Annotated in this window: 241 protein-coding genes, 2 tRNA genes and 1 other RNA gene (2 of these 244 cut by a window edge); 109 read left to right on the forward strand and 135 right to left on the reverse strand. The window is 61.4% G+C overall.

Annotation, left to right across the window (positions count from 1 at the left end; translation table 11 throughout):
- From V8J81_RS10940 to V8J81_RS10960, 5 genes are all read right to left on the reverse strand, one after another.
- Positions 1–383 carry the 5' portion of a TRAP transporter small permease gene (locus tag V8J81_RS10940; protein ID WP_368475782.1) on the reverse strand. Its footprint begins 166 nt before the window's first position, so the window shows 383 of its 549 coding nt (coding positions 1–383); the start codon lies at positions 381–383; its stop codon lies beyond the left edge, outside the window.
- Positions 384–446: 63 nt separating this feature from the next.
- The gene (locus V8J81_RS10945) at positions 447–1,430 is read right to left on the reverse strand and encodes a TRAP transporter substrate-binding protein (RefSeq protein ID WP_368475783.1); all 984 of its coding nucleotides are present in this window, start codon (positions 1,428–1,430) and stop codon (positions 447–449) included.
- Between the two features lie 106 nt (positions 1,431–1,536).
- The gene (locus tag V8J81_RS10950; RefSeq protein ID WP_368475784.1) at positions 1,537–2,079 is read right to left on the reverse strand and encodes a 3-hydroxyanthranilate 3,4-dioxygenase; all 543 of its coding nucleotides are present in this window, start codon (positions 2,077–2,079) and stop codon (positions 1,537–1,539) included.
- Between the two features lie 95 nt (positions 2,080–2,174).
- Positions 2,175–3,467 carry a glutamine synthetase family protein gene (locus V8J81_RS10955; RefSeq protein ID WP_368475785.1) on the reverse strand — a complete coding sequence of 431 codons (1,293 nt, stop codon included), beginning with the start codon at positions 3,465–3,467 and terminating at the stop codon, positions 2,175–2,177.
- On the reverse strand, positions 3,464–4,777 hold the full coding sequence (locus tag V8J81_RS10960; RefSeq protein WP_368475786.1) for an aromatic ring-hydroxylating dioxygenase subunit alpha: 1,314 nt from the start codon (positions 4,775–4,777) through the stop codon (positions 3,464–3,466). The genes V8J81_RS10955 and V8J81_RS10960 overlap by 4 nt, the downstream gene beginning before the upstream one ends.
- A gap of 96 nt (positions 4,778–4,873) precedes the next feature.
- Here V8J81_RS10960 and V8J81_RS10965 point away from each other — a divergent pair, with 96 nt between their 5' ends.
- The 6 genes from V8J81_RS10965 to V8J81_RS10990 all read left to right on the forward strand — a co-directional run bounded on the left by V8J81_RS10965 (position 4,874) and on the right by V8J81_RS10990 (position 11,239).
- A complete protein-coding gene (locus V8J81_RS10965) occupies positions 4,874–5,527 on the forward strand; it encodes a helix-turn-helix domain-containing protein (protein WP_368475787.1) in 654 nt (217 codons plus the stop codon).
- A 151-nt stretch (positions 5,528–5,678) separates the two neighbouring features.
- Positions 5,679–8,468: a molybdopterin oxidoreductase family protein gene (locus tag V8J81_RS10970; RefSeq protein WP_368475788.1), complete on the forward strand. Its 2,790-nt coding sequence runs from the start codon at positions 5,679–5,681 to the stop codon at positions 8,466–8,468.
- On the forward strand, positions 8,465–8,971 hold the full coding sequence (locus V8J81_RS10975; protein ID WP_368475789.1) for a DUF6882 domain-containing protein: 507 nt from the start codon (positions 8,465–8,467) through the stop codon (positions 8,969–8,971). The genes V8J81_RS10970 and V8J81_RS10975 overlap by 4 nt, the downstream gene beginning before the upstream one ends.
- A gap of 158 nt (positions 8,972–9,129) precedes the next feature.
- Positions 9,130–9,909 (forward strand): 4Fe-4S dicluster domain-containing protein, encoded by a 780-nt coding sequence (locus V8J81_RS10980; protein ID WP_368475790.1) that lies wholly within the window; start codon positions 9,130–9,132, stop codon positions 9,907–9,909.
- Between the two features lies 1 nt (position 9,910).
- On the forward strand, positions 9,911–10,786 hold the full coding sequence (locus tag V8J81_RS10985; RefSeq protein WP_368475791.1) for a dimethyl sulfoxide reductase anchor subunit family protein: 876 nt from the start codon (positions 9,911–9,913) through the stop codon (positions 10,784–10,786).
- 12 nt (positions 10,787–10,798) lie between these two features.
- Positions 10,799–11,239 (forward strand): hypothetical protein, encoded by a 441-nt coding sequence (locus V8J81_RS10990; RefSeq protein ID WP_368475792.1) that lies wholly within the window; start codon positions 10,799–10,801, stop codon positions 11,237–11,239.
- On the opposite strand, the gene V8J81_RS10995 is transcribed toward V8J81_RS10990, so the two are convergent.
- On the reverse strand, positions 11,236–11,676 hold the full coding sequence (locus tag V8J81_RS10995) for a DMP19 family protein (protein WP_368475793.1): 441 nt from the start codon (positions 11,674–11,676) through the stop codon (positions 11,236–11,238). The genes V8J81_RS10990 and V8J81_RS10995 overlap by 4 nt on opposite strands.
- Positions 11,677–11,787: 111 nt before the next feature.
- Between V8J81_RS10995 and V8J81_RS11000 the strand changes: the two genes are divergently transcribed.
- Positions 11,788–12,252: a DUF2059 domain-containing protein gene (locus V8J81_RS11000; RefSeq protein WP_368475794.1), complete on the forward strand. Its 465-nt coding sequence runs from the start codon at positions 11,788–11,790 to the stop codon at positions 12,250–12,252.
- Positions 12,253–12,255: 3 nt separating this feature from the next.
- Here V8J81_RS11000 and V8J81_RS11005 read toward each other — a convergent pair whose 3' ends face one another.
- From V8J81_RS11005 to V8J81_RS11035, 7 genes are all read right to left on the reverse strand, one after another.
- Positions 12,256–12,603, reverse strand: coding sequence for a VOC family protein (locus V8J81_RS11005; protein ID WP_368475795.1), 348 nt, complete (start codon positions 12,601–12,603; stop codon positions 12,256–12,258).
- Between the two features lie 44 nt (positions 12,604–12,647).
- Entirely contained in the window at positions 12,648–13,040 is a 393-nt protein-coding gene (locus tag V8J81_RS11010) for a GFA family protein (RefSeq protein WP_368475796.1), read from the reverse strand.
- A gap of 65 nt (positions 13,041–13,105) precedes the next feature.
- Positions 13,106–13,882 (reverse strand): 5-deoxy-glucuronate isomerase, encoded by a 777-nt coding sequence (gene iolB / locus V8J81_RS11015; protein ID WP_368475797.1) that lies wholly within the window; start codon positions 13,880–13,882, stop codon positions 13,106–13,108.
- Complete coding sequence (locus V8J81_RS11020) at positions 13,879–15,021, reverse strand: phytanoyl-CoA dioxygenase family protein (RefSeq protein WP_368475798.1); 1,143 nt, start codon at positions 15,019–15,021, stop codon at positions 13,879–13,881. The genes iolB and V8J81_RS11020 overlap by 4 nt, the downstream gene beginning before the upstream one ends.
- 15 nt (positions 15,022–15,036) lie before the next feature.
- Positions 15,037–15,804: an ATP-binding cassette domain-containing protein gene (locus V8J81_RS11025; RefSeq protein ID WP_368475799.1), complete on the reverse strand. Its 768-nt coding sequence runs from the start codon at positions 15,802–15,804 to the stop codon at positions 15,037–15,039.
- On the reverse strand, positions 15,804–16,931 hold the full coding sequence (locus V8J81_RS11030; RefSeq protein WP_368477630.1) for an ABC transporter permease: 1,128 nt from the start codon (positions 16,929–16,931) through the stop codon (positions 15,804–15,806). Before V8J81_RS11030 ends, V8J81_RS11025 begins: the two co-directional genes overlap by 1 nt.
- A gap of 149 nt (positions 16,932–17,080) precedes the next feature.
- On the reverse strand, positions 17,081–18,028 hold the full coding sequence (locus V8J81_RS11035; RefSeq protein WP_439649922.1) for a sugar ABC transporter substrate-binding protein: 948 nt from the start codon (positions 18,026–18,028) through the stop codon (positions 17,081–17,083).
- 161 nt (positions 18,029–18,189) lie between these two features.
- Between V8J81_RS11035 and V8J81_RS11040 the strand changes: the two genes are divergently transcribed.
- Entirely contained in the window at positions 18,190–19,203 is a 1,014-nt protein-coding gene (locus V8J81_RS11040) for a LacI family DNA-binding transcriptional regulator (RefSeq protein ID WP_368477631.1), read from the forward strand.
- A 69-nt stretch (positions 19,204–19,272) separates the two neighbouring features.
- On the opposite strand, the gene V8J81_RS11045 is transcribed toward V8J81_RS11040, so the two are convergent.
- Genes V8J81_RS11045 through V8J81_RS11055 form a run of 3 tightly spaced genes read right to left on the reverse strand, consistent with a single transcriptional unit; the run spans position 19,273 to position 22,432 of the window.
- Positions 19,273–20,406: a Gfo/Idh/MocA family protein gene (locus V8J81_RS11045; protein ID WP_368475801.1), complete on the reverse strand. Its 1,134-nt coding sequence runs from the start codon at positions 20,404–20,406 to the stop codon at positions 19,273–19,275.
- A gap of 20 nt (positions 20,407–20,426) precedes the next feature.
- Positions 20,427–21,317: a sugar phosphate isomerase/epimerase family protein gene (locus tag V8J81_RS11050; protein ID WP_368475802.1), complete on the reverse strand. Its 891-nt coding sequence runs from the start codon at positions 21,315–21,317 to the stop codon at positions 20,427–20,429.
- Positions 21,318–21,328: 11 nt separating this feature from the next.
- Positions 21,329–22,432 carry a Gfo/Idh/MocA family protein gene (locus tag V8J81_RS11055; RefSeq protein WP_368475803.1) on the reverse strand — a complete coding sequence of 368 codons (1,104 nt, stop codon included), beginning with the start codon at positions 22,430–22,432 and terminating at the stop codon, positions 21,329–21,331.
- A gap of 124 nt (positions 22,433–22,556) precedes the next feature.
- Here V8J81_RS11055 and iolD point away from each other — a divergent pair, with 124 nt between their 5' ends.
- From iolD to iolG, 5 genes are read left to right on the forward strand one after another with little or no spacing between them, the layout of a single operon-like run.
- Positions 22,557–24,431 carry a 3D-(3,5/4)-trihydroxycyclohexane-1,2-dione acylhydrolase (decyclizing) gene (gene iolD / locus V8J81_RS11060; protein ID WP_368475804.1) on the forward strand — a complete coding sequence of 625 codons (1,875 nt, stop codon included), beginning with the start codon at positions 22,557–22,559 and terminating at the stop codon, positions 24,429–24,431.
- The gene (iolC, locus tag V8J81_RS11065; protein ID WP_368475805.1) at positions 24,431–25,414 is read left to right on the forward strand and encodes a 5-dehydro-2-deoxygluconokinase; all 984 of its coding nucleotides are present in this window, start codon (positions 24,431–24,433) and stop codon (positions 25,412–25,414) included. The genes iolD and iolC overlap by 1 nt, the downstream gene beginning before the upstream one ends.
- Before the next feature lie 14 nt (positions 25,415–25,428).
- Positions 25,429–26,268 (forward strand): 5-deoxy-glucuronate isomerase, encoded by an 840-nt coding sequence (locus V8J81_RS11070; protein WP_368475806.1) that lies wholly within the window; start codon positions 25,429–25,431, stop codon positions 26,266–26,268.
- Complete coding sequence (locus V8J81_RS11075; RefSeq protein WP_368475807.1) at positions 26,265–27,104, forward strand: class II fructose-bisphosphate aldolase; 840 nt, start codon at positions 26,265–26,267, stop codon at positions 27,102–27,104. Before V8J81_RS11070 ends, V8J81_RS11075 begins: the two co-directional genes overlap by 4 nt.
- Position 27,105: 1 nt before the next feature.
- The gene (iolG, locus tag V8J81_RS11080; RefSeq protein ID WP_368475808.1) at positions 27,106–28,092 is read left to right on the forward strand and encodes an inositol 2-dehydrogenase; all 987 of its coding nucleotides are present in this window, start codon (positions 27,106–27,108) and stop codon (positions 28,090–28,092) included.
- On the opposite strand, the gene V8J81_RS11085 is transcribed toward iolG, so the two are convergent.
- Together V8J81_RS11085 and V8J81_RS11090 are read right to left on the reverse strand one after the other, a co-directional pair.
- Positions 28,089–28,289 (reverse strand): hypothetical protein, encoded by a 201-nt coding sequence (locus V8J81_RS11085; protein ID WP_368475809.1) that lies wholly within the window; start codon positions 28,287–28,289, stop codon positions 28,089–28,091. The genes iolG and V8J81_RS11085 overlap by 4 nt on opposite strands.
- A gap of 32 nt (positions 28,290–28,321) precedes the next feature.
- Positions 28,322–29,719, reverse strand: coding sequence for a pyridoxal phosphate-dependent decarboxylase family protein (locus V8J81_RS11090; protein WP_368475810.1), 1,398 nt, complete (start codon positions 29,717–29,719; stop codon positions 28,322–28,324).
- Positions 29,720–29,837: 118 nt separating this feature from the next.
- Here V8J81_RS11090 and V8J81_RS11095 point away from each other — a divergent pair, with 118 nt between their 5' ends.
- Entirely contained in the window at positions 29,838–30,611 is a 774-nt protein-coding gene (locus V8J81_RS11095) for a DeoR/GlpR family DNA-binding transcription regulator (protein WP_368475811.1), read from the forward strand.
- Here the strand turns inward: V8J81_RS11095 and V8J81_RS11100 are convergent.
- From V8J81_RS11100 to hmgA, 9 genes are all read right to left on the reverse strand, one after another.
- Positions 30,608–33,043 carry a GcvT family protein gene (locus tag V8J81_RS11100; protein WP_368475812.1) on the reverse strand — a complete coding sequence of 812 codons (2,436 nt, stop codon included), beginning with the start codon at positions 33,041–33,043 and terminating at the stop codon, positions 30,608–30,610. The two genes, V8J81_RS11095 and V8J81_RS11100, sit on opposite strands and share 4 nt — an antisense overlap.
- Before the next feature lie 64 nt (positions 33,044–33,107).
- Positions 33,108–36,254 (reverse strand): reductive dehalogenase, encoded by a 3,147-nt coding sequence (locus V8J81_RS11105; protein WP_368475813.1) that lies wholly within the window; start codon positions 36,252–36,254, stop codon positions 33,108–33,110.
- 78 nt (positions 36,255–36,332) lie between these two features.
- The gene (locus tag V8J81_RS11110; RefSeq protein ID WP_368475814.1) at positions 36,333–36,518 is read right to left on the reverse strand and encodes a DUF2783 domain-containing protein; all 186 of its coding nucleotides are present in this window, start codon (positions 36,516–36,518) and stop codon (positions 36,333–36,335) included.
- Positions 36,515–38,116, reverse strand: coding sequence for an FAD-dependent oxidoreductase (locus V8J81_RS11115; RefSeq protein ID WP_368475815.1), 1,602 nt, complete (start codon positions 38,114–38,116; stop codon positions 36,515–36,517). Before V8J81_RS11115 ends, V8J81_RS11110 begins: the two co-directional genes overlap by 4 nt.
- 74 nt (positions 38,117–38,190) lie before the next feature.
- Entirely contained in the window at positions 38,191–39,141 is a 951-nt protein-coding gene (locus V8J81_RS11120) for an MBL fold metallo-hydrolase (protein ID WP_368475816.1), read from the reverse strand.
- 78 nt (positions 39,142–39,219) lie between these two features.
- Positions 39,220–40,470 (reverse strand): fumarylacetoacetase, encoded by a 1,251-nt coding sequence (gene fahA, locus V8J81_RS11125; RefSeq protein WP_368475817.1) that lies wholly within the window; start codon positions 40,468–40,470, stop codon positions 39,220–39,222.
- Positions 40,470–41,108: a maleylacetoacetate isomerase gene (maiA, locus tag V8J81_RS11130; protein WP_368475818.1), complete on the reverse strand. Its 639-nt coding sequence runs from the start codon at positions 41,106–41,108 to the stop codon at positions 40,470–40,472. Before maiA ends, fahA begins: the two co-directional genes overlap by 1 nt.
- Positions 41,105–41,242: a hypothetical protein gene (locus V8J81_RS11135; RefSeq protein WP_368475819.1), complete on the reverse strand. Its 138-nt coding sequence runs from the start codon at positions 41,240–41,242 to the stop codon at positions 41,105–41,107. The genes maiA and V8J81_RS11135 overlap by 4 nt, the downstream gene beginning before the upstream one ends.
- Positions 41,239–42,594: a homogentisate 1,2-dioxygenase gene (gene hmgA, locus V8J81_RS11140; protein WP_439649887.1), complete on the reverse strand. Its 1,356-nt coding sequence runs from the start codon at positions 42,592–42,594 to the stop codon at positions 41,239–41,241. The genes V8J81_RS11135 and hmgA overlap by 4 nt, the downstream gene beginning before the upstream one ends.
- A 313-nt stretch (positions 42,595–42,907) precedes the next feature.
- Here hmgA and V8J81_RS11145 point away from each other — a divergent pair, with 313 nt between their 5' ends.
- Complete coding sequence (locus V8J81_RS11145; protein WP_368475820.1) at positions 42,908–44,440, forward strand: acyl--CoA ligase; 1,533 nt, start codon at positions 42,908–42,910, stop codon at positions 44,438–44,440.
- A 1-nt stretch (position 44,441) separates the two neighbouring features.
- Positions 44,442–45,419 (forward strand): 2-dehydropantoate 2-reductase, encoded by a 978-nt coding sequence (locus V8J81_RS11150; RefSeq protein ID WP_368475821.1) that lies wholly within the window; start codon positions 44,442–44,444, stop codon positions 45,417–45,419.
- A 30-nt stretch (positions 45,420–45,449) separates the two neighbouring features.
- Here V8J81_RS11150 and V8J81_RS11155 read toward each other — a convergent pair whose 3' ends face one another.
- From V8J81_RS11155 to V8J81_RS11175, 5 genes are all read right to left on the reverse strand, one after another.
- Entirely contained in the window at positions 45,450–46,259 is an 810-nt protein-coding gene (locus V8J81_RS11155) for an inositol monophosphatase family protein (RefSeq protein WP_368475822.1), read from the reverse strand.
- A 12-nt stretch (positions 46,260–46,271) separates the two neighbouring features.
- Positions 46,272–47,285, reverse strand: coding sequence for an ABC transporter ATP-binding protein (locus V8J81_RS11160; RefSeq protein ID WP_368475823.1), 1,014 nt, complete (start codon positions 47,283–47,285; stop codon positions 46,272–46,274).
- Between the two features lie 9 nt (positions 47,286–47,294).
- Positions 47,295–49,481 carry an ABC transporter permease gene (locus V8J81_RS11165; RefSeq protein ID WP_368475824.1) on the reverse strand — a complete coding sequence of 729 codons (2,187 nt, stop codon included), beginning with the start codon at positions 49,479–49,481 and terminating at the stop codon, positions 47,295–47,297.
- 3 nt (positions 49,482–49,484) lie between these two features.
- Positions 49,485–50,507 (reverse strand): ABC transporter substrate-binding protein, encoded by a 1,023-nt coding sequence (locus tag V8J81_RS11170; protein WP_368475825.1) that lies wholly within the window; start codon positions 50,505–50,507, stop codon positions 49,485–49,487.
- A gap of 173 nt (positions 50,508–50,680) precedes the next feature.
- Positions 50,681–51,556: a LysR family transcriptional regulator gene (locus V8J81_RS11175; protein WP_368475826.1), complete on the reverse strand. Its 876-nt coding sequence runs from the start codon at positions 51,554–51,556 to the stop codon at positions 50,681–50,683.
- Positions 51,557–51,685: 129 nt separating this feature from the next.
- Between V8J81_RS11175 and urtA the strand changes: the two genes are divergently transcribed.
- From urtA to urtE, 5 genes are all read left to right on the forward strand, one after another.
- Positions 51,686–52,951 carry an urea ABC transporter substrate-binding protein gene (urtA, locus tag V8J81_RS11180; protein WP_368475827.1) on the forward strand — a complete coding sequence of 422 codons (1,266 nt, stop codon included), beginning with the start codon at positions 51,686–51,688 and terminating at the stop codon, positions 52,949–52,951.
- A 67-nt stretch (positions 52,952–53,018) separates the two neighbouring features.
- Complete coding sequence (gene urtB, locus V8J81_RS11185; RefSeq protein WP_368475828.1) at positions 53,019–54,980, forward strand: urea ABC transporter permease subunit UrtB; 1,962 nt, start codon at positions 53,019–53,021, stop codon at positions 54,978–54,980.
- A 4-nt stretch (positions 54,981–54,984) separates the two neighbouring features.
- Positions 54,985–56,139: an urea ABC transporter permease subunit UrtC gene (gene urtC / locus V8J81_RS11190; protein ID WP_368475829.1), complete on the forward strand. Its 1,155-nt coding sequence runs from the start codon at positions 54,985–54,987 to the stop codon at positions 56,137–56,139.
- Complete coding sequence (urtD, locus tag V8J81_RS11195) at positions 56,136–56,876, forward strand: urea ABC transporter ATP-binding protein UrtD (protein ID WP_368475830.1); 741 nt, start codon at positions 56,136–56,138, stop codon at positions 56,874–56,876. Before urtC ends, urtD begins: the two co-directional genes overlap by 4 nt.
- 3 nt (positions 56,877–56,879) lie before the next feature.
- Positions 56,880–57,575, forward strand: coding sequence for an urea ABC transporter ATP-binding subunit UrtE (gene urtE / locus V8J81_RS11200; protein WP_368475831.1), 696 nt, complete (start codon positions 56,880–56,882; stop codon positions 57,573–57,575).
- Positions 57,576–57,636: 61 nt separating this feature from the next.
- On the opposite strand, the gene V8J81_RS11205 is transcribed toward urtE, so the two are convergent.
- From V8J81_RS11205 to V8J81_RS11230, 6 genes are all read right to left on the reverse strand, one after another.
- Positions 57,637–58,305, reverse strand: coding sequence for a class II aldolase/adducin family protein (locus V8J81_RS11205; protein WP_368475832.1), 669 nt, complete (start codon positions 58,303–58,305; stop codon positions 57,637–57,639).
- Complete coding sequence (locus tag V8J81_RS11210) at positions 58,298–59,437, reverse strand: Tm-1-like ATP-binding domain-containing protein (RefSeq protein WP_368475833.1); 1,140 nt, start codon at positions 59,435–59,437, stop codon at positions 58,298–58,300. The genes V8J81_RS11205 and V8J81_RS11210 overlap by 8 nt, the downstream gene beginning before the upstream one ends.
- A 4-nt stretch (positions 59,438–59,441) precedes the next feature.
- The gene (locus V8J81_RS11215) at positions 59,442–60,377 is read right to left on the reverse strand and encodes a carbohydrate ABC transporter permease (RefSeq protein ID WP_368475834.1); all 936 of its coding nucleotides are present in this window, start codon (positions 60,375–60,377) and stop codon (positions 59,442–59,444) included.
- Positions 60,378–60,380: 3 nt separating this feature from the next.
- Positions 60,381–61,316 carry a carbohydrate ABC transporter permease gene (locus tag V8J81_RS11220; protein WP_368475835.1) on the reverse strand — a complete coding sequence of 312 codons (936 nt, stop codon included), beginning with the start codon at positions 61,314–61,316 and terminating at the stop codon, positions 60,381–60,383.
- Positions 61,317–61,425: 109 nt separating this feature from the next.
- Positions 61,426–62,760, reverse strand: coding sequence for an ABC transporter substrate-binding protein (locus tag V8J81_RS11225; RefSeq protein WP_368475836.1), 1,335 nt, complete (start codon positions 62,758–62,760; stop codon positions 61,426–61,428).
- A gap of 33 nt (positions 62,761–62,793) precedes the next feature.
- Complete coding sequence (locus V8J81_RS11230) at positions 62,794–63,882, reverse strand: ABC transporter ATP-binding protein (RefSeq protein WP_368475837.1); 1,089 nt, start codon at positions 63,880–63,882, stop codon at positions 62,794–62,796.
- A gap of 128 nt (positions 63,883–64,010) precedes the next feature.
- On the opposite strand from V8J81_RS11230, the gene V8J81_RS11235 reads away from it, so the two are divergent.
- The 5 genes from V8J81_RS11235 to V8J81_RS11255 all read left to right on the forward strand — a co-directional run bounded on the left by V8J81_RS11235 (position 64,011) and on the right by V8J81_RS11255 (position 68,753).
- Positions 64,011–64,676, forward strand: a complete 666-nt coding sequence (locus tag V8J81_RS11235) for a GntR family transcriptional regulator (RefSeq protein ID WP_368475838.1) — start codon at positions 64,011–64,013, stop codon at positions 64,674–64,676.
- Positions 64,677–64,762: 86 nt separating this feature from the next.
- Positions 64,763–65,698 carry an N-acyl homoserine lactonase family protein gene (locus tag V8J81_RS11240; RefSeq protein ID WP_368475839.1) on the forward strand — a complete coding sequence of 312 codons (936 nt, stop codon included), beginning with the start codon at positions 64,763–64,765 and terminating at the stop codon, positions 65,696–65,698.
- A gap of 4 nt (positions 65,699–65,702) precedes the next feature.
- Complete coding sequence (locus V8J81_RS11245; RefSeq protein ID WP_368475840.1) at positions 65,703–66,503, forward strand: TIGR01459 family HAD-type hydrolase; 801 nt, start codon at positions 65,703–65,705, stop codon at positions 66,501–66,503.
- A 4-nt stretch (positions 66,504–66,507) separates the two neighbouring features.
- Entirely contained in the window at positions 66,508–67,476 is a 969-nt protein-coding gene (locus tag V8J81_RS11250) for a class II aldolase/adducin family protein (RefSeq protein WP_368475841.1), read from the forward strand.
- The gene (locus V8J81_RS11255) at positions 67,473–68,753 is read left to right on the forward strand and encodes an FGGY-family carbohydrate kinase (protein ID WP_368475842.1); all 1,281 of its coding nucleotides are present in this window, start codon (positions 67,473–67,475) and stop codon (positions 68,751–68,753) included. The genes V8J81_RS11250 and V8J81_RS11255 overlap by 4 nt, the downstream gene beginning before the upstream one ends.
- A 67-nt stretch (positions 68,754–68,820) precedes the next feature.
- Here the strand turns inward: V8J81_RS11255 and V8J81_RS11260 are convergent, their stop codons facing one another.
- From V8J81_RS11260 to V8J81_RS11280, 5 genes are all read right to left on the reverse strand, one after another.
- Positions 68,821–69,606 carry a substrate-binding domain-containing protein gene (locus tag V8J81_RS11260; RefSeq protein ID WP_368475843.1) on the reverse strand — a complete coding sequence of 262 codons (786 nt, stop codon included), beginning with the start codon at positions 69,604–69,606 and terminating at the stop codon, positions 68,821–68,823.
- A gap of 218 nt (positions 69,607–69,824) precedes the next feature.
- On the reverse strand, positions 69,825–70,022 hold the full coding sequence (locus tag V8J81_RS11265) for a CsbD family protein (protein WP_368475844.1): 198 nt from the start codon (positions 70,020–70,022) through the stop codon (positions 69,825–69,827).
- 46 nt (positions 70,023–70,068) lie between these two features.
- Positions 70,069–70,305, reverse strand: coding sequence for a hypothetical protein (locus V8J81_RS11270; RefSeq protein ID WP_368475845.1), 237 nt, complete (start codon positions 70,303–70,305; stop codon positions 70,069–70,071).
- 156 nt (positions 70,306–70,461) lie between these two features.
- The gene (locus V8J81_RS11275; RefSeq protein WP_368475846.1) at positions 70,462–70,629 is read right to left on the reverse strand and encodes a DUF1328 domain-containing protein; all 168 of its coding nucleotides are present in this window, start codon (positions 70,627–70,629) and stop codon (positions 70,462–70,464) included.
- 64 nt (positions 70,630–70,693) lie between these two features.
- Positions 70,694–71,083 carry a hypothetical protein gene (locus V8J81_RS11280; protein WP_368475847.1) on the reverse strand — a complete coding sequence of 130 codons (390 nt, stop codon included), beginning with the start codon at positions 71,081–71,083 and terminating at the stop codon, positions 70,694–70,696.
- A 66-nt stretch (positions 71,084–71,149) separates the two neighbouring features.
- On the opposite strand from V8J81_RS11280, the gene V8J81_RS11285 reads away from it, so the two are divergent.
- Entirely contained in the window at positions 71,150–71,878 is a 729-nt protein-coding gene (locus V8J81_RS11285) for a Crp/Fnr family transcriptional regulator (protein ID WP_368475848.1), read from the forward strand.
- Between the two features lie 68 nt (positions 71,879–71,946).
- On the opposite strand, the gene V8J81_RS11290 is transcribed toward V8J81_RS11285, so the two are convergent.
- The gene (locus tag V8J81_RS11290) at positions 71,947–72,126 is read right to left on the reverse strand and encodes a hypothetical protein (RefSeq protein WP_368475849.1); all 180 of its coding nucleotides are present in this window, start codon (positions 72,124–72,126) and stop codon (positions 71,947–71,949) included.
- Between the two features lie 67 nt (positions 72,127–72,193).
- Positions 72,194–72,994, reverse strand: a complete 801-nt coding sequence (locus V8J81_RS11295) for a formate/nitrite transporter family protein (RefSeq protein WP_368475850.1) — start codon at positions 72,992–72,994, stop codon at positions 72,194–72,196.
- A gap of 114 nt (positions 72,995–73,108) precedes the next feature.
- Here V8J81_RS11295 and V8J81_RS11300 point away from each other — a divergent pair, with 114 nt between their 5' ends.
- The gene (locus V8J81_RS11300; protein ID WP_368475851.1) at positions 73,109–73,606 is read left to right on the forward strand and encodes a Dps family protein; all 498 of its coding nucleotides are present in this window, start codon (positions 73,109–73,111) and stop codon (positions 73,604–73,606) included.
- Between the two features lie 73 nt (positions 73,607–73,679).
- On the opposite strand, the gene V8J81_RS11305 is transcribed toward V8J81_RS11300, so the two are convergent.
- Positions 73,680–74,507 (reverse strand): response regulator, encoded by an 828-nt coding sequence (locus tag V8J81_RS11305; protein WP_368475852.1) that lies wholly within the window; start codon positions 74,505–74,507, stop codon positions 73,680–73,682.
- 91 nt (positions 74,508–74,598) lie between these two features.
- Here V8J81_RS11305 and V8J81_RS11310 point away from each other — a divergent pair, with 91 nt between their 5' ends.
- The 7 genes from V8J81_RS11310 (at position 74,599) to V8J81_RS11340 (ending at position 80,463) form a co-directional block, all read left to right on the forward strand.
- Positions 74,599–74,757 (forward strand): NepR family anti-sigma factor, encoded by a 159-nt coding sequence (locus V8J81_RS11310; protein ID WP_368475853.1) that lies wholly within the window; start codon positions 74,599–74,601, stop codon positions 74,755–74,757.
- A complete protein-coding gene (locus V8J81_RS11315; protein WP_368475854.1) occupies positions 74,747–75,295 on the forward strand; it encodes an RNA polymerase sigma factor in 549 nt (182 codons plus the stop codon). Before V8J81_RS11310 ends, V8J81_RS11315 begins: the two co-directional genes overlap by 11 nt.
- Positions 75,292–77,049: a sensor histidine kinase gene (locus tag V8J81_RS11320; RefSeq protein WP_368475855.1), complete on the forward strand. Its 1,758-nt coding sequence runs from the start codon at positions 75,292–75,294 to the stop codon at positions 77,047–77,049. The genes V8J81_RS11315 and V8J81_RS11320 overlap by 4 nt, the downstream gene beginning before the upstream one ends.
- 6 nt (positions 77,050–77,055) lie before the next feature.
- A complete protein-coding gene (locus V8J81_RS11325) occupies positions 77,056–78,549 on the forward strand; it encodes a phospholipase (protein WP_368475856.1) in 1,494 nt (497 codons plus the stop codon).
- Positions 78,550–78,729: 180 nt separating this feature from the next.
- Complete coding sequence (locus V8J81_RS11330; RefSeq protein ID WP_368475857.1) at positions 78,730–79,206, forward strand: hypothetical protein; 477 nt, start codon at positions 78,730–78,732, stop codon at positions 79,204–79,206.
- Positions 79,206–79,607 carry a phage holin family protein gene (locus V8J81_RS11335; protein ID WP_368475858.1) on the forward strand — a complete coding sequence of 134 codons (402 nt, stop codon included), beginning with the start codon at positions 79,206–79,208 and terminating at the stop codon, positions 79,605–79,607. The genes V8J81_RS11330 and V8J81_RS11335 overlap by 1 nt, the downstream gene beginning before the upstream one ends.
- Complete coding sequence (locus V8J81_RS11340; RefSeq protein ID WP_368475859.1) at positions 79,600–80,463, forward strand: hypothetical protein; 864 nt, start codon at positions 79,600–79,602, stop codon at positions 80,461–80,463. The genes V8J81_RS11335 and V8J81_RS11340 overlap by 8 nt, the downstream gene beginning before the upstream one ends.
- Before the next feature lie 275 nt (positions 80,464–80,738).
- Here V8J81_RS11340 and V8J81_RS11345 read toward each other — a convergent pair whose 3' ends face one another.
- Both V8J81_RS11345 and V8J81_RS11350 read right to left on the reverse strand, forming a co-directional pair.
- The gene (locus tag V8J81_RS11345) at positions 80,739–81,785 is read right to left on the reverse strand and encodes an AI-2E family transporter (protein WP_368475860.1); all 1,047 of its coding nucleotides are present in this window, start codon (positions 81,783–81,785) and stop codon (positions 80,739–80,741) included.
- A 433-nt stretch (positions 81,786–82,218) separates the two neighbouring features.
- Positions 82,219–82,308 (reverse strand) — tRNA-Ser (locus V8J81_RS11350).
- Positions 82,309–82,515: 207 nt separating this feature from the next.
- Between V8J81_RS11350 and V8J81_RS11355 the strand changes: the two genes are divergently transcribed.
- The 7 genes from V8J81_RS11355 (at position 82,516) to V8J81_RS11385 (ending at position 89,202) form a co-directional block, all read left to right on the forward strand.
- Positions 82,516–83,397: an SPOR domain-containing protein gene (locus V8J81_RS11355; RefSeq protein WP_368475861.1), complete on the forward strand. Its 882-nt coding sequence runs from the start codon at positions 82,516–82,518 to the stop codon at positions 83,395–83,397.
- Positions 83,398–83,403: 6 nt separating this feature from the next.
- Positions 83,404–84,615, forward strand: coding sequence for a D-alanyl-D-alanine carboxypeptidase family protein (locus V8J81_RS11360; protein ID WP_368475862.1), 1,212 nt, complete (start codon positions 83,404–83,406; stop codon positions 84,613–84,615).
- A 113-nt stretch (positions 84,616–84,728) separates the two neighbouring features.
- Positions 84,729–85,358: a dTMP kinase gene (tmk, locus tag V8J81_RS11365; protein ID WP_368475863.1), complete on the forward strand. Its 630-nt coding sequence runs from the start codon at positions 84,729–84,731 to the stop codon at positions 85,356–85,358.
- Between the two features lie 51 nt (positions 85,359–85,409).
- Positions 85,410–86,534 (forward strand): DNA polymerase III subunit delta', encoded by a 1,125-nt coding sequence (locus tag V8J81_RS11370; protein WP_368475864.1) that lies wholly within the window; start codon positions 85,410–85,412, stop codon positions 86,532–86,534.
- 6 nt (positions 86,535–86,540) lie between these two features.
- Positions 86,541–87,344: a TatD family hydrolase gene (locus V8J81_RS11375; protein WP_368475865.1), complete on the forward strand. Its 804-nt coding sequence runs from the start codon at positions 86,541–86,543 to the stop codon at positions 87,342–87,344.
- Positions 87,345–88,142, forward strand: coding sequence for an MBL fold metallo-hydrolase (locus tag V8J81_RS11380; protein ID WP_368475866.1), 798 nt, complete (start codon positions 87,345–87,347; stop codon positions 88,140–88,142). It begins immediately after the preceding gene.
- Between the two features lie 133 nt (positions 88,143–88,275).
- Positions 88,276–89,202: an AEC family transporter gene (locus tag V8J81_RS11385; protein WP_368475867.1), complete on the forward strand. Its 927-nt coding sequence runs from the start codon at positions 88,276–88,278 to the stop codon at positions 89,200–89,202.
- On the opposite strand, the gene V8J81_RS11390 is transcribed toward V8J81_RS11385, so the two are convergent.
- The 6 genes from V8J81_RS11390 to V8J81_RS11415 all read right to left on the reverse strand — a co-directional run bounded on the left by V8J81_RS11390 (position 89,199) and on the right by V8J81_RS11415 (position 95,704).
- Positions 89,199–90,242: a Hint domain-containing protein gene (locus V8J81_RS11390; protein ID WP_368475868.1), complete on the reverse strand. Its 1,044-nt coding sequence runs from the start codon at positions 90,240–90,242 to the stop codon at positions 89,199–89,201. The two genes, V8J81_RS11385 and V8J81_RS11390, sit on opposite strands and share 4 nt — an antisense overlap.
- Positions 90,243–90,425: 183 nt before the next feature.
- Complete coding sequence (locus tag V8J81_RS11395; RefSeq protein ID WP_368475869.1) at positions 90,426–91,439, reverse strand: ABC transporter permease; 1,014 nt, start codon at positions 91,437–91,439, stop codon at positions 90,426–90,428.
- Between the two features lie 6 nt (positions 91,440–91,445).
- Positions 91,446–93,080 (reverse strand): ABC transporter permease, encoded by a 1,635-nt coding sequence (locus V8J81_RS11400; protein ID WP_368475870.1) that lies wholly within the window; start codon positions 93,078–93,080, stop codon positions 91,446–91,448.
- Complete coding sequence (locus tag V8J81_RS11405; RefSeq protein WP_368475871.1) at positions 93,077–93,367, reverse strand: DUF1330 domain-containing protein; 291 nt, start codon at positions 93,365–93,367, stop codon at positions 93,077–93,079. Before V8J81_RS11405 ends, V8J81_RS11400 begins: the two co-directional genes overlap by 4 nt.
- A 64-nt stretch (positions 93,368–93,431) precedes the next feature.
- Complete coding sequence (locus V8J81_RS11410) at positions 93,432–94,547, reverse strand: extracellular solute-binding protein (protein WP_368475872.1); 1,116 nt, start codon at positions 94,545–94,547, stop codon at positions 93,432–93,434.
- A gap of 59 nt (positions 94,548–94,606) precedes the next feature.
- Entirely contained in the window at positions 94,607–95,704 is a 1,098-nt protein-coding gene (locus tag V8J81_RS11415) for an ABC transporter ATP-binding protein (RefSeq protein ID WP_368475873.1), read from the reverse strand.
- Positions 95,705–96,010: 306 nt separating this feature from the next.
- Between V8J81_RS11415 and V8J81_RS11420 the strand changes: the two genes are divergently transcribed.
- Positions 96,011–97,768, forward strand: coding sequence for an ABC transporter ATP-binding protein (locus V8J81_RS11420; RefSeq protein WP_368475874.1), 1,758 nt, complete (start codon positions 96,011–96,013; stop codon positions 97,766–97,768).
- Here V8J81_RS11420 and V8J81_RS11425 read toward each other — a convergent pair.
- Together V8J81_RS11425 and V8J81_RS11430 are read right to left on the reverse strand one after the other, a co-directional pair.
- Positions 97,765–98,427, reverse strand: coding sequence for a hypothetical protein (locus V8J81_RS11425; protein WP_368475875.1), 663 nt, complete (start codon positions 98,425–98,427; stop codon positions 97,765–97,767). The two genes, V8J81_RS11420 and V8J81_RS11425, sit on opposite strands and share 4 nt — an antisense overlap.
- A 6-nt stretch (positions 98,428–98,433) precedes the next feature.
- Positions 98,434–99,831 carry a selenium-binding protein SBP56-related protein gene (locus tag V8J81_RS11430; RefSeq protein WP_368475876.1) on the reverse strand — a complete coding sequence of 466 codons (1,398 nt, stop codon included), beginning with the start codon at positions 99,829–99,831 and terminating at the stop codon, positions 98,434–98,436.
- A gap of 308 nt (positions 99,832–100,139) precedes the next feature.
- On the opposite strand from V8J81_RS11430, the gene V8J81_RS11435 reads away from it, so the two are divergent.
- The 4 genes from V8J81_RS11435 to V8J81_RS11450 all read left to right on the forward strand — a co-directional run bounded on the left by V8J81_RS11435 (position 100,140) and on the right by V8J81_RS11450 (position 105,049).
- Positions 100,140–101,651, forward strand: a complete 1,512-nt coding sequence (locus V8J81_RS11435; protein WP_368475877.1) for a DUF4153 domain-containing protein — start codon at positions 100,140–100,142, stop codon at positions 101,649–101,651.
- Positions 101,652–101,662: 11 nt separating this feature from the next.
- Positions 101,663–102,352, forward strand: a complete 690-nt coding sequence (locus V8J81_RS11440; protein ID WP_368475878.1) for a response regulator — start codon at positions 101,663–101,665, stop codon at positions 102,350–102,352.
- Positions 102,337–103,872, forward strand: a complete 1,536-nt coding sequence (locus tag V8J81_RS11445; RefSeq protein ID WP_368475879.1) for a sensor histidine kinase — start codon at positions 102,337–102,339, stop codon at positions 103,870–103,872. The genes V8J81_RS11440 and V8J81_RS11445 overlap by 16 nt, the downstream gene beginning before the upstream one ends.
- A 79-nt stretch (positions 103,873–103,951) precedes the next feature.
- A complete protein-coding gene (locus V8J81_RS11450) occupies positions 103,952–105,049 on the forward strand; it encodes an alcohol dehydrogenase family protein (protein ID WP_368475880.1) in 1,098 nt (365 codons plus the stop codon).
- Positions 105,050–105,137: 88 nt separating this feature from the next.
- Here the strand turns inward: V8J81_RS11450 and V8J81_RS11455 are convergent, their stop codons facing one another.
- A complete protein-coding gene (locus V8J81_RS11455; protein WP_368475881.1) occupies positions 105,138–105,974 on the reverse strand; it encodes a LysR family transcriptional regulator in 837 nt (278 codons plus the stop codon).
- A gap of 105 nt (positions 105,975–106,079) precedes the next feature.
- On the opposite strand from V8J81_RS11455, the gene V8J81_RS11460 reads away from it, so the two are divergent.
- From V8J81_RS11460 to V8J81_RS11475, 4 genes are read left to right on the forward strand one after another with little or no spacing between them, the layout of a single operon-like run.
- Entirely contained in the window at positions 106,080–106,679 is a 600-nt protein-coding gene (locus V8J81_RS11460; RefSeq protein ID WP_368475882.1) for an amino acid synthesis family protein, read from the forward strand.
- The gene (locus V8J81_RS11465) at positions 106,651–107,412 is read left to right on the forward strand and encodes an alpha/beta fold hydrolase (protein WP_368475883.1); all 762 of its coding nucleotides are present in this window, start codon (positions 106,651–106,653) and stop codon (positions 107,410–107,412) included. Before V8J81_RS11460 ends, V8J81_RS11465 begins: the two co-directional genes overlap by 29 nt.
- A gap of 3 nt (positions 107,413–107,415) precedes the next feature.
- Positions 107,416–108,450 (forward strand): LLM class flavin-dependent oxidoreductase, encoded by a 1,035-nt coding sequence (locus V8J81_RS11470; protein WP_368475884.1) that lies wholly within the window; start codon positions 107,416–107,418, stop codon positions 108,448–108,450.
- Positions 108,451–108,459: 9 nt separating this feature from the next.
- Positions 108,460–109,935 (forward strand): aldehyde dehydrogenase, encoded by a 1,476-nt coding sequence (locus V8J81_RS11475; RefSeq protein WP_368475885.1) that lies wholly within the window; start codon positions 108,460–108,462, stop codon positions 109,933–109,935.
- Between the two features lie 23 nt (positions 109,936–109,958).
- On the opposite strand, the gene V8J81_RS11480 is transcribed toward V8J81_RS11475, so the two are convergent.
- From V8J81_RS11480 to V8J81_RS11495, 4 genes are all read right to left on the reverse strand, one after another.
- A tRNA-Leu gene (locus V8J81_RS11480) sits at positions 109,959–110,045 on the reverse strand.
- A 148-nt stretch (positions 110,046–110,193) separates the two neighbouring features.
- On the reverse strand, positions 110,194–111,804 hold the full coding sequence (locus tag V8J81_RS11485; protein ID WP_368475886.1) for a peptidoglycan-binding domain-containing protein: 1,611 nt from the start codon (positions 111,802–111,804) through the stop codon (positions 110,194–110,196).
- Positions 111,805–111,890: 86 nt separating this feature from the next.
- Complete coding sequence (locus tag V8J81_RS11490; RefSeq protein ID WP_368475887.1) at positions 111,891–112,379, reverse strand: DUF2306 domain-containing protein; 489 nt, start codon at positions 112,377–112,379, stop codon at positions 111,891–111,893.
- Positions 112,379–112,870, reverse strand: coding sequence for a DUF2306 domain-containing protein (locus tag V8J81_RS11495; protein WP_368475888.1), 492 nt, complete (start codon positions 112,868–112,870; stop codon positions 112,379–112,381). Before V8J81_RS11495 ends, V8J81_RS11490 begins: the two co-directional genes overlap by 1 nt.
- A gap of 102 nt (positions 112,871–112,972) precedes the next feature.
- On the opposite strand from V8J81_RS11495, the gene V8J81_RS11500 reads away from it, so the two are divergent.
- The 6 genes from V8J81_RS11500 (at position 112,973) to V8J81_RS11525 (ending at position 117,995) form a co-directional block, all read left to right on the forward strand.
- Entirely contained in the window at positions 112,973–113,737 is a 765-nt protein-coding gene (locus V8J81_RS11500; RefSeq protein ID WP_368475889.1) for a LytTR family DNA-binding domain-containing protein, read from the forward strand.
- Positions 113,738–113,740: 3 nt separating this feature from the next.
- Entirely contained in the window at positions 113,741–114,403 is a 663-nt protein-coding gene (gene lipB / locus V8J81_RS11505) for a lipoyl(octanoyl) transferase LipB (protein ID WP_368475890.1), read from the forward strand.
- Positions 114,404–114,638: 235 nt separating this feature from the next.
- The gene (locus V8J81_RS11510; protein ID WP_368475891.1) at positions 114,639–116,540 is read left to right on the forward strand and encodes a cytochrome c oxidase subunit I; all 1,902 of its coding nucleotides are present in this window, start codon (positions 114,639–114,641) and stop codon (positions 116,538–116,540) included.
- Between the two features lie 155 nt (positions 116,541–116,695).
- Positions 116,696–117,022, forward strand: a complete 327-nt coding sequence (locus tag V8J81_RS11515) for a hypothetical protein (RefSeq protein WP_368475892.1) — start codon at positions 116,696–116,698, stop codon at positions 117,020–117,022.
- A 5-nt stretch (positions 117,023–117,027) separates the two neighbouring features.
- A complete protein-coding gene (locus V8J81_RS11520; protein WP_368475893.1) occupies positions 117,028–117,492 on the forward strand; it encodes a heme-copper oxidase family protein in 465 nt (154 codons plus the stop codon).
- 5 nt (positions 117,493–117,497) lie between these two features.
- Complete coding sequence (locus tag V8J81_RS11525) at positions 117,498–117,995, forward strand: DUF2244 domain-containing protein (RefSeq protein ID WP_368475894.1); 498 nt, start codon at positions 117,498–117,500, stop codon at positions 117,993–117,995.
- A gap of 28 nt (positions 117,996–118,023) precedes the next feature.
- On the opposite strand, the gene V8J81_RS11530 is transcribed toward V8J81_RS11525, so the two are convergent.
- Complete coding sequence (locus V8J81_RS11530; RefSeq protein WP_368475895.1) at positions 118,024–118,857, reverse strand: hypothetical protein; 834 nt, start codon at positions 118,855–118,857, stop codon at positions 118,024–118,026.
- 494 nt (positions 118,858–119,351) lie between these two features.
- On the opposite strand from V8J81_RS11530, the gene V8J81_RS11535 reads away from it, so the two are divergent.
- Both V8J81_RS11535 and V8J81_RS11540 read left to right on the forward strand, forming a co-directional pair.
- Positions 119,352–120,437 carry an AraC family transcriptional regulator gene (locus tag V8J81_RS11535; protein WP_368475896.1) on the forward strand — a complete coding sequence of 362 codons (1,086 nt, stop codon included), beginning with the start codon at positions 119,352–119,354 and terminating at the stop codon, positions 120,435–120,437.
- 78 nt (positions 120,438–120,515) lie between these two features.
- Positions 120,516–120,680, forward strand: coding sequence for a hypothetical protein (locus tag V8J81_RS11540; protein ID WP_368475897.1), 165 nt, complete (start codon positions 120,516–120,518; stop codon positions 120,678–120,680).
- 154 nt (positions 120,681–120,834) lie between these two features.
- On the opposite strand, the gene V8J81_RS11545 is transcribed toward V8J81_RS11540, so the two are convergent.
- Positions 120,835–121,293, reverse strand: a complete 459-nt coding sequence (locus tag V8J81_RS11545) for a GatB/YqeY domain-containing protein (protein WP_368475898.1) — start codon at positions 121,291–121,293, stop codon at positions 120,835–120,837.
- A gap of 151 nt (positions 121,294–121,444) precedes the next feature.
- Here V8J81_RS11545 and carA point away from each other — a divergent pair, with 151 nt between their 5' ends.
- Both carA and V8J81_RS11555 read left to right on the forward strand, forming a co-directional pair.
- Positions 121,445–122,602 carry a glutamine-hydrolyzing carbamoyl-phosphate synthase small subunit gene (carA, locus tag V8J81_RS11550; protein ID WP_368475899.1) on the forward strand — a complete coding sequence of 386 codons (1,158 nt, stop codon included), beginning with the start codon at positions 121,445–121,447 and terminating at the stop codon, positions 122,600–122,602.
- Between the two features lie 163 nt (positions 122,603–122,765).
- Entirely contained in the window at positions 122,766–124,700 is a 1,935-nt protein-coding gene (locus V8J81_RS11555; protein WP_368475900.1) for a glycosyltransferase family 2 protein, read from the forward strand.
- A 4-nt stretch (positions 124,701–124,704) separates the two neighbouring features.
- On the opposite strand, the gene V8J81_RS11560 is transcribed toward V8J81_RS11555, so the two are convergent.
- Positions 124,705–125,340: a GntR family transcriptional regulator gene (locus V8J81_RS11560; protein WP_368475901.1), complete on the reverse strand. Its 636-nt coding sequence runs from the start codon at positions 125,338–125,340 to the stop codon at positions 124,705–124,707.
- Positions 125,341–125,453: 113 nt separating this feature from the next.
- On the opposite strand from V8J81_RS11560, the gene V8J81_RS11565 reads away from it, so the two are divergent.
- Together V8J81_RS11565 and V8J81_RS11570 are read left to right on the forward strand one after the other, a co-directional pair.
- Positions 125,454–126,092, forward strand: a complete 639-nt coding sequence (locus V8J81_RS11565; protein WP_368475902.1) for a pyrimidine 5'-nucleotidase — start codon at positions 125,454–125,456, stop codon at positions 126,090–126,092.
- 174 nt (positions 126,093–126,266) lie between these two features.
- Positions 126,267–127,472, forward strand: a complete 1,206-nt coding sequence (locus V8J81_RS11570; protein WP_368475903.1) for a UbiH/UbiF family hydroxylase — start codon at positions 126,267–126,269, stop codon at positions 127,470–127,472.
- A gap of 17 nt (positions 127,473–127,489) precedes the next feature.
- On the opposite strand, the gene V8J81_RS11575 is transcribed toward V8J81_RS11570, so the two are convergent.
- From V8J81_RS11575 to V8J81_RS11585, 3 genes are all read right to left on the reverse strand, one after another.
- The gene (locus V8J81_RS11575) at positions 127,490–128,620 is read right to left on the reverse strand and encodes an aminotransferase class V-fold PLP-dependent enzyme (protein WP_368475904.1); all 1,131 of its coding nucleotides are present in this window, start codon (positions 128,618–128,620) and stop codon (positions 127,490–127,492) included.
- Positions 128,621–128,744: 124 nt separating this feature from the next.
- A complete protein-coding gene (locus V8J81_RS11580) occupies positions 128,745–129,200 on the reverse strand; it encodes an Lrp/AsnC family transcriptional regulator (protein WP_368475905.1) in 456 nt (151 codons plus the stop codon).
- Entirely contained in the window at positions 129,197–129,652 is a 456-nt protein-coding gene (locus V8J81_RS11585; RefSeq protein WP_368475906.1) for an Lrp/AsnC family transcriptional regulator, read from the reverse strand. The genes V8J81_RS11580 and V8J81_RS11585 overlap by 4 nt, the downstream gene beginning before the upstream one ends.
- A gap of 134 nt (positions 129,653–129,786) precedes the next feature.
- Between V8J81_RS11585 and ilvC the strand changes: the two genes are divergently transcribed.
- Positions 129,787–130,809: a ketol-acid reductoisomerase gene (gene ilvC / locus V8J81_RS11590; RefSeq protein ID WP_368475907.1), complete on the forward strand. Its 1,023-nt coding sequence runs from the start codon at positions 129,787–129,789 to the stop codon at positions 130,807–130,809.
- A 63-nt stretch (positions 130,810–130,872) separates the two neighbouring features.
- Here ilvC and V8J81_RS11595 read toward each other — a convergent pair whose 3' ends face one another.
- Complete coding sequence (locus V8J81_RS11595; RefSeq protein ID WP_368475908.1) at positions 130,873–131,049, reverse strand: hypothetical protein; 177 nt, start codon at positions 131,047–131,049, stop codon at positions 130,873–130,875.
- Positions 131,050–131,171: 122 nt separating this feature from the next.
- Between V8J81_RS11595 and V8J81_RS11600 the strand changes: the two genes are divergently transcribed.
- From V8J81_RS11600 to V8J81_RS11610, 3 genes are read left to right on the forward strand one after another with little or no spacing between them, the layout of a single operon-like run.
- The gene (locus tag V8J81_RS11600) at positions 131,172–131,633 is read left to right on the forward strand and encodes a GyrI-like domain-containing protein (RefSeq protein ID WP_368475909.1); all 462 of its coding nucleotides are present in this window, start codon (positions 131,172–131,174) and stop codon (positions 131,631–131,633) included.
- Positions 131,634–131,664: 31 nt separating this feature from the next.
- On the forward strand, positions 131,665–132,276 hold the full coding sequence (locus V8J81_RS11605; RefSeq protein ID WP_368475910.1) for a GNAT family N-acetyltransferase: 612 nt from the start codon (positions 131,665–131,667) through the stop codon (positions 132,274–132,276).
- Positions 132,273–133,190, forward strand: a complete 918-nt coding sequence (locus V8J81_RS11610; protein ID WP_368475911.1) for a DMT family transporter — start codon at positions 132,273–132,275, stop codon at positions 133,188–133,190. Before V8J81_RS11605 ends, V8J81_RS11610 begins: the two co-directional genes overlap by 4 nt.
- Here V8J81_RS11610 and V8J81_RS11615 read toward each other — a convergent pair.
- The 4 genes from V8J81_RS11615 to V8J81_RS11630 all read right to left on the reverse strand — a co-directional run bounded on the left by V8J81_RS11615 (position 133,160) and on the right by V8J81_RS11630 (position 136,440).
- Complete coding sequence (locus V8J81_RS11615) at positions 133,160–133,651, reverse strand: CAP domain-containing protein (RefSeq protein ID WP_368475912.1); 492 nt, start codon at positions 133,649–133,651, stop codon at positions 133,160–133,162. The two genes, V8J81_RS11610 and V8J81_RS11615, sit on opposite strands and share 31 nt — an antisense overlap.
- 188 nt (positions 133,652–133,839) lie before the next feature.
- A complete protein-coding gene (locus tag V8J81_RS11620) occupies positions 133,840–135,180 on the reverse strand; it encodes an 8-oxoguanine deaminase (protein WP_368475913.1) in 1,341 nt (446 codons plus the stop codon).
- Positions 135,173–135,985, reverse strand: coding sequence for a histidinol-phosphatase (gene hisN, locus V8J81_RS11625; RefSeq protein ID WP_368475914.1), 813 nt, complete (start codon positions 135,983–135,985; stop codon positions 135,173–135,175). Before hisN ends, V8J81_RS11620 begins: the two co-directional genes overlap by 8 nt.
- Positions 135,986–136,053: 68 nt before the next feature.
- Positions 136,054–136,440, reverse strand: a complete 387-nt coding sequence (locus V8J81_RS11630) for a helix-turn-helix domain-containing protein (RefSeq protein WP_368475915.1) — start codon at positions 136,438–136,440, stop codon at positions 136,054–136,056.
- A 222-nt stretch (positions 136,441–136,662) separates the two neighbouring features.
- On the opposite strand from V8J81_RS11630, the gene V8J81_RS11635 reads away from it, so the two are divergent.
- Positions 136,663–137,622 carry an NADPH:quinone oxidoreductase family protein gene (locus V8J81_RS11635; RefSeq protein ID WP_368475916.1) on the forward strand — a complete coding sequence of 320 codons (960 nt, stop codon included), beginning with the start codon at positions 136,663–136,665 and terminating at the stop codon, positions 137,620–137,622.
- Between the two features lie 55 nt (positions 137,623–137,677).
- On the opposite strand, the gene V8J81_RS11640 is transcribed toward V8J81_RS11635, so the two are convergent.
- Positions 137,678–138,532, reverse strand: coding sequence for a LysR family transcriptional regulator (locus V8J81_RS11640; RefSeq protein ID WP_368475917.1), 855 nt, complete (start codon positions 138,530–138,532; stop codon positions 137,678–137,680).
- Positions 138,533–138,655: 123 nt separating this feature from the next.
- Between V8J81_RS11640 and V8J81_RS11645 the strand changes: the two genes are divergently transcribed.
- The 6 genes from V8J81_RS11645 (at position 138,656) to V8J81_RS11670 (ending at position 142,700) form a co-directional block, all read left to right on the forward strand.
- Positions 138,656–138,880 carry a DUF1127 domain-containing protein gene (locus V8J81_RS11645; protein WP_368475918.1) on the forward strand — a complete coding sequence of 75 codons (225 nt, stop codon included), beginning with the start codon at positions 138,656–138,658 and terminating at the stop codon, positions 138,878–138,880.
- A gap of 133 nt (positions 138,881–139,013) precedes the next feature.
- Entirely contained in the window at positions 139,014–139,772 is a 759-nt protein-coding gene (locus V8J81_RS11650; protein ID WP_368475919.1) for a Bax inhibitor-1/YccA family protein, read from the forward strand.
- A 188-nt stretch (positions 139,773–139,960) separates the two neighbouring features.
- Positions 139,961–140,602: a rhodanese-like domain-containing protein gene (locus V8J81_RS11655; protein WP_368475920.1), complete on the forward strand. Its 642-nt coding sequence runs from the start codon at positions 139,961–139,963 to the stop codon at positions 140,600–140,602.
- A complete protein-coding gene (chrA, locus tag V8J81_RS11660) occupies positions 140,599–141,819 on the forward strand; it encodes a chromate efflux transporter (protein ID WP_368475921.1) in 1,221 nt (406 codons plus the stop codon). Before V8J81_RS11655 ends, chrA begins: the two co-directional genes overlap by 4 nt.
- Before the next feature lie 101 nt (positions 141,820–141,920).
- Complete coding sequence (gene rpmG, locus V8J81_RS11665) at positions 141,921–142,088, forward strand: 50S ribosomal protein L33 (protein WP_011454349.1); 168 nt, start codon at positions 141,921–141,923, stop codon at positions 142,086–142,088.
- Positions 142,089–142,193: 105 nt separating this feature from the next.
- A complete protein-coding gene (locus tag V8J81_RS11670; protein ID WP_368475922.1) occupies positions 142,194–142,700 on the forward strand; it encodes a GNAT family N-acetyltransferase in 507 nt (168 codons plus the stop codon).
- A gap of 78 nt (positions 142,701–142,778) precedes the next feature.
- Here the strand turns inward: V8J81_RS11670 and V8J81_RS11675 are convergent, their stop codons facing one another.
- Complete coding sequence (locus V8J81_RS11675) at positions 142,779–143,471, reverse strand: metal-dependent hydrolase (protein ID WP_368475923.1); 693 nt, start codon at positions 143,469–143,471, stop codon at positions 142,779–142,781.
- 122 nt (positions 143,472–143,593) lie between these two features.
- Here V8J81_RS11675 and gatC point away from each other — a divergent pair, with 122 nt between their 5' ends.
- The 5 genes from gatC to rnpB all read left to right on the forward strand — a co-directional run bounded on the left by gatC (position 143,594) and on the right by rnpB (position 147,100).
- The gene (gatC, locus tag V8J81_RS11680; protein ID WP_368475924.1) at positions 143,594–143,881 is read left to right on the forward strand and encodes an Asp-tRNA(Asn)/Glu-tRNA(Gln) amidotransferase subunit GatC; all 288 of its coding nucleotides are present in this window, start codon (positions 143,594–143,596) and stop codon (positions 143,879–143,881) included.
- A complete protein-coding gene (gatA, locus tag V8J81_RS11685; RefSeq protein WP_368475925.1) occupies positions 143,881–145,365 on the forward strand; it encodes an Asp-tRNA(Asn)/Glu-tRNA(Gln) amidotransferase subunit GatA in 1,485 nt (494 codons plus the stop codon). Before gatC ends, gatA begins: the two co-directional genes overlap by 1 nt.
- Positions 145,366–145,402: 37 nt before the next feature.
- Positions 145,403–146,038, forward strand: coding sequence for a hypothetical protein (locus V8J81_RS11690; RefSeq protein WP_368475926.1), 636 nt, complete (start codon positions 145,403–145,405; stop codon positions 146,036–146,038).
- Positions 146,034–146,723: an N-acetylmuramoyl-L-alanine amidase gene (locus V8J81_RS11695; protein ID WP_368477633.1), complete on the forward strand. Its 690-nt coding sequence runs from the start codon at positions 146,034–146,036 to the stop codon at positions 146,721–146,723. Before V8J81_RS11690 ends, V8J81_RS11695 begins: the two co-directional genes overlap by 5 nt.
- A 12-nt stretch (positions 146,724–146,735) precedes the next feature.
- Positions 146,736–147,100: RNase P RNA component class A (gene rnpB / locus V8J81_RS11700), an RNA gene on the forward strand.
- 93 nt (positions 147,101–147,193) lie between these two features.
- Here rnpB and V8J81_RS11705 read toward each other — a convergent pair.
- On the reverse strand, positions 147,194–147,646 hold the full coding sequence (locus V8J81_RS11705) for a nucleoside deaminase (protein ID WP_439649889.1): 453 nt from the start codon (positions 147,644–147,646) through the stop codon (positions 147,194–147,196).
- A 52-nt stretch (positions 147,647–147,698) separates the two neighbouring features.
- Between V8J81_RS11705 and V8J81_RS11710 the strand changes: the two genes are divergently transcribed.
- Positions 147,699–148,550, forward strand: coding sequence for a pseudouridine synthase (locus tag V8J81_RS11710; RefSeq protein WP_368475927.1), 852 nt, complete (start codon positions 147,699–147,701; stop codon positions 148,548–148,550).
- Here the strand turns inward: V8J81_RS11710 and V8J81_RS11715 are convergent.
- The 4 genes from V8J81_RS11715 to ftsY are packed head-to-tail and all read right to left on the reverse strand — an operon-like array spanning position 148,510 to position 152,376.
- On the reverse strand, positions 148,510–149,130 hold the full coding sequence (locus tag V8J81_RS11715) for an inner membrane-spanning protein YciB (RefSeq protein ID WP_368475928.1): 621 nt from the start codon (positions 149,128–149,130) through the stop codon (positions 148,510–148,512). The genes V8J81_RS11710 and V8J81_RS11715 overlap by 41 nt on opposite strands.
- A 9-nt stretch (positions 149,131–149,139) precedes the next feature.
- Entirely contained in the window at positions 149,140–150,042 is a 903-nt protein-coding gene (locus V8J81_RS11720) for an EamA family transporter (RefSeq protein ID WP_368475929.1), read from the reverse strand.
- A complete protein-coding gene (locus tag V8J81_RS11725) occupies positions 150,043–150,945 on the reverse strand; it encodes a hypothetical protein (protein ID WP_368475930.1) in 903 nt (300 codons plus the stop codon). It lies immediately after the preceding gene.
- A 42-nt stretch (positions 150,946–150,987) separates the two neighbouring features.
- On the reverse strand, positions 150,988–152,376 hold the full coding sequence (ftsY, locus tag V8J81_RS11730) for a signal recognition particle-docking protein FtsY (RefSeq protein WP_368475931.1): 1,389 nt from the start codon (positions 152,374–152,376) through the stop codon (positions 150,988–150,990).
- A 142-nt stretch (positions 152,377–152,518) separates the two neighbouring features.
- Between ftsY and V8J81_RS11735 the strand changes: the two genes are divergently transcribed.
- On the forward strand, positions 152,519–153,748 hold the full coding sequence (locus V8J81_RS11735; RefSeq protein WP_368475932.1) for an alkane 1-monooxygenase: 1,230 nt from the start codon (positions 152,519–152,521) through the stop codon (positions 153,746–153,748).
- Between the two features lie 3 nt (positions 153,749–153,751).
- Here V8J81_RS11735 and V8J81_RS11740 read toward each other — a convergent pair whose 3' ends face one another.
- From V8J81_RS11740 to V8J81_RS11760, 5 genes are all read right to left on the reverse strand, one after another.
- Positions 153,752–154,594: an ATP-binding protein gene (locus V8J81_RS11740; protein ID WP_368475933.1), complete on the reverse strand. Its 843-nt coding sequence runs from the start codon at positions 154,592–154,594 to the stop codon at positions 153,752–153,754.
- Entirely contained in the window at positions 154,591–155,466 is an 876-nt protein-coding gene (gene tatC, locus V8J81_RS11745; RefSeq protein ID WP_368475934.1) for a twin-arginine translocase subunit TatC, read from the reverse strand. The genes V8J81_RS11740 and tatC overlap by 4 nt, the downstream gene beginning before the upstream one ends.
- Positions 155,463–155,996, reverse strand: coding sequence for a Sec-independent protein translocase protein TatB (gene tatB, locus V8J81_RS11750; RefSeq protein WP_368475935.1), 534 nt, complete (start codon positions 155,994–155,996; stop codon positions 155,463–155,465). Before tatB ends, tatC begins: the two co-directional genes overlap by 4 nt.
- Before the next feature lie 32 nt (positions 155,997–156,028).
- Positions 156,029–156,265 carry a twin-arginine translocase TatA/TatE family subunit gene (locus V8J81_RS11755; RefSeq protein ID WP_368475936.1) on the reverse strand — a complete coding sequence of 79 codons (237 nt, stop codon included), beginning with the start codon at positions 156,263–156,265 and terminating at the stop codon, positions 156,029–156,031.
- A 121-nt stretch (positions 156,266–156,386) separates the two neighbouring features.
- A complete protein-coding gene (locus V8J81_RS11760; RefSeq protein WP_368475937.1) occupies positions 156,387–157,466 on the reverse strand; it encodes an ABC transporter ATP-binding protein in 1,080 nt (359 codons plus the stop codon).
- Positions 157,467–157,618: 152 nt separating this feature from the next.
- On the opposite strand from V8J81_RS11760, the gene V8J81_RS11765 reads away from it, so the two are divergent.
- Both V8J81_RS11765 and V8J81_RS11770 read left to right on the forward strand, forming a co-directional pair.
- Positions 157,619–158,038 carry a hypothetical protein gene (locus V8J81_RS11765; RefSeq protein ID WP_368475938.1) on the forward strand — a complete coding sequence of 140 codons (420 nt, stop codon included), beginning with the start codon at positions 157,619–157,621 and terminating at the stop codon, positions 158,036–158,038.
- Positions 158,039–158,263 carry a helix-turn-helix transcriptional regulator gene (locus V8J81_RS11770; protein WP_439649890.1) on the forward strand — a complete coding sequence of 75 codons (225 nt, stop codon included), beginning with the start codon at positions 158,039–158,041 and terminating at the stop codon, positions 158,261–158,263.
- Between the two features lie 448 nt (positions 158,264–158,711).
- Here V8J81_RS11770 and V8J81_RS11775 read toward each other — a convergent pair whose 3' ends face one another.
- Together V8J81_RS11775 and V8J81_RS11780 are read right to left on the reverse strand one after the other, a co-directional pair.
- Positions 158,712–159,833, reverse strand: a complete 1,122-nt coding sequence (locus tag V8J81_RS11775) for a YhaZ family DNA alkylation repair protein (RefSeq protein WP_368475939.1) — start codon at positions 159,831–159,833, stop codon at positions 158,712–158,714.
- A 101-nt stretch (positions 159,834–159,934) separates the two neighbouring features.
- Entirely contained in the window at positions 159,935–160,714 is a 780-nt protein-coding gene (locus V8J81_RS11780; protein WP_368475940.1) for an SDR family oxidoreductase, read from the reverse strand.
- Positions 160,715–160,835: 121 nt separating this feature from the next.
- Between V8J81_RS11780 and V8J81_RS11785 the strand changes: the two genes are divergently transcribed.
- Positions 160,836–161,825 (forward strand): Hint domain-containing protein, encoded by a 990-nt coding sequence (locus V8J81_RS11785; protein ID WP_368475941.1) that lies wholly within the window; start codon positions 160,836–160,838, stop codon positions 161,823–161,825.
- On the opposite strand, the gene V8J81_RS11790 is transcribed toward V8J81_RS11785, so the two are convergent.
- Positions 161,822–162,190, reverse strand: coding sequence for a SnoaL-like domain-containing protein (locus V8J81_RS11790; protein WP_368475942.1), 369 nt, complete (start codon positions 162,188–162,190; stop codon positions 161,822–161,824). The two genes, V8J81_RS11785 and V8J81_RS11790, sit on opposite strands and share 4 nt — an antisense overlap.
- 189 nt (positions 162,191–162,379) lie before the next feature.
- Here V8J81_RS11790 and V8J81_RS11795 point away from each other — a divergent pair, with 189 nt between their 5' ends.
- The 9 genes from V8J81_RS11795 (at position 162,380) to V8J81_RS11835 (ending at position 169,892) form a co-directional block, all read left to right on the forward strand.
- Positions 162,380–162,715 (forward strand): hypothetical protein, encoded by a 336-nt coding sequence (locus V8J81_RS11795; RefSeq protein ID WP_368475943.1) that lies wholly within the window; start codon positions 162,380–162,382, stop codon positions 162,713–162,715.
- A gap of 187 nt (positions 162,716–162,902) precedes the next feature.
- Positions 162,903–163,238, forward strand: a complete 336-nt coding sequence (locus V8J81_RS11800) for a hypothetical protein (protein WP_368475944.1) — start codon at positions 162,903–162,905, stop codon at positions 163,236–163,238.
- Positions 163,239–163,397: 159 nt separating this feature from the next.
- A complete protein-coding gene (locus V8J81_RS11805) occupies positions 163,398–163,682 on the forward strand; it encodes an invasion associated locus B family protein (protein WP_368475945.1) in 285 nt (94 codons plus the stop codon).
- Positions 163,672–163,980: a hypothetical protein gene (locus V8J81_RS11810; RefSeq protein ID WP_368475946.1), complete on the forward strand. Its 309-nt coding sequence runs from the start codon at positions 163,672–163,674 to the stop codon at positions 163,978–163,980. Before V8J81_RS11805 ends, V8J81_RS11810 begins: the two co-directional genes overlap by 11 nt.
- A 48-nt stretch (positions 163,981–164,028) precedes the next feature.
- Positions 164,029–165,639, forward strand: a complete 1,611-nt coding sequence (locus V8J81_RS11815) for a peptide chain release factor 3 (RefSeq protein WP_368475947.1) — start codon at positions 164,029–164,031, stop codon at positions 165,637–165,639.
- Entirely contained in the window at positions 165,567–166,736 is a 1,170-nt protein-coding gene (locus tag V8J81_RS11820) for a hypothetical protein (protein WP_368475948.1), read from the forward strand. The genes V8J81_RS11815 and V8J81_RS11820 overlap by 73 nt, the downstream gene beginning before the upstream one ends.
- 100 nt (positions 166,737–166,836) lie before the next feature.
- Positions 166,837–167,442, forward strand: a complete 606-nt coding sequence (locus V8J81_RS11825; protein ID WP_368475949.1) for a hypothetical protein — start codon at positions 166,837–166,839, stop codon at positions 167,440–167,442.
- 34 nt (positions 167,443–167,476) lie between these two features.
- Positions 167,477–167,938, forward strand: a complete 462-nt coding sequence (locus tag V8J81_RS11830; RefSeq protein WP_368475950.1) for a hypothetical protein — start codon at positions 167,477–167,479, stop codon at positions 167,936–167,938.
- A gap of 163 nt (positions 167,939–168,101) precedes the next feature.
- Positions 168,102–169,892 (forward strand): DEAD/DEAH box helicase, encoded by a 1,791-nt coding sequence (locus tag V8J81_RS11835; RefSeq protein ID WP_368475951.1) that lies wholly within the window; start codon positions 168,102–168,104, stop codon positions 169,890–169,892.
- Between the two features lie 55 nt (positions 169,893–169,947).
- On the opposite strand, the gene V8J81_RS11840 is transcribed toward V8J81_RS11835, so the two are convergent.
- From V8J81_RS11840 to V8J81_RS11990, 31 genes are all read right to left on the reverse strand, one after another.
- Positions 169,948–171,624 (reverse strand): ribonuclease J, encoded by a 1,677-nt coding sequence (locus V8J81_RS11840; RefSeq protein WP_368475952.1) that lies wholly within the window; start codon positions 171,622–171,624, stop codon positions 169,948–169,950.
- A complete protein-coding gene (locus tag V8J81_RS11845; RefSeq protein ID WP_368475953.1) occupies positions 171,621–172,400 on the reverse strand; it encodes a type III pantothenate kinase in 780 nt (259 codons plus the stop codon). Before V8J81_RS11845 ends, V8J81_RS11840 begins: the two co-directional genes overlap by 4 nt.
- Before the next feature lie 12 nt (positions 172,401–172,412).
- The gene (locus V8J81_RS11850) at positions 172,413–173,162 is read right to left on the reverse strand and encodes a biotin--[acetyl-CoA-carboxylase] ligase (protein ID WP_368475954.1); all 750 of its coding nucleotides are present in this window, start codon (positions 173,160–173,162) and stop codon (positions 172,413–172,415) included.
- A 1-nt stretch (position 173,163) separates the two neighbouring features.
- Complete coding sequence (nuoN, locus tag V8J81_RS11855) at positions 173,164–174,609, reverse strand: NADH-quinone oxidoreductase subunit NuoN (protein ID WP_368475955.1); 1,446 nt, start codon at positions 174,607–174,609, stop codon at positions 173,164–173,166.
- A 12-nt stretch (positions 174,610–174,621) separates the two neighbouring features.
- Entirely contained in the window at positions 174,622–176,166 is a 1,545-nt protein-coding gene (locus tag V8J81_RS11860; protein WP_368475956.1) for an NADH-quinone oxidoreductase subunit M, read from the reverse strand.
- A gap of 6 nt (positions 176,167–176,172) precedes the next feature.
- Positions 176,173–178,338 (reverse strand): NADH-quinone oxidoreductase subunit L, encoded by a 2,166-nt coding sequence (nuoL, locus tag V8J81_RS11865; RefSeq protein WP_368475957.1) that lies wholly within the window; start codon positions 178,336–178,338, stop codon positions 176,173–176,175.
- 4 nt (positions 178,339–178,342) lie between these two features.
- Complete coding sequence (gene nuoK, locus V8J81_RS11870; RefSeq protein ID WP_368475958.1) at positions 178,343–178,651, reverse strand: NADH-quinone oxidoreductase subunit NuoK; 309 nt, start codon at positions 178,649–178,651, stop codon at positions 178,343–178,345.
- 52 nt (positions 178,652–178,703) lie between these two features.
- Entirely contained in the window at positions 178,704–179,318 is a 615-nt protein-coding gene (locus tag V8J81_RS11875) for an NADH-quinone oxidoreductase subunit J (RefSeq protein WP_368475959.1), read from the reverse strand.
- Positions 179,315–179,722 carry a carboxymuconolactone decarboxylase family protein gene (locus tag V8J81_RS11880; protein WP_368475960.1) on the reverse strand — a complete coding sequence of 136 codons (408 nt, stop codon included), beginning with the start codon at positions 179,720–179,722 and terminating at the stop codon, positions 179,315–179,317. The genes V8J81_RS11875 and V8J81_RS11880 overlap by 4 nt, the downstream gene beginning before the upstream one ends.
- A complete protein-coding gene (nuoI, locus tag V8J81_RS11885) occupies positions 179,719–180,213 on the reverse strand; it encodes an NADH-quinone oxidoreductase subunit NuoI (protein ID WP_368475961.1) in 495 nt (164 codons plus the stop codon). The genes V8J81_RS11880 and nuoI overlap by 4 nt, the downstream gene beginning before the upstream one ends.
- A gap of 3 nt (positions 180,214–180,216) precedes the next feature.
- A complete protein-coding gene (gene nuoH / locus V8J81_RS11890; protein ID WP_368475962.1) occupies positions 180,217–181,251 on the reverse strand; it encodes an NADH-quinone oxidoreductase subunit NuoH in 1,035 nt (344 codons plus the stop codon).
- Between the two features lie 42 nt (positions 181,252–181,293).
- Positions 181,294–181,704, reverse strand: coding sequence for a YNQ4 family lipoprotein (locus V8J81_RS11895; RefSeq protein ID WP_368475963.1), 411 nt, complete (start codon positions 181,702–181,704; stop codon positions 181,294–181,296).
- A 5-nt stretch (positions 181,705–181,709) separates the two neighbouring features.
- Positions 181,710–183,728 carry an NADH-quinone oxidoreductase subunit NuoG gene (nuoG, locus tag V8J81_RS11900; RefSeq protein ID WP_368475964.1) on the reverse strand — a complete coding sequence of 673 codons (2,019 nt, stop codon included), beginning with the start codon at positions 183,726–183,728 and terminating at the stop codon, positions 181,710–181,712.
- Between the two features lie 57 nt (positions 183,729–183,785).
- Positions 183,786–184,217: a DUF5333 domain-containing protein gene (locus V8J81_RS11905; RefSeq protein ID WP_368475965.1), complete on the reverse strand. Its 432-nt coding sequence runs from the start codon at positions 184,215–184,217 to the stop codon at positions 183,786–183,788.
- A gap of 104 nt (positions 184,218–184,321) precedes the next feature.
- Positions 184,322–184,678: a hypothetical protein gene (locus tag V8J81_RS11910; RefSeq protein ID WP_368475966.1), complete on the reverse strand. Its 357-nt coding sequence runs from the start codon at positions 184,676–184,678 to the stop codon at positions 184,322–184,324.
- Entirely contained in the window at positions 184,675–184,932 is a 258-nt protein-coding gene (locus V8J81_RS11915) for a hypothetical protein (protein WP_368475967.1), read from the reverse strand. Before V8J81_RS11915 ends, V8J81_RS11910 begins: the two co-directional genes overlap by 4 nt.
- Positions 184,933–185,068: 136 nt before the next feature.
- Positions 185,069–185,278: a hypothetical protein gene (locus V8J81_RS11920; protein WP_368475968.1), complete on the reverse strand. Its 210-nt coding sequence runs from the start codon at positions 185,276–185,278 to the stop codon at positions 185,069–185,071.
- Between the two features lie 217 nt (positions 185,279–185,495).
- Complete coding sequence (locus V8J81_RS11925) at positions 185,496–185,696, reverse strand: hypothetical protein (protein ID WP_368475969.1); 201 nt, start codon at positions 185,694–185,696, stop codon at positions 185,496–185,498.
- An 11-nt stretch (positions 185,697–185,707) separates the two neighbouring features.
- A complete protein-coding gene (locus V8J81_RS11930) occupies positions 185,708–186,085 on the reverse strand; it encodes a DUF5333 family protein (RefSeq protein WP_368475970.1) in 378 nt (125 codons plus the stop codon).
- Positions 186,082–187,377 (reverse strand): NADH-quinone oxidoreductase subunit NuoF, encoded by a 1,296-nt coding sequence (gene nuoF / locus V8J81_RS11935; RefSeq protein ID WP_368475971.1) that lies wholly within the window; start codon positions 187,375–187,377, stop codon positions 186,082–186,084. The genes V8J81_RS11930 and nuoF overlap by 4 nt, the downstream gene beginning before the upstream one ends.
- A 42-nt stretch (positions 187,378–187,419) precedes the next feature.
- On the reverse strand, positions 187,420–187,653 hold the full coding sequence (locus V8J81_RS11940; RefSeq protein ID WP_368475972.1) for a DUF5337 domain-containing protein: 234 nt from the start codon (positions 187,651–187,653) through the stop codon (positions 187,420–187,422).
- A gap of 97 nt (positions 187,654–187,750) precedes the next feature.
- Complete coding sequence (locus V8J81_RS11945) at positions 187,751–188,518, reverse strand: helix-hairpin-helix domain-containing protein (protein ID WP_368475973.1); 768 nt, start codon at positions 188,516–188,518, stop codon at positions 187,751–187,753.
- Between the two features lie 136 nt (positions 188,519–188,654).
- Positions 188,655–189,758, reverse strand: coding sequence for an NADH-quinone oxidoreductase subunit E (locus V8J81_RS11950; protein ID WP_368475974.1), 1,104 nt, complete (start codon positions 189,756–189,758; stop codon positions 188,655–188,657).
- An 85-nt stretch (positions 189,759–189,843) separates the two neighbouring features.
- Positions 189,844–190,350: a hypothetical protein gene (locus V8J81_RS11955; protein ID WP_368475975.1), complete on the reverse strand. Its 507-nt coding sequence runs from the start codon at positions 190,348–190,350 to the stop codon at positions 189,844–189,846.
- Between the two features lie 160 nt (positions 190,351–190,510).
- Positions 190,511–190,666, reverse strand: coding sequence for a hypothetical protein (locus V8J81_RS11960; RefSeq protein WP_368475976.1), 156 nt, complete (start codon positions 190,664–190,666; stop codon positions 190,511–190,513).
- 90 nt (positions 190,667–190,756) lie between these two features.
- The gene (locus V8J81_RS11965) at positions 190,757–191,116 is read right to left on the reverse strand and encodes a hypothetical protein (RefSeq protein ID WP_368475977.1); all 360 of its coding nucleotides are present in this window, start codon (positions 191,114–191,116) and stop codon (positions 190,757–190,759) included.
- Positions 191,117–191,215: 99 nt separating this feature from the next.
- A complete protein-coding gene (locus V8J81_RS11970) occupies positions 191,216–192,460 on the reverse strand; it encodes an NADH-quinone oxidoreductase subunit D (protein ID WP_368475978.1) in 1,245 nt (414 codons plus the stop codon).
- Positions 192,457–193,074 (reverse strand): NADH-quinone oxidoreductase subunit C, encoded by a 618-nt coding sequence (locus V8J81_RS11975; protein ID WP_368475979.1) that lies wholly within the window; start codon positions 193,072–193,074, stop codon positions 192,457–192,459. The genes V8J81_RS11970 and V8J81_RS11975 overlap by 4 nt, the downstream gene beginning before the upstream one ends.
- A 12-nt stretch (positions 193,075–193,086) precedes the next feature.
- Complete coding sequence (locus V8J81_RS11980) at positions 193,087–193,620, reverse strand: NuoB/complex I 20 kDa subunit family protein (protein WP_368475980.1); 534 nt, start codon at positions 193,618–193,620, stop codon at positions 193,087–193,089.
- A 657-nt stretch (positions 193,621–194,277) separates the two neighbouring features.
- Positions 194,278–195,228 (reverse strand): trypsin-like serine peptidase, encoded by a 951-nt coding sequence (locus tag V8J81_RS11985; RefSeq protein WP_368475981.1) that lies wholly within the window; start codon positions 195,226–195,228, stop codon positions 194,278–194,280.
- 92 nt (positions 195,229–195,320) lie between these two features.
- Complete coding sequence (locus tag V8J81_RS11990) at positions 195,321–195,686, reverse strand: NADH-quinone oxidoreductase subunit A (protein ID WP_368475982.1); 366 nt, start codon at positions 195,684–195,686, stop codon at positions 195,321–195,323.
- A 132-nt stretch (positions 195,687–195,818) separates the two neighbouring features.
- On the opposite strand from V8J81_RS11990, the gene V8J81_RS11995 reads away from it, so the two are divergent.
- Complete coding sequence (locus tag V8J81_RS11995; protein WP_368475983.1) at positions 195,819–196,295, forward strand: hypothetical protein; 477 nt, start codon at positions 195,819–195,821, stop codon at positions 196,293–196,295.
- Positions 196,296–196,302: 7 nt separating this feature from the next.
- Here V8J81_RS11995 and V8J81_RS12000 read toward each other — a convergent pair whose 3' ends face one another.
- From V8J81_RS12000 to V8J81_RS12075, 16 genes are all read right to left on the reverse strand, one after another.
- Complete coding sequence (locus V8J81_RS12000) at positions 196,303–197,856, reverse strand: AMP-binding protein (protein ID WP_368475984.1); 1,554 nt, start codon at positions 197,854–197,856, stop codon at positions 196,303–196,305.
- Positions 197,857–197,996: 140 nt separating this feature from the next.
- On the reverse strand, positions 197,997–198,695 hold the full coding sequence (locus V8J81_RS12005) for a hypothetical protein (protein ID WP_368475985.1): 699 nt from the start codon (positions 198,693–198,695) through the stop codon (positions 197,997–197,999).
- 2 nt (positions 198,696–198,697) lie between these two features.
- Positions 198,698–199,477 carry a crotonase/enoyl-CoA hydratase family protein gene (locus tag V8J81_RS12010; RefSeq protein WP_368475986.1) on the reverse strand — a complete coding sequence of 260 codons (780 nt, stop codon included), beginning with the start codon at positions 199,475–199,477 and terminating at the stop codon, positions 198,698–198,700.
- Positions 199,464–200,324 (reverse strand): hydroxymethylglutaryl-CoA lyase, encoded by an 861-nt coding sequence (locus tag V8J81_RS12015; protein ID WP_368475987.1) that lies wholly within the window; start codon positions 200,322–200,324, stop codon positions 199,464–199,466. Before V8J81_RS12015 ends, V8J81_RS12010 begins: the two co-directional genes overlap by 14 nt.
- A complete protein-coding gene (locus V8J81_RS12020; protein WP_368475988.1) occupies positions 200,317–200,973 on the reverse strand; it encodes a glutathione S-transferase family protein in 657 nt (218 codons plus the stop codon). Before V8J81_RS12020 ends, V8J81_RS12015 begins: the two co-directional genes overlap by 8 nt.
- A complete protein-coding gene (locus tag V8J81_RS12025; protein ID WP_368475989.1) occupies positions 200,970–202,889 on the reverse strand; it encodes an ATP-binding protein in 1,920 nt (639 codons plus the stop codon). Before V8J81_RS12025 ends, V8J81_RS12020 begins: the two co-directional genes overlap by 4 nt.
- Positions 202,879–203,598, reverse strand: a complete 720-nt coding sequence (locus V8J81_RS12030; protein ID WP_368475990.1) for a hypothetical protein — start codon at positions 203,596–203,598, stop codon at positions 202,879–202,881. Before V8J81_RS12030 ends, V8J81_RS12025 begins: the two co-directional genes overlap by 11 nt.
- The gene (locus V8J81_RS12035) at positions 203,598–204,293 is read right to left on the reverse strand and encodes a hypothetical protein (RefSeq protein ID WP_368475991.1); all 696 of its coding nucleotides are present in this window, start codon (positions 204,291–204,293) and stop codon (positions 203,598–203,600) included. Before V8J81_RS12035 ends, V8J81_RS12030 begins: the two co-directional genes overlap by 1 nt.
- Positions 204,280–204,708, reverse strand: a complete 429-nt coding sequence (locus tag V8J81_RS12040; protein WP_368475992.1) for an ASCH domain-containing protein — start codon at positions 204,706–204,708, stop codon at positions 204,280–204,282. Before V8J81_RS12040 ends, V8J81_RS12035 begins: the two co-directional genes overlap by 14 nt.
- A 50-nt stretch (positions 204,709–204,758) precedes the next feature.
- Positions 204,759–206,354 (reverse strand): carboxyl transferase domain-containing protein, encoded by a 1,596-nt coding sequence (locus V8J81_RS12045; protein WP_368475993.1) that lies wholly within the window; start codon positions 206,352–206,354, stop codon positions 204,759–204,761.
- Entirely contained in the window at positions 206,351–206,719 is a 369-nt protein-coding gene (locus tag V8J81_RS12050; protein ID WP_368475994.1) for a hypothetical protein, read from the reverse strand. The genes V8J81_RS12045 and V8J81_RS12050 overlap by 4 nt, the downstream gene beginning before the upstream one ends.
- A gap of 31 nt (positions 206,720–206,750) precedes the next feature.
- Positions 206,751–207,308: a hypothetical protein gene (locus V8J81_RS12055; RefSeq protein ID WP_368475995.1), complete on the reverse strand. Its 558-nt coding sequence runs from the start codon at positions 207,306–207,308 to the stop codon at positions 206,751–206,753.
- Positions 207,299–207,751, reverse strand: a complete 453-nt coding sequence (locus V8J81_RS12060; protein WP_368475996.1) for a hypothetical protein — start codon at positions 207,749–207,751, stop codon at positions 207,299–207,301. Before V8J81_RS12060 ends, V8J81_RS12055 begins: the two co-directional genes overlap by 10 nt.
- A complete protein-coding gene (locus V8J81_RS12065) occupies positions 207,748–208,047 on the reverse strand; it encodes a hypothetical protein (protein WP_368475997.1) in 300 nt (99 codons plus the stop codon). Before V8J81_RS12065 ends, V8J81_RS12060 begins: the two co-directional genes overlap by 4 nt.
- A gap of 34 nt (positions 208,048–208,081) precedes the next feature.
- Positions 208,082–208,498 (reverse strand): hypothetical protein, encoded by a 417-nt coding sequence (locus V8J81_RS12070; RefSeq protein ID WP_368475998.1) that lies wholly within the window; start codon positions 208,496–208,498, stop codon positions 208,082–208,084.
- A gap of 56 nt (positions 208,499–208,554) precedes the next feature.
- On the reverse strand, positions 208,555–209,715 hold the full coding sequence (locus V8J81_RS12075) for an isovaleryl-CoA dehydrogenase (protein WP_368475999.1): 1,161 nt from the start codon (positions 209,713–209,715) through the stop codon (positions 208,555–208,557).
- Between the two features lie 166 nt (positions 209,716–209,881).
- On the opposite strand from V8J81_RS12075, the gene V8J81_RS12080 reads away from it, so the two are divergent.
- The 3 genes from V8J81_RS12080 (at position 209,882) to V8J81_RS12090 (ending at position 212,220) form a co-directional block, all read left to right on the forward strand.
- A complete protein-coding gene (locus V8J81_RS12080; protein WP_368476000.1) occupies positions 209,882–210,571 on the forward strand; it encodes an imm11 family protein in 690 nt (229 codons plus the stop codon).
- Positions 210,572–210,847: 276 nt separating this feature from the next.
- Positions 210,848–211,075 (forward strand): 2OG-Fe(II) oxygenase family protein, encoded by a 228-nt coding sequence (locus tag V8J81_RS12085; RefSeq protein ID WP_368476001.1) that lies wholly within the window; start codon positions 210,848–210,850, stop codon positions 211,073–211,075.
- Positions 211,076–211,107: 32 nt separating this feature from the next.
- Positions 211,108–212,220, forward strand: a complete 1,113-nt coding sequence (locus V8J81_RS12090; RefSeq protein WP_368476002.1) for a hypothetical protein — start codon at positions 211,108–211,110, stop codon at positions 212,218–212,220.
- Between the two features lie 6 nt (positions 212,221–212,226).
- Here V8J81_RS12090 and V8J81_RS12095 read toward each other — a convergent pair whose 3' ends face one another.
- Positions 212,227–212,598: a YybH family protein gene (locus V8J81_RS12095; protein WP_368476003.1), complete on the reverse strand. Its 372-nt coding sequence runs from the start codon at positions 212,596–212,598 to the stop codon at positions 212,227–212,229.
- A gap of 425 nt (positions 212,599–213,023) precedes the next feature.
- Here V8J81_RS12095 and V8J81_RS12100 point away from each other — a divergent pair, with 425 nt between their 5' ends.
- The 12 genes from V8J81_RS12100 to V8J81_RS12155 form a co-directional block, all read left to right on the forward strand.
- A complete protein-coding gene (locus V8J81_RS12100) occupies positions 213,024–213,881 on the forward strand; it encodes a PhzF family phenazine biosynthesis protein (RefSeq protein ID WP_368476004.1) in 858 nt (285 codons plus the stop codon).
- 137 nt (positions 213,882–214,018) lie between these two features.
- Positions 214,019–214,468, forward strand: coding sequence for a DMT family transporter (locus V8J81_RS12105; RefSeq protein ID WP_368476005.1), 450 nt, complete (start codon positions 214,019–214,021; stop codon positions 214,466–214,468).
- 90 nt (positions 214,469–214,558) lie between these two features.
- On the forward strand, positions 214,559–214,999 hold the full coding sequence (locus V8J81_RS12110; RefSeq protein ID WP_368476006.1) for a tellurite resistance TerB family protein: 441 nt from the start codon (positions 214,559–214,561) through the stop codon (positions 214,997–214,999).
- Positions 214,996–215,748: a phosphate/phosphite/phosphonate ABC transporter substrate-binding protein gene (locus tag V8J81_RS12115; RefSeq protein ID WP_368476007.1), complete on the forward strand. Its 753-nt coding sequence runs from the start codon at positions 214,996–214,998 to the stop codon at positions 215,746–215,748. Before V8J81_RS12110 ends, V8J81_RS12115 begins: the two co-directional genes overlap by 4 nt.
- A gap of 66 nt (positions 215,749–215,814) precedes the next feature.
- Positions 215,815–216,591, forward strand: a complete 777-nt coding sequence (locus V8J81_RS12120) for an ABC transporter ATP-binding protein (protein ID WP_368476008.1) — start codon at positions 215,815–215,817, stop codon at positions 216,589–216,591.
- Positions 216,581–217,336 (forward strand): ABC transporter substrate-binding protein, encoded by a 756-nt coding sequence (locus tag V8J81_RS12125; protein ID WP_368476009.1) that lies wholly within the window; start codon positions 216,581–216,583, stop codon positions 217,334–217,336. Before V8J81_RS12120 ends, V8J81_RS12125 begins: the two co-directional genes overlap by 11 nt.
- 111 nt (positions 217,337–217,447) lie before the next feature.
- Complete coding sequence (locus V8J81_RS12130) at positions 217,448–218,176, forward strand: transporter substrate-binding domain-containing protein (protein ID WP_368476010.1); 729 nt, start codon at positions 217,448–217,450, stop codon at positions 218,174–218,176.
- Positions 218,177–218,431, forward strand: coding sequence for a hypothetical protein (locus tag V8J81_RS12135; protein WP_368476011.1), 255 nt, complete (start codon positions 218,177–218,179; stop codon positions 218,429–218,431).
- A 1-nt stretch (position 218,432) separates the two neighbouring features.
- The gene (locus tag V8J81_RS12140) at positions 218,433–219,251 is read left to right on the forward strand and encodes an alpha/beta fold hydrolase (RefSeq protein ID WP_368476012.1); all 819 of its coding nucleotides are present in this window, start codon (positions 218,433–218,435) and stop codon (positions 219,249–219,251) included.
- Positions 219,251–220,117, forward strand: coding sequence for an ABC transporter permease (locus tag V8J81_RS12145; protein ID WP_368476013.1), 867 nt, complete (start codon positions 219,251–219,253; stop codon positions 220,115–220,117). The genes V8J81_RS12140 and V8J81_RS12145 overlap by 1 nt, the downstream gene beginning before the upstream one ends.
- The gene (locus V8J81_RS12150; RefSeq protein WP_368476014.1) at positions 220,114–220,953 is read left to right on the forward strand and encodes an ABC transporter permease; all 840 of its coding nucleotides are present in this window, start codon (positions 220,114–220,116) and stop codon (positions 220,951–220,953) included. The genes V8J81_RS12145 and V8J81_RS12150 overlap by 4 nt, the downstream gene beginning before the upstream one ends.
- A protein-coding gene (locus tag V8J81_RS12155; protein WP_368476015.1) for a glutamine synthetase family protein crosses the window boundary here: on the forward strand, positions 220,950–221,517 show its 5' end (the start). Its footprint extends 767 nt past the window's final position; the window shows 568 of its 1,335 coding nt (coding positions 1–568); the start codon lies at positions 220,950–220,952; its stop codon lies off the right edge, out of view. Before V8J81_RS12150 ends, V8J81_RS12155 begins: the two co-directional genes overlap by 4 nt.

Consider the following 221,517-nt stretch of genomic DNA (forward strand, 5'->3'; position numbering starts at 1 on the left):
CTGCCCTGAAACGCCATCACGTCCCACCCGTTTTGTGCCAGCGCGAGCGGGTTGAACCAACGCCAACAGAACCACAGCATCGCTGCGGCGAAGACGAAGACGGCTAGGTCCACCAACTTCGCAGCTACGCGCTTGGCTCCTTCTGGCAACGCGTCAGTCAGGATCGTGATCGCCACCTGCTGCCGCATCTGGATCGCTGCCGAAGCACCCAGAAACGTCATCCAGACCATTGTGTAAATCGCCGCCTCATCCACCCAATAGATCGGCGCGCCCGCCGTGCGGGTGACGACGTTGAGCAGGATCAGAAGCGTCACACCCACCGCTAGAATGGCGGCGGCAGAAAGCTCAATCCTGGCCCAAAAACGTGAGATACGGGTCAACATGACAGGCGTCCAAGCAAAACCCGGACGCCCGCAGACGCCCGGGTTTGTTCGTTTGAAATCAGATCACTCGCGGGTCGCGTCAGCCACGCCGCGCAGGGTTTCCAACGCCTCACCGGCGCGCTCTTCCCAGATGCCTTCCCATTCAGCCACGGCATCCCCGAAGAAGTCGCGATCGGCCTCGATATAAGTCACGTCGAAGTCGCGGATTTCTTCCTGCCAGCCCGCATCACGCTCCACATATGTGGTCAGAACACCGTCCACAGCGGCCCCCATCAGGTCGGAGATCATCGTGCGGTCTTCCTCCGACAGGCCCGCCCAGACCCGGGCCGAGACGAGGCCCACCATCGGGAACATCATGTGGTTGGTGCGCAGCATTGTGTCGGCATGTTCATGGTAGCGCAGCAGCACGATCAGCTCGCTGTCCATGTCGATCCCGTCGACCTGCCCATTGGCCAGCGCATCGAACACGGCGGGCAGCGGCATCGGCGTGGGGGCCGCGCCGATCGCATTGTAGAAATCGAGGTTTGCCTCAAACGGCGTGATGCGGATTTTCTGGCCCGCAAGCCCGGCCGCATCGGTCACACCGCCGTTCGTGAGGATATGACGCATCCCCGCGCTGCCATATCCAACGCCGACAACGCCCAGCGAACCGGGCAATTGGTCGAGCATCGCACGCGCCTCGTCCGAGCGCAGAATGGCCGCGGCGTGGGCCATGTCATCGGCGAGGAACGGCTGGTAGAACGCGCCGAAGTCCGTGGCGCGGTTGGAAATTTCGGCCACCGTCATGAACGCCATGTCGAGCGCGCCTGACTGCAACTGTTGCAGCATGTCGGCCTCATTACCCAACTGCCGCGCCGGGAAGACGGTTACGGTATGTTCGCCACCCGAGGCTTCGGACAAGGCGGTGCCGAACTCTTCGGCGGCCAGCGTCCAGACGTGGGGTGGCGGCGTGATCAGGCCCAAGCGGAATTCCTCAGCCTGCGCCGTCCCGGCAAACCCGGTCACGGCCATGGCCGCAGAGGCCAGCAATGCGTTGAATGTCTTCATGTCTTTTCTCCCTATCCGCCCTCGGCTTCTTGTGTGGCCGGGGCTATTTTTGATTGGTTCCGGCAGAGCCTAGCCGGATTTCGGACGCCCGCGCAACGGATTGCCGCTAAAGCGTCACCCAGCCTTCAGGCGGTTCCTTCCCCGGATGCACCTCTCCGCATGATCCGCAAGTCCGCGCCTCTTCCGAGTCGTAGAACCTGGCATAAACAGGTGGCAGATCTTCCACGATGCTCTTCAGATGCAACTCCGCGCGGTGCACAAGGCTTCCACAATTAAAGCAATACCACTCGATCGCATCCACCGCGCCTTCGGGGCGTTTGGGTTCTATCACCAAGCCTACCGATCCCTCCATCGGGCGTTGGGGTGAGTGGCGCACATGGGGCGGCAGCAGGAACACCTCCCCCTCCCGGATCGGCACATCGTAGAATTCGCCCTGATCGTAGAGCTTCAGGACCATGTCGCCTTCGAGCTGGTAGAAGAACTCCTCCACCGGGTCATCATGGTAATCGGTGCGCTTGTTCGGCCCGCCCACGACCGTCACCATTATATCGCTGTCCTCGAACACCATCTTGTTGCCGACGGGCGGTTTCAAAAGGTGGCGATGTTCGTCAATCCAGGCTTTGAAGTTGAAGGCCGATAGCCGTCCCATGTCCGTCACTCCCCGTATCTGTCGCACATTAGTTTGCCCCGCTCAGGTATAACCGCAAGCGTTCATTTTCGCGCCCACTATCCGGAATCCTGATATCAAAGATTGGCGAAATACTCCGCCTGCTCCCAATCCGAGATATGGGCGAGGTAGCGCATCCACTCGTGCCGTTTCAGAGTGATGAACCAATCGTGGACCTCTGGCGTCAGCGCGGCGCGTAACGTGTTGGAAGCCGCGAAGGCCTCAATCGCCTCTCCAAGCGAGACCGGAAGCGCAGGTGCACCACCGCCATAGGGGTCGATCATTTCCGGCGGTGGGTCTTGTGCCGCCTTGAGGCCCGCGTGGCCGGAGATGAGTTGCGCCGAGAGCGCCAGATAGGGGTTCGCAGCACTGTCAGGCAGCCGGTTTTCGACGCGCCCGTCGAGCGCGCGCACCATAGCTCCACGATTATCGTGCGCCCATGCGATGCACGTCGGAGCGAGCTGATAGGGCGTGAAGCGTTTGTAACTGTTGACCGTTGGATTGGTCAGAAGCGCGCAAGCCGGGGCATGGGCGAGCAGGCCTCCGATCCAATGGGCCATATTGAAATCGGGCGCGAGGCTCTGGTGGATATGCCATCCATTCGCCACCGCATTCGGCAAGGCAGGCTTCGGCATGAAGCTGGCGAGCATCCCGTGGCGGTGGCTCAACTCCTTGGCCAGCATACGGAACTTCACCGCCTGCTCGGCCACCTCGGACGGCGTGCCGGGCGCAAACGTGACCTCGTATTGCGATGGTCCCATCTCCACCTCAACCGAACGCACATCAATGCCCATCTCCTCCGCTGCGCGGCGCAGGCGGTCGAGCATCGGCTCAACCTCCGAGTAACGGGTCTCGGTCAGATACTGATAGCCCTGCGTTGTGTTCTCCACCTGCGGCGGGTGCCCGGGCATGGTCGACTGCGCCGGCGCCAGCGACGGATCGACCACGCGAAACACCTGGAATTCGATCTCCACGCCCATCGTCGCGCGCAGGCCCTCCTCCGCCAAGGCCTCCTCGCAGCTGCGCAGAATTGCGCGGGAGCAGAACGGGCTCTCCACATCGCAATGGATCAATGCGGAATGGGGCGACCAGGGCAGTTTGCGGAAGGTCGCGGGATCGGGCCGCAAGACCACGTCCGACGCCCCTTGCATCGGCGCGCCCTCCCCCGCCCAGACCGGAAAGGCGGTGCGATGCGACAAGTCTTTCAACAGCAGTGTCGAGGGCACCCTTAGGCCATCCGCCAACACGCTTGGCAACGCGCTGGCCGTCACTGTCTTGCCGCGCAGCACCCCGTGCGGGTCAGTGAAGACAACGCGGATCGTCTCGATCCCGTCTCGTTCCACCAGCTTCAGAATTTCGTCTGTCGTCAAACGCTTGCATCCCAGGGGCAATGGCCCCGACGTTCCAAGTCTGCCGCAAGGGACGCCGCCTGCCAATCCTCATCCGGGGCAATCGCATCATTCGACAGCGGCCCCTTGATGGCCTCCGTCCCGCCATTTTGCATCTTGAGGCCCGACGCATCACCCTCTTCCACGGCCTTGATCGCGGCGCGCAGCATGCGGCGATATTTGATGATGCCGACGTCGGTCTTGCCCAGATGCTCGAACCGCCGATCCTGTATCCGGCCCATCGATTCCACCGCCCATTGGTCATGCACGTTGATGTCGAGACCCATGCCCGTATAGGTCTGGTCGGCCTGTTCGTCGGGGTCGTAGCCATAATTGTTACGCGCATTCTTGAGCGGCGCGTAGTCCGGCAACCGATGCTCGGCCAGCCGCTGGTCGCGCATCGTAGCCTTGTCGACGGGCGCGTTGAAAGAAGTGAACATCGAATACCAATAGCAGGTCTCGTCATCGACGGGCACATGCCATTGGGTGATCGTCATCTCGCGGCTCATCGGGATGCAAATGGCCTGCGGGAAGATCTGGTTCGTGACGCGCACATGGGTCCGCCCATCATCGAGATGGCGTAGCGCGGTGAGTTTCATGCCGTAGTCGGTTTCATCCACCATGATCTCGGGGCGCGGATAGTCGCGCAGGAGTTTTGTCATCGGAATTTCGGTGTTTCCAGCCTTATCGCGGAATTGCTTGCCGTAGCTGTCCGCCGGGTCCTCATCCTGCAGGAAGCGGTGCAGGAAGGAAGCGTGCGCAGGGTCGATGCCCACTTCCATCGCTTGCAGCCAGTTGCATTCCCAGAGGCCCTTGAACGCGAAGACATGGGTGTCGGGCGCGCGGAAACAGTCGAAATCGGCAAAAGGCGGCGGGTCGCCTTCGCCCATATAGGCCCAGATGATGCCGTTGAGTTCGCGCACCGGATAGCTGACGGCCTTGATCTGCTTATGCATCCGGCTGCCTTCAGGCTCGCCGGGCTGTTCGACGCATTGGCCGGTGCAATCGAAGTGCCATCCGTGGAACGGGCATCGCAGGCCATTGTCTTCCAGCCGCCCATAGGCAAGGTCCGCGCCGCGATGGGGGCAATGTCGCCCGATCAGGCCAAGCGTTCCGCCCTCGTCACGGAACAGCACCAGCGCCTCGCCCAGTAGCGTCACCGGCACCACGGGTCGCGCGCCCATCAACTCATCGCTCAACGCCGCCGGTTGCCAATACTGGCGCAGCACCTTCCCCGCGCCGGTTCCCGGTCCGATCCGGGTGATCTGATCATTCAACTCCTGACTCATCATGGGCGCGGCACCTCATTCAATTGTGCGATATACGCACATTTGTTGACTTATTGAGCCTGCCGCGCTTTGCTGCACCTGTCAACGAAAGCAGGGCCGATGTCGAAAACCCTCTCTTCCACGCTTCTCAAAGGTCTCGACGTGATCGCAGCGTTTGAGGACGCGCCCGCGCTGACCCTGTCGCAAATCGCCGAGCGCGCTGGCCTTGACCGGTCCACCGCACGCCGCCTGACACTCACATTGGTTGAGGCCGGATGGGCCCGCCAACAAGGCCGCGCCTTCTCACTTGCGCCTCGCGTCCTGCGCCCGGCTGGCGCATTCCTGCAAGCGGGCAGCTTCGGGCGCGCCGTGCAACCCACGTTGAACGCCCATGCGGAGACCTTAGGCGGAGAGATCAGCCTCGCCGTGCGTGACGAAAATGTCGCCGTCTACGTCGCCCATTCGGCGCGCCCCGGCGCGCGGGTCTCGCTTGGCCTGACGGTCGGCTCCACCCTGCCTCTCGACACCACGGCCATCGGACAGGTGTTGAAAGGCAGCGACCAACCCGCGCAAGTTATCCGCGGCGCGTATGAAGCCGGTGTCTGCGGCCTTGCCGTGCCCATCGGCCCTCCCGAAACGCCGCAAGCCGCCCTTGGCACAACCCTTCCCCTCGCCCTGCCCGACCTTGAAACCCGTCTCGAAACGGCGCTCGCAGCATTGCAAATGGCCGCGGCCGACTTGAAGGATGTGCCGGGACTTGCACCCCATACCTGATTGCGGCATTCGATCCATTGCAATTTGAGACCAGAGGTCTCAATACTGAAGCGGCGCGTGGACCTAACGCCTGCGCGTTTTGGCCGTATGGCCTTGCACGTCGCTGCGGGATTAAGGCTGTTGCAGGGACCATTTTGGGGGGACGAAAATCATGGCGCAACCGGTATTGGACCTGTCCCCGAAAGTCTCGGACGAAATCCGCAAAACCACCTGCTACATGTGTGCCTGCCGCTGCGGGATCAACGTGCACATGAAGGAGGGCAAAGTTGCTTATATCGAGGGCAACCGCGACCATCCGGTGAACCAGGGAGTACTGTGTGCCAAAGGCTCAGCAGGCATCATGCAGGTCAACGCGCCCTCGCGTTTGAAAGCGCCCCTGAAACGCGTCGGCCCACGCGGCTCGGGCGAATTCGAGGAAATCAGCTGGGAAGAGGCCTACACGATCGCCGAGGGCTGGCTGCGCCCGATCCGCGAGGAAGACCCCTCCAAGCTGGCGTTCTTCACCGGCCGCGACCAATCGCAATCCTTCACAAGTTTCTGGGCGCAGAATTTCGGCACCCCAAACTACGCGGCCCATGGCGGCTTCTGCTCGGTCAATATGGCCGCCGCCGGCATCTACACGATGGGCGGCGCATTCTGGGAATTCGGGCAGCCCGATTGGGATCACACCAAGCTGTTTATGCTCTTTGGCGTCGCCGAGGATCACGACAGCAACCCGATCAAGATGGGCCTCGGCAAGATCAAAGCGCGCGGGGCCAAGGTCATCGGCGTGAACCCGATCCGCTCAGGTTATAACGCGGTCGCTGACGAATGGGTCGGCATCACGCCCGGCACCGACGGGCTGTTTATTCTCGCCATGGTCCACTGCCTGATGAAGGCGGGTAAGATCGACCTCGACTACCTCGCGCGGTGGACGAACGCGCCGGTGCTGGTCGACAAGGACACCGGCCTCTTGCTGCGCGACAAAGACGGCAAGGAACTGGTCATCGACCGCAAGACGGGCAAGCCCACCGCCTTTGACAAGAAAGGCGTGCAGCCTGACCTGTCGGCCACCCACAAGGACGGCCACAAGCCCGTCCTCCACCACATGGCCGAACGCTACATGTCCGATGAATACGCGCCGGAGAATGTGGCCGACCGCTGTGGCATTCCCGCCGACAAGATCCGCGCCATCGCCGCCGAACTGGCGCGCGTGGCGTTTGAGGAATCCTTTGAGCTGCCCATCGAATGGACCGACTTCCGCGGCGAAACCCACACCTCCATGACCGCGCGCCCAGTCTCCATGCACTCCATGCGCGGGATCAGCGCGCACGCCAACGGCTTCCAGACCTGCCGCGCGCTGCATGTCCTGCAAATCATCCTGGGCAGTGTCGAAGCCCCCGGCGGCTTCCGCTTCAAGCCGCCCTACCCCAAGCCCTCGAAAATCCACCCCAAGCCGCACTGCAAGGTCACACCCGGCCAACCGCTCGACGGCCCGCATCTGGGCTTCACCCATGGCCCCGAAGATCTGGCCCTGAAGGAAGACGGTACCCCCGCCCGCATCGACAAGGCCTATACCTGGGAAAACCCCATGAGCGCCCATGGCCTCATGCACATGGTCATCTCCAACGCCCATGCGGGCGATCCCTACAAGATCGACACGCTCTTCATGTACATGGCCAACATGTCGTGGAACTCTTCGATGAATTCAGGCGGCGTCATGCAGATGCTGACCGACAAGGATGAAAATGGCGAGTATGTTATCCCGCATATCATCTATTCCGATGCCTATTCGTCCGAGATGGTCGCCTATGCCGACCTGATCCTGCCCGACACGACCTACCTCGAACGCCACGATTGCATCAGCCTGCTCGACCGCCCGATCTGCGAGGCCGACGGGGCCGCCGATGCGATCCGCTGGCCCGTGATCGAACCCGACCGCGACGTCAAAGGCTTCCAATCCGCCCTCTGCGACCTCGGCGCGCGCCTCGGCCTGCCCGGCTTCGTGAATGAGGACGGCTCCCAGAAATACGCCGATTACGGCGATTACATCGTCAACCACATCCGCCGCCCCGGCATCGGCCCGCTGGCCGGTTGGCGTGGCGAGAATGGCGACCAGCACGGGCGCGGCGACCCGAACCCCGATCAGCTGAACCAGTATATTGAGAATGGCGGCTTCTTTGTCAGCCACATCCCCGAGGGCGCGAACTACATGAAGCCCTGGAACGCGGCCTACCAGGATTGGGCCGTGGAAATGGGCCTTTACGACACGCCGCAGCCCTACCTCTTCACGCTCTTCGTCGAGCCAATGCAGAAGTTCCGCCGCGCGGCCGAGGGCCATGGCGACATCCAGCCACCCGAGCATCTGCGCGAGCAGGTCCGCGAGAACATGGACCCGCTGCCGTTCTGGTCCGACCCCGCGCCGGCCAACAAGGTCGATGACTACCCCATCACCGCGCTCACCCAGCGCCCGATGGCAATGTATCACTCCTGGGGCACCCAGAACGCTTGGCTGCGGCAATTGCACGGCCACAATCCGCTCTACGTGCCCACCAAGCTGATGCGCGAGAACAACCTGAACGATGGCGACTGGGCCAAAGTCACTTCGCCCCACGGCACAATCACCGTGCCGGTCATGGAGATGGCCGCGCTCAACGAAAACACCGTCTGGACGTGGAACGCCATCGGCAAACGCAAAGGCGCTTGGGCGCTGGATGAGGACGCGCCGGAGGCCACCAAAGGGTTCCTGCTGAACCACCTGATCCACGAGCTTCTGCCCGCCAAAGGCGACGGCCACCGCTGGACGAACTCCGATCCGATCACCGGACAAGCGGCGTGGTTCGATCTGAAAGTCCGCATCGAAAAGGCCGAAGCACCCACCGAAAGCCAGCCCGCCTATCCACCGATCAAATCGCCCGTGGGCAAGGGTCCCAAGGACCTTGCCTGGAAGGTAGGGCAATGAAGCTAGTGACTGCATTTCTGTTGAGCGGCGCGCTTGCTGGATCTGCTGCTGCGGACTCCGAACTCACGGCTGCCTCCGCTGCAGCGTCGCAAAACGGATGGCGCACATGGCATGCCGAACACGGTCTGGGATCATTTGATATGACTGGTCTTTCCGAGACCAACGTCATCGTCCACAATCCTGACAATGGCCCAAGAAGCCAATGGTCTGTCGAATTGGTCGGAGCACGCGACTCTTCCACTAACACCTGTTCGTGGGCGTGGGCGTTGGACGACCTGTCTCACCTCCCCCGCACTTCTGCGCAAGCCGTCTTCACCCACGCAGAAAACACCGGGGCGGCCGCTCTGTCGCAACCGGCGCATATCCTCGACTATCACGATTGTGCCGACTGGCTTGGGCACGCCATTGTTCTTGGCGACCCGCAGGTCATCATCCCCCTGAGTTACGGAAGCGAACGGGTCCATTACTTCGGCTTCATCAGTCAGATCGCGGGCTCCTCATGATATCCAACCGTCCTCTTCCATGTGCCAAAAATATCCCGGGGGTCGTCCTTTGCGGCGCCATTGGTTCAAGCCCAATGGACGACGAGGGGGCTGGCCCCCTCGCACGGTCGCCGCGCGCAAGCGCGGGGAAACCCCTTCCACTCAGCCAGGCCTGACCCATGACCCAGCTTCCCACCTCGACCCAGAAAAAACTCGGCCTCGTGATCGACCTCGACACCTGCGTCGGGTGCCATGCCTGCGTGATCTCCTGCAAAGGCTGGAACACCGAAAACTACGGCGCGCCGCTTTCTGATCAGGACGCCTACGGGTCCGACCCATCGGGCACCTTCCTCAACCGCGTGCATTCCTATTCCGTTCAGCCGCTGGCGACCTCCGCCAAACCGCACCCGGCGGCACAAACCATCCACTTCCCAAAATCCTGCCTGCACTGCGAAGACGCGCCCTGCGTTACCGTCTGCCCCACCGGCGCCAGCTACAAACGCGCGGAAGACGGCATCGTTCTGGTCAACGAAAAGGACTGCATCGGCTGCGGCCTTTGCGCCTGGGCCTGCCCCTACGGCGCGCGCGAGTTGGACCAGGACGAAGGCGTGATGAAGAAATGCACGCTCTGCGTCGACCGCATCTATAACGAAAACCTGCCCGAGGAAGACCGCGAACCGGCCTGCGTGCGCACCTGCCCCGCCGGCGCGCGCCATTTCGGTGATTTCGCCGATCCCGAAAGCAATGTGTCCAAACTCACCGCCGAACGGGGTGGAATGGACCTGATGCCGGAACAGGGCACGAAACCGGTCAACAAATACTTGCCGCCGCGGCCCAAGGACGATCTGCCGGAATTTGACGTCCTCGCCCCCTATCTGGAGCCTGTCGCCGAAAACCCCGGTGGCTTCATCGGCTGGCTCGACAAAGCGCTCGACGCCCTTCCCGGAAAGGCGAACTGATATGCATCCGGCTCCTTCCGTCATCATCTTCACCACGCTGTCCGGCCTAGGCTTTGGCCTGTTGACCTTCCTCGGTCTGGGTTATCCCGAGGTCACCGGCTGGACCGCGTTTTGGTTCTTCGTGATCGGTTACGTGCTGGCTGTGGGCGGGCTGATCTCGTCCACCTTCCACCTCGGCCACCCCGAACGGGCGTGGAAAGCCTTCAGCCAGTGGAAAACATCGTGGCTCTCGCGCGAAGGCATCTGTGCGGTGGCTGCCCTTCTGGTCATGGCGCTCTACGGCGCGGGCCTCGTCTTCTTCAATGCCACATGGCAGCCACTAGGCTATCTTGGGGCGCTGTTGTCGGTCGGTACTGTCTTCACCACCTCAATGATCTACGCGCAGATGAAAACCGTTCCGCGTTGGCACTCACCGCTCACGCCGGTGAAATTCCTGTCGTTGTCGCTGGCTGGCGGCGCACTTCTGGCAGGCCAAGTCACCGCAGCGGCGATCCTTCTGATGGTGGCAGCCATCGCTACGCTTCTGGCATGGTTTCAGGGCGATCATGCCTTCAAAGGCTCCGGCACCGATATGGAAACCGCCACCGGTCTGGGTCGCATTGGCGCCGTCACGGCGTTCGAGCCGCCGCACACCGGCACAAACTACCTGCTGCGCGAATTCGTGCATGTGGTGGGCCGCAAGCACAGCCTTAAGCTTCGCATCATCGCGGGCGTTCTGGCCTTTGCGCTGCCGGTGTTGATCCTGACTGCTCTGCCATTCAGCCACACCCTCGCCGCGCTGGCCATCCTCAGCCATATCGCTGGGGTTGCCACCGCCCGCTGGCTGTTCTTCGCCGAAGCAGAACACGTTGTCGGCCTCTATTACGGTAAGCGCTGAGAGTAGCCGTCTATGTCCAAGACCCGTTTCCTCGGCTATTGGATCGTATCCCATGATGAGGACAGCGCGTTGGAAGCCGTGCGCATGGCGGGCCTGCCGCTTCTGCTGATGGGTTTCAACCTGCTGGGGCTCGCAATTCTCTTTCTATCGCTCGTCCCCACATTTGGACCGGCCATTCTCGGGCTGCTCGGCACAGCCATCGCGTGCATCATCATCGCGTTCCGTCTGCGCGAGGGACATGCCGCATGGGTTCCTATCGTCGCGTTGCTTTTCGGGGCCTACATCATCGTCAACGTGGCCTTCACTTGGCTTGGCGCGACAATTGCCGCAGCCCCGAGCGGCGCGTTGATCGCCACTCAATGGATCATCCCGCTCATTTGCCTGATCCTTGTCAGCGCAGGCATTCGGGGTTGGCTTTGGCTGCGGTCAAACGGCGTCAAACGGTCGTTCTAGCCCGTACTTTGCCTACGCTCAGGCAATAGGATGGTGTCCGCATGGCGCCGCAAATGGGCCAACAGCGCTGCGTCCACGTCGGCCTCCAGATCATCGAATGCGCGGTCGGCCCGCGCCAGTTCGGCCGGCGACCACGCCCCACCTGTCACATCGCGAAGTACCGCAGCATGGCCCCTCAAGCCGACAGCCGTCAAAGCAGAACAGGTTGGGTCAGCAAGTTCAGTGCCTCGGTTCATGTGATATTGCGCATGTCCCCCATTCCAGACTTCGCCCGTGTAGATCAGGATCAGCTGGACCTGCCATTCCGGCTCCGCCAGCCCCATGCGCATCGCACCATCACGGGCCCGATGCGCCCAAAACCCGGACAGCGTCGCCACTGCGTCTGCCGCGTCTGAGGAGGCCAATAGCCTCTCTATGAATGCCTCACCAATGCGCATGGCGTTCCAATGACTCCGACGGTCCGCTTTTGCCCAAGCGATTTGCATTGGCAAACAGCGCCACACGACCCAAGTTACCCATGAATGCAGTTTCGAAAAAGGACCCAAACCATGCGCGCCCTCACCTTCGCCTTCGCCCTTGCCCTAACACCGCTGACCGCCGCGGCCCAGTCGGTCGAGGAACTCGCCCGCGAATATGCCGCCCTGCCCGCCGTGCAGGAGATGATGTCGGCCATGTTCTCCCCTGAGGCCTCCGCCGCGCAGATCGCCGCCACGCTGCCGCCCGGGATGGAGTTGACCGAACAACAGCTCACCGACCTTGGCAACCTGCTTTCCGAAGAGCTGGTCGATTTCCAGCCACGACTTGAGGTTCTGATGATCGAAGGCATGGTCAACACCTTCAACGAGGAAGAGATGCAGGCGATGATCGACTTCTATTCCTCGGATGTCGGCCGCTCGATCCTGGTGCAGACCCAGCCGATGTTCACCAACATCATGACAACGCTTGCCCCCGAAATGCAGGCACGGATGCTGACCCGTCAGGCCGACATCATGGCGATCATCATGGGTCAGTGAGCCCTAAAGGTCGTGGAAGAAATGCAGTTGGTGACCGGCCATGTCGGTCACCGTGAATTGCCGCAAGCCCCACGGCGTATCAGCTAATGGACCGGTGATCGGCGCGCTCCTTTCGGCCAAATCCGCGTGCACCGCATCCACATCCGGGCAGAAAATCCACAACACGTTCGGTTGGATCTCCTCCTCCGTCTCCCGCAGGAAAATCGCCGCTTCGCCATGGGCCACGCCGCCGATGCGCCCGCCCTCATGGTGCCACTTGATCTCGAACCCCAGATGATCGCGATACCAGGCCTGCGCTTCCGGGACGGAGCGGACAGGAAGGGCAGCGACGGGTTGGGCGATCCTTTGCATGAAGGCGTTCTACCACGTCCGCCGAACCCGGCCAATATTGCGGGCTAGTCCGCCTTTATGATCGACCCTGCATCCCAAGGCTGCGCCGCGTCGGAATAGATCGACCGCTCCGGGGCATATTGTGCCGGGTCATCCAGCGATCCCGCATGCACGTAGACCCGGTCCCCCATGCGCGCGCTTCGGCGGATCAACTGCGCCCCGCAATCCGGGCAGAAGCCGCTATAGGTCGATTGACCGGACCCGCCCTGCATTTCGTAAATTCGGCACGTCTCGCTGATCGCAAAACCCTCACGCGCCAACGGCATCATCTCGGTATGGCCCGAGCCGGTCAGTTGCTGGCAATCGCGGCAATGACACCGAAAGGGCGCCGCGTCGAGCGGCGTTCCCGCATACCGGACCTTGCCGCATTTGCACCCGCCGGTGATTTGATCGGCCATGGCGTGCCCCCCCTTCAGGCCCACGATAAGCGCGCCCAATCCCCCTGTCACCGGACGGCTTGCCCCTACATCAAATGCGCGAAATCCGGGTGCGCCGCGAACCGCCATTTGCGAAGCGGCCCTGCCATGACGTTGAGGTAATACATCTCCACCCCGTAAGGCGTGCCGCAGGGGTGATGGCCCTTGGGCACGAGCACGACATCTCCATCGCTCACCGCCATGGTCTCGTCCAGCGATCCGTCCTCGGTGAACACCCGCTGCACGCCAAATCCCTGCGCGGGGTTCAGGCGGTGGTAGTACGTCTCTTCCAGATAGGTGATGTTCGGGAAATCATCCTCGTCATGGCGGTGCGGCGCGTAGCTGCTCCAATGGCCCGCTGGCGTGAACACCTCCGTCACCAGCAGGCTGTCGGCCACGTCGCGGTCTTCCATCGCGATGTTGTGGATGTGGCGCAGGTTCGTGCCCACGCCGCGATCCACCATCTTGATGCCCTCCGGGCCAAGCGCCTGAGCCGGCCGCTCACCGGACCCGGGTGCGGAGCACACGGCCAGCACGCAATCCGTGACCGCCTCCACCCGCCAGTCCCCCGGCTGATAAGCGCAGGCAGGCGGCGTCTTTTCCCACACGCTCATCCGCTCGCCCATCTCACCCAGCCCGTCGACAACCGCCCGGCCTTCAACCAGCACAAGGATCACTTCACGCCCGGCCTCACCACCTGTCGCAACGTCACCCGGCGACAGATGCCAGACGTCAAAGCCCACATAGCCCCACCCGGCACTGTCGGGCGTGATATGTTGCACACGCCCTGTTGTTCCGTTTGGCTTGACCAATAGGTCCATCAAATCCCCCTGCGTGTGATTTGCGCATCCAGTGCCGCGCCAAACGCCTCCGCACTCATGCCCTCCGCCAGCCCGCGCCGCAACAGGGCCGCCATGCTTTCGGGGGCGAGCCCGCCTACCGGTGGGTCGGTGTCGAGGTTCGTCGGGAACGCATAGCCCTCCGCCGTGCAGGCAATCGCCGCTTCACGCCGTTCTTCCGGCAAGTCGCCCATCACATCGAAAATCAGCTTGCTCATCCCAACCCGATCCACCGTCTCCATCGCCCGGCCAAAGGCGGACGAGACCTGCAACAGGTTCGCCATCCGGTGAATATCCTCAGAGACATTGGCCCCCGCGGCATGGAACAGCGCCGGGTTGAAGAACAACCCATCCCCCTTTTCCAACGGCAGCTGAATGCAATGCGCCTCAAAATGCTCCGCGAATTCGGGGCGCCGATAGGCCATGTATCCAGCGGCAAACATCTGACTAAACGGCAGCAACTTCGTCGGGCCGCTTGTCAGCGGCATGTCACAATGGGCCAGCGCGCCCTGCAAGGTCATCACCTGGCTCAGGTCATGCACATGCGCGGGGTATTTCGCTGCCACATCCGCCGTCTGAAACCCCAGATGATAGTCGCGGTGCGCGGTCTGTGCCTGTCCGCCGGGGCGCACGACATTGACCTGCGCGGTCATCTGGAAATCTGGACCCAGCCACGCCTCGGCAACCGCCGCCACCGCAGGCGCACCGTAATAGGCGGCAAAACCCGCAGGATCGCGTTTGCAGTGCTTCTCAAGCGCGTTCCAGATCCGCGAGTTGGCCCCGGCAGCGGCGAAGTGATCCGCCCCGCCGCCCTGCCCGGCCTCATCCGCAACGATCCGGTTGAAGACGTCTGTCGCCGCATCAATCGCTGCGTGATCGGGCTGCGCCTGTTTCAGCACAACCGCGCCGGCGGATTTGCCCAGAACCCAAGCCCATTCCGCCAATAGCTCTGACCGCTTCGGACCCGCCAAAACCTGCCCCAGCGCCGCCATATCATAGATCGGCACGTTCTTTTCCACGCGGTCCGTGAAGGACAGCTCAGACGGGTCCAGCACCCGCGCGGTCAGCTCTGCAAACTCCGCCAGCGTCCCGCTTTCGGAGGTGAAGTACCCTGTGTGCTTCATCGGTCTGATCCCTATTCAGACGGTTCCGCCAAGCGAGCCTTCCAGCTGCGCCATTTCCTGCCCACCGGCCATGAGGTCCTGCAACTCCTCCGGCGTGATATTGCCCCGGTCCGCCGTGCCAAGCGTTTGGCCGCGATTAAGCACCGTAAACCGGTCGCCCACGGCCATCGCGTGGCGCACGTTGTGGGTGATGAACACGACCCCAATGCCCGCCTTGCGGACCCGGTCCACCGTGGCCAGCACGTTCGAGGTCTGGCGCACACCCAACGCCGATGTCGGCTCGTCCAAAATCAGAACCTTCGCCCCAAAATAGACCGCCCGCGCGATGGCAACCGTCTGGCGTTCACCGCCGGACAATGTGCCAACCGCCTGATCCGGCGAGCGCAGGTTGATGCCCATCTTCTTCATCTCGGACATGGTCGTGGAGTTCGCCTTGTCGAAGTCGATGAACAGACCTTTCTTAGGTTCCCGCCCCATCCAGAAGTTCCGCGTGACCGACATCAGCGGGATCATGGCGAGGTCTTGGTAAACCGTCGCAATCCCCGCCTCCATCGCGTCTCGCGGGCTGGCGAAGTTCATCTGCTTGCCTTCGAACATAATCTCGCCCGAGGTCGGCTTGTGCACGCCTGACATGGTCTTGATGAAGGTCGATTTGCCCGCGCCGTTGTCGCCCAGAAGGCAGTGGCATTCGCCCGCCTTCACGTCGAAAGACACGCCATTCAGGGCAATCACCGGGCCGAAGTGCTTCTTGATCTCTTTCATTTCAACAATAGGAGCGGTCATTAGCGTTCTCCTGTGATGATGCGGCGGACGTATGTGTTCAGGATCACCGCAAATAGCAGGATCACACCCAGGAACACCCGGAACAGCGAGTTCTCAACGCCGGCAAAGAATAGGCCCTGCTGCACGACGCCAAAGATGATCGCACCAAGCGCCGCACCCACGACTGAACCATATCCGCCAGTCAAAAGCGCACCTCCGATGACCACCGCGATGATCGCCTCGAACTCCTTCAGGATGCCCCGGTCAGCAGCAGCCGTGCCGAATTCGAACACCTGACAGCAGGCGAAAACGGTCGAGCAGAACGCAGTCACCATGAACATGGAGATCTTCACCCGGTCCACCGGAACGCCCACGTAGCGCGCCGCCTGCGCATCACCGCCCGCCGCAAAGATCCAGTTGCCGTAGCGTGTGCGCGTCAGGATCGTGTGGCCAACAACCACCAACACAAGCGCCCAGACGATCAGCATCGGAATGCCGGTGACCACAGGCTCCCCCTCGCGCGTGCCGCGCGTGAAGGTGTCGATCCAGCCCCAATCGGCCATCAGAACGAACAACCACTGCATAATGTCTGCGCTGAAGATCGAGGCCAGCCAATCGCCCTCTGCCGCGTCTTCGATGCCGCCGATGATCGTGCGGCTTTCCACCGTCTGCGGTATGAAGATCGTGAAGCCGCGCAGGATGAACAGGAACGCCAGCGTCACAATGAACGACGGAAGGCCCGTGCGCACCACGATGAGGCCGTTGATCGCGCCGATGGCGATGCAAATCACAAACGTGATCAGGATCGCAATCCACATCGGCAGGCCCCAGACCACGCCGAACATGGCAATCGAAATCCCCGCGAACCCGATCATCGAGCCAACCGAAAGGTCAAACTCCCCGGCCACCATCAACATGCAGGCACCCACTGCGATGATCATGAACTGCGCCGAAACCTGGCTCCAGTTCAGGATGCCCTGCGGATTGAACATGCCGCTGTCCCCGGCAAGGATTCCGAAGAAGACGAAGACCGTGATGACCCCAACGATCCCGCCCAATTCCGGGCGGATCAGCCAGGTCCGCAATCCTCCGATTTCTTTAATTCGTTCGTCGTCTGGTCCGCCTGCTGCAGGCTGCGTCTCCGACATCTGCCCCTCCCGTGTTGTGTCTTCTCTTTCAAGCATCTTGCGAAAGGCCAGCGTTCCTTGGGCCTTGCGAAATGTGCCGTTGAAAAAGGGCAGGCAACGTCTCCGCCACCTGCCCCGGTATCTGCCGCGATCACATGGACCGCCGCGCCTTAGCGGTACTCACCGGCCAGAGCTTCAACCATCTCAAGCCCGTCTGCGGTGATGAAACCGGGGCCGGAGTTGATGTTGTTGCCCGGCAGCACGCCATAGCGGTGGTAGTTCGTCAGCACGACAACCGGCAGGTAGGCCTGCAGGAAGGGCTGCTGGTCGATGCCCCACTGGATCACGCCGTCGCGGATGCCCGCCACGATGTTCTCGCCGAGATCGAACGTGCCAAAGTAGATGTCGCCGGCAAGGCCCATCTCTTCCAGCGCCAGGATCGTCGGGTCAGCCGAGGTCGGCCCAAGCGTCAGGATGCCGTCCGTGTCGGGGTTGGCGTTCAGGTATGCGATAACCCGGTTCTGGATTTCAGCAGGGTCTTGGCCCGCATCGATCATCGAGTCGCCCAGATCAACACCCAGACCATCAGCAAAGCCCGAGCAGCGCTCAGCCACAACGGGGTTCGAGATCACGTGGTTCACACAAAGGAAGCTGGTCACACCATCGCCCGCAGCACGCAGACCTGCCGCATAACCGGCGTCATATTCGGGCTGACCCACATACATCAGCGCACCCACTTCGCGTGCCTGATCCGGCGTGCCGGAATTCATGATGATCACGTCAATGCCCGCATCAACGGCTGCGGTGATCGAGTCGCCCAGAACGTCCGGGTCGGCCAGCGTCGTGATGATGCCATCGGGGCCGGAAGCTGCTGCCTGCTCGATGATGCGCGCCATGTCAGCGATGTCACCGGTGGGTGGGTTGCGATACTCAACCTCGACGCCCATCTGCTCGCCCGCAAGCGCCAGCGCGTTGCGGATCGTGTTCCACCAGCTGTCGCTGTCCGGAGCGTGGCTGACAAGAATGTAACGCTCGCCTTCGGCCTGAACGGCGGTGCCGCCCATCAGGGCTGCTGCGGCAACGGCCGTGACGGCCACCGTCTTGAAGAATGAATTCATGATGTCCTCCCAATAGGTCATGAGGCAGATCGCATGCGCCCGCCTTGGCAAAACCGTAGCGGCGATTCTGATTCATTGCAACCGGTTGCAAAATGCGATTTACTCTTTGCTAGAAAATGGCCCATAACGGGCTGAATTTACTTGCAAAGGAAACGGTTCCCGTGGGCGTGACACTGAAGGATGTAGCCGAGAAAGCGGGGGTTTCGACCTCGGCTGTGTCGCGCACCTTCACCGAAGGCGCCTCCGTCTCGCCGAAAACCCGCGCCAAGGTCGAACGCGCTGCTGACGCGCTTGGCTATTCGCCCAACGCGCTCGCCTCCAGCCTCACGACCGGACGCACCAAGTTGATTGGGCTGGTCTCCAACAACTTCCATAACCCGCTGTTTTTGGAAGTCTTCGACCGTTTCACGCGCGGCCTGCAAGACCGGGGCCTGCGCCCTCTGCTCGTCAATCTGCGCCCCGATGAAATTGATCCGCAAGCCTCGGTGCGCATGCTCAAGCAATACTCGGTAGATGGCGCAATCGTTGCCTCCTCCACCCTGCCGCCGTCGTTCTCAGAGGCCTACCGCGCCGCGGGTATTCCCGTCGTGAACTCATTCGGGCGCTTCACCACCGCGCCGCAGGTCCATGTCGTCGGCATCGACAACGTCGCCTGCGGGCGGATGGCGGGCGAAACCCTGATCGCGCGCGGCTACAAGCGCGTTGCCTTCCTTGGTGGCCCTGAAAATGCGACATCCACACAGGACCGCGCCCTGGGCTTTCTCGCGGCGCTGCGCGAGCATCCAGAGATTGAGGTCACGACCAGCTACGCCGCCGCGTATTCCTTTGATGCAGGCCGAGTGGAGATGACGAAACTGCTCATGTCCGATCCGGCCGAGGCCTATTTCTGCGGTGACGACGTTCTGTCCATCGGCGCGCTCAGCGCCGTGGAAGAGGCCGGGCTATCCTGCCCTGATGATGTCGGCATCATCGGCCTGAACGATATGCAGATGTCCAGCTGGCAAAACATCAACCTCACGACGATCCGCCAACCTGTGGCCGAAATCATCGGCGCTTCGATCGACCTTGTGATTGGCACAGTGCAAGAGCCAAAGCGCCACCCCGAAACCCGGCTGTTTCCCTGCCGCGTGATCGAACGCGGAACCCTGCGCCCGCTCACAGACGTGAAGCATTAGGGGCGGGATTGTGCGAAAATCTGTAACTACAGAATAACTACACATTCACTACAGGTTCTTGCACCCCGATCAACGGAACATCGGTGGCCGGGCATCGACCCATGCGCCCCGCTCCTTGGCTGATCCCACAGCCGCATAAACCGCCGCCATCGACCGCAGGCCGTCGGCAGCTGTCGGATAGCTCCCATGCGCCTCGCCCCGGATCGCAGCGGCAAGATCGACATAGATATTTGCAACCGCCAACGGAAAGCCTTCCGGGTGCGCAATCGCCACGCGGCTCAGCCGCTGCGCCTCGTCCGATAGCCCGCCTTCACCCTTCTCCATGATCTGCGTCCGACCGCCCACGGGCGTGTAATAAACCTGGTTTGGCTGCTCGCTAGCCCAGCGGAATCCTCCTGTCTCTCCAAAGACTTGGATGTCAAATCCATGCTGTCGGCCAATGGCGACAGAGCTCGTCCAAAGCCGCCCGACGGTGCCCCCATCCATGCGGAAATTGACCATCGCATCGTCTTCCAAGGTGCGGCTTTCGATGGTGCTGGCAAAGTCCGCCGACAGCTCCCTCACTTCGTCGCCTGCGATGAAAGACGCCATATGCAGCGCGTGAATCCCGCAATCGGCAAACTGGCCAGAGACCCCCGCCATCGCCGGATCATACCGCCACCGCACACGCGGGTTGTCCGCATCCCCCGCATCGCCATGATGCCCGTGCGAGAAGGATGTCACCACAAGCCGGATTTTCCCAATAAATCCAGTGCTTACGAGCTGCTTCATCTCCCGCACCATGGGATAAGCCGAGTAGCAATAATTCACTGCGCAGATCTTGCCCGAGGCTTCCGCGATCTTCACGATCTCCTCGCCTTCCTCCACGGTCATCGTCATCGGCTTTTCGCACAAGACGTTGAAACCATTCTCCAAAAACGCCTTGGTGATTTCGAAGTGGGTGGAGTTCGGCGTGGCCACCGTCACCAGATCAACGCGGTCATCGCGGTCCTTTTCGCCCGCCAGCATCTCCCGCCAATCCCCATAGGCGCGATCCTCGGCCACGCCCAACCGCTGCGCATAAGCACGGCCCTTATCGGCATCATGGTCCAAAGCCCCGGCAGACAACACAAAATTCCCATCCGCCTGCGCCCCCATCCGATGCGCAGGCCCGATTTGAGAGCCTTCGCCACCGCCGATCATTCCCCAGTTCAACCGCGCCATGTCACGCCTCCCTCATCAGCTTAAAAGCCGATTGATTCCAGATATTTACGGTTCGCCATGGCGTCATCCATCGGCCTTACATCCAACGTCGGATCGCAATCCTGTTCAACCGTGCAACAACCTTCAAAACCTGCATCGACCAGCACTTGGCGCACCGCAGGAAAGTCCACGTCGCCTTGCCCCAGATTGCAGAAAATTCCCTGCCCGCAGGCATCATAGAATCCGGTGCCTTTGGCAATCACATCGGCCTTAACAACCGGGTCTATATCCTTGAAATGCATGTAGGAAATGCGGTTGATATGACGTTTCATGAACGCGACCGGATCGAACCCGGCATACGAATGATGGCCCGTATCGAAGCAGATCTTAAGAATATCTTCAGACACTTCGTCTAAAAGACGTTCGAGTTCGGGCTCGAAGTCCATGAACCCCGCCGCATGGGCGTGGATGCCAACCGTCAGCCCGTACTCCTCCGCGCCCATCTTCGCGATGTGCGCAATGCGATCCCGATAGGCTGCCCATTCCGCCTGATCCATCTGCTCAGCCGCGTCTGCCCGGCCAGCGGTGGGCGCACGGCGTGGTGAGATTGAGTCAATCAAAACAAGATGCTGCGCCCCATGTGCCACCAAGGCTTTGCAGGTGCGCACCGATCCATCCAACACGTCTTCCCACGCCTCTGGATCATGGAACGGGCGAAAAACGACCCCGCCGATCAACTCCAGATCATGCTCAGCCAGCGCGTCCCCCAATTCCACAGGATCCTCCGGCATGAAACCAACCGGACCCAGCTCGATGCCCTTATACCCGGCCTCTGCATTTTCCTTCAGAACCGTGCGCCACGCTGGGTTACGCGGATCGTCCGCAAATTCCACGCCCCAGGAACAGGGCGCATTTCCAATACGGATTGTCATGATTTTCCCTTTCAGATCTGAGGGATAGAAACCCAGCTACCGGTCTCGGCAGCGGTGAAAGCTGTATCGATGATCTGGCTGACCTCCAAACCATCGCGGAAGGTCGGCCAAACGGCTTCACCCGTCTCGATCGCGCGTAAGAAGTCGCGCGCTTCAATAATGATCTGGTCCTGATATCCCGTCCCGTGACCCGGCCCCTGGCAAAATGGCAGGTAGTCCGGATGCTCGGGGCCGGTCAGAATTTTGGTGAAACCGAGCGTCGCCTCAGGGCCATCAGCCCGGTAGAGGTGGACCGCGTTCTGATCCTCCTGATCGAAGCGGATGGAGCCTTTCGTGCCATGAATTTCATAGGCATAGCCCATCTTTCGACCTGTCGCGACACGGCTGAAATACAGATGCCCCATGGCCCCTGAGGCGAACCGGACCATCATCTGGCCATGGTCATCATTGTCGACAACACCACCCGGGCGCTCGGCATGGACTGTTTCGATGCGTGCTGAAACCTCAGCCATCGGCCCTAACAACGCGAGCGCGCAATTGATCATGTGCGGGGAGAGATCGCCCATGCACCCGTTCGCGCGACCCGTGGTTCGCCAGTTCGCGGGAAGCGTAGGGTCCGCCAGAAAATCCTCAGTGTGTTCACCGCGAAACCAGGTGACGTCCCCGATTTCGCCGGATGCGAGGAGGTTTCGCACAAGCTGAGTGGCGGGTGTGCGAACGTAGTTGAACCCGATCATGTTGGCCAAACCGCTCGTTTCAGCGGCATCCACCATCGCAATCGCGTCGTCCAGCGAAGCGCCAAGTGGCTTTTCGCAGAATACCGGCTTGCCAGCGGCAAAAGCAGCTTCCGCAATGGCGCGGTGGGTGGTCTGGGGCGACGCGATCACAATCGCATCTACCTTTGGATCAGCCACAAGATTGCGCCAATCACCTGTGCCGCGCGCGAATCCGTAAGCCGCCCGGTAGCGCTCGGCCGAAGCGTCGGACGATGCGGCAATTATCTCCAACCGGGGACGGAGGGACGTGTCGAACACCGCACCCACGGCAGCCATAGCCACCGCATGGGCCTTGCCCATATAGCCACCACCGACCAGACCGATGCCGATCTCTGCCATGGCGTGCCCTCCCTTGCTGATGCCTGTTGCAACCGGTTGCAAAACTCGTATCCTGCTAAATGAACCTACGCAATAACCAATCGACCGGGCCAAGCCCGGCTGCGCCAAGATACGGGGAGAGACCATGACCGCTCAGGGCGAGACAATTCGGCTGACCGTGGCCCAGGCCATTGTGCGCTACCTGATGAACCAGTTCATCGAGCTCGACGATGGGGACGAGGTGCGTATGTGCGGCGGTGGCTTTGGTATTTTTGGCCATGGCAATGTGCCGTGTTTGGGCGAAGCGCTTTACCCCGTCCAGGATGAATTGCCGCTTTATCGCGGGCAAAATGAACAAAGCATGGGTTTCGCAGCTGCGGCCTACGCCAAATATCACCTACGCCGCCGCTTCATGTTCTGCACCGCATCTGCAGGGCCCGGCACAGCGAATTTGCTGACGGCCTCTGCCCTTGCCCACGCGAACCGCCTGCCGATGCTTTTGCTGTGCGGCGATACGTTCCTGACGCGCCTTCCGGACCCGGTGCTGCAACAGTTGGAGCATTTCGGAAACCCGACCTTCGGCGTCAATGATGCGTTCAAAGCCGTCACGCGCTTCTGGGATCGGATCACCCATCCCGCGCAACTGATGCAATCCCTGCCGAACGCGATAAACACTATGCTGGACCCAGCCGATTGCGGGCCATGCTTCATTGGATTGCCTCAGGATTTGCAGGGGTATGCATATGATTACCCCGTCGAATTCTTTGAACGTCGTGTGCATCGTATCCGGCGTGCAATCCCTGACCCGGTAGAGGTTGCCGCGGCCGCGGCGCTTCTGAAATCCGCAAAGCGCCCTGTCATTATTGCAGGCGGCGGCGTTCAATATTCCGGCGCGGTCGAGGCCCTTGGTGCTTTGGCCGAGCGCCACGCCATCCCCGTGATCGAAACCATCGCCGGGCGGGCGAACCTGACGGCGGATGATCCGCTCAACATCGGGCCGGTCGGCGTAACCGGATCTGACAGTGCGAATTGGACGGCTGAACGCGCAGATTTGATCCTGGCCGTCGGCACGCGGCTGCAGGACTTCACGACTGGGTCGTGGACGGCGTTTGCCAAGGACGCAAAGATCATCGGGCTGAATGCGGGCCGCTACGATGCAACGAAGCATTTCAGCTTGCCAGTGGTTGGCGACGCAAGGCAAGGCATCGGAGCGTTGATGGAGGCCCTCGATGGGCACAAGGCACCGGAAAGCTGGCTTTCCGATTGCCAGGCAGAGCGGCGCAAATGGGATGCCTACGTTGCCGAGAACACAAAGGCTGGCAATGGTCCCAATTCCTACGCACAAGCCATTGGCACGGTAAACGCACTTTGTGCGCCCGACGATCGTGTTGTGACGGCCGCTGGCGGGCTTCCCGCCGAAGTCACTGCAAACTGGCGCACGCAGTCGCCCGGAACCGTTGATGTTGAGTTCGGGTTCAGCTGCATGGGCTATGAAATCGCAGGCGGCTGGGGCGCACGAATTGCACAAAGTGAACGTGAGCCCACAGCAGACACAGTCGTTTTTGTCGGAGATGGCAGTTATCTTTTGATGAATTCAGACATTTACTCTAGCGTTCTGACGCAGAAGAAATTGATCATCCTCGTACTCGACAATGGTGGGTTTGCGGTGATCAACAAGCTGCAAAACAACACCGGCAACCAGAGCTTCAACAACCTGATCAAGGATTGCCCGACGGTGCCCGAGGCCTTCGCCGTGGATTTTGAGGGCCATGCCCAATCCATGGGCGCGGACGCCGTAACGGTCGCCAACCCGACCGAATTGGGTGAAGCATTCAAACGCGCAAAGGCATCAGACAAAACAAGCGTGATCGTGATGCAGGTGGACCCCTATGACGGCTGGACGAATGAAGGCCATACCTGGTGGGAGGTCGGCACGGCTCAGGTCTCGGACGATGCAAATGTCCGAGAGAAACACGCGGAATGGGAATCCGAGCGCGTCAAACAACGGCAGGGCGTGTGATGGCGGATCACGTCCTCAGCGGCATCCGAGACGGGCGCTTTATTGTCGTCGGGCGGGTGGGTATGGACCTGTCGCCTGTGGATCGCAGCCGCACCGAAGATGCGACCGAGATGATGGTGGCCATGGGCGGCTCAAGCGCGAATATCGCTGCGGGGCTTGTGAAGCTGGGGCTCTCGGCTGACTTGGTGACGTGCGTGTCCGATGACGCGGTCGGGCGCTATTGCCTGAACCAGTTGGATGACTACGGCGTTGGACGAACGCATGTGCGCATCATCCAAGGTGAGGAGCGCACTTCGCTTGCTGTCTACGAGACGCGAGTGGAAGACCATCAATCAGTGATCTACCGAAACAATGCTGCTGATTTTCAGATGTCCCTGCAGGATGTTGAAGCTGTTGATTACAGCGCCTTTTCCGCCCTGATCACAGCGGGCACCGTATTCGCGGCAGAACCATCCCGCAGCGCCGCTTTTCGGGCTTTCGAGCTGGCACGTGAGGCTGGATTGCCCATCATCTTCGACGTGGACTACCGCCCTTATTCCTGGCCGTCGCCTGAGGTTGCAGCCGATGTCCTCTCGCGGGCCGGTGCCTTGTCGGATGTGATCGTGGGCAATGATGAAGAGTTTGGCTTTATGGCAGGCGATTTTTCCCAAGGCCTTGGCAAAGCGCGGGAATTGGCGGCCAGCACCGCATCCATCGTCGTCTACAAGATGGGACCGGAGGGTGCCGTGACCTTTACGGGCGACACCGAAACCCGCACCGGCATCTACAAGGTTGAGGCCGTCAAACCCACCGGTGCTGGCGATAGTTTCATGGCGGGCCTGCTTGCCGGATTGGCCGAGGACCGTCCGCTGAAAGAGGCCGTCCTGCGCGGCTCTGCCTGTGCCTCAATTGTTGTGGCACAACCCGGTTGCGCCCCCGCTATGCCCGATACAGACACGCTCGACCTCTTTTTGACCGAGCATCCCGGCCCAACAGCCGCCTGACCAGGAGCGCGCCCATGCATATCGCCCCCCACGACAATCAGAACAAAGCCATCGTCGATGTGGACGATGCCCATGTGCCGCTGACCTATTTCAACATCGTGAAGCTGAAGGCGGGCGAGCATTTCGACTACAAGCTCGACGGGTATGAGACCTGTGTTGTGCCTGCAACGGGCACAGTGGATGTCGAGGTCGGGGGAGAGACCTTTGCCGAGATCGGCAATCGCGGCGCGGATGTGTGGGACGGCGACCCGGAGGGCGTCTATGTGCCAACGGCCACAGGCGCGCGGATCACGGCGCGCACAGACACCGAGACGTTCATCGCCGGTGCCAAGTTTGCGGAGACGCTGACACCGTTCGCCGTGCGGTCGCATGAACTGGATCTGGTGCAGTACGGGTCGGACGACACCAAAACACATCGCAAAATCAAGCACATCCTTGGCGCAGGGCACCATGACCGCGTGGGCCGCTTGCTGGTATCGGAGCTATTCACCGTGGGCGCTGGTGGCTGGTCAGGCTTTCCATCGCACAAGCATGACACAGACCGATTGCCCGACGAGACGCGCCATGACGAGTGCTATAACTTCCGTTTCAAGCCGAACTATGGTTCGGGTCTGCAAATGCTCCAGCGGGAGGATAACAAGCCCGGTGACGCCTATCACATCATGGATGGCTCAACCGTTCTGATCGACAAGGGCTACCATCCATGCTGCGCCCTGCCGGGCTACGAGATGTATTACTTCACCATTCTCGGTGGCCTGTCGCAGCGAAGTTTGAAGCAATACTTCCAGCCGACACATGCCGAACAACTTCACACCATTCCCGGCATCATGGACATGGTGGCTAAGTTCAAATGACGCTTGCGACTCTGTCAGAGGTTCTTCAGCCCGCGCTGAAGGGTGGATATGCCGTGCCCGGTTTGGTCTGCCTCGGCTGGGAGGACATGCGCGCCTACGTGATGGCCGCGCAGGCCGAACGTGCGCCGGTGATCTTGCAAGCCGGACCATCGTGCCGCGAACACACGCCCCTACCCGTTTTGGGTAAGATGTTTCGGCATCTGGCCGAAGACGTCGACGTGCCGGTCGTGGCCCATCTCGATCATGGATATACAATGGAAGACTGCGAGGCGGCGCTGGAGGCGGGCTTCACGTCGCTCATGTTCGACGGATCGCGCAAGCCTTTGGAAGATAACGTGAAAGAGACGCGCGCGGTGGCGGACCTTGCGCATTCTGCGGGCATCTCTGCCGAGGGTGAGATTGGCTTTGTCGGCTATTCGGGCGGCGAAGACAGCGCGGGCACCGACCCAGCTGAGGCCGCGCTTTTTGCACGGGAGACAGGCGTTGACGCCATGGCGATCAGCGTTGGAAACGTTCACCTTCAGCAAGACCATGAGGGCGGCTTGGACGAGGCGCGCATTCGCGCGATTGAGGCTGCAACGGACGTGCCGCTGGTGATACACGGCGGGTCTGGTGTGCCCCACGACCAACGGCTTGCGCTGGCGCAGGGCTCGACCATCTGCAAATTCAACATCGGTACGGAGCTGCGCATGGCGTTTGGTGATGCGTTGCGGTCTGCAGTGAACAAGGACGCGGAGCGATTTGACCGCGTGCAGATCCTGAAAGAAACACATGACCCGGTGATGGAGGCGGCGCGGCTTGCGATCCGCTCCACCGGCGCCTCAGGGAGAGTTTGAAATGATCCGCATTGGTTTGCTGGGGTGTGGCCGCATTGGCCAAGTCCATGCGCGCACGCTGAAAACGATGGACGACGCACGCATCGTAGCGGTCGCGGATGCCATGCCCGCCGCGGCGCAATCGCTGGCTGAAGCCACGGGAGCGGAGGTGCGGGATACGGACGCGATCCCGAGCGCGAGCGACATCGACGCAGTTGTAATCGGCACTCCTACAGACACGCATTTCGCGCAGATCGAGGCGGCGACGAAGGCCGGTAAGGCGATCTTCTGCGAAAAGCCAGTGGACATGTCCGTTGACAACATCCGCACGCTGATGGCGGGCGTGGAGGCGGCGGACGTGCCCTTCTTCACCGCGTTCAACCGCCGGTTCGATCCGAATTTCGCGGCCCTCCAGACACGGCTGCGCGCGGGCGAGATTGGGGCGGTTGAACTGATCCAGATCACATCACGCGACCCATCGCCGCCGCCGATTGGCTATATCAAAAGCTCGGGCGGGTTGTTTCGGGACATGATGATCCACGATTTCGACATGGCGCGGTTCCTGATGGGTGAGGAATTCACCACCGTTCATGCAGTCGGCTCCAGCCTTGTGGACCCTGAGATCGGCAAAGCGGGCGATGTGGATACAGCGGCGGTGACATTGACGACAGCGTCCGGGCGCATTTGCCAGATCTCAAACTCCCGCCGCGCTGCGTATGGCTATGACCAGCGGGTCGAAGTGCATGGGGCGGACGGAATGCTGCGGGCCGAGAACATCCTTGAGACATCCGTGGAAAGCGCAACGGCGGAGGGGTTCAAACGCTCCCCCACCCTGCACTTCTTCCTTGAACGGTACGAGGCGGCTTATGCGGCTGAGATGAAGGCATTCGTCGCGGCGGTCTCGGCCGGGGAGCAGCCGACACCCTCCATCCGTGATGGTCTACAAGCGCAAATTCTGGCGGATGCGGCGACACAGTCACGCGAAACCGGGCAGCCTGTGGTACTTTAACCGTCTTCGGGCGGATCCTTTGGGAAGGCGAAGATCAGGTTATAGGCCAGATAGCCCCCGATCCCTGCGAAGAGGTAAGCCCAAATGTTGTTGCCTTGGCTCATCTCGAACGTGGCCCAGAGGAAGCAGACCGCCACAATGGCGTAGCGCCGCCAGGCGGGACGGAAGAAGGGGTGTGTCGGGGCGAGCAATTTCATGGCATGTGGCTACCCTGCCGGTGTCGTGCCGTCTAGGCGACGGCCGCGTGAACTTCAGCAATGACGTCAGCGGCCATCATGACATGGTCGCGGGTCGTGTCGAATTGCCCGACCTGAAAGCGGATCACCTTTCGGCCCTCATGCATTCCCTGTGTCAGGTAAATGCGCCCGTCATCGTTGAGTGCATCGACCAGTCGCTGTTGCCGGGCATCATCGCCCGGGCAGCGGAATGAAAAGATGCTGAGAATGGGATTTGTCACGATCTCGAACCCATCCATCGCGCGGATAGCCGCGCACACCTCCTCCGCCCACGTGACGTGATTGCGGATGCGCGCGCGCAGCCCGCCAAGGCCATAGGCCCGGATCAGAAACCAGATCTTCAGCGCCCTGAACCTGCGCCCCAGCGGGATGGTCCATTCCGAATAGTTGGTGACGGGGCTGCCAGAGGTTTTGAGGTATTCCGGTTCGATCTTCAGCGTATCAAGTTGCGGCTGCGCGTCCCGCAGGAATTGGACTGAGCAATCGAATTGCGCGCCCATCCACTTGTGCGGGTTGAATACGATACTGTCGAACCCGTCCACCCCTTGCCAGAAAGCGCTGTGGTATTCCGGGCAGATCATCGCACTGCCCGCCCATGCGGCGTCCAGATGCGTGTAGAGGTCATGGCGCTTGGCCACATCGAGGACATTGACCAGCATATCACTGGCCCCAACGCCCGTGGCCCCTGTAACGGCGATAATCCCGGCGGGTTGATGGCCCGCAGCGGTATCGGCCTCAATCGCATCCTCCAACGCTTTCGTGTCCATGGCGAAGTGCCGCCCGGTTGTGGGCAGTTTTGCCAGATTATCCTGGCCAATTCCGGCCACCCAACAGGCGCGGTCGATGGAGGAATGCACCTGATCCGAGCAATAGATGCGCAAATTGCCTTTGGCATTCAGGCCTTCGCGATTGCCGGTGAACCCGGTGGCGCGTTCGCGCATGGTGAGAACGGCCGACAGGGTGGCCGACGAGGCACTGTCCTCGATCACACCGGTGAAGCCGTCGGGCAGCCCCATAGCCTGCCGCAACCAGTCGATCATGACCCCCTCGATCTCCGTCGCAGCGGGCGATGTCTGCCACAACATGCATTGCGCCGCGATCGTGGTGACGAGGAAATCGGCCAGCATCGACGGCGGGGCGGCGTTGGCGGGGAAATAGGCGAAGAACCGGGGATGCTGCCAATGAGTGATGCCCGGCATCACAATCCGTTCGAAATCATCAAGGATCTGGGCCATGCCCTCGGGCGCCTCAGGTGGCGTGCTAGAAAGCTGTGCCGCGATCTCGCCTAGGTTGGTCTGCGCGCGCACGGGCCGCTCAGTGAGCGTTTTGTGATACTCCGCCGCACACTCGCTGATCTGCGCACCCCATTCGGCGAATTCGTCCCAATCCATTGCTGCATCCCCTGCCCTGATCCTTGAACGTTAGGGCTGCAAACGAAAGGTGTCGATGGGCGAAAAGCCTTGCCTGTTGAACGGCCTATCCGTCAGATGGGGCGGCAGGAGCAGGGACATGAAAAGCAGTTTTCGTCAGACAGAAATCCTCGACATTGCGCGGCGCGAGGGCAAGGTGACGGTCGAAGGGCTGGCCGCCCATTTCGACGTGACGGTGCAAACCATCCGACGTGACCTGAGCGATCTGGATGAGGCGCGGCAGCTGAATCGGGTGCATGGGGGGGCCGTTCTGGCCTCTGGCACATCGAACGTGGCCTATGGTGAGCGGCGCGAATTCCTTGCCGAGGAAAAAGCCGCCATGGCACGCCTATGTGCGGCGCAAATCCCGAATGATTGCGCGGTCTTCCTGAACATTGGCACAAGCACCGAGGCTGTCGCGGCTGAGTTACTGACCCACACGGGCCTGTTGGTTGTGACCAACAATATGAACGTGGCCCACACACTGGACCGCAACCCGGACTGCGAGGTGATCGTCACCGGCGGCACCTTGCGCAGGGGCGATGGTGGGTTGATCGGGGCAATGACGGTCGACGCGATCCGGCGGTTCAAGTTCGACTATGCCGTGATGGGCTGTTCGGCTTTGGACGCAGAAGGCGACGTGCTCGATTTCGACATCCAAGAGATCGGCGTGAGCCAAGCCATCATCGCGCAGGCACGGGTTCCGGTTCTGGTCGCAGACCATTCCAAATTCCAACGCAGCGCACCGGGGCGCATTTGTTCACTGGCGGATATGCACACGCTGATAACCGACCGCCCGTTGGCCCCGGCTTTGGCTGCATCATGCCGGAATTGGCAAACGGCCGTGTTGGTCGCGGATGGGTTCGCGACTTAACCTCTGACCTTCGAAAAATCAGGATCGTAGGGGCTAGGGGCGATGACGCGCGCTTTAACCATTTCGCCGCATAGATCGAGGTCCATTGTTGTGCCCTCCGTCGCCATCTCTGGGTCCACGAACGCATAAGTCAAGTTCAGGCCGACGCGATGTCCCCAGTCGCCAGACGTGATGGTGCCAACAACCTGTGCACCCTGCATCAACGAAGCACCGCCATGGGCAGGCGCGTGGTCTGTGCCGATATGCAAAGTCACAAGTTGCTTCCTCGGTCCAGCCTCTTTCTGCGCCAGCAAGGCGTCCCGCCCCACGAAGTCGCCCTTATCCAATTTCACGAACCGCGAGAGGCCAGTCTCAAACGGGTCAAATTCCGTCAGGATATCTGCCTTCCAATGCAGGAAGCCTTTCTCCATGCGCATCGACTCCACCGAGCGCGCCCCGAACAACGTCATGCCATGGGCTTGACCCGCTTCTCGCAGAGCCAGATAGGCGGCGTAGAGGGAGGCGTTGGGGACGTGGATTTCATAGGCCAATTCACCCGAAAAGCTGACGGCCATAATCGTCGCGGGTGCTAAGCCGATAAAGGCCTCGCGGACGCTGAGCCACGGGAAAGTCTCAGCCGACCAATCCCCGCGCGCGCAGGCAGACAGCACATCGCGCGCCGTTGGGCCTGCCAGCACGAGGATCGTCTGATCGTTGGTGAGCGAGCGGATCTGAACATCCTCATCGTCGCGCAAATGGGCGGTAAGCCAATCCATGTCATGATATTCCGCCGCCGCCGCAGAGCCGTACCAGAGCCTGTCGGGCCCGCGATCACTGGCCGGTAGATTGGCGAACGTCGCCTCTGACCTCAGCATCCCGTGATGGTTGAGAAGGTAGCCAAGACCAACCCGTCCCTGCCGCCGTGTGACGGTGCCGCAGCACATGCGATCCAGGAAAACGTGGCGATCAGCGCCCGTGATTTCGAACCGATTGAACCCGTTAACCTCACACAACCCAACGCCCGATTGCACCGCGGCAACCTCAGCCGCGACGATGTCGAAGGTTTCGTCAAAGTCGAAGGTCAGGGAGGGGTGAAAATCAGGGGAATGCTTGAAGTAGTCGACCCGTTCCCACCCATTCACCACGGTGAATTCGGCCCCTTCGGCCGCCAGAACAGGTGTCAGCGGCGTTGTCTTCGCTGGGCGGCCCGCCGGGCGATGTTCGTGCGGGAAGTGGAAACGGAATTCGTTCTGGTAATCCTCAATCGCCTTGAGTGCCGTCAACTCCACGTTTGCGTGGCCTGTGAAGCGGCGCGGATCGAGGCACCAAGTGTCGTAGCAGGCCTCTCCGTGGACGATCTGCTGCGCCAGAAGCCAGCCATGGCCACCGCCCTCACCCACACCTGCGCGCAGGCCAATGATACAGAACGCGTTGCGTTTGCCGGGGATTGGCCCGACCAAAGGCGCGCCGTCGATGGTGTAAGTGATGGGACCATTCACAATCCGCTTGATGCCAACTTCAGTAAGCGCCGGCATCCGCGCAAACGCGCCCTCCAGCACATCCATCACCCGATCCAGATCATCAGGGCACAGATCGTTTGAGAAGGCCGGGCTGATCCCGTCCATACCCCAGGTTTTGCAATCCTGTTCGTAGAAGCCGACCAGAAGACCGTCCTTTTCCTGACGAGAGTAGTAATCGCTGATCGGGCAACGCAGCAACGGCATACGGTGGCCCGCCTCGGCGATGGCGGGGATGTCGTCGGTTACAAAATACTGATGCTCCATCGACGCGACAGGGTGGTGCACGCCCATCATGGCTCCCACCTCGTTCACGCGGTAGCCGCAGGCGTTCACGACAATGTCCGCATCGATATCGCCGTTGTCCGTATGGACCGTCCAGGTGTCATCGCCATGTTGTGTCAGCCCGGTCACATCCGTCGAACGATAGACCTCTGCCCCCGCCTTTCGGGCGTGAAACGCCAGCGCCTGACAGAGCTGCGCGGGATCGATATCGCCGTCTTCACCGTCCCAAAGTCCACCAAGCAGATTGTCGGTTGAAATCAGCGGATGGCGGCGCGCGCATTCCTCAGCATCAATCACCTCGAACTCGACGCCCATGCCACGCGCCATGGAGGCGAAGTGGCGATAGCCCTGCATCTGCGCCTCGGTATTGGCGAGGCGAATGCCACCGTCCCCGTGATGATAGCCCACGGGGTAATCCGGATCGTCCCGCAGTTTCTTATAAAGCGCGATGGAATGGCTTTTCAGGCCAACCATCGTCTGGTTCATCCCAAAATTCGTGACCTGAGCTGCGGAGTGCCAAGTGGTGCCAGACGTCAGTTCATCGCGCTCGATCAGGACAACATCAGACCAGCCTTCTTGTACAAGATGATACAGGGTCGAGCATCCGGCGATGCCGCCACCGATCACTACGACTTTTGTGCGCGATTTCATGTGCGACCCCTCCCGAACGCTTCAACGGCAGGAGGCTGCAAAAAACGGGTTTCGGCAAGCGAAATCAGAGGTCCAGTTCGATAACTCCGCCCGGGGCTGCCGCGCGCGATTGGCAGGTGATGATCGACGACTCCCGCTGCGCCTTTGACAGGACGAAATCGCGATGCTCGACCTCGCCAGCCACAACGCCGCATTTGCACACACCGCAGATCCCGTCGGAACACTTCAGGTCCACCGGAATGCCGTTTTCGATCAAGACATCCGCCACTGTCTTTTCGACGGGGACGATCAATTCCTTGCCCGATTGGGTCAGTTTGATGGTGAAAGGGTGGTTTTCATAGTCCGGGGCCTCGGGCACAGAGAAGTATTCAAGATGCCGGTTCTCTTCGGGGAATCCAGCAGCTTCGGCCACCTGCATCACGGCCGTCATGTAGGGCTCCGCCCCGCAGGTGTAGACATGCGCGCCGTCGCTATGGCGCAGGATCGCGGCGAGGTCGGCACGGGTCCCCTCGGATGAGATATGCAATGCTACACGATCCGCCCACGGCGCGTGGCGCAGGTGGTCCAGATACCCCATCGTTGCCCGTGTTCGGCATGAATAGTGCATCTCGAACGGTCGCCCCAAGGCGTGCAGCCGGTGGGCCATGGCGACCATCGGCGTAATGCCGATACCGCCGCCCATCAGGTACGTCATCGACGCCTCTTCATGCAGCGGGAAGTGGTTGATGGGTTTGGAGATGAAGACCTTGCGCCCTTCGTTGAAGATCCGATGCAGCAGCGCCGATCCGCCCTGGCCCGCCGCCTCCCGCAACACGCCGATCTGGTATTTCGACCGATCCGCCGGGTCGCCGGACATGGAATACTGACGCAGGAATTCCGGGGCCACGACGATATCGAGATGCGCACCGGCCTCCCATGCCGGCAGCTCGCTGCCATCAAGGCTGGCGAATTCGTAGATCGTTATATCCTCGGCGGTCTGCTCGGCCTTAGTGATCTGCACCCGCAGGACCGGGCTCTCGTCGTAGTCGCGGGTCTTGTGGGCGGGATCGTCGCCGCGGGCGAGGCGCGCCTTGTATTCTTCGGCGGTGATCATGGCCTGATAGGCTTCAATCCCCGCCTCACGGTCCATAAGGTACGGGTAAGGGTATGGGTGCGGCACAAGTGGCGCGGGGTAGACCGCAAGCGTCTGATCCTCGTAGCGCAGGTCCAGGTCTTTCTGGAGACCGCGTGCGTTCACGGGCTTTTTCGTGGGCCGGTAGCCGCCATCTTCTTCGATCTCGAGATCCCACCACCATTTCTTGGTGGGGTTCAGGTCACCCCTGTTCAGCAGATCATCCAGCTTGGCCAGCGCCGGAGCCGAGCCGGGTACCTTCATCGCTGTCCAACGAAACACCGCATCCCCCAGCACACCCTCAAGGTTCCACGGACAGGTCTTCATACAACGGCCGCACATCGCGCCGCCCTCGGTCGTAATCCGGTAGGTGGCGCATTTCTGGCTATCTGATTTCCAGATCTCGTAGCCGTTGAACATCAGCTTCGGACCCGCCGTGATGGCACCAGACGGGCACTCACGCGCGCATTTCTTGCAGGCCTCACAAAAGCTTTGCAGGCCGAAGTCGATGGGCTTGTCATGGGCCAATGGAAGGTCTGTCGTGACCACACCCGATTTCAGGCGCGGGCCTAGATAGGGGTTCAGGATGACCTCGCCGATGCGGCTGACTTCGCCCAACCCGCTCAGCAGCAGAAGCGGTGGTTGAAGAACCTCTCCATCCATCACCGAATGCGCCTTCGCCTTGTAGCCGAGATTGCGCAATTGGCGCGCGATCACTCCGCCAAGCAGGGAAAAGCGCAGATAAGCGCGCATGGATTGCGCAACGCTGATCCAGTCATCGCCCGAGGCCCCCTCCATCGTCTCGAACCCCTGATCGATGATCATCGAGATCGCATTGTCATGGGGTGGGTCGATGGGCTCCCCTGCCGCGTCGTGGGAATACCATGTCCAATCCGGGCACCGGCTCAGGCCAACCGCATCCACGCCCAGAAAGTAACTCGTGGCCTTCACAAGTTCTGCCGCGTGTTGCGGATCGAGCTGAGCCTTTTGTGGCGCGGCAGCACCATCTTGTAGAAGAACGAAGGCCCCGAGTGCCCGTCGCTGCGCCGAAGATGGCGCGGACTTGCGCACGTAATGTCCGCCTTTCGCCCCATCCTGCAGCGGCTTGCCCATATCGCCGAATTGCGCCCGTGCGAACATGTCCGATCGTTTCGGCACGCGCGGCACGCGGGCTTCGTCGATGAACGTGGTGGGGACCTCGACACGCTTAAGCGTTTCAAACGGATGGGCACCGTCGACAAACCTGCGCTTAGCATAAGCTTTGGGCGAGACCGGCAAGACTGCGTCTGGGTTGAGTGGCCTATCGGACGCAATTGCGAAGCTCGTTGTAATCGCCGCAATCCCAAACCCATGCCCGATAAACGGCGCTTGCAACCCGTCCCCATCCGGCACAGCAAGCCCCGCTGCAACGGCAAGGCGGTTTAGGTCGACGTCCGAAGTTGAGGCGGTATGCGCCCGCGCGTCATGCCCCAAAACCCGCAGGTAGTTCGCGATGACCACAGCCGTTTCTGCAGCTAACAGGCTTGAGCGATGGTCGATTGCATCACTGATCCAATCGCTGCCGGGTTCATCTGCCTCTGGCGCGCGGGGATGCTCATAAAGAAACACAATCGCGTGGGTGTGGTCGTCGATCGTCGTTGGCGGGGCCTCCATCGACTCCTTGAGGTCGGCCATGATCAGGTCGATACCGGAAGCCAGTGTCTTGGTCTGCCGGGTACGAAGGTCGTCGGCCAGCCGCGCGATATCGGGGTTCAGGTGCGGTTGAATAAGCAACGCATCGGGCGGCAGAGCGCATGTCCCGACCAGTGACGCATCTGCAAAATACCCAAACGCTTTCAGATGATTGGCGCGTTCTTGTGGATCTGCCGGAGCCTCCGCGACTGCCTTATTGATCAGCCCATCTCGGATTGCATCCAACATGGCGGCATGGTCGCGCATCGCGTTGACGACCGATTGCGGGCGATGATCGTAGGCGTAGGACAATGGTTGGAAGGGCGCCACAAAGGAAAGGCTCACCGCATCGGATCGTTCCAGTTTCTCAACCCGGTAGCGCCCAAGATGCACGGGCCGGCCTTTGTCAGAGAAGATGCGAAATCCCATTTGGTGTCAGTCCATTCCACAGCAGAGGGTGTCTACATGCACCTTCCACCTGAACCGGCAGTAATGGCAATGGGTGCGCTACGGCGCCGCTGCTTTCAACGCGTCGCGCAAGACGTCTCGGTCACCAATATGATTTGCCAGGATCAGGATCAGCCGGGCGTTCAAAGCGTCGGATTGATCTTTGGTCAACCCCTGATGAGCGGCCAAAAGCTCATCATAGAAGCCATCGGGATCGGGGATGTTGGGCTGGGTGTTTAGTGTCATATCTGGCCTGTCGCGATTTTGAGGGCGGCTTGAACCGCAGCTTCATCGGCCACTGCCCATCGGGCAACGACGTGCTGGTCTGGGCGGATCAGGTAAAGCGCCTGCGCGGCCTCCCCCATGTAGCGGGACCGCAGTTCGTCTGTCAGGTCGTCGTCCATCAAGGTGAGTGTGCCGATGGGCAAGTCGGTGGCGACCTCAGGGGCCTTTATGCCCAAGCCAAGCAGTGTAAAGCGGCCCGGAAGGCGATCCAACAGGAACCCGTCGGCCATCGGCGCATCGGGACACGGGCTGCCTGGACGTGTTCTTGCGGGAGCGTCCAATCCGTCTGGACCGTTCAGGTAAAGGCCGTCGTAAGTACACGGCACTGACAGCCGCCCTGAATTGACCATGGGCCGCGCGAAGGCGTGATCCTTGGCCAGCGTCAGAACCGCATTGCGGAAGATCTTAGACATCTCGGATTTTGGCGTCAGGAAATCCGTCGCGCGGGTGGAGTTGAGGATGTTCTCATCCGCAGCGTAGGCGCGCTCTTCATGATAGCTGTCGAGCAGAGCTTCCGGCGCAAGCCCCTTCAGGACAAGGTCCAATTTCCACGCCAGATTATCGGCATCCTGCATCCCGGAATTTGCGCCGCGCGCGCCGAACGGGCTGACCTGATGGGCGCTGTCGCCTGCAAACAGGACGCGTCCATGGCGGAACCGTTCCATCCGGCGACACTGGAAGGTGTAGATTGAGGTCCAGACCAGCTCGTATTCCGTGCCCTTGGGGAGGAATTCGTCGATCCGCTGCCGGATGCGCCCCTCCTCCAATTCCGCCTTGCGGTCAATGTCCCAGCCAAGTTGGAAATCAATCCGCCAAACGTCATCTGGCTGCTTATGCAGGAGGGCAGATTGCGGCGCCTCGGCCAAGGGCGGCTCGAACCAGAACCAGCGTTCAGTCGGGAAATCGGCGGTCATGCGAACGTCGGCGATCAGGAAATTGTCTTCGAACACACGGCCATCGAAGCTGAGGCCCAACATCTCGCGCGTCGGAGACCGCGCGCCATCGCAGGCAATGACGTAGTCGGCGTTCAGTTGGTACGGCCCGTCAGGCGTGTCTATGTCGAGGGTGACCTTGTCACCGTCTTGCGTGAGTCCCGTCACGACATTGCGGCCGCGGATTTCGATGGGCTTACCATCGTTTTCCGCGCGGCGAAGCGCGTCGATTAGGAATTTCTCGAAATAGGGTTGCTGGAGGTTGATGAAAGCTGGGTTCTTATGGCCGTCCTCGGGCAGAAGATTGAAGTTGAATACCTCGCCATCGCCATGGAAGACGCGGCCCAAATTCCACACGACGCCCTTGTCGACCATGCCGGCCCCTGCCCCAAGCCGATCTGCAATCTCCAGCGTGCGCTTGGCAAAACAGATCGCGCGGGAGCCCTGGCCGACGCCTTCGTGGTCATCAAGGATCAACGCGGGCGTGCCCTTCTGTGCCAGATCAAGGCCAGTCGCTACGCCAACCGGGCCGCCGCCGATGATGACGACGGGGTGATGCCCGGCCCGCGCGGTGACCGGGTTGAAAGGATAGAGTTCGTGAGCAAGGGCGTAGGTGGCACCGACCATTTTCTTCTCCATCTTTTGGGCGTCAGCCCCTCCTCGGCTCAGCATCCTGACGGGGCGCAAAAACGCCTCGCAGCTTAGCCCTGCAACGCCTCCCACATCTCAATATCGCGCTTGTCGGTCCAGATACGCGGGTGGTCCAGACCGCGGGCCTCGTCATAAGCGCGAGCGACGTTGAAGGGGAGACAGTGTTCGTAGATCGCGTAATCCGCAAATTTTGGATCGCAGGCCTCGCGCACCGCATCCCACGCATCTTTGAGCGAGCCGTTTTTTGCGGCCACGCGGGCGGCAGGGCGGTAAGTGCTATCGACGAAATCGCGCGTGGATTCGATGGCTTTGTTCACCATGTCCTGTCCTATTAGTGCATCGCCGCGGCCCGGCGCGATGGCATCCACGTCAAAGGCCTTGATGGCGTCGAGGGTGGTACCCCAATCGGCGAAGTGACCGTCTCCGCAATAACAGGCCGAGTGATATTCGACGATGTCACCGGTGAACATCACGTTGGCGTCCGGTACATGGATCACGGCATCGCCCGCCGTGTGGGCGCGGCCCAGATGCTTGATGTCGATGCGCCGGTTGCCGAGATAGACCGTCATAGCGTCGGAGAAGGTCGTGGTCGGGTAGGTCAAGCCGGGAATGCTCTCATGGCCTTCGAACAGGCGCGGGAACCGTTGGAATTCGCTGTCCCAATCCTCCTGCCCACGCTCCACAACCATGGAACGGGCCGTGTCAGACATGATGATCTGATCCGCTCCATAGGCAGATGCGCCGAGGACACGGACGGCATGGTAGTGGGTGAGCACGAGGTGGGAGATCGGCTTGTCGGTTACCGTGCGGACGCAGTCGATGACCTTTTGCGCCAGTCGCGGGGTGGCCTGCGCCTCAACGATCATAACGCTGTCGTCGCCGATGATGACACCGGAATTGGGATCGCCCTCGGCTGTGAAAGCATAAAGCCCATCCCCGATCTCATCGAAGGTAATCTTCTTCTCGGTCATATCCCCTTGGGAGGCGAAGGCTTTTGCCATGGCATGTTGTCCTGTTTCGGTTTTTCTGGGGCCAGTGGCAGACGCCTCTGGCAGGTATAGTGTGGGAAAAAAGCTTGCTCAGTGTGCGAATGGGTCTTCGGCGGCTGCAAGGACTGTACCGACGCAGTGGCCGAAGCCGATGCGGTAGCCGTTGCCGTGGGCACTGCCATGCAGGGCGAGGGTGTCGCCATCCTCAATGAAGGAGCGGGGGCCGGAATCAGTTTCAATCGGTTCTTTTCCGCCCCAGGACAGTTCGAGGAGCGAGCCGCGTTGGTGCTTTTCTGGCCCTGAAATCGTGCCAGACCCCAACAAATCACCCGCACGCATCGGGCAGCCGGAGGTCGTGTGATGGGCCAGTTGTTGTGCGGCTGAATAGTAAAGCTCGTTCGCGTTGGTCTCGGCTATGGTCTCGTCATTCAAGCTGACGGACAGCGCGATGTCGTGGTTCATCGGCGTGGTATCAGCCAGATGCGGCAGCAGCGGCTTTTCGCGCGCGGGCGTGGCGGTGCGGAAGGGGGCCAACGCCTCGGCGGTGACGATCCATGGGCTGATGGTGGTGGCTGTTGCCTTGGCCTGGAACGGTCCAAGGGGCTGGTATTCCCAGGCCTGAATGTCGCGGGCGGACCAATCGTTCAGCAGAACGTAGCCGAAGATATGCTCACAAGCCTCATCGACCGTCAGTGGCCGGTCGGAGGGTTGTCCGACGATGGCACCCATCTCCAACTCAATATCGAAGCGCTTTGATGGGGCGAAGACGGGGGCCTCGGAATCAGGGGCTTTCAGTTGACCCCAGGGGCGGTGCACATCGGTGCCAGACACCACTACCGAAGATGCTCGCCCGTTATAACCGATGGGAATGTGCAGCCAGTTCGGCGGCAAGGCGTTTTCGGCGCCCCGGAACATAGTGCCGACGTTGGTGGCGTGGTGGCGGCCGGCGTAAAAGTCGGTGTATTCGGCCACGCGGAAGGGCATGTGCAGGGTCGCAGCTGCCATCGGAACGGAGTAGGTGGTGATGATGTCCTGTACCCCGTCCGAGGCGTCTTCGGCCAGCATCGCCGTCAGGGCAACGCGGTAGGCCGACCATGCAGCGGGACCCAATTCCATGAAATCGTTCCAATAGGGCGCATCGAGAACATCGGCGTCCGCGTCGGCGCGCAAATGGCCCGCAGCCTCAAGCCCCGTTGCATCAATGATCCGATCGCCCAGTGCCACGCCGCAACGCATATCCCCGTCATCTACGGAAAAGACGCCATAAGGCAGGTTGTTGAGCGGGAAATCGGTGTCCGGCACATTGGCACTTTCCAGCCAGGACCGTTTTAGTTCAGACATCAGCTTTTCTCCGCTTCTGGTTGCGCGTCGGGAGCCGCAGCGGCAATTTCAGGCACGGCAAGGCAGTTGGCCTCAATCCGTGCCACTTTGGGATACGGATCAAGCGACAAACCGAAGCGGTGCGCATTTACGCATTGTACCACGATGCAAATATCCGCCAGGTCCGGCGTGTTGCCAAAGGCGTATTCGACACCGCCCGGCAGTAATGCCTCCAGCGCCGAAAAGCCTTCGGCCATCCAATGCCGCATCCAACTGACCTTGTCGTCCGCGTTGGCTCCAAACTGGCCCTCAAGCCGTGACAGAACGCGCAAGTTGTTGACCGGGTGCACATCTGTGGCCACCGTTAACGCCGCGGCCAATTGCTTCGCGCGCAAGGCAGGATCAGACGAGACCATAGGTGGTTCAGGGAACGTTGCGTCGAGATAGTCGATGATTGCGAGGCTCTGGGTCAAAACAGTGCCGTCATTCAGTTGCAGTGCAGGTACCCCGTACCCGGGATTGACCGCGCGATAGACGTCACCGTGCTGTTCTCCTGCAACTAAATCTACGGAAACGAGCGTGTAATCCACCTTCTTGAGGTTGAGGGCGGCCCGCACCCGAAACGAGGTCGTGGAACGCCAGTAGGAATACAGGATCATTCGTCACCCTTTTCCGGTGCCACACCCGGACCACTGCCCTGCCCCATGCTGCGCGCAATGGCCACCAACACAACCGGGAACGCGATGGACACGGCAACCGCAAGGCCGATCAAGATCCAGAACGTACTGCTCATTTCTTGCCCGGCGTGCCGTCGAACTTCTTCTCAAGCGAGGTCCAGCAATCGATGTAGTCGTCCTGCAGCGGGGCCTCGTTCGCAGCGAAGGCGGTCAGGTGTTGAGGGAAGCGGGTCTCGAACATGAACGACATCGTGTTGTCGAGCTTCTCGGCCTTCAGATCAGCATTCGACGCGCCCTCGAAGGCGATCTTGTCGGGGCCATGGGGCAGCATCATGTTGTGCAGTGAGATGCCGCCGGGGATGAACCCCTTTGGCTTAGCGTCGTACTGGCCGTAGATGTTGCCCATCAGCTCGGACATGATGTTCTTGTGATACCAAGGCGGGCGGAAGGTATCCTCTGCCACCATCCAGCGTTCTCGGAACAGCACAAAGTCGATATTGGCCACCCCCGGCTGACCGCTTGGCGCGGTTAAGACCGTGAAGATCGAAGGATCGGGGTGATCAAACAGGATTGCGCCCACGGGGCAGTAGGTTTTCAAGTCATACTTCAAGGGCGCGTAGTTGCCGTGCCACGCCACGACATCCAGCGGGCTTTGCGCAATCTGGCTCGTGTGGAATTGGCCGCACCATTTGATGGTGATTGTAGAAGGCACTTCTCGGTCTTCATAGGCCGCGACGGGGGCCTTGAAATCACGCGGGTTGGCCATGCAATTGGCCCCGATTGGGCCACGGCCCGGCATCTCAAACTTGGCGCCGTAGTTCTCGCAAACAAAGCCGCGGGCGGGACCGTCGAGGACCTCCACCCGGTAGACGAGACCACGGGGGAGGATGGCGATTTCCTGCGGCTCCACATCGATGATCCCCAACTCTGTGCAGAACCGCAGCCGGCCTTCTTGGGGAACGACTAGCAGTTCACTGTCGGCGGAGTAGAAGTACTCATCCACCATGCTCTGAGTGACCAGATAGACATGGGTCGCCATGCCCACTTGCGTGTTTACGTCGCCCGCGGTGGTCATCGTGCGCATGCCCGTCAGCCAAGTCAGCGGCGTGTCCTGGTGGGGCACAGGATCCCACCTATACTGCCCAAGAGAGATCACATCCGGGTCCACGTGGGGCGCCGATTTCCAATAGGGCAGATCGATCTTCTCATAGCGGTGCGAGTGTTTCACGGATGGCCGAATGCGGTAGCACCACGTGCGTTCCGGACGGACATCGGTGAAGGCGGTGCCGGAAAGCTGCTCACCATAGAGGCCGTAATTCACCTTCTGGGGCGAGTTCATGCCTTGCGGAAGGGCACCGGGCAGCGCCTCGGTCTCAAAATCGTTGCCGAAACCGGGCATGTAGCCCTCATGTGCGCCGGGATGGCTTGGGGCCTGAATCATCGGACGTGGCGTGGATTGTTCGGTCATGGCGCTCCCCTTCAGGTGGCGACAGCTATCAGTTACTTTTGTAACCAACAAGACCAATTGTGGTCACTTCCGGCACTGAAATTTTGCGGAAATTATGCATTCAACCGGCCTGTAGCAGCGGCCAGCTGGCTGGTCAGATGACTAAGGCCACGCTACCAGTGACTTGTGAAAACAGTGCATATCGCCCGGGAAAAGCCACCAAGGTGTTGGACGCCAGCGTAATCGGCCTACGCTTTCACCTGCAATTGGGCGAAATACTAATGGGCAAAGGCCCAAATCCGTGCCCAAAAAACTGGAAGACGGGAGCGAAAACATGACAACCACCCTTGCCGCACTCTGGATGGCTCAAGACCAAACCGCACCCGCCATCGGCGCGCCAGGCCAGGACTGGTTGAGCTATGGCGGGCTGCGCACCCTTGCCGATCAGACTGCATCGGCGCTGCATGATGCAGGCATCGGGCGCGGCGACAGGGTTGCGATTGTTCTACCCAACGGCCCCGAAATGGCAGCGGCATTTGTGTGCGTTGCCAACGTGGCGACGACCTGCCCACTAAACCCCGCCTACAAGGTTGATGAGTTCGCCTTCTATCTGGACGACCTCAAGGCCAAAGCGATTATCCTTGCTGAAGGCGAGGCAGGTCCAGCGTTTGAGGCTGCTAAGTCGCAAGGACTTCTGGTGCTCCGCTTGGGCACCGAAGCGGGCTCTCCGGCTGGCCAGTTCACGCTGCGCGCGGAAGGCATTGGCGGCACGTCAGATCGTAACGCTCCTGAAGCCGGTGATGTCGCGCTGATTTTGCACACTTCGGGCACCACATCCCGCCCCAAGATCGTGCCGCTATTGCAATCCAACATTGCCGCCTCTGCCGGCAACATTGGCACCTCCTTGGATCTGACGGCAAAGGATCGCTGCCTGAACGTCATGCCGCTTTTCCACATCCACGGGCTGATCGCAGCCGTGTCGGCGACGCTGGCATCTGGCGGTTCGGTCTGGTGCGCGCCGGGCTTTGACGCGCTCAAGTTCTTCGGCTGGATGCGTGAGGCGCAGCCAACTTGGTACACCGCGGTTCCTACAATGCACCAAACCATCCTCAGCCGGGCCAGCCGCAACGCCGATACGATTACCGATGTGCCGCTGCGCTTCCTGCGATCCTCCTCCGCCTCCCTGCCCGGCCCGGTGATGGAGGCCTTGGCCGAAACGTTCAACGCCCCAGTAATCGAAGGCTATGGGATGACCGAAGCGACCCACCAAATGGCTTCCAACCCCCTCCCGCCCCGCGCGCAAAAACCCGGCGCGGTCGGCGTTGAAGCCGGGCCCCTGGTCCGAATTGCGCACGAGGCGGAGAACCACCTGATCGACGGCGTCGGTGAAATCGTCATATCGGGTCCGAACGTGACGCCCGGCTATGAGGGCAATCCTGACGCCAACGCCAAAAGCTTCTTTGAGGCGGACGGAAAACGTTGGTTCCGCACTGGCGATCAAGGCCAGTTCGACGATGAAGGCTACCTGACTCTCACGGGTCGACTGAAAGAGATCATCAACCGTGGTGGCGAAAAGGTCTCCCCCTTGGAGGTGGACGGTGTCCTCTCTGCTCATCCTGCAGTCGCGCAGGTTGTGACCTTTGCCCTGCCCCACTCGAAACTGGGCGAGGAGGTTGCCGCGGCAGCCGTGTTGAAAGAGGGCGCAGAGGCTAGCGAAGCCGACATCCGCGCGTTCGCTTCAGAACGGCTTGCGGGGTTTAAGGTACCGCGTAAGGTTGTGATCCTCGACGAAATCCCAAAAGGCGCAACAGGTAAACTGCAGCGGATCGGCTTGGCTGATAAGCTTGGCCTGACCGAGGGGGCGTAGGATGAAGATTTGCATCTTCGGGGCGGGCGCCATTGGCGGCTACATGGGCGCAAAGCTGGCCGAAGCTGGGGCCGATGTCAGCCTTGTCGCACGGGGACCGCATCTTGCTGCGATGCAGGGCGATGGCCTGACCTTGATTGAGGATGGTGTGCGCAAAACGGTCCCGGTCACCGCGTCCGACAATGCTGCTGATCTTGGTGTTCAGGACTATGTGATTGTAACACTCAAAGCCCATTCCGTTCCCCCTGTTGTTCCCAAAATGGCCCCGCTCATTGGGTCTGAGACCACAATCGTGTCGGGCGTGAACGGTGTGCCTTGGTGGTATTTCCACGGCCTCGAGGGCCCTTATGAGGGAACGCGTTTGCAAACAGTTGATCCTGGCAATGCGCAATGGGATGGCTTCGGCCCCGACCGCGTATTGGGGTGCGTGGTTTATCCCGCCGCCGAGGTGGCCGAGCCCGGCGTGATCAATCACATTGAAGGCAATCGCTTCTCTTTGGGCGAACCTGATGGCTCCAAGTCTGAACGTGCCATGCGCCTGTCCAAAGCGTTGATGGCAGCCGGCCTCAAGGCCCCGGTGCGCCCGCGTCTGCGCGATGAAATCTGGGTCAAATTATGGGGCAACCTGTCATTCAACCCGATCTCAGCGCTCACCCACGCGACGCTTGATGTCCTCTGCACCGATCCCGGAACACGGGCCGTGGCACGCAACATGATGCTGGAGGCGCAGACCATTGCGGAGGCCTTGGGCGTGAAATTCCCCATCGACGTGGACCGCCGGATTGACGGCGGCGCGGCCGTTGGCGCCCATCGCACCTCGATGCTTCAGGACCTCGATGCGGGCCGACCGATGGAGATTGATGCACTGCTGGGGTCTGTGCAGGAACTTGGCCGGATCACCGGGCACGCAACGCCGACAATTGATACGGTTCTGGCCCTCACGCAACTGCGCGGGCGGGTGGCGGGTCTGTATTCCTGATGGATTAAAACTGCAAAACGAGCCGCCCGATCAGTATTCGGGCGCAGGCAGTCCGCCATCGAATTCAGACGCAACGATGCGTTCCAGATCATCCCAAACGCCCGGTGAGGCCCCCATGCAAAGCCCAAGGCGCGCGTCAGCGGGGTAAGGGTGGATTACTCCTCCCGCCTCTTCGATCATGAGCAAGCCTGCCAAGCTATCCCACGGGTTCATCGCAAACTCCACGTAACCCGCAAGGCGCCCCGCCGCGACGCACGCCAGCATGTTCGCGCCCGAACCGTTGCGGTAATACATGCTGCCTGCGTCCATAAGCTGGGCGATGATCCCGACAGTCGGACCTGGCCCGGTGCGCGACGACGCCCCAACAGCGACAAGGCCCTGATCAATCCGCTTGGATGGATCAAGCGCTAGGCGATTGCCATCAAGCGTCACCCCCTTTCCCGCGCGCGCCGCAAAATGCTCGCCTGGGATCGGCACGTCGATCACGCCCAAATGGGTCTTCTTGCCCTCCACAAGAGTCAGCACCACGCACCAATGCGGCAGACCCATCAGGAAGGGCACAGTCCCATCAATCGGATCAATCACCCAGGTCAGGCCCGACGCGCCATCGGTTGCCCCCCCCTCTTCGCCCAATATCGCGTCATCGGGGAAGTGTTCGGCAATCGCGGTACGTATCATATCCTCCACCGCGCGGTCGGCGATGGAGACGAGATCCAACTCATCCTCCTTCGTCTCGACCACCAGCGTGTCGCGGTTGCGGTAGTAATCCAGCGCAAGCTGGCCCGCGCGCCGCGCAAGGTCTGAGGCCAGCTCGGCGCGGGCAGTGAGGGCATCGGCCATGGGTCAGCCTTTCTATGGAACAAGGATCAGGTCAGCGGGGTCGATCTTGAGATCAACAGCATCACCGCTTTGATAACGCGGCTCGGAAATCGGGCGGGAGACGAGGAATTCCAGATCCTCATCCTGCACGACGTATTCCATGCGGCTTCCGAGGTAACTGGCCGACATGATTTTCGCGGCACCGCCAGCGGACAGCGCAATCCGTTCGGGCCGGATCGTGGCCGTTACGGTGCCATCGGGTGCATCGACGGGCAAATCCAGATGGGCGGCCAGGAACCGGCCAGAAGCAATCCGCCCCTCAATCAAGTTGGCGTCCCCGATGAAGTCCGCGACGAAGGACGAGGCCGGGCGTTCATACAACTCATCCGGCGTCCCGATCTGAGCGATCTGGCCCATCTTCATGACGACGATCCGGTCCGAGACCGCCAGTGCCTCTTCTTGGTCGTGGGTGACGTAAACAGCCGTCAGGCCAAAGCGCTGTTGCAGGTCGCGGATTTCAGCCCGGACCTTGCGGCGCAGCTTTGCGTCGACATTCGACAGCGGCTCATCGAACAACAAAACGTCCGGCTGCTGGACGATCGCGCGGGCGACAGCCACGCGCTGTTGTTGGCCGCCAGAGAGCTCCGACGGCAGGCGCGCGCCAAGGCCCGCGAGGCCCACTTGATCGAGGATTTCGGTCGCCCGCTCCCGCGCCTCGGCCTTCGAGACACCCCGGATCGTCGGCCCGTAGGCGACGTTTTCGAGTACAGTCATGTGCGGGAACAGCGCGTAGGACTGGAAGACCATGCCTACATTGCGTTCCGACGCAGGATCATTGCTCACGTCCCGCCCGGCGATCATCACTTGTCCTTCGGTCGGCAACTCCAGGCCCGCGATGAGCCGCAACGAGGTGGTTTTGCCGCAACCCGACGGGCCGAGGAACGTCACAAGCTCCCCTTTCTTGATCGAGAAGGAAATGCGGTCGACCGCCAGCGCCGTGCCGTATCGCTTGACCACATCTTTGAATTCGATGGCTGTGTCAGACATGCCCGCCCCTTATTCCGCAGGTGCGGCTGCGCCGCCGCCCTGCAATTCCTTGCGCCGCCCCAATTTGCGGGTTCCGACGAGCAATTGGATGATCACTACGCACAAGATCATCACGATCATGAGCACCGCCGAATAGGCGATGGCGAGCGCATATTCTCCGGCCTCCACCCTGCCCATGATGTAGGCCGTCGCCATGTTGTGCCGGGCCGAGACAAGGAAGATCACCGCCGAGACAGCCGTCATCGCCGTGACGAAGGAATAGACCAAGGCGGTGAAAATCGCCGGTCGGATCAAAGGCATCACGACCCGTCGCAAGGTCGTCGCCCCACCTGCCCCCATGGTCTGGCTCGCCTCCTCCATCGATTTGTCGATCTGCGCCAGCGCCGCAAGGCCGGCGCGCATCCCGACCGGCATGTTGCGAAAGACAAAGCAGATGATCAGGATCGCCGCCGTCCCGGTGATGTCCACGGGCGGGACGTTGAAGGCCGCGACATACGACACCCCTACGACCGTGCCGGGGATTGCAAAGGAGAGCATGGTGCCGAACTCGAAGGCCCGCCTGCCGGTAAAGTCCTGCCGCGCGACAAGCCAGGCCGTTAGAATGCCCACCAGAGTAGTCAGCGGCGCCGCGATACCCGCCACCCAAAGCGTGGTGATCATCGAGTCCCAAGCGGAGCCATAGAGCTCCAACCCGCTCTCCGCGAACTCAAATCGGAACGCGGTCGAGAGGTGATCGAAGGTCGGGGTCAGATCCCATCGCCCGATGTCGGTCACGAACCCACCCGCCGCAATGATGATGTAGACCGCCAGCGTAAATACGATCCACGGCAGAACCACCGCAAAGACCCCGATCTTCAGGACCGGCGGCAGGGGTGCGGCGAGGCCCGCATCGGATTTGCCCGTTACCGTGACGTAGCTTTTCTTGCCCATCCAGCGCATTTGCAGCCAGAAGGCGATCAGTGTCAGCGCCAGCAGGATCATCGCCAGCGTGGCCGCGTTCCCAAGGTCATAGCGCGCGCCCACCACGGCGAAGAAAATCTTGACCGACAGCACCTCAAACCCGCCGCCAAGTACGATGGGATTGCCGAAATCGGCCAGGCTTTCGATGAACGCCAAAAGGAACGCTGCCGCGAGGCCCGGGCGAAGAAGCGGCCAGGTTACCGTCTTGAAGGTCTTCATCGACCGCGCACCGAGGGTGCGGGCAGCTTCCTCCAGAGTCGGATTGATCGCTTCCAACGTCGAAAGCAACACGAGGAACGTGACCGGTGCGAAGGCAAGAACCTGTGCGATCAGAATGCCCGGCAGGCCATAGACCCATCGGCCCGGGCGGACGCCAAGCAGGTCGGCCACGCCTGAGGTGATCAGGCCCGTGCGACCGAACAGTAGGATGATGGCCACACCCACAACGAAGGGTGGCGTGATGATTGGCAGGATAGAAATCGCCCGCAACGCGCGCTTCATGCGGAAATCGGTGCGGTTGACCAATAGCGCAAGCGCCAGCCCCAGCAGCGTGGCCAATGTGGCCGACAGCACGCCAAGGATAACGGTATTCACAACGACGCCGCAACGCCCCTGACCGATCAGGCAGCCGACACCCCACAGTTCAGACGCGGACAGTCGTTCGACGAAGGTGCCAAGGGCGAGGTTGCCATCTGTATCGACGAAAGCCGCCATGCCAAGCGAGATGATTGGAAAGAAGACAAAAGCGGTCAGCAGGCTCACGATGGCCGTGATGCAGAAGGACGAAAACCGCTCCCCCCTACAGAACCCGCGCGCCGCGATCAGGTCCGAGATTAAGCCGATCAGGGCAACGCCCGCCATGAACCCGCCCCAGCCGAGGCCGGTCTGGCCTTCTGCGGCTTGTGGGAAGAGGCCGCCAACCCACTCCGCCGACGGGCCGCGCAGGCCGACCGCGAAGCCTTGCCAGAGGTAGAGGATAAGGGCCGCCAGCGTCAGCCCCAGCGCGATGTTAGACCTCTGCCAGTTTCGGGTGAGCGCCAAGGCCCCAAGGGCCAACGTCACTACAATCAACGGCCAGAACCAGCCACGGCCCGACATAGCCTCGAACAAGGCCGAGGCCGCCGGTCCCGTTAGCAGCGAGGTGCCCTTGTACCAAGGTAATGCCGCCAGCGAGAGGGCAAGCAGGCCGAGCCACAAGGGCCCGGCCCGATCAGATGTCAAAGCGATGCGTGCCAAGATTTACTGCGGCAGCGATCCGATATCGGCATCCCAGCGTTCCAGCAGGCGCGTGCGCTCTTCGCTGGAGCCGTAGAGGGCGAAATCATAGTCGATCAGCTCGATATCTTCGAGCCGCGGCGCCTCTTCCGGCGTGGCCGCATTCACGTTGGACGGAATCTGGAAGCTATTGGCCGTGGCACCGATTTCCTGCGCCTCCGGCGTCAGGGCCCAGTCGTAGAACGCGCGAGCCGCATCGGGATTGGGGCCACCTTCGATGATCGACATGGAGCCGACTTCATAGCCCGTGCCCTCGCACGGCGCGACCGCAACAATCGGGGCACCCTGCACCGTCTGCGCCACAGCGTCGTGCATAAAGACGATGCCAATTGCCGTTTCACCCGTCGCCGCCGCGCGGATCGGGGCTGAGCCCGACTGCGTGTACTGGCTTATATTGTTATGGAGGTTGGCGAGGTATTCAAATGCCTCATCCTCACCCATCAACTGAACCATCGTGGCCAGCATCGTATAGGATGTGCCCGACGAGTTCGGGTTTGCCACCTGCACGTCATCGGCAAAGCGCTCATCCAGCAGATCCGCCCAGCAGGACGGCGGGTTATCTGTCACGAGGTCGGAGTTGTATCCAAAGCCGAGGCCACCTGCGTAGATGCCGACCGTCCGGTTGCCCGAGGTCTCAGCCTGACGCTGCGCCCAATCTTGCAATTCGCCCAACATCGGCGAGCTGTATTCAGCCGTGAGCCCCTCTTGGGCCGCCTGAAGATGCGGGTCACCGGTGCCGCCCCACCACACGTCGCCACGCGGCTGCTCAGACTCTGCCGCGATCTGGGCATAGGTCTCACCTGAGGACCGGCGCGTCATAAGAACATCAATCCCGGTTTCGCGCTGGAAAGCCTCAGACATTGCGCGGCACCACTCCTCTTGCACCGAGCAGTAAAGCACCAATTCGTCAGCCTGCGCCGTTGCCGGAATGGCAACTGCGAAACCAGCAGCGATCAAAGCTGCAGCAGAAACGTTGGATTTAGTCATGCGGTCCTCCCAAACCTTTTTTCTCTTTCACGGCGTCATTAGCTGCGCGTTGCGCCGTTCATTCAACATATTTCTTCGCACCGGCCCGCTTTTGCCGCCGGAAACCGAAACGTGTCGGACAAGGTTTGGAGGGAACAGGGTGTCGGTTTGTTCATTGCCCAATGATGACGGGTCTAGTCTGAAGTCATCTCAACCAGCCTGAGCTGGAGGCTTGTCAGGAAGAGCTGTGCCGCCCGTGTCATCGGCACGCGCGCAGATCTCAAAACGCAAAGTTGCACCTCTCCCAAGTCCCACGGCAGCCGAATAAATTGCCCCCGTCGAACCGAATTCGGCAAAATGATCTCTGGGAAAAACACAATGCGATCGGGATGTCCAAGATAGTCAACTGCTTGCGACGCCGGCTGCGACGAGACGGCATTCAACTCAAGGCGGTTGCGACGCAGCAAATGGATCAGCGCGACCCGGGACCCAGTGCCTTCGGGCGGTAAAAGCACGCGGGTTTGAGCCAGATCCCAAAGGCCAGAAGGCACGGCATTCTGGCCCTCGCTTTTCCACGCCACCAACTTGATGGATTGTGCATGGACCACCTCCGTTGCGTCGTCGGTGACGGGGTTGGTTAACAGGGCAAGATCAACCTGCCGCCGACGCAAACTGTCGATCCCGTCCTCGCAACGCACTTCGATGGAAAACCCTGGATGATCCGTTTCCATATCGGCAATCGCGGCGGACAATTGGCCCGCGAGCAAGTCACTTCCGACGCTGACCCTTAGTTCACCTGTCTCGCCATCGCGCAGCCGACCCAGCTGCCTTTGGAGTTCTCCGAATTCAATCAAATGTCGGTCAATGACGTTCAACAGCAATTCCCCGGCCTCCGACAACTCAACGCCAGAAGCCGTTCTTTGGAACACGGTGAACGACAATTCCTCTTCGAATGCCTGGACTGACCGATTGAGGGCAGAGGGCGAAACCGCAAGATCCTGTGCGGCCCGCCGGATGGAGCCGCTGCGATGGATCATTTGGATCGCCCTGTACATTTTTAGGTGACGCATAAGGCACTTATAGGAATGGTGCAAAAAATGCACAACAGAGCGGCAAAAATAGTGGCAGACAACACCACCTCAATGCGTATCCATACCGCTGCACATGCGAAATACCTGTATACGCCTGAGGGGGCTCAAATGAAAAAACTACTTCTTGCCAGCGCATTGTCATTGGTTTCTGCCCATGCTGCATCCGCAGAAATCCGCGTTGGCATCCTGCATTCTCTGACCGGAACCATGGCAATTTCCGAGACCACGTTGCGCGATGTTATGCTGATGTTGATTGAACAGCAAAACGCGGCCGGCGGTCTTCTGGGTGAAGAAATCGTGCCGGTGGTCGTCGATCCCGCATCAGACTGGCCACTCTTCGCCGAGCGCGCGCGCGAGCTGTTGACCGTGCACGAAGTCGACGTGATTTTCGGCGCTTGGACATCCGTTTCGCGCAAATCGGTACTTCCCGTGATCGAGGAATTGAACGGCCTGATGTTCTACCCGGTCCAGTACGAAGGCGAAGAAAGCTCTCGCAACGTCTTTTACACCGGCGCCGCACCGAACCAGCAGGCGATCCCGGCAGTTGATTACTTCCTCGAAGAACTGGGCGTCGAAACATTCGCGCTTCTGGGCACCGACTACGTCTACCCTCGCACAACCAACCGCATCCTTGAGCAATATCTTCTGGATGCCGGCATTCCGCAGGAAAACATCTTCGTCAACTACACCCCCTTCGGCCATTCCGACTGGTCTTCCATTGTGGCGGATGTGCAGGCGCTGGGTGAAGGTGGGCAGCAGGTTGGCGTGATCTCAACCATTAACGGCGACGCCAACATCGGCTTCTACAACGAGCTGGCTGCGGCGGGCATCGAGGCCGACGACATCCCCGTCGTGGCGTTCTCTGTGGGCGAAGAAGAGCTTGCAGGTCTTGATACCGGCCCTCTCGTCGGTCACCTCGCGGCATGGAACTACTTCCAGTCCGCTGACACGCCCGAAAATGAGGCCTTCATCAGCGCATGGCATGAGTTCATTGGCGACGAAAGCCGCCCCACAAATGACCCTATGGAGGCGCATTACATTGGCTTCAATATGTGGGTTCAGGCTGTCGAGGCCGCTGGCACCACCGACGTCGATGCCGTGCGCGAGGCGATGTACGGCCTTGAGGTTCCAAATCTGACAGGTGGCACTGCCGTGATGCTGCCCAATCACCACCTCGCCAAGCCCGTTCTGATTGGTGAGATCGAGGCCGATGGTCAGTTCTCGATCATCAGCCAGACCGATCCGGTGCCGGGCGATGCCTGGACGGACTTCCTGCCCGAGTCAGCGGTTCTGGTGAGTGATTGGCCTGGTCTGGAATGCGGGATGTACAACACCGAGACAGAGACCTGCGTGCAGATCCAGTCGAACTACTGATCGCTATGCGGCGGGCTGCGCACTCCGCGCGGCCCGCCATCACGACCCTCTGAGCAGGCCAAACCATATGCAACACGTCCTCCGCATCGCCATTACATTGGCGGTTTCCCTGTTCCTGACGCCTGCCGCACAGGCGCAGGGCGTGTCGCTTCAAGACATATTGCAGGACCATGCCGAACAGATCGCGGACCCGTCCCGGCGCACAGTTGGTGAAACGCTTGATGCGCTGGTGTCTACTGGCCACCCAGAGCTACCGGATTTTCTGACACGCTGGCAGAACAGAGAAGCTTATCAGCGCGATAGCGACGGTCTGTTTGTTTACGTGGAAGACGAAGATGCCGACCCGGTCGTTTTGCTCGACATTTCAACTGGCGAGGCAATCGGCACCGCAGTCTCGCGCGAGGTGACCCAATTGCGTCCCAACGGCGGGGTGCGCCGCGTAATCGGCGGGGCATTGGTGCAATTCCAGTTGGCCGCCGAAGAACCTAGCACGCGCCTTGCAGCGCTGGATGCTATCGCCGACGACCCCGACGAAAGCTTCCTGCCATTGGTCGAAGCACGACTGGGTGTCGAAGAGGATCCGACAATTCTTGCTCGGCTGGAGGTTGTCTTGCCCGGTCTCGTTATTGCCTTTGCGCAAGACGAGCAAACACGCATTGACGCCATCCGAACGCTTGACGGCAACGTAAGCCTTGATGCCCGCGCAACATTGAACCGCCTTCTGTCAACGCGCCGATATGTGGCTGAAACACTGCCAGATGACGCAAATATCGCGACAATCCTTGAACCGGGCAGCAGCGCGCTTAGCCGAGAAGACGCCTATGACATGCTGGTGCAAGCCGAACTGGCCCCGCCGCTGATTTCGCGCGCACAGCAACGCGATATCCTTGCCGCAAATGTCATTGACGGGCGCGTCGGTGGCATTCCAGTTGCAACGTTGAACACAGAGGCCGCACGCGACACAGCCTATGCTGCCCTGGTCGAAGCGGACCGTGCTTTGCCTATCCCCGCAGCCGCTGAGATTGATGCAGCGCTTTCGGCCCACACGTTCTTCGACGCCTATGCGGAAGCCTCGCAGCCCGTCACAACAGCGGCTCGCCTTACGCTCGACGGCATCGAAACACGGGTCGGCATCTACCGCTTCTTTGATCTGTCGCTGGACGGTATTTCGCTGGCCTCGATTTACTTCCTTGCGGCCATCGGCCTAGCCATAACGTTCGGTGTGATGGGCGTTATCAACATGGCCCATGGTGAGTTCATCATGATCGGGGCCTACACGGGCTACGTCGTGCAAACCCTCATATCTGACTACACGCTATCCATCGCGATCGCACTGCCGCTGGCGTTTCTTGTAACCTTCGCGCTTGGCGTTTTGATGGAACGCTCCGTCATTCGCTGGCTTTACCACCGCCCGCTAGAGACGCTTCTGGCCACCTTCGGCATTTCAATCGCCCTACAGCAGATAATACGCCAGATCTTCGGCACCCAAGCCCGCCCCTTCACGCCGCCCGACTGGCTGGCCGGTGCGGTGACCATCAATGATGTCGTCTCCATCAGCTCCATCCGCATCGCGATCTTCATTCTCGGGGCCATTTTCTTCGTTATGCTGTGGCTCATCCTCAACCGCACCCGATTGGGGCTGGAGGTTCGTGCCGTTACCCAAAACCCGTCCATGGCAGCGTCCATGGGTATCAACCCGGACCGGATCAACATGCTGACCTTCGGACTTGGGTCCGGGATTGCCGGCGTGGCGGGCGTGGCCATCGGCCTTTTCGCGCAAGTTACGCCCGATATGGGCTCAAACTACATTGTGCAAAGCTTCATGACTGTCGTCGTTGGCGGTGTCGGAAACATATTCGGCACGCTCATTGGCGCCGGCATGATCGGCTCCCTGCAAAAAGCGATCGAGTGGCTCAATCCCACCAATACACTTGCCGCGCAGACCTACATGATCCTGTTCGTGATCCTCTTTATCCAGTTCCGGCCACGCGGGATGATTGCCCTGCGCGGACGGGCAGCGGGGGATTGATGCCATGACACAGAACCGTTCCGTTCCCATTTTCATCGGCACGCTCGCGCTTTTCGCCCTTGCCGTGACCGTCATGTCCGAAGCCTACGGCACAGGTGCCCTATCAGTCAGCTTCACCAAGGTCCTTGGCATGACCCTGTGCCTGTGCCTCGCCGCTATGGCGATGGACCTGGTTTGGGGTTATTGCGGCATCCTTTCGCTTGGCCATTTCGCCTTCTTCGGGCTTGGGGGCTATGGCATCGGGATGTGGCTAATGACCGCGAGGACCGAAGCCGTTGTCCGAGCAAACCTTGCCAATCAAGTGATCCCGCCGACAGAGGCCGAGGTCAGCGACGCAACCGCGCTGCAAATTTTTAGTGTCGTCGGAGGCGAGGATTGGCCATGGATGTGGGCGGCCTCCGACAGCCTGTTCCTTTCGCTCGTCCTGATCGTGCTTGTTCCGGGGCTGCTGGCGTTGGTCTTTGGCTGGCTCGCCTTCCGCAGCCGGGTGACGGGCGTCTACCTGTCCATCCTGACGCAAGCGATGACGCTGGCCCTGTCACTATACCTGTTCCAGAACGACACCGGCTTGCGCGGTAACAACGGCTTGTCGGGCTTGCAGAACATCCCCGGCGCGGAGCAGATCGGACAAGATCGCATCTCCATCTGGTTCTTCTGGGCCTCAGCCATTGCGTTGGGACTAAGTTACATAGGGGCGGCGTGGCTTGTCTCGGGCAAATTCGGCAATATCATCCGCGGCATCCGTGACGACGAACAACGCGTACGGTTCCTGGGTTACAAGGTAGAGGCCTACAAACTCTTCGTTTTCACGCTAACGGGCATGCTGTGCGGTATCGCCGGTGCGCTCTACTATCCACAAGCGGGCATCATCAACCCCGATGAAATCGCGCCTATTGCATCGATCTACCTTGCGGTTTGGGTCGCCATTGGCGGACGCGGCAGGCTGTATGGAGCTGTCATCGGCGCGGCCGTCGTTTCACTTCTTTCCACCTATTTTACGGGCGGTCGGGCGCCCGACATCAACCTTGGCGCCTTCGCAATCGAATGGGTGGATTGGTGGCCCGTCCTGTTGGGCCTTGGCTTCGTTCTGGTCACGCTCTTCGCGCCGAAGGGGCTCGGCGGCTTGGTCGACTACATCGTTCGGAAGGAAAGGACATGAACAGTCTTCTGGAGGTTCAGGGCATCTCGGTTACGTTTGACGGCTTCAAAGCCATCAACGATCTGAGTTTTGAGATCAGCCTTCCCGAACTGCGCGCGATCATTGGTCCGAACGGTGCCGGAAAAACCACGTTCATGGATATTGTCACCGGCAAGACACGACCAGACGAAGGAACGGTCCGTTGGGGCGAGCTCGGGCATTCTCTGCTTTCGAAATCGGAGGCCCAGATCGCACAGGAAGGCATTGGCCGGAAGTTCCAGCGCCCCACTGTATTTGAAGACCAGACCGTCTGGGACAACCTTCGCCTGTCCCTCAAAAAGCCCCGGGGTCCCATCGCTGCGATATTTGACCGTGTATCCGAACGTGATCGGACCCGCATTGCAGAGATTGCTGGGGAAATCGGCCTGACCGAGCGCCTGAAAGATCCGGCCAGCATCCTCAGCCACGGACAAAAGCAATGGTTGGAGATCGGGATGCTGCTTGCGCAGGACCCGAAACTATTGCTTGTGGATGAACCGGCAGCAGGCATGACAACAGAAGAGCGGGAACATACCACCACCCTTTTGAAGCGCTTGGCAGAAAGCCATGCCGTCGTTGTTGTGGAACACGACATGGAATTTGTCCGCCGTCTGGATTGCCGGGTCACCGTTTTGCATGAGGGGTCCGTTCTGGCCGAAGGATCACTCGATCACGTCATGGCCGACGAGCGGGTCATCGAAGTCTATCTGGGGCGCTGAACGATGTTGCAGACAAAAGACCTGACACTGCACTACGGCAGTAGCCAAATCCTCAACGGCCTTTCGGTACGGGCCGAAATTGGGGAAGTCACCTGCATCATGGGCACAAATGGCGTTGGGAAAACGTCCTTGCTCAACGCGATTTCCGGCACTCATCCCATATCCGGGGGCGACGTGATGCTGGAAGGAAAGCCCATTGCAAAACGCGCCGCTCATCAGCTGGCCAGCCTTGGCATCGGCTATGTGCCACAGGGGCGGATGATCTTTCCCCTCCTGACCGTGCGCGAAAACCTCGAAACCGGGCTGGCCTGCTTGCCAAAATCCGAACGCATCGTTCCGGATCGGATTTTCGAGCTGTTCCCCGTGCTAAAGGACATGGAAAAACGGCGCGGCGGGGACCTGTCCGGTGGGCAACAACAACAACTCGCCATCGGTCGCGCCTTGGTAACGCGCCCCAAGGTCTTGCTGATGGACGAGCCAACCGAGGGCATCCAACCCAACATCATCCAGCTCATAGGCCGCGTGATCGCTCAGTTACGCGATGAAGGCGAGATGGCTGTAATTCTTGTCGAACAGTATTTCGACTTCGCCTTCAATCTCGCCGATCGTTTCTACGTCATGCGACGCGGACAAATCAGTTTCGAGGCGGAAAAATCGAAGACCACGCGAGATGCGGTTCAGGCGGCCTTCAGCCTCTGATGCAAACCCGCAAAGCGCACTGCATTTAACGCGCGTCAAAGCTTATCGAGACGCCCCCTCCTCACGCACTGGCCAGTTTTGCCTCCGCTGCGGTTCCGTATTGCGGCAGGTCGGCCTGCGTCTTTCCATGGGCCGCCATCAAAGTGTCGCGGACATAGGCGATATGGGCGGTCTCTTCGATGATCTCGGCCAGGTATTGGGCCGCCATCAGCGTCGGGCCCGCGCCAATTGTGCCGTGATTGGCCAGCACCGCCGCGCGGATATTCGGATCGCGGAAAACCGGGCTGATCTCGACTTCGGTCTGTGGGCCGCCATTCGCTGAAAGCGGGATCAACGGCATCCGCCCGATCTTCTCGATCGTCTGCACTGTCAGACACGGAATCTCGATACCCGCACTGGCGTAGCCCGTCGCCCATGGAGAGTGGCAATGCACGATGGCGTTGATGTCCTCGCGAATCCGGTAAAGGTCGAGGTGAAAGTCGAGATCCTTGGAGGGTTTCAACGCTACATCAGACGGCAGGATTGTGCCGTCGAGCATGACCACCTGCAAATTGTTTCGAGTGCATTCATTGAACCCGACACCAGACGGCTTGATGACAATCGCATCGCGGCTGTCCAACCGCACAGACAGATTGCCGCCCGCATTTGTCTGGAGCCCCCCGTTAAAGCAGCGCTTCGCCGTGGCAATCAGGGCATCCATCTTATCGTGCAGGTCAGGGAAATCAGGCATCTTCGGTCCTTTTGCTCATGGCATGTTGCAGCGCATCGACGGCGGCCTGGGCCGCTTCGGTTGTGTTGATGTGGTCGGGAATGCGGGCGACGGTATAGGCCTGCGCCTCCGCCTCCAGTACCTCTGCCGCGACAACGCGCAGATGCGCGTCCTCGATGGCCCCGCCGATCCTGTCCTCATGGCTGAACCCACCCATGGGCAGGATCACATGGCACGGCGCTTTGGCTTCGTTCAGCAGCCCCGCCAAGGCCTGGGCTTGGCTCGCCATCTCGGCCTCGGTCAGCTTGATATGCGTGAAATAGGCCGAATGCCGGTAATGCGGTCGCTCCAGATGCTCCGGCGGCACGGTCGCGATCTCGCCTAAACCGATGAAGTTCAATCCGCCGGGCAGCACCACGCGCGGCAATGTGTTGGCGCAGGAAAACCGTGTGGGCATCGGCACATGCGCCCCCGCCAAACGTAGCCGCCCCAACTCGTGAACGTTGAGGTCGATGACCCCCGCCACCGGGCTTTCCGCGACGAACCGCGCAAAGGCCGCCCCGCCATAGCCATTGGCGTGAAAGACGGTCGGCTCATAGCCCTGATCGCCCAATAGCCGCGCCACCTCGGCCCCGGCCCGGCCCGTAGCCCCAAGCGTGGTGACGGCCACCGCTGTTGCGCGGTCCGCCGTGGGGATCTGTGCGCGGTAGAGGCCCGCCACCATGGAGGCCGCATTCTCGAACACCTGCCGCAGCATGGGGTTCAGGCCCTCGATATCGCACAAGGTCGGCACAAGGGTGATCGCCGTATCGGCCAAAGCCGCACGCGGATCGAAGGCCATCGTGGTGATCAGCACTTTGGGGTAAACCGCTGGCAAACCCTTCAAAGCTGCCAACACGATCTCACCGCCCGTGCCGCCGCCTACGCCAAGCGCCACGTAGCATTCGTCGCACATCGCCGCGATATGGGCCGCAGCGGCCTTCGCGCGTTCTTCCATGCGCTTGAGCTTTTCGGCCCCCGATAGAACCGTGCCCCCGGCCCCAAGCGAGACGTCCACACGCTCCACATCCAGCCCGTTGCGCGCGAGCGCGTCGGACAGGTAGCCAAGCTCGACACCCTTGGTTTCGAACGTTCCGATCAGCAGGACCTTCATTGGGTCAGCCTTTCACCGCACCAGCTGTCATACCAGTGATGATCTGCCGCGAGGCGAACAGCGTGAACAAGATCGGTGGAATGGCCAGCAACATGCCAGTGGCGAAGATCGTGCCAAGCCCGTCGAATTCGGAGGCGTTATTCACGATCAGGATCGGCACGGTCATCGTATCCCGATCCGCCAGCGCGCTGGCCAGAAGGTATTCGTTCCACGCGATGCGGAAGGTGAAGATGGACGCCGCCGCAAGGCCCGGCTTGATCAGGGGAAGCACGACGAGGAAGAACACCTGGAACGGCCCCGCCCCATCGACGCGCGCGGCTTCTTCCAGTGATTTCGGGACCTGCACGATGAAGCTCTGCAAGATCCAGATCACAAAGGGCAGGTTCATCGCCACGTAGACGATGATGATGCCGGAATGCGTCCCCGCAAGGCACACATCCCCGCGCCCACCGAACGTGTCACGGATCCATTCGCCCACGCCGTAGTCGTTGTCCAAACAGAACGCGTTGTTCCAAAGCCCGAAGACCGGCACCAGCAGAACCGCAGGCGGGATCATCCGCACGGCCAGCGTGGACAGAGATACCGTATCGCGCCCCATGAACTTGAACCGCACTAGCGCATAGGCCGCCATGCAGCCGAAGATCAGCGTCAGCGCGGTAGAAATCAGCGCAATGATGATCGAATTGATGAACGCCCCGCCAAAACGGATCTGGCAGAACCGCAAGTGTTCAGGCTCATACCACAAGATGTCGCACAACGCCGTTTCATAGTTGCGGATCGTCGGCATGAAGATCAGCCCGCCCACGCCCGAGGTGATGTCCACATCCAGCCGCATCGAGTTGGCCAGAAGGATGATCACCGGCCCGACGCTCATCAGGATCAGGATCGCGATCAGGACATAGAAGGCCGGGTTCTGGCGCTCATACGTGGTGTCAGCCATGGCTCAACCCTCCTCCTCTGCGGCGAATTTCAACTTGCGCGAACGCGCCTCGGTCCACCGGTTGAAGGCGAACATGCCAAGCGTCAGCAGCATCAGCAGCATCAGCAGGTAATTCGACATCGCCGCCGCCTCACCTAATTCGCGGAACTCCCGCGCCGTCCGCGCGATCCGCAGGGCTAGGATTTCTGTCGACAGGCCCGGCCCGCCGCCGGTCATCACCAGGATCACTTCAAGCACTTTGAAGGCATCGATCAGGCGCAGCAGCATGGTCACAACCAGAACAGGCGCCATCAGCGGCAGTTTGATGAACCAGACCTGCTGCCAACCGGTCGCGCCGTCGATGCGTGCAGCCTCCAAAGCTGAGCGCGGCAAAGACTGCAACGCGGCGAGGCTGAGGATGAAGATGAATGGCGTCCACTGCCAGATATCGGCGATGATGACGCTCAGAAGCGGGTTCTGACCCAGCCAATCGACCGGCTGGATGGGCGACTCGATGCCGAGCCATTCCCAAATCCGCCAACCCGCAATCCAGTCCAGGAAACGGTTAAACGTGCCGTAGGTCTGATGAAACATGAACCGCCAGACGAGACCCACAACCACCGGCGCGATCATCATTGGCAGGATAAACAGCGTGCGTAGCACCGACATGCCACGAATGTTGCGGTCCAGCAGCAGCGCCAGACCGACCCCGATCACCATCTCGACCACCACAACCGTGAAGGCGAAGATCAGCGTGACCGAGAAACTTTCCCAGAAAAAGGCGTCGCCCCAGAGGCGCACATAGTTGGCCATGCCAACGAATTCGGTTTCCGAGATATTCTGCGTCGGGTCCCAGTCCCGGAAGCTGCCCCACATCATGTAGCCGATGGGGTAGAACAGCGCCAAAGCCATGACCAATGCGGCGGGGGCGATGAACATGTACGGCGTCATGCGGTTCATGGATGGTGTCCTTGGGGCCTTGAGCGGAACCCCCGGGCGCGTACTGGACGGTCCGGGGGCCGGGAGAAGACCCGCCGCAATGCGCGCGGCGGGTCCAAAGGTAAATGGCTTACTGCCAGGTGTAGTAGCCTTCTTCTTCCATCAGCGCGCGGGTGCGCTCGGCGATGCCGTCCAGGGCTTCCTGCGGGTCGAGACCCTCGGTCAGAACCTGACTCATCGTCGTGCCGATATCGGCATTGATGCGACCCCATGGCGGGATGATCGGACGCCAATCCGGATCGGCATCGGCCAGCGCCTCTCCAAACGTCGCGGACCAGGGGTACTGCGCGTTCAGCTCTTCGTTGGCATAGGTCGAGAAGCGTGATGGGTTACCACCGGCCATGGCCACGGCAAGGTCACCTTCACGGCTGGTCAGCCACTGCATCAGCAGGAAGGCTGCTTCAGGGTTGGCACCATTGCGTGGAATGGCAATGCCGAAACCACCGGTCTGCGACGCGGCGCGGACACCCACGGGGTGCGGGGCCCAACCGACATTGCCGGTCACGGTCGACCGGCTTTCATCCTCAAACGTTGCCGCGAAAGCAATCGAGTCGAGGAACATGGCCGCCTGGCCTTGCGCAAACGCATTGGCTGCTTCCGCCGGACCAAACGCTGACGAGCCTTCCGGACCACACTCGACGATGGAGCGCAGAGCTTCTGCTGCGGCTACACCTTCGGGCGAGTTGATGGTCGGCTCCCAACCGTCGCCGAACACACGACCGCCAAGCGGCGCGAGATGGAGAAGGAATGCGTGCGAGGCCTGGTGCCCCGATGCCGCGCGGGAGGCAACGCCACCCATGCCCGGCTCAAGCTCGGGGATCAGGCAAGCCAATTCCAGGAAATCATCATAGGTTTCCGGCACTTCAAGACCGTGCTCCTCGAAGATGTCCGTGCGGTAGTACAGCACCGACGTCTCCGAGCCGAACGGCAGACCGTAAAGCGACCCCGTCGGACCCGGCAGATAGCCACGCTCACCACCGGCCACACCGATGTTCTGAACATAACCGTCGATCAGGTCTTCGGCGTCATAGTTCGGATCCGCCAGACGAGGGTTCATGAAGAACGGCGCAAGGTTGAGAATCTGATCGGCATAGACGTAATCGGCCTTCGAGAAGACCACATAGGCGATCATATCATAAGCGCCCTCGTCCAGGGCCAGCTCAAGCGTCTGACGCTCGCGCATGTCGAGGTAGGGAAGCATATCCACCTCAACCTCGATCCCCGTCTGTGCCGTGAATTCCGGCAGCACTTCCATCACGGCGTTGTAATGGGGGTGCGCGGGGAAGTTCACGACAAGCGTCGTCCCTTCATATTCCGCATACGGGTTGGAATGCCCGTCTGCGAAGGCCGCGCCGGTCATTGCGACCCCGGCGACCATCGTTGTTGTGAGAAGTCTTTTCAGCATACTCATCCTCCCAGTTTGCTGATCGGGCACCGTTTACAGTGCCGTTTCCGTTGTCTTGTCGAACAGGTGCAGCCCCTCCGGGCGCACCGCAAAGCGCAGGGTTTCCCCAAGCGCGATAGGTGTTTCTGATTTCAGCTCAACCGTGACCTTCGCGCCGCCGCAGTCACAGATCAGGACCGATTGCGCGCCGATGTATTCCGAGACCACGACATTCAGATCGAGGCTCTGGTCGATGGGCGCATTGGCGTCGAACTCAAGATCCGAGGGGCGCAGGCCAAGCGTTGCTTGATGCACACCCTTGCCTTTGACCCGCGCGGCCAGTGCATCGGGCAACCGGATATCAAACCCCTGCCCCTTCGCGCGGAGATCACCACCATCCTCGACCAATTCGGCCTCAAGGAAATTCATCGGGGGTGAGCCAAGAAAGCCCGCCACGAACTTGTTGACCGGGTTCTTAAACAACTCGGTCGGCGTGCCCTGTTGCTGGATATGCCCGCCATGCATCACAACGATCCGGTCGGCCAACGTCATAGCCTCGATCTGATCGTGGGTGACGTAGATCATGTTCTTCTTCACGTTCTGACGCATCAGCGCCAGCTCGGCCCGCATTTGCCCGCGCAGTTTCGCGTCGAGGTTCGACAGCGGCTCATCAAACAGGAAGGTGCCCGCGTCTCGGCAGAGCGCACGGCCCATGGCAACGCGCTGTCGCTGACCACCCGACAGCTCGCCGGGTTTGCGTGCGAGGAAATCCGAAAGGCCAAGCATCTCGGCCACTTCCTTCACCTTCTTGTCGATGATGGCTTGCGGTGTCTTCTGAAGGCGCAGGCTGAACGACATATTCCGCGCGACGTTCATGTGCGGGTAGAGCGCGTAATCCTGAAACACCATCGCGATGTCGCGATCCTTTGGGTCTTTCGCGCTGATCGGCTGATCGTTCATGTAGATCTCGCCGTCCGAGACCGTCTCCAAACCCGCAAGCATCCGCAGCGTCGTGGACTTGCCGCAGCCCGAAGGGCCGACCAGCACCGTGAATTCATGCTCGGCCATCTCAAGCTCAATGCCATGCAGGACTTCCACAGCCCCGTAGCGCTTGACCAAATTCTCAAGGCGAATAGTCGGCATCGATTCCCTTCCCGAACTTTCAAACAGCATTCTGTATACAAACTTGATTGTAAATATCCAAAATTGCCTTTTTCGGAAATGCGGGCTAAGGATGAACTCCAGAAACGCCCCAGCGAAAGCGGCCACACATGGCGAAAGCATCGGAAAAACAGGCACCAAACGGGCGCGGCTCGACGGTTCGCAGGATCGAGACCGCCTTGACCGAGGAAATCTCGGCCGGCGCGCTGTCGCCCGGCGAACGGATTGATGAAGTAAAGCTGACCGAACGCTTCGGCGTGTCCCGCACGCCCGTGCGCGAAGCCCTGTCGCGCCTGGTCGCCCAAGGCATCCTTATCCCGGGCGAAAAACGGGGCGTCCGTGTTGCAGAATATACACGAGAGCAATTGGCTCAAATCTTTGAAGCCATGCACGAAATTGAGGCTGCATGCGCCCGCGTCGCCGCCCAGCGCCTGACCCTTTTGGCCCGCGTGGAGATTGAAGCAGCGCAGGCCGACTGCATGGCCGCCGCCGAGGCCGGGGACCGTCCCGGATATCTCAAGGCAAATGAGGCTTTCCACCTCGCGATCTACAAGGCAACGGGCAACCCTTATATGGCGGAAATCGCCTCGGAATTCCGCAACCGAACCGGCGCCGCGCGCGCCAAGAAGTTCGCCAAGCCCGAGGATTTGCTGGCCTCCGCGAAAAGCCACGAGAAGCTGATCGCACTCATTTTCTCTGAGGATTCGGACGCCGCATCGGACGGTATGCGCGAACATATGGCGCAGTCTTTCAAGCAAACTTTGGCGGTCAACTAGACCGGCCCGCACTTTTCGGCTTGCATTCGCACACACAGATGGCACTTTGTATACAAACGTGACTCGATCTGCGAAGGGATGTGCAAATGGGCGTTCAGGAAACCAAGATCTACCCGATCAACACCGGCTGGCTTGAGGCCGACCTTGGCACCTACACCTTCTGGAAGGGCCCCGCCGGCAAGAAGTTCTGGAACCCCGTCTACTGCCACTACGTCGACACCGGTGAGCACAAGATCCTCGTCGACACCGGCCTCTGCGATGAAGAACGCGCCACGAAATACCACCACAAATGTCAGAAGCGCGGCTGCCTCCAGGTCCACGAACATCTCGAACAGAAGCTCGGCGTGCATCCCGATGAGATTGACGCAATCGTCTTCACCCACCTGCACTGGGACCACGTGCAGAACATGAAGCTGTTCAAGAACGCCCGCTACATCGCCCCCAAGGCCGAGATCGAAATGGCCTACAATCCCCTGCCCCTCTACTACCGCACCTACGAATCCGGCTATCTAGGGATCGAGCCTGCCTATGCCGGTTGCGTGTTCGAGGCGGTCGATGACGAATGTGAGGTCCTGCCAGGCATCACGATGTTCCACACGCCCGGCCACTCCGTTGGCCACATGGCCGTCACCGTCGCCACCTCCGCCGGTGACATTGTTCTGGCGGGCGACGCCATCTTCCAGGAACGCAACTTAGAGCCCTGCAAAGCCGAAGGCTGGCGCTACTGGGTCCCCGCCCGCTTCGTGAACTCCTTCGAAGGGTGGAAATCGGTAGAAGAGCTCGACAAACGCGCCGACGTCATCCTGCCTTGTCATGACGAAGCGGCCAACGCACGCTCAGACGTCTTCCCCTACGAAGGCATGCCATTACGCAAGCGCCGCCAATTCATCCCCGGCTTCCAATTCTACTTCGGCGACATGCCCGCAGGCAGCGTCGGCAAAGCCGCTCCGGCGATGAAGCCCGAAGAGGTCGACGCCTATCTCGACAGCCTCACCGACCCCAAGGACATGGCCGAAAGCTAGGCCCATGCAGGCGCTCGACAGCCTGATGGACGTGGCCGATCAATTCGACGCCATCGTCCTCGACCAATGGGGCGTGCTGCATGACGGCACCACGCCCTATCCCGGTGCAGTCGACGCCCTTCATGCTTTAAGGTCGACGGGCAAACCACTGGCAGTCTTATCAAATTCCGGAAAACGCGCCTCACCCAACGCGGACCGCATCACGGCCATGGGCTTCCCGGCCGACGCCTTTCATACCGTGATGACCTCCGGTGAAGCCCTCTGGCAGGACATCGCCGCTGGCCGTGTCCCACACAGCCGGTTCACGGCGATCACGCGCGACGAAGGCGATGCGGAACGATGGGCTGAGGGGCTCTCCATCACGCTCACCGACACCGACCCCGATGCGGTCCTCCTCATGGGTCTGCCCGACGCAGGCGCCGACCACAGCCTCTCCGACCTGCCGGTCTACTGCACCAACCCCGACCGCGCCTCGCCGCGTGCGGGCGGTGCCACGGTCGTCTCCCCCGGCGCGTTGGCCCATGCCCACAAGGACGCGGGCGGCGATGTCACGTTCTACGGCAAACCGCACGCGCCGATCTTCCGCGCGGTTGAGGCCGCCCTTGGCACCACGAACCTGCTGATGGTCGGCGACAGCCTCGAACACGACATCGCGGGCGGTCACGGCGCAGGCTGGTCCACCGCCTTTATCCGGGGCGGCCTGCATGCCAGCGCCTTCACCGGCGACGATGACGCCACTATCCGTGATCTCGCGGCATCTGAAAACGCGCCGCTTCCCACATTTCACCTCGCCCATCTAGGTTAGCTCCATGTCCCAACCCGCTGAATTCGAAGCGTTCCGCGCCCTTTCCGCCCGCCTTGGCCAAGATCCCCTCCGCGTGCAGGGGCCCGGCGGCAACACCTCGATCAAGGACGTTGGGACGATGTGGATCAAGGCCTCCGGCACCGAACTCGCCGATGCGGAAACCAAGGATATCTTCGTCGCAGTCAACCGCGAGGCGGCAAAAGCCGAGGCCCACGGCGCGGGTGATGGCACCTGCAAGGCGACCGTTCTGGACCCCGCGCAAACCCTGCGGCCCTCCATCGAAACTACTTTCCACGCCGCGCTCGACTGGCCCATCGTCGCCCACACCCATTCCATCGCCACGCTCACCCACGGCGTCAGCGCCAAGGGCCGCGCCGCTGCCGCTGAAAAGCTGGCCGGTCTGCCCTTCGTCTCGGTGCCCTATGCCAAGCCGGGCCTGCCGCTCACCGAACAGATCCTCGCGCGCGTCACGCCCGAGACGCAGATCTTCATTCTGGAAAATCACGGGCTTATCATCTGCGGCTCAACCGTTGCGGAGGTGCACGACCTGACGGAAACGGTCGAAGATCGCCTTGCCATGCAACCGCTCGCGCAGATGATTGAGGCCGACATCACCCACCATCCGCCCGAGGGTTTCCATTGGGCCGAGGAAAGCTGGATCGCCCGCGACCCGCGTGCCTGCGCGCTCGCAGAAAACGGCTCCTATTACCCCGACCATGTCGTCTTTCTTGGCCCCGCTCTGCCCACACGGGACAGCGATGCAAACCCGCCTGCCACCCTGCACCCCGGCAACGGCATCGCGCTGCGCGATGACGCCACCCCTAGTCAGCGCGCCATGCTGCGCTGCCTGAGCGATCTGTTGATCCGCCTGCCCAAAGACTGGGTGCCCGAGGCTATTGGCCACGACGCGGAAGCGGATTTGCTGAACTGGGACGCCGAGAAGTATCGCCAGGCGCTGGCGGCGCGCACATGACCGGGCTGTCGCTTGGATTGGACCTTGGAACATCCGGCGTCCGGTCAGCTGTTATCGACGACACAGGGACGGTCTTGTCGCAAGCACGCGGCAGTTATCCAGACGCGTCCGGTGCCAACGCCGAAAGTTGGTGGTCAGGTGCGTGGGCTTGTTTACACACGCAAATGGCGCAGCTGCGAACAGACGGAGGCAATCCTGCCGACATCGCCAGAATGGCCGTAGATGGAACCTCGGGCAGTGTCGTTTTGCTCGATGAAGCGCTGCAACCCGTTACACGGGCATTGATGTACCACGACAGCGGCTTCACCGACGAGGCAGACCAGATCGCACGTTTTGCGCCTGATCCGCACATCACGCGCGGGCCCGGTTCGGCGCTGGCCCGGGTCATGCGGCTGCAAGCAGAGGCGGATCCCGGAGCAGCCAAACATCTTGCGCATCAAGCCGATTTTATCGCCGCTCGGCTCTCTGGAGTGGCGGGAACATCTGACCATAACAATGCCCTCAAAACAGGGTTCGATCCCGAAACAGGAACATGGCCGGACTGGTTCGCAGAGGCCGGAGTGAGCGTTTCACTTTTGCCAAAGGTTTTACCAGTCGGCGCGCCGGTCGCCCAAATTCAATCCGACCTCGGCGCGCAACTTGGCCTCTCGCCCGACGTTGTGATCCATGCTGGCACCACTGATAGCATCGCAGCCTTCCTCGCAGCAGCGCCGCTGCGGTTGGGCGCCGCCGTTACCTCTCTCGGTACGACGCTGGCTATCAAGACCCTCGGCACGAAACGCATCGATGCGCCAGAGATTGGCCTCTACTCTCACCGGTTGGGAGACCTGTGGCTTGTGGGCGGTGCATCGAACACCGGTGGTGGCGTCCTTGCGCACTATTTCACGCCAGAGGAAATCGTCGCGCTGTCGGACAGAATTGATCCAGCCATTGCGAGTGAGTTGGACTATTATCCATTGATCAAATCCGGCGAGCGTTTCCCAATCAATGACCCGGATTTGCAGCCCAAGCTATCGCCGCGCCCCGTTGACGACTCCCTCTTTCTTGGGGGCCTGTTTGAGGGCATCGCCCGGATTGAGGCCCAGTGTTACACCGCTATTCGGGACCGCGGCGGCGAAATGCCGACTGAATTGTTCACAGCCGGGGGCGGCGCACAAAACGCTGTTTTCACCGCCATCCGTGAACGTGTTCTGGGAATGCCCATCTCAGTGGCTGAATCAGCGGAGGCCGCGATTGGAACTGCAAGGCTTGCACGGCTCGGAAGCAAGCGTAGCTGAGCAGGTCGCCCCAAAGCATCAGGTTTGTTCAATTGAAGCTGCTATGTTGTCGGCACATCGACGGCAATTACTGCGGCTCTTCGTCAAACTGACGAAGACCCAATCGCGTCAGGACTTCTTTCTGCGTCGCATCTGTCAGCCAGCTTACAAATTCTCGGGTTGCGGCGTCCGCTTGGGACTCAACGCAGAATGCGAGATCAACCTGAACATCCATCTCAAGCGGGCAAACAACTTTCGGGCAGATTCCGGGCGTCGACACTATGTTAGATAGCGGCAACACGGCCAATCCGACCTTACCGTTCTGCAGTTCCTTTGCAGGCCCACCTCCAGGAAGCCATCGCAGCTTGTGCTCAATTTCGGCAGTGAGCCCAAGGTTTCGCACAAGCTTGGCAAATTGCGCGCTACTCGTGCCACCTTTCGTGAGGGCAATTGTTTCCGCATCGTCCAAAACATCAGCGACCATTTGAAAATCGACGGTCTGCCCGGGGCCTGTGCGCGCACGCTCTGCAAGACAAAGCGGCGAATATGCAAGCATATGGACGCTGCCCTGCGTCGTGGCATCATCAAAGACCCCTTGCAGGTATTCCGGGTTGGAAAAAGCGATCGACCAAGACGCCCCCGATGCGATGTAAGCCGGAACCTCTGGATTGAGCATCAAAGCCACGTCAAATTCGTGCCCGGTTTCATAAGTGAACGCTGGTGCGATCGTATCGAACACTTCTTTCAGCGCGACAGGCAAAACAACGCGGATAACGTCGCAAGACATCGTAGGCTCTTTCACTGGTGTATTTTCATTGAGGTCGATGATGTTCCATTTCCTCGTTGGGATGCCATGGCATTGCTGCCAGCACAATTCGAGCCAGTCTCACTTCGAGCCTATTCCTTCCAGAGACCGCCGAGCGTACGAAACAAAGAGAAATGGATATCTTAAAAACGACCGCTTGCGGGCAACTGATTTGCGGAAAAAAGCGTGGCGATGGCCTTCCCCTTTGAAGGCGAACCATATGTGGAAGCGGACGCAAAAAAGGCCCTCACGAGGAGGGCCTTTCAACTCTTGTCAGCTTGACGATGTTAGATGCTCTTGAGCACCTTATCGACCGTTTCACGAACCTCGGCTTTCGATTTTCCGAGCTTTTGCTGCAAAACGCCTTCCATCTGCTCACGGTCGCCTTTTGCGGCTTCGAGATCATCGTCGGTCAGATCTCCGTAGCTTTCGCGGAGCTTGCCTTTGATTTCGGTCCATTTGCCTTCGATTTGGTCGCGATTCATAGCGTCTCTCCTTCAAGCATAGTTGCGGTTTGGCGGAACGGTTGCATCAGTTGGATGCGATGTCGTCGTTCTCTGGCGGGGTGATCTCGATGCCCGGCACGGTCACGGTTTCTTCAGTGACCTCGACCGAGCCGACTTCTGCGTCGAACTCCGGCAGATTGCCGCCCTCGATGGTCACGTCGGGCAATGCAGCCTCTTCCGTCTGGTCGATGTCGATCATGTAGACGCCAACAACGGCGACGATTGCGGCGATGGCAATGGCGAGAATGGTTCCGGTTTTCATGTCTCAATCTCCTTCGTTTCTGAGCGATCAACGGCCCAGCCACTAGAAGGTTCCCAAAATTTTTGGCTTTAAAACAATCGGATAAAAGAAAAAGGGCGAACGATCACGAGGTCAGATCGTTCGCCCCTTTTCGGGCAACGCTTGTTGCGAATGGTGTCAGCTTCGTCCACTCACAGCCCGCGCCAGTAAAGAGATGACGAACAGGACAATGAACACGAAGAACAGGATCTGTGCGATCCCTGCGGATGCGCCAGCGATCCCTCCGAAGCCGAAGAGTGCGGCGATCAACGCGATGATCAGAAATGTGACGGCCCAGCGTAGCATGGTGTGTCTCCTTATCGATTACACACCTCCAACCCTTGTCCCTACAAACAGTTCCGAAAAACCCTCAAAAAATCCGCAAATCGGTTAACAGCTCGATAACGTCCTCTGTACGGAACGGCTCTTCCAGGACGTGAAGACCGAACTTGGCCGCGTCCTCGGATCTTTGTCCGACGTCGAGCAGCACGACCGGCGTACCGTTGCGACCCCACGCATCGAATCGCTCTGCCCGCAATGTGCGTTCAAGACCGCCAGACGCAATGACCAGCGCGGCCACGTCTTCCTTGATTGCGGCAAAGTCGCTGTACACCACCACATCCTGCGCCCCTGCGTTCATCAGGATGTCCCGCAAATCCTCGGCCACCAAAACGTTGGAATGAACGATGATGCACGGTGCATCTAAACGCCCTGTCGGCGGGTCTACCGTATCCTTGGGTCTGCTGGGGCGCGATTTCATCGTGCCATTTGGAACGATTTCAACCGCCGTGCATTAAACTAGGACATAGCAACGACGAAAAGAGACATGGTTACTGATTGTGCAAATTGCCCGCTTCGCAAACGCGAGGCCTACGACACTCTAAACAATGAAGACATCGCCTTCATGCGACGCTTCAAGGTGGGCGAGCTGAAAGTCGACCCCGGCACGACCTTGCTGATGGAGGGCTCGAACAGCCCGCAATTGTTCACCGTTCTCAAGGGTATGGGCCTGAGATACAAGCTTCTGCCCAACGGGCGGAGGCAGGTTGTGAACTTTGCGTTGCCAGGCGGATTTCTGGGCCTTCAGGCTGGTGTCATGGGGGAGATGAAGCACTCGGTTGAGGCGACCACGCCGATGGTTCTGTGTGTCTTCGACCGGGCCGAGCTGTGGAACCTCTTTAAAACTGAGCCAGAGCGCGCATTTGACCTCACGTGGCTATCCGCTATGGATGAGCATTTTTTGGGTGAGGCTTTGGCATCTGTCGGACAGATGAGTGCGATCGAACGGATGTGTTGGGGCTTACTGCGCTTTTACACGCGGTGCGATGATCTTGGCCTGACCGACGGAGACCATTGCCCATTTCCATTTCGCCAGCAGGATCTGGCCGATGCGCTAGGGCTTTCCCTTGTTCATACCAACAAGACATTGATGAAGCTGCGGGACAAACAAATCCTTTCGCTAGAGGATGGGATGTTGGGGCTGCACGACCGCGAAAAAATGGAAGAACTGGCGATGATCGAGATTGATCGACCCGCGCGGCGTCCTTTGATCTGAGCTGCACAGCGCGGATGCGGAAAAGGGCTGCCCCGAAATCTCGGGGCAGCCCTTTTCTGCATTAGTGCCTACTGCGTCGTGTCAGTCGCCGCTGGAACGCCGGCCGCTTGTTCATCGGCGGGTACGCCTTCGACAAGAAATGCCGTGATTGCGAAGATCGCAGCAGCCCCTACGGCTATGGCAATTCCCCACAACGCGGGTTTGTGACGGCGGGCTTGACGGTCAAGGTTGGTATCCGGTGCGGACATGTGCGTTCTCCTTCTGGTTCACGAAGGTAACGCCTGACGTTGGCTTGCGGTTCCTCCTGCGCGGGATCTAGTCCTCTTCCTCGATCTCCGCTTTGACTTGGCCCCACGCCAGCAGTGCGAACACCAGCGTGCCGCCGACGATGTTGCCTGCCAGAACGGGAAGGAAGAAACCGAACAGCGCGGGATGGACCGTGAGTTCGCCCTGCAGGATCAACACCCACATCTCGACCGAGCCTGCAATGATGTGCGTGAAATCGCCCGCTGCGATCAGCCAGGTGAAGATCACGATCAGCACAACCTCACCACCGTTTTGGCTTGGCATCATCCAAACGATCGAGGCGACAAGTATGCCAGCCGGTATCGCGCGCAAGAAGCCCTCTGAGGGCGCAAAGCCGGTCGCGTGGTGCGACAGCCCGTTGATTGTTCCGAGAAGGTCGGGCGCAATCCCACTGGTTTGGGTCATGAATGCCGCAGCGACTAGCGCGCCGATAATGTTGGCCGCAAGCACGATACCCCACAGCCGTGCGACGGCTGCCAGGCACGTACCGGAGCGTTCTGCAACAAGGGGCAGGATCGTTGTGATCGTGTTTTCGGTGAACAGTTGCATCCGGCCAAGGATCACGAGGAGGAACCCAAAGCTATAGCCAAGGTTTTCAACCAAGAAACGCCATGGTGCGTCTGGCAGGTAGGTTCGAAAAATCGCCTCCCCCAAAACCGAGAATGAGATCAGGATGCCAGCCGCGACCCCGGACCAGATCAGTGAGCGAGTGGGCCGCTCCAGCTCTTCCTCGCCGTCACGCCGGATCACCTCATAGATTAGTTTGGAACTGAGGCGCGTCGCCTCGCGAACGGCCATCTCTTCGCGCATTTCGGGTCCTTTTCTTCCGCTTTAACGCGCGCAAACCGTTGAGAGTTCCACAAATTTTCTGCGGAACTTCGGCGCGCGCCGCGGGTTGGTCAGCTGAAGAGAAAGGAGACACTCATGTCTGACACATTGAAAGTCATCCCCACTGCCGACGACGTTTCCACGGGCGTCCGCGATAAGGTCGCTGTTGCCGAAGGTCTCGCCGATATTCTGGCGGACACCTATCGCATGACGTTCAAAACGCATGCCTACCATTGGAACGTGACCGGCCCTGCGTTTTACTCGATCCACAAACTGACGGACGAGCATTACGAGAACATGTTCGCGGCCGCCGATGAGCTGGCCGAACGCATCCGCGCGCTTGGTGAATTGGCCCCAATGCGCATGAACGACATCATGAAGCGGTCCCGCGTTGAGGATCTGGAAGAGATGCCGTCTGCCCGCGAAATGATGGAAGACTTGGCAAACGACCATCAAAAGTTGGCCCATCGCCTGCATGCGCTGGTCGAGTTGTCGGGAAATCACAAGGATCCGGTGACGGAAGACCTCGCCACAGAGCGCAGTTCGTTCCACGAGGAAGCCGCCTGGATGCTGCGCGCCATTGCTGCCGATTGATTGGCAGCTCCCGCAAACACGAAAGCCCCGACCAAACAGTCGGGGCTTTTGTTATGCGCATGCGATACGTGCGTCAGGCGTCAACGCCCATACGTTCGGTTGTTGCGAAGAACATGGCTTGGCTAACGGCGGCGCGGACCTGATCCTCGGAATAAGGCTTCGTGATCAGAAACGCAGGCTCTGGCCTCTCGCCCGTCAAAAGCCGTTCCGGGAAGGCCGTAATGAAAATGACCGGACGATCCCCGAGATCTTCCAGCAGCGCATTCACCGCGTCGATGCCTGAGGATTTGTCTGCAAGCTGAATGTCCGCAAGGATCAGATCCGGTACCTTTGCCTTACCCTTCGCAATCGCGTCGTCGCGGGTGCGGGCAACGTCAGTCACACTGTGGCCCATATCGGTGACGATGGATTTCAAATCCATCGCAATGATCCCCTCGTCCTCGATGATCAAAATGTTACCGGCAACCATGTCGCCCATCTCGGACATGGCACGCGACACCAGTTCTTCAGCTTCAGACTGTGAGGCATCCATGATCCGCGCGATGGCCTCGAACCCGAAACCCTCAACCGTGTGCAGCAGCAGCGCCTCGCGCGTGTTCGCGGTTAACTTCGCAAGACGCCATTGCGCACGCACTTCCAGAAGGTCGGTGTTCTCGCCCTCATCCGCACTGGGTGACCCAGAACTGGACCAGATGCCATGGAAGATGCGGAACAGGCCGATCTTGGTCGTTGGATCATCTGAAACGCTGGACGGGTCGGCAACAATCGCCTCCAACGTGGCCATTGCGTAGCGGTCGCCTGTGTCCTGCGCGCCTGTCAGCGCACGTGCATACCGGCGCAGGAATGGCAGATCTTCCATCAAATCAGTGCTCAGATCCCGCGTGTTTTCGGTAGATCCCATGCTAACTTCTCCTCGTGCACATTTTATTGGGAACTTTTTCCGCGCTGATTGGTTCCCACCAAGACGACAAATTTTTTGGTACCGGTGAGACATGGCCTCAGACAGCAAGAAATCCAGGGTGGAGCAGCAGATCGATGAGAACCTCAAACGCGTCTACGACGATGCGATGAAGGACGAATTGCCCGATCGGTTCCTCGATCTGATTGCCCAACTCAAGGCAAGTGAAGGGGCCGCAAAAGATGGCAAATGATCCCCGCGATGAGATTGTTGAGCATCTCACGTCGCTGCGGGCATTTGCCCGTTCGCTGACGCGCAATCACGCGGCTGCTGACGACCTGGTGCAAGATACCGTCGTCAAAGCATGGTCAAATATCGACAAGTTTCAGGCCGGCACGAACATGCGCGCCTGGCTGTTCACGATCCTGCGCAACACGTTCTACTCGTCTCGCCGCAAGGTGAAGCGCGAAGTCGCAGACGTGGACGGAGCAATGACGGCTCAGCTTTCTGAAAAGCCCGCCCATGACGGTCGGCTTGCCATGAAAGATTTCGCCGTGGCCTTCGCCGAATTGCCGGATGAACAGCGCGAAGCGTTGCTTTTGGTCGGTGCATCGGGCTTTTCCTACGAGGAGGCCGCCGATATGTGCGACTGTGCCGTCGGCACGATCAAAAGCCGTGTGAACCGAGCCCGCAAACGTTTGACGGAGCTACTGGAGCTTGATGAAGACGACGCCTTGGAATTGACCGATGCCGCGACCGTTGCTGTCATTTCGGGACCAGCTGCTGCATGAAGCCACTCGAACGCTTATGGGACAGCGTCACGTCGCTCAAATGGCGGTTGGCGCTGTTTTTGAGCCTTGCCATTCTGCCGCTGGGCATGATTGCCGTCGTCCAAACGGCAGCCGTTGTACGCGACGCACGAACGCTTGAACAACTTGATATTCTGGCGCGCACGGCGCAGGCGGCCAGCACTGAGCGGGCACTGTTGCGTCGCGCTCACGGTGCTGCCTCAGCCCTTGGCGCAAGCGCCGTCGAGGCGGCCGATGACCCGCTTCTTTGTGAGCGTATCATGCAACGGTTCGTGGACCGCGCCGAGGCGTATGCCTTCGCAAGCTTCACGACAGCAGAGGGCCAAACGACGTGTTCTTCGACCGGAGAGCAGATGGACCTTTCTGACGACCCTGTATGGCAAGAATACATCGAACGCCCAACGCCGAATGTGACCATCGGCCTTGAGACCGAGATGAGCGATCAATCGATGTTGACGGTTGTGTCTCCGATTTTCGACTCTGAAAGTGGTGAATTTCTAGGGGCAACCTCGGTCGCTCTGCCACACAGCTTAACTGACACGCTGCTGGCTGCGCAGGTGGAAGAAGTAGATCTCGCCTTGATAAGCGAAGCGGGAGATGTCCTCTCAGCCAGCACCGGGATCACTGACGCAGGCATCTTCGAGGCGCTTAACCTTGAACCCGAAACCCTGGCGCTTTCGCCGCGCGGCCTGACCTTTAATGTTGTACATCAGGACGGATCGGAGCAATTGGCAGCGCTCGTTCCCTTGATCGAAGACCGGGTCTACGTTGTGGGCCTTTGGAATGGGTCCATCCAGAATTACGCTGTCCCCATCTTTGGCACTCTCACGCCGCTTTTCCCGGTTTTGATGTGGATCGTGGCATTCGGGATCAGCTTTCTGGCGCTGGATCGCTTGGTGCTGCAACACCTGCGCGAAATCCGGCAACGGATGGGGGCATTTTCATTTGACGATCCGGGTTCAGGGTTTGCGATGCTCGACAACCCGCCTGCCGAATTCAAACAAATCGCGGGAACCTACAACCGGATGATTGACCGGATGTTGGGCGACCGGGCCGACCTTGCCGAAAGCCTCGAAGAAAAAGAGCTTTTGTTGCGCGAAGTACATCACAGGGTGAAGAACAATCTTCAGCTGATCGGATCCATCCTGAACATGCAAATGCGCAGTGTGCCCGATGGCGATGCCCGCCGTGTGCTGCGCCGCGTCCAGGACCGCGTCATGAGCCTGTCGACGATCCACAAAGCGCTTTATACGGGCACTACTATGGCGCATGTGCGCGGCGACAAGTTGCTGAGTGAGGTTGTTCAGGCCTCATTCCGCGCTGGTATCCCTCAAGGCAAAGGTGTCATCACTTCTCTCGAGCTTGACAAGGTCGATCTTGATCCCGATCAGGCTGTGCCCTTGGCGTTGTTGGCCAATGAAACCGTAACAAACGCCATCAAATACATAGGCGCACCGGAGACCGGCACACCGCCGAAAATCTCGGTGCGTTTGACGGCAGATGAGGATCGCAAGATCAATCTGATCGTTGAGAATACGCTCGGCCGCGCGGTGCAAGACGAAGTCGCCGGTGATGGAACAGGCTTGGGTGGGCGGCTGGTGGAAGCCTTCGTAGCGCAACTCGGCGGCACGTCTGATGTCTCACAGGACGAGGATATTTACCGGTTCGAAGCAACATTCACCGCATTCGCCGCGCCGCAAGCGGATGATGGCGACGTTTCACCAATGACGCCGTAGCCAGTCATGAAACCGAAGCATCATACCGACCAGGACCCGATCAGTGAGTTAGAAGTCCACTTCACGGCAAGCGAGGCATTCCCGGCCTTCGAAAGGCTGTGTCTGGCGGCAAGTAAGACAATCTGCGGATGTTTCCGTGTTTTCGACCCCTCGACCGCCCTTCACAGCGATGAAGCTCGGGAAATCGGCACGACTTGGTTCGAGCTTCTGCTGCACGTTCTGAACAGGGGCGTGAAGATCGACCTGACAGTCAGTGACTTCGATCCGATCATTGCCACCGAAGATCATCGCCGGTCCTGGCAGACCGCGCGGCAATTGGCAGCACTCAATGAATTGTCGACCGGGGCGCGTCTAACTTTTGCCATCGCGATGCATCCAGCGCGCGTTGGCTATGTGCCACGACGCGTCTTGCATGCCAAAACAGCGGACGAATTGGAGCAGACGAACGCAGATCCCCTCACACCTGGATTAGACGGAGTTGAGCTGAAGGATGACCTGCCGATGGTGCCGGCAACACACCACCAGAAGCTGGCGGTCATAGATGATGAAGCGCTCTACATCGGTGGGCTGGATCTAAACGATCGACGATACGACACGCTCGACCACGATCAGCCCTCAATCGGTACATGGCAGGACATCCAAGCCATTGCGCGCGGTCCGGTTGTGCACGCTGCTGCCGCGCATCTTGCAAGCTTTCAGGCCGTGACCGAGACGGTAGAGGACCCTCCACCTCAGGCGCCAGGCTTTTTGCGCACGTTATCGACCAAGCGCGCGCAAGATTTGATCCACATCGCGCCGAAGCCTTTGGTCAACGAGATAGAACAGGCCCATCTGGACGCTGTCGCGCGGTGTCGGGGTCTGCTTTACTTGGAAACGCAATTCTTCCGCCACAAGCCGTTGGCCAAGGCGCTGGTGAAGGCGGCCGCAGAGCACGATGACCTTGCATGTATCCTTGTCTTGCCAGCCGCACCGGAAGACGTCGCCTTCGAGGGGAACGAAGCCGAAGACGCTCAATTCGGCGCACAGGTCCAAATGGAGGCACTGGAAATCCTCAGTGACGGGCTAGGAGATCGTTTGGCTTTGGCCTCGCCGGCCAAGGCTCGGCCCGCAACCGATGAGCCTGACACCGCAATCGTTCATGATGCTCCATTGATCTACGTACACTCCAAGCTTTCCCTCTTTGGACAAGACGAGGCGATCCTGTCCTCTGCCAATCTCAACGGACGCAGTTTTCGTTGGGATACCGAAGCGGGTCTGCATCTGACGAACAGGGCGCATGTCGCGCCGCTTTGGCCCCGGGTGTTCGCGCATTGGCTCGGCGACGATGCCCCTGATCCAACGGCAGAACCTCGCGCGGTCGTCGACCGGATTAACACGCTTCTTAAACAGGCGCGCGATACGTCACCTCAGGACCGAAGCCACTTCTTGTTGCCCTTTGACCCCGAGGCGCAAGCACGGTTGGCCAAGCCTTTGCCGTTCGTCCCCGACGAAATGGTCTAGCCGAAAAAACCGGCATCCACGCGCGAATTGGTGGAACCTTCGCGCCCCGCAACCGTTACCCCTCCATAAACAAGCACAAGCAGATGAGACGCGTTGCAGGTTTGGCCCCGCCAGACCTAATCGGAGGACGTTTGTCCAAAAAGCCCGCGCAGTTTGCAGCGAAATCGAAGGAGTTCGACAATGACACGCTCGACAGCGTCGAAGATGGCCGACACGGCCAAAGACACCGCAAAAGAGGTGACCGAGACCGCCAAGGCAAAGGCATCCGTCAAGGCCGAAGCCGCTAAGGAAGAGGTCGCCAGCCGCGTTGCCGAACAGGCCGACAACTTCCGCGAGGCCAGCACCGCGTTTGAGGGGAACGACCTCGCCTCGGACGCCGTGAAGTATCTGGGCGACAATCTTGCCCATGCCGCCTCCGCCGTGCGCGACATGGACCTGACCCACATTCAACAGGATGTGACGCACTTCGCGCGCCGCAATCCGTTGGTGTTCTTCGGTGGCGCTGCGGCGCTTGGTTTCCTTGCGGCTCGCGCAATGAAGGCGTCCGAACGTGCAGGTGCCGTGGCGACCGCGCCGGATCGGCACAATTACCCCGGCGTTCCGGAGAACCAAGCCGCCTACCCGGATCAAAACGCACGTCGGTGGGGGTACTCGTGATGTACTCCGATCACGGAACCGGAAGGGGCACAGCTCAGCTTGTGACCGACGTGGTCAGCCAGATTGGCCGTATCCTGCGTAAGGAGGCGGCTCTGGCTAAGGCGGAGGTAGGTGAAAACCTGTCCCGCGCCGGGCTCGCTATAGGTCTTCTCGTGGGCGCAGTCGTGCTTGGCCTCGTCGCATTGGGCGTGCTTGCCGGTGCCGGTGTCTCGGCCCTTGTTGCGATTGGTTGGGCCATCCACTGGGCCGCATTGGCCGTCGGAGGTGGCATCGTGCTGCTTGCAGCCATTCTCGCCGCAAAGGGGATCCATGATCTTAAGCCCAAGCGCCTGATGCCCAGCCGCAGCATTGCCAACGTCAAGCAGGACGTTGCGCTGATGAAGGAGCAGATCAATGCCTAGTCCCAAGCAGCTTGAAACCGAATTGCAAACCGAACGCGACGTTCTGCGTTCGCAGCTTACCGAGTTGGAAGCACAGTTCGCTCCGGCAGAACTGGTCGCCCGTGCCAGCGGCCTTCTGGGCCAAGCCGGAGAAGGCGCTGTAAAGACAGCGCGTCGCAATCCAGGGCCTTTGGCTGTGACTGGCGCAGGCCTTGCTTGGATGGCGTTCAAGGCCGCCACGCGCAGCACTGGCCCACGCGTCGCTTACGATGAAGCCTCTCACCCAACGGTTGGTGGGCTTCGGCAGCCGACGCCGCCAATGGCTGGCTTCGACGCCCGCGTGGCGGCTGCAGACAGCGCCATCAGAGCCGATCAACCCGACAGCATTCTGGAAGGAGACCTCTCCATGACCGACGAAACGCAAACCAACACCCGCTTGGACGCCGCCAAAGAGCGCCTGTATGACACTGCCGACAGCCTGCGCGCCCGGATCGAGGATGGTCTGGACGGCCTGCCCGATGGCGCCAAGGATCGTATCCGCCAAGCGCGCGAAGCTGCGATCTCCGTTCACGCCCGCGCCGAGGCGGAGGCCGCACGTGCAGCGCAAGCCGCCCGCACGACGGCGCACGACAATCCTTTGCTGGTCGGTGGCCTCGCCTTGGCCGCGGGTGCTGCGCTGGCGATGATGCTGCCGCGCACGCAGGTCGAAGACCGAACAATCGGCTCACATCGTGACCGCCTCTTCGATGAAGCGGATCGCGTGTTTCAGGCTGAAAAAGCCAAGCTCAAGGCAGCCGCTGAAGACGCAGTGGCCGAAGGTCAGAAACGCGTGAAAGAGACGTTGAAGTCCGACGACACGGTGGACGAGGCAGCCTGACGCCAAGCAACTTCGAAAACAGTTTTGGCCTCCATCCCAGGCGCGGATGGGGGCCTTTTTTGATGCGCGATAAAGAACGGAAGACGGCGAGAAGCAGTTGAGGAAACCCGCCTGCCAGCCAAGAGATCGGCCACTATGTCGTAGACTTCGGTTGGATGCGCTGCAGATCGCGCAACACGCTGGCATCTATGGACGTGGCAATGTCAAACGCGGGCGCGCTGGATGCCGGCGATGGCCGAACGGCCCCGGGGGGCGGGCTGCATCAACCAGCGCAGCTAAGCCGCCTCATCCAATGGTGCGGGTTCCGGAACGTTATCGTCGTTTCCGCCTGACAGAATGAAACGCAGCCAAACCAGCAGCGGGATCGCAACCAACCCGCCAATCGGGCCCCAGAGCCACAGCCAAAAGACCAGCGACAAGAACACCATCAACGGGTTCAGGGCCATTTGACGGCCCACAAAGGTGGGCGTCACGAACTGCGACTCGATCATGTTGAGAAAGATGAACGCCGCCATCGGAACGACGGACATCGCCCCGTCAAACGTAATGACGCCGACGAGTAGAAGAGACAGCGCAATCAAACCTGGTCCGAGATAAAGCACGAAGTTCAGTAGGAAAGCGGCCAGCCCCCACATGATCGGCTGCGGCATTCCAAGCAATGACATTACGATCATCACGGCAATGCCGAAGCCTGCATTCACCAATGCAATGGACAGGAAGTAGCGCGATACCCGGACCTCTGCGTCACGCAGAAGCGCTTCGGACATGAGAGGTATGAAGCGGGCGACACGCGCATAAACATCGCGGCGCGTGGCTAGAAAGAAGTAAAGCGTGCCGACGAAAATAAGCACACCACCCAGAACCGTTGGCCCATACGTCAAGGCATCAAGCAGGTTCGGAACCGGCACCGCAGCTGCATCCGCTTCAGGGTCTTCGCCGTCGGTTAGGGCATCTGCGACGGTTTCCTGCAGCTCCTGCACGCCCTCCACGGCCCCTCGTAGGCTTTCAAACAGCGTCCTCATCTCGGACCATATGATTGGGGCGTTTCGGATAGCTTCGCTGATCGTTGGCTCCACGATCAGGTAGATCAGGGCAACGGCACACAAAAAGACCGCCATGATCATCATGGCGGCCGCGGCACTTGGAATGCGCCATCTTTCCAGCATGTTACAGAACGGGGCTAGGACAACGCCCAACACGATTGCACTGATAATCGGCGCAAAAAGCCCCTGTGCTTGGTCTAGTATGACAAAGAGCATAAGAACAACCAGGGCGATAAGCGCGAGGTTGCCAATTCGTGCAGAGAAAAAGGAGGTGTTCATCTGAACGAAACGCCGCTCGCGGGCATTCAGTTCCAACATTAACCGTCACGACCCTGCCTTTTGCGGGATCTCTCCGAGGTTTCGACGGAGCCACTCACATTTACTTTCCCTACGACGAGAAAACGCGGTGGCATTTGCGAGGAAGACCGTTCCCAATCCCGCAGCTCAGTGCCGAGGGAACCTCGCGGCATGTAGAGCATGTGGGTTCAGTGAAGATCCCGCGAACGTGCTTGCAGCCCTTAAAACTCAATAGACAGCACGGGCAGTACCCTTGGGTGCAGCGGAACCCGTACGCCCTGCGCCGAAAAGTTTGCTCGTTTTTCACATCTTGGCTTGGAGAGAAGACCGCACTCCCATCAACACCGCCGCGACGCAGGCGCTCCCGAATATCCTCGAGCGCTCATTCCCAGGCGCTGCTCGCTTTAAGAGTTGTTGGCGGAGGAGGTGGGATTCGAACCCACGGTACGCTTTCACGCACGCCGGTTTTCAAGACCGGTGCATTCGACCACTCTGCCACTCCTCCGGCGGGTCTGCGCAACGCGATACTGTGACATGTGTGATTCTGAAACCCGCCCTGTGAGGCCTTCTTTCACAAGCCACCTTTTCAGAAGCGAATCACTTCGCTATCTTGCACGCAATACAGGTGTGTCCGCCAAAAGGGCACGAACCGGCAACGACCGGAAAACCAATAAAACACCGCGCGCTCGACGTGCGGGAAATGAGTGCAGAGATGAGCAGTATGACACAACACCGCCCCACGCCCCGAATCCGTCTGGCGCTTGCGCTTGTGCCACTGATGGCCCTGTCCGCCTGTATGGGTGAGGACGGCGAATTCTTCGGCTCCCGCAATGCTGATGCCGACGGCCCCGCGCCCATCGGTGCAACCCGCCTTGTCGAACGCGACGTCGAGGCACCTGAAATCTTTGAAGAAACCACCGAAGGCCTGTGGGATGGACGCCCCTCGCTGGGTGGTGTCTGGGTCGCGCACCCCGATGTTGGCGACCCCGAGCGCGTGATCATCCGCAACGATGAAAACGGTCGTTTCGTGATCGGCGCGCTCTTCCGCCGCGAACGCGATCACCCTGGCCCGACGCTCCAGATCTCGTCTGATGCCGCCGCCGCACTCGGCGTTCTGGCAGGCGATCCAACCATCTTGAACGTCACAGCCCTCCGCCGCGAAGAAGTGGCTGAGACCGCCGAAGGCGCGCCTGACGCACTGGCCCCGGGCGAAGACATCGCAGCCTCCGCCGCAGCAGCCGAGATCACGGCAACCCCGCTGGACGGCGCAGAAGACATCGCAAGCGCGGCCGCAGCCGCCATTGATGCAGCAGATCCGGCACCGCAGCCGGAAGCCGCGCGCACCCCGGCAGCCAGCGATCTTGAGAACCCTTACGTTCAGATCGGCATCTTCTCTGTGCAAGAAAACGCCACCAATACCGGGCAGGCCTTGCGCAGCGTTGGTCTAGAGCCCACAATCTATGACCAGTCGAGCAACGGTCGCCAATTCTGGCGCGTCGTGGTGGGCCCCGCAAATACTGCGGAAACCCGCGATGCGATCCTCGAAAGCGTGCAGGGGCTTGGCTTTGACGATGCCTTTTTCGTAAGTCGATAGGACGCCATGCACAGCGCACTTCTGATCAGACCCGCCGCGACACTCCTCGCGGCGGTTTTGTTTTTGCTCACCGCCGTCACGCATCTCGCGGCGCAAGGCTATGAAACCCAGGCCCGCGCGGCCTATGTCTATGACCATGCATCGGGCCAAGTCCTGCTGGAGCTGAACGCAGATGAGGCCCTGCCGCCGGCTTCAATGTCCAAGCTGATGACGCTTCTGATGACGTTTGAAGCCCTTCGCGATGGCCGCCTGACGCTGGAAACCCGCGTGCCAGTCTCGGAACATGCGATGAGCTTTGGCGGCTCCACCATGTTCCTCAACACGCAAGACCGCCCAACGATCGAGGAATTGATCCGCGGCGTTGTGATCGTATCAGGCAATGACGCGTCAGTCGCACTCGGCGAAGCCCTCAGCCCCGATGGAACGGAAGAAGGCTTTGCCGAGATGATGACCCAACGCGCACGGCAGTTGGGCATGATGAACTCGACTTTCGCCAATGCCTCGGGCTGGCCAGCGGAAGGCCACCGCATGTCGATGCGCGACCTCGGCATTCTGTCGGTTCGCTTGATCGAAGAGTTCCCGGAATACTACCACTACTTTCAGGAAACCGAATTCGATTACGAAAACCGCTCCCCTGCCAATCGGTTCAACCGCAATCCCCTTCTAGGGCTGGGGATCGGCGCAGACGGTCTGAAAACCGGCCACACGTCCGAAGCGGGCTATGGCCTTGCAGGCTCTGCCATACAGGGCGATCGCCGTGTGACCTTTGTGATCACCGGCCTGCCTTCATCCGAGGCACGCGCCGCAGAATCCGAACGCATCGTGACATGGGCCTTCCGCCAATTCGTGATGGAAGACGTGGTCGAACCGGGTGTTGAAATCGCGCGTGCGCCCGTATTCCTTGGTGCGGAAGAGAGTGTTGGACTTGCCCCGGCCGAAGGTGTCGAAATGCTGGTCCCCGCCCTGCTGGACCCTGAGATCGAGGCCAATATCACTTACACCAGCCCCCTGCCCGCGCCTGTAGCCGCAGGCGACGTGGTGGGTGAACTGCACATCGTGCAGGGCGTTCTGGGGTTCGAGGCTCGCGTGCCTGTGGTTGCCATGGCCGACGTCGCGCGCGGTGGCCCAATGGTCCGCCTGCGCACCGCTTGGGGTGACGTGATGGGCATGGTCGGCGGTGGTGATGAGGCCCCGGTGGCAGAGGCTGCCGCAAACTAGAAAGCCGTCGCCCACACCAACGCACCCGCGCGCCAAGGCCATCCGCTTGCCCCGGCGCAAAGGGCATGTAAAGCCTGTCCACGCACGTCACTTCGCAAGGTCATCACCCGGACATGTCTGCTCACCTAGGTAAGTTCATCAGCCTTGAAGGCATCGACGGGTCCGGCAAGTCCACCCAAGCGCGCCGATTAGCCGATTGGCTGAACACTCAGGGGCGTACTGCGGTTTTGACGCGAGAGCCCGGTGGCGCTCCGGGGGCCGAGGATATCCGGCGTCTGCTGGTCGAAGGCGATCCCGACCGCTGGAGCCCTGAGACCGAAATCCTTCTTTTCACTGCCGCGCGTCGCGATCATCTGGAACGCACTATCCGCCCGGCTCTTGAAGCTGGCAGGGACGTCGTGACCGACAGATTTGCCGACTCCACCCGCGTGTATCAAGGTGCCACGCGCGGCGACTTACGGGGACTCGTGGACCAAATCCACGACGACGCCATCGGAGTGGAGCCTGACTTGACCCTGATCCTCGATATGGACCCTGCCGTTGCATTGGAACGCGGGCTGGCACGGCAAAGTGGCGAGGATCGGTTCGAAGACTTCGGCCTGCCGTTCCAGCAAAAGCTGCGAGCCGGCTTTCTGGCCTTGGCGAAGGATTATCCGGATCGTTGTGTGGTGATCGATGCCAACACTGATCCGGACACCATCGCAGACGCAATCGCCCAAGTGGTGGCCAAGCATCTGGCGTAACCGCCCCTCTTTTCACCTGCCCCTGCCCCGCACCCGTGCTACATCCCTTCCATGTCCGACGACGCTCCACTCGAATCCGATCGCCTTGACGGTGCGCCTCACCCGCGTGAGACAAAGCGGCTCTTTGGTCATGCGGGGCCAGAGGCAGAGTTTCTGAGCGCCGCCACTTCTGGCCGCCTGCCCCATGGCTGGCTGTTGACCGGCCCGAGGGGCATTGGAAAGGCAACCTTCGCCTGGCGCGCGGCGCGGTTTCTGTTGGCGACACCGCCGGTCAGTGATGACGACATGTTCGGCGCACCGCCACCGCCTGAAAGCCTCGATATCGACCCCGAGCATCCCGTTGCCCGCCGGATGCTGGCTTTGTCCGAACCGGGGTTGTTCCTGCTCCGCCGCCCAGTGGACGACAAGGACCCCAAGAAGCTCAAAACGGTCATCACGGTTGACGAGGTCCGGGGCCTCAAGGGCTTCTTCCAGATGTCCGCAGGGGACGGCCGTCGTGTTGTGATCGTGGACAGCGCCGATGAGATGAACCCATCCGCCGCCAATGCGCTCTTGAAAGAGCTGGAGGAGCCACCCGAAGGCGCCGTCCTCTTCCTGATCTCCCACCGCCCCTCTGGCCTTTTGCCCACGATCCGCTCCCGCTGCCGTACCCTTCGGTTCAACGCGCTTGAAGATGCAGACCTCGCCGCGGCGCTCACTCAAGCCGGGTCGGAGCCACCCGAAGGCGCGGCACTGGCCACACTGGCGCAAGGCTCCGTCGGCGCGGCCATCACGCTTGCCGAGCAAGGCGGCCCGGCGCTCTATGCCGACATCACGCACCTACTGGAAACCCTGCCCAACATGGACCGCGCGCTGGCCCTCAAACTCGCCGAAAGCACGGCAGGCAAAGCCAATGAGGCTCGCTTCGACCTGACCCTCTCGCTTCTGGAAACCGCCCTTTCCCGCGCCGCCCGGCTCGGCGCCACAGGTCAGGCCCCCATCGAGATCGTCCAGAACGAAGCCGCAATCCTCGCCCGCCTCGCCCCGGACCCGCACAGGGCGCGCGACTGGGCCAACCTCGCGCAGTCCCTGACCGCCCGCGCCCGCCGCGGCAAGGCGGTCAACCTTGACCCCGCCGCGCTCATCTTCGATATCTTCCTCGATCTGGACCGCACCGCGGCCCGCCTTGCCGCGTGAGTGCCCATGTCAGAGCCCCAAATCGTCGACAGCCACTGCCACCTCGATTTCGACAGCCTTGCGTCTGAGCTGCCCGAAATCGTCTCCCGCGCCCTCGACGCAGGCGTCACCCGCATGGTCACCATCTGCACCCGCCTGCGCAACGCGCCGCAAGTCCAAGCCATTGCAGACACCCACGCCCCCGTCTTCTGGGCCGGTGGCACCCACCCCATGTCCGCCGCCGAGGAGCCTTTGGCCACCGTCGAAGACCTCACCACCCTCGCCGCGCACCCCAAGTTCGTGGGCATCGGTGAGACCGGCCTCGACTACCACTACACGGCTGAAAGCAAGGCGATCCAACAGGAAAGCCTCCGCATCCATATTGAGGCCGCGCGCCAGACCAACCTGCCCCTCATCATCCATTCCCGCGATGCCGATGACGACATGGCCCGCATCCTGACCGAAGAACACCGCGCAGCCCCCTACACCTGCGTCATGCACTGCTTCAGCTCTTCGCCTGAGCTGGCCCAAGCCGCCCTCGACCTCGGCTTCTACCTCTCCATGTCCGGCATCGCCGCTTTCCCCAAATCGCAACCCCTCCGCGATATCTTCGCGAGCGCACCTGTCGACCGCATCCTCGTGGAAACCGACAGCCCCTACCTCGCCCCACCGCCCCATCGCGGCAAACGCAATGAGCCCGCCTTCACGGCCCACACCGCCCGCGTCGGCGCCGAAATCTTCGGCCTCTCCTACGAAGACTTCGCGGCCCAGACCTCCGCCAATTTTGATCGGCTGTTCTGGAAAGCCGCAACCGCGACAAAGGCCGCCTGAATGGCCACGCTGCGCTTCACCATCCTAGGTTGCGGCTCCTCCGGCGGCGTCCCGCGCCTCGGCGGCCATTGGGGTGCCTGCGATCCTGACAACCCGAAAAACACCCGCCGCCGCTGTTCGCTCCTCGTCGAACGCGAAACCGAAAACGGCACCACCGCCGTCCTCATCGACACCTCGCCTGACTTGCGAACGCAGCTGCTCGACGCCGGTATCGGCCGCCTCGACGCCGTCCTCTACACCCACGCCCATGCCGACCACGTCCACGGCCTCGATGACCTGCGCATGATCGTCTTCAACATGCGCGCCCGCTTGCCCGTCTACGCCGATGGCCCCACCACAAACGATCTGCTCAACCGTTTCGGTTACGCCTTCGTGCAGCCCCCCGGCTCGGCTTACCCACCGATCCTCGACATCAATTCCATCGATGGCGATGTCACAATCGACGGCCCCGGCGGGCCCATCACCTTCACACCCTTCGAAGTCACCCACGGCAATATCGACGCCCTCGGCTTCCGCATCGGCAAAGTCGCCTACCTCCCCGATGTCTCCGACATCCCCGACACAATCTGGCCCGCGCTCGAAGGCCTCGACGTCTGGATCCTCGACGCACTCCGCCGCGATCCGCATCCTTCCCACAGCCATCTGGCCAACTCGCTGGAATGGATCGCCCGCGCCGCGCCCAAACGCGCCGTGCTCACCAACATGCACATCGACTTGGACTACGAGACCGTGCTCGCCGAGACACCGGACAACGTCGAACCCGCTTATGACGGGATGCAGATTGAAGTCGCGGGCTAATTGCGCCCAATTTGGGCAAGGCCGAACGCCAACCCGGCTTCGCGACGAATAATGAAAGCTGCGAAGACGGCCGCAGGCCGGAGGAGGGGCGCCATCGTTTCCCTTTGCGCCGCAAACCCGCTAAGCCCTTCCCATGCTTGACCTTCTCGCCATCGTCCTCCCGGTCTTCCTCGTCGTGGGCGCGGGCTATGCCGCTGTCTGGCGGGGTCTTTTCAAAGACAGCGCCGTTGATGGCCTGATGACCTTCACCCAGAAATTCGCCATCCCCTGTCTGCTCTTCTCCGCCATCGCCACACTGGACCTCGGCGCGCAGCTGAACCTCCGCCTCCTGATCTCCTTCTACGCGGGCTCCACCCTGTGTTTCTTCGCAGGCCTCTTCGGCGCGCGCCTCATCTTTGGCCGCCCCTGGACCGATAGCGTCGCCATCGGCTTTGCCGCACTTTTCGCCAACACCGTCCTTCTGGGCCTGCCCATCTCCGAACGTGCCTACGGTAGCGACGCCCTCGGCCCCAACTACGCGATCATCGCCTTCCACGCGGCCTTCTGCTACCTGCTCGGCATCACCACGATGGAGATCATTCGCGCTGAGACCCGGGGCCTCCGCCTCGCCGGCACAGTCGCCAAGGCTATGTTCCAGAATTCCCTGATGATCGGCATCGGCCTCGGCTTCATCGTGAACCTCTCAGGCCTGCCGATCCCAAACGTTCTGCGCGAAGCCCTCGATCTGATGATCCGCGCCGCTTTGCCCGCCGCGCTCTTCGGCCTCGGCGGCGTCCTCTACCGTTACAAACCCGAAGGCGACGCGGGCGTGATCGCCATGATCTGCGGCCTGTCCCTGCTGGTCCACCCCATCGTCACCTACAGCCTCGGCACCGGCCTGAACCTTAGCCAGCCACAACTCCAATCCGCCGTCCTCACGGCCGCCATGGCGCCGGGCGTTAATACTTACATCTTTGCGGATATGTACGGCTGTGCCCGCCGCGTAGCGGCGACCTCGGTGCTAGTGGGTACGGCCCTGACGGTCGTCACAGCAGCAGTGTGGATTGCAGTTCTGGGCTAGGCCACGAGGATAGAGCGGGCCTCTGCCGCCGTCAGTGCCAGCCGCTCCAACGATGCCCGCTCGAACATGTCAGGGAACAAGCGTTCAAGCTCGGCCCGCGTTTCCGCATCCAACGCGCCGCGGGCCACGTCTCCGGGATGCAGGCTTTCAGCGGCCACACCTTCGGCCGTCAAGGTACGATGCCCGTCCATCAGGATATGGAAGTATTCAACGTCACCGCCTTCAGCGACATAGACGTCGTCGCGGCCAAGGAAGTGAATGGCAGGGACCCAAACCGCATCCGTGCCGAAATGCAGCTCCGCCTGCCAGCCCGTCAGCAAAAGGCGGTGCTGGCGCGAGACTCGCAGTTCGCGTTTGTTGCCGATTGCCCCAGCCTTGAAGACGACCGGCGCACATGATCCGATGGCTGAAAACGTCCGCCGCCCGATCCACCGGATCGGCTCGGCCCCACCCTCTTCGGTCATCACGAAACCGCCGACGCTCAAATTCTCAATGGCGAGCTCACCCGTTGGTGTCGCGATCATCGTGCCAGCGGCAAAGCAGATCGGCGTCGCATAGCTCGACGCGGCCGGGTTCGGACCCTCTTGGTTCGAGATGACGGTCAGCGGCACGTTGATCGGCGGGAAGCCACCCTGTGGCCCGATAAAGGCAAGGCCTTCGACATTGCCGTAGCTGTTGTTGTCGCCCGACTGGCGAATGTTGAACGCCACTAACGTGTATTGATTGCCGTCCGGGTCTTCGACGACAACGCTGTATTCCGCCTCCGCAACGGAGTTCGCCGGGTAGGTCGTTCCATTGAAGCTTTCGGAATTGATCAAGCGTTGCGAGGTATCGCTGTCGCCAAAATTGCTATCGTCATCGGTAATCTCGATTTCCTGCCAGGCATTCGACGTCAGGGTGATCGTGGCACCCGGATTGCCGCCGCTTGGCGCAAGATGCACGCCGCTGCCCTGGCTCTGTCCATCAAGGCCCGAACCACCATTGGTGCCCGTCACCGTGATCAGGTCTTCGGGCAGGACGAATATTGAATAATCCGGCATGTTCGCACTCCTCGCGCCTTGCCTACAGGCGCAGTGCGGCAGCGTTCAGGGGGAAATACGGCACCATTGTGGCAGCGGCATTGACAGATCGTTGCCGCCACGTGGTTTCTGGACGGCCACCAAAACCCGATAATCCAATACTATCAGACAGTTGACCCCTCTGCTCACGCGTGAGCAGAGGGGTCAATGCGGGGCAATCCCACGTAGCCGCTCTGACCGACGCCTCAGCATCTCCACCGTCGCCAGCAGGATGATCGAGATCGCCACAAGGATCGTCGCCGCCGCCAGAATGACCGGACTGATCTGCTCGCGCAGACCGGTGAACATCTGCCATGGCAGCGTTTGCTGCCCTGCAGAGCCCACAAAGATCACCACAACCACCTCGTCGAACGAGGTGATGAAGGCAAACAACCCGCCCGAGATCACCCCAGGCAGGATTAGTGGCATCTGGATGCGGAAGAAGGTCGTCACCGGGTTCGCGCCCAGATTGGCCGCAGCCCGCGTTAGTGAGCGGTCAAAGCCCACCAAAGTCGCCGTCACTGTGATGATGACGAACGGAATGCCCAAGGCTGCATGGGCCAGCACAACGCCCCAATAGGTGCCCTGCAGGCCAATCCGGCTGTAGAAGAAATACATGCCAGCCGCCGAGATGATCAGCGGCACGATCATGGGCGAGATCAGGATCGCCATGATCGCCCCCTTGAACGGCACATGAGTCTGGCTCAATCCAATGGCGGCCAGCGTCCCGAACCCCACCGAAAGGATCGTCGCCACCGGCGCAATCATCAGCGAGTTGCGGAGCGGTGTCATCCACTCCTCCCCCTCAAGGCCGGTCAGCTTACCGATAACGAGGCCAAAAATGGCGCCGATCAGGATCGGAAACAGGTTCAGGCTCCCCTTCACCAGCTTCAGGATCACGGTCAAAACGGCTCCGACCACGATACCAATCAGCAGCCCGAGCCACGGATATCCGTCTTCCCCGAAGAAGTCCTGGTAATGGTGCAGGCTGTAGGCCTCGGGATCCAGCGCCAGCATGCCCGGCGTGAAGGTAAAGAAGTCCTCGGCATTAAAGCTGAGCGGAATGATGATGATGATCGGCGCGATCAGGAAGAAGAAGATCAGCCCACACAACACTCGGAACCCATAGAACCAGACACGCTGCCCAAACGTGGCATAGGGGGGAAGTTTCGTGTCCATGGTCGCTTACCCCAGCTTCACGTTGTCGATGCCCACGATCCGGTCGTAGAGCCAGTAGAGAACCAGAACCACCGCCAGCAGGATCGAGCCAAGCGCCGCCGCCAGACCCCAGTTCAGGCTCGACGAAATGTGGAACGCAATCCGGTTGGAGATGAACGTCCCCGTCCGTCCGCCCACCAGTTCCGGCGTGATGTAATAGCCGATGGCGAGGATGAAGACGAGGATACAGCCTGCCCCGATCCCCGGGATCGACTGCGGGAAGTAGACCCGCCAGAACGCCGTCCAATTCGTCGCGCCAAGCGATTTCGCCGCCCGCACATAGCTGGGTGGGATCGTCTTCATGACCGAGAACATCGGAAGGATCATGAACGGCAACAGGATGTGCGTCATGGCGATGATCGTACCAGTCTGGTTGTTGATAAGCGCCAATCGGCTGTCATCGGCCACCAAGCCGATCCACACAAGGATATCGTTGATCACGCCTTGCTGTTGCAGAAGTACCTTCCAAGCGGACGTCCGCACCAGGAGCGAGGTCCAGAAGGGCAGCAGGACAAGGATCAGAAGCAGGTTCGACGTGCGCGTCGGCAGGTTCGACAGCAGATAGGCAATCGGATAGCCAAGCAGGATGCAGCTGATCGTGATGACACCCGACATGAACAGCGTCCGCCAGAACAGCAGCAGGTAAAGGCGCTGATCCTCTGGCTGCGCCTCGATACCCTGAGGCGTCAGTTGCAGATCCACGGACGACAGGAAATAGCCAGCCGTGAACGGGTCCGAGAAGGCCTCGATCGTGCCCCAGACCTCAAGGTCCAGCCAATCTTCGTCGATATCCTCGAAGGCTGCGCGATAGCTTTGGGTTTCAAAACCCGGAACGGCCTCCAACGCCTCGACAAAGACCGGCCCATCAAAGCGCCCCAGGCCCTCGGCCCCTGCACCGCTTTCGTGGATCGCCATCAGGTCGTGGTAGAGGGCGGCATAGACAAGGTGCCATGGCTCCTCTTCCGCCGGATCGTCCCCATCGGTTTGCTGAATAGTGCGCGCGAAGGTCTCATAGGCTTCCGCCGCACGGGGGAAGCTCGCCTCGAACTCAGCGTCGATGCGGAACAACGATAGCGGGCGATCTTCGCCCTCGGCGGGACGGCTGGACAGCCACCCGGAGTCGGACACCAGAGGAAGCCAGAAAAGCGGGTCTTCCCATCGCTCGTTCAGGTCGACGAATTGGTCGGTGTAGATTTCGCCAATATCATCCACGCCGCGCCCGGTTTTGCGAAACAGCGACGACATGCCCGTCGTCTCATAGTTCAGCCGGCTTCCCAGCCGGGTATGTTCGCGACGCTCGGTTGCAGCATAGAAATCCAGCGCCAGCGCCGCATAGACATCATCTTCGGGCACATCGGACGGGTCCCATTCATCCAGCGCGACAACGGTGCGCGGCAGAGTTTCCGACACGATCTGATTCTCGACCGAGCGGAACAGCATATCCACAATCGGCGCGATAAAGGTCACGAGGATGAAGATCAGCAAAGGCGCGATCAGCATCAGTGCGCGGAGCTTTTGGGCACGCAGCGCGCGGGCCAGCGACCGCTTTAGCGGGCGACCATCGGCGGCCAGCATCGGCCCGTCTTGGGTTGCGTCGCTCATTCCACGCCCTCGACAACAAGGATCACGCTATCGGCTGTGCGACGGCGGATCTCGGCAACTTCTTGGTATTCGGGGTCGTTGTAGGCCGCCATCGCAGCCTCATACGACTCAAACTCAAACACGACATGGCGCTGGAAGGTCTCCCCTTCCAAAATCTCGGACTTGCCGCCGCGCACAATCGGCTTGGCCCCATGGCTCAGCAGGATCGGCGTGTCCCGTTCGATGTACTCCTGGTACGCCTCGGGATCGTTCACCGTGATGTGGCCGATGATATAGCCTTTGGGCATTGGACCGCCTTGTCGCCTCGGAAGGGTGTCAGGGCAACACGAGGCCGCCCTGACGAAAGTTGACTTACTGGGCCAGCCACGCCTGGAAGCGTGCGTCCATGTCGTCCCGATAATCCGCCCACCATTCGTAGTTGAACAGGAACGTGTTCTCGGAGTTGGCCGGATCGGTCGGCATGTGCGGCGCCATTGCGATGCCTAGGTCAGCGTGGTTGCCAACCAGCGGTGCGGACGACGCGCGGGTCGGACCGTAGGAGATGTAGAGCGCCTGATCGGCCAGACGCTGCGTGTCCGTGGCGAAGCGCACGAAGTCGAGCGTACGGGCCAGACGATCTTCCGGCAGACCGGCAGGAATGATCCAGCCATCAAGGTCGAACATCTGCCAATCCCAGAGCATGTTGACCGGCTGGCCCTGCTCTTCGATCAGGCTGAACAGACGACCGTTGTAGGTCGAACCGATCACAACTTCGCCGTCAGCCAGAAGCTGCGGCGTGTCGGCGCCAGCGGACCACCAGACGGTCTGGTCCTTGATGGTGTCGAGCATCGCGAACGCGCGGTCGAGGCCTTCTTCGGTCTCCAGCGTGTCGTAGACATCTTCGATTGCCACACCGTCACAGATCAGCGCCCATTCCAGGTTCGCGATCGGGCGACGCTCCAGCGAGCGCTGGCCGGGGAAGGTTTCAGTGTCGAAGACGGCGCAAACGCTGTCAGGCTCAGCACCGTTCCACTCAGCCACATCGTTGCGGTAACCGAAGGTGGTCGAATACACGATCTGCGGGATGAAGCAGTCGGACACGATGAACTCGCCAAAGTCTTCCGAGGCAGGCGTGCCATCGGGGGCCGGGGCCAGAACTTCGTCATGGTCGATTTCCATCGCCAGGCCTTCGTCGCACAGACGCATGGCGTCAGCGGCCACAACGTCAACGAGGTCCCAGGTGATGTTGCCGGCCTCATTCATAGCGCGCAGACGGGCAACGGCTTCGGCCGAGCTTTCGTCCCAGATCACTTCCAGGCCTTCATGCATCTCTGCATAGGGCTCGGAATAGGCACGCTGCTGGCTGATCTGATAGGCACCGCCCCACGACACGAGGGTCATGGAACCTGCCATGTGACCGTCGGCCATAGCACCCGTCGTTGCGAGGGCTGCGCCAGTGGTCAGGAGCATAAGGCTCTTGATTTTCATGTGGTCTCTCCTTGGTTGGACTTCGGTTTTCCCGTGGTTTTTGCGCCCCTTACGGGACGTTATGCATCCAGTGCCCGGCAATCCTGCGGACGCCAGCCAATCTCGATGCTCTCCCCCGGGGTCAGCCTGCGCTGATCGGGGGCATTTCGTGTCTTGATGATGAAATCATCGGTTCCCGCAACGCTCAGGCGTGTGCGGTAAATATCGCCCATGTAGACGAATTCCTTCACCTCAGCCTTCAACGTGTGCGCGCCGGGGGTCAGACGGTTGGGGTCCATCTCTACCCGTTCGGGCCGGATCGACACTTGGGTCTTCTCCCCCACGGCGCTGACATTTACAGGCACCGCGTCGATGATCGACCCATCTTCCAACGTCACTTCGCACATATCGCCAGCCATCTTGCTGACAGTGCCCTGCAACGTGTTGTTTTCACCAATGAACTGCGCAACGAAGCTGTTCTGCGGCTCCTCATAGAGCGTATCCGGAGCGGCCAGCTGCTGGATGCGCCCGTCGTCGAACACCGCCACTCGGTCCGACATGGTCAGCGCTTCGGTCTGGTCGTGGGTTACGTAGACCGTGGTGATCCCAAGCTCATGGGCCAGGTTCGTGATCTCGAACTGCAAGGTCTCGCGCAGCTGTTTGTCGAGCGCGCCGAGCGGTTCATCCATCAGAACCAGTTCCGGCTCGAACACCAGGGCGCGCGCCAATGCGATCCGCTGCTGCTGACCGCCTGAAAGCTGCGCGGGACGGCGATTGATGAAATCACCCATCTGCACCATGTCGAGCGCACGCTTGATCTTTTCCTCGCGATCCGACTTGCCCATGCCACGCACTTCCAGCGGGAAAGACAGGTTCTCACCCACCGTCATGTGCGGGAACAACGCATAGTTCTGGAACACCATGCCAATGCCGCGCTTGTGCGGTGGAATGTTGTTGATCGGTTTGCCGTCCAGCGTGATCTCGCCGTGAGTGGCAGTCTCGAACCCGGCCAACATCATCAGGCAGGTCGTTTTACCGGACCCCGAAGGCCCAAGCATCGTCAGGAACTCGCCCCGCCCGATGTGAAGATTGAGGTCTTTGACGACGAGCACTTCGCCATCATAACTTTTTTGCACGCGGTCGAAGGCGACGAACGCTTCCGTCTGGTCTGAGGTCAAACCCCACTCCCCTGTTGTCTTGCTGCAGTGTCTCCGGGTTTACCCGTGCCTGCGCTTATCCGGGCGAAGACTAATCGCGGATTACCCGCAGTTTCAACCAAAGCCTTGGCGAACTGTATCTTCAAACTGGAATTTCCTGCTGACAAAGGGGAAATGCGGCCATTCAGAACCAAAAAGCGGCGCGATCGGGCAATCTGCCCGTGCCTTGTGCGCTCTCTGCAAAGCGCGTAACCCTTGCCTCAAGGCAGGTATTGACCCGCAAGGATGGCCTTTTTTGCCGAATTTTTCCCAATCACTGGACCGCGCTTGACCGAGAATATCGTCCAAAATGGCACCGGCGCAAAGCTATGGCGCAGGCTCTGGTCCGAGCATATCCGGCGCTTCTGGCCTGTGCTTCTTCTTGCCGTTTTTCTGATGAGTCTTGAAGGGGCGGCGATCGGCGCCTTTGCATGGGCCGTCCAACCCATGTTCGACACGCTGTTCACGGCCGGATCCATGGACGGTGTCACATGGGTCGCGCTATTGATCGGCGGGCTTTTTCTGTTGCGGGCAACGGCCGGGTTCTTCCAACGCATCCTTGTGGTTGGCGTTGGGTTGCGCGTCGTGGCCAGCCTCCAACGACGTCTGTTGGGCCATCTACTGACGCTGGATATGGCCTTCTTCCAGGGTAACCCGCCCGGCGCGCTGATCGAGCGTGTGCGCGGCGACACGTCAGCGCTTCAATCGGTCTCGTCCGCTGCGCTTATGTCGCTTGGGCGAGATGTCATTACTCTGATCTCGCTGCTGACCGTCATGCTGGTCACCGATTGGCGATGGACCCTTTTCGCCCTTCTTGGCGTGCCAGCCCTGATCCTTCCGTTACTTGCCGTCCAAGCCTTCATCAAACGAACCGCCCGTACAGCACGGGAGGCCGCGGCCACATTGTCCGCACGGCTGGATGAGATTTTTCACGGCATTCAAACGATCAAGCTGAACCGCCTTGAGACCCATGAGAAAACGCGGTTTCGAGATGAGATTACAGCGTTCTTGCGTCCGTCCATCCGGGCCCAGATCGGAGTAGCGTCAAACCCCGCCATGATTGATGTCGTGGCGGCTTTGGGCTTCGTGGCCGTCCTTTATGTCGGTGGGCAGGACATTATCGAGGGCGAGAAAACACTTGGCCAATTCATGTCGTTCTTCACGGCCTTGGGATTGCTGTTTGAACCGTTGCGCCGCCTGTCGAGCATCGCCGGCCAAGTTCAAACCGCAGGCGCATCGCTCGAACGAATATATGGCGTGCTGGAAACCCTGCCGACCATAAATGATGTCAATGACGCGAAACCGTTGTCGGCAGGCGACGTGGCCTTCGATAACGTCCACTTTTCTTACGGCGACGCACCTGTCCTGCGCGGCCTTACCTTCAGCGCGCGCGCGGGACAGACGACAGCCCTTGTTGGGGCATCCGGCGCTGGCAAAACGACCGTGTTCGCGGCCCTAACGCGATTGCTGGATGCGTCTGAGGGCACGATTTCCATCGGCGGCATGCCAATCATCGAAGCTGAGACCGCCAGCCTGCGCGACACGATCGCAGTGGTGGGTCAGGAAACCGCTTTGTTTGATGAAAGCATTGCCGCCAACATCCGCATGGGCGCACTGGGTGCTACAGATGCTGAGGTCGAAGCGGCCGCAAAAGCCGCCGAAGTCATGGAATTCGCGCAGAACTTTCCAAATGGCCTCGCCACCGAGGTGGGGCCGCGCGGCTCTGGCCTGTCGGGTGGCCAGCGCCAGCGGGTCGCCATCGCGCGCGCCATGCTCAAGGCCGCTCCTATCTTGCTGCTGGACGAGCCGACATCAGCACTGGATGCCAAATCCGAAAAGCTGGTCGGTGCTGCGTTGGACCGTCTGGCCGAAGGCCGTACCACATTGGTGATCGCCCACCGCCTTTCCACGATCCGCAATGCCGACAAGATCATCGTTATGGATCAGGGGCGCGTGGTCGAAGAAGGAACGCATGATGAATTGCTGGCCCAGAACGGAGCCTATGCCCGCCTGCACGCCCTTCAGATCACAGGCGTTGAGGTTTAGTGCGTTACGGCTGACCAAATCCCGAACAGACCCACCAGCACAAGGCTCAGCGCCCAAACCAGATCAAGGTTGAACCACGTCTTCGACAGGAACTTCAGCCCCAGCCACAGGTAGATGAACACCGCGATCACGGCGCCTGCCCCCGTCATGGCCAGCGTGTGCAACCCTGCGACAGCGACCGCCACACCAAGGTCGTTCTGCATCAACGATTGCGCGGCCAGATGCCCGGTGTCCTCCGGCGCAATCGCGCAGATACCCAGATAGATCGGTACCAGCATAAGCCCCGCCCCGTGGGCCAGTGCCGCAAGGAATGACCACAAGGCCAGACGCGCCGGATGCACCCGCGCCAGGAACCTCGGATGGCGGCGGTTGATCAGCAGGTAGCCACCCATCGCCACCACGATCACGCCTGCCCCAATCCGGATCTCGCTCTCGTATTCCACCAACGTGATCATCAGTGAAAACGGCAGAAGAATCGCCAGCATTGACAGGAAATGCCCAAGCGCCAGAAGCCCCAGCGCCTTTGGCAGGGCTGAGGTCTTTCGTTCCATCAACGCGGCAGAAACCGCCAAGGGCCATCCCATCCCGGGGTTCAACCCGTGATAGAGGCCCGAGGCGATGACGGCCCACCAAAGGGCCGCCACGGAAAGCTCTTCCATGCCCGCTTAGACGTTCGGGTAGCAGAAGCTGTCGGTCGAACAATCTCCACCTTCAAGGCGGATCTGGTGCGAACGGTAGCCCTTGGGGAAGTCGATGTAGAAGTCTTCCGCCAGCCGGAAGCCTTTCTCATCGTTATGGGCCATGACCATCTGGCCGCCTTCGTCATCCGGGTAGAACTGATCATCCCAGGTCGAATAGAGCGAGTTGGTCCAGTAAACGCGCTTCCCGTCGCGGGAGACTTCCACCATCTGCGGGCCATAGACAAACGGCTTGCCATTGGGGTGCGCCGTGCCTTTGGCGATGCCGCCGACCTCTACCTTGCCGACGAGCTTCGGATTCATCGGGTCGGACACATCGTATTGATGCATTTCACCCAGACCCCAGCAGGCGACGTAGAGGTATTTGTCATCAAGGCTCAGGTCGATATCCGTCACCAGCGGTGGCACCGCCTCGAACCCTTGCAACAGCGGCGGCAGGTTCTCGGGCTTCTCAGGCCTTGGGTCGATGGTGATGACCTTTTTGGCCTTCCACGTCCCGTCGTCATCGCGCCACCACGTGAAGATCGCGCCTTGCAGATTGGTCGTGTCGACCACAACGCCGCAGAACCCGTAGCTCTTGGTCGGGTCGTGCGCGGGCCGGATTTCCAGCGCCATCTGGTAATTCTCACCAAAGTCGATGGTCTGCACGTTCTTACGCGCGCGCAGGTCCCAGAAGTGGATCGAGTGGCCGTATTTGTTGGACAGAAGATCCTCTGGCACCACGCCATTCTCGAACTGCGGCGGCAGACCCCATTCCGAGGATACCATGTAATCCTGCGGCAGGTTCCACCAGAAATCGTAGTGCTTGTCCTGCGGGCCGCGGTCCATCTCGTAGCGCCCGATTACGTCGAAGGTCTCGCAATCCATGATGAAGATGCCCGGCGGTCCATCGGTGCCATCTTCGCCGCCACCGCCAAGGGTGGAGACGTAGATGCCCTCAGGCCCGCAATGGATCGTGTGCGGGCGGGAATAGCCGGTCTTGGCGAAGATCTCTTCCGGCTCAATGATCTTGTGGATCTTGGCCTCCAGCGGCTCTTTCACATCGATCACGTAAACACGGGACGACCGGATGCCCGGCACGATCAGATAACGGCGCTCAAGAAAGGCGTGGCCCGTCAGTGGCGACAACGACGAAGAACAAGCGTTCCAACCGAAATGGTGAAATTCGTCGCCCTTGTTGGGCACGATCACCTGATGGACGATCTCGCCATAAGTCTTCGATTTCGGATCAAGGTCCACAACAGCGATGCCGTCGGGTTGGGAGCCATCGGGGCTCAGCATCACGGTGAAGCCATAGGTCTCAATCGGCGCTTCCATCGCCAGCTTCGCGGATGCGTGGAATGTGGGGTCTGGTCTCAGGTTCATAATCGTCCTCCCATTGCAGTGTGGTGCAGTCCTCTTGGGCGGGACCTTTGCGTCATCAGGCACAGCGCCTCCAGTGCAGTCCCGGAGGCAATCCGGGCCGCTCGCCATGCGTTTCGTCAAATGTCTGACAATTGACACGCTGCCTCAGAATCACTGTTCCGCAAAGCGTTTTTTACAACCGGCAGTGGAATGCCGTCTGCACAATTCCTGCACGTAATGCCACCGCCCCCTGCACGGACCCCACGCACCCTGCGCAATCCGTTCCGGCAAAATCGCTGCATTGAGACGCAAGATAGCGGAGAAAACAAATGAGCGGACAGTTCACAATCCGGGGCCTTCCCGATCGCCTGAAACACGATGCTTGGTGGATGATTGATGCGCCCGCCAACGCCAACGCGCGCCCCGAACCCGGCCTCGGCGCGCGCATTTCAGATGGCAAGGCCGCCCTGCTGGCGCTTCTGATTTTGATCGTGCTGGCCGATATCAGTTTCTGGGATCAGACGCCGGGCCTCTCCATGGCTTTGTTCTGCATGGGCCTGTCCGCGGCTATGATCGCCTTCAAACCGGTCAAGGCCACGCGCCGCGAATGGGCCATCGCCATGGGCTTCGCGTTGGTTTGCAACCTGCCGGTGATCGAGCACGCGCAACCGCTCTCCTACGCGTTCAGCGTCGGCGGCATCGCATCCCTTCTTGCGTGGGTAGCCCAAGGCACCCTGATCCGTTGGTCCGAGGCGCTGACCCCTTTCATCCGCGCCTCCTCCGACGGCTTGATCCTGCTGCCGACCCGCGTGATCGGCGCCGCGCGCAGCCGCAAATTCGGAACCGACTGGAAAGCGCTGGCCCGCGCGTACCTGCTGCCCATATCCGTCGCCCAGATCTTCGTCGCCCTCTTCGCCGTCGCCAACCCGCTGTTCGAACGCACATTGGCCAGTGCGACCGACATCGGCCCCCTGCGCGGTGAAACGCTTCTGCGCATCCTTTTCTGGGGTGCCGCCGCCTGCATCCTCTGGCCCTACCTGAACACGCGCGCCCTGCGGCAGGACGCGGCCTTCGACATAGCACTGCCGAATGGCGATCTCTCCGCTGGCTTCCTCAACGCAGGCTCCGTCCGCCTGTCGCTGATCCTGTTCAACGCCATCTTCGCTGTGCAAACCCTGTCGGACCTGACCATCCTGACCGGCGGCGTCGCCTTGCCCGAAGGCATGACCTACGCCGAATACGCCCATCGCGGCGCCTATCCCTTGCTGGTTACAGCGCTCCTCGCAGGCCTCTTCGCCGCGCTGACCCACAAGATGGTGGCAGAGGACAAGCGGATGCGCTGGCTCGTCTATGCCTGGCTCGGCCAGACCCTGCTGCTGGTCTGCACCGCCGCCTTCCGCCTGTCACTTTACGTGCAGGCCTATGCGCTCACCCACCTGCGCATCGCGGCGTTCATCTGGATGGGGCTGATTGCCTTGGGCCTGATCCTCGTCGTCATCCAGATCGTGCAGGCCCGCTCCCTCGGCTGGCTGATCCGCTGGAACGCGGCCACGGCTCTGGCCACGCTCTACCTCTGCACCTTCGTCAACTTCACCCACATCATCGCAGACCATAACCTGTCGGCAGACATCCCCATCGAGCGCCTCGACCTCACCTACCTCTGCGGTCTGGGCGAGCAGGTGATCTCCGCAATGTGGGAATACGGCCCGGTCCATGACGATGTGCAATGTGGCACCCAAGGCCGACCCTCCATCGCCTTCGACGATATCGACAGCTGGCAGGAATGGGGCTTTCGCCGCTGGCGGCTTGAAGCGTATCTTACCGCTCACCACGACTTGTGAGACGACGCGCCATGCCCGCCTGCCTTCTGATCGTCGATGACGATCCCAACATCCGCGACGTGATCGGCTTTGCCGCTGAGGCTGCGGGATATCACACCGACTTCGCCGCCGATGGTGCGGCGGGGTTAGCCAAAGCGCAAACTGGCGCGGCGGACTTGCTGATCCTCGACGTGGGCCTGCCCGAGATGGACGGCTTTGACGTCTGCAAAGAGTTGCGCAAAACCTCCGACGTGCCGATCCTGTTCCTGACCGCACGAGATGATGAGATTGATCGCATCCTCGGCATGGAAATCGGCGGCGATGATTACGTCACCAAGCCCTTCTCGCCCCGCGAACTTGTTGCCCGCATCAAGGCGATCCTCAAACGCTCCAACGGGCGCGCCACACCGTCCGAGACGCTCAGCCACGGCGCGCTGACCCTCGATCCGTCTCGACACCAGTGCACGTTTGCAGGCGAGGACGTTGCGCTGACGCAATCCGAATTCAACCTGCTCGAAGCGCTGCTGGCCAACCCGGACAAAGTCACCAAACGCAACGCCCTCGTCGATGCCGTCTACGGCCACAACATCCACGTCTCCGACCGCACCATCGACAGCCATATCCGAAACATTCGCCGTAAGCTGACTGAGGCAGGCTGTGCGGACAGCATAGAAACCGTTCACGGCGTCGGCTTGCGGATGGGCCCATGCCTGCCCGCGTGACGCCCCGCAGGAAATGGCGCCCCGGTCTGGGCGGCGTGATCCTCGCCATGCTGGCGCTTGTTCTGGTCCTGCCCTTCGCGGGCCTGAACCTTTTCCGGTTCTACGCCAACCAGCTTGTGCAACAGACCGAGGAAAGTCTGCTGATGCAGGCCGCCGTCCTGACGTCCACCTATGAGGAACTCTACCGCACCGCCGCCGACCTGCCGCCCGACCCGCTGCCATCTGACGGCCGCCGCCCGTTCCGCCCGCTCTTTCCCGCCGTCACCGTGAACCCGCAAACCATCCTGGGGCCCCGCCCCGATGGTCTGCCCGCGACCGAACCCGTCGCCCTGCCCTATCAGCGCATCGCACCGTACCTGTCCGAAATCGCCCTCGGCGCGCAGGAGCAAACCCTAGCCGGATATCGCTTTCTCGACCGGTTCGGCACCGTGATCGCAGGCTCGGCTGAGACCGGCGTCTACCTCGGCCATGTGCAGGAGGTTGCGCTGGCACTGAACGGCGATACCGTCTCCGTCCCCCGCGTGCGCACCCGCCCCACGGCTGAGCCGCTGATCTATCGCTTCAGCCAAGGCACCCGCGTCCGCATCTTCGTCGCCATGCCCGTCACCATCCGGGATGACATCATCGGCGTTGTGTACCTCAACCGCACGCCGAACCACATCTTCCGCTTCCTCTACACCGAACGTCTGAACCTCTTCGGCGCAGCCATGTTCGTGCTGCTCTCCACCGGACTGATCGGCTACCTCTTCTGGCGTTTCGTCTCGCGCCCGATCCGCTCGCTCGCGGCCCGGACCGAGACCTTCGGCGCGTCTGAGGCCCGGTGGGAGCCGCTGGATCACTATGGCACCCGCGAGATCGAAGTTCTGGCCCAGAGCTTCGGCACCATGGCCAACCGGTTGCAGGACCAGCAGACCACATTGAAAACCTACACTGCCCATGTCAGTCACGAGATGAAGTCGCCGCTGACCGCCATCAAAGGCGCGGTGGAGCTGTTGCAGGACTCTGACATGCCGCCTGAGCGGCAAGTGAAATTCCTTGAAAACATCGCGCGCGACACGGAACGGATGGAGCAACTTCTGGCACGTATGCGCGAATATTCCGCCGTGGGCCAACTCGCGTCAGATGGTACAAGTGATCTGGCAGGGGCGCTGGAGACCATGGCCGGCCGCTTCCCCCGTCTCGACCTCAGCATGTCCGGTCCGACACGCGACGTCCCGCTCTCGCCCGAAGCGCTCGAAATCGTGTTCCGTCACCTCATCGAGAACGCGGAAAGCCACGGCGCCACGGAGGTTCGCGTTGCGGCTACGGATGACGGCTTTTCGCTGTCGGACAATGGCTCTGGTATCAGTGCTGGCAACCGCGACCGCATCTTCGAGCCGTTCTTCACCTCGCGCCGCACCGATGGCGGCACCGGCATGGGCCTGTCTATCGTGCGCTCGGTCTTATCGCAGAGCGGCGGACGGATTTCCCTGGTCGATGCCGGTCAGGGCACAACCTTCGACATTCAATTTACGACTTGATGGCTGTCGCTGACGGGCTTGCTCAACAGGTCACGTCTGATCACGATGGGGCCGAGTTCCACCCGGAAAGGCCCCTTCCATGACCCTGCCAACAACCATGCGCGCCGTTGTCCTGAAACGCCATGGCGGCCTTGATGGCCTGGAGTTTGAGGCCGAATGGCCCGTCCCAACGCCCGGCCCCGATCAGGTTCTGATCAAGGTGCTCGCCTGCGGCATGAACAATACCGACGTGAACACCCGCGCGGGCTGGTATTCCAAATCCGTAACCGAGGCCACGACAGGCGGCGCCTACGAGAGCCTTGATGGTGAGGCTGACAACACTTGGGGCGGCGCAGGCATCCAGTTCCCCCGCATCCAGGGCGCGGATGTCTGCGGTTTAGTCGTGGCGGCGGGTGCGAATGCCGACCAAAGCCTGATTGGTAAGCGCGTGATAACTGACAATTGGCTGCGCGACTGGAACGATCCGCTGAACATGCACAAGACCGGCTACTACGGGTCCGAGGCCGACGGCGGCTATGCGGAATACACCGTGACAGACCACCGTAACGTAGCCGCCGTTGACAGCCCGTTGTCCGATGCGGAACTTGCCACCTTCTCCTGCTCCTACAACACCGCCGAAGGTATGCTGGAAAAGGCAGGCGTCGGCGCGTCGGACGTCGTGCTCGTAACCGGAGCCTCAGGCGGCGTCGGCGGCGCGTTGATCCAACTCGCCAAACGGCGCGGCGCGACGGTTGTGGCTCTGGCCTCACCCGCCAAACACGCCGATGTCGCCAAATGCGGCCCAGATGCGATCCTGCCCCGGGCGCCAGAGAACCTGAAAGCGACTTTGAAGGAGGTCATTGGCCGGGACAGTGTCACCGTCGTCGCCGACATCGTCGCCGGTGACTATTTCCCGACCCTTATCGACGCCCTCGACCGGGGCGGGCGCTACGTGACCTCCGGCGCCATCGCAGGGCCCATCGTCAGCCTCGATGTGCGCACACTCTACCTGATGGATCTCAGCTTCTTCGGCTCAACCGTGAACCCGCCCCAGACCTTCAAAAACCTTGTGCGCTACATCGAAGCCGGGGACCTCACCCCAATGCTTGCCGCGACATATCCGCTGGAGGACTTCCACGCAGGCCAGCAGGCATTCATCGACAAGGTGCATACAGGAAATATCGTCGTGGTTCCTTAGTTGCCCACAGCAGCACTAGAACTTTTGAACCACAATTTGACGCATATGAGCCGGTATTAGATCCAGTTCTGATATTATTGGAACATCACTACACAATACGCTTCAGCCAACTTGCGAACGCAGTTGCCGCTGGCTGCGCGTCATTGAAAGATAGGAAGTACCCCTCCGATCCGGAGATTTCACCCGGATCAGCGCGCACCACTTGACCGGATTTCAGGGCGTGGCCCGCCAGCACTTCGCTGACCAGCGCGACACCCAAGCCATGCGCGGCCATCTGCAGAGCCATCCCATAAGTGTCAGTGAACAGCGTAGGCTGCCCCACTGGCCCAACCTGCTCCCGCCAGGCCTGCCAACCGCTCGATGTCCCCACGGCTTCGATCAACGGCCCGTCTTCCAAGGGCATCTGAAGGCCGGGTGCCTTCAGCGCGATTAACGTATCACTCCCCAGCAAAACCGCACCCTCGCCCGCCTGCTTGGCAGAGCCGAAACGCACTTCCACGTCCGCCCGCGCGGTGTTGAAATCATCCGCCCAGATCGCCCCCAAAAGCCGAACCCGCGCGTCAGGATGCGCCGCCTGAAACGCCGCCAAATGGGGTGCGATCACCCACTGCGCCACGCTGACCGAGGTCGCCACCGTTAGCAACTCTTCTCCCGGTGCAGCCGCGACCAAGTCTGCCGCCGCAGCCAAGCCATCCAATGACGCGCTGACCTGCGGCAGTAACCGTCGCCCATCATCCGTCAGCGCCAACCCGCGCGGCAGGCGTGTGAACAACGGCACCCGCAACCGCGTCTCCAACGCTTTGACCTGCTGACTGACCGCCGATTGGGTCAGCCCCACTTCTTCTGCCGCCGCGGTAAAACTCAGGTGCCGTGCAGCCGCTTCAAACGACCTAAACCATGTCAAAGGAGGAAGCGATTTCGCCAAGGGTCAACTCCGGTATTAGCGTTATTAATACCAAAGGCCATAATTCCCTCGTTTGTCAAAGAAACAGGCGCTTTCTACGGTCACGCGACTGAACCGGAGACGCAAATGACCCCCGAAATCCGTAAAATCGTCACCTACGACGAAGAGGTGCTGATCGAAGGCTTCCGCCCTGTTGCCAAGCCGTGGCGCTTGTTCGCCGTCGCGGCTGTGGTCAAGAACCCATGGGCCGGCCGCTATGTCGATGATCTGAAACCGGAAATCCAAGCCTATGGCCCAATCCTTGGCGAAATGCTGACCGACCGCATGATCGCGCTGGCAGGCGGCGGCGACAAGATCGAGGCCTATGGCAAGGCGGCGGTCGTTGGCCTGAACGGCGAGATCGAGCACGCCTCAGGCCTCATCCACACGCTCCGCTTCGGCAATTTCTTCCGCGAGGCCGTGGGTGCGAAGTCTTACCTCGCCTTTACCAATACACGCGGCCCCGCCAACGCGCCCATCATGGTGCCGCTGATGGATAAGGACGATGCCGGGCGGCGGTCGCACTACTTGACGATCCAGTTCGCCACCCCCGATGCGCCCCGCGATGACGAAATCGTCGTCTGCCTCGGCGCCGCCCTCTCTGGCCGCCCGCACCACCGCATCGGCGACCGCTACCAAGACCTCAAGGATCTGGGCCATGACGTGGACAACCCGGCCGCGGTCTGACCTCTCCGGCCTCGCCTGCATCCGTGCGGGCGACGGCCCTCAGGTCGTGCTCTTGCACGGCGTGGGCCTACGGTCGGAGGCGTGGAATGCGCAGATCGATGCGCTTTCCGCGACCCATTCCGTGATCGCCATCGACATGCCCGGCCATGGTGAGACGCCCTTCACAGATTTCACCATCGAGACCCAAGCCGCCCAGATCCTGCGCGCCATCGACGGCCCATTCACGGCCATCGGCCATTCCATGGGCGCAATGATCGCGGTCGAACTCGCCCGCCAGGCCCCGACCCGCATCAAAGCCGTCGCAGCCCTCAACGCGATCTTCGAACGCACGCCCGAGGCGCATCAAGCCGTGCAATCCCGCGCCGCCTCCCTCGACGGCCCGTCCAACCCCGCGCCAACGCTCGACCGCTGGTTTGGCTACACGCCGTCCCCGGAACGCACGGCCTGCGAAACCTGGCTCCGCGACGTCGATCCAGCCGCGTACAAACACGCCTACACCCTCTTCGCCGCCTCAAACGGCCCATCCCGCAACACTTTACGAACGCTGTTCTGCCCCGCCCTCTTCCTGACCGGCGGGGATGAGCCGAATTCGACCCCCAAGATGTCCCACACCATGGCCGCCCTCGCCCCGAAAGGCCGCGCGGAGATCATCCGCAACGCCGCCCACATGATGCCAATGACCCACGCGACCTACACCACCAACGCCTTGAAACCCCTGCTTGAAAGGACCTGACCCATGGAGTTCTCCCTCTTCGCCCATATGGAACGGATCAGCCCCGACCAACCGCAGGACCTGCTGCGCGAAGAATTCCTGAGCCTGTGCAAAATGGCCGACGAAGGCGGGATGCGCGCCATCTGGACGGGGGAACATCACGGCATGGATTTCACGATCGCACCCAACCCGTTCCTAACGCTGGTGGACCTCGCCCACCACACCAAGAACGTGCGTCTCGGCACCGGCACCGTGGTCGCGCCCTTCTGGCACCCGATCAAGCTGGCGGGTGAGGCCGCCTCCGCCGACATGCTCACCGGCGGGCGGGTCGAACTGGGCATCGCGCGCGGCGCCTATTCCTACGAATATGAGCGGCTGATGCCCGGCATGGACGCGTGGGAAGCGGGCCAAAGGATGCGCGAAGTCACGCCGCTCCTCCCTCAACTCTGGCAAGGTGATTGCGCGCATGAAGGTGAATATTTCAGCTTCCCCGCCACCACCTCCGCGCCCAAACCTGCACAACCCGATGGCCCACCCATCTGGATCGCCGCCCGTGACCCGAACAGCCACGAATTCGGCGTCCACAATGGCTTCAACATTCAGGTCACGCCGCTATGGCAGGGGATGGAGGAAATCGAAACGCTGATATCCCGCTTCAACGATGCCTGCGAAACTTACGCAGGGCCGCGTCCCAAAATCATGCTGCTTCACCACACCTACGTCGCCTCAGACGACGCCGACACGGCGCAGGCTGCCCAAGACCTCTCCCGCTTCTACTGCTATTTCGGCGCGTGGTTTCAGAACAAGCGCCCCGTGACCCAAGGCCTCATCGAAACGCTCACCGACGAGGAACTCAAAGCCAACAAGATGATGGCGCCAGAGAACATGGCCCGCGATTTGACCATCGGCACCGCGCAGGAGGTCATCGACCAGATCAAGCGCTACGAAGACCTTGGCTATGACGAATACTCGTTCTGGATCGACAGCGGCATGTCTTCTGAGCGAAAACAGGCCTCCCTGCGTCGTTTCATCGACGATGTCATGCCCGCTTTTGCCTGAGGACAGACGATGACCCAACCGCATTACCAACTCTTCATCGACGGCGCATGGACCGAAGGCGCGCAGGGCCAGACCATGGCGTCTGAGAACCCAGCAACCGGCGAGCCATGGGCCACTTTCGCCTGCGCCGCGCCCGAGGATGTCGACCGCGCCATCGCCGCCGCCCGCCGTGCTCTGGATGCGCCGGCATGGCGCGACATGACCCAGACGGCGCGCGGAAAGCTGCTCTACAAGCTTGCCGATCTTATAGAGGAATATGCGCAGGAAATCGGGCGGATTGAGACGACGGATTCCGGCAAGCTGCTCGCCGAAACGGCCAGCCAATCGGCTTACGTAGGCGACTACTACCGCTACTACGCGGGCCTTGCCGACAAGATCGAAGGCGCGGTTCTGCCCATCGACAAGCCAGACATGCACGTCTTCACCACGCGCCAACCCATCGGCGTGGTCGCGGCCATCGTGCCGTGGAACGCGCAGATGTTCCTGACGGCCACCAAGCTCGGCCCGGCGCTCGCGGCAGGCTGCACCGTGGTCTTGAAAGCTTCTGAGATCGCCCCTGCCCCGATGCTGGAATTCGCCAAGCTCATCGAAGCCGCAGGCTTCCCACCCGGCGTCGTCTCCGTCATTACCGGCGACGCCGAGAACTGCGCCATCCCGTTGACACTTCACCCGGACGTGGATCGCATCGCCTTCACCGGCGGGCCCGAAACGGCCCGCCACGTCGTGCGCAATTCCGCTGAAAACTTCGCCGTTACGACGCTTGAACTGGGCGGAAAATCCCCCATCCTCGTCTTCGATGACGCAGATCTGGATGGCGCCGCCAACGGCCTCATCGCCGGAAACTTCGGCGCGTCGGGCCAAAGTTGCGTCGCCGGATCGCGCGGCCTGATCCACCGCCCCATCCTCGACGCGCTTGCCGCCAAGATCGAAGAGAAGATGACCGATGTCCGCGTAGGCGACCCGCTAGAGGCCACAACCCATATCGGCCCCCTCTGCACCAACGCGCAGGTCGAAACGATCAAGACGACCCTCGCCAAATCCACCGAACAGGGGGCCACCATTCGCTTCGGCGGCGCGCCCCTCGACCGACCGGGCAACTACATGGCGCCCACCCTCGTCGAATGCGCGGGCGCCGAGACCGAGACGCTGAAAGTCGAGATGTTCGGCCCCGTCATGTCGCTTCTGCCATTCGACACGGAGGAGGAAGCCATCGCGCTGGCCAATGCCACGCCCTTCGGCCTCGGCTCAGGCGTGTTCACGCAAAACGTCGCCCGCGCCCATCGCGTCTCGTCACGCCTGAAGGCTGGCATCTGCTGGGTGAACACCTACCGCGCCGTCTCGCCCATCGCGCCCTTCGGCGGGTTCAACCAATCGGGCTATGGGCGCGAGGCAGGCGTCGAGGCGATCCTCGACTACACCCGCACCAAGACGACGTGGATCAACACGTCCGATGCGCCTATGGCGAATCCGTTTGTGATGCGGTGAGTTACATCCGACAGGGGGATGATTGGTGCGGTCGAGAAGACTCGAACTTCCACGGGAGTTACCCCACAGCGACCTCAACGCTGCGCGTCTACCAATTCCGCCACGACCGCACGTGATCAGGTAGTGCGCCGCTCTCTAGCTGGTCCGCTCTCGCTTGTGAAGGGGGCGAACGATGCGGGGCCGCACTTTTTTCATCGCCTGCATTGAAATGAAAACGGCGCGCCGAAAAGGCGCGCCGCTCAGGTCATTGGGGTTCGTTTACTGCTGAACCTGGAACTGCTGCACGGCCCCAAGCGCGGTGATGTTCGGCTCCTGCGAAATCAGCGGCTCAAGCGCGGGCTCGTTCCCGGCGGGCGCAGGTGTGGGCACCTGAACCGGGGCGGGCTGCACACCAGCCACCTGCTGCGGCGCGGGGGCCACAGCTTGCGGCGCGATGGTCGGCGCAGGTGCAACAGCTTGTGGGGCGAATGTCGCAGCGCCGGGGATCACAGGAACCTGCGGCTGAAGCGCGGTCGGCGTCGGCTGAAGCTGACCGCCAAAGGTCACGGCCACAGCCTGACGGATCAGCGGCAGGCGACCGGCATCGGACGGACTGAACACAGCCGGTGCACCAGCGGCCAACGCATTCAGCGAGGCGTCATACCATTCGTGCGCGCGATGCTCATCCTGCGTGACGCCAAAGCCTTCGCGCAGGTGGTGGCCCAGAAGCTCGCCATAGGCAGGCTCACCGGAGGCGACGAGGATCAGGGCAGAACCCATGGCCATCTGCATGTCATCGGCACCATAGCCGACACCGAGGCAGACACGCGCGGTTGCGGCCAGTTCGGCCTGCGGAATGCCGGTGGTGATCGCAAAGCCCTGCGCGGCGGCAGTCGCCTGCTGCGGGCTAACAATGCCCACAAGGCTGGCTTGCGCGGAAACCGCTTCCGAGAAGCCCTGGCATTGCACCGAGATCTGCTCATAGGTCATGCCGACAATTGCTTCGGTCAGGTCATGGCCCTGGTTCACGGCACTGGCGCGTGCCGTGCAGAACTGCTCGGACAAAGCGAAGCCAGGGTTGGACAGGTTGCCAAGGGTCATCATGCCGCCATTGGCCTGGCCCTGAAGGGCGACGGCGTCACAGCGCGACGAGAGAACGGGGGCGTCAGAAGCCCCGGCGAAGAGGTTCGGAACCTCTGTCGCACCACTGGCCGATGCAGTCGTGACAGGGGCACCGCCCTCGGGCACCACGGTGGTGGTGGCTGGATTAACGATAACGGTGGTGGTCGACCCGCCTGGATTGCCCGCTACTGTGGGGCCTGTCGTACCGTTCAGCACGTCACGATAAGCAACCAAAAGCGGCGCGCCGGTCAGGCCACCCGATTGCGCGGCCCCACCATTGGTGGCCCAAAGATAAGCGCCGATCAGGTACTGCGCCTGCGGCTCGGGGAAAGAGCGGCCGTTGACGGGATACCCCAAAGCGGCCTGATAGCGCTCCACGGCGGCGCGGGTGGCCGGGCCAACCTGGCCGTCCACGAATCCGGCGTCGAAGCCGAAATAGTTCAGCGCCGTTTGCACCTGACGGCCCGCTTCCGTTGCGGGGATCGCCGGGCGTGGCGGGTTATAGGTGGCCTGCGGGCGCGGCTGCGACGGCGGGCGCGGTGTGGCGGCGGGCGGCTGACCCTGTGGGGGCGGCGCGGGGCGGATCACCTGCGGCGGGCGCTGTGGCTGTTGCGAGGCTGCAATCCCGCCAAGGATGGCTCCACCCAGCAGAAGGCCGCCAATCAGGCCGCGCGCATCGTCAACCTGCGCTTGGGCAGGGGCCGAGGCGATGGGGGTTAAGGCAATCGCTGCAATAAGCGACGTTGTGGTCAAATACTTCGAAAACATAAGAATCTCTCCGGGGCAGCAGAAGGGGTAATCTCTCTCATATACACGGTATCAGCCGAATCGCCGAATCCAGATGGGGGAAAACCCTACTTCGCCAGCACCCGCCGCCGCACCAGCAGGATGGCGAGGGCAAGGGCCACCAGACAAATGATCCAAAGCCCCATCATCGGCACCTCCCCGAACAGCAACCGGTTCAACCGCCGCCCCGGCAGCAGCGTCAACAGCCCCGCTAAAGCCAGCCCCTGCCAATAAAGCGCCCTCATCTCCGCCCCGTGCTTTGCGCGCTGGCCCCGCCAAAGGGCGGCCAACCCTACGGAAAGGCTCCACAAAGCCCAAAGGGAGAGGAGATGGATCGGCCCGAAAGGCCCGATCAGCGGAAACAGAGAGGCCGGGATAAGCAGACCGGAGATCGCCAAGACACCCATCACGAACACCCAAAGAGCCCCTGCCCCGTGATGCAGCCAATCCCGGCTGTGCCGGAAGATCGCCACCGGCCCCAGCGTGATTGCCGCCAACGCCGCCCCGATATGGACGCGCACTGCCAAGGGGGCCTCAGTCACTATCGCCCAGTCCATCACGCCAATGCCCCCGCACGCGGGCGGCGGTTCAGGTGGTAGAGGGCGACAGCCACAGCAACCGCGCCAATCAGCCAAAGACCCAACTCATCCCGACCGCCAAAGACTACCGCGTTCATCCGTCGTCCCGGCAGGAAATTGAACGTCCCAGCAACCAGAAGGCCGTACCAATAAAGGTTCCGAAACACGATATGATGCGCCCAGTATCGACCCTGCACCGCATGGCGCACACCCACCCAAAGCGACCAGAGCGTCAAAACCGCCAGCGCGTGGATCGGGCTGAGCGGACCGATCAGGGCAAATTCACGGATCCCGAACGACGACAAGGCCAGCGCGGCCATTGCCAGCACCCAGACATAGCCGGTGATCCTGTGCAGCCGATCGCGCCGTTTGCGCAACAGCACGAATGGACCAAGGACAATCGAGATCAACGCGCAGGCAACATGAACCTGGATCACCGGATCAGCGGTCGTCAGGGGGGAGAGGGTCATCGGGGCCTCCAAGTTGTGGCAGGGATGTTCGCATTGGGGTAAGCAATGGCAGCGGGTCGCATTTGGCCCAACAATGCTTACGCAAACGGCAGGCCAGACTTCGTGAACGACACCCAATCGCAATCCGCGCTTCGTGAATGGCGGACGCTTGTGACGCGCCCGGTGACATGGGTGGTCATGGCCTCCATCGCGGCTTTGCTCACGATCATCGGCCCGTTCGAGACGCTGACCCGGCTGAGCCTTGCGCCGCGCTTTGCCTATTGGCTGGCGATGGTTGTGCTGACCTATTCGGTGGGTTTCGCGGCCAATGCGATAGTGAGGCGCTGGGTATCCGGTCAGAATGTGGTGATCCGTGTTTTGAGTGTCGGCCTTGCTACGGGCCTTGGCATTACGCCGGTGGTGACCGCGCTGAACTACCTGACCTTCGGCTACATTCCCGGCCCCGATGACTGGCCGCTGATCCTTGTGCAATTCTTCGCAACAGCCCTGATCGTGACGATCATATTCGAGGTCTTGACCCCACCCGCCTCGGAGGCCACGGAACAACGCCCGCCTGCCCTGCTCGACCGCTTGCCACTCGAAAAACGCGGCCCGCTCCTGTCGCTCTCGTCCGAGGATCACTACACCCGCATCCGCACCGCCAAGGGCGAAGAGATGGTCCTGATCCGCCTTGCCGATGCGATCCGAGAGGCCGCGCCAACGCCGGGCCTGCAAGTGCACCGCTCGCACTGGATTGCGCTGGCCGCCGTGAATGCCGCACGGCGTGACGGAGATCGGGCCATCGTAACCCTCTCAGACACAAGCGAAATTCCAGTCAGCCGCGCCAACGTGCCCGCGATAAAGGAGGCGGGGCTTCTGCCCCGGTAAGCCATGGTCGAATGGATCACCTCCGACGCGCTAGTCCCCTATGACGTTGCAGTGTCCGAGATGGAGGCGCGCGCCGACGCCATCGCGCGTGGCGAGGCGGGTGAGGCCGTATGGCTACTGGAACACCCACCGCTCTACACCGCCGGAACGTCCGCCAAGCGCGAGGATTTGAAGGACCCCGACCGCTTCCCCGTCTACGACACGCGGCGCGGCGGGCAATACACCTATCACGGGCCGGGACAACGCGTGGCCTATGTGATGCTCGACCTCAACACGCGCGGCCGCGACATTCGCAAATACGTGGAAACGCTGGAAAACTGGGTCATCACGGCGCTGGCCGAGTTCAACGTGAAGGGCGAAATTCGCCAAGGCCGCGTCGGCGTCTGGGTCGAACGGCCCGAGAAAGCCCCCCTGCCCGACGGTTCCTCCCGCGAAGACAAGATCGCCGCCATTGGCGTGCGCATCCGCAAATGGGTCAGCTTCCACGGCATCTCGATCAATCTCGAGCCTGACCTGAGCCATTTTGACGGCATCGTTCCCTGCGGGATCGAAGGCCACGGGGTGACGTCCCTCGTCGATCTGGGCCTGCCAGTGACGATGAACGACCTCGATCTGGCCCTCAAACGCAGCTTTGACGCGGTTTTTCAGGCCCCTTCAGGCGCGTAAACGTGCACAATATTGCCTGAATCCAAGGGCCGCTGATCGCCTGCGCCAATTTTACCCACCCGATCTTCACACAAGCGCGAGATGTCGCGTTGATCCGTATACAAGGGCGCACTAAACCGTCCCCTAATAGACTCGATTTCGGGACCTATCGTGGTGCCGAAGCGCCAGACCAGCCAGCCGCCCTTCAGACGGGCGCAGGCATCAAAGCGCGATAAGACGCGAACAGGAGACGACCATGGCAGACGCCACGCTCTCAGGGCACGAGGGACACGACCGCCCGAACTTCTTTGTTCGGTGGTTCATGTCCACCAACCACAAAGACATTGGTATCCTTTACCTCTTCACCGCAGGCCTTGTCGGCCTCGTGTCGGTGGCTTTCACCGTCTACATGCGGATGGAGCTGATGGAACCGGGTGTGCAGTACATGTACATCCCGTTCGAAGCCGGTGTTGACGGCGTTCAATCCATTTTCGCCAGCCTGGGTGAGGCTTTGGCGGCTGCTGGCGGGGGCACGAACGCCTTCGCGGATCAGCTTTCCAGTCTTGAGGGCACGCTGACCAGCGCAGCGCAAACCATTGATGGCGAAGCCATGGTGGTGGTCGAAGGCGGCCTGCGAGCCGAAACGGTTGCGGCGTTTGAGACCATGATCGCAAGCGCCAACCCTGCAGAAGCCCAGGCTTTGTTGGGCGCAATGGACCAGTTGGACGGCAACCCCGACGGCCACCTGTGGAACGTGATGATCACGGGCCACGGCGTTTTGATGATGTTCTTCGTCGTTATCCCCGCCCTCTTCGGCGGCTTCGGCAACTACTTCATGCCGCTGATGATCGGCGCGCCTGACATGGCGTTTCCGCGCCTGAACAACCTGTCCTACTGGATGTATGTCGCGGGCACCTCGCTGGCCTTCTGCGCCACGTTCATCGACGGCGGGGCCGGCCCGGGCTGGACCTTCTATCCGCCGATCTCGGCTCAAGGGGTTGAGACCTCTCGCGCGGTGGACTTTGCGATTTTCGCCATCCACGTCTCGGGTGCGTCGTCGATCCTCGGCTCGATCAACTTCATCACCACCTTCCTGAACATGCGCGCCCCCGGCATGACGCTGCACAAAGTGCCGCTCTTTGCCTGGTCCGTTTTCGTCACGGCATGGCTGCTTCTGCTGTCGCTGCCGGTTCTGGCGGGTGCCATCACCATGCTGCTGACCGACCGCAACTTCGGCACGGCCTTCTTCGATCCGGCCGGTGGCGGGGACCCGATCCTGTTCCAGCACATCTTCTGGTTCTTCGGTCACCCCGAGGTTTACATCGTGATCCTGCCCGCGTTCGGCGTGATCTCCCACGTTGTGGCGACCTTCTCCAAGAAGCCGATCTTCGGCTACCTGCCGATGGTCTACGCGCTGGTGGCAATCGGTGGTCTGGGCTTCGTCGTGTGGGCGCACCACATGTACACGGTCGGCATGACGCTGACGCAGCAGGCCTACTTCATGGTGGCTACGATGGTGATCGCGGTGCCCACGGGCATCAAGATCTTCTCGTGGATCGCAACGATGTGGATGGGTTCGGTGACGTTCAAGACGCCGATGCTGTTCGCCATCGGCTTTATCTTCCTTTTCACGCTGGGTGGTACAACCGGCATCATCCTGTCTCAGGCTGGCGTCGACCGGGCCTATCACGACACCTACTACGTCGTGGCTCACTTCCACTATGTGATGAGCCTTGGAGCTGTGTTCGGTATCTTCGCCGCCGTCTACTACTGGATGGCCAAGATGTCGGGGCGTCAGTACCCCGAATGGGCCGGTAAGCTGCACTTCTACGTGTTCTTCATCGGGGCCAACCTGACGTTCTTCCCGCAGCACTTCCTGGGCCGTCAAGGCATGCCACGCCGTTACATCGACTATCCGGAGGCCTTCGCGCTCTGGAACTGGTGGTCGTCCGTGGGTGCGTTCATGTCCTTCGCATCGTTCATCTTCTTCATCGGCATCGTGTTCTACACACTGGCCGCTGGCCGTCGCGTGACCGAGCCCGCCTATTGGGGCGATCACGCCGATACGCTTGAATGGACCCTGCCCAACCCGCCGCCGGAGCACACCTTTGAGGAGCTTCCGACGCGTGAGATGTGGGACAAGCAACCAAACCACTAATGCGCTGGTTTGAGACCACAGCACTGATCTGGATAGGCGCCCTCATCGGGGGCGCCTATTTTCTATGGACGGAGGCCGGGGCGAATTGGCTGATACAGTCACCTATCGAACGGGCCTTTCACGACACCACCTACATTGCTGCGCACCAATATTATATGAGACAGCTTCTGCTCATCCTCATCGGTGGGGCGGCTGTTTACGGTGCCATCCTGTGGTTGGGCGGCGCCGCGTTGCGGAGCATCGCGACTATCGCGGCCATTCTGTGGGGAGCAGCCCTCTGTCTGATGGTCCTTCCACAGCACATCTTCGCGGGAACGGGTATGCCCCGCCGCTATATCGACGCGCCTGAAACCATTGTGACTTGGTACTCCGTCGCCAACATCGCCAGCCTGCTGGCAGTGCTTTGTGCCGCTTTTCTGCTTGTCCTACTGGCCATCGCGGTGGTGCAAAAGCTGCGCGAAGGCGGTCGGGCCATCACATGATGCCAATGGCACGCACGTTTCTGAACGCCGCCCTTTTCGCAGGGTTCGCCTTCGTCCTTTGGGGAATAATCTCGGACCTATCCGGCATTCGGGTCAGCCAGGCCACAGACGAAGGAACCTACGAGGATGCCTACTATGTCGTCGCCCACGTGCATTTGATTATGGGCATCTTAACGGCTCTTGCACTGCCAGGGTTGAGCCACCTGTTTGTCCTGCGCAAGGCCGCCCGCGTCTGGATGCTATATGCAAGCTATGCCTGCCTGTTTCTCAGCCTTGCTGGTATGCTCCTCTGGGCCCATCCTGAATGGATTCTGGGCGATCCGGGGCCATGGCGTTACACCGATTACTCGAACCTTGCCAACCGCTTCGCTGCCGTTACCTTCACAGGCGTGGCGATGGTTCTGACCGCCAGCGTCACCAGCCTAACCTTGGCTATTCTTGAACTGATCCACCGCCGCAAATCGACCTGACGACAATGCCGATCCAATCCGCCGATCCCGACCCGACCCCCAAAGGTCCCCCGCGCCTGCACCTTGTGCTGACGCCCTACAAAAGCCTCACGCCCGAAGGGTTCGTGTGGTTCATCGGCGTGACCGCCGCGCTGATTTCCGTACCTTTGTTCTCCATCCTCGGCACCTCCGTCTTCTGGGCGCTTTTGCCCTTCCTGATCGCAGCGATATGGGGCGTGTGGGCAGCGCTGAAACGGTCATGGCGCGATATGGATCTCTATGAGGAAGTCACTGTCTGGGATGACCTGATCCGCATCGAACGGCACGAGCGCAAACGCGACATGAAGGATTGGGAGGCAAACCCCTATTGGGTCCGTGCCACGCTCCACACTAAGGGCGGGCCGGTGCCGAACTACCTGACGCTCACCGGCGGTGCACGCGAAGTAGAGTTGGGCCGGTTCCTGACCCCATTGGAACGGGTGGAGCTCAAGGGTCTGATCGAGAAAGAATTGCGCGCCGTCTGACCTCTGCCAAACGGCGCGCAGTCGTCGTCTAGGCGTCTTCGGTTACACGGTTGGTCGCCGTGTCAGGGGCAGTGACCTTGCGGCGCTCGATCGCCATTCCGATCCCAGCCTCCTTAAGCGCTGCATTGAAGGCCTTTGTGTCGATGTCCGAGGCCGCGGCTACCGCTATCAACTCCGCCAACGCCTCCGGGGCGCGATCCAGATCAAGGTTGGCCACACTGTCGATAAGTTCGAACTCGCGCGGGTTCTCGAAAATCGGGAACGGGAAGCCGCTTTCCGCCTCGATCTGGTTCAGCGCCGAACCCGATGCCAACGGCAACCCGGCCTGTGTCTGGCTTTCGATCACTTCGCCGTCGCGGAAATAGGTCGCGCGATTCTGCGGTGTCAGCAGCACATTCGCTGGCCGATCCAACTGGGCCTCAAAGCTCAGGAATTGACCGTTGGCGACCAGCAGCGACGGAAGGCGCAGCGTGACGTAACCCCGGGCTTCATAATCCGCCGGATCGCCTGTGCCGTCACCGATAGGCTCAGGGAACGGATCAGCGGGAAGGATCGCGACCTTTGCGGTTGCATGGGCCGGGATGGTGATGAACCGGTTCAAGCGGAACGATTTGGACGCGGCACTGCCGGACAACGAGTAGCTGAAATCGTTGTTGGTGCCAGCCACATCCACGATCACTGTGGTGTTGCCTGCAAGGGTTCGCATCGGGTCACTGACAGGCGAGGTCACAAGGTCCAGACGAAACGAAAGCGCCTTTTCCTCTAGGTTCGAGATGCTCAGGAAATAGCCCTGCAACACCGTATCGGCGGGCGGCACGGGCGATTGCGGCTTAAAGATAAGTTCGAAATGAGAAACGTTCATAAGGGGTAGCCTCCAATAGACTTGGTTTGCAAAATTGCGAATGGTCGTATTGTTCGTGAGAGCCCGAACATGCTGCGCGCCTATGGACCCAGGCCCGAGTAGGGAATCCCGCCATTGCTGGATGGACGACAATGAGCAGGGTCGATTCCGCAGGTGCGGACCGTCGCCCAGAGCGGCGAAATTCAGCCTAGCCTGTTAACACCTTCTTAACCCCACCATAGGAAGAAGAGGATCGGTCGACCAACCGGATCCCCAGAGTGTTTGCATTTTCTCCAATGTCAGTCCGCGAAAGCGGTCGGGGAATGGAACACTGCGCATCCGTTCCCGGACCTTTGGGTCCGGCAAACCGGTCCGCTTCGGCGGCGCCGCCTCTCTTTTCTGAACTGAACGGCCCGCCGATTCCTGAAAATCGGCCGGTTTTGAGAAATCGGTGCGCAAATCCGGCGGGCCACGGTTATCTTCCCTCCATCATTCGGATCGGGAGCGCTCTGCTCATGGAAATCCTCGACCTTGCCCTGCGCATTGCCTCCATCGCTCTGATGGGCCTGCTGGCTTTGCTGCTGGTGCGCCAGACCCGCATCGGGTGGGAGGGGCGCATTTCATTCATTGCCGTGGCGGCGACGGAGACCGCATTTCTGCTCAACACCACGCTCATGCCATTGGGTTTTCCGCCCGCGCTCAGCGCCAACTTGACCCTTTTGGCAAGCCTGTCGCCCAACGCAATCACATGGCTGATCGTGACAATCTTCCTCGACCCGCCGCTGCGTCGCTGGCCGTGGCTCGTTGCCTCCTCCATCGTCTCGGCGCTGTTCTACCTGCATCAGATCATGCCCGACGCGCCGCTGGCCTATCTTTGTGCCTTCTCCGGCATGGCCCTCTACGGCGCGCTTTTCGTTCTGGCACTTTGGTCGTCTCGCGATGACCTCGTCGATTGCCGCTGCCGTGCGCGTCCCGGATTTGCTGCCGCGATTGCAGGGCTTGGCCTGATCCTGACCGGCGGGCAGGCCTTTGGCATGTTGGAAGAAGGCACAGCGGTCATGGCGCTGCTGAAATCCACGGGCATCTTCGCCGTGACCTTCGCCTTCGCCCTCTGGATCCTCAGCCCCGATGTCACGCTTTGGCCTAGCAGCCAGAACACGCCGCCCAGCCCCGCGCCCAAACCCGCCCCGCAAGATCCCGACGCTGCGTTGATCAACCGGTTGGACGCCGCCATGGCCGACGGCATCTGGCGGGAGGAAGGGCTGACCATCGGCGCGCTTGCCGCCCGCCTTGCCGTGCCCGAACACCGCCTGCGCCGCGCCATCAACGGCGGGCTGGGGCATCGCAACTTTTCCAGCTTCATCAACCGCCAGCGGATCGAGGCGGCGAAGGCGCAACTGGCCGACCCCGATCTGTGTGGCAAGACCGTGCTTGAGATCGCTTATGACGTGGGCTTCGCCTCCCTCGGGCCATTCAACCGAGCCTTCCGGGCGGATACGGGCCAAAGCCCTACCGAATACCGCCGCACGGCCTGCGAGGACCTGAGCCCAGACCTCGCCGATTCTGAAAACATCACGCCGATCCGCGCAAATCTGCACTGATTTCCAAACCCGGCGCGCCTCGCAACGCCGGGGCACCCATCCTCCTGAACACACGCAATCCAGATCAGGAGTTTCCCGATGCGCCCCACCCTTCTTGCCGCCCTCATCGTCCTGGGTTTCGCCGCACAGGCCTCTGCCCAAAGCGTCGCTTTGCCCTCGGTCAGTTTTCCTGAACCCGGCACGTTCTGCGGCCCGTTCCAACTCTGCCAGCCCGACCTCGTAACCCAAGGCACGAACGGCTGATCTCTCTCCCCGTCCCTTGCGCCACGCGCCCGCAATTTTTCGCAAGAAAAATTGCCCCCCGGCGACCGCGAAGCGGGCGCAACCCCGCAGGGGACAACGCAAAGGGGCGGCTGCATCCGCAACCGCCCCTTTCAATTCATACCGCTGAAAGCGCTCAGCTCAGCCGGGCCTTCACCATCGGGCCAACCGCGCCGAAATCCATCTGACCGGCATACTTGCCCTTCAGCGCGCCCATCACGCGGCCCATATCGCGGATGCTATCGGCCCCTGCCTCGGCAATCGCGGCCTCAACGGCGGCCTCAGCCTCTTCTTCAGACAGCTGGCGCGGCAGATAATCCTCGATCACGGCGATTTCCGCCTGCTCCTGCTCGGCCAGCTCAAGCCGCCCGCCCTCTTCATAGGCGCGCGCGCTTTCCTGCCGCTGCTTGACCATCTTCGCCAGGATCGCCAGCACTTCACCATCGTCGACGCCTTCGGAATTGCCCTTGGCGCGCGCAGCGATGTCCTGGTCCTTCACGGCCGCATTGATCAGGCGCAGCGTGGACAGGCGCACCTGATCCTTTTCGCGCATTGCCGATTTGATACCGTCGGTGATCTTTGTTCTCAAACCCATGGGTCTATTCCCACCTCTTGGTGTCTCGAAGGCGCCTAGATAGGGATGGTCCGGCCCATGCGCAACCCACGAGCCTTGACCCGCCCCGCCCGCGCCCTTAGACCACCGAAAGTTTGCCCGCCTGCCGCCATCAGAACCCGGAGCCGCTGCCATGTCCCACGATCATCCCACCGCCTGCCTCGTCCTTGCCGATGGCACCATCTTTTATGGCAAAGGCTTCGGCGCGACCGGTATGCGCGTGGCGGAACTCTGCTTCAACACCGCCATGACCGGCTATCAGGAGATCATGACTGACCCCTCCTATGCGGGCCAGATCGTGACCTTCACCTTCCCCCATATCGGCAATACCGGCACGACGGCGGAAGATGATGAAACCGCGGAGCCGGTCGCCGAAGGCATGGTCGTGAAATGGGACGTGACCGACCCATCCAACTGGCGCGCGCAAAAGCACTTGGTAGATTGGCTCTCCGCCACAGGTCGCATCGGCATCGGTGGTGTGGACACACGGCGGCTGACCCGCGCGATCCGGCAGCAGGGCGCGCCCCATGTTGCGCTCGCCCATGACCCGGAAGGCAAATTCGATATTGAGGAAATGGTCGCCGCCGCCCGCGCCTTTTCGGGCCTCGAAGGGCTCGACCTGGCCAAAGAAGTGACCTGCGCGCAGAGCTACCGCTGGGATGAGATGCGGTGGGCCTGGCCCGAAGGCTACACCAAGCGCGAAGGCCCCGCCCCGAAGGTCGTGGCGCTCGACTATGGCGCGAAACGCAACATCCTGCGCTGCCTCGCCTCCGCTGGCCTCGACGTTACTGTCATGCCCGCCACCGCCACGGCGGAGGAGGTTTTGGCCCAGTCCCCCGATGGTGTCTTCCTGTCCAACGGCCCCGGCGATCCGGCAGCAACCGGTGAATACGCCGTGCCGATGATCAAGGGCGTGCTCGACGCAGACATACCCGTATTCGGTATCTGCCTCGGTCATCAGATGCTGGCGCTGGCCCTAGGCGCGCGAACGGTCAAGATGAACCACGGCCACCATGGCGCGAACCATCCGGTCAAGGAGGTCTCCACCGGCAAGGTCGAAATTACTTCGATGAACCATGGCTTCACTGTCGACAGCCAGACCCTGCCCGATGGCGTGTCCGAGACGCATGTGAGCCTCTTCGACGGCTCGAACTGCGGCATCGCGGTGGACGGCAAACCGATCTTCTCGGTCCAGCATCACCCCGAAGCATCCCCCGGCCCACAAGACAGCTTCTACCTGTTCGAACGCTTTGCCGAGGCCGTGAACGCCCGCGCCAAGACCCCGGCTTAAGCGTCGCCAGCGCCATCAATCGGCATTTGCAGCAAATCGTTTACGGTTTGTTAACCAGCCTCGTCCAAGTCTGGTACTGAAACCACGAGACGAAGGGCCGATTTTGGACGGGGACCTCCCCCAGGAACACCGACCGCCTGAGCGGTCCCGGGCCATATCCGTCATGGCCCGCGCGGCGCCGCGTGCGCGCGCGCTTGCCCGAAGGGCGTCCGGGCAAACCTCCAAACATCACGACGAAGCCGCGCATTTGTCGGCCCTTTTGCAGGTCCGTGGCCTGATCACGCCCGCCGATCTCGCCCGGGCCGAGCGCGCACAGCGTGGCACATCCCTGCCGCTCGGCCAGGTCCTTCTGACACAAGGTGCGATCAGCGAGGCAGAGCTTCTGTCCGCCCTCACCCATATGTACGGCGTCGGGCTGGCCGATTTTGACGTCACTCCACCGGACCGCAGCCTTGCGCCGCTCCTGCCCGCCAAAGCAGCCATCGCCCATGAAGCCGTGATCTGGCAACGCAGCGGCTCCACCCTTGTCATTGCCACCAGTCGCCCCGACCGCATGGAAGAACTGCGCGCAGCCCTGCCACCCGGAACGCGCATTCTCAAGGCTCTAGCCGCCCGTGCGCAAGTGATCGAGGCGCAACGCCGTGTCTATGGCCCGCGCCTTGCGCGCGAGGCCGAGGCCCGCGTGCCGGCCCGCCATTCCTGTCGGTCTTGGCGCGGAAGCACGCTCACACGCATCTTTTTGGCCGCGGTGGGTGCTATTGCCATTGGCCTTCTGACCGCGCCCCAAGCCGTTACCGTGGTTGTCTTCGGGTTGGCGATTGGCGTGTTCGCCGCCAACAGTGCATTGAAGATCGCAGCCCTGATCGCTTCCGTCCGCGCGGCCTCCGGCCAAGACGAGCCGCCTGAGGTCGAAAGCCAGTTTCTGCACTTGCCCACCGTCTCGATGATCGTGCCCCTGTTCCGTGAACCGGAAGTGGCCGGTGCGCTCGTCGACCGCTTGCGCCAGATCGACTATCCGCATGAACGGCTTGATGTGCTACTGGCCATTGAAGAGGAAGACCCCCTTACCCTGTCGGCCCTGCGCATGGGCACGTTGCCGCCCTGGATGCGGGCTGTGATCGTGCCACGCGGCCACCCACAGACCAAGCCGCGCGCATTGAATTACGTGCTGAACTATGCCCGCGGCGACATTGTGGGGATCTACGACGCAGAAGACCGGCCCGAGCCGGACCAGATCCGCCGCGTTGTGCAGCGCTTTGCCGAGGTGCCGCAAGACGTCGCCTGCCTGCAGGGGCGGCTCGACTACTACAATGCCCGGCACAACTGGCTGAGCCGCATGTTCACTGCCGAATATGCCGCGTGGTTCCGCGTGCTGCTGCCTGGGGTGCAGCGCCTTGGGCTTGTGGTGCCCCTTGGCGGCACCACCCTGTTCCTGCGCCGCGATATCGTGGAACAGGTCGGCGCTTGGGATGCCCATAACGTGACGGAGGACGCCGAACTGGGCCTGCGGCTTGCACGGGCCGGTTACAAGACCGAGATCGTGGACACGACCACATTCGAAGAAGCCAATGCCGCCATCGGCCCGTGGATCCGCCAACGCTCTCGCTGGTTGAAGGGTTACCTGATGACATGGGGGGCCGCGATGCGCCGCCCGTCCGAGCTTTGGCGCGAATTGGGCCCCTGGCGGTTCTGCGCCCTGCAAGTTCAGTTTCTGGGGGCGGTGCTTGGCTTTCTTTTGGCGCCCTTGCTTTGGAGCTTTACGGTCAAATTGTTCGGTGTTTGGCACCCGCTGGATGCGGTGCTGTCGCCTAAGGGCTGCCTTATCCTCGGCGGGGCGATGCTGGCGGGCCTCATCCTGTCTATTGCCGTCTCTCTCTACGCCTGCCGCGCCCCGCATTTGCGCCATCTACGCCCCATGACGCCGCTGGTCGAACCCTACTACCTGTTCGGCACCGTTGCCGCTTGGGTTGGATTGGTGGAGGTGATGGCCAAGCCTTTCTTCTGGGCCAAAACGACCCACGGCGCATTTGGCGGATCAGACGCGGATCACAGCGCCGACAACGGCACCGCCGACAAACAACTTCACGCCGCTGAGTGAGCGATCACGCGCCTTGTGCTTCTTCCTTCAGGCGCACCTTAAAGGCGGTCGACAAATGCGACTTCAGCGCCTCCGCTGCGCGGTCGCCATCCTGATCGGCAATCGCGTCCACGATTGCCTCATGCTCCGCCAGCGCATCCTCGCCCCGGCCTTCCGCCGCCAAAGAGGTGCGCGCCATCAGCGCCATGGAGCGATAAACAAGGTCCAATTGCTGCACGAGATAGCGGTTGTGCGAGGCCAGATGGATCTGGTGATGGAAGCGTTTGTTGGCGCGAGAAAGCGCCTGCGGATCACCCAGAAGCGCGCGATCCTGTTCGACCATATCGCGCAAGACGGCGACCTCCTCTGAGGCGGCATGTTTGGCGGCCAGCCGCGCGGCCAGCCCCTCCAACTCCTGCCGGACGGTATAAAGCTCCGCCATCTGCCCATGGTCCAGCGAGGCCACAATCAGCGAACGGCCGTCCCGCGTCAAAAGCGATTGCGTTTCAAGCCGTTGCAACGCTTCGCGGATCGGCGTGCGGCTAACGCCAAAACGCTCCGCCAACTCGCTTTCCACCAGACGCGCGCCGGGGCGATACACGCCCGCATCAATCGCATCCAAGATCATCGCATAGGCGTCTCTCTGGCTGACGTCGCTCATGTCACGCTTCCCTTACAGTCCCTGTGCGGACGCTACGCGAGGCCCGCCCGCACTGTCCAGTATCCAGTGGTCAGTGACTTGCCCATCAGCGCACAGCCCGGTAGCCCGCTTTCATGGCACAGCTCACAGACATCGAAACCTGGGTCTTCGACCTCGACAACACGCTTTATCCGCCAAGCATGGCGCTGTTTCCGCAGGTCAACGCGAAGATGACAGAGTGGGTGATGGACACGCTTGGCGTCAGCCGCGCCGAGGCCGACCATCTGCGCCACAGCTACTATGCGGAGCATGGGACAACGCTGGCCGGGCTGATGCAAAACCACGCCGTCGACCCTGAGCCATACCTTGTCGCCGTGCACGACATCGACTTTTCCGTCCTGTCGCCCGACCCGGCGCTTGCTCGGGCGATCAAGGCCCTGCCCGGCCGCAAGATCATCTATACAAACGGCACGGCACCATATGCCGAGGCCGTTACCGCCGCCCGTGGCCTCAGCGGCTTATTCGACGCAATCTACGGCGTGGAACACGCGGCCTATCATCCCAAACCCTCTTCCAACGCATTTGAGACCGTCTTCGCAATAGATGGCCTGTCGCCGAACCGTGCCGCGATGTTTGAAGATGAAGCCCGCAACCTTGCCGTCCCCCACGCGATGGGCCTGACCACGATCCACGTCGCGTCTGAACGTAATCCCGCAGACCACATCCACCACCACACAAGCGACCTCGCTCCCTTCCTCGCCGCACTCACCTAGACCCGTCCTCCTTGTTTCAAAAAACCTCGGGGCTCAGCGCGCGCTGCCCAAGCCTGATCGCCGCAGGACCGGCAGGCGCAGAATAGTCGCGTGGGCAAAGCCCACTCCGCTGACCAACGCCCCGAGACCTTCTGCCGCCTTTCCCGCAGCGCCGCAGCGCCTACCTTTCAAAACATGAACGATTTGCAAGACATCGACATTTTCGTCTCGGGCGGCGGCGTGGCCGGGCTCGCGGCGACCATCGCCTTCGCACAAGCGGGCTTCACCACCCTGTGCGCCGACCCGGCCCCACCCATCACGGATCGCGACAGCGATGGCGCGGACTTGCGCACCACAGCCTTCCTGCAACCCAGCCAGGCCTTTCTGAACCGGATTGGCCTTTGGCCGCGCCTCGCCGACCATGCCACGCCATTGCAGGTCATGCGCATCGTCGATGCGGGCGGGCCCGAACCCGTTGCCCGCGCAAGCCACGACTTTGACGCCGCCGACATCTCGGACGCGCCGTTTGGCTGGAACCTGCCCAACTGGCTTTTGCGGCGTGAGATGGTGGCCCATATCGAGAGCCTGCCGAACGCCACCTTCCGCCCCGGCACCGGCACGGCGGACGTGCTGACCCGCGCGACCGAGGCGCGCATCCGCCTGAGCGACGGCACACGCCTGCGTGCCAAGCTGATCGTCGCCGCAGATGGCCGCAACTCCCCGGTGCGCGAGGCCGTGGGCGTGCCCGTGCAAACAACGCGCTATGGCCAAAAGGCACTGGCCTTTGCCGTCACCCATGACGCGCCGCACGGCAATGTCTCGACCGAGATCCATCGCACCGGCGGCCCGTTCACACTGGTCCCGCTGCCTGACCATGAAGGCCGGCCCTGTTCGGCCATTGTCTGGATGGAACCCGGGCCCGAGGCGCAGCGGCTGGCCGCCCTGCCCGAGCCTGCATTCGAGGCCGAGATGACAGAACGCTCCGCCCATCTCTACGGCCCGCTGAAACTCGTTTCCCGCCGCACGATCTGGCCGATCATTAGCCAAAAGGCAGACCGCCTGACGGCTGAGCGCACAGCCTTGGTGGCCGAAGCCGCCCATGTTGTCCCACCGATCGGCGCACAGGGCCTGAATATGAGCCTGGGCGATATCGAAGCCCTATTGGATCAAGCCGAAGCCAATCGCGACGATCCCGGTGCGGCAGACGGGCTGGCCCGATACAACCGGGCGCGCTGGCCTGAAATCTCAGCCCGCGTGGCCGGGGTCGATGCGCTCAACCGTGCCTCAATGACGGAAAGTCAGCCTCTGCGTGACATGCGCATGCGCGCGCTGGGGGTCCTGCACGCAGCCACACCCGTGCGAAAAACGCTCATGCGCATGGGGTTGGGCACCAAGGGGTAACGCAGCGCCCGGCTGCGTTACGGAAAGACCTTGTCGATCACGGCTTTCAACCGCGCCAAAGCCGCGTCGACATCGTAGAGCTTGTCGAGGCCGAACAGACCTAGACGGAAGGTCATGAAGCCTTCAGGCTCATCCACTTGCAACGGTACACCCGCGGCAATCTGCATCCCATGCTCCATGAAGGCCGCGCCGGATTTGATCGCCGGATCGTTCGTGTAGCTCACCACCACGCCGGGTGCGCCGAAGCCCTCGGCGGCGACGGATTGGACGCCCTTCTCAGCCAACATCGCGCGGACGCCGTTGCCCAACGCCCATTGCGCGTCTTTCAGCTTTTCAAAGCCAAATTCCTGCGTCTCGACCATCGTGTCCCGGAACACACGCAGCGCGTCGGTGGGCATGGTCGCGTGATAGGCATGGCCGCCATTCTCATATGCTTTCATGATGTTGTGCCAGCCCTTGAGGTTGCTGGCGAAGGAGTTCGATTCCGTCTCTTCCATCCGCGCCACAGCACGCTCGGACATCATGACAAGGCCCGCGCAAGGTTGTGCCGACCAGCCCTTCTGCGGGGCGGAGATCAGGACATCGACGCCCATCGCCTTCATATCGACCCAGGCGCAGCCCGACGCGATGCAATCGAGCACCATCAGCGCGCCGACCTCATGCGCGGCCTCGGCCAAGGCGGTGATGTAGGCGTCGGGCAGTATGACCCCGGCGGAGGTTTCGACATGGGGCGCGAACACGATGCCGGGCTTGGCCTCACGGATTTTGGCCACGACTTCTTCGATGGGCGCGGGCGCGAACGGCGAGGTCGGCGCGTTGCCCGTCTGGCGCGCTTTCATCACCGTGACGTCTTTCGCAAACCCGCCCGCGTCGAGGATTTGCGACCAGCGGAAGCTGAACCAGCCATTACGGACGACAAGCACGTCAGTGTCCTGCGCGAACTGGCGGGCCACGGCCTCCATCCCAAAGGTTCCACCACCCGGCACAAGAGCCACCGCGTCAGCGTTATAAACGTCTTTCAACATCGACGAGATATCATTCATCACGCCTTGAAATGCCTGCGACATTGAATTGAGCGAGCGGTCGGTGAAGACCACCGAATACTCCAGCAGGCCATCGGGATCGACGTTGGGCAGCAGCGCGTTCATGGGCGGTATCCTTCTCGAAAAGCTTGGCATGTTGCTACCCGTGCCGGATGGCGGCGTCACGGTCTATCTTGGCATACTTCGGGCACCGTGCCCCTCGTTCCGGGCCTCGTGTTTCCGATAGGCGTCAGCCGAGCGGGCCGGGGCGCTGTTCTTCGCTAAGCAGCACGTTGGCCTCCACATTGCCGACGCTTGGCAGGGTCATGATGCGGCGGCGCAGGACGCGCTCGAAATCGGGCAGATCGCGGGCTGTGACGCGCAGGCGGTAGTCGTAGAGTCCAAGCACATGTTCGACCGTCTGCACCTCGGGGATCGCAGTGATCGCACGCTCGAAATCTTCGAGGTTGGTGCGCGATTTGGTGGAGAGTTTGACGCCCAGAAAGACCGTCACACCGAAGCCGAGCTTTTCGGCATCGAGGCTCAGGCGGCGGCCCGCGATGATCCCGGCCTCCGTCAGGCGTTGGATACGCCGCCATGTGGCGGGCTGGCTGAGGCCCACGCGGCGGCCGATCTCGGACGCCTTCAGCGTCGCGTCACGGGCAAGGTGCCGAAGAATGGAAAGGTCTGTGGCGTCGGGGGTCACAGCGGCAGGCTCTGCGAGTTTTTGATCGTGGCAACCTGCATCAGCGCCTCGATATCCGCGATATGCGGCAAGGTCAGGATGCGGTTGCGGTAGATCTGCTGATACTCGCCAAGGTCCTTGGCGATGATCTTCAGTCGCGCGTCGACGCGGCCCAGGAAAGTCTGGATCTCGATCACCTCGGGCACATCGCGGGCGGCATCAAGAAATTCATCGAACGCGCGCGGGTTGGTTTTATCGAGAATAATGCGAAGCGAGACCTCAACCGCATAGCCAAGCGCCTGCCAGTTGATGATCGCGTGCTGACCTTTGATGGCGCCGCTGGAGTGCAGCTTTTCCAGCCGTTTGTAGGCCGTGGCCAACGGCAAGCGCGCAGCCTCGGCCAAAGCACCCACGGGTTGGGAGGGGTCGGCTTGCAGATGGCGGAGAAGCCGCCTGTCGCTGTCGTCAAGCATTGGATATTTATCAGAACAAAGATACGCGCATGATTTTCTCACTTACCATCGGAATTTCTCCACCGCAAACGGCGATTTTACCAAGCCGTTAGGGCAAACCCTGCGTTAGACACACATTCCGATGGGAGAAAGACATGCGCGTTTATTATGATCGCGATTGCGATGTGAACCTGATCAAAGACATGAACGTGGCCATCTTGGGCTACGGCAGCCAAGGCCACGCCCATGCGCTGAACCTGCGCGACTCCGGCGCGAAAAACGTGGTCGTCGCCCTGCGCGAAGGCTCCGCCTCTGCCGCAAAAGCCGAAGGCGAAGGCCTCAAGGTCATGGGCATCGCCGAAGCGGCGGCCTGGTGTGACCTGATCATGTTCACCATGCCCGATGAATTGCAGGCCGAGACCTACAAGAAATACGTCCACGACAACCTCAAAGATGGCGCAGCGATCGCTTTTGCCCACGGCCTGAACGTGCATTTCGGCCTGATCGAGCCCAAGCCCGGCGTCGACGTCATCATGATGGCCCCCAAAGGCCCCGGCCACACCGTGCGCGGCGAATACACCAAGGGCGGCGGCGTGCCCTGCCTTGTGGCCGTGGACAACGACGCCTCCGGCAAAGCGCTTGAGATCGGCCTGTCCTACTGCTCTGCCATCGGTGGTGGCCGTTCGGGCATCATCGAGACGAACTTCCGTGAGGAATGCGAAACCGACCTGTTCGGTGAGCAGGCAGTTCTGTGTGGCGGCCTCGTTGAGCTGATCCGCATGGGCTTCGAGACGCTGGTCGAAGCGGGCTACGCGCCCGAGATGGCGTATTTCGAGTGCCTGCATGAAGTGAAGCTGATCGTGGACCTGATCTACGAAGGCGGCATCGCGAACATGAACTATTCGATCTCGAACACGGCGGAATACGGCGAGTACGTCTCCGGCCCGCGCGTTCTGCCCTATGAGCAGACGAAGAAAGAGATGAAGGCGATCCTGACCGACATTCAGACCGGCAAGTTCGTGCGCGACTTCATGGCCGAAAATCAGGTGGGCCAGCCGTTCTTCAAAGGCACGCGCCGCATGAACGACGCGCACCAGATCGAGGAAGTCGGTGAAAAGCTGCGCGCCATGATGCCGTGGATCTCTGACGGCAAGATGGTCGACAAGTCCAAGAACTGACGGCCCGAGCGACCGCAGTTCGAAGGCGTGCCCCTTTGGGAGGAGGGGCGCGCCTTTTTCATGTCAGCGACGGGGTGCTGTCACCGGGTTTGGGCCGGGGCCGTCTTTGGCCAGCGACGATTTCGGCGCGTCGGGGTCTTCAAGCCGCTCTTCCGTGCGCTTCTTGCTGATCGTTGCCCAGGCCAGAAAGGCCAGCATCGTCATCAGGAACAGGCCTGCGAGGAAATACCACGTCTCCATTTGTCTTCTCCGGTTTGTTGCGATCTGCAAAGACAACGGGCCAGTGCGGTATGAAGTTCCACCCCTCCTCCGCGACAAAGGCGGCCTTTCCGGCTATGCTCAACCGCAGGAGGAGTGTTCAGATGGAATTCATCACGAAAGACCTGCCCGAACAAAACTACATCTACGTTGACCGCGAATGCGGCTATGGCCCTGAAATCGCCGAAGCCATGGGATCGGCCTTTGGCGAAGTCTATGGCTTTGTTCAGGAAAACGGGATCACGCCACTCTCAATGCCCCTGACGGTCTATTTGGGCATGGACCCCAAGGTGCTGCGCTTTCGGGCCGGTTTCGCGGTGTCGGCGGAAGATGCCGCGCGGGTCAACGGCACGATCAAAGCCGATACCTTACCCGGCGGCGCAACCATGACGGGTGTCCATGTCGGGCCCTATGACCGGATGAACGAAACCCATCAAGCGATGTGGGCGCATATGGAAGCCGACGGGATCAAGGGTGGCATGCCGATTTGGGAGGTCTATGTCGACGATCCCGATACGGTGGAGGCCGACAAATTGCGCACCGAGATTTATTGCACGCTTGGTTGACCCCCTGCCCCACGCGGGCGACATCTGAGCGATGAAAGTCACCATCCGCCCCGCCCTGTCCGACGACCGCCCCGCCATTGAGGCGGCCAGCCGGGAAACGTGGGACGCGCACCGCGCGCGCCAACCCTTTGCTTTCGCCGAAAACGGGTGGGACTTCGGCATGGCGCGCTGGCACGAAATCGCCTTTCGCGGACCAACGGCGGAACCGCTTGGCGAAAGTGGCAATCTGTTTCTGGCCGATGCGGGTGGGCAGATGGTCGGCTTCGTGTTGCTCAGCTGGCATTTGCGCGCCGATGTGGAAGATATGCCAGACGGCGCGATCCTCGATATCTGGGTCCATCCCGATTGGCGGCACAAAGGCGTGGGGCAGAATTTAGTGGGCTTTGCCAAGGACATGGCAACAGAAGCCGACTGGGACAGTCTGACAGCGGATGTCTGGACAGGTGCGCCCTCAAGTGGGTTGTTCGAAGCGGCTGGCTTTGCGCCGCAAAGCACAACATGGCGCTTCGGCCCCGACCGTCCGGCGCGGGCACGGGTGAAACGCGAAGAAGCAAAGGCCGAGTCTGAGGATCGCTGGTGGAAATGGGCCGTACTGCTGGTGATCGTGGCTTGCTTCGCCGCCATTATGATGACCCAGCAATGAGTGCCTCCCCCTCCGCGCCCGGGGCGCTCAATTGGTTTCTGATCATCGCCCTTGGCGTGATCTGGGGCACGGCGTTCATGGGAGTGTCCACCGCGCTGACGGGCCTGACGCCGTGGTGGATAACGGCGGGCCGGGTGGGCTTGGCCGCGCTGATCTTACTGCCAGTGGGCGCACTGATGGGGCAGGGATTGGGCAAGGTCCGGGGTGGGCGTGCCTGGGCCGTGATCGCCTTTATGGGTTTGATTTCAACCGCTTTACCCTTCGCACTTCTCAGCTGGGGCCTGACCCAGGTGCCGTCGGCTTTTGCGGGCGTTGCCATGGGTACGGTGCCGTTGCTGGTGCTGCCGCTCGTGGCGGTGTTCTCGCCTGACGAAGGCATTGGCCCCCGCCGGATCGTTGGCGTCGTGCTTGGGTTTGCGGGATTGGTTTTGCTGATGGGACCGGGGGCTTTTGGCGAGGGTAAATTGGCCGGGCGGCTGGCCTGTGTGGGGGCTGCGGCCTGTTATGCCGTGGGCTCGGTCGTAACACGGCGTGCGCCGCCCATTCCGCCGGTGGCCTTCGCCGCTGGCAGCATGTTGATAGGGGCCATAGCGCTTGTTCCATTGGCCTATGCTTTCGAAGGCGTGCCAGAATTGACGCGCGCCGCCGCTCTTTGGGCCTTATTCTACGTGGCGCTTCTGCCAACGGGAATCGCCGCGATAATTCGCGTGCGCGTGATCACGACGGCGGGGTCACTGTTCATGTCGCTGACCAGCTATATGGTGCCCCTCTGGGCGGTGATCTTTGGCGTCACGATCATGGGCGAGGCCCTGCCCGCGCAGCTATTCTGGGCGTTGGGCATCATCTTGGCGGGGATCGGCATTAGCCAATCCCGCGCAATCGCTCAGCAGCTGCGGCCCAAGACCAAAACGTAATATGCCCCATTGCTGGCAAAGCCGAACTGCGTGGCCTGCGGCGCAAGGATATTGCGGCGATGGCCGTTCGAGTTCATCCAATCGGAGAAGACTTGCTGCACAGTGGCTTGCCCGTAGGCGATGTTTTCGGCCGCGAAACATGCGCTGTAATTGGCCGCGCGTGTGCGTGTCGTCAACGTAGACCCACCGGAGCCCGTGTGCCCGAAATTGCCCGTCCGGGCCATGTCATCAGCATGGGCCTGTGCCGCCGCTTGGAGTGCCGCAGAATGGCCCAAAGGTCGGGTCAAACCGTTGCGGGCCCGTAACGCTGAGACGCGCGCGCCAACAGTGGCGATGTCGACGCTTTGACCGAAGGTCAGCCGCGTGTCCCCGCCGGACGTGTCACGGCTGGTGACGCTTGGTGTGCAGGCCATAGCCCCGATGGCCAATGCCGCGATTGCGGCGATCGTGTGGATCTTCATTTTGAGTGATCCCTCATTTTTTGCTCGATGCGCATAAAATGCCTGAGGCGGAGGCTTGCAGCAAGCGTGATGAAATCGGGGTTTGATGAGATTGTGGATAAAACTTTGGATAAAATTTAATGATGTTCGAAAATATGAACTATTTATAGCAAGGAAGCGTCTTTCCGGCTTTTTTGTGTCGGGAAAGTCTACACTTGTTCGGCAAGCTCGTGCGCAAGACGCCGCTGCTGCTCTAATGCAGTACTCAAATTCAGCGTCGTAATCTCGCCTTCAGCCACCACGCGCCGTCCTTCGACAAACAAGTCGCGCACCCGGCGTGGCCCGGCCAAGAGCAGTGCCGCCATGTCCCAGTTCCCGGCCGCCTCAACGCCGGTCATGTCCCAGATAGCCAGGTCAGCCCGGAACCCCGGGGCAATTTGGCCCAATACATCGCCGCGCCCCAACACTTCTGCCCCGCCTCGGGTGGCAATACGCAGTGCCTCGCGCGCAGACATCGCGGATGGGCCGGAGGCGACACGCTGCAGCAACATGGTCTGGCGCGCTTCATCTACCAGCGATCCCGCATCGTTGGACGCCGATCCATCGACCCCAAGGCCGACCTTCACGCCTGCATCCCGCATCGCGCGTACTGGCGCGATGCCTGAGGCGAGGCGACAGTTCGAACAGGGGCAATGGGCCACGCCCGTGCCGGAGCGTGCGAACAGGTCAATCTCCTGCCCGTCGAGCTTCACGCAATGGGCGTGCCAGACATCATCGCCAGTCCAACCCAGATCTTCGGCATATTGCCCGGGACGGCAGCCGAATTTCTCGAGCGAATAGGCAATATCTTCATCATTTTCAGCAAGATGGGTGTGCAACATCACACCCTTGTCCCGCGCCAGAAGCGCCGCATCGCGCATCAGTTCGCGGCTGACGGAGAAGGGCGAACAGGGCGCCACGCCGACCCGACACATCGAAGCCGGGGACGGATCGTGGAAGGTGTCGATCACGCGAATGCAATCGTCGAGTATGGCGGCCTCATCCTCCACGAGGCTGTCCGGGGGCAATCCGCCGTCCGACACGCCGATGGACATCGCGCCGCGTGTCGGGTGGAAGCGCAGGCCAATTTCGGCTGCGGCCTCAATCGTGTCATCCAGACGCGCGCCATTTGGGTAGAGATAGAGATGATCGGAGGAGGTCGTGCAGCCCGTCAGGGCCAGTTCCGCCAAGCCAATTGTCGCGGAAACGCGCATATGATCCGGCGTGAACCGGGCCCAGATCGGATAGAGCGTCTGCAACCAACCGAACAACGCCGCGTCCTGCGCGCCGGGCACGGCACGGGTCAGCGTCTGGTAGAGGTGATGGTGCGTGTTGACCAAACCGGGCGTCACCAGACAACCCGCGCAATCGAGCGTCTCAGCCGCCGACAGGCCGTGGCCAATTTCCGAAATCTCTCCGTTTCTCAGCAGGATATCGACATCACGCGGCTCATCACCCGCATCGTTCATGGTCACGGCAAGGCCGATATTCTTTAGGACGAGCTCAGCCACGGATTGCCCCCTGAACCAGCGCCATCGCTTCTGCATGGAGCGCCTCAGACGCCGCCGCGATGGCCCGCCCGCCATCGTGGACGGGGCCGCCCTCCCAATCGGTCACGATGCCACCCGCCGCCTCGATCACTGCAATCGGCGCGGCAATGTCATAGGCGTTCAGGCCCGCTTCGATCACCAGATCAATCTGCCCGGCGGCCAAGAGCGCATAGGCGTAGCAATCGCAACCGTAGCGCACCAATTGCACCCGGTCGCGCACAGCCTCAAACCCCGTGCGATCTTCTGCCGTGCCAACTTCCGGGAAGGTTGTGAACAGGGTGGCCTCAGAGAGCGTGGCAGAGGGCGCGACGGCCAGCGGGCGTTCGCCTTGAGGGCCGGTAAGGCGCGCATGTCCCAGACCGCCCTCAAACCGCTCACCAATGTAAGGCTGGTCGATCATTCCATAGAGCGGGCCACTGGAATTGTTCAACGAAATCAACACGCCCCATGTGGGTGTGCCAGAGACAAAACCTCGTGTGCCGTCAATCGGATCAAGGACCCATGTCAGCCCAGAGGTGCCCAGTTTGGCTTCTTCCTCTTCCCCGAGGATCGCATCATCTGGCCTGCGTTCGGCCAGCACAGCGCGCATCGCCGCCTCACCCGCGCGATCGGCCACTGTTACAGGATCGTAGTGGTCCACCTCTTTCGAGACAGTACCAAGGGACGCGCCGCGGAAATGCGGCAGGATCGCCGCGCGCGCCGCATCGGCCATGGCATGAGCGCAGGCCACAATCTCATCCTGAAGGTCTTTGGAAAGATCAGTCATCGCAAGGTCCCGGTCCGGTTGCATCTTGGGGTGCACCGGGCCGGGGGCCGCGTCAAGCGTCCTGCCGGTCAGGCGGCAGCTGACTCCGACAAGACGCGGGCCAGATCGAACAGACGCCTGCGCTGGTTTTCCGGGATCGCATAGTAAGATCGGACAAGCTCCAACGCCTCCCGATCCGCAAGCAGATCGCCGGGCAGACCTTCGGCCTCATGGGGGGCGTCAGTCGCGCCCTCCTGCTCGTCCATTCCCTCAAAGAAATACGAGACCGGGATCGAAAGTGCCGCGGCCATATCCCACAGACGTGAGGCCGAAACACGGTTCATGCCCGTCTCATACTTCTGAATCTGTTGGAATTTGATTCCGACATGGCCGGCAAGCTGTTGCTGGGTCATGCCCACCATCCACCGGCGATGGCGGATGCGTTTGCCGACGTGAACGTCAATTGGGTGCTTCACAAGGTCTCCCCCTCGATAGAACACGGTCGTCCGATACTGGCCCTTAAGCCGTCACCAACGCCGGGGTCTGAAACCGACGCCTCCTAAGCCAAGGGTAGTGCGGCAAGGGTGGCGTTCAATGAATGGTTGTAATTTTTTCAACGATTGCCGTTTGGGCCGGGCTGGCCAAGCCAGAACGGACAGGCTAGGCCCTGTGTCCAAGCGGCGGAGAAAGGCGAAGATATGCGTGCATTTACTGTCTCGGATCATGGGGTTGCTCCGGCGGTCGTCGATGTGCCTGAACCTTCGCCCGGCCCCGGACAGGTCAAAATCCGCATCAAGGCCTGCGGGTTGAATTTCGCCGATCTGCTGATGGCCAAAGGCACATATCAGGATACGCCAGCCCTGCCCTTCACGCTTGGTATGGAGATTGCAGGTGTGGTCGAAGCGCAGGGCGACGGCGTCACCGCGCCCGCCATTGGGGCCCGCGTGGCCGTTTTCGAGGGCGCAGGCGGCTTGGCCGAGGCCGGTGTCTTTGACGCGGCACGTTGCGTGGTGATCCCCGATGAGATGCCGTTCGACCACGCGGCAGGGTTCATCGTTGCCTACGGGACGTCCCACCTCGCACTCACGGATCGCGCCCATCTGAAAGCGGGTGAGCGTCTGCTGGTTCTGGGTGCCGCTGGCGGTGTGGGCCTAACGGCGGTGGAACTTGGGGCCGCCATGGGGGCCGAGGTCATTGCCGTGGCGCGCGGGGCGGAGAAGTTGGCGGTCGCCAAGGCGGCGGGTGCGGCCCATGTGCTGGACAGTGATACGGCGGATATCCGGGCCGAGGTGAAGGCGCTTGGCGGGGCGGATGTCGTCTACGACGCGGTGGGCGGCGACGGGTTCAAGGCCGCGATGCGCGCAACCAACCCCGGCGGGAGGCTTCTGGTGATCGGGTTCGCCAGTGGCGACATCCCGCAAATTCCGGCCAATCATTTGCTGGTCAAGAACATCGACGCCATTGGCTTCTACTGGGGCGGCTACCTGCGGTGGGCGCCGGATCGGCTGGCCAAAAGCCTTGGGCAGTTGATGGACATGTATCGCGACGGCCAGTTGAAGCCGCATATCGGCGCTGTGCGTCCGTTGGACGAGGCAGGCGAGGCAATGGACCTGCTGCGGCAGCGCAAGGTCTCCGGCAAGGTTGTCGTCACGATCTAGGCGCGCGCGGAAATCTCAAGATTTCCACTCGAAAAACGGCCGTTTTTCGGCCCGCTCACATAGCCCGGTACGACTGGCGCAGGAAATCCACGAGGGAATCGAGCGGCTCCGTCCGCTTCAACTCGCTCCGGTACATGTTGATCTGGATGCGCGGCAGCGCGGGCAATGCGCCGTTATGTTCGATCTTCTCGGCATAGGGCGATTCCGTGCCTTCGATGATCGCATGAACCGCAAGATCGGCGCTGACCGTGGCCTCCACGGTGCGGATCGAGTCGGCCTCAACGGCCATTTCCCAACTGATCCCGGCCGCATCCAGCGCCGATAATGCCGGGCCACGGAAGATGCACGCATCCTCCAACGCCAGCCGCAAGGGCCGCTGCCGCCACATCTGCCCGTTCTGCGCACCAACCCAGACCATGGGCCGTTCCAGCAGCGTCTCACCGCCTCGGTCCAGATCCTCTTCCGTGGTCAGGATCACATCGATTTCGCCCCGCGCAAAGGCGGCTTTGAGGTTGATTGTGCCCATCGACAGAAGCTGCACTTTCATTCGCGGAAAGGCCTTGTTGAAGCGTTGCAGCACTTCCGGAATGGCGGGGTAGACGACATCGTGGGGAACGCCGAGGGAAATCTCGCCCTCATATTCCTTGGCCGTCAGCCGCCCCAGCACCTCATCATTCAACTCAAGCATTCGGCGCGCGTAGCTCAGCATCTGCTCACCCGCGCCGGTCAGGTTCAGCTTGCGTTCGGCGCGGTTGAACAGGGCCACATCCAGCGCCTCTTCCAAACGCTTGAGCTGCATCGAGACCGCCGATTGCGTGAGGTTCAGAAAGCCCGAGGCTTTCGTGACACCGCCCGCATCCACAACCGCCACAAAGGCGCGGAGCGAGGTGAGGTCGAGGTTCCGGGGCATCCATCAATCTCCGTGATGTTAAGCTTCACAATCATTCACTATCAAAATGTAATCTACCGGTCCATACATCACATATCGAAATGAACTCTCCCCATTTCGTCACAAACGCTGAAAGGAAAGCAAATGGCTGATCTATCCCTGTCCCGTCCCCATATCGGTTGCAGTGCAAAGACTGCGCCAGAGGTCCGCCTGACCGTCTTTCAGCGGATTTTTGGCGTGTGGCGTCAGCGCCAACACCTCGACCGGCTCGACGCCCATATGCGCCGCGATATCGGCGTAACGGACGCCCAAATCCACCGCGAGGTGGAACGCCCGATCTGGGATGTACCCACAACTTGGCGGCTTTGAGGGCGCCTCATAGCAAAAAACTATCGGTCCTTGTGGTTTCCATAGGGACCGATTGCTTGAAAAAGCCCCCCGCGTCACCGATATTCTCCCGTGAAGGGCCCTTTCCGGGCCTTGCCTGATTTTGGAGGACCAAATGGCTGAATATCAGACGATGCGCTCCCAGGGCATGGCGACCTCCGCCGCGGAGATCGACGCCGGCCTGCGCGCGCACATGAACAAAGTCTACGGGACCATGTCGATTGGTCTGCTGGTGACCTTTGCGGTGGCTTGGGCTTTTGGCTCGAACCCGGCGCTGCTGTCGATCCTGAATGATCCTGTCACGCTGCAGCCCACGATCCTTGGCTGGGTCGTGATGTTTGCCCCGCTTGCCATGATCTTCGCGTTTGGCGCAATCATCACGCGCGCGTCCGCGGCTGCGGCGCAAGTGTTCTTCTACGTCTTTTCCGCCGTCATGGGGGCTTCGATCGCGTACATCTTCGCGGTCTACACCGGCGCGTCGATTGTGCAGAGCTTCCTGGCCACGGCCGTCGCTTTCGCCTCACTTAGCCTTTGGGGCTATGTGACGAAGAAGGACATCTCCGGCTGGGGTGCGTTCCTGATCATGGGCCTGATTGGTGGTATCGTGCTGATGGTAATCTCGCTGGTCATGAGCGCCTTCTTCGGCATCGTGATCCCGGGCTTCGACATCGCAATCTCGCTGATGCTGCTGCTCGTGTTTGCTGGCCTCACCGCCTATCACACGCAGACGATCAAGCAGGACTACATCGACCATGCACAATATGGCGACACCGAGTGGCTTCAGAAATCCGCCATCATGGGCGCGCTGAACCTCTACATGTCGTTCATCAACATGTTCCTGATCATCCTCAGCTTCCTCGGCAATCGCGAGTAAGTCTGCGGAAATCTGATACCAAAGGGCCGGGTCTTCCCCGGCCCTTTTTTGTTGCAAGGGTCCTGCCGCAATGGCACGGTCGACCCACGGGGCAGCGGCGCCCCGTCAGGCCCCCGACCAACCGGATTTCCAAGGGCCCAAGGCTTGCGAATGCGACGCTTTGGACGATCCGGAGGAAGGGCCAGAACATGCCCGCACAGTTTCCCAAAATCACGCCCCTTGAGGCGCTTGCCGCCATGGCCAGCGACACCGCCCCAACCCTGCTGGACGTGCGGCTGCCAGAAGACCAAGACGGCACCCGCATCCTCGGTGCAGTCGCTGTCCCTTACGAGGATGTGGCGCAACAAGCCGCGCTCTGCCCACACGGGGCCATCGTCATCTGCCACAAAGGCCTCAAGATCAGTGCCGGGGCCACCGCTCGCCTGAACCTGCACCGTGTGACGGCGCAACGCCTCAGCGGCGGCCATATCGGCTGGGACGCGGCGGGCCTGCCGGTGACACAAACCGACAGCCCGGCAATAATCGCAGGCCCGCTCGAGTCCAACGCAGAAGACGCTCTGGCGCTTTGGGCCGCCTGCCGCTTCATCGCCCCCCAAGCGGAGGTGCTGGAAGTGCCTCGCGCCTACTTGGACGGCGTGTGCGCCCGGTTCAACGCCAGCCAAGCACTGCCTTTGCCCGCCATACCCGGCCTCTCCGCGCTGGCTAACAGTCTCGATACCATCACACTCGCCCTGCACGCGGCCCCGCCCTCCGCACTCTTCCCCACCTTCGACCTCGCCTTTCGCGGGGCCTTACGCCATGAAATGGCCATGCAAGAGGTCCGGGCATGAGCACAGCATCCCTTTCCCAGATGATCCGCGTCTTCGGGCGCATCGGTCTGCTGTCGTTCGGCGGGCCTGCCGCCCAGATTGCCCTGATGCATAAGGAGTTGGTCGAAGACCGCCACTGGCTGACCGAGCGGCAATACCTCAATGCGCTCAGCTTCTGCATGTTGCTGCCGGGTCCGGAGGCGATGCAGCTGGCGACTTACGCAGGCTGGCGGATGCGCGGCACACTTGGCGGGCTGATCGCGGGGCTGTTATTCGTGCTGCCCGGTGCCGCCGTGATCCTCGCGCTGGCCTCCGCCTACGCGGCCTACGGAACAGTTCCATGGGTCGCAGCCGCCTTTCTCGGCATCAAGGCAACCGTCATCGTTATCGTCCTACAGGCGCTACTGAAAGTCTCCGCCAAGGCGCTCAAAAACGCCATGGCCTATGCCCTCGCCGTCGCGGCCTTCGCAGCCATCTTCGCCCTCGGCATCCCTTTTCCTTTCCTCATCGCCGCCGCCGCACTGATCGGTGCGATGACCATGCAGGGGGATACATCTGAAGCCCCCACCATCACCGTCTCTGCCACACGCACGTTTGGCACCATAGCGCTGTGGGGTACGTTCTGGCTCGCCCCCCTCCTCGGCCTGTGGCTGTTCGCCCCAGCCCTCCTCGCGGACATCGCCACCTTCTTCTCTACACTCGCCATCGTCACCTTCGGCGGGGCCTATGCGGTGCTGGCCTACATGGTCCAGGAGGTCGTGCAGGGATACGGCTGGCTGACCACCGACCAGATGATGGATGCGCTGGGGCTGGCCGAAACCACGCCCGGACCGCTGATCCTTGTGACGCAATTCGTAGGCTTTCTGGCAGGCGAACAAGCGGGCGGCTGGGGGATGGGTCTGCTGGCCGCGCTGGTCACGCTCTGGGTCACATTCACCCCCTGCTTCCTGTGGATTTTCGCGGGCGCCCCATACGTGGAATGGATCGCCACCCGCCCCCGCCTGACCGGCGCACTGTCCGGCATCACCGCAGCGGTCGTAGGCGTCATCGCCAACCTCTCTGTCTGGTTCGCCCTCAATGTCTGGTTCACCGGGGGCACGTTCACCCTTTCAGCGCTCGACCTACGCGCCCTCGCCCTCTCAGCGCTGGCCGCCGTCTTGCTCGTATGGCGCAAATGGGACCTGCTGATCGTGCTGCCAATCATGGCAGCGGCAGGGATCGGCATATCTGTGATTTGAGGTGTTGACTCGGGGCACCACGCCGGTAAAAGGCGCGTCTCTACCAGACGTTCGCGAGTGCGGCCCGGTGCCGCCCGCCCCGACTTTGCAGGAGCCTGACCATGGCGAAGCCAACCACAATTAAAATCCGCCTCAACTCGTCCGCCGGTACGGGCCACTTCTACGTGACCAAAAAGAACGCGCGCACGATGACCGAGAAGATGGTCGTACGAAAGTACGATCCCGTTGCGCGGAAGCATGTCGAATACAAGGAAGGCAAGATCAAGTAAGATCCCCCCGTTCCAAAGACCGACAAAAGGCCGCGCCGAGCAATCGACGCGGCCTTTTCTTTTGCTCTGGCGACAGAGCGGCCCAACAAACAGGAGGACAGGGCCATGGTTGAAGAGATCGTCATAAGAACCACCAGCGGGGCCGACCTGCCCGCCATCGACGCGCTTCTGGCTGCGTCCTACCCGGTGCTTCTGAAACCCGACTACCCGCCGTCGGTTCTCGTCACCTGCCTGCCCCTGATCACCCGCGCACGACCGGAATTGCTCCGCTGTGGCTCCTACTACATGGCCGAGGATGAAAACGGCAAAGCGCTGGCGGCAGGCGGCTGGACCCACGGTGCGCCGCAAGGCGGTGTCGGCCCCCGCGATGTGGGCCATATCCGCCACGTCGTCACGCACCCGGACGCGACACGAAAGGGCCTCGCCCGCTCGATCCTACAGCGCAGCTTCGGTGCGGCGAAGGCGTCGGGCGTGCGTTGGATGATGTGCCAGTCGACCCGCACGGCCGAGCCCTTCTACACCGCCATGGGTTTCCAGCGGCGCGGCGAGATCGACATTCTCCTGCGCCCCGGCATCGCCTTCCCGGCGGTCGAAATGATCCGCGCGCTCTGACTCGCATCAGCGCAGCGGATCCCCGGCGCCGCGCGGACCTCTCCCCCGCGCGGCGCCCCATCTTCCGTTATCCCAACCCTAGAGCTCGACCGTTTCCATCACCTCCGGGTCCAACACCCGCACGCCCGGCAACGCCGCCTTCAACGGCTCAGCCGACTGCTCCAACAACGGAAACGTCTTGTAGTGAACCGGGATCACCGTCTCGAACCGGAACAGCTTTGAGGCCGCATAAGCCGCCCGATTCATATCCATCGTGAAATGCCCGCCAGCGCACAGGATCCCAATCTCGGGCGCATGAATACCCTGCAACACCGACATATCGGCCATCACGTCCGTATCTCCCGATACGTAGACGCACCGCCCCTCGCCCTCGATCATGTACCCAGCCGGGTCGCCCGCATTGTACATCCGTCCATTATGGGTCAGCGACGAGGAATGGGCGGCATTCACCATTGTCACGGCCACCTCTCCAATCCGAACGGTGCCGCCCTTGTTGAACCCAACCGTTTCAACTCCATGAACCTCCGCCAGAAACCCGGCCAATTCGACGATGCCGTAAAGCGTCACGCCCAGTTCCTTCGCCATCTCCGCCACACCCTCGGCATGATCAAAATGGCCGTGGGTCAGCAAGATCGCTGTCACCCCCTCCAAAGCCTCCGCCCGCCGTTCATCAGGGAAGGACGGATTACCCTCCAACCACGGATCGATCAGCAGGACCTCGCCGCCGATCTCCAACCGCACGCTCGCATGGCCCAACCATGTGTATTTCATCGCTCATCTCCCTATTTCCGCACCCTTCCAGCCTAGCCCGCCCGCCCAACGGCGCAACCACGCTTGAAGCCCCCGCGCGCCGCCGCTAAACCCGGCCCGTTCTGTCAAAGGATAAACCGCTTATGTCCATCGATACCGCCACCGCCGCCAAGGTCGCGAAACTGGCCCGGATCAAAGTCGAAGAGGCCGAGCTTCCGGCCCTCGCTCAGGAATTCAACGCCATCCTCGGCTTCATCGAGCAACTCGAAGAAGTCGATTTCGAAGGCGTGGAACCGATGGTGTCGGTCACGCCGCAACGCCTGAAACGGCGCGAGGATGTGGTCACCGATGGCGACCAGCCCGCCAAGGTGCTGTCCAACGCGCCCGACGCGCGCGAAGGCTTTTTCTCGGTCCCGAAGGTGGTGGAATAATGTCTGATCTGAACAAACTGACCATCGCCGAGGCCCGCGACGCGCTGCGCAAGGGCGACGTGACCTCCGTTGAACTGACCGAAGCCTGCCTCACGGCCATCGACGCAGCCGACGCGCTTGGCGCGTTTGCTCACAAAACGCCCGAACTTGCCATGGACCGCGCCAAGGCGGCGGACGCGCGCATCAAGGCGGGCGATGCGCCCGACATGTGCGGCATCCCCGTGGGCATCAAGGATCTGTTCTGCACCGAAGGCGTGGCCAGCCAAGCCGCGTCCCGCATCCTTGAAGGATTCAAGCCGGAATACGAATCGACCGTCTCAGGTAAGCTGCGCGATGCGGGCTCCGTCATGCTCGGCAAGCTGAACATGGACGAATTCGCCATGGGCTCGTCGAACGAGACCTCGGTCTATGGCAACGCGATCAACCCGTGGCGGTCTGGCAATTCCGACGCCGCGCTGACGCCGGGCGGCTCCTCGGGTGGCTCGGCCTCCGCCGTGGCTGCGGACCTCTGCCTTGCCGCCACCGGCACAGACACCGGCGGCTCCATCCGCCAACCTGCCGCCTTCACCGGCACCGTGGGCCTCAAGCCCACCTATGGCCGCTGCTCACGCTGGGGCATCGTGGCCTTTGCGTCCTCGCTCGATCAAGCGGGGCCGATGACCAAGACGGTCCGCGACACCGCGATCATGGGCGCGGCGATGATGGGCCATGACCCGAAAGACAGCACATCGGCGGATCTGCCCGTGCCGGATTTCGAGGCGATGTTGACCGGCGATATCAAGGGCAACGTCATTGGTATTCCAAAGGAATACCGCATGGACGGGATGCCGGACGAGATCGAAAAGCTCTGGGCCGAAGGCACCGCGATGCTGAAAGATGCGGGCGCTGAGATCCGCGATATCTCGCTGCCGCATACCAAATACGCCCTGCCCGCCTATTACGTGATTGCACCGGCTGAGGCGTCGTCAAATCTCGCTCGTTACGATGGCGTACGCTTCGGCTACCGGGCCGAGATGGCGCCCGGTGACGGCATCACCGAGATGTACGAAAAAACCCGCGCCGAAGGCTTCGGGGCCGAGGTAAAGCGCCGCGTGATGATCGGCACCTACGTGCTGTCGGCAGGCTTCTATGATGCCTACTACAACCGCGCCCGCCGCGTGCGTGCGCTTATCAAGCAGGACTTCGATGACGTCTTCGCGCAAGGCGTCGACGCGATCCTGACGCCCGCCACACCATCTGCTGCATTTGAATTGGGTAAAGAGGTCAGCGACCCGGTTGAGATGTACCTCAACGACGTTTTCACCGTGACCGTGAACCTAGCGGGCCTGCCCGGCGTAGCGGTGCCCACGGGCATGGATCGCAACGGCCTGCCCCTTGGCCTGCAGTTGATTGGACGACCATGGGAGGAAGGCGAATTGCTCAACACCGCTTATGCGCTGGAATCCGCCGCAGGGTTTGTGGAAAAGCCCGCCCGTTGGTGGTAGGTTGCCCGTCAACGAGACGAATGAGGCGAGTAAAGTGATGGTGTCCCCCCGTATTTCAGCAGGTGCTCTGGCATGTGCTCTTCTGGCCCTGGGGGCCTGTGGCGACGTTCCCAATGACGTGTCTCCGGGTTTGCAGCAGGAAACCAATCTTGGGCCCGTGGGCCAGCGGCCTACCATTGGCCAGATCTCGGCCACCCCGTTCGAGGCCGGTGAGCCTGCCGCGGCCGGACCGTCCGGTAGCATCGAAAGCATTGCAGCCGGTGCAATTGCCGAAGCGGAACAGTCCGGGTCTACTGGCGGTGGTGGTGTCTTCGACAATATCCAGCCGCAAAATGCAGCCGATGCACTTCCCCCGCCGATCATCCCGCGCGTGGCCGCCTTTGCAATCCGCACGACCCACGCGCCGGGCCAACGCCAATGGCGACGCAACCCGTTCCGCCGCAACAATGGCGCCGATTGCGCAAGCTATGAGAGCCGCGATTTGGCGCAGGACGCCTTCCTGCGCGAAGGCGGGCCGGAACGCGATCCGATGGGCCTCGACCCCGACGGCGACGGCTTTGTCTGTGGCTTTGATCCCGCCGGCTATCGCTCAGACGCGGCTGCCGCCAACGCGCCGGAGCCGATCCCGCAATTCGGTGATCCGCTAGAAGCGCCTGTCGAACCTGCAAATTGATCGCTCCATAAGAAGCCCGAATTTCGGGGAAAGGCGCGACGGGCTTCGACCCGAACTTGTGGTGATCCATTACACTGCGATGAAGACTTGCACGGGGGCTGCGAAGGCGCTCTGCGATCCTGAACGCGAGGTCTCCGCCCATTACCTGATTGGCCGCGATGGCACGGTGTTTGAGCTGGTCGATCCCGACATGCGCGCCTGGCACGCCGGACAGGGCGAATGGCGCGGGGCGGGCGATGTGAATTCCCGCTCCATCGGGATCGAGCTGGATAACGATGGGTTTTCGCCATTCTCCGCGCCGCTCATGGCATCGCTTGAGGCGCTCCTCCTCCGCCCTGCGGGTGTCCTCGCAGCTTACGGGATTGGAGCAGAGGGCGTGATCGGCCATTCCGACATGGCCCCGGGCCGCAAGATCGATCCCGGGCGTCGGTTCGATTGGAAGCGACTGGCGCGATTGGGGGCGGCGGTCTGGTCGAACGCTGTGGGTGAGGCCGTGGATGCAGATGCGTTCCGGCGCGATGCCACAGCCTTTGGCTATGGCGCGATGGCGGATGATCTGCTGCTGGAGGTTGTGCGGATGCGGTTCCGGCCTTGGGCGCGTGGGCCACTAGATGGCACGGATTGTGCGATCATGGCAGATCTGGCCGCGCGCTTCGGGGTTGAACGGGGTGCGGCCGGCGCGTAGAGCGGGCCTCGCGCGGAGGGCTGGATGGCCGCTGGGGCTTTGAAAAACGCCCTAGAGGAAAGTCCGGACTCCCTGAAGAGACGGTGCCGGGTAACGCCCGGGCGGAGCAATCCGACGGAAAGCGCCACAGAGAACAGACAGCCATGCTTGCATGGTAATGGTGAAACGGTGGGGTAAGGCCCACCGGGGCCCTGGCAACAGGGCTCGCATGGCAAGCCCCACCGGGAGCAATGCCGAATAGGGACCGCATTATGGGGGCTTCACCCCGCGGTCCGGGTTGGCAGCTAGAGTGGCCGGGCAACCGGTCGCCGAGAGGAATGGTCATCCAGAGGGGTTCGCCCCTTGGACAAAATCCGGCTTACAGGCCCTCCGCGCAAAATTTGTTTTTAGGGGCACGCGATGCGCGCGAGGGGCTTTGCCCCCGTCCTGACGGACTCCCCCAGGATACTTTCGGCACATGGAAAACAGGCTCAATCGCGACGCGCTGCGAAGAAATCCTTGAGCAGGGCGGCGGCCTCCGCCTCGTGAAGGCCTGCGTAGACCTCGGGAACGTGATGGGCCTGGGGATGCTCGAAAACGCGGGGGCCCTGTGCGACGCCCCCTGATTTCGGGTCGGGCGCGGCGTAGTAGAGGCGCTCCAGTCGCGCGGCGGCGATGGCCCCGGCGCAGGCGGGACACGGCTCCAACGTGACCCAGAGCGCGCAGCCGGTCAGGCGTTCGGTTTCCAGCGCTGCGCAGGCCGCGCGGATCGCCAGCATCTCCGCATGGGCGGTGGGATCGTACAATTCGCGCATTCGGTTCCCCGCCCGCGCGATGATTTCGCCATCTTTCACCACCACGGCGCCAACCGGCACCTCGCCCCGCGCGGCGGCGGCGTGCGCTTCAGCCAAGGCTTCCGGCATGAAATCGGTGAAATCGCTCATGGCCCGTTGGTTGCCGCTTTCGGGCGGGGTGTCAAACCTGTAGGGCTGTCCCATGGACGGAGATCGCATCGCAAAAGTACTCAGCCGCGCCGGCGTCGCCTCGCGCCGGGAAGCCGAGCGCATGATTGGCGAGGGCCGCATCTCGGTGAACGGCAAGGTCATCGACAGCCCCGCGCTGAACGTGACCGAGCGCGACACTATTCTGGTTGACGGCAACCCGATCCCCGAAGTCGAGCGCCCGCGCCTGTGGCTTTACCACAAGCCCTCGGGCCTCGTGACCAGCGCTTCGGATGAGAAAGGCCGCAAGACCGTTTTCGATGACCTGCCCGAGGGAATGCCGCGCGTCATGTCCGTGGGGCGCCTTGACCTGACCTCCGAAGGTCTGCTGCTCCTGACCAATGACGGTGGCATCAAGCGCAAGCTGGAGCTGCCCTCCACCGGCTGGGTGCGCAAATACCGCGTGCGCATCAAGGGCGCGCCCAAGGATGAGGATTTCGCCCCCCTCCGCAAGGGCATGACGATCGAGGGCGAGCGCTTTCAGCCCATGGATATCACTTTCGACCGCCAGCAGGGCGCCAACGCCTGGGTCACCATTGGCCTGCGCGAGGGCAAGAACCGTGAAATTCGTCGCGCCATGCAAGAGATCGGCCTGGTCGTGAACCGCCTGATCCGCATCTCCTACGGGCCGTTTCGGCTGAACCAGCTCAAGGCCAGCGAAGTCGAGGAAGTCCGCCCCCGCGTGCTGCGCGACCAGTTGGGGCTGGACGCCGCCACCGAAGGCCATGCCGAAGCCAAGCCCAAGCCACGCCGCAAAAAGCCCGCTGGCGCGGCAAAACCCGGCACATCGCTGCGCAAAAAGGGCGCTAAGTCTCCTCGTCGGGGCTCTCGTCCTCCTCAAGGCTGAACCGCTCGATCAGCGGGGCCTGGGACATAAAGACGACGAATAGGAACGCGGGCAGCACGAAGGTCTCGAACGTGACCCAGAAGCGGTCCGACTGCGTGCGCCAGATGACTTCATTCGCCACGCCCATCGCCACAAAGGCCAGCGCCAGCCGCTTAGTCATGATCATCCAGCCCTCGTCCGCCATGGGCAGCCGGTCCCCCATCAGGAACTTCAGGTAGGATTGCCCCCGCGCCAACCCGATCCCCAGCATTGCCGCGAAGAAGGCATAAACGATCGTGGTCTTCATCTTGAAGAATTGCGGGTCATTGAACCACACGGTCAGCGCCCCGAAGAACACGACCATAATCGCCGTAAACACCTGAATGCGTGAGATAACGCCTGTCAGCTTCCACAGGATCGCAATGGTGGCCAGCAGGATCGGCACAAACGCAGCCGTGGCAATGATGAAACCGTCATATTCCGTTCCGCCGACCGTGACCGTCGTGTCCTCCAGCCGCAGATAGGCTATGAAAAACAGGATCGGCGGCCCGAGTTCGAGGCCGTTTTTCAGCCACGGATTGATTGCGCGTTCTTCAGCCATGAATGCTCCTTACCCACCTGCTTCAACTATCACCGCCCCCGCTGCGATCAACCCCATCAGCGCCACGCGCGTCGGGCCGACCTTCTCTTTCAGGAAGAGCCAGCCAATGAGTGCGGCGAACACGGTCGAGGTTTCGCGCAAAACCGCCGCCTCACCCACAGTGTCCAGTCGCGTGGCCAGCATCACCGCGCCGAAGGAGAACGGCGCGATCAAGCCACCCGCCATGCCACGCAGGGCCAACGGTCCGAGCGGTGGGCGCTCTTCCATCCGCAGATAGAAGCGCAGGGCGAGGAAGGGGAACAGCAGCCCGTCGATGAAGAAGAACCAGGCGAGGAACGTGAAGGGGTCCGCCGTCGCGCGGATGCCATAGGCGTCGAACGTTGTGTAAAGCGCCACGAATAGGCCCGTCAGAACCGCAAATCCCAGCGCGGGGATCAGCGTATCGCGCGCCACGGTGATCTTGGCCATGTTGTAAGCGGCCAGCCCGTAAAGCCCGGCCAGAAGCACGGCCACGCCGATCCATTGCACCACATTGAACGTCTCGCCGAACAACAACCATGCGCCGAAGATGGTGAACAGAGGCCCCGTGCCGCGCATGACCGGGTAGACGACTGTGTAGGCCCCGCGCCGAAACGACGATAAGACGGCCCACTTGTAAGGCACATGGATCACGAAAACGCCTAAGAAAATCAGCCACATATGCGGCTCGGGCCAAGGCACGACGAAGAACGCGAAGGGCGCTGCCATCAGGCAATAGCAGATGTCGATCACGCCCCGCGACAGAAGCGGATCATGGCGACCCTTTTGCAGCGCCCCGAACGCTGCGTGCAAAACGGCGGCCATCAGCGCTAGGATCAGGGCAAGGGTGGCCCCGGTTGGCGTGCCCTCAATACTTTGGACCCACGCACTCACTTAGTTTGCAGGCGTCCAGTCGGCGGTCAGCGTCAGGCGGTCGGGAATGGCAATATCGACCGGGATGCCGGTGCGCAGATCCTCAAAGATCCGGCCGGGCAGAAAGGGCTGGTCGTTGTTCAGCGACAACGCCAAAGTCCCGCGCGGCGTCGGCAAAGTGCGAAGGAAATCCACGATTTCGACCCGCGTTTCCGGTGAAATGACCCGCTGCGGCGCGCTGGCCAGCAATCCGTCTGCCATCGCCGCAAAGAACGCCATGGAGGCGGGCGAAAGATCGTTGCCATTGGCCTCAATCGGCGGCGCAATCGCTTGCTCGAACAGGCCGTTGAAGCCGATATCAACGCTCAGGTCCAACAGCGCGAAATTCTCGGCCTCCAAAACATAGGGCTGCCACCCGGCAGCAACGCCGTCCAGTGCGACCCCGACAAAATTGCCGTCGCCTAGATCAATGCGCAGGGAGCGGAGCGATAGCGCCTGCGTCGCCTCATCCCAACTGGAATGCAGTGAAATACTGTCTGCCGAAACCGGAACAAGCCATGCGAGGTCATCCGGCACGCCGAATTCGGTGTCGATAACCACGTCGAGGATTTCGAGCGACACAGTCGCGGGCAGGATCACATCGCCGCGGACCCAATCCATCGCTTCCGGTGCCAGCAGGCTGGCCGCGCGCGCTGTGTAGCGCACGCCAAGGTCTTGGACGTAGATTTCCAGATCCGTGACCGAGCAAGCACCCGGGCGCGCCTCCACCGTAGAGGTCGGCGATTGCGTCACTTCCCAGCCAAATTCCGCATCAAGGATGGTGTAGATCTGGCTTTCGATCTCACCGCATTCAGCGGTGTCAAAGGCGAAAACGGGGTGGGTCAGGCCAGCGATCAGGCCAGTGGCTAGCAGAAAATGACGCATCAATGGCCTCGCAAAGTTATCCACAGGGGCTGTGGAGGAAAATCAGGAACGGTCAAAACCAACCAAGGCATCTGCAAATTCTTGGGGATCAAAGGGTTGCAAATCATCAATCTGTTCGCCCACGCCAATTGCATGAATGGGCAGGCCGAACTTATCTGCCAGCGCCACCAACACGCCACCCTTCGCTGTGCCGTCGAGTTTGGTCATCACCAGCCCTGATACATCCGCCATCTTACCAAAGAGGTCCACTTGGCTCAGCGCGTTCTGGCCCGTGGACGCATCGAGCACCAACAGAGTATTGTGTGGCGCGTCGGGGTCCTTCTTGCGGATCACGCGGACGATCTTGGCCAGCTCCTCCATCAGGTCGGCACGGTTCTGCAACCGTCCCGCCGTGTCGATCATCAGCAGATCCGCACCGTCGGCCTCGGCCTTGGTCATCGCGTCAAACGCCAGTGCCGCCGGGTCTGAGCCTTCTGGCGCTGTCAGCACCGGCACGCCGGCTCGTTCACCCCAGACCTGAAGCTGTTCAACGGCTGCGGCGCGGAATGTATCGCCTGCCGCGATCACGACATTCTTGCCCGCCGCCTTGAACTGGCTGGCAAGCTTCCCGATGGTCGTCGTCTTGCCCGACCCGTTCACACCCACCACCAGCACGACCTGCGGCTTCTTTGGGTAAATCGGCAAAGGCCGCGCCACAGGCTCCATCACCCGCGCGACCTCTTCGGCCAGCAACTCCTTGATTTCACGGGCAGACATCAGCTTGCCATACCGCCCCTCGGCCATGTTCGAGGTCACACGCAATGCAATGTCGACGCCCATGTCGGAGGTGATCAGAAGCTCTTCCAGCTGCTCCAGCATATCGTCATCCAGCGCCCGCCTCGGCTCGGACGTCCGGCCCATGAGGCGACCCAGAATGCCGGGCTTCTTTGCAGGCGCGGCCTCTGTCAGGTCGGGCGCCACGGATTCGATGGGTGGCAATTCCACGGGTGTGGGCGCGGGGGCCGGATCGACCGCGGGGGCGGGCATTTCAACGGGCGCAGGTTCAGGCATCGGGTCCGGCGCGGGGATCGGCTGCTCCACGGGCGCAGGCGCGGGCGCCTCAACCGGGGCGGGCTCCGGTTCCGGCATTTCAACCGGTACAGGCGGTTCAACCGGCTCAGGCTCAGGCTCAGGCTCAGGCTCAGGCTCAGGCTCAGGCTCAGGCTCAGGCTCAGGCTCAGGCTCAGGCTCAGGCTCAGGCTCAGGCTCAGGCTCAGGCTCAGGCTCAGGCTCAGGCTCAGGAATATCTGCCACAGCCTCCGCCGCGCGCAACTCTTCTTCCTCTACGGCCTCCTCTTCAACCGCACCTTCTTCAATAATCGCATCCAACCCCTCGTCGAGCTTCGACGACGATTTGAACATGCGATCCTTCAATTTGCGGAAAAAGGACATGGGCACCCTATATCTTTGCCTGACCCAACCCACCTAATACCCGAAAGCGCGCTTGGAAAGGCCCGCCAAAACCGCCATTCTTTCGCCCGATTGTCATGGTAGACGCGTGCACAGCACGCAGACCGACCCAAAGGACCCCACGATGCCCGTCATCGCCCGTTACGCCGCCATAACCCTGCCGCCGATGTTCCTGCTCTTGCTTGCCGCAACAGCTTGGGGTGGGTTCGCCTGGATCGCGCTGGCCTGGCTGACGATCGTGGCCGCCGTGGCCGACCGGCTGCTGGAGCCTCCGAAAACACCCGCACCAGAGGAAGAGACGCTGCCCTGGTCCGATACGCTGTCCTTCGGCCTCGGCGTTGGGCACCTTCTGGTTCTCATTGCCACATGCACGGCCCTGGGCTCAGCCAGCCTGACCTTCGGGCAAAGCATCGCGCTGTTCCTCGCCACGGCGAGCTTCTTCGGCCAGGTCAGCCACCCGAATGCGCATGAGCTGATCCATCGCCGCATCCCCATCTTCAAGGCGCTTGGCGCGGCGGTCTACACCTCTGTTGGGTTCGGCCACCATGTCTCGGCCCACCGGCTCGTCCATCACCGCCATGTGGGCACCGAACAGGACCCGAACACACCGCTTCCGGGAGAGTCGTTCTGGGCCTACCTGCCCCGTGCCTGGCGTGGCTCGTTCGAGACCGGGATTGTGCAGGAGATCGAACGGCTCGATCGCAAGGGCCACGGGCCGAACCATATCTCCAACCCCTATTGGCTCTGGCTTGGCGGCGCGCTGCTGACTGTGATCGCGGTGCTGACGGGCGCGGGCCTTGGCGGCCTTCTGGTGCTGATCGGGCTTGGTGCGCTCACCGGCGCACAGATCCTGATGTCGGATTACGTTCAGCACTACGGCCTGCAACGCTTGATCCTGCCCAATGGGCGTATTGAACCAGTAGCTGCCCATCACAGCTGGAACGCGCCGAAGGGCTTCTCCTCCTACCTGATGATGAACGCCCCGGCCCATTCCGAGCATCACATGCACCCCGACCAGCCTTATGAGCGTCTCGACACCGAGGCACAGGTGCCCACCCTGCCCTTTTCGATGCCGATCATGGCCATGATCGCCACCGTGCCAACCGCCTGGCACCGAATGATGGACAAGCGCGCGCTGAAGGTGATGGAGGCGGCACAGGCCGCCCATCTGGCGCCCAAACCTGCCGCGCAGTCCGCGCCTGAACCCACTCAAGCGCCCGTCACCGCCAACCCGCAAGACGCGGCCCCCAACAGCCCGGTCGTACCCAAGCAGGAGGCCCCTGAGGCCGCGCCGCTCTCCGACGACCCTGAAACGGACGCCATGCTGCAAGCAATCCGGGCCGCCACGCGCTAGGCCTCAGCCAAGCGCCACACCGCGCCGTCCAGCCAGATCGGTGAAGTATTGCCAGGCGACTCGGCCAGAGCGGGAGCCGCGCGTGGCCTGCCATTCAATGGCTTCCGCACGCAAGTCCTCGTCGGAAATCGCAACGCCAAAGGCAGCGCAATAGCCCCGGATCATCGTGAGGTACGCGTCCTGATCGCAGGCATGGAAGCCCAGCCACAGGCCAAACCTGTCACTGAGAGAGACCTTTTCTTCCACCGCCTCCGACGGGTTGATCGCCGATCCGCGCTCATTCTCGATCATGTCGCGCGGCATCAGGTGGCGGCGGTTTGACGTGGCATAGAAGACCACGTTTTCGGGCCGCCCCGACACACCGCCATCCAGAACCGCCTTCAGGCTCTTGTAGTGCTGATCGTCGTGACTGAACGACAAGTCATCGCAATAGAGCAAAGCGCGCACATCCGCCCCGCGCAAAAGCGCCAGCAAGCGGCCAATCGACGGCAAATCTTCACGCTGGATCTCCACTAACTTCAGCCTCGGGAAATCGCCTTCCAGCGCCCCATGCACGGCCTTCACCAGCGATGATTTCCCCATCCCCCGTGCGCCCCACAAAAGCGCATTGTTCGCGGGCAGCCCTTCGGCAAACTGGCGGGTATTCGCCATCAACGTGTCGCGGGACCGGTCGATGCCGTGCAGCAGGTCCAGAGGGACGCGGTTGACGGAATTTACGGGCTCAAGATGATCGGGCTCAGCGTGCCAAACAAAGGCGCTGGCCGCGGTCCAATCCGGGGCAGTCGCAGACGGCGGGCGCAGGCGCTCCAGCGCCTCGGCAATCCGCTCCAACGACTTATCGTTCAAAGGGTTTCGTCCTCACCCAGCACACCTTCAGCGCGCAGGCGTTTGTTGCGGGCGTGTTCGACCCAGCGGACCAGTTGGATGGAGATCTCGTAAAGGCCGTAGACCACGGTGAATAGGATCACCTGCGTTATCACGTCCGGCGGCGTCACAAGCGCGGCCAGCGTCAGGATGCCGACAACGGCCCATTTGCGCACATTGCCCAGACCCTCGGCACTCACAAGACCAGCCTTGCCCATAAGGGTCAGGACCACAGGCAATTGGAAACACAGGCCGAAGGCGAAGATGAATTTCAGTGACAGGTCCAGTGAATCCTTGGCTGTACCAAGGAAGACAGTCTGCAGCTCATTACTGTTCTCGGACGGCACGAATTCCTGTCCAGTGATGAAGGCGGCGAATGCCGGGATCGCGTCAGCGAAGCCGATGAAAAAGCGCATCGCCAGCGGCGTCACCACGAAATGCGCAAAGCTCGCGCCCAGCATGAACAGGAAGGGTGAGGCGAACAGGAACGGCAGAAAGGCGTTCTTTTCCGATTTGTAGAGGCCGGGCGCCACGAACCGCCAAAGCTGATGAGCGATCACCGGGAAAGAAACGGCAAAGCCCAGGATGATCGAAATACGCACCAACACAAAGAAATATTCCTGCGGCGCATTGTAGACGATCTGCGTCGGCAGGTTCAGCTCTTCCAGAACGTCGCGCAGCGGCTCCAGGATGAAATTGTAGGCCGGCTCTGCCACCACGAACATCACCACAATGCCGACGATGAAAGCCATGACGGAGCGGATCAGCCGGGTGCGCAACTCGGCCAGATGCTCGATCAGCGGGGCGGCGCTGTCGTCCAGCTCCTCCTCTGGCGTGTTGGGCGCGTCGCTCATGAGCGTTCAGGCTCCACATTGGCGGGGCCGGGATCAGCGGGTTGGATCACCTTGACCGGACCTTCCGGCGCATCGGCATCGGCCACGAAAGTAGGCTCTTCGGGTGTGGCATCAGCAGACGCTTCCTCGGGCTCGTCCGAGGTTTCCGCTGCCCGCTCCGCCTTCATGGCGGCTATCCGCTCGCGTGTTTCGGCTTGGGCTGCGGCTTTCTTCTCGGCGATCGCACGGGTCGCGCTGCCTTCCTCGAACTTCGACGGGTCGATGTCATCCATCACGTCGCCCATCATATCCTTGGCCATAGCCTTGGGGTTGGTGAACTTCGCCGCCGCCTTCAGGTCGCGGTTCATCTGAGACATGCCGGTCTCATCCGCCGCGTCGTTCATCGCGTTGGAGAACTCCTTGGCCATCGACCGGACACGCCCCGTCATCTGCCCCAGTTTGCGGAACATCTTGGGCAGGTCTTTCGGGCCCACGACGATCAACGCCACGATCCCGATGACCAGCATCTCCATCATGCCAATGTCAGGCATAGGCCATTCCCCTCGCCGTCAAACTCCGGGGTTTAGGCGTTGTCGCGTTCGGTGCGCTCTTCGGGCGTCACGTCGCGCGCCGTGGCCGCGTCTGCGGTTTCCGTGGCGTCTTCGATTTCATCGGCGTCAGGGGACTTCACACCATCCTTGAATGCCGTGATCCCCTTGCCGACTTCCCCCATCAGGCCCGCGATCTTTCCGCGACCAAACAGGACCAGAACGACGATGGCGATCAGGATAAGACCAGCCGGTCCGATATTGTTGAGCATTGCTTTTCTCCCTCGGGCACGCGCACGAACGGGGCGCGCGGCACACGTTTGTCTTTAATTCCCATGCATAGGTATGGTCTCGGGCCGTCAGATCAAAGCCCAAAAACGCATTTCCCGGCCTTCAATTCCGATTTGGAAACACAAAACAGCGATCCCGGCGGATCGTTAACCACAATGCTGTGCCGGGTTTAGGCAGGAAAACGTTGGGAACCGTGGCTTTGAGCATGGATCCGTCAAAGTCCATGCGGAATTCCACCAGGCTCTCGTGCCCCATGAACCGCGCCCGCTCCACCACGCCACGCGCTGGCACACCGTCCTGCGGCGTCGGGTTGGGCCCCTTGCCCTTCCGGTCGAAGTCGATCTTCACATGCTGCGGGCGGAACACGATCTCCACCTCGCCGCCATCGGGCACGCCGGGCGCAAGGAACTGCCCGAAGGCCGTATCAATCAACGCCCCATGAACTTCGCCCGTTATCACATTGATATCACTAAAGAACGCCGCCGCATCCTTGTCGCAAGGCGAAGTGTAGATGTTATACGGCGCACCCGTTTGAACCACGCCCCCATCGCGCATCAACGCAATCTGGTCGGCCATCCGCATCGCCTCTTCCGGCTCATGCGTGACCAGCACCACCGCCGTGCCCTCTTCCTTCAGAAGCGCCAGCGTCTCGTCCCGAATCCCGTCGCGCAAGCGGTTGTCGAGGCCCGAAAACGGCTCATCCATCAGCATGATCCGGGGACGCGGCGCCAGCGCACGGGCCAGCGCAACCCGCTGCTGCTCACCACCCGACAGCATGTGCGGCGGCTTGTCGCCATATCCGCCCAGGTCCACCCGCTCCAGCAACTCGTCAACGCGCTTTTTGACATCTACGCCACTGCCACGCAGGCCAAACGCGATGTTCTGCGCCACGCTCAGATGCGGAAACAGTGCGAAATCCTGAAAGATCAGCCCCACGCCGCGCGCTTCCGGCGGCAGGTGAATGTCGCCATCCGACAGAACCTCTCCATCCGCCAAAATCCGACCCCGACTTGGCCGGTCGATCCCCGCAATCATCCGCAACGTCGTGGATTTGCCGCAGCCCGACGGCCCCAACAGGCACAGGATCTCCCCTGCGCGCACCGTCAGGTCGACGCCGCACACGACCTCCCGCCCATCAAAATGGGCGCAGGCATGTTCGATTTGCAGGCGGGGGGCGGTCACGTCAGGCGAAGTCCGATCATTTCAATCGGATATGGCAGGTAACAGGTTCCCTTGCCAGCGCCAAGCCTCGCATAGGTCGTGTCAAAAATATTTGACATCGCCAAAAGACCTACCTAGATACACGTCAAAGATTTTTGACATATGAGGATGCCATGACCAGCTATCTGAGGTTTTCGAATGCGATGACGATTGGATTTCTCATCGTTGTGCTCTGGCACTTCGGGACCGTGTTCGGCCTGTTCGGCGTGGCCCCCTCGACCCAGACTGAGATGTTCGTCCGCCTCGGCGTCATCATCGGCGTGACCATTGTCACCTCCTTCGCCGGTGCACTTGTAATGCAAAAGCGCCAGGGCGCGCCCCTCTTGCCCGATGAACGCGAGGAAAAAATCGAACGGCAGTCCGAAGGGATCGGCGTACTTACCATCTATGTCGGTCTCCTCGTACTGGCTTGGCTGGCATTCGCCCCGCTCAATCCGATCCAATTCGTCAACGGTATTCTTGCAGTCGTGGCGGTGACCGAACTGGCGAAACTGCTCGTTGTTCTGTTCTTGCATCGCCGGGAAATCGGGTAAGTGAAAAAGAAGCCACCCATCACCAATTGTGTCAGCGCGCTGCGCGAGGCCCATGGCGCGATGAGCCAGGCCGACCTCGCCAAAGCCATCGGGGTCAGCCGCCAAACCATCATCGCCATCGAGCAGGGCCATTACTCGCCAAGCCTTGAGCGTGCGTTTCTGATCGCTCGGCAATTCGGTGTCGGCATCGAGGATGTCTTCGGGTGGGAGCCGGAAGACCCTTAAGCCTGCACCAAGCGCGTTCGAACGCGCGGAAGCAACCGATTTCGAAAACGGTTGCACCAAACCACCTCAACGCGGTCTCTCATATCAACACCACAACAAACAGCCGTCCTCAAAAGCGCCGTATTTGCTCGCTAGCTCACCCGACAAATCGGATCAGGATTGGAAAGGGTGCACGCATTGGATGTCATTTGGTCATTTCTGCGACTGCTCTACGCAATACTGCCCTTCTTGACCCTCGCTGGTGGCCTCTTCCTCGCCCTGAGGTTATTCGTCCTGATTATCTTGGATCCCACAATCGTTGGACGGATCCTCAGAAGCCAATTCGCGGAAAAAGAGAAAGGGCTGATGCGCTCGTTCGTGATCGCCGTAGCCCTTTTCGCGATCACGCCGGTCTTGGTCTATTGACCCCGGCATGGGTCACAAGATCCGGGTCACGATCAGCAACCCTTCACCCCCGCAGCTCAAATCCCAACCTCTCGCGCACCACTCCGTTCACCATCAACGAAAGCTCATGCGGCCCCGCCACCAGCGAATAGGTCGTGGCATCGCCCTTGAACACCTGCGTTTTCTTCAGCTTCAAAGGCTTGCCGGGCTTCACAACGCCCTGCTTCACCTTGAACACCTTGTCACTCACCGCGCCTGAGGGCCGAGTGAACCCAATCGAATAATCCACCAGAACCGGCGTCTCCTCCGCCGCTGAAAGCTCAATCTCAACCACCACCTTGTCGCCGATCGCAGGGTCCGGCGGGATCATCTCCAACCGGTCCACATCCACCTGCGCCTTTGCCGAAAAGCCCAGCATCTCCATCGCCCGCGCATCGCCCTGCTTGATCAGCGTGCGGAGCGCATGGCTTGTCATCCACTTCAACTCCTTGGCGTCCTGCCTGCCCAGCGCGCGCCAGCCGTCGATCACATCCATGACCCGTCCCGCATCGACCCGGCTCAGGTCGTTCATGTGGTTGCAGACCGACCGCGTCACGAACCGCGTCGGATCGGCGTGGAGCCGGTCGAGAAACGGCAAAGGCGCCATCGGATCAATCGTGATGTTCTTGGCCCAGGGCAGGCGCGGCCGCGTCCCCTCGCTCACCAACCGCCGCACATGGTAATTCTCATGCCCCGCCCAATCGGCTAGCCGCGCCATGGTTTCGTCGGGCCAGCGGTTGAGAAAGGGTCGAATGTAGAACTCCATGCTGAAGCGCTGCGTTGCCTCTTCCAGCAGGTCCAGCGCCCGGTCGCGGTGGTCTTCCAACCCGTGTCGCACGGCGAGGATACCGGGCACCGCATGGATGAACTGCCCGAAATCATCGTCGCGCAAGGTCGGGTCCAGCCGCGCGGGCATCGCCGCTTCCAACTGGTCGGCCATCGTTGGGAAGTCCGCGGCCAACCGGGGCTCAAGGCAATCCGCAATCCATTCCAGCCGGTCCAGCAATTCCCGCTCCGCGAACCCGCTCAGAACCTCCGCCTGGAACGCCTCCGCATCAAATCCCGGCAGCGCCGAGAACTCCACCGCCAACTGCGCAATCGTCTCCGCGTTGAACAGATGATCCTTCAGCGAAAAGCGCTCAGCCATGGCGGTCCCTCCCGGAAATTCATGGTTAGCAAAAGCTGAACGAAAATCGGTATTTCGTTTCCGTTCAAAGCCTTAACCCCTCTGCTCACGCGTGAGCAAGATCAGATAGTCGCGTTCGTCCCGCCGCCATCGCACAGGATATTCTGCCCCACGATGAACCCCGCATGTTCCGAGCACAGGAACGCACACATCGCCCCGAACTCGGCCCGAGTCCCATAGCGCCGCGCCGGAATCGTCGCCTCCCGCCGGGCCTTGGCCTCGTCCATCGAGATGCCTTCTTTCTGCGATACGCCGGTGTCCAGCTGGATCGCCCGGTCCGTCGCGTGGATCCCCGGCAGCATGTTGTTCACGATCACCCCGAACGGCGCCACCTGCCGCGCCGTGCCCGCCACGTAACCGGTCAGACCGGTGCGCGCGGCATTGGAAAGCCCCAGCTGCGGGATCGGTGCCTTCACCGATTGGCTGGTGATGTTCACAACCCGGCCCCAGCCCTTGTCGATCATCTTCGGCATGATTTCGGTCATCAGGGCAATCGGCGTCAGCATGTTGGCATCCAGCGCGGCCAGGAAATCCTCCCGCCCCCAATCCGACCATAGGCCCGGCGGCGGCCCGCCTGCATTGGTCACCAGGATGTCCACGGCGCCTGCCGCCTCAAGAACCTGTCTGCGTCCCTCTTCCGACGTGATGTCAGCAGCCACTGCCACAACCTCCACGCCGTATTCATCGCTGATCGCATGCGCCGTCTCTTCCAGCGCCTCGGCCCCACGGGCATTCATCACCAGATTCACACCCGCTGCCGCCAACTGCTCGGCACAGCCCCGGCCCAAGCCCTTTGATGAGGCACAAACCAGTGCCCGCTTTCCTGAAATTCCAAGATCCATCTCGACCTCCCCCGATTTGATCCAATTTCTTAAGCCTTAGCAGCGGCCCCATCTCTCCACCAGCCTTGACCCCTCCGCGCAGCGCTTGTCTAACCGTTCGCACACGATCCCGAGGACGATTATGGCCAGCCATCCCCCCCTGCTCAGGTTCCAGACCTTCCCCGCAGCCGCCCTGCGCGCTGTGGCCGGGGCGAATGTGGGCGACGGGATCGGGCTGGAAGATGCGGCCCTTCCCGGCGATGTCTACCGCCTTGCCGGTGCCGCCAGTGCCGCGCATCTTGCCATCTCGGATGCAGGTGCAGGCAATCAACCTTGCGTGGCCGATGGGTCTGCCGTGGGCGATGCAGGCGATCCGCTGGCGATTTCGGCCTGTCACATGCTCATGGGACCGTCGGGCGAAGTCGTGGAGGTCTTGATCCTGACTTTGACCTCGGACGCCAACGAAAGCCTGCACGTTCTGCCGCTTTCGGACCTCAAGCCCGACACGGAATACGAACTTGTCGGCACCGAAACGGCCTCCGCCCCCGAACGGTTCGCGGACATCGCGTCCGTCAGCTTCCTGGCCGGCACACATCTGACGATGGCCAATGGCAAGCAGGTCCCGGTCGAGCTTCTCAGCGTCGGCGACGTGCTTCTGACCCGCGATCACGGCCCGCAAGCGATCCGCTGGATCGGCTTCCAGACCCGCCGGGCCGTTGGCGCTGCGGCGCCCGTGCGTATCACCGAAGGTACGCTCAACACCTCTCGCGATTTGCGTTTGTCGCCGCAGCACCGCTTGTTCATCTGGCAGCGCAACGACGAACTCGGCACAGGCCGTGCCGAGGTCATGGTAAAGGCAGAGTTGCTCGTGAACGGCGACACGGTCGTACGCGAGGCCGGGGGCCATGTGGACAGCTACCAGATCGTCTTTGACGGGCATGAGATCATCTACGCCGAAGGCATAGCCGTGGAATCGCTTCTGGTGACGGGCCAAACCCGCACCCTTTTGCCAGAAGATCTGGCCATCGAGGCCGGGACCGCGGCCGCAGCGTCCGCCGCGGCCTTGGAGATCAATGAAGAGGCCAGTGACATGGTTGAACGCCTGTCGCGCGCCTCGAAGGGGAAACTCTAGGCGGTTCCGTAAAACTCTTCCCGAACGATCTTGCCGTCGGCGACGTGGTAGATTGCAACCTCGCTCATCTGCGAGCGTTCACCCGATGCCTTCTTGGTGACATCCATGGAAAAGATCACCGCGAACCGGTCATCGCCATGCAGGAACGGCCCCTGCACATCGCCGCCATGGACCTCAAAATTGCTGACCCACCACTCGTGTTTGCCTTTGATGCCGTCCACGCCCTTGGTTTCACGTCCCATGCCTGAGAAATCAGCCGCTTCGACGGAGACCGCGTCGGGGTGGTAGTGGTTTTCGAGCAGCGAGGCCTCGTTCTGGGTGCGGCAGGCCTCCACCAAGGTATTGGCAATATCAGATAGACTCATCTTCTCACTCCCTATTGATGTTCATGTAATGTTCACATGATGCGCGATTTCCGGCCTTTTGTCATCAAGATCAAGACAGGCTCCTGACAGACGATGTCAGGATTTCCGTAGTTTCACGGTTCTGTGAACGCGCCTAAACACCGCCCTGCCAATTCATAGGCACGCATATCATTATAAAGGATAATTACTTTGAAACTCGAGATTAAACCTACCAAAACCCTTATTGCCTTCGCCGCCGCTTTGACCATCGCGGCCCCTACTGCAGCGCTCGATATTCAGGCACCTGACTTTGATCCCGGCCCACAATTCGATCTGCCGGGTGACATTGCTCCTCCGCAAAACGGCGGTGGCAATGGGGGCGGAAACAGCACAGGTCAGCCTGCCCATGTAGGCGGCGACAATTTGATCGGAACGGCTTTTGTCGATCCGTGCCCGAACGGTGAGATGCAGGTTTCGTTCGAAATGGACGATGACAATCATCCGATCCCGACTTCTTTCTCGCGGGAATGTGTTGCCCTGCGGTAAGACACGGAAATGCTGAAATGGCCTGCTTCTTCGGGGCGGGCCAATCGCGCCAACCCGTCGAAATGCCATTCGGCAAGTCCCTGCCGACCAGTCAGGAAACCCACCATATCACGGCCCCGTGATTGCCCCGTATACCTAAGGTGCGAGTATTTTTTCGCAAAAACACCTTTTTATTCGGAGCATTTCAATGACCAACCTCAAGACCTTTGCGTCGCATCTTCTGATCGCGTCCGCCGTCGTTTTCACGGCTGTCCCTGCCGTTGCCTTTGATGGCGCAACTGATTTCGCCCCCGGCGGCAATGGCCCCGACCCGTGGGAGCCCGGCGGTTTTGCCCCCAACCCGACCGGTGGTGGTGGTGGTGGCGGCGGCGGTGCCGTCAGCCATGGTGGTGGCGACGGTTACATCGCGAACACCGCGCCCGATCCATGTCCCAATGGCGAGCTGCGCGTGTCGTTTGAGATGGACGCAGATGGCCATCCAATTCCCACGTCATTCTCGCGCGAATGCGTGGTCTTCCGCTGATCGCTACGACCATTCCGGCCCGCCCTTAATCGGGCGGGCATTTTCTTGGCGGATCCTTGCTGACCAGTCGGGAATGCCACCATTCCCAGTGTCGCCCCATGGTCACAAACTGGCCTCGGGAAACGGGATCATCGCCCTAACACCTGAAGGAACCTTACGATGACCCGCATCACGAAACTGACCCTGTGCGCCGTACTGGCGCTGACCCCTGCTCTGGCTTCGGCCCAAACCTTGCGCGTTCAACCCGCTGAACCCACCGTGCGTGGCCTGACCGCTGGCGCATTGCCGGATAGCCGCACCCAAGGCCCGCAAACGCCCACTGGCACAAGCGCCTGGGATGTCATTTGTGGCGAGGCTGGATATCTCCAGTGGTGGGAAGAGGACGAAAACGGGAATGAAATTACCGGCACCATCCAGACCGAATGCCTGCCCGATGACGGGTAAGGTAAATCGCCGGATTGGCGGGGTGATCGCGCTGGCCTGCGCGGTTACCTTGCCGATGGCCCCGACCTCTATCTCGGCACAGGCGCAGATCCGGGCCCTGCCCGATGCTCCGCTACCAGTTGCCCCCACATTGCGCGCCCCCGGAGAGCCGCGCGGAACAACGGCCAATCCACCCGTGTTCTGTGAAGATGATGATTGGTTCTATTGGTACGAGGAAGACGCCAGCGGCAACGAAATCCCCGGCACCCGCCAATATGGCTGCGCCGACAGCGAGCCGTCCGATACCGGCATGGGCTAAGGCACTTGGGCGTTGTCCCGACTGGCCGCTCTCAATATACGGGCGCTCATGTTGGACAATCGCCCCACCCTTCCGCCCGAGATTGCGCGCCGCCGCACCTTCGCGATCATCTCGCACCCAGATGCGGGCAAGACCACGCTGACCGAAAAGTTCCTGCTTTACGGTGGCGCCATCCAGATGGCCGGTCAGGTCCGCGCCAAAGGCGAGGCACGCCGCACTCGGTCGGACTTCATGCAGATGGAAAAAGACCGCGGCATCTCCGTCAGCGCCTCGGCCATGTCCTTCGACTTTGCCACACCGGACGTGAACTACCGCTTCAATCTGGTCGACACGCCTGGCCACTCCGACTTCTCGGAAGATACCTATCGCACGCTCACCGCCGTGGACGCCGCGATCATGGTGATCGACGGCGCCAAGGGCGTGGAGAGCCAGACCCAGAAACTGTTCGAGGTCTGCCGCCTGCGCGATCTGCCGATCCTGACCTTCTGTAACAAGATGGACCGCGAAAGCCGGGATACGTTTGAGATCATTGACGAAATTCAGGAAAACCTGGCCATCGACGTCACGCCTGCAAGCTGGCCCATCGGCGTGGGCCGCGACTTCCTCGGCTGCTACGACTTGATCCACGATCGGCTCGAACTGATGGACCGCGCCGACCGCAACAAGGTGGCGGAGTCGGTTTCCATCAACGGCCTAGATGATCCCGCGCTTGAGCAACACATCCCCGCAGACCTGCTCGCCAAGCTGCGCGAAGAGGTCGAGATGGCGCGGGAGCTTCTGCCCCCCATGGACGCGACCGCCTTCAGCCAGGGCACATTGACGCCGATCTGGTTCGGCTCCGCGATCAACTCCTTCGGCGTGAAGGAACTGATGGACGGGATCGCCGAATATGGGCCGGAACCGCAGGTGCAAAACGCCGAGCCCCGGGAAGTCGCGCCCGAAGAAAAGAAGGTCGCCGGTTTCGTTTTCAAAGTGCAGGCCAATATGGACCCAAAGCACCGCGACCGCGTCGCGTTCGTGCGCCTCGCCTCCGGCCATTTCAACCGCGGGATGAAACTGACCCATGTGCGGTCCAAGAAGCCGATGGCGATCTCCAACCCCGTCATGTTCTTGGCGAGCGACCGCGAATTGGCGGAAGAGGCCTGGGCCGGGGACATCATCGGCATCCCGAATCATGGCCAGCTTCGCATCGGTGACGCGCTGACCGAGGGTGAAGCGCTGCGCTTCACTGGCATCCCCTCCTTCGCACCTGAACTGCTTCAATCGGTCCGTGCGGGCGATCCGATGAAGGCCAAGCACATGGAAAAGGCCCTGATGCAGTTTGCCGAGGAAGGCGCGGCCAAGGTCTTCAAACCGACCTTCGGCTCGGGCTTCATCGTTGGCGTCGTGGGCGCGCTGCAATTCGAAGTGCTCGCCAGCCGGATTGAGCTGGAATACGGCCTGCCCGTACGCTTCGAGGCGTCGCAATTCACCTCTGCCCGCTGGGTCCATGGCCCGAAAGAAGCGGTCGAGAAATTCGCCGCCGCCAACAAGCAGCACATCGCCGAGGATAATGACGGTGATCCAGTCTACCTGACACGCCTGCAATGGGACATCGACCGGGTGGAACGCGATTACCCGGACGTGACCTTGTCAGCGACAAAGGAGCTGATGGTCTGACCGCCGGCCCGTCCATCCGCACCTGGCTGAAGCTGGAGGAGGAGGCGACCGCCCCCTTCACCGTGCTTGGTGACGCGGTCCCCGCCGCCGACTCCGATCTCGCAGCCCTTCTGCACGAAACGGTCCCTCCGGCCGATGGCCCCAAAGAACCCGCCCCCGCCAGCGATTTTGCCGCGAAATCGCACAACCTCGCCCGCGCCTTTGCCGGTCAGCCCGCGCTATTGCTGCTGAACGCCCGTCTGATCGCCCTCTTGCGCCGGCGCAATCCACCCGCGCACATCCCAGGCCTTTTCGCGCGACTTTGGGCCGCCCACGCCGATGACCTCGCCGATTTGCACGATGCGCGCTGGCTGATTTCGTCCTGCCGGACCTTGGCCGAATATGGCCCGACCGAAGTGAGCCGGATCACCGGGGCAGAACTCGCCATGCTAGCCGACATGATGAAGCTGTATGAATCCGAGCGCCTCTTCTCAGGCACCGCGCCCGAGGATTTGTTTGGCGGTAAACGCACGCCCGCGCGCCTGCCGCTTGATCTCGACGCCTTTGCCGTCGGTTCCGGCGATCTGGATCGATCCGTCGCGACCCGCATCTGGAAACGCGCGTCCGGCGATCGTGTCGCCGAAGCATTGGTTAGCCGCCTGATCCCCGACATTCTCGGTGACCCACGCGGCGTTTTCCTTCGACTTCGCCGAATGCGCGACCGGCGGCGGCGGCGTCAAGCCTGGTGCATAACCCCAAAAGAAAAACCTGCCCGAGGGCGTGACCCCGGACAGGTATGTTTTCTCAAGTCTCTGATTACCGCCGACCGGCGCGACCTGTCGGATCAATGTAGTCCTTCGGGACCATACCCGGCGGCAATGTCACACCGCGCCCGGATCGGCTTCGCGCCCGGCGCGCGGAGCGTTCGCGGTCAGAACCAGCCCAAACCAGAAATGCGGCACAGCCCGCCAGCAGGATCAGGCCAGCTGTCATGGGATCAAGGTTGGCCAAATATGTGGGGATCTCATCAAGGCTGCGGGGGAACGAGACCTGCACATAAGCATGCCCCCCAAAATCACTCAAACTCCGTGTCACTTGTTACGTCCTTCTGCTCTTAGTGTTTTGCGTATGGGAACATTCGCTGCCGAACGTGCCGATTGTTCGTTGAAATACGTCAAAAAGCGGGACAATTTCTGGGCCAGTGAAGGATTGTTTCCCATGCCATTGCGTAACCGCGTTCTGCCCACGGGCCAGATTGTCGCCGACCCGGCCCGGGGAACCCTCACCGGCAATCGCGGCATTCTGGTGGATCGCGACGGTCGGATGACCAATCGCCAATGGGCGCTAAAGGCTTGGATTACATGCGTTTTGGAGTTTCGAGGCCGCAGGCGCCCGGTCGCGCAACCTCGCACCTGGACCGAGCTGTTTTTCCTGGACGAGGCCGTGGCGTTTTCAGCCGGGCATCGCCCCTGCGCTTATTGCAGGCGAGCCGATTACAACCAGTTCAAGGCGCATTGGGGCGGCCTGAAAGCGGGCGAAATGGACCAGATATTGCACGGCGAACGGCTGAATGGGCGGGAAAAACGGCTGCATTCGGTGCGTTTGCAAGATATGCCGGATGGGGCGTTCGTGTTGCAGGATGAACGCCCCATGCTGGTGATGGGAGATGCGCTGTTGCCCTACACGCCTAATGGCTACCGTCCCCCAAAACCGCGCATGGACGGCCCTGCGGAAGCCCTAACTCCGCCAAGTCTGATCGAGATCCTGCGACACGGCTATCGCCCAAAACTGCACCTGACAGCCGCGCCCGCCCCATTAGGTTAGGCATCGGTTAACCAATTCAGGGCAGATTGCGGCTATGCGTATTCTCGCCCTATTCCTGGTTCTCTTCTGTGCAGCTTGCACGCCGCAATCGGGCACGCTGAGCTCGCCCGCGCTTGGGGCACAGGGCGATTTCACGGAACAGATCGCTATTTCCGACCATCCCCATCATGTTCTGATGGGCCACGTCATCGATTTCACTCAAAACGGCGCGCGCACCCGTGCCCTCGTGATCGGGCAACGCCGCGACGGCGTGCATCGCCTGCGCATGTCTGAGGCATGGAATGGCGGCACGGCCCTCCCATTCACAGCTACGCACCGGCGGCTGGATGGGTGCACCCACGGCCATTGCCGCGACAATGCAGTGGGCATGATCCTGCTGTCCGATGCGCTGTTTCAGGAGGTGCGCGCGACGGGCCTGACCGCACGTCTGATCGGCACAAGCGACGCCATTAACATCCGGGTCCCTGCCACCCTGTTTCGCGCGTTGCCGGAATAGCGCGGCCCGGGCCAATCGGCGCTGCGCCTGTTTGACCTCTGCGCGCCAATGGCCTATGTGCCATTGAGCTTTGGCGGTCCGCGCCAGGCCCTTCGCGGAGCGCGACCAGGTATCATGCGCTCCATCACCCTTCCGACCCATCGGTCGGTCAGATTGGACGCATATGACGACCTTTTCAGAGCTTCAGCTCAATCCCAAAGTGCAGAAAGCGATCGCCGAGGCGGGCTACGAAAACCCCACACCTATTCAGGAAGGTGCCATCCCGCCCGCGCTCGAAGGGCGCGACGTTCTCGGGATCGCCCAAACCGGCACCGGCAAGACTGCCAGTTTTACGCTCCCGATGATCACGATGCTGGCCCGTGGCCGCGCCCGCGCGCGTATGCCACGGTCGCTGGTTCTGTGCCCGACGCGTGAACTCGCCGCGCAAGTCGCTGAAAACTTTGACGTTTACGCCAAGCATGTGAAGCTGACCAAGGCGCTGTTGATCGGCGGCGTATCCTTCAAGGAGCAAGAGGCCGCAATCGATAAAGGCGTCGACGTTTTGATCGCCACGCCCGGCCGTCTGCTTGACCATTTCGAGCGCGGCAAACTGATCCTGAATGACGTGAAGGTGATGGTTGTCGACGAAGCGGACCGGATGCTCGACATGGGATTCATCCCCGATATCGAGCGCATTTTTGGCCTTGTGCCGTTCACCCGGCAGACCCTGTTCTTCTCGGCCACCATGGCGCCGGAGATTGAGCGGATCACCAACACCTTCCTGTCGAACCCCGCCAAGATCGAAGTCGCGCGCCAATCGACAACGTCCGACACGATCGAACAGCGTCTGATCGAATTCAAACCGACCCGCCGTGACATGGCCGCCAAGCAAAAGCGCGACATGCTGCGTGCCTGCATCGAAAAAGAGGGCGAGGCGTTCAACAACGCGATCATCTTCTGCAACCGCAAGGTCGATGTGGATATCGTTGCGAAATCCTTGAAAAAGCACGGTCTTAACGCCGAACCGATCCACGGTGATCTCGACCAATCCCACCGGATGCGCACGCTTGATGGGTTCCGCGACGGCTCCATCACCTTACTGGTCGCCTCCGATGTGGCCGCGCGGGGCCTCGACATCCCGAACGTGAGCCATGTCATCAATTATGACGTGCCGAGCCATGCCGAAGATTATGTGCACCGCATTGGCCGCACGGGCCGCGCCGGCAAGACCGGTGTTGCGATAACCCTTAGCGTTCCTGCTGACGAAAAGTATCTCGGCGCGATTGAGAACCTGATCGAACAGCCCATTCCGCGTAGTGTTCCGCCCATGGAAGTGCAAGACGCACGCCGGAAGCGTGATGACGAAAAGACTGAAGACAAGCCACGCCGCAACCGCCGTGGTCGGGGCAACTCCGACGAGGAACAACGGTCTGAGGAAAAGCCAGCGCAGGAGGCCGAGGCACAGCCGGAAGCCAAATCCGACGACCGCCCCCGCCGCGAACGCGGTGGCCGTGGGCGCGGACGCGACAGGGATCGTGGGCCCAAGGTTGTCGGCATGGGCGAGCACACGCCGGACTTCATCTCGCTTAGTTTCGATGAACGTCGCGGCGGTCCCGCCCGTGACCTGACCGAGGAGCTGGAGGAAGAGGAGGCCGTTGAGGCACCGGTAACTGAGGCCGAAGAAACCCCGAAAGAAAAGCCCAAGCGTCGCCGGTCACGCAAGCCGAAGGCAGAGGAGGCCCCGGCTGAAGAAACGCCGGTTGAAGCCGAAACGCCGGAAGCCGAAGCGCCGGCCCCAGAGGAAAAGCCCAAGCGCCGTCGCCGCAAGAAGGTCGAGGAGCCTGCGGCCGAAGACGCGGCTGAACCCACGCCTGAGGAGGCTGAGAAACCCAAACGAAAGCGTGCGCCACGCAAGAAGAAGGCGGAGGCTGAAACGCCGGAGGCCGAAGCTCCGGCACCAAGCCCTGAGGATTGAACAAAAAAAGCGCCCCTGAATGTGGGGCGCTTTTTTCGTTACGTGCGGTGCAGACTCACTCAGCCATTAACCGGCTCACCAGAAGTGCAAGTTCGGGCTTTTTGCCGATCTCCTGATTGCAGGTCTGGCGCACGACCCGCTTGATCGACTCCTCCAGCTTGTCGTCATCCTCGATCACCTTCGCATCCAGACGCGGAAGCAGCTTGGCGATGTCGTCTTCGATCAACTCCTGCAGCGGCGCGCCGGAGGAACCAACTTCGGGCAGGCCTTTCAGCTGCACCCAGGCATCTTCCAGCATTTCGTCGCCTTCATCGACTATCAAAGCCACGACGACCATGCCGTTCAGCGCCATCTTCATCCGCTCGCGGATCACGCCGTCGAACTGACCGACAAAGGCCTCGCCATCCAGATAGGTGCGCCCTGTCTCGATATATTCCACGACACCCGGCGCGTTGCCCGACAGCTCCACCACCGAGCCGTTGGGCGCGACGATCCCCGCCATGCCCTTCGACGCCGCGAGCCGCGCATGTTCGCGGATATGGCGGAATTCTCCGTGGCAGGGGATCAGGATTTGGGGCTTCAGCACATCGTGCATCACTTCCAGATCGGGCCGGTTGGCATGGCCCGAGACGTGGTAGAAGCCGCTGTTGTCATCGACAATCTCAACACCGATTTCAGCCAGTGCATTCTGAATGTGCGCGACGGGCACTTCGTTGCCGGGTATGGTTTTGGACGAGAACAGGAACGTGTCGCCGTCCTTCAACTCATGGCCCAGGAACTTACCCCGGCTGAGGTTCGCTGACGCTGCGCGGCGTTCGCCCTGCGATCCGGTCACGATCAACATCAGGTTCTCACGCGGGACATCCAGCGCGTCTTCGGGCGATAAAGTCGACGGGAAATCGGTCAACACGCCTGATTCCACACCAGCCTTCACCATCCGTTGCATCGCCCGGCCCATCAGGCAGATCGAACGGCCTGCGGCTGCACCAGCCTCAGCAAGCGTCTTCACGCGCGCGATGTTGGACGCGAATGTTGTTGCCACGACCATACCGCTGGCTTGTGCCACCAGTGCGTTGATATGCTCCGGCAACTGACTTTCCGAGCGACCCGGATTGCGGTTAAAGACATTTGTGGAGTCGCAGACATAAGCCAGCACACCCTGGGCGCCGATCTCCGCCCACATGTTTTCGTCGAACGCCTCACCAACCAAAGGATCACGGTCGATCTTGAAGTCACCGGAATGCACGACCCTGCCCGCGTCAGTGTCAATCACAAGGGCCGAGGCTTCGGGGATCGAATGCGACACCGGCGCGAAGGATACGCGGAAGGGGCCGGCCTCAACCACCTCAGGGTAGGCGCCGACGACCTTGACCATGGCGCTGTCATGGCCCGCTTCCTCGATCTTGCGCGTGGCGTGGATCGCCGTGAAAGTCCGGCAGTAAACCGGCGCGCGCAGGCGGTTCCACAGGTGCCCAACCGCGCCCACGTGGTCCTCGTGCGCGTGCGTAATGAAGATACCGTCAATGCGGTCACGCCGCTCTTCCAGCCAAGCGACATCGGGCAGGATCAGGTCTACACCCGGCTGTCCGTCCATATCGGGGAAGGCAACACCCACATCGGCCACGATGAACCGCTCTGCCCCTTCCGGCCCATAGCCATAGACATAGCAATTCATCCCAATCTCCCCCGCGCCACCGAGGGGGAGGTACATCAGCCGGTTCCGGTCTGTCATGAGGGGGTGTTTTCCTTGTTATATTTATGAATGACCGTCAGGCCGTACATGGTGAGGTCGTCTTCGATGGTGTCAAATAGCAGCTCCCCTTGGGCGAACAAGGGGGCGAGGCCGCCGGTGCCAATGACTTTCATCGGCTTGCCGTATTCGGCCTTGATCCGTGCCGTTATGCCTTCGATCAGGCCGATATAGCCCCAGAAAACGCCGGATTGAATGCAGCCGACCGTATTGGTGCCGATCACCTTTTCTGGTTTCGTGATGTCGACATGGGGAAGCGCGGCCGCGCCAAGGGCCAATGCCTCCAGCGACAGGTTCACACCCGGCGCGATCACGCCGCCCACATAGGCACCATCTTCAGCAACCACGTCGAAATTCGTGGCCGTTCCAAAATCCACCACGACACAATCGCCGCCGTGACGCGCGAATGCGCCGGCGGCGTTGGCCAAGCGGTCAGGCCCCACTCCCGTGCCGTAATCCACGCGTGGCTCGATGGGCAGGGCGCAGTCGGGTTTGCCAACCACCCACGGGCGCAAGCCATAGAAACGGTCGCAGAAGACGCGCAGGTTGAAGACCACGCGCGGCACGGTGGATGAGATAATGACGTCGTCAATCTTCGGGTCGATCCCATAGTGGCCAAGCAGCGTGGAGAACCACGTGAAATAGGCATCCGCCGTCCGCGAATGATGGGTGGACGTGCGCAGCGTGCACAGCCAGCTTTCCCCATCCCAGATCGAGAAAACCGTGTTCGTGTTGCCGCAATCGATGCAAAGGAGCATGGGCGCGTCCCCCTAGAAATAGATATCCGCCGCCGCAATTCGGCGCGGGCCTTTGGGTGTTTCAAGCACAAGGTTGCCGGTCTCGTCCACGTCCGTGAATGTGCCGGTGAACTCTTCGCCCGGCAGGCGGGCGGTGATGACCTCGCCGATCCGGGCCGCGTGGGCGAGCCATTCGGTGCGGGTCGGGCCAAAGCCGTAGGTCGCAAGGCTGGCCTCATGTCGGGCGAACGCAGGGGCAAGCGCAACGAGGAAGTCTTCGGGTGTGGTGGTAACGCCAATCTCTCGCAGCGATACGGGGGCCACGGCATGCGGCTCCAAGGCGGCGGCTTCGGGGACAGCGGCCAGGTTCACGCCAACACCGATGATCAGGTGGCTGACGCCGCCTTTCCCGTCACCCACACTCTCTAGCAGGATGCCAGCCAGCTTTCCGCCGTGAAGCAGCACGTCATTGGGCCATTTCAGCGACAAGGCGCCTTCCGGGCATCCGACGGTAATCAACGCGTCGCGCAGGGCCAGTGACGCCGTGAACGACCGCAATGCAATCTGATCAACCGGGCCGTCCGGGCGCATGGTCAGCGAGGCTGCGAAGTTTCCCGCAGGCATAGACCATGCCCGACCGCGCCTGCCCCGTCCCGAAGTCTGGTTCAGCGCCAGCACCCATTCCGGACCCGCCAAGGTCGGTGCAGCCCGAGCGGCCTCCGCCATTGTGCTGTCGGTCTCAGCCAGGACGCGACGGCCCACGCCGGTGGGCCAATCGGTCATATCAGCGGGTCAGCATCGCAGCGGCGAGTTCCGCCGGGCCTTCGATCCCGAACAGGTTGATCCCCGGAACCCAGCCCAGGCCGATGACCAAGGCCATCGCGATCAGGCCCGCATAGGTCGCAAGGCCCATCCGGCCATCGAGGCCCTCGCGCGCCTCGCCGAAATACATCAGGTAGACGATGCGAATATAGTAGAACGCGCCGATGACGGAGGCGATCACGCCAGCAATCGCCAGCCAGACCATCCCGGCCTCAACCGCTGCGGCAAGCACCGCGTATTTGCCGAAGAAGCCCAAAAGCGGCGGGACACCGGCAAGGCTGAACATCAGGACCAACAGAGCCATCGCCTTGCCCGGCTCTTTCGAGGCAAAGGCGCTGAGCGAGGAAATGTCGGTCACATGCCGCCCGTCGCGTTCCATCGTCAGGATGAAGGCAAAAGTGCCGATATTCATCGCCACATAGATCGCCATGTAGATCAGCATCGCCTCAACACCGACAGCCGTGCCAGCAGCCAAACCCATCAGGGCAAAGCCCATATGGGAGATTGAGGAATAGGCCATTAGGCGCTTGATATCCGTTTGGCCAATCGCGGCGATTGCGCCGAGAAACATGGAGATCACAGCGAGGAAGGCCACAACTTGCTGCCAATCGCCAACAACACCACCGAACGCGTCATGCACAACACGGGCAAACAAAGCCATTGCTGCGACTTTGGGTGCGGTAGCGAACAAGGCAGTGACGGGCGTGGGCGAGCCTTCATACACATCGGGCGTCCACATGTGGAAGGGCGCAGCGGAGACCTTGAAGGCCAGACCGGCGAGGATGAAGACGAGGCCGAACAGAAGGCCAAGCGACAACTCACCGTTCGCCGCTTCGATGATGCCTTCGAATTGAGTCGTACCCGCAAAGCCGTAGGTCAGCGAGACGCCATAGAGCAGCAAGCCCGAAGACAGTGCGCCGAGGACGAAGTATTTCAGGCCCGCTTCCGTCGAGCGGACGCTGTCGCGGCGCAGGGAGGCAACCACGTAAAGCGCGAGCGACTGAAGCTCCAACCCCATGTAAAGCGCTAGCATGTCGCCTGCGGAAACCATGATCATCATGCCGACCACGGCCAGCACGATCAGCATCGGGAATTCGAAGCGAAGCAGGTTTGTCTTGCTCATGTAATCCTGGCTGATGGCAAGGATGCCTGCCGCCGCCAGAAGGATCGTGACCTTGGCGAAGCGGCTGAACGCGTCATCGACAAACATGCCGTCAAAGGCCGTGCGTGCGCCTTCGCCGGTGACGCCGATATAGAACGCCATGATCACAAACAGCAGCGCCGTGCCCCAAGTGAGCGCAGGCGCAAGGCCGTCTTTCGACGTGTAGACCGCCGCCATCAACCCGCCCATCGCGAACAGCGACAGGACGATTTCCGGCGTCAGAATGGCAAGGTCAGCTCCGATCATATCAGGCGTCCTCTAGTGGTTCGCGGCGACATGGGTGTGTGGCTCAAACGCCGCCACCGCCACATCGTAGTTTTCAACAAGGGCACCGACCGAGGGGCCGATCACATCGGTCACAAGGCTGGGGTAGACGCCCAAAAGGATGGTCATCACGATCAGCGGCGCAAAGATCGCACGCTCACGCGGGGTGATGTCCTGAATGGTCTTGAGGCTTTCCTTGATCAGATCGCCGAACACGACCCGACGGTAGAGCCACAACGCGTAGCAAGCGCTCAGGATAACACCGGTCGCGGCGAAGACGCCGACCCATGTGTTGACCTGGAAGACCCCGATCAGAGTCAGGAATTCACCCACGAAGCCGGAGGTGCCGGGCAGGCCCACATTGGCCATGGTGAACAGCATAAAGATCAGCGCATAGGCCGGCATCCGCACGACCAACCCGCCATAGGCGTCGATGTCGCGCGTGTGCATCCGGTCGTAGATCACGCCGACACACAGGAAGAGCGCGCCGGAGATGAAGCCGTGGCTGATCATCTGGAAGATCGCGCCGTCAACGCCGTTCTGGTTCGCGGCGAAAATACCCATGGTCACGAAGCCCATGTGTGCGACGGACGAATAGGCGATCAGCTTCTTCATATCCTCCTGCACCATCGCCACAAGCGAGGTATAGACGATGGCAATCACGCTCATCCAAAGGACCAGCGGTGCCAGCAGGTCAGAGGCGACCGGGAACATGGGCAGGCTGAACCGCAGGAAGCCGTAGCCTCCCATCTTCAGCAGAACCGCCGCCAGAATGACGGAGCCTGCCGTAGGGGCCTGAACGTGCGCGTCGGGCAGCCATGTGTGCACCGGCCACATCGGCATCTTCACCGCGAAGCTGGCGAAGAAGGCGAGGAACAGCATCGTCTGCAACCCGCCGATGACCTGAATGCCCAACACGTTGAACGTTTCCGTCGCGAAGTTGTGCGTCAGAAGTTGCGTGATGTCGGTTGTGCCCGCATCCACATACATCGCGATCATGGCGACCAGCATCAGGACCGAGCCGAGGAAGGTGTAGAGGAAGAACTTGAAGCTCGCGTAAATGCGGTTCTTGCCCCCCCAGATGCCGATGATCAGGAACATCGGGATCAGGCCCGCTTCGAAGAACAGGTAGAAAAGCACCAGATCGAGGGCCACGAAGACGCCGATCATCAGCGTCTCAAGCACCAGCATCGCGATCATGTATTCCTTCACGCGATGCGTCACGCCCCAGCAGGACGCAATGGTGATCGGCATCAGGAAGGTCGTCAGCATCACGAAAAGGATCGAGATGCCGTCCACGCCGACGCGATATTGGAGGCCGAAGAGCCATTCGCTCTCTTCAACCATCTGGAAGCCAGTGTTCGTGGCGTCGAACTGGACCAACAGGAACAGCGACACGAGGAAGGTGGCAGCGGTGGCCGCCAGCGCCAGCCGCTTGGCATTCAGTTGCGCCGCTTCGTCATCGCCACGCAGGAACACGGCCATGATGATGGCCGCAACCGCAGGCAGGAAGGTGACGATGGAGATCAGGTTATCCATGATTTCTTATCCTGCGCTCAGCGTCATCCAGGTGACGAGGATCACGATCCCGAGCACCATGGCGAAGGCGTAGTGGAAGATGTAGCCGGATTGCAGCCGGTTAAGCGTGCGCGTGAAGAACGGCACTATGCCCATGGCCAGCCCGTTGATCCCGCCGTCGATCACAGCCCCATCGCCGCCTTTCCACAGGAACCGGCCAAGCCATTTCGCGGGCCGCACGAAAAGGAAATCGTAGGCTTCGTCAAAGTACCACTTGTTCAGCAGGAAGTTGTATAGCGGGCGCTGCTGCGCCGCGAGGCGTCCGGGAAGCGACGGGTTCACAATGTAGAAGACATAGGCCGTCACGAAACCCAACAGCATCGCGAAGAAGGGCGCAAGCTTGACCCAGGTCGGCACAGCATGGGCATCATTCAGGACATGGTTGTCGGGCGCATGGTGAATGGCCCCCTCACCGGGAGCGCCAGTGAAGACGTAATGCGTCTCACCCGCATGATCGCCTGCATCGGCGTGTTCTTCATCTGCATGTTCATCGCCATGGCCCTCATCGCCATGCTCTTCTTCACCATGGCCCGCATCCGCATGCTCTTCGCCATGATGCTCTTCCGCCGCATAAGGCACGCCGAAGAACTGGGCGACATAGTTGGTTTTGCCGAAGAAGCTGCCGTACCAGACCATGCCCGCGAACACCGCCCCGACGGCCAGCGCGCCAAGCGGAACTAGCATGGTCATGGGGCTCTCGTGTGCATGATCGTGGGTGTGCTTGTCGCCCCGCGGCTCGCCGTAGAACGTCAGGAACATCAGGCGCCACGAATAGAAGCTGGTGAAAAGCGCACCGACGACCAGCATCCAGAACGCGAATTCACCAAGGCCCGGACCAAACGCATAGGCGCTTTCGATCACGGCATCCTTCGACACAAAGCCTGCAAAGCCGACCGGAAAGCCGAAATACAGAAGCGGGATACCGACACCAGTGATCGCCAGCGTACCAAGCATCATCGCCCAGAACGTGTAAGGGATTTTCTTTCGCAGCCCGCCGTAATTCCGCATGTCCTGCTCATGGTGCATCGCGTGGATGACCGAGCCCGCGCCAAGAAACAGCATCGCCTTGAAGAAGGCGTGGGTCAGTAGATGGAACATGGCGACGGAGTAGACGCCCACGCCCGCGGCCACGAACATGTAGCCAAGCTGCGACATGGTCGAATAGGCGATCACACGCTTGATGTCGTTCTGCACGAGACCAATCGTGGCCGCCACAAAGGCCGACAGTGCGCCGACGATGATGATGAAGTTACCAGCTAGGGGCGCGTATTCGATCAACGGCGACATGCGGCAGACAAGGAAGACCCCCGCCGTCACCATGGTCGCCGCGTGGATCAGCGCCGACACAGGCGTCGGACCCTCCATCGCGTCCGGCAGCCAGACATGCAGCAGAAGCTGCGCGGACTTGCCCATCGCCCCGATGAAGAGGAAGAAGGCGATCATCTCAGCCGCGTTCAATTCCATGCCAAGGAAGGTGATCGACATCGTAGCGATCTCCGCACCCATCGGCAGGATCACATCGAACTGGATCGAGTCCGTCATCCAGAAGATCGCGAAGATGCCGATCAGGAAGCCGAAATCACCGACACGGTTGGCAATAAACGCCTTCATCGCCGCCGCACCGGCAGAGGGTTTGCGATAGTAGAACCCGATCAAAAGATAGGATGCGACCCCCACCCCTTCCCAGCCGAAGAACAGCTGCAGCAGGTTATCTGCCGTGACAAGCATGAGCATCGCAAAGGTGAAGAACGACAGGTAGGCGAAGAACCGGGGGCGGTAGCTTTCACCCTCCTTGAAGTTCTCGTCATGGGCCATGTAGCCGAACGAATACAGGTGGACCAACGCCGAAACGCTGGTGATCACGATCAGCATGACCGCCGTCAGACGGTCGATCCGGATCGCCCAATCGGTGAAGAGCGTGCCGCTCTCAATCCAGGTCAGAACACTCTCGGTGTAATAGCCGTTGTCATGGGCGCTCGGGTCGAAGGTCAGGAAGATGACCCAGCTGAGCAGACATGACAGCGCCAACATCAGCGTGGCCACGACACACGCCGCCTGCTCGCCGATCAACCGCCAGGAAAACCCGCAGATCAGCGCGCCAACGATGGGGGCGAAGAGAAGGATTTGTTCCATGGTCTCAGCCCTTCAGATTGTCGACGGCTTCCACGTCGACCGTGCCGCGGTTGCGGAAGAAACAGACAAGGATGGCAAGGCCGATGGCGGCCTCAGCCGCCGCAACCGTCAGGATGAACAGGGTGAAGACCTGCCCCGTCAGATCGCCCAAGAACGAAGAGAACGCGACCATGTTGATGTTCACGCTCAGCAGCATCAATTCCAGTGACATCAGGATGATGATGACATTCTTCCGGTTCAGGAAGATGCCGAAAATCCCAATGACAAACAGCGCCGCAGCGACCGTCAGGTAATGTTCGAGACCTATGGTCATGTCTGTCCCTCCGGGGATATTCCCCGATTAGTCGTTCTTGCGATGCAGTGCCTTAAAGGCCCTGCCCCGGCTTCACATCCTTCAGTTCCATCGCCTGTGCCGGATCGCGCATCATCTGGGCGACCGGGCTCTGGCGCTTGACGTCCACGCGGTGGCGCAGCGTCAGCACAATGGCACCGACCATCGCGACCAGCAGGATCAGGCCCGAAATCTGGAAAAGCAGGAAGTAATCGTCGTAAAGGATCAGGCCGAGGGCCTGCGTGTTGTGCGCCACATCTAAGGGCGGCGCGGGGTTGCCGAGGCGCTGGTCAATGCCTTCCGAGAACTCCCACGAGCCATAGGCCAGCGTCAGCTGCATCAACAAAACAACGCCGATCAGCCCTGCGACCGGCACGTATTTCGCCATCTCGGCCTTCAACTCGGCAAAATCCACGTCGAGCATCATGACCACGAACAGGAACAGCACCGCGACCGCGCCCACATAGACGATGATCAGCAGCATCGCGACGAACTCTGCGCCGAGCAGCACGAACAGGCCCGCCGCGCTCAGGAAAGCCAGGATCAGCCACAGCACCGAATGCACCGGGTTCTTGGAGGCAACCGTGAACAGCCCGCCCGTGATCACCGACAGCGCGAACAGATAGAAGGTAAAATCAGCTACGGTCATGCCTCGTCCCCCTGGATCGCTTCTTGCGCCAGTTCCATGGCCTTCGTCATCGCGGGCACCCCGCCAAACATCGCAGCCACACCAATGGTTTCCGCAATCTCCTGCTGCGTGGCACCCGCCTCAATCGCGTGGCGCACCGTCAGCCGGATCTGCGCCTCGGCCACGGCGCCCTGCACCGTCAACCCCAGAAGCGTCAGCAACAGCCGCGTCTTCGCATCCAACCCGCCGGGGTTGAACTGCTTGCCCATGAACGCCTCCAGCATCTCTGCCGGAACGGTGGGCCACATCTTATCCATCGAGGTCGGCGTGAACGACGCCATCGCCGGATTGACCGCTTTCAGCCATTCCTGCGTCATGTCCTGCGTCTGCTTGAACAGCGCCTCGAAGGGGTTCTGATCGCTCATCGGTAGGGCGCGTCCAATTCAAGGTTTTTGGCAATCGCCGCTTCCCAACGTTCACCGTTATCAAGCAGCTTTTCCTTGTCGTAGAACAGCTCCTCCCGGGTCTCCGTCGCAAACTCGAAGTTCGGCCCTTCCACGATGGCATCGACCGGGCAGGCCTCCTGACAGAAGCCGCAATAGATGCACTTCGTCATGTCGATGTCGTAGCGGGTGGTGCGACGCGATCCATCTTCGCGCGGCTCGGCATCAATCGTGATCGCCTGCGCGGGGCACACGGCCTCGCACAGTTTGCACGCGATGCAGCGCTCCTCGCCATTTGGATAGCGGCGCAGCGCATGTTCACCCCGGAATCGTGGGGACAGAGGCCCCTTTTCGTGCGGGTAGTTCACCGTGACCTTGGGCGAGAAGAAGTATTTCATCCCCAACCCAAAGGCTTTGAAGAAGTCGGTGAACAGAAAGTATTTCGCAGCGCGGGTATAGTCGATCTGGGTCATTGATCAGCCTCCGATCGCAAAGCGGGCGTAGAACCCGCCGAACACTTCGAACTTCGCCATGAAGGCCACGAACACCACCCAGAAGAGCGAGAACGGCAGGAACACTTTCCAGCCCAGACGCATCAGCTGATCGTAGCGGTAGCGCGGCACAATCGCCTTCACCATCGAGATGGCAAAGAATACCAACAGCATCTTGCCCACCATCCACAGCGCGCCATCAGGCAGGCCGGGAATGGGCGACAGCCAGCCGCCGAAGAACAGCAACGTCATCAACGCGCACATCAGGAAGATGGCGATATATTCGCCCGCCATGAACAGAAGGAACGGCGTGGCGGAGTATTCGACCTGATAGCCCGCGACCAGCTCCGACTCAGCCTCCGGTAGATCGAAGGGCGGACGGTTGGTTTCGGCCAGGGCGCTCACAAAGAACAGCATCACCATCGGCAGATGCGGCAGCCAGTACCAGCCAAGTAGGCCGTACCCGGTGTCCTGCGCAGCAACGATATTGCCGAAGTTCATCGAACCGGTGGAGATGATCACACCGATGATGATCAAGCCGATGGAGACCTCATAGGAAATCATCTGCGCGGCGGAGCGTAGGGAGCCCAAGAACGGGTATTTCGAGTTACTCGCCCATCCGCCCATGATCACGCCGTAAACCTCAAGCGAGGACATGGCGAAGACATAGAGGATGGCGACGTTTAGATCGGCCAAAACCCAAGTATCATTGAACGGAATGACCGCCCAGGCGATGATTGCCAGCACGAAAGACGTCAGCGGCGCGATGAAGAACACCGGCCTGTCCGCGCCCGCCGGCACCACAACTTCCTTGATGATGTATTTGAACGCGTCCGCCACGGCCTGCAGCAAACCGAAGGCGCCCACAACGTTCGGGCCACGGCGCATCATTACGGCGGCCCAGATCTTGCGGTCGCCGTAGACGAGCATCAACAGCGAGATCATCACGAACGCGATCACCAACAGGCATTGCGCCGCGATGATCAGGATGATCCCGAGGGTGGTATCGAAAAATTCCATCGGTCGTTCGTCCCTTGGCTCGGGCCCTTGTCGATCTTCTTATCAGACCGACGGTATCCCTTGCTCCGCGCAATCTGCCGCAACCACCTGAGCCTCGAGCGTCTGCAACCCGCGCGGGAGTTCCGGCGAGATGGTGTAAACCGCATCTGCGACCCAAACGCCACCCTCTTCCGTGATACTTGTGCGCACATGTCGCGCAAAAGTATAACCGCGGATCAGCGTGTATTGCGCGGCAGCGCAGCGGGTATAGGCATCAAGGTCGGCACGAGTGGCGACACCTGTCATTTGCGCGCGAAAATTCACCAGATCATCGTCCAGCAAACGCGTTTCGATTCCGTCGTAAGTGGCCGGTGGCGCCTGTTCGAGTGTCGGCCCCTCGGTCTCAGGCACACATCCCGCGATCAAAGCAGCTGCGCAGACACCCGTCAGGGTGGATAAGGGGCTGCGCAGCATGGGCTTTATTCCGCCGCCATCGGCGCGTCTCGCCGCGCTTTGGCATTGGCGCTGAGCTCCGCCATCAGGCTGGAGGCCCGCGTGATCGGGTTGGTCAGGTAATGATCCGCGATGGGAGAGGCGAAATCACCCGAGCCAAGCGCGCCAAGCGGCAGCGCGTCGCCCTCATTCTCGGCCACATCGTCGATCATCGCCAGATGCGGGGCGTCTTTCACCATCTCAGCCCGCAGCGCGCCAATCGTGTCGAACGGCAGCGTCGCGCCAACTTCAGCCGACAAGGCCCGCAGGATCGCCCAGTTCTCGCGCGCATCGCCGGGCGGGAAGCCCGCGCGCATCGCCAGCTGGGGCCGCCCTTCGGTGTTCACGAAGAGGCCCTGCTCTTCCGTGTAGGCCGCACCCGGTAGGATCACATCGGCCCGGTGCGCGCCGCGATCCCCGTGGGAGCCTTGGTAGATCACAAACGGACCAGCCGCGATCTCAACCTCATCGGCACCCATGTTGTAGACAACAGCAGCATCTTGGACCGCCGCCATTGCATCGGGGTTCGTTGCCCCCACATCCATCGCACCGACGCGGCCTGCCGCCGTGTGAAGCACCAACAGCTTTGAATTCATCGCAGCGGCTGCAGCCTGTGCATGGGCCAAGACTGCCTCGCCATCTTCGCCCTGCAAAGCACCCTGTCCGATGACCACTATGGAATTCTTCTCCTTCACATCGCCGAATTTGTGCTCCGTCAGCTTTTTCAGTGCCGCGCGATCCGTGCCCATGTGGACATATTCATATGTCAGATCAACGGGTTCGCCGATAAGCGCCACATTGGCACCCTTGCTCCATGCTTTGCGAATACGCGCGTTCAGAACCGGTGCTTCAACACGCGGGTTCGTCCCGATCAGCATGATGTACTCTGCATCGTCGAGATCTTCGACAGAAGCCGTGCCGACGTAAGCCGCGCGGTTGCCCGAGGGCAGCTTCGCGCCATCGGTGCGGCATTCGACAACACCGCCCTGCCCTTCAACCAAAGCCTTCAGCGCAAACGCCGCTTCGGTCGAGGCCAGATCACCGACCAGACCGGCCAGCTTGGACGCGCCTTTGATCTTCTCAGCGGCCAGACCCATCGCCTCGCCCCAGCTTGCCGGGCGCAGCTTGCCGTTCTCGCGGATGTATGGCTTGTCGAGCCGCTGGCGGCGCAACCCGTCCCAGACATAGCGCGACTTGTCGGACAGCCATTCCTCGTTCACGCCGTCATGGTTGCGCGGCAGGATACGCATGACCTCACGGCCCTTCGTGTCAACGCGAATGTTCGACCCCAACGCATCCATCACGTCGATGCTTTCGGTCTTGGTCAGTTCCCATGGGCGCGCAGTAAAGCTGTAAGGCTTCGACGTGAGCGCACCGACCGGACAGAGATCGACGATATTGCCCTGCATCTCTGACTCGAGCGTCTGACCCAGATAGGAGGTGATCTCCGAATCCTCACCCCGACCCGTCTGCCCCATCTCGGGCATACCGGCGACTTCGGTGATAAACCGCACGCAGCGGGTGCAGGAAATGCAGCGCGTCATCGCGGTGCCGACCAATGGCCCCAGCTCCAGCTCGGTCGCGGCGCGCTTGGGCTCGCGGTAACGCGAGAAGTCCACGCCGTACGCCATGGCCTGATCCTGCAGGTCACATTCGCCGCCCTGATCGCAGATCGGGCAATCGAGCGGGTGGTTGATGAGTAGAAACTCCATCACCCCTTCGCGGGCCTTCTTCACCATGGGGGAATTCGTCTTGATCACCGGCGGCTGGCCCTCAGGCCCGGGGCGCAAGTCTTTCACCTGCATCGCACAGGAGGCGGCGGGTTTCGGCGGGCCGCCCACAACTTCCACAAGGCACATCCGGCAATTGCCCGCGATGGACAGACGCTCGTGATAGCAGAAACGTGGAATTTCGATCCCGGCCTGCTCACAGGCCTGGATCAGGGTCATGGCTGGATCAACTTCGATCTCGTTCTCATCGATGATGATCTTGCGCAAATCGCTCATGGGGACCGGTCCTTTCCCTGAACGCGCCCGCGCGCGCTCTCATGTCTGGACCGTCTTCTAACCCCCGCGGAGCAATCTGCCAATCTGGGAACCGGCGGTAATTTCGTCGCGCCCCACGCGACACACGGCTGCCGCGTCCCCAGCATCCACACCGCGCGCGGCAAACCAGTCGCGCATGATGGCGCGGTAGCGCTCCTGCTCGGTGCGGTCATCAATGAACGCGTCCACATCGCGACGTTCCACACCCAGATCCTGCGCCCGGTCCACCAGACCTTCTGCAAAGGCCCAGGCCCGCACCATGCGGGGGCGAATATCATCGCACACGTTCTGGATATGACGTCCGACAGAAATCGTCGTCAGTCCGGCGTGAATTTCCGGATCATCGCGCAAGACCTGCCAGCTTGCGTTCTGCGCATGGCCGATCGTCGTGAACAGCCCGGTCACCAGCAGCACACCTGCAGCGGCTGCGATACGGAAGGGGGTAAGCATTTTTATTGTCCCTTTGAATAGGTTGGCCCGTTTCCAGAGACGGACATGGGGACAAGGCCCCATGTTATTCAATGTCACGAATGAGTCATCACGCCTTTCGGCATCTATTCGCCAACCGGCACGTCGCATCCTGCCGCGGACCAAAGGCTTTCCTCACCCACGGCGCGCCAGCCAAAGAACAGCGGCACAGTCTCAAGGTCATAATCAAGGCAATGGGCCTGCATCGCCTCCAGGGCGGCTTCACGCGCCTCAAACGGGACCGCCCGGCCATTCAGCGTACGCACAACCAATCCACCTTGAATCGGGATCGGCTCGATCTCAGAGCCGTCGGGCAAAGCGACGGGGTTGAAGATGATTACGGCTGGATCCGCCTGAACCTGCAATGGTCCGATGGAGGTGACATAGACCTGCGGCGTCACGCAGGCCGCAAGGGCCAGCGGCAACGCAGGCCAAAGCCTCATATCCGCACGCCCCAGAAAGTGATGATCAGCCAGACCAGCAAGGTCAGGAAAAGGATGGCCAGAATGATGTAGATCGCCGCTTCCATCCGCTCAGGTGTATTCAGCACGATTGCGATGCCCGAGGCTACCATGCCACCCATCACCGCACCCAGAATGCCGCCGCCGACGCCCCATAGCTGATAGCACAGGCCTGCACCCGCGACGGCGCAGACCAGATAAATGATCGCCAGAGAATACCAGTATACGCGAACCATACGAGCTGCCCTCTTGCCCTCAGGATGCCGCCGCGATGCATAGCGCTCGCGCGGTCATTTTGCGGCGAGGATAGGAAAATCACCTGAATCCAGCAAGATCACGCGCTGCGGCTGTCAAACGGGTGAGTCCTCACGGTCACAGCCCGTCAGGTGCGTCTCCCGGGCAAAGGCCGAAGAAGTGCCAAGCGCCAAACTCGGGATCATCAACGCCAACAAAGTTCGCCCGCACGGCGATGGTTGTGTTTTCTGGGCATCTGACCGATCGCGCAAAAGCGGCCACCTCCGCGCGCTGATCCGTGCCGAACTCGAACGGTTCTGCCCCGTCCAGCACGAAAACCTCTGTCATGGTTTCCCGTTCATCGCGTGGGGCGCACGGGACGGACGGATGGCAGGGACCCAGCCCCTGATCGACGTTCAAAAAGGTCCGAATGACATAATGTGCGCCCTCGACGTCGACCACGCTTCGAGTTTCAGGCGGCTGGATCGATGCATAGGAACGCGGATGATCGGACGCATCGGGGGCGCAAGCGCAAAGCGCGATGATGGGAGCGGCGATTGTGGGTCTAACCCGCAACAAGCAGTCCAAGGCGTGCCAAAGGCCCTGCCCGCATACGCGCCCAAAGCCCGCGAAACCCTCCGATCAGCTCTGGCGGCATCGCTTGGGGTTCACATTCAGGTGCAAGGTTGCCGACTGTGTGCGCAGCGCGCAATCGATCCTGCACTTCTCGCTCTAGCACTTTCACATTCACATGTCCGTAACACATGAGCGTCTCCCTCAGCGCAGGAAGCGGCCAATCTGGCTGCCCGCGGCAACTTCACGTTCCGCATAGGCACAAAGGGCAGCAGCATCACCCGGTGTCACGCCCTGGCGGCCCATCTCGGAAATCACATCTTCGATAATGCGATCTTCGGGTGTGTTCTGGATGGCCTGCAAGACATCCAATTCCGAATATCCTGACGCCAACATCTGATCGACAAACCCCTCAGTTAGCTGCTCGATGGAATTGCGCATCTGATATTGCGGGCAAATCCCGGCCATTATGTCAGCGGTCGCGGCATTTCCCGCAAACGCTTCGAATTGCGCCTGCACGCCAGTGGGCTGCGAAACGCACCCTGCAAGCGCGATCAAGGCAACAGCAGCAAACGCCCTCATTCCGCAGCCACCTGTACGGTGCCGTCGCGGCGCACCTTAATGCGGTCTTCGATCTCGTCACGGAAGTTGCGGATCAGGCCCTGAATCGGCCATGCGGCTGCGTCACCAAGGGCACAGATCGTGTGACCTTCGACCTGCTTGGTCACATCCCACAGCATGTCGATCTCTTCGACATTTGCCTCGCCCTTCACGAGACGCTCCATCACCCGCATCATCCAGCCGGTGCCTTCGCGGCAGGGCGTGCACTGGCCGCAGGATTCGTGCTTGTAGAAGCACGCCAAACGCCAGATCGCCTTGATGATATCGGTCTGCTTGTCCATCACGATCACCGCCGCCGTGCCAAGGCCAGACCCCAGCTCGTTGCGCAGGTAGTCGAAATCCATGATGGCGTCTTTCATGTTCTCTCCGCGCACGCAGGGAACGGACGAGCCGCCGGGGATCACCGCCTTGAGGTTGTCCCAACCGCCGCGGATACCGCCGCAATGCGTCTCGATCAGCTCCTCGAATGTGATCGACATCGCCTCTTCGACGACGCAGGGCTGATTCACGTGGCCGGAAATGGCGAACAGCTTGGTGCCCGCATTGTTCGGGCGACCAAAACCAGCAAACCATTCCGCACCGCGACGCAGGATTGTCGGCACAACGGCAATCGATTCGACGTTGTTCACGGTCGTCGGGCAGCCGTAAAGGCCCGCGCCCGCCGGGAAGGGCGGCTTCATGCGGGGCATGCCCTTGCGACCTTCCAGCGATTCCAGAAGCGCAGTTTCTTCGCCGCAGATATAGGCCCCTGCCCCGTGGTGCAGGTAAAGGTCGAAATCCCAGCCGGATTTGGCGGCGTTCTTGCCCAATAGGCCCGCATCGTAAGCCCCATCAATCGCAGCCTGCAGCGCCTCGCGCTCGCGGATATATTCGCCGCGGATGTAGATGTAGCAGGCGTTGGCGTTCATCGCGAAAGACGCGATCAGGCAGCCTTCAATCAGCGTGTGGGGATCATTGCGCATAATCTCCCGGTCCTTGCAGGTGCCAGGCTCGGATTCGTCCGCATTCACCACCAGATAGGCCGGGCGTCCGTCCGATTCCTTGGGCATGAACGACCATTTCAGACCCGTCGGGAAGCCCGCGCCACCGCGTCCACGCAGTCCGGAGGCCTTCATGATCTCCACGATCTTGTCGCGCCCCAAGCCGATCAAGTCCTTCGTCCCATCCCAATGGCCACGCGCCTTTGCGCCCGCCAGGGTACGGTCATGCATCCCGTAGATGTTGGTGAAGATCCGGTCTTTGTCCTGCAACATTGGCTAAATCCTTGATCGCTCGCGCGGGGTCTGGTCGCGCGTCTAGCTTTGTCTGCGCTCTTTCCACACCCAATACGTCACCACAAGCGCCCAGACCAGTGCCCCAATCGCCGCAAGGTCAAAGAGGAACACCACGCGCGTGGGCCAGCCCATTTGCCCGCCCACAAACTGCGCGCCCATCCACAGCACCATGGTGGCGGCCATCACGACAGCCGCACGGCGGATCTGGCGCACGCGGCGTTGTTCTTCGGGCGATACAGGCTTTTTCTCAGGCATCAGTGGCCCCAAAAAGAAAGCTGCGCGACCGGGCCGCGCAGCGTGATGATGTCGTCAGGTTGCATATCTCACCTAATGAAGGGCTGCGGCCCAAGGTTTAATATACATCTCCGTCATCGACTTTCTTGGAAAACTCGGTCTCACCGCCTGCGGCCAAAAGGCTCGCCTGTTCGACCCAGTTGTCACGGCTGACGCGGCCTTTGAACCCTTTGAGGTTCTGGTCAACCCAAGCCACCTCTTCTGCGTTCCAGGCCGCGATCTGATCGAAATGGTAGAAACCAAGCTCGTTGCAAAGGGTTTCCATCTTCGGCCCAACACCCTTGATCCGCTTCAGGTCATCGGCTTGCCCGCCGCGCGGGCCGTCGAGGGCCTCAGGTCGCGTGCCAGGGCCGGGGTCAGCAGCTGGCGCAGCAGCGGCGGCACTTGCGGCAGCAGCAGCTTCGGCTTCGGCGGCGCGGGCCGCTTCGGCCTCAGCGGCGGCATTGGCCTCAGCTTCGGCGGCCGCAGCAGCGCGGGCAGCTTCGGCTTCAGCGGCGGCTGCGGCTTCCGCCTCACGTGCGGCGTCCGCAGCGCTGGTATCAGCCGCAGCGGCGGCCGGGGCGGTTGCGGCGGCCGTCTTAGCCGCGGTCGATGACCCGCCTGCGCTTGCCTGCCCAGACCCCGCGTTATGCGGCGTCGCGGGCGCGCGGCACATCGTGATCGTCAGAATGGCGCCCAGAATAAGCAGCACAAGCACGCCCATGAACGCGCCCTGCATAAAGCTCCAACCGCCCAAAACCCAAAGTGCTGCCGCCGTGAAGACGCCAACCAAAGCGGCAATCCCCCAGGTCCAGGCCAGGCATTCCACTCCACCGGATTTGTTCATTGTAAGACCCCCCGTCATTCAACGTTTTTATCGTGTCGCTGGGAGTCTTAGCGCAGGATTCGGCCCCTGTCTTCCGCAACATTGACAGATTGCCGCAGCTTTGCAGCGGGGCCACACATTTTCCCCGCCTGAAAGGTCAGCTTTCGTTGGCGAATTCGGTCGCCTGTGCGATCCAGTTGTCCCGCTCAATCCGGCCTTTGAACTTCAGGCGCGCATCAACCCAAGCGACTTCCGCAGGGCCCCAGGCCGCGATCTGATCGAAATGGTAAAAGCCCATCTCGTTCAGCACGCCTTCCAGCTTAGGGCCAACACCACTGATCCGCTTGAGGTCATCTGCACCGCCATCGCGCGGCCCGCTCAACTGCTCAGGGGCTTGCTCTTCGACCGCCTCCACCGGTTCCGCTTTCGACGGCGGCTTGGCTTTGGACACGGCCTTCGCCTGTGCCTTGGTCACACCGGTTTTGTCTGCAGGTGCCTTGGCGCGGTTGGCGGGCTTCGGCCGCGCGGGCTCTGCCGGAACACCGTCACCCGATTTTTTGCCCCATGGGGCCAGCATTGGCACTTCCGTCCCGTCGATGCGCTTGATCGTGTCGCCAATATCAGCCGCCAGACGAGCCGAGGCATTCAGCCCATCCTTGCCCGCCTCATGCTCTTTCAACGAGGTCAGGCCACCCGCAGGCTCAGACGCATAGCGCCCGTTCTGTGGCCCTGGCGTGGGAACCTCCCCCGCCGCCATCTTGTCAATCAGCGCACCAAAGCTCTCCGCCGTTAGATCTTCGTAGTAATCCTTACCGATCTGGGCCATCGGAGCATTCGCACAGGCGCCTAGACACTCGACTTCTTCCCAGCTGAACTTGCCATCAGCGCTCAACTCATGGGCGCGTGGCGCGATCTTGTCCTTGGCCACGGCGACCAGATCTTCGGCCCCGCAGATCATGCACGAGGTCGTGCCACAAATCTGGATATGCGCGACCGAGCCCACGGGCTGCAGCTGGAACATGAAATAGAAAGTCGCGACCTCAAGCGCGCGGATATGCGCCAGACCCAGCATATCGGCCACCGCCTCAATCGCCGGACGGGTCAGCCACCCCTCCTGCTCCTGCGCGCGCCACAGCAGCGGAATGATCGCGCTGGCCGCACGGCCTTCGGGGTATTTGGTGATCTGCGCTTCGGCCCATTCCTGGTTGGCGGGCGTGAAAGCGAAACTGTCCGGTTGCTCGGGGTGCAGGCGTCGCAGCATGTAGGTCGTCCCTGGCGGTCGTTCGTTGGGCCACGGTTTCGCGCAAATGAAACGGGATGTCCATGCGCGCTATGGCGCAGGCTAGCTATTGGATGGCGTAGGGGGACAGGGCGAACAACGTGCCGTTCGGTGTGCAGTCTTCAACCTCGAACAAACCCTGCACCATCCGCAACCGCCCGCTGCGCATGTCGGCTGCAACGCGGCCCTCCAACGCGCGCGCCACGGCCAGAACGGCGCGCGCCTCCGGGTGGCGGATTGTGGTGCTGCGCAACCGGAGGGCAAAGAATCCTTCCCGTGCGACGTCGGCTCCAACCGGTTCTCCCAAGGCGATCATGGCCTGATCGACAAGGTAGACCTCAAACACCGTCACAAGATCGCTCGGCAAGGCACAGCCGATCGCGGCATAAGCCTCGTCCATGATGGCTTCCACAGCAGGGCCGTCCAGCGCCTCCGCTTGCTCCAAGACGGAGCCTCGCGGCACCTCAAGCTGAACCGAAACCACGGGATCATGTTGCCCTTGAGCGCCGAAGACAGGCGCAGCAAGGCAGGTCAGGGCCGATGCGAGACAGATTATCAGGTGCTTGTGCGACATCAGGCCAGCGTGGCAGCCAGCCTCGATCCTGTCCAGTCCGCAGCCATCGGACCTCGGACTGGGGGCAACAAAAAAGTAGGGCGCCTTTCCTGCACGATGTCAGGAAAAGCGCCCTCGCCCGGGCCGGACCCCTTCTTTCCGCCGGGCTAAGCGGTAGCGTTCAGCGCCAGGGGGATTGCGCGGGACGCCAATTCGTCGGGTTCGAGACAGTGCGACCCCCTGCTTGCATCCGGGCGATCACTTTGGAGGCGCGGGCAATACAGGGATCATCGAGGGTTTTTTCAGCGATGGGCGCGTGTGGCAGCAGCGGGCGCATGGGGCAGGTCCTTCGTGTCAGGGGTGTCACGTGTTCGTGAACCCAACCTGCCCCTCGCGGCCCGTTCCCACAACGGAGGGAATCCGTAGCTTACTCCGTCTCGGTTTCGCTTTCGTCCGGCGTGGCCTCGGCCTCTTCTCCGGCCTGGGCTGGCACGTCGCCCGTGCAAAGGCCCCAATTCACAAGGGTCAGCGTCCCATTGCCGGACGACCGCAGAAATCCCGTCTGCATCAGGGGCACCGCCATCTGCGGAAACATCGCGCTTTCCACGCCGATGCTGTCCATCACCGCGTTCACATCGTCCTGATGCAAAACGCAGCCCTGCGCGGCAATGGCTTGGGCCAACGGATAGCCCGGATGATCCTCCGGCGTCGCCGCCTGCCCATGAGCCATGGACGCTGCGAGGAGGGCCGCAGGCCCGAGGAGGAGTGGAATTCTGAAAATGCGCATGGGAAAGGGTCCTTCGAATAAGTCACGCGACCTCTAACACAAAGAAAAAGCCCACCAAATGGCGGGCTTCCCTGACCTTACGAGGTTGTGAACGCAGCGCTAGCGGTCCACTTCCCCGAACACGATATCAAGCGAGCCCAAAATCGCCGACACATCCGCCAGCTGGTGGCCTTTGCACAGGTAATCCATCGCCTGAAGATGCGGGAATCCGGGCGCACGCAGCTTGGCGCGGTAGGGTTTGTTCGTCCCATCGGCCACCAGATACACGCCGAACTCACCCTTGGGCGCCTCGACGGCGGCGTAAATCTCACCCTCAGGCACGTGGAAGCCTTCGGTATAGAGCTTGAAGTGATGGATCAGCGCTTCCATCGACGTCTTCATGTCGCCGCGCTTGGGCGGAGTCATCTTGCCCCGCGCCATGATATCCCCCTGGTTCTCCGGCATCCGCAGCTTTTCGCAGGCCTGCTTGATGATCTTCTGGCTCTCGCGCATCTCCGCCATCCGGCAGAGGTAGCGGTCATAGCAATCGCCGTTCTTGCCCACGGGGATTTGGAACTCGAACTCGTCGTAACACTCGTAAGGCTGTGACCGGCGCAAATCCCACGCAAAGCCCGATCCGCGCACCATCACGCCCGAGAACGCCCAGTTCTGGATGTCTTCTTCGGTTACGATGCCAATATCCGCGTTCCGTTGCTTGAAGATGCGGTTCTCCGTCAGCAGCGTGTCGATGTCATCGAGCGCCTTGGGGAACGCGTCCGCCCAGGCATCAATGTCCTCCACCAACTCCGGCGGCAGGTCCTGATGCACGCCACCGGGCCGGAAATAGGCCGCATGAAGGCGCGCGCCGGAGGCCCGCTCGTAGAAGATCATCAGCTTCTCGCGCTCTTCAAAGCCCCAAAGCGGCGGCGTCAGCGCGCCCACGTCCAGCGCCTGCGTCGTGACGTTCAGAAGGTGGTTCAGGATGCGCCCGATCTCGCAATAAAGCACCCGGATCAACTGCGCGCGGCGTGGCACTTCCGTGCCCGTCATCCGCTCAATCGCCAGACACCAGGCATGCTCCTGGTTCATTGTGCCCACGTAATCCAGCCGGTCAAAATACGGCAGGTTTTGCAGATACGTCCGGCTTTCCATGAGCTTCTCGGTGCCACGGTGCAGCAGCCCGATATGCGGATCACAGCGTTCGCAAATCTCACCGTCCAGCTCCAGCACCAGACGCAACACGCCGTGCGCTGCGGGGTGCTGCGGGCCGAAGTTCAGGTTGAAGTTGCGGATCTTCTGCTCACCGGTCTCGAAATCGGTGGAGCCATCGTCATAGGTGTTCGTGCGGATATCGCCGTCCATCATGCCTTCTCCTCCGCATCCGCCTTCTCATCGCCGGGCAGCACGTATTCCGCACCTTCCCACGGGCTCATGAAATCGAACTGGCGGTATTCCTGCACCAGCTTCACCGGCTCATACACAACGCGCTTGAGCTCTTCGTCGTAGCGAACTTCGGTGTAACCCGTCGTCGGGAAATCCTTGCGCAGTGGATGGCCTCGGAACCCGTAATCCGTCAACAAGCGGCGCAAGTCGTCGTGGCCCGTAAACAGGATCCCGAACATGTCGTAGACTTCGCGCTCATACCAACCGGCACTGGCATGGACCGAGGTGATCGAGGCCAAAGTCTCATCCTCGCGCAACGCCACCCGCACGCGAACACGGTGGTTCTGGTACATGCTCAGGAAATGGTACACGACATCGAACCGGCGATCCCGGCTAGGGTAATCCACCGCCGTAATGTCGATCAGGGTCGAGAACTGGCAGGACCGGTCCGTCTTCAGAAACTCAACGAACTCCACCAGCTGCGCCGGGGCGACGTCCACCGACAGCTCACCAACCGCGTTCACATCCGTTGACAAAACCGCGTCCGAACGCTTCTCGCTCAGATAGGTCGCCAGCTCTTGCAGGGCTTGGGTCATTCTAAAAATCCCTCAGCGCGTGATGGTGCCGGTGCGGCGGATTTTCCGCTGTAACTGCAGGATACCATAAAGCAATGCCTCTGCTGTCGGCGGGCAGCCGGGCACGTAGATGTCGACCGGCACGATCCGGTCGCAGCCGCGCACAACGCTATACGAATAGTGGTAATACCCCCCGCCATTGGCACACGATCCCATCGAGATCACGTAGCGCGGCTCGGGCATCTGGTCGTAAACCTTGCGCAAAGCGGGCGCCATCTTGTTGGTCAGCGTACCGGCCACAATCATCACGTCCGACTGGCGCGGGGACGCACGCGGGGCGATCCCGAACCGCTCCGCATCATACCGAGGCATGGAGGTGTGCATCATCTCAACCGCACAACAGGCCAGACCAAAGGTCATCCAGTGCAGCGAGCCCGTGCGTGCCCAGTTGATCAGATCCTCTGTCGAGGTGACGAGGAATCCCTTATCCTGAAGCTCGCGGTTCAGTGTCTGCGTCGCAACCTCACGGTCGGCGCCGGCATGGTTGGGGGTCGTTGCTACACCCATTGTGGCTCACCCTATATGGTCGTTCGCTCCACCAGATACGGGCGCGCGCGGCAGGGGTCAACGGCGCGCGCACCGAATGCCACAAGGGGTCGCAGGCAAAGCTGGCGCGAACGCCGGTATGCGCCCTGTCTGCACTGGTGTTAGCATGGTTCTGGTCGCAGGCGTGACCTCACCCAATCGGGGCTGGTCATGGACAGGGCCACGCCTGCTGGCCCACCCCTAGCGGCGTGGGTTTCCGCACCATCCGCCGCGCGGTTGCGCAGGCGCACCACGGCCGGATGGCATTGTCAGGTTGGAAGAGGGCGTCACCGGCCAGCGGCACGGGCCGCGTCTGCGGTTCCGTGAGGTATTCGTTTCGCTGCGCAGGCAACACGAAACAGCTCCGGCACGACGCCGGACATGTGTCTTGGTGTTGTTCAATCCCGTCCACCGGCCATGAAATGGCAACGGCCCTCTCCCCTATCGGAGGCATGCCATGCACAGCGCCCAGTTCGCCGCACAGCCCGCCAATCCTGTTTGAGAGTCACCCCGTTTGCCCCGGCGACATCGCACCTAGAAAGACCCACCAAGGCCACGCATTCAAGCGCGCAAGGCCGTCAATTCAGGAAACCCTCAGGTAAGGGGAACCCGCAGTTCCCGGGTGCGCTTCCTTGAACGCTAAGGGACAATGTCCATGGCCGGTGCCAGCGGGCCCGCCGTGTAACAGAACGTCCGCCCCACGTCCGGGCACCGCTCCCGGCCCCGCAGGCTATCGGTCAGAACACCCCAGATCATCGGCTGCCCCCCCTCAGACCAGCCAATCATCGGGGAGCCTGAGGCCCCGCTCCCGCTGTCGCAGTCGTAACGCGCAACTTCAAAGGTATCGCGCGGCTCGGCCAGCCGCCCCACGACCTCCCCATTTTCATCAAGGTCCGACGTCGTCGGCGGCACCCCGCGATACTGACATATCTGGGCAAGAAAGCCGTCCGTTCGGTAGGTGTCGTTCCCACCTGTCACGTTCAGGATCGGGTGCCCTTCTTCCAAGGTGAGGTCTGCTTCCGCAGCAATTGGCAAAGGCCGCGCCCCTTGCGGCACACGGCTCAGCCGAACCACCGCCCAATCGGTGCGCGTTATGGGAACAGACAGGTGGGTTATCAGTGCTTCGGGCACCCGAAACGGTCCGGCCTTCAATCCGGCCGTGTCCAGCAGCACCACATCGCCGCCGGTGTGAACCGCCACGCAATCTGGGTTGCGCCCACGCTGGCTACCATCCTCGTTTAGAAACACATGCGCCGCTGTCAGCATCCGGTCGCCGTCACCGATCAGGACGCCACCGCCGGTCATCCCGCCCCTGCAGGAGATTCGGACCACGGCGGCAATCGCATCCTCCCAACCGGGGAACAGGCTCGGATCCTCCGGTACGAAATCGGCCAGCGGCACACGGCTTTCGCCGCCGATCACTCCGGAAGGCGGCGGCGTTTCGCGTTTGGTGATAAGAGGAGGGCTATACTCAGACGACGAAGCGTTCAGCGCGATCCACCCGCCACATCCAATCACCAAGCAGACGAACGCCCCTTTCCAAGGAGACGGTTTTCGGGTGACAGGCTGATAGGGTTCAGGCGACGCCATGGCCGCAAGAATAGGTTAACCGAAGGTAAACGAAAATACGTTCCTCGATATATTTCAATGGCATGACCCGCTTGCTCACGCGTGAGCAATGGTCACTCCCACTCAAGCGCGCCCTTCTTCCACTCATAGGCGAAGCCGATGGTCAGGACCGCAAGGAACACCATCATCGACCAGAACGCCGTGTCACTGAGGTCCGGGAAGGCCGTGGCCCAAGGGAATAGGAACGCGATTTCGAGATCGAAAATGATGAACAGGATCGAGACGAGGTAGAACCGCACGTCAAACTTCATCCGTGCATCGTCAAATGCGTTGAAACCGCACTCATAGGCGCTGACCTTTTCCGGGTCCGGGTTGCGCACCGCCAGAACGACCGCCGACAGCATCAGCACAAGGCCAAGCCCGATAGCAATCGCCAAGAAAATCAGGATCGGGGCGTAGTTAGACAGAAGCTCGGTCATCTCGGTCTCATTTGGTCCGGTCGAATGTCGGTTTACGGTGCGCGGGCAAAAGGGTCAACGCACGGTTCGTGCGGCAAAGAGTTCCGGGCCTGCCATCTTTCCTCCGACCTCCTAATGTGGAAAAGCCTCTCCATGACCAAACGCTTCCTTTCCGCCGTTCTGCGCGCGCTTCTTCTTTCCGCTTGCCAGACCGCGACGGACCCCTCCACGCTTTCGGACGATCAGCTGACTTGCACAACCGCGCAATTCATCGCCCATCCGGGAGATGAAGATGATCCGTTCCTTCGGGGCAATGAGGGCCGGCGTTTCGTGATCGACCTGTCGACAGACGGCGTGATCGACCTTTTCGTCCCGGATGCGGGCAATTGGCCAAGCGATTTCCAATTCCGGATCACCGGATCGCCGGGCGGCGTTCTTACGGCGCGACACCAGGGCTTCAACCGCTTCACTGGTGAGACGAACCCGGACCTCGCCTACGAGCTTCGCCTGTCACCCATCTCGACACCGGGCTTCCGCACAGGTGAGCTCCGCTCGATCTCAACCTTTGGTGGCACAGCCCGGACAAACCGTTGGCTCCTGTCTTGCGAGAATAGCGGCTCCCCGCTCTGACAGCGCCCTAACCGACGGCTAAAGCATCCCGTAACTCGCGGCGCAGAATCTTGCCACTGGCCGATTTCGGCACGCTCTCTACAAACCGATACTCCTCCGGCCGCTTGTAACTGGCCAGACACCCCTCGCAATAGGCCCGGATCGCGTCTTCCTCGACCGTGCCATTGGTCACGACAAAAGCAATCGGCACCTCGCCCGCTTCCGGGTCGGCCTTGCCGATCACGGCGGCATCCGTCACGCCCTCCATCGCGCACAACGCGGCCTCAACCTCAGCGGGCGCGACCTGGAAGCCCTTGTATTTGATCAACTCCTTCAACCGATCGCGGATGTACATGAAGCCGTCCTCGTCGATCTCGGCCAGATCACCCGTGCGCAACCAGCCGCCCTCGGCCATCGTCTCAGCCGTGGCGTCGGGATTGTTCAGATAGCCCTTCATCACCTGTGGTCCCCGGATCCACAACTCGCCTTCCATGCCGGTTGGCTGATCTTCCAACGTCTCCGGATCGATGATCCGGCATTCCGTCGAGGGCACCGCCTGCCCGCTTGATCCATGACGGATATTGCCGAAAACCGTCATATGGCTGATCGGGCTCAGCTCGGTCATGCCGTAACCCTGAACCGAGCTTGCCCCAAAACGCTCCCCCACAGCCGCTTCAATCTCGGCCCCCAAGGGAGCAGCGCCTGAGAAGATCTCCGACACGGACGAGACATCATACTCATCCACCATGGGATGTTTTGCCAAGGCGAGCGCGACCGGCGGCACGATATAAAGCCGCGTCGCGCGGTGCTCCTGTATGAGCTTCAGATACAGCTCCAGATCGAAACGCGGCAGCGTCACGATCTTGGCCCGCTGGTTGAGGAACAGGTTCATCAGAACCGTCATCCCATAGATGTGGAAGAACGGCAGGAAGGCGATTGTCACATCATCGGGCTTGATCTGCGCAACGGCCGCCGATTGCGTGACGTTGGCCACCAGATTGCGATGGGTCAGCATCACGCCCTTGGGTCGCCCCGTCGTGCCGCTGGAATAGGGCAGCACAACCACATGTTCCGCCACATCCACCGGGGCCTGTTCAGGCATTTCCGCACCCATCACATCGGCCAGCGACAGCGCGCCATTTGCCCCGTCGATCACAACCAATTCGCGGCAGGCTGTGCCTTCCATGGCCGCCCGCGCCACATCAGCAAACATCGAGATCGTCACCAGCATCTCAGCGCCCGCATCCTCAAGCTGGTGCTTGATTTCAGGTGCCGTGTAGGTCGGGTTGATCGTGGTCACCGTGCCACCGCCCCAGGCCACGCCATGGAACACGATCGGGTATTCCGGCAGGTTCGGCGCCAGAAGCGCAACGGTGCCACCCGGCAGCACACCGCGTTCGGTCAATCCGCCGGCCAACGCCTTGATCTGCGCGATCATCTGGCCCGCCGTCACCTCGCGCCCGGTCGGGCCATCCACCATGGCCACATCATCTGCGCGCCCCTCAAACCCCTCGAACAGCTTTTGCGTGACCGAGATGTTCGGAACCTCGACCGTGCCATGCCGACTTTCGAAAATTGCCATGATGTCCTCCCAGACCCGGCCTCTGGATCGGGCCGTGTGCGGCAAGGATTGCGGAGGACGCACGCCTCTGTCCAGAGCCAATGACGGGACGGCGGGTGGGGCGAGGCCCATGGGCGAGCGTCACCCGACGTCCCTATGCCTCAGTCAGCAGCAAGTACAGCCAGACGCCCCAACCCCAACTCAACCCCATCAAAGGTTCTCGGATCGACGCAGGTCTCTGCCGCAAGGATCAGCGGCATCGCTTCATTTGGGAACGCCCCCTCCCCCTCCGCCTGAGCATACAACGCCTCTGAAAACGACTCCTCGGACTGCCCGCGTTCAAACGGCAATCCCAGCGCCCTCTCCTCCGCCAAGGGCTCGCCCGTCAAAACCTGAACCTGCCCTTCGACCGTTGCAAAGGCCCGTGTGATCCGCCCGCCATCGGCAAAGGCCCAGGCTACATAGTCCACAACGCGGTAGGAGCCGAAATAGGCGACGCGCCCGAACCGCTTCGACAAGGCCTCCAACCGGGCAAACATATCGGCGATGGGCTCGTCATATTCCATCGCCCCCTGTAGCCCGAGCACCAGACACACATGCCCATTCTTGGCGGGCGTCGCGAAGACTTGCGTGACCGGCCCAAGTTCCGCCTGAACAGCGGCCATGCCGCGCCGCCAGGTGCAGGGCACGATGTTCTCGGCCCCCAAGGCGGCCAAAACCGAGTCCGGGTCCTCCGAAGGCACCGTGATCCATCCGGTCTTGTACCCAAAGCCAAGGCCTGCATCCGCCTCGGTATCGGCAAGCGGCGGGGGCGGTGCTTCAGGCTTTTTCGCGAAGAGTCGTCCGAACAAGGTTTTCAACACTACCCCGCCCAACCCGGTTTGCGTTTGTCGAAGAACGCACCGATCCCTTCCGCTGCCTCATCGCTTTCCCATCGCGCAACAAGCGCATCGATTGTGACGCTGACCTGCCGCTCGTCCGGCGCGCCGCCAAGTTGTGCAACCAGCGCCTTGCCAGCGGCCACGGCACCCGGCGCGGCGCTCAGGTACGGCGCGATCTCGGCCTCAATGGCTTCATCCAACTCAGCCTCTGGTACCGCATTGGCTAGCAAACCCAAGGCGACGGCCTCCTCCGCCCCGAACCTGCGGCCGGAGAAGAACACCCGCCGCGCGCGTGCCGCGCCCATGCGCGCTACAACATAGGGCCCAATCGTCGCCGGGATTAGCCCGAGGCGGACTTCTGTCAGCCCGAATGTCGCGTGATCTGCCCCAACCGCCACGTCACACACAGACATCAACCCGACACCGCCGCCGAAGGCCTGCCCCTGAACGCGCCCGATCAATGGCTTGGGCATCGCATCCAGCGCGCCCAACATCTCGGCCAGCGCCCGCGCCTCCCGGGCCCGGGTCTCGGCATCAGCACCCATCTGCGCCTTCATCCAGCCAAGATCGCCGCCCGCACAGAAGCTTTTACCTTCTCCCGTCAGCACCACGACCCGCACCGCCGGATCGCGTCCTAACCGGCCCGCTGCCAGAGTCAGCTCGGCGATCATCGCAGCGTCCATGGAATTGTGCACCTCGGGCCGGTTCAAGCGCAGCCACGCAACGCCACGATCATCGACGTTCAACTCAACCACCGCCATTACGCATCTCCTTTGCCATCCGCCCGGCCTTTGCCACGAAATGACGCTGCAAGCCGGTATGATAACCGCGCGTCACAAGGTGCGCGTCCAGTTTTTCAGTTGCGAGATTGCCCGCCGCACCCGGGGCATAGGGGCATCCGCCAAGCCCGCCCACGGCGCTGTCGAAGATCCGCAGACCCCGCTCCAGCGCGACGTCCACGTTCTCCAACGCCAGCCCGCTCGTGTCGTGAAAGTGTCCGGCGAGCATATCCATCTCGGCCACTTGCAGGACCGCCGCAAGCATTGCGTCTACCGCATCGGGCGTGCCGCGTCCGATGGTGTCACCAAGGGATATCTCGTCGCATCCCATCGCCAAAAGCGCCGCGCTGACCTTCGCCACCTCTGTGGGCGCCACCGCCCCGTCAAACGGACAGTCTGTCACGCAAGAGACATAGCCGCGAACGGAAAGCCCATCGGCTTTCGCCGTCCTAACAACCTCTTCGAACCGCTCCAGACTTTCGGGGATCGAAGCATTCAAATTTGCTTTGGAAAACCCTTCCGAGGCACTGGCAAAAACGGCGACCTGATCCACACCCGCCGCCTTCGCCCCGTCATACCCGCGCATGTTCGGCGTCAGCGCCATGTAGCGCACACCATCCCACCGCTGAATACCTGACAGGACCTCCGCCCCGTCCGCCATTTGCGGCACCCATTTCGGTGAGACGAACGACGCAACCTCAATCCGGCGGAACCCGGCGCACGACAGCAGATCGACCAAAGCGATCTTCTCTTCCGTCGGAATCAACCGCGCCTCATTCTGCAGCCCGTCCCGTGGGCCGACCTCGACGATTTCGGCTGTCTCAGGCAACGGGCACCTCGTAGAAATCCTTGGCGTAAAACGTCTGCGGCCCTTCAATCTCCGCCGCCGCCTGAAACGCGGGTCGCGCTCGCAGCCGCGCCCAGTAGGCCTGCAAGCCCGGCCATGGGTCCAGCTTCACGTAAAAAGGCGCCGCGAACAGATTGAACCCCAACATCGCATCCGCCGCCGAGAAGCCCGAAGGCAGCAAATAGTCGCCCGCAACCATCCCGTTGAGCGCATCCAGCGTACCCTTCAGCCGCAGCGTATTCAACTTCACCACCGCCGGCGACGGCTTGGCCGGGGGCCGCAGGAACAGATGGTTCAGGTTCAACTGCTCGATCAGTGAGGCTTGGGTTTCCGCAAATCCCATCGCCTCCAGATATGCCACGCGGTCCGGATGGCCCGGTTCCCGCCCAAACCCGAACTCGGGCCGGGTCTCGCACAGATATTGCAGGATCGCGGAGCTTTCGAAAATCGTGCGCTCGTCAATCTCCAAAGCCGGGATGCGCCCGGCGGGAGAGTGATCTTTCAGAACAGGCTCCTGCATCTTGCGCGTGCCGATCTCGTAGAGCTCCAATTCAGGCGTCAGGCCCATTTCCTGCAACAGCCATAGCACCCGAAACGACCGCCCCCAAGGCACGTGATGCAACCGGATCACGCTTCATCCTCCAGCACGATCAGCGGCGCGCCCGCTTCCACCTGCGCACCAGCCTCAGCCAACACCTCTGCCACAACGCCGTCGCGGCCCGCCGTCAGCACGTGCTCCATCTTCATCGCCTCCAGCACGGCCAACCGGTCGCCAGCCGAAACCGCAGCACCTGCCTCGACGAACACGGCTTTCACCAAACCAGGCATCGGGGCTTCGATACGGCCCCCACCTGCCGCTTCCGCCTCAACATCCAGCGGGTCCGGCACCTCAAAATGGTAGTTATTGCCCCAGAACACGCTCAAGCCTGCCGCATGCTGAACAACCTCCGCCGCAATCGCCGCACCGTCGACGGTCCAACCCGTGCCGCGCCTCACCTCGTGTTCGGCCCCGTCCAGCGAAACGCGGTAATCCCCTTCGGCCAGCGTCGTGACCCGCGCGATCTCAGCCTCGCCGTCCTGTGCGATGACAACGCTCTGCGGCACCGGGTCCCACAAGGTGAACCCCTCCAGCGATCCACCACGCGCGGCGGCTCCAACAGCCGCCAAGGCGCGCGTACGAGAACATGGCACCGGGGCGCGCGCCAAATCCTCAACCTCACGATCGATCAGCCCGGTATCCACTTTCCCGCGCCCAAACCCGCCATGCGTCGTCAGCGCCCGCAGGAACGCGAGGTTCGTCACCGAGCCCGCCACTTGCGTGCCTGCCAAGGCACGTTCCAGCTTGGCCAGAGCGATTTCCCGCGTAGCCCCGTGAACGATCAGCTTGGCAATCATCGGGTCGTACCACGGGCTGATATCGTCGCCCTTGCGCACGCCGGTATCGGCCCGCGCCCCGTCAGGGAACTTCAAGTGCGAAAGCGTCCCGGTTGCAGGCAGGAACCCCTTCGGCACATCCTCCGCATAAAGCCGCGCCTCAAAGGCATGGCCGTCAATCGCCAGATCCTCCTGCGCCATTGGCAGAGGCTCCCCGGCCGCAACCCGCAACTGCCATTCCACCAGGTCAACACCCGTGATCGCCTCCGTCACAGGGTGTTCAACCTGCAAGCGCGTGTTCATCTCCATGAAATAGAACCGGTCCGCCCGCAGCCCGTCGGAGGCATCGACGATGAACTCCACCGTGCCCGCGCCCTTGTAGCCAATCGCCTCCGCCGCGCGGACTGCCGCCTGCCCCATGGCGGCCCGCATCTCAGCCGTCATGCCCGGCGCGGGGGCTTCTTCGATTACCTTCTGATGGCGCCGTTGCAGCGAGCAATCGCGCTCGAACAGATGCACCGCTTTCTCGCCATCGCCGAATACTTGCACCTCGATGTGGCGCGGCGTGGCGACGAATTTTTCTATAAGAACGGCGTCGTTGCCAAAGGCCGTCGCGGCCTCCCCCTGCGCGCTGGCCAGCGCATCGGCAAAATCCTCCGCCCGGTCTACCCGGCGCATCCCCTTGCCGCCGCCACCTGCCACTGCCTTGATCAGCACCGGATACCCAATCTCCGCCGCACGCTCGGCCAGCCCCTCCTGCGACGCGCCGTGGTAGCCCGGCACGACCGGCACGCCCGCCTTTTCCATCAACGCCTTTGCCGCATCTTTCAGCCCCATGGCCCGGATCGCATCGGCGCTCGGCCCGATGAAGACCAACCCTGCCGCCTCGCAGGCCTCCACAAACTCGGGGTTTTCCGACAGAAACCCATAGCCCGGATGCACCGCCTCCGCCCCTGCCGCCTTGGCAGCCTCAATGATCACGTCGCCTCGCAGATACGATTCCACTGGCTTCGACCCGCCAATATGCACCGCCGCATCGGCCATCTCGACATGGCGCGCACCCGCATCGGCGTCCGAGAAGACGGCCACCGTGCGCACCCCCATGGCTCGCGCTGTTTCAATCACGCGGCAAGCAATTTCTCCCCGGTTCGCAATCAGGATTTTACGAAACATCAGGACCTCCCGGCGGCAACATCCGCTCAAAGCGATGGCGATAAATCAGGTTCGGGCGCACGCCGTCGACCCAGTAGACGAGCACCGGCGCCATCAGCGCCATAAGGACGGGCGACAGCGTCAACACAGCGGCGATGAACGCGCCAATCACCATCGGATATGCCACCGGCTGACGCGCCAGGATTGGCCAGATAGGCAGCACGAAGACCAGCACCAACGCCCATTCCCACCAGGCGGCCAAGCCCATTGCCAGGTCGAAGAGAACCAAAGCCGCTGCAACGACAAAAGCCACCACGCTCAACCAAAGCCCGAGACTCAATCGGTTCAGCGGATGCTCCGTCACGTAATCCGCGCCTGTGAACACCCATTCGCATTCCCGAATGCCGCGCCCCGCCGCAGCCAGACGGCGATAGCGCGCGTGGCCCCAGTTGCCCCCCATCCGCACAGCGGCAAAACTGGCAAGCCAGACGGCAAGCACCGCGCCAATAGCTACCGGCCATGACGAAAGCGTCACGATCACCACAAGCCCGGCGATCATCCAGACCAGCCACATACTCACCAACGCGGGCCATTTCCCGACACGGCCCAACAAGATCAACAAAGCCAGCACCGCACCGATTGAGGCAATTCCAAAACGGCCATCCCAGTCCGTGCCCAAAGCCAGAAGCGCGACGAACCCCGGCAGGCAGAAATAAAGGCGCAAGGCCATCACCACCACGACCCACTCTCCCCATCCCGCAGATGGGCCCTAACGTACTCCGGCAAAGGCCAGGCATCCCGGTCGAGATCGGCCCGCTTCTGCGTTTCACCAACTCGCTCCGCGTGCTCCAGCAATTCCGGGTGGAGGCTTACGTCCAACGCCGCCAAAGCCGTTTCCACCTTGCTCTTTGTGCTTTCGATCTCATCGGCCAGCTTTGCTTCAGCCGACCGGCGTCCGAGCCAATTTCTTCGGCTGAGGCTACCCTGTCCTTTTGACGTGGCACTTTTGACCGGCACTCGGTCACCGCCAGCAAGTGGAAGCCAACCTGTACCTAACGCAATCGCAAGAATGAAAATTCCGGCTACTCCTGCAGCCAAAGTACTCATGCCCCATGAAAGCCAGCCACGACGGTTTGCCTTTTCCTCGATTTCCGCCCTTAGACGATCAAACTCAGCAGAAAAAACCTCGCGAAAACGGCGCGCAAAAAACGTTCGACTGAAGTCATCCCGTCCGGCAAAAACACGCAGCACCGGGCGTACGAACAAACCACCCTTGGACCGATCCACAAACTCCTCGAAATCGAACAGGAAAAAGTAATCCTCCGCATCCCCCGAATTGTGGATCAGGTAGACAGCGATCTCCGCCTCACGGCCAAGCGTCGGCATCTCGGGCAGATAGCCTCCCAGCCTCTCAGTCCACGACATCGACCGCCCCCAAATTCTCGACAACCTCGAACCGCTCCCAGATCAGTTCCATGTCTGGCGCAAATATCCCCTGCCGCCGGTAGTAGCGCTCATGGTTTTCGCGCCAGCCCGCCAACGTCTCATCCTCGCCCTCCGCCAGCGCCAATTCCTCCGGCATGTCGCAAAACCGCACGAGCCGCAGCTCCACGGTCCGGTTCACCAGCGCGGGTCGCCCGTCAAACGTCGTCGCAATATCGCAGCGCCCGATGGTCGGCAGCGCCTCGCGCCCCGCCGCCACGTCCGCCATCGCCGTGCAGGTCGCCCGCTTGGCACCTGATCGGACAAGTCCCAGCAACAAAGCGGACAATCGGGCCGAATCCCCGAAAACGTAGGTTTCCGCGCCGGGATAGCGTGACAGCAGCGTCTCTAAGTCCAACGCCCCACCCTTTCATCTTGCCAAGAAAAATCAAAACCCATTGGCCCACCTTACATCCGGAAAATGCCGAATTTCGTGTCCTCAACCGGCGCATTCAGGCTTGCTGCCAAGCTCAGCGCCAAAACCTCCCGCGATTTGCGCGGGTCCACCACCCCGTCATCCCAAAGCCGCGCAGAGGCATACAGCGGATGCGACTGTTCCTCGAACATATCAATCGTCGGCTGCTTGAACGCGGCCTCTTCCGCCTCCGACCAGGCCTCACCCTTCTTCTCCATCGCCGCACGCTTCACGGTCGCCAAAACACCCGCCGCCTGCGCACCGCCCATCACGGAAATCCGTGAATTCGGCCACGACCACAGGAAACGGGGGCTATAGGCACGCCCGGCCATCCCGTAGTTCCCGGCCCCAAATGATCCCCCCACCAGCATCGTCACCTTCGGCACAGCCGTTGTCGCCACCGCCGTGACCATCTTGGCCCCGTGCCGTGCGATGCCCTCATTCTCGTATTTCCGGCCCACCATGAAGCCGGTGATGTTCTGCAAAAACACCAGCGGGATCTTGCGTTGAGAGCACAACTCCACGAAATGCGCCGCCTTCTGCGCGGCCTCGGAAAACAGCACGCCATTGTTGGCGATGATACCCACTTGAAGCCCCATCACCTCGGCAAAGCCGCAGACGACCGTCTCACCAAACCGCGCCTTGAATTCATCGAAGTAGCTGTCGTCGACGACCCGCGCGATCACCTCGCGGATGTCGTAAGGAGTGGTCAGGGCCGCAGGCACCACGCCCAACAACTCCTCCGGATCATAGGCCGGATCGCGCCCGCCCAACACGGTGCCAGTCGCAGGCCCGAGGTTCGCCATCGCCCGCCGCGCCAAAGCCAGCGCGTGGGCATCGTCCTCCGCCAGGTAATCCGCCACACCCGACAGGCGCGTGTGCACGTCCCCGCCACCCAGATCTTCGGCTGAGACCACCTCTCCCGTCGCCGCCTGCACCAGCGGCGGTCCGGCCAGAAAGATCGTTCCCTGTTCCTTCACGATGATCGACACATCGCTCATCGCAGGCACGTAAGCGCCCCCGGCGGTGCAGGAGCCCATGACGACCGCAATCTGCGCGATGCCCTTGGCGCTCATCTGCGCCTGATTGTAGAAAATCCGCCCGAAATGATCGCGGTCCGGGAACACCTCGTCTTGGTTCGGCAAGTTCGCGCCCCCGCTATCAACCAGATAGATGCACGGCAGATGGCATTCCTCGGCGATCTCCTGCGCCCGCAGATGCTTCTTCACGGTGATCGGATAGTACGTCCCGCCCTTCACGGTCGCGTCGTTGCACACAACCATCACATCGCGCCCGTGCACACGGCCCACCCCGGCCACAACACCCCCACACGGGGCGGCGCCATCATACATCCCATGCCCGGCGGTCGCACCGACCTCCAGAAACGGAGAGCCCGGGTCGAGCAAATTCGCCACCCGCTCCCGCGGCAACATCTTGCCCCGCGACACGTGCCGCTCGCGGCTCCGCGCGCCACCGCCCGCCGCCGCCATCTCAGCCGCCTCGCGCACAACGGCCAACGCCTCCAGATGCGCCGCTCGGTTCGCCTTGGCCTCGTCAGAGCCCGCGATGAAAGAGGATTTGAGTTTCATGCTTTTCCCAACTTAAGTGCGACACGGGCGGTCAATGGGTCGGCAAAGAGGTATCCGAACGCCCAGATCACGAATGTCGTCCAAGGCTGGGGTGGTACGCCCGGATATAGCATATACGCAACCATCGAAAGGATCGCGGAAAGCCCAAGGACGATCGCCGCAGAAGGCCCCATAGTGCTCAACAGCATTTGTCCGCAGGTTTGACAGGTGGGATATCCGTTCTTTGCACTCTCAACGACCGGCCAGAAGAACATCAACACCGCAGGACCGGTTGTAAAACGGACCGGAAACCGAATATCGCCCGAGCCGCAATTCGGGCACCGCAGGCCAGCCAATCGTCGGCGAAAAGCACCAATCAATTCCACGCCTCACCTCTCGCTAACATCCGTGCCACCATCACTCCAACCCGCTCATCTCGGCCCAATCCAGCGGCCCCATCACCCCGCTCAACCGCGCCACCTGCCAGGCCCAAACGGCCTCCTCGAATTTCAGGACCGACTGAAACGACGCGCACCAAAGCTGCCGCCGATACGTCTCCCCGGCGCAATCGTCACCCGCGTTGATCCCGTGGGCCACGGCCCAGACATTCCCGTAGAGCGGCGCGAGCGGCAAACCCTCCAAGGCCTCCGGCTCCGGCAACAATTCTCGCATTGCCTCCGCACGCCCCTCAAACGCCGCCCGCAGCCGCCGCTGGCACATCAGCGAATTCGACGAGACCTCGCAAATCCCCATCGCCAGATAGCCGCAATGCTGCACCCAATGGACGTTGAACGCATCCATCGGCGTGGTCACGCCATAACCCGGCAGGGCCAGCAGCCGCGCCTCGAAGGCCTCCATCTGCTCGGGCAGGCATTGCTCGAAGCGTGGCACATGCCCCGCCCCGTCACCCCAACTTTGCGCCTGCACCGGCCCCGCCAGCACCGCAAGCAGACACGCCAGAACCCTCAACGCCATGAACCCGCCTCCACAACACCCACAACACGGGCAACCTGCCACAAAGCAGCCGCCTCACCCAGATGCTCAAGCGCGGCGTCCGGCCCGCACGCGCCACACCCAGAATCAACCGTCGCCCAAAGCTGCGGATAAAGCCCGTCCGACCATGGCGGATTGCGGCCCGAAACGGCCTCGGGCATAGGCACTTCCGCGAACCGCTCCGCGCGCGCGAGCATAAGGTCCGTCGCGGCCTCCCGGCAGGCTGCATCACCTCCACATTGCAGTAGGGCAATTCCCCCACAATCGGCCACAAACCGCCCCCGCACGAGGTCGAAGTTCGGCGCGGCCTGTTCGTTCAGAGCCGCCGTCAAACGCCCTTCAAACGCGTCCATCGCGTCGGACACGCACGCCTCGAACGCAGCAGCGGGGGCCGCCCATAGGAACAGCATCACGGCCAGCCTCACGTCCCGTCCTCCGGCACCGACACATCCTCAACGACCTGCCCCCACTCATCGGTAGCGGCGTACCACGCCTCTCCACTCTCAGGCTCGCAGATCACGATCAACCGCACGCCTTCGACGCCCGAGGGCACCGCATAGCAATCCACCAGATCGCCCCCCGTTTCCGCCACATACCGCGCGGCGTGGACGTTGATGATCTCCGTCTCCGTCGGCGGCGCGGCGGCCAGCCCCAGCCACAGACCCAAGGCGCCCGCAACGGCCAGCAATCCAGCCAGCGGAAGAGCGATCCGGCGCATCATGGTACCGCCTCCCCCAAGCCACGGCGCCCCGCGCTCACTCGTCTTCGTCCGTCAAGCCGGTCGCGAGAATGGCTAAACGACGCGCGTTTGACGCCTGACAAAGCACCTCTGCAACCGCCCGGTCTGCGGCAGGTACGGTCGCATAAAACGCATTGCAGGACTGCTCACGTTCCGCCATCACCGCCGCGATTTCAGCCCGCCCTTCCGCGTCCAACTCCGCGAAAGACCTTGCGAAATAGGTGTCCGAAATTGCCCGTTCCTCCGTGAAGCAGGCAAGCCCTTCCGCCGAGCCCGTATCGGTCCAATCGTAGTCGTAGGCACATCCCAGAACGATGTCCGAACAAGCCTCGCCACTTGGCCCAATCACACACGTTCGAAAGGTGTCGTAATCCTGCGCGTGGCTTTGCGAGGCCATTGCCGTCAGGGCCAACGCCACAACCCCTACGCGCATCGGCATCCCTCTCCGTTTCGGCAAACTCTGTTCCTGCGTAGTCCAACCCATATCGCTCACATCATCCCCATCAATTCGCGCCCGACCAGCATGCGCCGGATCTCAGACGTGCCCGCGCCGATCTCCATCAGCTTGGCATCGCGGAACATCCTCGACACTGCGCTGTCGTTCATGAACCCCGCGCCGCCCATGGCCTGCACCGCCTGATGCGCGACCTTCATCCCCTCTTCCGAGGCATACAAAACACAGGCCGCCGCATCCTGCCGCGTAACCGCGCCCCGGTCGCAGGCCTTCGCGACTTCATAGGCATAGGCCCGCGCCGAATTCATCGCCGTATACATGTCAGCGATCTTGCCCTGCATCAGCTGGAAGTCCCCGATAGGCCGCCCGAATTGCTTGCGCTCTTTCAGGTACGGCATGACCTCATCCAGACAGCCCGCCATGATCCCGATATTCACACCGCTCAGCACCACACGCTCGTAATCCAGCCCGCTCATCAAAACGGCCACCCCGCGCCCCTCTTCGCCGAGCACATTCTCGAACGGCACCTCGACATCCTCGAAGATCAGTTCCGCCGTGTTCGACCCGCGCATGCCCATCTTGTCGAAATGCGGCGAGGTGCTGAAACCGACCATCTCTTTCTCGATCAGAAATGCTGTGATCCCCTTGCTGCCCGCATCCGGGTCGGTCTTGGCATAGACCACCAAAGTGTCCGCATCCGGCCCGTTGGTGATCCAGTATTTTGTCCCGTTAAGCACGTAGCGGTCATTGCGCTTCTCGGCGCGCAGGCTCATCCCAACAACGTCCGACCCCGCGCCCGCCTCAGACATCGCCAAGGCGCCCACATGCTCCCCCGACACCAAGCGAGGCAGGTATTTCGCCTTCTGCTCCGGTGTTCCGTTCAGCTTGATCTGGTTCACGCACAGGTTTGAGTGCGCGCCGTAGGACAGTCCAATCGACGCCGACACGCGGCTGATTTCCTCTACCGCCACCGTGTGCGCGAGGTATCCCATGCCTGCGCCGCCAAATTCTTCCTCAACGGTGATGCCCAGAAGTCCAAGCTCCCCCATCTCGGGCCACAGCTCATTCGGGAACGCATTCTCCTGATCGGTCTTCGCGGCCAGCGGCTTGACCCGCTCCTGCGCCCAGGAATGCACCATATCGCGCAGGGCGGCGACATCCTCGCCAAGATCAAAGTTCATCGAGCCCAGAAACATCGCAGCGCCTCCCAGTAATTGAACGCTTGTTCATTTAATCGAACCGCAGCGCTTGTGTCAAAGCCCTTGATGGCCCGCATCCGCCCCGAAATTCTGCAACTCCCGCCACAGGATCGCCGAAATCGGCCCTATTTTGAGCACGGAACACGATACGAGATAGGTCCCGATGACGAAACCGACCAAGTACTTCCTGGCCCATACAAGTGTTTCGATCATGAACCTCAAGCCGATCTGGCCACTTTCCGCGCACCCAAACCAAATCCAGGCCCTGTCCGAGGCAGATGCCGCACAACGACGGGCAGGTCACAAGGCGCAGCGGTCCGCACTTCAATCAGGTCAGCCGCTGGAGGCCATCGAGGACCAGTTTGCGCTGATTCCCTTTCGGCGCCGCCCAAAATCTCCGGCTCCGTTCATGAATTTCGGCAATGACGCAATGGTCGTGACGCAGCCCGTCCGCGACCTGCTGGCACCGCTTGCCCCGCACAGTCTTCGTTTCTTCCCGATCACCGTCCTCAATGAAACCTGCAAAGCCCCGCTTTGGGAGGGGCCTGCCCTCTATGTCATGCAAGTCACCGAAGTGCGTCACGCCTGCAATCTCGCGCAAAGCACAGCTGTTTGCACGCAACAGATCACCTTGCCGGATGGCATCGCAACCACGCTCAGCACCATCGGCAACCCCGACGCGACATACACGATCGCCCTCGACACACCCGTAGACGATGCCGCCGACATCTGGATCGATGACAGGTTGCAGGGCGCGATCTTCCTCTCGGGTCATCTTGCGAAAGCCCTGAAATCCGCAGGGCTCGCCCGGGGGTGGGGTCTAACGGAATGCGTTTTGCTGCCACGCGCTTGACGCGCCAACCTTGCATAACAGCAAACCAACCCACACGCTCGCAACAGGCCCAGCGCGCCCGCCATCCCCGTTCTCGACAATATTCCAATCATCGCTAGTGACGACGCCATCGCCATGCGCCGCAGACGATCTGTTCGGCTCTGCGCCCTTCAGGGATTTCGGATGCCTCATCCTTCCGGCTTAAGACGATGTGGGGGCCTGCAAGTATAGACACCTGACGGCGATCGGATTGACACACCGCTCCTCGAGCGTGCCTTTATCGCAAAGGTCGGCGACATGCTGCACCGCCTTTCCAACGGCCGCCTCCTCTCCACCCCACATCGCGTCATCAACTCCAGCGGGCGCGAACGCTATTCTGTCCCCTTCTTCTTCGACCCCCACGTCTCAACAACAATCGCCCCACTTGTCGGCCAGCCAAAGTTCGAGCCCATCCACTTCGGCGACTTCCTCCGCCATGAACTCGAAGCCTCCTACGACGCTCACAATCCCGACAGCCCCGATTGACGCGCGACACCCATGCAGGCTCAATACCCCGCATGGCTGACAAACCCTTCCGCTTCTTCGACAACCGCCTGAAATACCTCACCTTCGTGAACACCACGAACGAGAAATGGCGCATTTCCGAGCGTGTCTCACAGGAAATCACCCACCTCACCCCGCGCCCACCGGCCTTCCGTATCTTCGACGCAGGCATGGGCGACGGCACCGTCCTCGCCAACACATTGCGCGCGCTGCACCAGCGCCACCCAACGATCCCGATCCATGCGGTCGGAAAGGAAATCAGCCTCGAAGACATCCGCCTGAGCCTCGCCAACATGCCCGACCGGCTTGTCGAACACCCCGCCACCGTGGTGACGATGACGAACCTGTTCTATGCGGAGGCACCCTGGCTGACGCCCGCAAAACGCAAAGATGTAACGTGGAAATTCGTGGCGCTCGACGGCGCCTCCTCCATCGGCTTTCAGGAACAACTCCGCGACCTCGACCCGTTCCTCGTTGAGAATTGGCAGGTCAAATCCTCCCCCAAAACCGGCAATCCGCTTTACGTCACGCCCACCGTTCTGGTCGTCTACCGCGCCGACCATGCCTTCCTACTCGACAATGTGATCCCCCGCGAAGGCGCGACGGAGGCCAACTACGACCTCATCCTCGCCTCCCAACCCTGGCGCGCCCGCACGCCTGCGCCACTGAAAGCAAAGTCCATCCTCGCCCCCCTCGCCCGCGCCCTCGCGCCCGGCGGCCGGATGCTCACCGTGCAAAGCGCAGGCGGCGACCCGGCGGAGGAGATCGTGAACGCAATCTGGCCCGACATCGACCTCTTCCCCGTCAACCGCTACGACCTCATCGCCGCCCTGAAGGAAGAGCTCGGCCCCGAGACCGCGCACTACGACCTCACCATCCCATCGGGCGGCGACGCGCTCCTGTCCTACCGGATGCACACCCTGCCGGAGGAGGTCGGCCCTTCCATCGGCACTTCCACCCTTTCCGCCGCATGGAACGCCGCCACCTACGTGGCCCAGATCGACGACCAACTTCTGGAGGAGGTCCAAGGCACCACCCGCCACTTCGACATCACTGCCGACGTTCTGCACAAATACGGCGGCCTGTGGTTCAATGATGAGGCGTTCACAGTGACGCGGCTCAAGTAGCCAAAACTAAGCCGCCGTCGGCCCCAGCTGCTCGCCCACCAGCATCCAGCGGTCCCCGAACCGGCGCAGCACAGTCGTCCCGCGCCCAGCCCCCGACGCGCTGCGCCCGTCAATGATCCCGGCCCAATGAAACTCGAACATATAGGCCGCGCTGTCCTCAGTCTGCATCAGCCAGCATACGTCCTCGATGCGAAAGTCCTCGTTCTCGATCATCGCGAAATTGCGCTCATATGCGGCACGAACAGCGTCCTTGCCGTCAAGCAGCACACCATTCGAAAAGATAACCGTGGCCTTCTCCGCAATCAGCGGTGCAACCTGTGCCCAATCCTGCGTTCCAAGAGCGGCCTCGTATTGGTTCACGAATTCCTGTGGTGTCATTTCCGTTTTCCAAGCGTGGCGCGTGTTAATGTCAATCTATCGCACCACCCCACCGTACGCACCCCACCCAATTCTCCACAAAATCTTAACCTACCGCCGTATAATCAGACCCCAGATGATCATCCGCCTAACCCGCGCCTCACCAAAGGCGCGCAAGGGCACGTAACGACGGACACGACCCGCCAGCAGCCCACCGAAAGGGTTAACGGCCAAGGCGGGCGGTCACGCGCAAACAGACCCCACCGGCCCAACCGGTGGCACACGTCCCGTCGCCCTGAGCGGCGCCGCTCTTCCCAACCACCCGGAACAGCACCCTAACATCCGAGATCACACCGCCTGACTGCCCCCATCACGCATCGTCATGCCCCTCCCCCTTGCGCCCCCGCGCCAAGGGCCGCAACCTCACACGCAAACCGGAGGGTCCCATGCTTGATTTCCACATCTACGACGTCTTCACCGACACCCCTTTTACCGGAAATCCGCTCGCCATCGTCGAAGGCGCGGACGGGCTAACCACGGCGCAAATGCAAACCATCGCCCGCCAGTTCAATCTGTCGGAGACGATCTTCGTCCAAACCCCCGACGATCCTGCCCACACCGCCAAGGTCCGCATCTTCTTCCCCACCGCCGAGATCCCCTTTGCAGGCCACCCCACGATAGGCTGCGCACTCCACCTCGCGAATGGCACGCCCGAAGTCACTCTCGAAGAGGTCGCGGGCCTCGTCCCCGTTACCATCGCAGAGGGCATCGCCGAATTCACCGCTCCCAAGCTGCCCACGGCTCGTCCCGCCCCCGACCGCGCCACCACTGCCGCTGCCATGGGCCTGACCGAAGCAGACCTCACAGACACCCAAATCGGCCATTTCGAAGGTGGGCCATCTTTCGTCTATGCGGAGCTCAAAGACCTCGAAACGCTCGCCCGCGCCTGGCCGCAAGAACCCGCCTTCAGCCAAATGTCCCAAGCCGCAGACGGCACCGGCGGCCTCTGCGCCTATGTCCGCACGGGACACGACAGCGCCCAGTCCCGCATGTTCGACCCACCCGCAGGCATCATGGAAGACCCCGCCACCGGCTCCGCCACGGCGATCTTCGCGGCCCAACTCAGTGCCACCGGCCACCTGTCCCAATCCGGCACCACCACCTTCCATCTCAAACAGGGCGTCGAAATGGGCCGCCCCTCCGCCCTGCGCCTGACCATCGACACCGACCAGGGCCGGCCCAGCGCCATTCGCGTCGCGGGCCAGGCGGTCAAGATCGCCCATGGCCAGATCCGCATCCCCTGACCCATCCCTTCCACTGGTCCGAAATACTTCGGGGGAGTCCGCAGGACGGGGGCAGCGCCCCCAAAAGTAAGGCTTCCCCCACTCGCGGCCTGATTCACGAAAGCCCATAATCCCCCCATTCATTAAGGAGATTTCAGATGGGCCTTTCGCTCGGATTTGCCGTGGCGATCGTGATCGCCGTCGGAGCCGCACTTGCCATGCAAGCCCCGATCAACGCCGTCCTCGCCCGCGAAGTGGGCGATCCTACAGCTGCAGCCGCGATTTCCTTCGCCGTGGGATTCCTCGTACTGGCCGCGATGGCCTGGTACAAAGGCACCACTGCCTCATCCCTCGCGGCGCTCACTTCCGTGCCATGGTGGGCACTCATGGGCGGTGTGCTTGGCGCCATCTGGGTCTGGGCCGCGATCTGGTCGGTGCCTCGTCTTGGTGTCGTCACCATGTTCGGTGCGATGATCCTGGGCCAACTTCTCGCCGCCATCATCCTCGACGCGCGCGGTGCCTTCGGGATGGAAGCGCGCCCGGTCGACCTTACCCGTATTATGGCCATCGCCATGGTCGCAGGCGGCGTGGTCCTCTCCAAAGCGTAAACCTCACGGGACGGCGGGAGGGGCGAAGGCGTCAGCCGAGCGTCTCCCACCGGCCTTTCCATCCCGCCGAACGCCCCATATATCCGTCATATGTTCGCAGATCTGCTAAAGCGCCTCACGGCCCCCGAACCCGAAGCCCTGCCCTTTGACGATGCCCGCCTCGCGCTCGCCGCTCTCCTTGTGCGTCTCGCACGCGCCGATGGCGAATATGCGCAGATCGAGGCCGAATACATCGAACACATTCTCAAGCACCGCTACGCCATGTCCGACGTGGAAACCGCCGCCGTCCGGCAAGAGGCCGAAGCGCTGGAGGCCGAGGCGCCGGACACCGTCCGCTTCACCCGCGCCATAAAGGATGCCGTGCCTTACGACGACCGCGTCGGCGTGGTTGAGGCGCTTTGGGCCGTGGTTCTCGCCGACGGCGTCCGCGACGAGGAAGAAGACGCGCTGATCCGTATGGTCGCGCCGATGCTCGGCATCAACGACCGCGACAGCAACCTTGCCCGGAAGCGGGTTGAAGCGCAGGGATGATCGCATCCCTGCCGATGTATGCGACGCCGCGCACAGCCGCTGCGGATGCGCGCCTGTGGTCGGCTATCGCCACCAACCTCAGCCATGCGGGCCATCCCGCGCCCCAAGTGCTCACCCTCGCACCGGGCGATCTGCTGGCCCATTGGACCGACCCCGCCCTTGTTCTGTCGCAAACCTGCGGGCGGCCCTACAAGGATCACCTGCACGGGCGCGTTCATCTGGTAGGCACTGCGGATTACGGCGTGCCGGGCTGCCCGCCCGGCTACTACCGCAGCCTCGTGATCGCGCGGGCGGACGACCCGCGCAGCGACATCGCTGAATTTACCGGGGCGATTTTCGCGTTCAACGAACCCGGATCGCAATCAGGTTGGGCCGCGCTTGCCGCTGAGCGGCCCGAAATCCTCACTGGCCCGCGCCTGCAAACAGGAAGCCACCGCGCCTCAACATTGGCCGTTCGCGAAGGTCGCGCAGATTTCGCGGCGATTGATGCCGTCACCCTTCGGCATCTGACGGCCGCCTCCGAAGCAACCGGCGTGAAAGTCATCCACGGCACCGAACCGCGCCCCGGCCTGCCCTTCATCACGGCTCTGTCGCAAGATGCCGCCGCAATCGCCCAAGCCGTATCCGACGCCATCGCGTCGCTGGAAAAAGCCGACAGGGCAACACTCGGCCTCAGATCACTGGTCGACATTCCGGCAGAAGACTATCTCGCACTGCCTGATCCGACCATCATGCCGCCCCGGCCCTAAGCGCGGCCATTGCATTTCCAAGGCCCTTCGGTCCAAATCACGCAACCCTACGAACGGACCGCAAAAATGACCGACACCCCCGTCATCGACATCCAAGGCCTGCACAAAAGTTTCGGTGCGCTCGACGTGCTGAAAGGCGTGGATCTGACGGCCAATGCGGGCGACGTGGTCTCTCTGATCGGCTCCTCCGGCTCCGGTAAATCCACGCTGCTGCGCTGCGCCAACCTTTTGGAAGACAGCCAACAGGGCAAAATCCTGTTCGAAGGTGAGCCGGTGAAATGGAAGGGTGCAGGCCCCAATAGACGCCCCGCCGATCCCGAGCAGGTCCGCCGCATACGCACGAACCTGTCGATGGTGTTTCAAAGCTTCAATCTCTGGTCCCATCTCACCATCCTGCAAAACGTGATGGAGGCCCCCGTCACTGTATTGGGCGAAGACAAAGCCGAGGTCGAAGACCGCGCACGCCAGATCCTTGACAAGGTGGGCATCGGGGCGAAATGCGATGCCTGGCCGTCAGAACTCAGCGGCGGCCAGCAGCAACGCGCCGCCATCGCCCGCGCACTCTGCATGCAGCCCCGCGCGCTTCTGTTCGATGAACCAACCTCCGCCCTCGACCCCGAACTGGAACAAGAGGTCATCCGCGTGATCCGAGGTCTGGCCGAGGAAGGCCGCACCATGATCCTTGTTACCCACGACATGCGCATGGCCCGCGATCTGTCCAGCCACGTTGTCTTCCTCCATCAAGGCCTGATCGAAGAACAAGGCGCCCCGTCTGCCTTGTTCGGCAACAACGCGCAATCGGAGCGCTTGCGCCAATTCCTCAGCCATTCCGATGCGGCTTAAGACGCTCATCCTCACTGCCTGTCTCGCAAGCCCTGCCGCCGCTCAAGACATCACCATCGGCACAGCCTTCCCCTACGATCCGTTCATTTCCCGCGATGAAACTGGCACGCTCAAGGGCGCTGAGCCTGAGATACTGGCCGCGATCTGCGCGCGCGCCGGATGGACCTGTTCCTGGACCGAAATGCCGTTCGAAGATCTCATCCCTGCCCTACAGGATGGCCGTATCGACATTGCCGCAAACGGCCTTGGCCATACAATCGAACGCGCGGCTGAGGTGCACATGGCCTGCCCCTACTATCCCGTTTTGGGCGATCCGCCCTCCGGCACGTTCTTCACAACCGACCCCGATCACGACCCGCGCTCCGGCCCGGTTGGCGTTACCGCAGGTTCGATCTTTGAGGCCACGCTGCTCCGCGAAGGCTACGTCCCCGTCCCGTTTGAGGATGAGACGGTCGCCCTCCAAGCCCTGCAAGACGGCCTCGTCCAAGCCCATTTCGGCAGTCGCACATATCCGGCTCAGATCCACGTGGACGGCGATTTGCACGAAGCGGGTGAGATCGAGACCGGCGCGATTGGCTTTGCCTTTGCACTGAACCCAACCAACCCGGAGATGATTGAGATTTTCGAAACCGTTCAGGCCGACATATCCTCCGACGGTACGCTCGCTGGCATCGCCGAAACACATCTGGGCTTCAGCCATCCTGACCCGATCTCGCTCTGCGACCGCACAAATCCAATCAGTTGACGCAAAGGCAGCACGGACCACACGGCTTGCCCCTGCGCGCGAATTCTCTATCAATCAACGCATAACAGGCGTGGCCGCCCAAAAGGACTGCGCCCCAACTCGGAGACCAATATGAAAAAACTGATCCTCGCCACCACGGCGCTGACCCTGACCGCCGGAATGGCGTTCGCCGATGGCCATTCCGTTGTCCGCATGGGCACCGAAGGCGCCTACCCTCCCTACAACTTCATCAATGACGACGGCGAAGTCGATGGCCTTGAGCGTGCCTTGGGTGATGAACTCTGCGCCCGGGCCGAGCTGACCTGCGAATGGGTCACCAACGAGTGGGATTCGATCATCCCCAACCTGACGTCGGGCAACTACGACACGATCATCGCCGGCATGTCGATCACCGATGAGCGCGACGAAGTGATCGACTTCACCCAAGCCTACGTGCCGCCAGCCCCCTCGCTCTACATGGGCATGGATGAGGGCCTTGAGCTCGACGGCGCCGTTGTCGCAGCACAAACAGGCACGATTCAGGCGGGCTACCTGGCCGAGCAAGACGGCGTTACGCTGATCGAATTCGCCACGCCCGACGAAACCGTCGCCGCCGTTCGCAATGGCGAGGCCGACGCGGTTCTGGCCGATAACGATTTCCTTCTGCAGATCGCCGAAGAAGACCCCGATCTCTCCATCATCCTCGACCCCGTCTCCCTCGGCGGCGGTGTCGGCATGGGCCTGCGCGAAGGCGATGAGCTGATCGCTGTCTTCGATGCGGCCATCACCGAGATGAAGGAAGACGGCTCGCTGAACGCACTGCTGATCGAATGGTTCGGCGACGACACCCAGACCTGGTAAGTGTCTGACACGTCGACAAATTGGAAGCGCGGGCTGCTGAAAGCATGGCTCGCGCTTTCGCTTATCTGGGCGCTTGTGCTGTTCATCTGGGTGTTCTGGGTCATGGAAGGGTTCTCAGGGGGGCTGGATACAATCAGCCTGCTGATCGTGGCGATATTCTTCTACGTCTTGCCACTTGGCGTCTTGCCCTGCCTGCTGGTGTTGTTGATCGGATGGATCGTCGTATCCATCATCGACCGCAGAAGCAGGGTTTAGCATGCACTGGCCCCTCCCCGACCGCATCCAAACCTCCGCAGGCCGTATCGCCGCCACCCGCATCGGGTCAGGCCCGCCGCTGGTTCTGGCCCATGGCTGGCCATGGTCCTCCTACAGCTGGTCGCGCGTGGTCCCGCGCCTGAGCCAGCGCTTTACCTGCCACCTTTACGACATGCCCGGCTTCGGCCAATCCGACAAAACCGGACCGCGCCCCATGTCGCTCGACACGCAAGGCGAGGTCTTTGCCGAGATGCTCGACCATTGGGGCCTGTCCGAACCTGCCGTGATCGCCCATGATTTCGGCGGGGCGGTCACCCTGCGCGCCCATATCCTGCACGGGTGCCGTTATTCCGCATGGGTTCTGATGAATGTCGTCGCCATGCGCCCATGGGGCAGCGGGTTCTTCGACCATGTGGGCCGCCATACCGACGCCTTCCATGGCACCCCGCCGCACATCCACGAAGCCATCGTGCGCGCCTATATCAACGGCGCTCTGATCCGCGATCTGCCATCCGAGGACATCGAAGCCCTCGTCACTCCATGGCTCGGCGCACAGGGGCAATCCGCTTTCTACGCGCAATTCGCCCTCGCTGATGAGCGATTCACGGCAGAGGTCGAGCCGAGCTTCCCTGCCCTCACTCCCAAACCCGCGATCCTCTGGGGCGCGGAGGATCCATGGATCCCCCTGGACCGGGGCCGCGCCCTGGCGGAACTGATAGGTGCGCCGTTGACAGAATTGGTCGGATTGGGCCACTTGCCTCAACTCGAAGACCCGGACAGGGTTGCTTCGGCACTTTTGTCCGACCTCAAGGCCCACTGATGTTCAGCTTTTGCGAAGACCCTTCCGTTCTCGAGACCTTCCAATGGTTCTCCTGCTATCTGACGAACGGCGTGCACATGCTGTTCTACCAGAGCTTCTTGGTCGTCTTCGCGCTTCTCGCCATCGCAGCGCCCCTGTCGCTCGCCTTCGGCTTTCTCGCCGCCACCGCCTCCCGCGCGCGCATCGCGCCGCTCCGCTGGGTCGGCAAGGGCTACACATCTATGGTGCGCGGCATCCCAGACATCGTCTTCTTCCTGTTCTTCGTCCTCGTCCTCGATCAGGGCATCGAATATATCCGTCACCTGATCACCTGCCCCGATTGGGATGAGCCGATCCGGCAAGGCGCGAACTTCCTCGTCTGCGATCAGGCGCGCACCCCGCAAGGCAATGCGCCACAATGGGTGCACGAGACTTACAATTTCAGCCTCGCCGTCTTCACCTACGCGCTCGTCTTCGGCGCCTTCTGCGGCAATGTCCTGTTCGGCGCGATGAAGGCCGTGCCACGCCCGCAGCTTGAGACCGCGGCAGCCTACGGCCTGAGCCAGCGCCAGATCTTTTGGCGCATTCTCGTGCCCCAAATGTGGATCTACGCCCTACCCGGCCTGAGCAATATCTGGATGATCCTCATCAAGGCCACGCCATTGCTGTTCCTTTTGGGCATCGAAGATGTCGTCTATTGGGCACGCGAACTGGGCGGCTCCCGCAACTCCCGCTTCGCCTATCCGCACCCCGATTGGCGCTTCTGGTATTTCCTGGCACTTCTGGTCTTCTACCTGGGCTTCACCAAAGTCTCGGAAGTGGTTCTCAATCGCGTCACTCGCCGCTTGTCGCGCGGGCAAGCCACCGCCGCAGGGGCCGCCGCATGACCTGCGCCGAGGCCCTCTCCGCCTATGCATTCCGCGCCCTTGGCTTCGGCGAACGGGCCTTGCCGCAAGGCGAAATCACGATCTGCGAGCAGGTCGTGCTGATCGGTTCGGGCATGTTGTGGAACGTTTACCTCGGCACGCTGGCCCTGCTGTTTGGCTTCTTCTTCGCCGTCACGCTTGCCGTGGCGAAAGCGTCGAAATCGCCGCTCACCCGCAAACCGGCGGAATGGTTCATCTTCCTGTTCCGCGGCTCACCGCTCTTCATTCAGTTCTTTATGGCCTATGAGGCCTTCGTGATGTTGCCTCGAGTAGGTGTCGAATTCGAACTATTCGGCATTGCCATCGAGGCCGAAACCCGCTGGTTCGCGCGCGCCTGGCTAGGTGGCTTGATCGTACTGTTCCTCAACACCTCCGCCTATGCCGCCGAGATTTTCTACGGCGCGCTCCGCTCCGTCCCGCGTGGTGATCTGGAGGCGGCGGATGCCTATGGCCTGTCCGGTTGGAAGAAGTTTCGCCGCATCACCTTCCCCACCACGATGCGCCTCGCTTGGCCTGCCTACACGAATGAGGCGATCTTTCTGTTCCAGTCCACGGCGCTGATCTTTTTTAGCAGTTTTCCTGCCTTTCAACAGCGCGGGGATGCGCTTTACTATGCAAATTACTTTGCGGAACGAACATTCAATCCGTTTATCCCCTACCCCATCGTGGGGGCGTATTTCATCCTCTTGATCCTGTTGGTCATCGGCTTTTTCGGCTTAATAAACCGCCGCTTGAACCGCCATCTGCCGCAGGACCGGCGGCAAAAACTGCGCATCCGCCCGAACCTGATCCGATGAGCGATTTCCTTCTCGAAAACCCGCAGATCAAGTCGATCCGTATGGTTGCCGCAGACCTCAACGGGCAAGCACGCGGCAAGCGCATCGCGCGGCGTTATGCGGGCAAGGCGCTCAGCGAAGGCACGCGGTTTCCCTATTCGGTCATGAACCTCGACATCTGGGGCGAGGATATAGATGACAGCCCCCTGGTGTTTGAGGCAGGTGATCCGGACGGCATCCTGAAACCCACCGAGCGCGGCTTCGTCCCAGTCCCTTGGTTGGAGACGCCAACGGCCCTCCTCCCGATCTGGATGTTCCACGAGGATGGCACGCCCTTCGACGGCGATCCGCGCCACGCACTGGCCCGTGTGATCGACCGCTACACCGCGCGCGGCCTGACGCCTGTCGTTGCAACCGAGCTGGAATTCTACATCATCGACGACCGGGGAAAGGAGCTGCGCGTGCCGCCCTCCCCCCGTTCCGGTATCCGGCGGCAACAGGCGGAAATCCTCGCTTTGCGCCAATTGGATGCGTTCGATGGTTTCCTAACGGCGCTCTATGATGCGTGTGAGGCCATGGACATTC

Source organism: Gymnodinialimonas sp. 202GB13-11 (assembly GCF_040932485.1).
Taxonomy (GTDB): domain Bacteria; phylum Pseudomonadota; class Alphaproteobacteria; order Rhodobacterales; family Rhodobacteraceae; genus Gymnodinialimonas; species Gymnodinialimonas hymeniacidonis.

What these genes read in the sequence shown, in the direction of transcription:
- V8J81_RS11225 (WP_368475836.1), bottom strand. Translation starts at nt 62,760, where the DNA reads ATGCTGAAAAGACTTCTCACAACAACGATGGTCGCCGGGGTCGCAATG.
- V8J81_RS12080 (WP_368476000.1), top strand. Translation starts at nt 209,882, where the DNA reads ATGACGAAACCGACCAAGTACTTCCTGGCCCATACAAGTGTTTCGATC.
- V8J81_RS12045 (WP_368475993.1), bottom strand. Translation starts at nt 206,354, where the DNA reads ATGAAACTCAAATCCTCTTTCATCGCGGGCTCTGACGAGGCCAAGGCG.
- V8J81_RS11020 (WP_368475798.1), bottom strand. Translation starts at nt 15,021, where the DNA reads ATGAAGCACACAGGGTACTTCACCTCCGAAAGCGGGACGCTGGCGGAG.
- V8J81_RS11850 (WP_368475954.1), bottom strand. Translation starts at nt 173,162, where the DNA reads ATGACCGATTGGCCCACCGGCGTGGGCCGTCGCGTCCTGGCTGAGACC.
- gatC (WP_368475924.1), top strand. Translation starts at nt 143,594, where the DNA reads ATGTCCATCGATACCGCCACCGCCGCCAAGGTCGCGAAACTGGCCCGG.
- V8J81_RS11475 (WP_368475885.1), top strand. Translation starts at nt 108,460, where the DNA reads ATGACCCAACCGCATTACCAACTCTTCATCGACGGCGCATGGACCGAA.
- ftsY (WP_368475931.1), bottom strand. Translation starts at nt 152,376, where the DNA reads ATGTCCTTTTTCCGCAAATTGAAGGATCGCATGTTCAAATCGTCGTCG.
- V8J81_RS11285 (WP_368475848.1), top strand. Translation starts at nt 71,150, where the DNA reads ATGGTTACTGATTGTGCAAATTGCCCGCTTCGCAAACGCGAGGCCTAC.
- V8J81_RS11800 (WP_368475944.1), top strand. Translation starts at nt 162,903, where the DNA reads ATGACCAACCTCAAGACCTTTGCGTCGCATCTTCTGATCGCGTCCGCC.
- V8J81_RS11220 (WP_368475835.1), bottom strand. Translation starts at nt 61,316, where the DNA reads ATGAACCGCATGACGCCGTACATGTTCATCGCCCCCGCCGCATTGGTC.
- V8J81_RS11025 (WP_368475799.1), bottom strand. Translation starts at nt 15,804, where the DNA reads ATGACCGCTCCTATTGTTGAAATGAAAGAGATCAAGAAGCACTTCGGC.
- V8J81_RS11555 (WP_368475900.1), top strand. Translation starts at nt 122,766, where the DNA reads ATGGCCCGCGCGGCGCCGCGTGCGCGCGCGCTTGCCCGAAGGGCGTCC.
- V8J81_RS11095 (WP_368475811.1), top strand. Translation starts at nt 29,838, where the DNA reads ATGAAAAGCAGTTTTCGTCAGACAGAAATCCTCGACATTGCGCGGCGC.
- V8J81_RS11470 (WP_368475884.1), top strand. Translation starts at nt 107,416, where the DNA reads ATGGAGTTCTCCCTCTTCGCCCATATGGAACGGATCAGCCCCGACCAA.
- V8J81_RS11385 (WP_368475867.1), top strand. Translation starts at nt 88,276, where the DNA reads ATGCTTGACCTTCTCGCCATCGTCCTCCCGGTCTTCCTCGTCGTGGGC.
- V8J81_RS11135 (WP_368475819.1), bottom strand. Translation starts at nt 41,242, where the DNA reads ATGAGCAGTACGTTCTGGATCTTGATCGGCCTTGCGGTTGCCGTGTCC.
- V8J81_RS11295 (WP_368475850.1), bottom strand. Translation starts at nt 72,994, where the DNA reads ATGCGCGAAGAGATGGCCGTTCGCGAGGCGACGCGCCTCAGTTCCAAA.
- V8J81_RS11215 (WP_368475834.1), bottom strand. Translation starts at nt 60,377, where the DNA reads ATGGCTGACACCACGTATGAGCGCCAGAACCCGGCCTTCTATGTCCTG.
- V8J81_RS11380 (WP_368475866.1), top strand. Translation starts at nt 87,345, where the DNA reads ATGGCCACGCTGCGCTTCACCATCCTAGGTTGCGGCTCCTCCGGCGGC.
- urtA (WP_368475827.1), top strand. Translation starts at nt 51,686, where the DNA reads ATGAAAAAACTACTTCTTGCCAGCGCATTGTCATTGGTTTCTGCCCAT.
- hmgA (WP_439649887.1), bottom strand. Translation starts at nt 42,594, where the DNA reads ATGACCGAACAATCCACGCCACGTCCGATGATTCAGGCCCCAAGCCAT.
- V8J81_RS11605 (WP_368475910.1), top strand. Translation starts at nt 131,665, where the DNA reads ATGAAAGTCACCATCCGCCCCGCCCTGTCCGACGACCGCCCCGCCATT.
- V8J81_RS12120 (WP_368476008.1), top strand. Translation starts at nt 215,815, where the DNA reads ATGACCGACACCCCCGTCATCGACATCCAAGGCCTGCACAAAAGTTTC.
- V8J81_RS10985 (WP_368475791.1), top strand. Translation starts at nt 9,911, where the DNA reads ATGCATCCGGCTCCTTCCGTCATCATCTTCACCACGCTGTCCGGCCTA.
- V8J81_RS11845 (WP_368475953.1), bottom strand. Translation starts at nt 172,400, where the DNA reads ATGCTCCTTTGCATCGATTGCGGCAACACGAACACGGTTTTCTCGATC.
- V8J81_RS12075 (WP_368475999.1), bottom strand. Translation starts at nt 209,715, where the DNA reads ATGTTTCTGGGCTCGATGAACTTTGATCTTGGCGAGGATGTCGCCGCC.
- V8J81_RS11250 (WP_368475841.1), top strand. Translation starts at nt 66,508, where the DNA reads ATGTCCCAACCCGCTGAATTCGAAGCGTTCCGCGCCCTTTCCGCCCGC.
- V8J81_RS11705 (WP_439649889.1), bottom strand. Translation starts at nt 147,646, where the DNA reads ATGAGCGATTTCACCGATTTCATGCCGGAAGCCTTGGCTGAAGCGCAC.
- V8J81_RS11430 (WP_368475876.1), bottom strand. Translation starts at nt 99,831, where the DNA reads ATGAACCTGAGACCAGACCCCACATTCCACGCATCCGCGAAGCTGGCG.
- V8J81_RS11175 (WP_368475826.1), bottom strand. Translation starts at nt 51,556, where the DNA reads ATGCGTCACCTAAAAATGTACAGGGCGATCCAAATGATCCATCGCAGC.
- iolG (WP_368475808.1), top strand. Translation starts at nt 27,106, where the DNA reads ATGATCCGCATTGGTTTGCTGGGGTGTGGCCGCATTGGCCAAGTCCAT.
- V8J81_RS11725 (WP_368475930.1), bottom strand. Translation starts at nt 150,945, where the DNA reads ATGCGTCATTTTCTGCTAGCCACTGGCCTGATCGCTGGCCTGACCCAC.
- nuoI (WP_368475961.1), bottom strand. Translation starts at nt 180,213, where the DNA reads ATGACCCAGATCGACTATACCCGCGCTGCGAAATACTTTCTGTTCACC.
- V8J81_RS11965 (WP_368475977.1), bottom strand. Translation starts at nt 191,116, where the DNA reads ATGCGCATTTTCAGAATTCCACTCCTCCTCGGGCCTGCGGCCCTCCTC.
- V8J81_RS12090 (WP_368476002.1), top strand. Translation starts at nt 211,108, where the DNA reads ATGGCTGACAAACCCTTCCGCTTCTTCGACAACCGCCTGAAATACCTC.
- V8J81_RS11525 (WP_368475894.1), top strand. Translation starts at nt 117,498, where the DNA reads ATGCCGATCCAATCCGCCGATCCCGACCCGACCCCCAAAGGTCCCCCG.
- V8J81_RS11575 (WP_368475904.1), bottom strand. Translation starts at nt 128,620, where the DNA reads ATGAACGCGCTGCTGCCCAACGTCGATCCCGATGGCCTGCTGGAGTAT.
- V8J81_RS11265 (WP_368475844.1), bottom strand. Translation starts at nt 70,022, where the DNA reads ATGAATCGCGACCAAATCGAAGGCAAATGGACCGAAATCAAAGGCAAG.
- V8J81_RS11820 (WP_368475948.1), top strand. Translation starts at nt 165,567, where the DNA reads ATGGGACATCGACCGGGTGGAACGCGATTACCCGGACGTGACCTTGTC.
- V8J81_RS11825 (WP_368475949.1), top strand. Translation starts at nt 166,837, where the DNA reads ATGCCATTGCGTAACCGCGTTCTGCCCACGGGCCAGATTGTCGCCGAC.
- V8J81_RS11640 (WP_368475917.1), bottom strand. Translation starts at nt 138,532, where the DNA reads ATGCCCCGGAACCTCGACCTCACCTCGCTCCGCGCCTTTGTGGCGGTT.
- V8J81_RS11035 (WP_439649922.1), bottom strand. Translation starts at nt 18,028, where the DNA reads ATGAATTCATTCTTCAAGACGGTGGCCGTCACGGCCGTTGCCGCAGCA.
- V8J81_RS11945 (WP_368475973.1), bottom strand. Translation starts at nt 188,518, where the DNA reads ATGAACAAATCCGGTGGAGTGGAATGCCTGGCCTGGACCTGGGGGATT.
- V8J81_RS12100 (WP_368476004.1), top strand. Translation starts at nt 213,024, where the DNA reads ATGCTTGATTTCCACATCTACGACGTCTTCACCGACACCCCTTTTACC.
- V8J81_RS11565 (WP_368475902.1), top strand. Translation starts at nt 125,454, where the DNA reads ATGGCACAGCTCACAGACATCGAAACCTGGGTCTTCGACCTCGACAAC.
- V8J81_RS11995 (WP_368475983.1), top strand. Translation starts at nt 195,819, where the DNA reads ATGACCAAACGCTTCCTTTCCGCCGTTCTGCGCGCGCTTCTTCTTTCC.
- V8J81_RS11045 (WP_368475801.1), bottom strand. Translation starts at nt 20,406, where the DNA reads ATGGCGCGGTTGAACTGGGGAATGATCGGCGGTGGCGAAGGCTCTCAA.
- V8J81_RS11690 (WP_368475926.1), top strand. Translation starts at nt 145,403, where the DNA reads ATGGTGTCCCCCCGTATTTCAGCAGGTGCTCTGGCATGTGCTCTTCTG.
- V8J81_RS12010 (WP_368475986.1), bottom strand. Translation starts at nt 199,477, where the DNA reads ATGGCGGTGGTTGAGTTGAACGTCGATGATCGTGGCGTTGCGTGGCTG.
- V8J81_RS10950 (WP_368475784.1), bottom strand. Translation starts at nt 2,079, where the DNA reads ATGGGACGGCTATCGGCCTTCAACTTCAAAGCCTGGATTGACGAACAT.
- V8J81_RS11440 (WP_368475878.1), top strand. Translation starts at nt 101,663, where the DNA reads ATGCCCGCCTGCCTTCTGATCGTCGATGACGATCCCAACATCCGCGAC.
- V8J81_RS11050 (WP_368475802.1), bottom strand. Translation starts at nt 21,317, where the DNA reads ATGACAATCCGTATTGGAAATGCGCCCTGTTCCTGGGGCGTGGAATTT.
- V8J81_RS11160 (WP_368475823.1), bottom strand. Translation starts at nt 47,285, where the DNA reads ATGTCTGACACAGCCATCGAATTCAAAGATGTGGTCAAGCGATACGGC.
- V8J81_RS11315 (WP_368475854.1), top strand. Translation starts at nt 74,747, where the DNA reads ATGGCAAATGATCCCCGCGATGAGATTGTTGAGCATCTCACGTCGCTG.
- rpmG (WP_011454349.1), top strand. Translation starts at nt 141,921, where the DNA reads ATGGCGAAGCCAACCACAATTAAAATCCGCCTCAACTCGTCCGCCGGT.
- V8J81_RS11275 (WP_368475846.1), bottom strand. Translation starts at nt 70,629, where the DNA reads ATGCTACGCTGGGCCGTCACATTTCTGATCATCGCGTTGATCGCCGCA.
- V8J81_RS11815 (WP_368475947.1), top strand. Translation starts at nt 164,029, where the DNA reads ATGTTGGACAATCGCCCCACCCTTCCGCCCGAGATTGCGCGCCGCCGC.
- V8J81_RS11970 (WP_368475978.1), bottom strand. Translation starts at nt 192,460, where the DNA reads ATGATGGACGGCGATATCCGCACGAACACCTATGACGATGGCTCCACC.
- V8J81_RS11515 (WP_368475892.1), top strand. Translation starts at nt 116,696, where the DNA reads ATGAGACAGCTTCTGCTCATCCTCATCGGTGGGGCGGCTGTTTACGGT.
- V8J81_RS11150 (WP_368475821.1), top strand. Translation starts at nt 44,442, where the DNA reads ATGAAGATTTGCATCTTCGGGGCGGGCGCCATTGGCGGCTACATGGGC.
- V8J81_RS12055 (WP_368475995.1), bottom strand. Translation starts at nt 207,308, where the DNA reads ATGGCGTTGAGGGTTCTGGCGTGTCTGCTTGCGGTGCTGGCGGGGCCG.
- V8J81_RS12110 (WP_368476006.1), top strand. Translation starts at nt 214,559, where the DNA reads ATGTTCGCAGATCTGCTAAAGCGCCTCACGGCCCCCGAACCCGAAGCC.
- V8J81_RS10965 (WP_368475787.1), top strand. Translation starts at nt 4,874, where the DNA reads ATGTCGAAAACCCTCTCTTCCACGCTTCTCAAAGGTCTCGACGTGATC.
- V8J81_RS11115 (WP_368475815.1), bottom strand. Translation starts at nt 38,116, where the DNA reads ATGGTCGGTGCCACCTACGCCCTTGCTCACGAACTCTATCCTTTCAAC.
- V8J81_RS11910 (WP_368475966.1), bottom strand. Translation starts at nt 184,678, where the DNA reads ATGAGGCTTTGGCCTGCGTTGCCGCTGGCCCTTGCGGCCTGCGTGACG.
- V8J81_RS11405 (WP_368475871.1), bottom strand. Translation starts at nt 93,367, where the DNA reads ATGCCCAAAGGCTATATCATCGGCCACATCACGGTGAACGATCCCGAG.
- V8J81_RS11330 (WP_368475857.1), top strand. Translation starts at nt 78,730, where the DNA reads ATGACACGCTCGACAGCGTCGAAGATGGCCGACACGGCCAAAGACACC.
- V8J81_RS12125 (WP_368476009.1), top strand. Translation starts at nt 216,581, where the DNA reads ATGCGGCTTAAGACGCTCATCCTCACTGCCTGTCTCGCAAGCCCTGCC.
- V8J81_RS11395 (WP_368475869.1), bottom strand. Translation starts at nt 91,439, where the DNA reads ATGGACACGAAACTTCCCCCCTATGCCACGTTTGGGCAGCGTGTCTGG.
- V8J81_RS11585 (WP_368475906.1), bottom strand. Translation starts at nt 129,652, where the DNA reads ATGCTTGACGACAGCGACAGGCGGCTTCTCCGCCATCTGCAAGCCGAC.
- ilvC (WP_368475907.1), top strand. Translation starts at nt 129,787, where the DNA reads ATGCGCGTTTATTATGATCGCGATTGCGATGTGAACCTGATCAAAGAC.
- V8J81_RS11975 (WP_368475979.1), bottom strand. Translation starts at nt 193,074, where the DNA reads ATGACCCAAGCCCTGCAAGAGCTGGCGACCTATCTGAGCGAGAAGCGT.
- V8J81_RS11360 (WP_368475862.1), top strand. Translation starts at nt 83,404, where the DNA reads ATGCACAGCGCACTTCTGATCAGACCCGCCGCGACACTCCTCGCGGCG.
- V8J81_RS11335 (WP_368475858.1), top strand. Translation starts at nt 79,206, where the DNA reads ATGTACTCCGATCACGGAACCGGAAGGGGCACAGCTCAGCTTGTGACC.
- V8J81_RS11765 (WP_368475938.1), top strand. Translation starts at nt 157,619, where the DNA reads ATGACCAGCTATCTGAGGTTTTCGAATGCGATGACGATTGGATTTCTC.
- V8J81_RS12130 (WP_368476010.1), top strand. Translation starts at nt 217,448, where the DNA reads ATGAAAAAACTGATCCTCGCCACCACGGCGCTGACCCTGACCGCCGGA.
- V8J81_RS12140 (WP_368476012.1), top strand. Translation starts at nt 218,433, where the DNA reads ATGCACTGGCCCCTCCCCGACCGCATCCAAACCTCCGCAGGCCGTATC.
- V8J81_RS11875 (WP_368475959.1), bottom strand. Translation starts at nt 179,318, where the DNA reads ATGACCGTAGCTGATTTTACCTTCTATCTGTTCGCGCTGTCGGTGATC.
- V8J81_RS11210 (WP_368475833.1), bottom strand. Translation starts at nt 59,437, where the DNA reads ATGAAGGTCCTGCTGATCGGAACGTTCGAAACCAAGGGTGTCGAGCTT.
- V8J81_RS11545 (WP_368475898.1), bottom strand. Translation starts at nt 121,293, where the DNA reads ATGGGTTTGAGAACAAAGATCACCGACGGTATCAAATCGGCAATGCGC.
- V8J81_RS11650 (WP_368475919.1), top strand. Translation starts at nt 139,014, where the DNA reads ATGGCTGAATATCAGACGATGCGCTCCCAGGGCATGGCGACCTCCGCC.
- V8J81_RS11110 (WP_368475814.1), bottom strand. Translation starts at nt 36,518, where the DNA reads ATGACACTAAACACCCAGCCCAACATCCCCGATCCCGATGGCTTCTAT.
- V8J81_RS11895 (WP_368475963.1), bottom strand. Translation starts at nt 181,704, where the DNA reads ATGCTGCGCAGCCCCTTATCCACCCTGACGGGTGTCTGCGCAGCTGCT.
- V8J81_RS11075 (WP_368475807.1), top strand. Translation starts at nt 26,265, where the DNA reads ATGACGCTTGCGACTCTGTCAGAGGTTCTTCAGCCCGCGCTGAAGGGT.
- V8J81_RS11830 (WP_368475950.1), top strand. Translation starts at nt 167,477, where the DNA reads ATGCGTATTCTCGCCCTATTCCTGGTTCTCTTCTGTGCAGCTTGCACG.
- V8J81_RS11670 (WP_368475922.1), top strand. Translation starts at nt 142,194, where the DNA reads ATGGTTGAAGAGATCGTCATAAGAACCACCAGCGGGGCCGACCTGCCC.
- V8J81_RS12070 (WP_368475998.1), bottom strand. Translation starts at nt 208,498, where the DNA reads ATGCGCGTAGGGGTTGTGGCGTTGGCCCTGACGGCAATGGCCTCGCAA.
- tmk (WP_368475863.1), top strand. Translation starts at nt 84,729, where the DNA reads ATGTCTGCTCACCTAGGTAAGTTCATCAGCCTTGAAGGCATCGACGGG.
- V8J81_RS11300 (WP_368475851.1), top strand. Translation starts at nt 73,109, where the DNA reads ATGTCTGACACATTGAAAGTCATCCCCACTGCCGACGACGTTTCCACG.
- nuoK (WP_368475958.1), bottom strand. Translation starts at nt 178,651, where the DNA reads ATGACCATAGGTCTCGAACATTACCTGACGGTCGCTGCGGCGCTGTTT.
- V8J81_RS11960 (WP_368475976.1), bottom strand. Translation starts at nt 190,666, where the DNA reads ATGCGCCCGCTGCTGCCACACGCGCCCATCGCTGAAAAAACCCTCGAT.
- V8J81_RS11570 (WP_368475903.1), top strand. Translation starts at nt 126,267, where the DNA reads ATGAACGATTTGCAAGACATCGACATTTTCGTCTCGGGCGGCGGCGTG.
- V8J81_RS11340 (WP_368475859.1), top strand. Translation starts at nt 79,600, where the DNA reads ATGCCTAGTCCCAAGCAGCTTGAAACCGAATTGCAAACCGAACGCGAC.
- V8J81_RS11070 (WP_368475806.1), top strand. Translation starts at nt 25,429, where the DNA reads ATGCATATCGCCCCCCACGACAATCAGAACAAAGCCATCGTCGATGTG.
- lipB (WP_368475890.1), top strand. Translation starts at nt 113,741, where the DNA reads ATGGTCGAATGGATCACCTCCGACGCGCTAGTCCCCTATGACGTTGCA.
- V8J81_RS10960 (WP_368475786.1), bottom strand. Translation starts at nt 4,777, where the DNA reads ATGATGAGTCAGGAGTTGAATGATCAGATCACCCGGATCGGACCGGGA.
- V8J81_RS11790 (WP_368475942.1), bottom strand. Translation starts at nt 162,190, where the DNA reads ATGAGTCTATCTGATATTGCCAATACCTTGGTGGAGGCCTGCCGCACC.
- V8J81_RS11090 (WP_368475810.1), bottom strand. Translation starts at nt 29,719, where the DNA reads ATGGATTGGGACGAATTCGCCGAATGGGGTGCGCAGATCAGCGAGTGT.
- V8J81_RS12030 (WP_368475990.1), bottom strand. Translation starts at nt 203,598, where the DNA reads ATGGCCTTGCGCCTTTATTTCTGCCTGCCGGGGTTCGTCGCGCTTCTG.
- V8J81_RS11105 (WP_368475813.1), bottom strand. Translation starts at nt 36,254, where the DNA reads ATGGGATTTCGCATCTTCTCTGACAAAGGCCGGCCCGTGCATCTTGGG.
- V8J81_RS11435 (WP_368475877.1), top strand. Translation starts at nt 100,140, where the DNA reads ATGAGCGGACAGTTCACAATCCGGGGCCTTCCCGATCGCCTGAAACAC.
- V8J81_RS11860 (WP_368475956.1), bottom strand. Translation starts at nt 176,166, where the DNA reads ATGGATAACCTGATCTCCATCGTCACCTTCCTGCCTGCGGTTGCGGCC.
- V8J81_RS11810 (WP_368475946.1), top strand. Translation starts at nt 163,672, where the DNA reads ATGACGGGTAAGGTAAATCGCCGGATTGGCGGGGTGATCGCGCTGGCC.
- V8J81_RS11345 (WP_368475860.1), bottom strand. Translation starts at nt 81,785, where the DNA reads ATGAACACCTCCTTTTTCTCTGCACGAATTGGCAACCTCGCGCTTATC.
- V8J81_RS12025 (WP_368475989.1), bottom strand. Translation starts at nt 202,889, where the DNA reads ATGTTTCGTAAAATCCTGATTGCGAACCGGGGAGAAATTGCTTGCCGC.
- V8J81_RS11235 (WP_368475838.1), top strand. Translation starts at nt 64,011, where the DNA reads ATGGCGAAAGCATCGGAAAAACAGGCACCAAACGGGCGCGGCTCGACG.
- nuoN (WP_368475955.1), bottom strand. Translation starts at nt 174,609, where the DNA reads ATGATCGGAGCTGACCTTGCCATTCTGACGCCGGAAATCGTCCTGTCG.
- V8J81_RS11785 (WP_368475941.1), top strand. Translation starts at nt 160,836, where the DNA reads ATGGCCAGCCATCCCCCCCTGCTCAGGTTCCAGACCTTCCCCGCAGCC.
- iolC (WP_368475805.1), top strand. Translation starts at nt 24,431, where the DNA reads ATGGCGGATCACGTCCTCAGCGGCATCCGAGACGGGCGCTTTATTGTC.
- V8J81_RS12000 (WP_368475984.1), bottom strand. Translation starts at nt 197,856, where the DNA reads ATGGCAATTTTCGAAAGTCGGCATGGCACGGTCGAGGTTCCGAACATC.
- V8J81_RS11930 (WP_368475970.1), bottom strand. Translation starts at nt 186,085, where the DNA reads ATGAGGGCGTTTGCTGCTGTTGCCTTGATCGCGCTTGCAGGGTGCGTT.
- nuoG (WP_368475964.1), bottom strand. Translation starts at nt 183,728, where the DNA reads ATGAGCGATTTGCGCAAGATCATCATCGATGAGAACGAGATCGAAGTT.
- V8J81_RS11840 (WP_368475952.1), bottom strand. Translation starts at nt 171,624, where the DNA reads ATGACAGACCGGAACCGGCTGATGTACCTCCCCCTCGGTGGCGCGGGG.
- urtE (WP_368475831.1), top strand. Translation starts at nt 56,880, where the DNA reads ATGTTGCAGACAAAAGACCTGACACTGCACTACGGCAGTAGCCAAATC.
- V8J81_RS11240 (WP_368475839.1), top strand. Translation starts at nt 64,763, where the DNA reads ATGGGCGTTCAGGAAACCAAGATCTACCCGATCAACACCGGCTGGCTT.
- V8J81_RS12115 (WP_368476007.1), top strand. Translation starts at nt 214,996, where the DNA reads ATGATCGCATCCCTGCCGATGTATGCGACGCCGCGCACAGCCGCTGCG.
- V8J81_RS11465 (WP_368475883.1), top strand. Translation starts at nt 106,651, where the DNA reads ATGACGTGGACAACCCGGCCGCGGTCTGACCTCTCCGGCCTCGCCTGC.
- V8J81_RS11595 (WP_368475908.1), bottom strand. Translation starts at nt 131,049, where the DNA reads ATGGAGACGTGGTATTTCCTCGCAGGCCTGTTCCTGATGACGATGCTG.
- V8J81_RS11495 (WP_368475888.1), bottom strand. Translation starts at nt 112,870, where the DNA reads ATGACCCTCTCCCCCCTGACGACCGCTGATCCGGTGATCCAGGTTCAT.
- V8J81_RS11635 (WP_368475916.1), top strand. Translation starts at nt 136,663, where the DNA reads ATGCGTGCATTTACTGTCTCGGATCATGGGGTTGCTCCGGCGGTCGTC.
- urtB (WP_368475828.1), top strand. Translation starts at nt 53,019, where the DNA reads ATGCAACACGTCCTCCGCATCGCCATTACATTGGCGGTTTCCCTGTTC.
- V8J81_RS11325 (WP_368475856.1), top strand. Translation starts at nt 77,056, where the DNA reads ATGAAACCGAAGCATCATACCGACCAGGACCCGATCAGTGAGTTAGAA.
- V8J81_RS11485 (WP_368475886.1), bottom strand. Translation starts at nt 111,804, where the DNA reads ATGTTTTCGAAGTATTTGACCACAACGTCGCTTATTGCAGCGATTGCC.
- V8J81_RS11615 (WP_368475912.1), bottom strand. Translation starts at nt 133,651, where the DNA reads ATGAAGATCCACACGATCGCCGCAATCGCGGCATTGGCCATCGGGGCT.
- V8J81_RS12150 (WP_368476014.1), top strand. Translation starts at nt 220,114, where the DNA reads ATGACCTGCGCCGAGGCCCTCTCCGCCTATGCATTCCGCGCCCTTGGC.
- V8J81_RS11610 (WP_368475911.1), top strand. Translation starts at nt 132,273, where the DNA reads ATGAGTGCCTCCCCCTCCGCGCCCGGGGCGCTCAATTGGTTTCTGATC.
- V8J81_RS11805 (WP_368475945.1), top strand. Translation starts at nt 163,398, where the DNA reads ATGACCCGCATCACGAAACTGACCCTGTGCGCCGTACTGGCGCTGACC.
- V8J81_RS12095 (WP_368476003.1), bottom strand. Translation starts at nt 212,598, where the DNA reads ATGACACCACAGGAATTCGTGAACCAATACGAGGCCGCTCTTGGAACG.
- fahA (WP_368475817.1), bottom strand. Translation starts at nt 40,470, where the DNA reads ATGTCTGAACTAAAACGGTCCTGGCTGGAAAGTGCCAATGTGCCGGAC.
- V8J81_RS10995 (WP_368475793.1), bottom strand. Translation starts at nt 11,676, where the DNA reads ATGCGCATTGGTGAGGCATTCATAGAGAGGCTATTGGCCTCCTCAGAC.
- V8J81_RS12065 (WP_368475997.1), bottom strand. Translation starts at nt 208,047, where the DNA reads ATGATGCGCCGGATCGCTCTTCCGCTGGCTGGATTGCTGGCCGTTGCG.
- V8J81_RS10945 (WP_368475783.1), bottom strand. Translation starts at nt 1,430, where the DNA reads ATGAAGACATTCAACGCATTGCTGGCCTCTGCGGCCATGGCCGTGACC.
- V8J81_RS11270 (WP_368475845.1), bottom strand. Translation starts at nt 70,305, where the DNA reads ATGAAAACCGGAACCATTCTCGCCATTGCCATCGCCGCAATCGTCGCC.
- hisN (WP_368475914.1), bottom strand. Translation starts at nt 135,985, where the DNA reads ATGACTGATCTTTCCAAAGACCTTCAGGATGAGATTGTGGCCTGCGCT.
- V8J81_RS11170 (WP_368475825.1), bottom strand. Translation starts at nt 50,507, where the DNA reads ATGACTAAATCCAACGTTTCTGCTGCAGCTTTGATCGCTGCTGGTTTC.
- V8J81_RS11400 (WP_368475870.1), bottom strand. Translation starts at nt 93,080, where the DNA reads ATGAGCGACGCAACCCAAGACGGGCCGATGCTGGCCGCCGATGGTCGC.
- V8J81_RS11245 (WP_368475840.1), top strand. Translation starts at nt 65,703, where the DNA reads ATGCAGGCGCTCGACAGCCTGATGGACGTGGCCGATCAATTCGACGCC.
- V8J81_RS11645 (WP_368475918.1), top strand. Translation starts at nt 138,656, where the DNA reads ATGGCTGATCTATCCCTGTCCCGTCCCCATATCGGTTGCAGTGCAAAG.
- V8J81_RS11445 (WP_368475879.1), top strand. Translation starts at nt 102,337, where the DNA reads ATGCCTGCCCGCGTGACGCCCCGCAGGAAATGGCGCCCCGGTCTGGGC.
- V8J81_RS11205 (WP_368475832.1), bottom strand. Translation starts at nt 58,305, where the DNA reads ATGCCTGATTTCCCTGACCTGCACGATAAGATGGATGCCCTGATTGCC.
- V8J81_RS11450 (WP_368475880.1), top strand. Translation starts at nt 103,952, where the DNA reads ATGACCCTGCCAACAACCATGCGCGCCGTTGTCCTGAAACGCCATGGC.
- tatB (WP_368475935.1), bottom strand. Translation starts at nt 155,996, where the DNA reads ATGCCTGACATTGGCATGATGGAGATGCTGGTCATCGGGATCGTGGCG.
- V8J81_RS11085 (WP_368475809.1), bottom strand. Translation starts at nt 28,289, where the DNA reads ATGAAATTGCTCGCCCCGACACACCCCTTCTTCCGTCCCGCCTGGCGG.
- nuoF (WP_368475971.1), bottom strand. Translation starts at nt 187,377, where the DNA reads ATGTTGCAGGACAAAGACCGGATCTTCACCAACATCTACGGGATGCAT.
- V8J81_RS11010 (WP_368475796.1), bottom strand. Translation starts at nt 13,040, where the DNA reads ATGGCCGATCAAATCACCGGCGGGTGCAAATGCGGCAAGGTCCGGTAT.
- V8J81_RS11290 (WP_368475849.1), bottom strand. Translation starts at nt 72,126, where the DNA reads ATGTCCGCACCGGATACCAACCTTGACCGTCAAGCCCGCCGTCACAAA.
- V8J81_RS11120 (WP_368475816.1), bottom strand. Translation starts at nt 39,141, where the DNA reads ATGGCAAAAGCCTTCGCCTCCCAAGGGGATATGACCGAGAAGAAGATT.
- V8J81_RS11530 (WP_368475895.1), bottom strand. Translation starts at nt 118,857, where the DNA reads ATGAACGTTTCTCATTTCGAACTTATCTTTAAGCCGCAATCGCCCGTG.
- urtC (WP_368475829.1), top strand. Translation starts at nt 54,985, where the DNA reads ATGACACAGAACCGTTCCGTTCCCATTTTCATCGGCACGCTCGCGCTT.
- V8J81_RS11775 (WP_368475939.1), bottom strand. Translation starts at nt 159,833, where the DNA reads ATGGCTGAGCGCTTTTCGCTGAAGGATCATCTGTTCAACGCGGAGACG.
- V8J81_RS12105 (WP_368476005.1), top strand. Translation starts at nt 214,019, where the DNA reads ATGGGCCTTTCGCTCGGATTTGCCGTGGCGATCGTGATCGCCGTCGGA.
- V8J81_RS11310 (WP_368475853.1), top strand. Translation starts at nt 74,599, where the DNA reads ATGGCCTCAGACAGCAAGAAATCCAGGGTGGAGCAGCAGATCGATGAG.
- V8J81_RS11990 (WP_368475982.1), bottom strand. Translation starts at nt 195,686, where the DNA reads ATGACCGAGCTTCTGTCTAACTACGCCCCGATCCTGATTTTCTTGGCG.
- V8J81_RS11490 (WP_368475887.1), bottom strand. Translation starts at nt 112,379, where the DNA reads ATGGACTGGGCGATAGTGACTGAGGCCCCCTTGGCAGTGCGCGTCCAT.
- V8J81_RS11980 (WP_368475980.1), bottom strand. Translation starts at nt 193,620, where the DNA reads ATGGGTGTAGCAACGACCCCCAACCATGCCGGCGCCGACCGTGAGGTT.
- carA (WP_368475899.1), top strand. Translation starts at nt 121,445, where the DNA reads ATGTCCCACGATCATCCCACCGCCTGCCTCGTCCTTGCCGATGGCACC.
- V8J81_RS12085 (WP_368476001.1), top strand. Translation starts at nt 210,848, where the DNA reads ATGCTGCACCGCCTTTCCAACGGCCGCCTCCTCTCCACCCCACATCGC.
- V8J81_RS11370 (WP_368475864.1), top strand. Translation starts at nt 85,410, where the DNA reads ATGTCCGACGACGCTCCACTCGAATCCGATCGCCTTGACGGTGCGCCT.
- maiA (WP_368475818.1), bottom strand. Translation starts at nt 41,108, where the DNA reads ATGATCCTGTATTCCTACTGGCGTTCCACGACCTCGTTTCGGGTGCGG.
- V8J81_RS11100 (WP_368475812.1), bottom strand. Translation starts at nt 33,043, where the DNA reads ATGAAATCGCGCACAAAAGTCGTAGTGATCGGTGGCGGCATCGCCGGA.
- V8J81_RS11320 (WP_368475855.1), top strand. Translation starts at nt 75,292, where the DNA reads ATGAAGCCACTCGAACGCTTATGGGACAGCGTCACGTCGCTCAAATGG.
- V8J81_RS11920 (WP_368475968.1), bottom strand. Translation starts at nt 185,278, where the DNA reads ATGACAGAGGTTTTCGTGCTGGACGGGGCAGAACCGTTCGAGTTCGGC.
- V8J81_RS11940 (WP_368475972.1), bottom strand. Translation starts at nt 187,653, where the DNA reads ATGCCTGAGAAAAAGCCTGTATCGCCCGAAGAACAACGCCGCGTGCGC.
- nuoH (WP_368475962.1), bottom strand. Translation starts at nt 181,251, where the DNA reads ATGGAATTTTTCGATACCACCCTCGGGATCATCCTGATCATCGCGGCG.
- V8J81_RS11145 (WP_368475820.1), top strand. Translation starts at nt 42,908, where the DNA reads ATGACAACCACCCTTGCCGCACTCTGGATGGCTCAAGACCAAACCGCA.
- tatC (WP_368475934.1), bottom strand. Translation starts at nt 155,466, where the DNA reads ATGAGCGACGCGCCCAACACGCCAGAGGAGGAGCTGGACGACAGCGCC.
- V8J81_RS12145 (WP_368476013.1), top strand. Translation starts at nt 219,251, where the DNA reads ATGTTCAGCTTTTGCGAAGACCCTTCCGTTCTCGAGACCTTCCAATGG.
- V8J81_RS11755 (WP_368475936.1), bottom strand. Translation starts at nt 156,265, where the DNA reads ATGCTCAACAATATCGGACCGGCTGGTCTTATCCTGATCGCCATCGTC.
- V8J81_RS11655 (WP_368475920.1), top strand. Translation starts at nt 139,961, where the DNA reads ATGCCCGCACAGTTTCCCAAAATCACGCCCCTTGAGGCGCTTGCCGCC.
- V8J81_RS11005 (WP_368475795.1), bottom strand. Translation starts at nt 12,603, where the DNA reads ATGCAAAGGATCGCCCAACCCGTCGCTGCCCTTCCTGTCCGCTCCGTC.
- V8J81_RS11915 (WP_368475967.1), bottom strand. Translation starts at nt 184,932, where the DNA reads ATGGTTCGCGTATACTGGTATTCTCTGGCGATCATTTATCTGGTCTGC.
- urtD (WP_368475830.1), top strand. Translation starts at nt 56,136, where the DNA reads ATGAACAGTCTTCTGGAGGTTCAGGGCATCTCGGTTACGTTTGACGGC.
- V8J81_RS11950 (WP_368475974.1), bottom strand. Translation starts at nt 189,758, where the DNA reads ATGCTGCGACGCCTGCACCCCGAGCAACCGGACAGTTTCGCTTTCACG.
- V8J81_RS11030 (WP_368477630.1), bottom strand. Translation starts at nt 16,931, where the DNA reads ATGTCGGAGACGCAGCCTGCAGCAGGCGGACCAGACGACGAACGAATT.
- V8J81_RS11375 (WP_368475865.1), top strand. Translation starts at nt 86,541, where the DNA reads ATGTCAGAGCCCCAAATCGTCGACAGCCACTGCCACCTCGATTTCGAC.
- V8J81_RS11410 (WP_368475872.1), bottom strand. Translation starts at nt 94,547, where the DNA reads ATGAAAATCAAGAGCCTTATGCTCCTGACCACTGGCGCAGCCCTCGCA.
- V8J81_RS11675 (WP_368475923.1), bottom strand. Translation starts at nt 143,471, where the DNA reads ATGAAATACACATGGTTGGGCCATGCGAGCGTGCGGTTGGAGATCGGC.
- V8J81_RS11710 (WP_368475927.1), top strand. Translation starts at nt 147,699, where the DNA reads ATGGACGGAGATCGCATCGCAAAAGTACTCAGCCGCGCCGGCGTCGCC.
- V8J81_RS11425 (WP_368475875.1), bottom strand. Translation starts at nt 98,427, where the DNA reads ATGGAAGAGCTTTCCGTGGCGGCCCTTTGGTGGGCCGTCATCGCCTCG.
- V8J81_RS11735 (WP_368475932.1), top strand. Translation starts at nt 152,519, where the DNA reads ATGCCCGTCATCGCCCGTTACGCCGCCATAACCCTGCCGCCGATGTTC.
- V8J81_RS11715 (WP_368475928.1), bottom strand. Translation starts at nt 149,130, where the DNA reads ATGGCTGAAGAACGCGCAATCAATCCGTGGCTGAAAAACGGCCTCGAA.
- V8J81_RS11055 (WP_368475803.1), bottom strand. Translation starts at nt 22,432, where the DNA reads ATGGCAGAGATCGGCATCGGTCTGGTCGGTGGTGGCTATATGGGCAAG.
- V8J81_RS11355 (WP_368475861.1), top strand. Translation starts at nt 82,516, where the DNA reads ATGAGCAGTATGACACAACACCGCCCCACGCCCCGAATCCGTCTGGCG.
- V8J81_RS11520 (WP_368475893.1), top strand. Translation starts at nt 117,028, where the DNA reads ATGGCACGCACGTTTCTGAACGCCGCCCTTTTCGCAGGGTTCGCCTTC.
- V8J81_RS11230 (WP_368475837.1), bottom strand. Translation starts at nt 63,882, where the DNA reads ATGCCGACTATTCGCCTTGAGAATTTGGTCAAGCGCTACGGGGCTGTG.
- V8J81_RS10980 (WP_368475790.1), top strand. Translation starts at nt 9,130, where the DNA reads ATGACCCAGCTTCCCACCTCGACCCAGAAAAAACTCGGCCTCGTGATC.
- V8J81_RS11955 (WP_368475975.1), bottom strand. Translation starts at nt 190,350, where the DNA reads ATGTCGCACAAGCACCTGATAATCTGTCTCGCATCGGCCCTGACCTGC.
- nuoL (WP_368475957.1), bottom strand. Translation starts at nt 178,338, where the DNA reads ATGGAACAAATCCTTCTCTTCGCCCCCATCGTTGGCGCGCTGATCTGC.
- V8J81_RS11390 (WP_368475868.1), bottom strand. Translation starts at nt 90,242, where the DNA reads ATGCCGGATTATTCAATATTCGTCCTGCCCGAAGACCTGATCACGGTG.
- V8J81_RS10975 (WP_368475789.1), top strand. Translation starts at nt 8,465, where the DNA reads ATGAAGCTAGTGACTGCATTTCTGTTGAGCGGCGCGCTTGCTGGATCT.
- V8J81_RS11905 (WP_368475965.1), bottom strand. Translation starts at nt 184,217, where the DNA reads ATGCTTACCCCCTTCCGTATCGCAGCCGCTGCAGGTGTGCTGCTGGTG.
- iolD (WP_368475804.1), top strand. Translation starts at nt 22,557, where the DNA reads ATGACCGCTCAGGGCGAGACAATTCGGCTGACCGTGGCCCAGGCCATT.
- V8J81_RS11460 (WP_368475882.1), top strand. Translation starts at nt 106,080, where the DNA reads ATGACCCCCGAAATCCGTAAAATCGTCACCTACGACGAAGAGGTGCTG.
- V8J81_RS11255 (WP_368475842.1), top strand. Translation starts at nt 67,473, where the DNA reads ATGACCGGGCTGTCGCTTGGATTGGACCTTGGAACATCCGGCGTCCGG.
- V8J81_RS11510 (WP_368475891.1), top strand. Translation starts at nt 114,639, where the DNA reads ATGGCAGACGCCACGCTCTCAGGGCACGAGGGACACGACCGCCCGAAC.
- V8J81_RS11560 (WP_368475901.1), bottom strand. Translation starts at nt 125,340, where the DNA reads ATGAGCGACGTCAGCCAGAGAGACGCCTATGCGATGATCTTGGATGCG.
- V8J81_RS12035 (WP_368475991.1), bottom strand. Translation starts at nt 204,293, where the DNA reads ATGTCGTGGACTGAGAGGCTGGGAGGCTATCTGCCCGAGATGCCGACG.
- V8J81_RS11780 (WP_368475940.1), bottom strand. Translation starts at nt 160,714, where the DNA reads ATGGATCTTGGAATTTCAGGAAAGCGGGCACTGGTTTGTGCCTCATCA.
- V8J81_RS11880 (WP_368475960.1), bottom strand. Translation starts at nt 179,722, where the DNA reads ATGAGCGATCAGAACCCCTTCGAGGCGCTGTTCAAGCAGACGCAGGAC.
- V8J81_RS11280 (WP_368475847.1), bottom strand. Translation starts at nt 71,083, where the DNA reads ATGAAATCGCGCCCCAGCAGACCCAAGGATACGGTAGACCCGCCGACA.
- gatA (WP_368475925.1), top strand. Translation starts at nt 143,881, where the DNA reads ATGTCTGATCTGAACAAACTGACCATCGCCGAGGCCCGCGACGCGCTG.
- V8J81_RS10970 (WP_368475788.1), top strand. Translation starts at nt 5,679, where the DNA reads ATGGCGCAACCGGTATTGGACCTGTCCCCGAAAGTCTCGGACGAAATC.
- V8J81_RS11540 (WP_368475897.1), top strand. Translation starts at nt 120,516, where the DNA reads ATGCGCCCCACCCTTCTTGCCGCCCTCATCGTCCTGGGTTTCGCCGCA.
- V8J81_RS10990 (WP_368475792.1), top strand. Translation starts at nt 10,799, where the DNA reads ATGTCCAAGACCCGTTTCCTCGGCTATTGGATCGTATCCCATGATGAG.
- V8J81_RS11000 (WP_368475794.1), top strand. Translation starts at nt 11,788, where the DNA reads ATGCGCGCCCTCACCTTCGCCTTCGCCCTTGCCCTAACACCGCTGACC.
- V8J81_RS11600 (WP_368475909.1), top strand. Translation starts at nt 131,172, where the DNA reads ATGGAATTCATCACGAAAGACCTGCCCGAACAAAACTACATCTACGTT.
- V8J81_RS11155 (WP_368475822.1), bottom strand. Translation starts at nt 46,259, where the DNA reads ATGGCCGATGCCCTCACTGCCCGCGCCGAGCTGGCCTCAGACCTTGCG.
- chrA (WP_368475921.1), top strand. Translation starts at nt 140,599, where the DNA reads ATGAGCACAGCATCCCTTTCCCAGATGATCCGCGTCTTCGGGCGCATC.
- V8J81_RS11305 (WP_368475852.1), bottom strand. Translation starts at nt 74,507, where the DNA reads ATGGGATCTACCGAAAACACGCGGGATCTGAGCACTGATTTGATGGAA.
- V8J81_RS11985 (WP_368475981.1), bottom strand. Translation starts at nt 195,228, where the DNA reads ATGGCGTCGCCTGAACCCTATCAGCCTGTCACCCGAAAACCGTCTCCT.
- V8J81_RS11925 (WP_368475969.1), bottom strand. Translation starts at nt 185,696, where the DNA reads ATGTGTTACGGACATGTGAATGTGAAAGTGCTAGAGCGAGAAGTGCAG.
- V8J81_RS11835 (WP_368475951.1), top strand. Translation starts at nt 168,102, where the DNA reads ATGACGACCTTTTCAGAGCTTCAGCTCAATCCCAAAGTGCAGAAAGCG.
- V8J81_RS11535 (WP_368475896.1), top strand. Translation starts at nt 119,352, where the DNA reads ATGGAAATCCTCGACCTTGCCCTGCGCATTGCCTCCATCGCTCTGATG.